The 228,176-nt window shown below is 40.3% G+C and carries 241 protein-coding genes, 5 tRNA genes, 1 rRNA gene and 1 CRISPR repeat array (2 of these 248 cut by a window edge); of the genes, 133 read left to right on the top strand and 114 right to left on the bottom strand.

All coding sequences use genetic code 11. The annotated features are described in order from the left end of the window. The 3 genes in view from TSIB_RS07065 to mtnA are tightly spaced (at most 56 nt apart) and all read right to left on the bottom strand, a layout consistent with a single transcriptional unit that may run on beyond the window. Window position 1, bottom strand: partial view of a DEAD/DEAH box helicase gene (locus tag TSIB_RS07065; RefSeq protein WP_015849723.1) — a 1-nt sliver only. It extends 2,750 nt beyond the left edge of the window; just 1 of its 2,751 coding nucleotides falls inside the window; the start codon is cut by the window's left edge — 1 of its three bases falls inside, at window position 1; the stop codon falls past the left edge of the window. A gap of 29 nt (window positions 2-30) precedes the next feature. Continuing rightward, window positions 31-1,173 (bottom strand): iron-containing alcohol dehydrogenase, encoded by a 1,143-nt coding sequence (locus TSIB_RS07070; protein ID WP_048160429.1) that lies wholly within the window; start codon window positions 1,171-1,173, stop codon window positions 31-33. A 56-nt stretch (window positions 1,174-1,229) separates the two neighbouring features. Continuing rightward, the gene (gene mtnA, locus TSIB_RS07075) at window positions 1,230-2,294 is read right to left on the bottom strand and encodes an S-methyl-5-thioribose-1-phosphate isomerase (RefSeq protein ID WP_015849725.1); all 1,065 of its coding nucleotides are present in this window, start codon (window positions 2,292-2,294) and stop codon (window positions 1,230-1,232) included. Window positions 2,295-2,378: 84 nt separating this feature from the next. Here mtnA and TSIB_RS07080 point away from each other — a divergent pair, with 84 nt between their 5' ends. Then, the gene (locus tag TSIB_RS07080; protein WP_015849726.1) at window positions 2,379-2,894 is read left to right on the top strand and encodes an NTPase; all 516 of its coding nucleotides are present in this window, start codon (window positions 2,379-2,381) and stop codon (window positions 2,892-2,894) included. An 8-nt stretch (window positions 2,895-2,902) separates the two neighbouring features. On the opposite strand, the gene TSIB_RS07085 is transcribed toward TSIB_RS07080, so the two are convergent. From TSIB_RS07085 to TSIB_RS07095, 3 genes are all read right to left on the bottom strand, one after another. Then, window positions 2,903-3,634 carry an ABC transporter ATP-binding protein gene (locus tag TSIB_RS07085; protein ID WP_015849727.1) on the bottom strand — a complete coding sequence of 244 codons (732 nt, stop codon included), beginning with the start codon at window positions 3,632-3,634 and terminating at the stop codon, window positions 2,903-2,905. After that, entirely contained in the window at window positions 3,618-4,616 is a 999-nt protein-coding gene (locus tag TSIB_RS07090; protein WP_015849728.1) for a FecCD family ABC transporter permease, read from the bottom strand. Before TSIB_RS07090 ends, TSIB_RS07085 begins: the two co-directional genes overlap by 17 nt. Before the next feature lie 93 nt (window positions 4,617-4,709). After that, window positions 4,710-4,787, bottom strand: a tRNA-Glu gene (locus TSIB_RS07095). Between the two features lie 85 nt (window positions 4,788-4,872). On the opposite strand from TSIB_RS07095, the gene trm5b reads away from it, so the two are divergent. After that, on the top strand, window positions 4,873-5,865 hold the full coding sequence (gene trm5b / locus TSIB_RS07100) for a tRNA (guanine(37)-N1)-methyltransferase Trm5b (RefSeq protein ID WP_048160431.1): 993 nt from the start codon (window positions 4,873-4,875) through the stop codon (window positions 5,863-5,865). Here the strand turns inward: trm5b and TSIB_RS07105 are convergent. Together TSIB_RS07105 and TSIB_RS07110 are read right to left on the bottom strand one after the other, a co-directional pair. Next, the gene (locus TSIB_RS07105) at window positions 5,852-6,544 is read right to left on the bottom strand and encodes a nucleotidyltransferase domain-containing protein (RefSeq protein WP_015849730.1); all 693 of its coding nucleotides are present in this window, start codon (window positions 6,542-6,544) and stop codon (window positions 5,852-5,854) included. The genes trm5b and TSIB_RS07105 overlap by 14 nt on opposite strands. 1 nt (window position 6,545) lies before the next feature. Continuing rightward, window positions 6,546-7,010, bottom strand: a complete 465-nt coding sequence (locus TSIB_RS07110) for a DUF192 domain-containing protein (protein ID WP_015849731.1) — start codon at window positions 7,008-7,010, stop codon at window positions 6,546-6,548. Window positions 7,011-7,210: 200 nt separating this feature from the next. Here TSIB_RS07110 and TSIB_RS07115 point away from each other — a divergent pair, with 200 nt between their 5' ends. Both TSIB_RS07115 and gltA read left to right on the top strand, forming a co-directional pair. Further along, window positions 7,211-8,059 (top strand): sulfide/dihydroorotate dehydrogenase-like FAD/NAD-binding protein, encoded by an 849-nt coding sequence (locus TSIB_RS07115; protein ID WP_015849732.1) that lies wholly within the window; start codon window positions 7,211-7,213, stop codon window positions 8,057-8,059. Continuing rightward, a complete protein-coding gene (gene gltA / locus TSIB_RS07120; RefSeq protein ID WP_015849733.1) occupies window positions 8,060-9,502 on the top strand; it encodes an NADPH-dependent glutamate synthase in 1,443 nt (480 codons plus the stop codon). Between the two features lie 34 nt (window positions 9,503-9,536). Here gltA and TSIB_RS07125 read toward each other — a convergent pair whose 3' ends face one another. The 8 genes from TSIB_RS07125 to TSIB_RS07160 form a co-directional block, all read right to left on the bottom strand. Beyond that, window positions 9,537-10,097 carry a 2-oxoacid:ferredoxin oxidoreductase subunit gamma gene (locus TSIB_RS07125; protein ID WP_015849734.1) on the bottom strand — a complete coding sequence of 187 codons (561 nt, stop codon included), beginning with the start codon at window positions 10,095-10,097 and terminating at the stop codon, window positions 9,537-9,539. Continuing rightward, entirely contained in the window at window positions 10,094-10,939 is an 846-nt protein-coding gene (locus tag TSIB_RS07130; protein ID WP_015849735.1) for a 2-oxoacid:ferredoxin oxidoreductase subunit beta, read from the bottom strand. The genes TSIB_RS07125 and TSIB_RS07130 overlap by 4 nt, the downstream gene beginning before the upstream one ends. A 5-nt stretch (window positions 10,940-10,944) precedes the next feature. Then, a complete protein-coding gene (locus tag TSIB_RS07135) occupies window positions 10,945-12,084 on the bottom strand; it encodes a 2-oxoacid:acceptor oxidoreductase subunit alpha (protein ID WP_015849736.1) in 1,140 nt (379 codons plus the stop codon). A 13-nt stretch (window positions 12,085-12,097) separates the two neighbouring features. Then, a complete protein-coding gene (locus TSIB_RS07140) occupies window positions 12,098-12,610 on the bottom strand; it encodes a 2-oxoacid:ferredoxin oxidoreductase subunit gamma (RefSeq protein ID WP_015849737.1) in 513 nt (170 codons plus the stop codon). Next, the gene (locus tag TSIB_RS07145) at window positions 12,600-13,463 is read right to left on the bottom strand and encodes a 2-oxoacid:ferredoxin oxidoreductase subunit beta (protein WP_015849738.1); all 864 of its coding nucleotides are present in this window, start codon (window positions 13,461-13,463) and stop codon (window positions 12,600-12,602) included. The genes TSIB_RS07140 and TSIB_RS07145 overlap by 11 nt, the downstream gene beginning before the upstream one ends. 55 nt (window positions 13,464-13,518) lie before the next feature. Then, window positions 13,519-14,736 carry a 2-oxoacid:acceptor oxidoreductase subunit alpha gene (locus TSIB_RS07150; protein ID WP_015849739.1) on the bottom strand — a complete coding sequence of 406 codons (1,218 nt, stop codon included), beginning with the start codon at window positions 14,734-14,736 and terminating at the stop codon, window positions 13,519-13,521. A gap of 6 nt (window positions 14,737-14,742) precedes the next feature. Beyond that, a complete protein-coding gene (locus TSIB_RS07155) occupies window positions 14,743-15,000 on the bottom strand; it encodes a 2-oxoglutarate ferredoxin oxidoreductase subunit delta (protein WP_048160433.1) in 258 nt (85 codons plus the stop codon). A gap of 212 nt (window positions 15,001-15,212) precedes the next feature. Beyond that, entirely contained in the window at window positions 15,213-16,184 is a 972-nt protein-coding gene (locus TSIB_RS07160; protein WP_048160434.1) for an archaeosine biosynthesis radical SAM protein RaSEA, read from the bottom strand. A gap of 104 nt (window positions 16,185-16,288) precedes the next feature. On the opposite strand from TSIB_RS07160, the gene TSIB_RS07165 reads away from it, so the two are divergent. Together TSIB_RS07165 and surE are read left to right on the top strand one after the other, a co-directional pair. Next, on the top strand, window positions 16,289-16,873 hold the full coding sequence (locus TSIB_RS07165) for a DUF996 domain-containing protein (RefSeq protein WP_015849742.1): 585 nt from the start codon (window positions 16,289-16,291) through the stop codon (window positions 16,871-16,873). 6 nt (window positions 16,874-16,879) lie between these two features. Then, window positions 16,880-17,665: a 5'/3'-nucleotidase SurE gene (surE, locus tag TSIB_RS07170; RefSeq protein WP_015849743.1), complete on the top strand. Its 786-nt coding sequence runs from the start codon at window positions 16,880-16,882 to the stop codon at window positions 17,663-17,665. 60 nt (window positions 17,666-17,725) lie between these two features. Here surE and TSIB_RS07175 read toward each other — a convergent pair. Together TSIB_RS07175 and rrf are read right to left on the bottom strand one after the other, a co-directional pair. Beyond that, window positions 17,726-17,803: transfer RNA gene (locus TSIB_RS07175), tRNA-Asp, on the bottom strand. A gap of 8 nt (window positions 17,804-17,811) precedes the next feature. After that, window positions 17,812-17,933, bottom strand: a 5S ribosomal RNA gene (rrf, locus tag TSIB_RS07180). 157 nt (window positions 17,934-18,090) lie between these two features. Between rrf and TSIB_RS07185 the strand changes: the two genes are divergently transcribed. From TSIB_RS07185 to TSIB_RS07195, 3 genes are read left to right on the top strand one after another with little or no spacing between them, the layout of a single operon-like run. Beyond that, a complete protein-coding gene (locus tag TSIB_RS07185) occupies window positions 18,091-18,939 on the top strand; it encodes a CBS domain-containing protein (RefSeq protein ID WP_048160435.1) in 849 nt (282 codons plus the stop codon). Beyond that, window positions 18,936-19,949 (top strand): homoserine dehydrogenase, encoded by a 1,014-nt coding sequence (locus tag TSIB_RS07190; RefSeq protein WP_015849745.1) that lies wholly within the window; start codon window positions 18,936-18,938, stop codon window positions 19,947-19,949. The genes TSIB_RS07185 and TSIB_RS07190 overlap by 4 nt, the downstream gene beginning before the upstream one ends. 33 nt (window positions 19,950-19,982) lie before the next feature. Beyond that, window positions 19,983-20,510 (top strand): ASCH domain-containing protein, encoded by a 528-nt coding sequence (locus tag TSIB_RS07195; RefSeq protein WP_015849746.1) that lies wholly within the window; start codon window positions 19,983-19,985, stop codon window positions 20,508-20,510. Here TSIB_RS07195 and TSIB_RS07200 read toward each other — a convergent pair. Together TSIB_RS07200 and TSIB_RS07205 are read right to left on the bottom strand one after the other, a co-directional pair. Next, the gene (locus tag TSIB_RS07200) at window positions 20,503-21,108 is read right to left on the bottom strand and encodes a ZPR1 zinc finger domain-containing protein (RefSeq protein ID WP_015849747.1); all 606 of its coding nucleotides are present in this window, start codon (window positions 21,106-21,108) and stop codon (window positions 20,503-20,505) included. The two genes, TSIB_RS07195 and TSIB_RS07200, sit on opposite strands and share 8 nt — an antisense overlap. A 54-nt stretch (window positions 21,109-21,162) precedes the next feature. Then, window positions 21,163-21,552: a cell division protein SepF gene (locus tag TSIB_RS07205; protein WP_015849748.1), complete on the bottom strand. Its 390-nt coding sequence runs from the start codon at window positions 21,550-21,552 to the stop codon at window positions 21,163-21,165. 447 nt (window positions 21,553-21,999) lie between these two features. On the opposite strand from TSIB_RS07205, the gene hpkA reads away from it, so the two are divergent. The 11 genes from hpkA to TSIB_RS07260 all read left to right on the top strand — a co-directional run bounded on the left by hpkA (window position 22,000) and on the right by TSIB_RS07260 (window position 34,543). Then, window positions 22,000-22,203 (top strand): archaeal histone HpkA, encoded by a 204-nt coding sequence (gene hpkA, locus TSIB_RS07210; RefSeq protein WP_015849749.1) that lies wholly within the window; start codon window positions 22,000-22,002, stop codon window positions 22,201-22,203. 66 nt (window positions 22,204-22,269) lie between these two features. Continuing rightward, entirely contained in the window at window positions 22,270-23,544 is a 1,275-nt protein-coding gene (locus TSIB_RS07215) for a TIGR04013 family B12-binding domain/radical SAM domain-containing protein (RefSeq protein ID WP_015849750.1), read from the top strand. A 35-nt stretch (window positions 23,545-23,579) separates the two neighbouring features. Further along, the gene (locus TSIB_RS07220; RefSeq protein WP_015849751.1) at window positions 23,580-24,275 is read left to right on the top strand and encodes a metallophosphoesterase family protein; all 696 of its coding nucleotides are present in this window, start codon (window positions 23,580-23,582) and stop codon (window positions 24,273-24,275) included. A gap of 476 nt (window positions 24,276-24,751) precedes the next feature. Continuing rightward, window positions 24,752-26,315: direct repeats of the CRISPR family, unit length 30 nt; unit sequence GTTCCAATAAGACTTTAAAAGAATTGAAAG. A 147-nt stretch (window positions 26,316-26,462) separates the two neighbouring features. Further along, window positions 26,463-27,218, top strand: a complete 756-nt coding sequence (gene cas6 / locus TSIB_RS07225; protein ID WP_048160436.1) for a CRISPR-associated endoribonuclease Cas6 — start codon at window positions 26,463-26,465, stop codon at window positions 27,216-27,218. Beyond that, window positions 27,197-28,561: a hypothetical protein gene (locus TSIB_RS07230; RefSeq protein WP_015849755.1), complete on the top strand. Its 1,365-nt coding sequence runs from the start codon at window positions 27,197-27,199 to the stop codon at window positions 28,559-28,561. Before cas6 ends, TSIB_RS07230 begins: the two co-directional genes overlap by 22 nt. Further along, entirely contained in the window at window positions 28,558-29,442 is an 885-nt protein-coding gene (gene cas7i / locus TSIB_RS07235) for a type I-B CRISPR-associated protein Cas7/Cst2/DevR (protein WP_015849756.1), read from the top strand. The genes TSIB_RS07230 and cas7i overlap by 4 nt, the downstream gene beginning before the upstream one ends. Next, the gene (cas5, locus tag TSIB_RS07240; RefSeq protein ID WP_015849757.1) at window positions 29,427-30,083 is read left to right on the top strand and encodes a CRISPR-associated protein Cas5; all 657 of its coding nucleotides are present in this window, start codon (window positions 29,427-29,429) and stop codon (window positions 30,081-30,083) included. The genes cas7i and cas5 overlap by 16 nt, the downstream gene beginning before the upstream one ends. Further along, window positions 30,083-32,284, top strand: coding sequence for a CRISPR-associated helicase Cas3' (cas3, locus tag TSIB_RS10105; protein ID WP_015849758.1), 2,202 nt, complete (start codon window positions 30,083-30,085; stop codon window positions 32,282-32,284). Before cas5 ends, cas3 begins: the two co-directional genes overlap by 1 nt. 77 nt (window positions 32,285-32,361) lie before the next feature. Beyond that, complete coding sequence (gene cas4 / locus TSIB_RS07250) at window positions 32,362-32,871, top strand: CRISPR-associated protein Cas4 (protein ID WP_228359799.1); 510 nt, start codon at window positions 32,362-32,364, stop codon at window positions 32,869-32,871. A gap of 4 nt (window positions 32,872-32,875) precedes the next feature. Next, window positions 32,876-33,844, top strand: coding sequence for a type I-B CRISPR-associated endonuclease Cas1b (gene cas1b / locus TSIB_RS07255; protein ID WP_015849760.1), 969 nt, complete (start codon window positions 32,876-32,878; stop codon window positions 33,842-33,844). 3 nt (window positions 33,845-33,847) lie between these two features. Then, window positions 33,848-34,543, top strand: coding sequence for a PD-(D/E)XK nuclease family protein (locus TSIB_RS07260; protein ID WP_015849761.1), 696 nt, complete (start codon window positions 33,848-33,850; stop codon window positions 34,541-34,543). Here TSIB_RS07260 and cas2 read toward each other — a convergent pair. After that, a complete protein-coding gene (cas2, locus tag TSIB_RS07265; RefSeq protein ID WP_015849762.1) occupies window positions 34,536-34,793 on the bottom strand; it encodes a CRISPR-associated endonuclease Cas2 in 258 nt (85 codons plus the stop codon). The two genes, TSIB_RS07260 and cas2, sit on opposite strands and share 8 nt — an antisense overlap. 163 nt (window positions 34,794-34,956) lie before the next feature. Between cas2 and hypF the strand changes: the two genes are divergently transcribed. Continuing rightward, window positions 34,957-37,269 carry a carbamoyltransferase HypF gene (hypF, locus tag TSIB_RS07270; protein WP_048160437.1) on the top strand — a complete coding sequence of 771 codons (2,313 nt, stop codon included), beginning with the start codon at window positions 34,957-34,959 and terminating at the stop codon, window positions 37,267-37,269. 6 nt (window positions 37,270-37,275) lie between these two features. Here hypF and TSIB_RS07275 read toward each other — a convergent pair whose 3' ends face one another. Further along, a complete protein-coding gene (locus TSIB_RS07275; protein ID WP_015849764.1) occupies window positions 37,276-37,746 on the bottom strand; it encodes a hypothetical protein in 471 nt (156 codons plus the stop codon). 177 nt (window positions 37,747-37,923) lie between these two features. Between TSIB_RS07275 and TSIB_RS07280 the strand changes: the two genes are divergently transcribed. From TSIB_RS07280 to TSIB_RS07295, 4 genes are all read left to right on the top strand, one after another. After that, the gene (locus tag TSIB_RS07280) at window positions 37,924-38,340 is read left to right on the top strand and encodes a hypothetical protein (RefSeq protein ID WP_015849765.1); all 417 of its coding nucleotides are present in this window, start codon (window positions 37,924-37,926) and stop codon (window positions 38,338-38,340) included. Between the two features lie 37 nt (window positions 38,341-38,377). Continuing rightward, window positions 38,378-38,866 (top strand): signal peptidase I, encoded by a 489-nt coding sequence (locus tag TSIB_RS07285; RefSeq protein ID WP_015849766.1) that lies wholly within the window; start codon window positions 38,378-38,380, stop codon window positions 38,864-38,866. Between the two features lie 90 nt (window positions 38,867-38,956). After that, window positions 38,957-39,967 (top strand): hydrogenase expression/formation protein HypE, encoded by a 1,011-nt coding sequence (gene hypE / locus TSIB_RS07290; protein ID WP_015849767.1) that lies wholly within the window; start codon window positions 38,957-38,959, stop codon window positions 39,965-39,967. Between the two features lie 316 nt (window positions 39,968-40,283). Next, window positions 40,284-40,370, top strand: a tRNA-Ser gene (locus tag TSIB_RS07295). 21 nt (window positions 40,371-40,391) lie between these two features. Here the strand turns inward: TSIB_RS07295 and TSIB_RS07300 are convergent. Then, the gene (locus TSIB_RS07300; protein ID WP_228359800.1) at window positions 40,392-41,066 is read right to left on the bottom strand and encodes a DUF257 family protein; all 675 of its coding nucleotides are present in this window, start codon (window positions 41,064-41,066) and stop codon (window positions 40,392-40,394) included. A gap of 377 nt (window positions 41,067-41,443) precedes the next feature. Further along, window positions 41,444-42,334, bottom strand: coding sequence for a type II methionyl aminopeptidase (gene map / locus TSIB_RS07305; RefSeq protein ID WP_048160440.1), 891 nt, complete (start codon window positions 42,332-42,334; stop codon window positions 41,444-41,446). 104 nt (window positions 42,335-42,438) lie between these two features. Here map and TSIB_RS07310 point away from each other — a divergent pair, with 104 nt between their 5' ends. Both TSIB_RS07310 and TSIB_RS07315 read left to right on the top strand, forming a co-directional pair. Then, a complete protein-coding gene (locus TSIB_RS07310; RefSeq protein WP_015849772.1) occupies window positions 42,439-43,923 on the top strand; it encodes a TrkH family potassium uptake protein in 1,485 nt (494 codons plus the stop codon). 2 nt (window positions 43,924-43,925) lie between these two features. Further along, the gene (locus tag TSIB_RS07315; RefSeq protein WP_015849773.1) at window positions 43,926-44,765 is read left to right on the top strand and encodes an energy-coupling factor ABC transporter ATP-binding protein; all 840 of its coding nucleotides are present in this window, start codon (window positions 43,926-43,928) and stop codon (window positions 44,763-44,765) included. On the opposite strand, the gene cyaB is transcribed toward TSIB_RS07315, so the two are convergent. The 6 genes from cyaB to hjc all read right to left on the bottom strand — a co-directional run bounded on the left by cyaB (window position 44,743) and on the right by hjc (window position 49,395). Further along, entirely contained in the window at window positions 44,743-45,294 is a 552-nt protein-coding gene (gene cyaB, locus TSIB_RS07320; protein ID WP_015849774.1) for a class IV adenylate cyclase, read from the bottom strand. The genes TSIB_RS07315 and cyaB overlap by 23 nt on opposite strands. Further along, window positions 45,281-45,850, bottom strand: coding sequence for an archaemetzincin family Zn-dependent metalloprotease (locus TSIB_RS07325; protein WP_015849775.1), 570 nt, complete (start codon window positions 45,848-45,850; stop codon window positions 45,281-45,283). The genes cyaB and TSIB_RS07325 overlap by 14 nt, the downstream gene beginning before the upstream one ends. After that, window positions 45,847-46,269, bottom strand: coding sequence for a type VII toxin-antitoxin system HepT family RNase toxin (hepT, locus tag TSIB_RS07330; protein WP_015849776.1), 423 nt, complete (start codon window positions 46,267-46,269; stop codon window positions 45,847-45,849). The genes TSIB_RS07325 and hepT overlap by 4 nt, the downstream gene beginning before the upstream one ends. Before the next feature lie 49 nt (window positions 46,270-46,318). Continuing rightward, the gene (locus TSIB_RS07335; RefSeq protein ID WP_048160445.1) at window positions 46,319-47,356 is read right to left on the bottom strand and encodes a lysyl aminopeptidase; all 1,038 of its coding nucleotides are present in this window, start codon (window positions 47,354-47,356) and stop codon (window positions 46,319-46,321) included. 79 nt (window positions 47,357-47,435) lie between these two features. After that, entirely contained in the window at window positions 47,436-48,998 is a 1,563-nt protein-coding gene (locus TSIB_RS07340) for a COG1470 family protein (protein WP_015849778.1), read from the bottom strand. Further along, a complete protein-coding gene (hjc, locus tag TSIB_RS07345; RefSeq protein WP_048160447.1) occupies window positions 48,991-49,395 on the bottom strand; it encodes a Holliday junction resolvase Hjc in 405 nt (134 codons plus the stop codon). The genes TSIB_RS07340 and hjc overlap by 8 nt, the downstream gene beginning before the upstream one ends. A 74-nt stretch (window positions 49,396-49,469) precedes the next feature. On the opposite strand from hjc, the gene TSIB_RS07350 reads away from it, so the two are divergent. The 4 genes from TSIB_RS07350 (at window position 49,470) to TSIB_RS07365 (ending at window position 54,211) form a co-directional block, all read left to right on the top strand. After that, the gene (locus TSIB_RS07350) at window positions 49,470-49,994 is read left to right on the top strand and encodes a gamma carbonic anhydrase family protein (RefSeq protein WP_015849780.1); all 525 of its coding nucleotides are present in this window, start codon (window positions 49,470-49,472) and stop codon (window positions 49,992-49,994) included. Window positions 49,995-50,006: 12 nt separating this feature from the next. Further along, window positions 50,007-50,807 (top strand): polyprenyl diphosphate synthase, encoded by an 801-nt coding sequence (uppS, locus tag TSIB_RS07355; RefSeq protein WP_048160891.1) that lies wholly within the window; start codon window positions 50,007-50,009, stop codon window positions 50,805-50,807. A 73-nt stretch (window positions 50,808-50,880) separates the two neighbouring features. Continuing rightward, window positions 50,881-53,079, top strand: coding sequence for an elongation factor EF-2 (locus TSIB_RS07360; RefSeq protein ID WP_015849782.1), 2,199 nt, complete (start codon window positions 50,881-50,883; stop codon window positions 53,077-53,079). Window positions 53,080-53,305: 226 nt separating this feature from the next. Further along, on the top strand, window positions 53,306-54,211 hold the full coding sequence (locus tag TSIB_RS07365; RefSeq protein ID WP_048160449.1) for an asparagine synthetase A: 906 nt from the start codon (window positions 53,306-53,308) through the stop codon (window positions 54,209-54,211). On the opposite strand, the gene TSIB_RS07370 is transcribed toward TSIB_RS07365, so the two are convergent. The 4 genes from TSIB_RS07370 to nuoE form a co-directional block, all read right to left on the bottom strand. After that, window positions 54,204-54,740 (bottom strand): nitroreductase family protein, encoded by a 537-nt coding sequence (locus tag TSIB_RS07370; RefSeq protein WP_048160893.1) that lies wholly within the window; start codon window positions 54,738-54,740, stop codon window positions 54,204-54,206. The genes TSIB_RS07365 and TSIB_RS07370 overlap by 8 nt on opposite strands. Before the next feature lie 85 nt (window positions 54,741-54,825). Beyond that, entirely contained in the window at window positions 54,826-57,693 is a 2,868-nt protein-coding gene (locus TSIB_RS07375) for an NAD(P)-binding protein (RefSeq protein WP_048160451.1), read from the bottom strand. A gap of 1 nt (window position 57,694) precedes the next feature. Then, complete coding sequence (locus tag TSIB_RS07380) at window positions 57,695-59,503, bottom strand: NADH-quinone oxidoreductase subunit NuoF (protein ID WP_015849786.1); 1,809 nt, start codon at window positions 59,501-59,503, stop codon at window positions 57,695-57,697. After that, on the bottom strand, window positions 59,496-59,960 hold the full coding sequence (gene nuoE, locus TSIB_RS07385; protein ID WP_015849787.1) for an NADH-quinone oxidoreductase subunit NuoE: 465 nt from the start codon (window positions 59,958-59,960) through the stop codon (window positions 59,496-59,498). The genes TSIB_RS07380 and nuoE overlap by 8 nt, the downstream gene beginning before the upstream one ends. Before the next feature lie 161 nt (window positions 59,961-60,121). Here nuoE and shyB point away from each other — a divergent pair, with 161 nt between their 5' ends. The 8 genes from shyB to TSIB_RS07425 all read left to right on the top strand — a co-directional run bounded on the left by shyB (window position 60,122) and on the right by TSIB_RS07425 (window position 66,570). Continuing rightward, window positions 60,122-61,126, top strand: a complete 1,005-nt coding sequence (shyB, locus tag TSIB_RS07390) for an NAD(P)-dependent hydrogenase/sulfhydrogenase 2 subunit beta (protein WP_048160452.1) — start codon at window positions 60,122-60,124, stop codon at window positions 61,124-61,126. Then, window positions 61,123-61,989, top strand: a complete 867-nt coding sequence (shyC, locus tag TSIB_RS07395) for an NAD(P)-dependent hydrogenase/sulfhydrogenase 2 subunit gamma (RefSeq protein ID WP_015849789.1) — start codon at window positions 61,123-61,125, stop codon at window positions 61,987-61,989. The genes shyB and shyC overlap by 4 nt, the downstream gene beginning before the upstream one ends. After that, entirely contained in the window at window positions 61,986-62,726 is a 741-nt protein-coding gene (shyD, locus tag TSIB_RS07400; RefSeq protein ID WP_015849790.1) for an NAD(P)-dependent hydrogenase/sulfhydrogenase 2 subunit delta, read from the top strand. The genes shyC and shyD overlap by 4 nt, the downstream gene beginning before the upstream one ends. After that, window positions 62,723-63,970: an NAD(P)-dependent hydrogenase/sulfhydrogenase 2 subunit alpha gene (gene shyA, locus TSIB_RS07405; RefSeq protein WP_048160894.1), complete on the top strand. Its 1,248-nt coding sequence runs from the start codon at window positions 62,723-62,725 to the stop codon at window positions 63,968-63,970. The genes shyD and shyA overlap by 4 nt, the downstream gene beginning before the upstream one ends. A 67-nt stretch (window positions 63,971-64,037) precedes the next feature. Next, on the top strand, window positions 64,038-64,709 hold the full coding sequence (locus tag TSIB_RS07410) for a DUF257 family protein (protein WP_015849792.1): 672 nt from the start codon (window positions 64,038-64,040) through the stop codon (window positions 64,707-64,709). Further along, window positions 64,700-65,371, top strand: a complete 672-nt coding sequence (locus tag TSIB_RS07415; RefSeq protein WP_015849793.1) for a DUF257 family protein — start codon at window positions 64,700-64,702, stop codon at window positions 65,369-65,371. The genes TSIB_RS07410 and TSIB_RS07415 overlap by 10 nt, the downstream gene beginning before the upstream one ends. A gap of 2 nt (window positions 65,372-65,373) precedes the next feature. Beyond that, a complete protein-coding gene (gene pbp11, locus TSIB_RS07420; RefSeq protein WP_015849794.1) occupies window positions 65,374-65,682 on the top strand; it encodes a tRNA-binding protein Pbp11 in 309 nt (102 codons plus the stop codon). A 42-nt stretch (window positions 65,683-65,724) separates the two neighbouring features. Beyond that, window positions 65,725-66,570, top strand: a complete 846-nt coding sequence (locus TSIB_RS07425; protein ID WP_015849795.1) for a TatD family hydrolase — start codon at window positions 65,725-65,727, stop codon at window positions 66,568-66,570. 1 nt (window position 66,571) lies between these two features. On the opposite strand, the gene rtcA is transcribed toward TSIB_RS07425, so the two are convergent. The 3 genes from rtcA to TSIB_RS07440 are packed head-to-tail and all read right to left on the bottom strand — an operon-like array spanning window position 66,572 to window position 69,338. Further along, window positions 66,572-67,624, bottom strand: coding sequence for an RNA 3'-terminal phosphate cyclase (gene rtcA, locus TSIB_RS07430; RefSeq protein ID WP_015849796.1), 1,053 nt, complete (start codon window positions 67,622-67,624; stop codon window positions 66,572-66,574). Beyond that, the gene (locus TSIB_RS07435) at window positions 67,611-68,789 is read right to left on the bottom strand and encodes a hypothetical protein (RefSeq protein WP_015849797.1); all 1,179 of its coding nucleotides are present in this window, start codon (window positions 68,787-68,789) and stop codon (window positions 67,611-67,613) included. Before TSIB_RS07435 ends, rtcA begins: the two co-directional genes overlap by 14 nt. 36 nt (window positions 68,790-68,825) lie before the next feature. Beyond that, a complete protein-coding gene (locus tag TSIB_RS07440; protein WP_015849798.1) occupies window positions 68,826-69,338 on the bottom strand; it encodes a metallophosphoesterase in 513 nt (170 codons plus the stop codon). A gap of 112 nt (window positions 69,339-69,450) precedes the next feature. On the opposite strand from TSIB_RS07440, the gene TSIB_RS07445 reads away from it, so the two are divergent. The 7 genes from TSIB_RS07445 to TSIB_RS07475 all read left to right on the top strand — a co-directional run bounded on the left by TSIB_RS07445 (window position 69,451) and on the right by TSIB_RS07475 (window position 77,345). Then, a complete protein-coding gene (locus tag TSIB_RS07445) occupies window positions 69,451-69,945 on the top strand; it encodes a Gins 23 protein (protein ID WP_048160455.1) in 495 nt (164 codons plus the stop codon). Continuing rightward, complete coding sequence (locus TSIB_RS07450; RefSeq protein WP_015849800.1) at window positions 69,945-73,175, top strand: ATP-binding protein; 3,231 nt, start codon at window positions 69,945-69,947, stop codon at window positions 73,173-73,175. Before TSIB_RS07445 ends, TSIB_RS07450 begins: the two co-directional genes overlap by 1 nt. Window positions 73,176-73,220: 45 nt before the next feature. Next, entirely contained in the window at window positions 73,221-73,643 is a 423-nt protein-coding gene (locus tag TSIB_RS07455; protein ID WP_048160457.1) for a translation initiation factor IF-2 subunit beta, read from the top strand. A 123-nt stretch (window positions 73,644-73,766) separates the two neighbouring features. After that, entirely contained in the window at window positions 73,767-75,335 is a 1,569-nt protein-coding gene (locus TSIB_RS07460; protein WP_048160459.1) for a carboxyl transferase domain-containing protein, read from the top strand. A gap of 10 nt (window positions 75,336-75,345) precedes the next feature. After that, window positions 75,346-75,729 (top strand): OadG family protein, encoded by a 384-nt coding sequence (locus TSIB_RS07465; RefSeq protein ID WP_048160461.1) that lies wholly within the window; start codon window positions 75,346-75,348, stop codon window positions 75,727-75,729. Window positions 75,730-75,731: 2 nt separating this feature from the next. Then, window positions 75,732-76,205 (top strand): acetyl-CoA carboxylase biotin carboxyl carrier protein subunit, encoded by a 474-nt coding sequence (locus TSIB_RS07470; RefSeq protein WP_015849804.1) that lies wholly within the window; start codon window positions 75,732-75,734, stop codon window positions 76,203-76,205. A 6-nt stretch (window positions 76,206-76,211) separates the two neighbouring features. Beyond that, window positions 76,212-77,345, top strand: coding sequence for a sodium ion-translocating decarboxylase subunit beta (locus TSIB_RS07475; RefSeq protein ID WP_015849805.1), 1,134 nt, complete (start codon window positions 76,212-76,214; stop codon window positions 77,343-77,345). Between the two features lie 70 nt (window positions 77,346-77,415). On the opposite strand, the gene thsB is transcribed toward TSIB_RS07475, so the two are convergent. Next, the gene (gene thsB, locus TSIB_RS07480) at window positions 77,416-79,065 is read right to left on the bottom strand and encodes a thermosome subunit beta (RefSeq protein ID WP_048160896.1); all 1,650 of its coding nucleotides are present in this window, start codon (window positions 79,063-79,065) and stop codon (window positions 77,416-77,418) included. 187 nt (window positions 79,066-79,252) lie between these two features. Between thsB and TSIB_RS07485 the strand changes: the two genes are divergently transcribed. Further along, window positions 79,253-79,864 carry a YigZ family protein gene (locus tag TSIB_RS07485; RefSeq protein ID WP_015849807.1) on the top strand — a complete coding sequence of 204 codons (612 nt, stop codon included), beginning with the start codon at window positions 79,253-79,255 and terminating at the stop codon, window positions 79,862-79,864. A 30-nt stretch (window positions 79,865-79,894) separates the two neighbouring features. Here the strand turns inward: TSIB_RS07485 and TSIB_RS07490 are convergent, their stop codons facing one another. From TSIB_RS07490 to TSIB_RS07500, 3 genes are read right to left on the bottom strand one after another with little or no spacing between them, the layout of a single operon-like run. Continuing rightward, complete coding sequence (locus TSIB_RS07490; protein ID WP_015849808.1) at window positions 79,895-80,287, bottom strand: hypothetical protein; 393 nt, start codon at window positions 80,285-80,287, stop codon at window positions 79,895-79,897. Beyond that, on the bottom strand, window positions 80,280-80,987 hold the full coding sequence (locus TSIB_RS07495) for a hypothetical protein (protein WP_015849809.1): 708 nt from the start codon (window positions 80,985-80,987) through the stop codon (window positions 80,280-80,282). Before TSIB_RS07495 ends, TSIB_RS07490 begins: the two co-directional genes overlap by 8 nt. Beyond that, window positions 80,968-81,651: a hypothetical protein gene (locus TSIB_RS07500; protein WP_148206184.1), complete on the bottom strand. Its 684-nt coding sequence runs from the start codon at window positions 81,649-81,651 to the stop codon at window positions 80,968-80,970. Before TSIB_RS07500 ends, TSIB_RS07495 begins: the two co-directional genes overlap by 20 nt. A gap of 123 nt (window positions 81,652-81,774) precedes the next feature. On the opposite strand from TSIB_RS07500, the gene TSIB_RS07505 reads away from it, so the two are divergent. Beyond that, window positions 81,775-82,089, top strand: coding sequence for a hypothetical protein (locus tag TSIB_RS07505; protein ID WP_015849811.1), 315 nt, complete (start codon window positions 81,775-81,777; stop codon window positions 82,087-82,089). A 5-nt stretch (window positions 82,090-82,094) separates the two neighbouring features. Further along, a complete protein-coding gene (locus TSIB_RS07510; protein ID WP_048160463.1) occupies window positions 82,095-82,760 on the top strand; it encodes a Kae1-associated kinase Bud32 in 666 nt (221 codons plus the stop codon). Here the strand turns inward: TSIB_RS07510 and TSIB_RS07515 are convergent. Both TSIB_RS07515 and moaC read right to left on the bottom strand, forming a co-directional pair. Next, entirely contained in the window at window positions 82,757-84,454 is a 1,698-nt protein-coding gene (locus TSIB_RS07515) for a MutS-related protein (protein ID WP_015849813.1), read from the bottom strand. The two genes, TSIB_RS07510 and TSIB_RS07515, sit on opposite strands and share 4 nt — an antisense overlap. Window positions 84,455-84,508: 54 nt before the next feature. After that, window positions 84,509-84,970 carry a cyclic pyranopterin monophosphate synthase MoaC gene (gene moaC, locus TSIB_RS07520; RefSeq protein ID WP_048160466.1) on the bottom strand — a complete coding sequence of 154 codons (462 nt, stop codon included), beginning with the start codon at window positions 84,968-84,970 and terminating at the stop codon, window positions 84,509-84,511. A gap of 90 nt (window positions 84,971-85,060) precedes the next feature. On the opposite strand from moaC, the gene TSIB_RS07525 reads away from it, so the two are divergent. The 5 genes from TSIB_RS07525 to TSIB_RS07545 all read left to right on the top strand — a co-directional run bounded on the left by TSIB_RS07525 (window position 85,061) and on the right by TSIB_RS07545 (window position 90,573). Next, window positions 85,061-85,390: a YbjQ family protein gene (locus TSIB_RS07525; protein WP_048160468.1), complete on the top strand. Its 330-nt coding sequence runs from the start codon at window positions 85,061-85,063 to the stop codon at window positions 85,388-85,390. 165 nt (window positions 85,391-85,555) lie between these two features. Beyond that, complete coding sequence (locus TSIB_RS07530; protein WP_015849816.1) at window positions 85,556-86,527, top strand: ABC transporter permease; 972 nt, start codon at window positions 85,556-85,558, stop codon at window positions 86,525-86,527. Between the two features lie 5 nt (window positions 86,528-86,532). Beyond that, complete coding sequence (locus TSIB_RS07535) at window positions 86,533-87,459, top strand: ABC transporter ATP-binding protein (protein WP_015849817.1); 927 nt, start codon at window positions 86,533-86,535, stop codon at window positions 87,457-87,459. Continuing rightward, window positions 87,456-89,609, top strand: coding sequence for an NEW3 domain-containing protein (locus TSIB_RS07540; protein ID WP_015849818.1), 2,154 nt, complete (start codon window positions 87,456-87,458; stop codon window positions 89,607-89,609). The genes TSIB_RS07535 and TSIB_RS07540 overlap by 4 nt, the downstream gene beginning before the upstream one ends. Window positions 89,610-89,613: 4 nt before the next feature. After that, on the top strand, window positions 89,614-90,573 hold the full coding sequence (locus tag TSIB_RS07545; protein WP_048160470.1) for an ABC transporter permease: 960 nt from the start codon (window positions 89,614-89,616) through the stop codon (window positions 90,571-90,573). 39 nt (window positions 90,574-90,612) lie between these two features. Here the strand turns inward: TSIB_RS07545 and TSIB_RS07550 are convergent, their stop codons facing one another. The 4 genes from TSIB_RS07550 to TSIB_RS07565 are packed head-to-tail and all read right to left on the bottom strand — an operon-like array spanning window position 90,613 to window position 95,228. Next, window positions 90,613-93,429, bottom strand: coding sequence for an RtcB family protein (locus TSIB_RS07550; RefSeq protein ID WP_015849820.1), 2,817 nt, complete (start codon window positions 93,427-93,429; stop codon window positions 90,613-90,615). Between the two features lie 48 nt (window positions 93,430-93,477). After that, a complete protein-coding gene (locus TSIB_RS07555) occupies window positions 93,478-93,882 on the bottom strand; it encodes a methyltransferase RsmF C-terminal domain-like protein (RefSeq protein ID WP_015849821.1) in 405 nt (134 codons plus the stop codon). After that, window positions 93,879-94,793, bottom strand: coding sequence for a tRNA (cytosine(49)-C(5))-methyltransferase (locus tag TSIB_RS07560; protein ID WP_015849822.1), 915 nt, complete (start codon window positions 94,791-94,793; stop codon window positions 93,879-93,881). Before TSIB_RS07560 ends, TSIB_RS07555 begins: the two co-directional genes overlap by 4 nt. Window positions 94,794-94,802: 9 nt before the next feature. Continuing rightward, window positions 94,803-95,228, bottom strand: a complete 426-nt coding sequence (locus TSIB_RS07565; protein WP_048160473.1) for an archease — start codon at window positions 95,226-95,228, stop codon at window positions 94,803-94,805. Window positions 95,229-95,287: 59 nt separating this feature from the next. Here TSIB_RS07565 and panB point away from each other — a divergent pair, with 59 nt between their 5' ends. Then, window positions 95,288-96,154, top strand: coding sequence for a 3-methyl-2-oxobutanoate hydroxymethyltransferase (panB, locus tag TSIB_RS07570; protein ID WP_015849824.1), 867 nt, complete (start codon window positions 95,288-95,290; stop codon window positions 96,152-96,154). A gap of 5 nt (window positions 96,155-96,159) precedes the next feature. Next, window positions 96,160-97,224, top strand: coding sequence for a pyridoxal phosphate-dependent aminotransferase (locus tag TSIB_RS07575; RefSeq protein WP_015849825.1), 1,065 nt, complete (start codon window positions 96,160-96,162; stop codon window positions 97,222-97,224). Here the strand turns inward: TSIB_RS07575 and TSIB_RS07580 are convergent. From TSIB_RS07580 to TSIB_RS10460, 10 genes are all read right to left on the bottom strand, one after another. Further along, window positions 97,207-98,055 (bottom strand): DMT family transporter, encoded by an 849-nt coding sequence (locus tag TSIB_RS07580; protein WP_015849826.1) that lies wholly within the window; start codon window positions 98,053-98,055, stop codon window positions 97,207-97,209. The genes TSIB_RS07575 and TSIB_RS07580 overlap by 18 nt on opposite strands. Continuing rightward, window positions 98,039-98,377 (bottom strand): PqqD family protein, encoded by a 339-nt coding sequence (locus tag TSIB_RS07585; RefSeq protein WP_015849827.1) that lies wholly within the window; start codon window positions 98,375-98,377, stop codon window positions 98,039-98,041. Before TSIB_RS07585 ends, TSIB_RS07580 begins: the two co-directional genes overlap by 17 nt. 46 nt (window positions 98,378-98,423) lie before the next feature. Next, window positions 98,424-98,511, bottom strand: a tRNA-Ser gene (locus tag TSIB_RS07590). A 17-nt stretch (window positions 98,512-98,528) separates the two neighbouring features. Further along, the gene (rpsJ, locus tag TSIB_RS07595) at window positions 98,529-98,837 is read right to left on the bottom strand and encodes a 30S ribosomal protein S10 (RefSeq protein WP_048160476.1); all 309 of its coding nucleotides are present in this window, start codon (window positions 98,835-98,837) and stop codon (window positions 98,529-98,531) included. 67 nt (window positions 98,838-98,904) lie between these two features. Next, a complete protein-coding gene (gene tuf / locus TSIB_RS07600) occupies window positions 98,905-100,191 on the bottom strand; it encodes a translation elongation factor EF-1 subunit alpha (protein WP_015849829.1) in 1,287 nt (428 codons plus the stop codon). A gap of 271 nt (window positions 100,192-100,462) precedes the next feature. Continuing rightward, complete coding sequence (locus TSIB_RS07605) at window positions 100,463-101,041, bottom strand: hypothetical protein (protein WP_004068572.1); 579 nt, start codon at window positions 101,039-101,041, stop codon at window positions 100,463-100,465. Next, window positions 100,969-102,144 (bottom strand): MFS transporter, encoded by a 1,176-nt coding sequence (locus TSIB_RS07610; protein WP_015849831.1) that lies wholly within the window; start codon window positions 102,142-102,144, stop codon window positions 100,969-100,971. Before TSIB_RS07610 ends, TSIB_RS07605 begins: the two co-directional genes overlap by 73 nt. Window positions 102,145-102,148: 4 nt before the next feature. Then, the gene (locus TSIB_RS07615; RefSeq protein WP_004067201.1) at window positions 102,149-103,216 is read right to left on the bottom strand and encodes a radical SAM/SPASM domain-containing protein; all 1,068 of its coding nucleotides are present in this window, start codon (window positions 103,214-103,216) and stop codon (window positions 102,149-102,151) included. After that, window positions 103,213-103,521 carry a PqqD family peptide modification chaperone gene (locus TSIB_RS07620; RefSeq protein WP_004067200.1) on the bottom strand — a complete coding sequence of 103 codons (309 nt, stop codon included), beginning with the start codon at window positions 103,519-103,521 and terminating at the stop codon, window positions 103,213-103,215. Before TSIB_RS07620 ends, TSIB_RS07615 begins: the two co-directional genes overlap by 4 nt. 484 nt (window positions 103,522-104,005) lie before the next feature. Next, window positions 104,006-104,848, bottom strand: coding sequence for a hypothetical protein (locus TSIB_RS10460; protein ID WP_048160482.1), 843 nt, complete (start codon window positions 104,846-104,848; stop codon window positions 104,006-104,008). A gap of 75 nt (window positions 104,849-104,923) precedes the next feature. Here TSIB_RS10460 and TSIB_RS07630 point away from each other — a divergent pair, with 75 nt between their 5' ends. Next, the gene (locus TSIB_RS07630; RefSeq protein ID WP_015849835.1) at window positions 104,924-105,517 is read left to right on the top strand and encodes a Flp pilus assembly complex ATPase component TadA; all 594 of its coding nucleotides are present in this window, start codon (window positions 104,924-104,926) and stop codon (window positions 105,515-105,517) included. On the opposite strand, the gene TSIB_RS07635 is transcribed toward TSIB_RS07630, so the two are convergent. Further along, entirely contained in the window at window positions 105,514-106,659 is a 1,146-nt protein-coding gene (locus tag TSIB_RS07635) for a pyridoxal-phosphate-dependent aminotransferase family protein (RefSeq protein WP_015849836.1), read from the bottom strand. The two genes, TSIB_RS07630 and TSIB_RS07635, sit on opposite strands and share 4 nt — an antisense overlap. A 337-nt stretch (window positions 106,660-106,996) precedes the next feature. On the opposite strand from TSIB_RS07635, the gene TSIB_RS07640 reads away from it, so the two are divergent. The 10 genes from TSIB_RS07640 (at window position 106,997) to TSIB_RS10465 (ending at window position 116,251) form a co-directional block, all read left to right on the top strand. Next, on the top strand, window positions 106,997-107,725 hold the full coding sequence (locus TSIB_RS07640; protein WP_015849837.1) for a gamma-glutamyl-gamma-aminobutyrate hydrolase family protein: 729 nt from the start codon (window positions 106,997-106,999) through the stop codon (window positions 107,723-107,725). Further along, window positions 107,722-109,095: an acyclic terpene utilization AtuA family protein gene (locus TSIB_RS07645; RefSeq protein WP_015849838.1), complete on the top strand. Its 1,374-nt coding sequence runs from the start codon at window positions 107,722-107,724 to the stop codon at window positions 109,093-109,095. The genes TSIB_RS07640 and TSIB_RS07645 overlap by 4 nt, the downstream gene beginning before the upstream one ends. A gap of 1 nt (window position 109,096) precedes the next feature. Next, window positions 109,097-109,459, top strand: coding sequence for a DUF4387 domain-containing protein (locus tag TSIB_RS07650; RefSeq protein ID WP_015849839.1), 363 nt, complete (start codon window positions 109,097-109,099; stop codon window positions 109,457-109,459). A gap of 73 nt (window positions 109,460-109,532) precedes the next feature. Further along, complete coding sequence (locus TSIB_RS07655; RefSeq protein WP_048160487.1) at window positions 109,533-110,924, top strand: YfcC family protein; 1,392 nt, start codon at window positions 109,533-109,535, stop codon at window positions 110,922-110,924. Window positions 110,925-110,954: 30 nt separating this feature from the next. Then, window positions 110,955-112,019 carry an alanine/ornithine racemase family PLP-dependent enzyme gene (locus TSIB_RS07660; RefSeq protein ID WP_015849841.1) on the top strand — a complete coding sequence of 355 codons (1,065 nt, stop codon included), beginning with the start codon at window positions 110,955-110,957 and terminating at the stop codon, window positions 112,017-112,019. A gap of 25 nt (window positions 112,020-112,044) precedes the next feature. Next, a complete protein-coding gene (locus tag TSIB_RS07665; protein ID WP_228359801.1) occupies window positions 112,045-113,049 on the top strand; it encodes an NrpR regulatory domain-containing protein in 1,005 nt (334 codons plus the stop codon). Window positions 113,050-113,187: 138 nt separating this feature from the next. Then, on the top strand, window positions 113,188-113,730 hold the full coding sequence (locus tag TSIB_RS07670) for a 50S ribosomal protein L16 (RefSeq protein ID WP_015849843.1): 543 nt from the start codon (window positions 113,188-113,190) through the stop codon (window positions 113,728-113,730). A 238-nt stretch (window positions 113,731-113,968) separates the two neighbouring features. Continuing rightward, complete coding sequence (locus TSIB_RS07675) at window positions 113,969-114,952, top strand: helical backbone metal receptor (protein ID WP_048160489.1); 984 nt, start codon at window positions 113,969-113,971, stop codon at window positions 114,950-114,952. Window positions 114,953-115,270: 318 nt separating this feature from the next. Further along, window positions 115,271-116,083 (top strand): uracil-DNA glycosylase family protein, encoded by an 813-nt coding sequence (locus TSIB_RS07685; protein WP_015849846.1) that lies wholly within the window; start codon window positions 115,271-115,273, stop codon window positions 116,081-116,083. 9 nt (window positions 116,084-116,092) lie between these two features. Continuing rightward, window positions 116,093-116,251, top strand: a complete 159-nt coding sequence (locus tag TSIB_RS10465; protein WP_187146405.1) for a hypothetical protein — start codon at window positions 116,093-116,095, stop codon at window positions 116,249-116,251. A 36-nt stretch (window positions 116,252-116,287) separates the two neighbouring features. Here the strand turns inward: TSIB_RS10465 and TSIB_RS07690 are convergent, their stop codons facing one another. Continuing rightward, the gene (locus TSIB_RS07690) at window positions 116,288-117,520 is read right to left on the bottom strand and encodes a 2,3-bisphosphoglycerate-independent phosphoglycerate mutase (protein ID WP_015849847.1); all 1,233 of its coding nucleotides are present in this window, start codon (window positions 117,518-117,520) and stop codon (window positions 116,288-116,290) included. 93 nt (window positions 117,521-117,613) lie between these two features. Here TSIB_RS07690 and TSIB_RS07695 point away from each other — a divergent pair, with 93 nt between their 5' ends. Next, window positions 117,614-118,105, top strand: coding sequence for an HIT family protein (locus tag TSIB_RS07695; RefSeq protein WP_015849849.1), 492 nt, complete (start codon window positions 117,614-117,616; stop codon window positions 118,103-118,105). Window positions 118,106-118,151: 46 nt separating this feature from the next. On the opposite strand, the gene TSIB_RS07700 is transcribed toward TSIB_RS07695, so the two are convergent. Together TSIB_RS07700 and thyX are read right to left on the bottom strand one after the other, a co-directional pair. Beyond that, the gene (locus tag TSIB_RS07700) at window positions 118,152-119,834 is read right to left on the bottom strand and encodes a Na+/H+ antiporter NhaC family protein (RefSeq protein ID WP_015849850.1); all 1,683 of its coding nucleotides are present in this window, start codon (window positions 119,832-119,834) and stop codon (window positions 118,152-118,154) included. 236 nt (window positions 119,835-120,070) lie between these two features. Next, on the bottom strand, window positions 120,071-120,805 hold the full coding sequence (gene thyX / locus TSIB_RS07705; RefSeq protein WP_048160492.1) for an FAD-dependent thymidylate synthase: 735 nt from the start codon (window positions 120,803-120,805) through the stop codon (window positions 120,071-120,073). Window positions 120,806-120,995: 190 nt separating this feature from the next. Here thyX and argF point away from each other — a divergent pair, with 190 nt between their 5' ends. Then, window positions 120,996-121,943: an ornithine carbamoyltransferase gene (gene argF / locus TSIB_RS07710; protein ID WP_015849852.1), complete on the top strand. Its 948-nt coding sequence runs from the start codon at window positions 120,996-120,998 to the stop codon at window positions 121,941-121,943. Between the two features lie 26 nt (window positions 121,944-121,969). Here the strand turns inward: argF and TSIB_RS07715 are convergent, their stop codons facing one another. The 7 genes from TSIB_RS07715 to TSIB_RS07745 form a co-directional block, all read right to left on the bottom strand. After that, on the bottom strand, window positions 121,970-122,659 hold the full coding sequence (locus tag TSIB_RS07715) for an HAD family hydrolase (protein ID WP_081432786.1): 690 nt from the start codon (window positions 122,657-122,659) through the stop codon (window positions 121,970-121,972). Window positions 122,660-122,734: 75 nt separating this feature from the next. Next, window positions 122,735-122,810, bottom strand: a tRNA-Gln gene (locus TSIB_RS07720). 192 nt (window positions 122,811-123,002) lie between these two features. After that, on the bottom strand, window positions 123,003-123,686 hold the full coding sequence (locus TSIB_RS07725; RefSeq protein WP_015849854.1) for a hypothetical protein: 684 nt from the start codon (window positions 123,684-123,686) through the stop codon (window positions 123,003-123,005). A gap of 68 nt (window positions 123,687-123,754) precedes the next feature. Further along, window positions 123,755-128,083: a DNA-directed DNA polymerase II large subunit gene (locus tag TSIB_RS07730; protein WP_015849855.1), complete on the bottom strand. Its 4,329-nt coding sequence runs from the start codon at window positions 128,081-128,083 to the stop codon at window positions 123,755-123,757. An 11-nt stretch (window positions 128,084-128,094) separates the two neighbouring features. Beyond that, window positions 128,095-130,077 (bottom strand): DNA-directed DNA polymerase II small subunit, encoded by a 1,983-nt coding sequence (locus tag TSIB_RS07735; protein WP_015849856.1) that lies wholly within the window; start codon window positions 130,075-130,077, stop codon window positions 128,095-128,097. Next, window positions 130,070-131,329: an ORC1-type DNA replication protein gene (locus tag TSIB_RS07740; RefSeq protein WP_394295184.1), complete on the bottom strand. Its 1,260-nt coding sequence runs from the start codon at window positions 131,327-131,329 to the stop codon at window positions 130,070-130,072. Before TSIB_RS07740 ends, TSIB_RS07735 begins: the two co-directional genes overlap by 8 nt. Window positions 131,330-131,624: 295 nt before the next feature. Next, entirely contained in the window at window positions 131,625-132,950 is a 1,326-nt protein-coding gene (locus TSIB_RS07745) for a RuvB-like helicase (protein WP_015849858.1), read from the bottom strand. Window positions 132,951-133,194: 244 nt separating this feature from the next. Here TSIB_RS07745 and TSIB_RS07750 point away from each other — a divergent pair, with 244 nt between their 5' ends. Genes TSIB_RS07750 through TSIB_RS07760 form a run of 3 tightly spaced genes read left to right on the top strand, consistent with a single transcriptional unit; the run spans window position 133,195 to window position 134,968 of the window. After that, complete coding sequence (locus TSIB_RS07750) at window positions 133,195-133,509, top strand: Gar1/Naf1 family protein (RefSeq protein WP_015849859.1); 315 nt, start codon at window positions 133,195-133,197, stop codon at window positions 133,507-133,509. 6 nt (window positions 133,510-133,515) lie between these two features. Further along, on the top strand, window positions 133,516-134,436 hold the full coding sequence (locus TSIB_RS07755; RefSeq protein WP_081432787.1) for a transcription initiation factor IIB: 921 nt from the start codon (window positions 133,516-133,518) through the stop codon (window positions 134,434-134,436). Window positions 134,437-134,452: 16 nt separating this feature from the next. Beyond that, a complete protein-coding gene (locus tag TSIB_RS07760) occupies window positions 134,453-134,968 on the top strand; it encodes a metallophosphoesterase (RefSeq protein ID WP_048160494.1) in 516 nt (171 codons plus the stop codon). 27 nt (window positions 134,969-134,995) lie between these two features. Here the strand turns inward: TSIB_RS07760 and hpkB are convergent, their stop codons facing one another. After that, window positions 134,996-135,199 (bottom strand): archaeal histone HpkB, encoded by a 204-nt coding sequence (gene hpkB, locus TSIB_RS07765; RefSeq protein WP_048160496.1) that lies wholly within the window; start codon window positions 135,197-135,199, stop codon window positions 134,996-134,998. 388 nt (window positions 135,200-135,587) lie between these two features. On the opposite strand from hpkB, the gene rbcL reads away from it, so the two are divergent. Beyond that, entirely contained in the window at window positions 135,588-136,922 is a 1,335-nt protein-coding gene (gene rbcL, locus TSIB_RS07770; RefSeq protein WP_048160498.1) for a type III ribulose-bisphosphate carboxylase, read from the top strand. A 91-nt stretch (window positions 136,923-137,013) separates the two neighbouring features. Next, window positions 137,014-137,592: a thymidine kinase gene (locus TSIB_RS07775; protein ID WP_048160500.1), complete on the top strand. Its 579-nt coding sequence runs from the start codon at window positions 137,014-137,016 to the stop codon at window positions 137,590-137,592. Here TSIB_RS07775 and TSIB_RS07780 read toward each other — a convergent pair. From TSIB_RS07780 to TSIB_RS07800, 5 genes are read right to left on the bottom strand one after another with little or no spacing between them, the layout of a single operon-like run. Then, the gene (locus tag TSIB_RS07780) at window positions 137,589-138,035 is read right to left on the bottom strand and encodes an alanyl-tRNA editing protein (protein WP_015849865.1); all 447 of its coding nucleotides are present in this window, start codon (window positions 138,033-138,035) and stop codon (window positions 137,589-137,591) included. The genes TSIB_RS07775 and TSIB_RS07780 overlap by 4 nt on opposite strands. Window positions 138,036-138,048: 13 nt before the next feature. Next, the gene (gene asd / locus TSIB_RS07785) at window positions 138,049-139,056 is read right to left on the bottom strand and encodes an aspartate-semialdehyde dehydrogenase (protein WP_015849866.1); all 1,008 of its coding nucleotides are present in this window, start codon (window positions 139,054-139,056) and stop codon (window positions 138,049-138,051) included. Further along, window positions 139,056-140,228: a threonine synthase gene (gene thrC / locus TSIB_RS07790; protein ID WP_015849867.1), complete on the bottom strand. Its 1,173-nt coding sequence runs from the start codon at window positions 140,226-140,228 to the stop codon at window positions 139,056-139,058. The genes asd and thrC (TSIB_RS07790) overlap by 1 nt, the downstream gene beginning before the upstream one ends. Then, window positions 140,225-141,100 carry a homoserine kinase gene (locus TSIB_RS07795; RefSeq protein ID WP_015849868.1) on the bottom strand — a complete coding sequence of 292 codons (876 nt, stop codon included), beginning with the start codon at window positions 141,098-141,100 and terminating at the stop codon, window positions 140,225-140,227. The genes thrC (TSIB_RS07790) and TSIB_RS07795 overlap by 4 nt, the downstream gene beginning before the upstream one ends. After that, window positions 141,097-142,152 (bottom strand): aspartate kinase, encoded by a 1,056-nt coding sequence (locus TSIB_RS07800; protein ID WP_015849869.1) that lies wholly within the window; start codon window positions 142,150-142,152, stop codon window positions 141,097-141,099. Before TSIB_RS07800 ends, TSIB_RS07795 begins: the two co-directional genes overlap by 4 nt. A gap of 326 nt (window positions 142,153-142,478) precedes the next feature. Here TSIB_RS07800 and TSIB_RS07805 point away from each other — a divergent pair, with 326 nt between their 5' ends. Next, window positions 142,479-142,715: a hypothetical protein gene (locus tag TSIB_RS07805; RefSeq protein WP_015849870.1), complete on the top strand. Its 237-nt coding sequence runs from the start codon at window positions 142,479-142,481 to the stop codon at window positions 142,713-142,715. Next, on the top strand, window positions 142,712-143,041 hold the full coding sequence (locus TSIB_RS07810; protein WP_015849871.1) for a transketolase: 330 nt from the start codon (window positions 142,712-142,714) through the stop codon (window positions 143,039-143,041). The genes TSIB_RS07805 and TSIB_RS07810 overlap by 4 nt, the downstream gene beginning before the upstream one ends. Before the next feature lie 116 nt (window positions 143,042-143,157). Here the strand turns inward: TSIB_RS07810 and TSIB_RS07815 are convergent, their stop codons facing one another. Both TSIB_RS07815 and TSIB_RS07820 read right to left on the bottom strand, forming a co-directional pair. After that, window positions 143,158-144,498: a glycerate kinase type-2 family protein gene (locus tag TSIB_RS07815; protein WP_015849872.1), complete on the bottom strand. Its 1,341-nt coding sequence runs from the start codon at window positions 144,496-144,498 to the stop codon at window positions 143,158-143,160. Window positions 144,499-144,544: 46 nt separating this feature from the next. Next, complete coding sequence (locus TSIB_RS07820; RefSeq protein WP_015849873.1) at window positions 144,545-144,964, bottom strand: DUF371 domain-containing protein; 420 nt, start codon at window positions 144,962-144,964, stop codon at window positions 144,545-144,547. A gap of 105 nt (window positions 144,965-145,069) precedes the next feature. On the opposite strand from TSIB_RS07820, the gene TSIB_RS07825 reads away from it, so the two are divergent. After that, window positions 145,070-145,273, top strand: a complete 204-nt coding sequence (locus TSIB_RS07825; protein WP_015849874.1) for a 30S ribosomal protein S17e — start codon at window positions 145,070-145,072, stop codon at window positions 145,271-145,273. Here the strand turns inward: TSIB_RS07825 and TSIB_RS07830 are convergent. Further along, complete coding sequence (locus TSIB_RS07830; RefSeq protein WP_048160505.1) at window positions 145,270-145,875, bottom strand: ArsR/SmtB family transcription factor; 606 nt, start codon at window positions 145,873-145,875, stop codon at window positions 145,270-145,272. The genes TSIB_RS07825 and TSIB_RS07830 overlap by 4 nt on opposite strands. 144 nt (window positions 145,876-146,019) lie before the next feature. On the opposite strand from TSIB_RS07830, the gene TSIB_RS07835 reads away from it, so the two are divergent. From TSIB_RS07835 to TSIB_RS07870, 8 genes are all read left to right on the top strand, one after another. Then, complete coding sequence (locus tag TSIB_RS07835; RefSeq protein WP_048160506.1) at window positions 146,020-146,649, top strand: MBL fold metallo-hydrolase; 630 nt, start codon at window positions 146,020-146,022, stop codon at window positions 146,647-146,649. Between the two features lie 153 nt (window positions 146,650-146,802). Beyond that, a complete protein-coding gene (hsdR, locus tag TSIB_RS07840; RefSeq protein ID WP_015849877.1) occupies window positions 146,803-149,328 on the top strand; it encodes an EcoAI/FtnUII family type I restriction enzme subunit R in 2,526 nt (841 codons plus the stop codon). A gap of 3 nt (window positions 149,329-149,331) precedes the next feature. After that, window positions 149,332-150,828, top strand: coding sequence for a class I SAM-dependent DNA methyltransferase (locus TSIB_RS07845; protein WP_015849878.1), 1,497 nt, complete (start codon window positions 149,332-149,334; stop codon window positions 150,826-150,828). Further along, a complete protein-coding gene (locus tag TSIB_RS07850; RefSeq protein WP_015849879.1) occupies window positions 150,825-152,129 on the top strand; it encodes a restriction endonuclease subunit S in 1,305 nt (434 codons plus the stop codon). The genes TSIB_RS07845 and TSIB_RS07850 overlap by 4 nt, the downstream gene beginning before the upstream one ends. Beyond that, complete coding sequence (locus TSIB_RS07855) at window positions 152,129-153,244, top strand: hypothetical protein (protein ID WP_015849880.1); 1,116 nt, start codon at window positions 152,129-152,131, stop codon at window positions 153,242-153,244. The genes TSIB_RS07850 and TSIB_RS07855 overlap by 1 nt, the downstream gene beginning before the upstream one ends. Then, window positions 153,237-154,592: a hypothetical protein gene (locus TSIB_RS07860; protein WP_048160508.1), complete on the top strand. Its 1,356-nt coding sequence runs from the start codon at window positions 153,237-153,239 to the stop codon at window positions 154,590-154,592. The genes TSIB_RS07855 and TSIB_RS07860 overlap by 8 nt, the downstream gene beginning before the upstream one ends. A 352-nt stretch (window positions 154,593-154,944) precedes the next feature. Then, window positions 154,945-155,379 (top strand): EVE domain-containing protein, encoded by a 435-nt coding sequence (locus TSIB_RS07865; RefSeq protein WP_015849882.1) that lies wholly within the window; start codon window positions 154,945-154,947, stop codon window positions 155,377-155,379. Between the two features lie 221 nt (window positions 155,380-155,600). Further along, window positions 155,601-156,689 carry an AAA family ATPase gene (locus TSIB_RS07870; RefSeq protein ID WP_015849883.1) on the top strand — a complete coding sequence of 363 codons (1,089 nt, stop codon included), beginning with the start codon at window positions 155,601-155,603 and terminating at the stop codon, window positions 156,687-156,689. Between the two features lie 50 nt (window positions 156,690-156,739). Here TSIB_RS07870 and TSIB_RS07875 read toward each other — a convergent pair whose 3' ends face one another. From TSIB_RS07875 to TSIB_RS07890, 4 genes are all read right to left on the bottom strand, one after another. Next, window positions 156,740-157,927, bottom strand: coding sequence for a CGP-CTERM-anchored Cys-rich protein (locus TSIB_RS07875; RefSeq protein ID WP_015849884.1), 1,188 nt, complete (start codon window positions 157,925-157,927; stop codon window positions 156,740-156,742). A gap of 70 nt (window positions 157,928-157,997) precedes the next feature. Continuing rightward, a complete protein-coding gene (locus TSIB_RS07880) occupies window positions 157,998-158,258 on the bottom strand; it encodes a MoaD/ThiS family protein (protein WP_048160510.1) in 261 nt (86 codons plus the stop codon). Between the two features lie 28 nt (window positions 158,259-158,286). Further along, window positions 158,287-160,125 carry an aldehyde ferredoxin oxidoreductase family protein gene (locus TSIB_RS07885; RefSeq protein WP_015849886.1) on the bottom strand — a complete coding sequence of 613 codons (1,839 nt, stop codon included), beginning with the start codon at window positions 160,123-160,125 and terminating at the stop codon, window positions 158,287-158,289. A gap of 123 nt (window positions 160,126-160,248) precedes the next feature. Then, entirely contained in the window at window positions 160,249-160,761 is a 513-nt protein-coding gene (locus TSIB_RS07890) for a class I SAM-dependent methyltransferase (RefSeq protein WP_015849887.1), read from the bottom strand. Between the two features lie 228 nt (window positions 160,762-160,989). Between TSIB_RS07890 and TSIB_RS07895 the strand changes: the two genes are divergently transcribed. The 12 genes from TSIB_RS07895 (at window position 160,990) to TSIB_RS07950 (ending at window position 173,471) form a co-directional block, all read left to right on the top strand. Next, window positions 160,990-162,291 carry an acetamidase/formamidase family protein gene (locus TSIB_RS07895; protein ID WP_015849888.1) on the top strand — a complete coding sequence of 434 codons (1,302 nt, stop codon included), beginning with the start codon at window positions 160,990-160,992 and terminating at the stop codon, window positions 162,289-162,291. Between the two features lie 272 nt (window positions 162,292-162,563). After that, complete coding sequence (locus tag TSIB_RS07900; protein ID WP_015849889.1) at window positions 162,564-163,091, top strand: DUF1097 family protein; 528 nt, start codon at window positions 162,564-162,566, stop codon at window positions 163,089-163,091. Window positions 163,092-163,291: 200 nt separating this feature from the next. Next, window positions 163,292-164,338 carry a PEP/pyruvate-binding domain-containing protein gene (locus TSIB_RS07905; RefSeq protein ID WP_015849890.1) on the top strand — a complete coding sequence of 349 codons (1,047 nt, stop codon included), beginning with the start codon at window positions 163,292-163,294 and terminating at the stop codon, window positions 164,336-164,338. Window positions 164,339-164,353: 15 nt separating this feature from the next. Next, window positions 164,354-164,644 (top strand): MoaD/ThiS family protein, encoded by a 291-nt coding sequence (locus TSIB_RS07910; RefSeq protein ID WP_015849891.1) that lies wholly within the window; start codon window positions 164,354-164,356, stop codon window positions 164,642-164,644. A gap of 211 nt (window positions 164,645-164,855) precedes the next feature. Next, window positions 164,856-165,674, top strand: coding sequence for a cyclase family protein (locus TSIB_RS07915; protein WP_015849892.1), 819 nt, complete (start codon window positions 164,856-164,858; stop codon window positions 165,672-165,674). Window positions 165,675-165,856: 182 nt separating this feature from the next. Beyond that, window positions 165,857-167,776, top strand: a complete 1,920-nt coding sequence (locus TSIB_RS07920; protein WP_015849893.1) for an aldehyde ferredoxin oxidoreductase family protein — start codon at window positions 165,857-165,859, stop codon at window positions 167,774-167,776. Then, entirely contained in the window at window positions 167,773-168,255 is a 483-nt protein-coding gene (locus TSIB_RS07925; protein WP_015849894.1) for a 4Fe-4S dicluster domain-containing protein, read from the top strand. Before TSIB_RS07920 ends, TSIB_RS07925 begins: the two co-directional genes overlap by 4 nt. Before the next feature lie 43 nt (window positions 168,256-168,298). Beyond that, window positions 168,299-170,104, top strand: a complete 1,806-nt coding sequence (locus TSIB_RS07930; RefSeq protein ID WP_048160514.1) for an aldehyde ferredoxin oxidoreductase family protein — start codon at window positions 168,299-168,301, stop codon at window positions 170,102-170,104. Window positions 170,105-170,137: 33 nt separating this feature from the next. Further along, complete coding sequence (locus TSIB_RS07935) at window positions 170,138-170,899, top strand: DUF169 domain-containing protein (protein WP_048160516.1); 762 nt, start codon at window positions 170,138-170,140, stop codon at window positions 170,897-170,899. A gap of 23 nt (window positions 170,900-170,922) precedes the next feature. Further along, a complete protein-coding gene (locus TSIB_RS07940) occupies window positions 170,923-172,164 on the top strand; it encodes a LeuA family protein (protein ID WP_052293232.1) in 1,242 nt (413 codons plus the stop codon). Further along, the gene (locus tag TSIB_RS07945) at window positions 172,165-173,055 is read left to right on the top strand and encodes a hypothetical protein (protein ID WP_015849898.1); all 891 of its coding nucleotides are present in this window, start codon (window positions 172,165-172,167) and stop codon (window positions 173,053-173,055) included. It begins immediately after the preceding gene. 14 nt (window positions 173,056-173,069) lie between these two features. Further along, window positions 173,070-173,471, top strand: a complete 402-nt coding sequence (locus TSIB_RS07950) for a cupin domain-containing protein (RefSeq protein ID WP_015849899.1) — start codon at window positions 173,070-173,072, stop codon at window positions 173,469-173,471. 18 nt (window positions 173,472-173,489) lie between these two features. On the opposite strand, the gene TSIB_RS07955 is transcribed toward TSIB_RS07950, so the two are convergent. Then, window positions 173,490-174,377, bottom strand: coding sequence for a malate dehydrogenase (locus tag TSIB_RS07955; protein WP_048160518.1), 888 nt, complete (start codon window positions 174,375-174,377; stop codon window positions 173,490-173,492). A gap of 111 nt (window positions 174,378-174,488) precedes the next feature. Between TSIB_RS07955 and TSIB_RS07960 the strand changes: the two genes are divergently transcribed. The 3 genes from TSIB_RS07960 to TSIB_RS07970 all read left to right on the top strand — a co-directional run bounded on the left by TSIB_RS07960 (window position 174,489) and on the right by TSIB_RS07970 (window position 178,337). Then, window positions 174,489-175,925 (top strand): Tm-1-like ATP-binding domain-containing protein, encoded by a 1,437-nt coding sequence (locus tag TSIB_RS07960; protein WP_052293233.1) that lies wholly within the window; start codon window positions 174,489-174,491, stop codon window positions 175,923-175,925. Window positions 175,926-176,038: 113 nt separating this feature from the next. After that, window positions 176,039-177,862: a PEP-utilizing enzyme gene (locus tag TSIB_RS07965; RefSeq protein ID WP_015849902.1), complete on the top strand. Its 1,824-nt coding sequence runs from the start codon at window positions 176,039-176,041 to the stop codon at window positions 177,860-177,862. A 52-nt stretch (window positions 177,863-177,914) separates the two neighbouring features. Then, the gene (locus TSIB_RS07970) at window positions 177,915-178,337 is read left to right on the top strand and encodes a PPC domain-containing DNA-binding protein (protein WP_015849903.1); all 423 of its coding nucleotides are present in this window, start codon (window positions 177,915-177,917) and stop codon (window positions 178,335-178,337) included. Between the two features lie 120 nt (window positions 178,338-178,457). On the opposite strand, the gene TSIB_RS07975 is transcribed toward TSIB_RS07970, so the two are convergent. The 3 genes from TSIB_RS07975 to TSIB_RS07985 are packed head-to-tail and all read right to left on the bottom strand — an operon-like array spanning window position 178,458 to window position 180,771. Continuing rightward, complete coding sequence (locus tag TSIB_RS07975) at window positions 178,458-178,766, bottom strand: DUF6506 family protein (protein ID WP_015849904.1); 309 nt, start codon at window positions 178,764-178,766, stop codon at window positions 178,458-178,460. Between the two features lie 35 nt (window positions 178,767-178,801). Continuing rightward, complete coding sequence (locus TSIB_RS07980) at window positions 178,802-179,785, bottom strand: alpha-ketoacid dehydrogenase subunit beta (protein WP_015849905.1); 984 nt, start codon at window positions 179,783-179,785, stop codon at window positions 178,802-178,804. After that, complete coding sequence (locus TSIB_RS07985; protein WP_015849906.1) at window positions 179,773-180,771, bottom strand: thiamine pyrophosphate-dependent dehydrogenase E1 component subunit alpha; 999 nt, start codon at window positions 180,769-180,771, stop codon at window positions 179,773-179,775. Before TSIB_RS07985 ends, TSIB_RS07980 begins: the two co-directional genes overlap by 13 nt. 172 nt (window positions 180,772-180,943) lie before the next feature. Between TSIB_RS07985 and TSIB_RS07990 the strand changes: the two genes are divergently transcribed. Genes TSIB_RS07990 through TSIB_RS08005 form a run of 4 tightly spaced genes read left to right on the top strand, consistent with a single transcriptional unit; the run spans window position 180,944 to window position 183,371 of the window. Beyond that, on the top strand, window positions 180,944-181,204 hold the full coding sequence (locus tag TSIB_RS07990; protein ID WP_015849907.1) for a biotin/lipoyl-containing protein: 261 nt from the start codon (window positions 180,944-180,946) through the stop codon (window positions 181,202-181,204). 1 nt (window position 181,205) lies between these two features. After that, on the top strand, window positions 181,206-182,024 hold the full coding sequence (locus TSIB_RS07995) for a dihydrolipoamide acetyltransferase family protein (protein ID WP_015849908.1): 819 nt from the start codon (window positions 181,206-181,208) through the stop codon (window positions 182,022-182,024). Further along, entirely contained in the window at window positions 182,017-182,385 is a 369-nt protein-coding gene (locus TSIB_RS08000) for a Lin0512 family protein (RefSeq protein WP_081432791.1), read from the top strand. Before TSIB_RS07995 ends, TSIB_RS08000 begins: the two co-directional genes overlap by 8 nt. Further along, a complete protein-coding gene (locus TSIB_RS08005; RefSeq protein WP_015849910.1) occupies window positions 182,382-183,371 on the top strand; it encodes an NAD(+)/NADH kinase in 990 nt (329 codons plus the stop codon). The genes TSIB_RS08000 and TSIB_RS08005 overlap by 4 nt, the downstream gene beginning before the upstream one ends. On the opposite strand, the gene TSIB_RS08010 is transcribed toward TSIB_RS08005, so the two are convergent. The 6 genes from TSIB_RS08010 to TSIB_RS08035 form a co-directional block, all read right to left on the bottom strand. After that, on the bottom strand, window positions 183,368-184,153 hold the full coding sequence (locus TSIB_RS08010; protein ID WP_015849911.1) for a lipoate--protein ligase family protein: 786 nt from the start codon (window positions 184,151-184,153) through the stop codon (window positions 183,368-183,370). The two genes, TSIB_RS08005 and TSIB_RS08010, sit on opposite strands and share 4 nt — an antisense overlap. 40 nt (window positions 184,154-184,193) lie before the next feature. Further along, window positions 184,194-184,430, bottom strand: a complete 237-nt coding sequence (locus TSIB_RS08015) for a lipoyl domain-containing protein (RefSeq protein WP_015849912.1) — start codon at window positions 184,428-184,430, stop codon at window positions 184,194-184,196. Between the two features lie 20 nt (window positions 184,431-184,450). Beyond that, entirely contained in the window at window positions 184,451-185,449 is a 999-nt protein-coding gene (locus TSIB_RS08020; RefSeq protein ID WP_048160522.1) for an alpha-ketoacid dehydrogenase subunit beta, read from the bottom strand. A gap of 1 nt (window position 185,450) precedes the next feature. Continuing rightward, window positions 185,451-186,458 carry a thiamine pyrophosphate-dependent dehydrogenase E1 component subunit alpha gene (locus TSIB_RS08025; protein WP_015849914.1) on the bottom strand — a complete coding sequence of 336 codons (1,008 nt, stop codon included), beginning with the start codon at window positions 186,456-186,458 and terminating at the stop codon, window positions 185,451-185,453. Between the two features lie 106 nt (window positions 186,459-186,564). Next, window positions 186,565-187,353 carry a hypothetical protein gene (locus TSIB_RS08030; protein WP_015849915.1) on the bottom strand — a complete coding sequence of 263 codons (789 nt, stop codon included), beginning with the start codon at window positions 187,351-187,353 and terminating at the stop codon, window positions 186,565-186,567. Continuing rightward, the gene (locus TSIB_RS08035) at window positions 187,354-188,151 is read right to left on the bottom strand and encodes an SPL family radical SAM protein (protein ID WP_015849916.1); all 798 of its coding nucleotides are present in this window, start codon (window positions 188,149-188,151) and stop codon (window positions 187,354-187,356) included. It abuts the gene before it with no gap. An 82-nt stretch (window positions 188,152-188,233) separates the two neighbouring features. Between TSIB_RS08035 and TSIB_RS08040 the strand changes: the two genes are divergently transcribed. Next, a complete protein-coding gene (locus tag TSIB_RS08040; protein WP_015849917.1) occupies window positions 188,234-188,974 on the top strand; it encodes a heparan-alpha-glucosaminide N-acetyltransferase in 741 nt (246 codons plus the stop codon). Between the two features lie 8 nt (window positions 188,975-188,982). Continuing rightward, window positions 188,983-189,372, top strand: coding sequence for an NfeD family protein (locus tag TSIB_RS08045; protein WP_015849918.1), 390 nt, complete (start codon window positions 188,983-188,985; stop codon window positions 189,370-189,372). Between the two features lie 188 nt (window positions 189,373-189,560). Here TSIB_RS08045 and thrC (TSIB_RS08050) read toward each other — a convergent pair whose 3' ends face one another. Both thrC (TSIB_RS08050) and TSIB_RS08055 read right to left on the bottom strand, forming a co-directional pair. Then, window positions 189,561-190,730, bottom strand: coding sequence for a threonine synthase (gene thrC, locus TSIB_RS08050; protein ID WP_048160524.1), 1,170 nt, complete (start codon window positions 190,728-190,730; stop codon window positions 189,561-189,563). Between the two features lie 157 nt (window positions 190,731-190,887). Then, on the bottom strand, window positions 190,888-191,979 hold the full coding sequence (locus tag TSIB_RS08055) for a TRM11 family SAM-dependent methyltransferase (protein ID WP_015849920.1): 1,092 nt from the start codon (window positions 191,977-191,979) through the stop codon (window positions 190,888-190,890). Window positions 191,980-192,117: 138 nt separating this feature from the next. Here TSIB_RS08055 and TSIB_RS08060 point away from each other — a divergent pair, with 138 nt between their 5' ends. The 5 genes from TSIB_RS08060 (at window position 192,118) to TSIB_RS08080 (ending at window position 195,004) form a co-directional block, all read left to right on the top strand. Continuing rightward, window positions 192,118-192,519 (top strand): secondary thiamine-phosphate synthase enzyme YjbQ, encoded by a 402-nt coding sequence (locus tag TSIB_RS08060; RefSeq protein WP_015849921.1) that lies wholly within the window; start codon window positions 192,118-192,120, stop codon window positions 192,517-192,519. A gap of 116 nt (window positions 192,520-192,635) precedes the next feature. Then, window positions 192,636-193,253, top strand: coding sequence for a DUF257 family protein (locus tag TSIB_RS08065; protein WP_148206185.1), 618 nt, complete (start codon window positions 192,636-192,638; stop codon window positions 193,251-193,253). Window positions 193,254-193,677: 424 nt separating this feature from the next. Further along, window positions 193,678-194,124, top strand: coding sequence for an ArsR family transcriptional regulator (locus TSIB_RS08070; protein ID WP_015849924.1), 447 nt, complete (start codon window positions 193,678-193,680; stop codon window positions 194,122-194,124). A gap of 17 nt (window positions 194,125-194,141) precedes the next feature. Beyond that, complete coding sequence (locus tag TSIB_RS08075) at window positions 194,142-194,729, top strand: hypothetical protein (protein ID WP_048160529.1); 588 nt, start codon at window positions 194,142-194,144, stop codon at window positions 194,727-194,729. Next, window positions 194,729-195,004, top strand: a complete 276-nt coding sequence (locus tag TSIB_RS08080) for a hypothetical protein (RefSeq protein WP_048160530.1) — start codon at window positions 194,729-194,731, stop codon at window positions 195,002-195,004. Before TSIB_RS08075 ends, TSIB_RS08080 begins: the two co-directional genes overlap by 1 nt. Here the strand turns inward: TSIB_RS08080 and TSIB_RS08085 are convergent. Further along, entirely contained in the window at window positions 194,949-195,515 is a 567-nt protein-coding gene (locus tag TSIB_RS08085; RefSeq protein ID WP_015849926.1) for an Era-like GTP-binding protein, read from the bottom strand. The two genes, TSIB_RS08080 and TSIB_RS08085, sit on opposite strands and share 56 nt — an antisense overlap. Window positions 195,516-195,567: 52 nt before the next feature. Here TSIB_RS08085 and TSIB_RS08090 point away from each other — a divergent pair, with 52 nt between their 5' ends. Genes TSIB_RS08090 through TSIB_RS08100 form a run of 3 tightly spaced genes read left to right on the top strand, consistent with a single transcriptional unit; the run spans window position 195,568 to window position 197,328 of the window. Further along, on the top strand, window positions 195,568-195,882 hold the full coding sequence (locus TSIB_RS08090) for a hypothetical protein (RefSeq protein ID WP_048160532.1): 315 nt from the start codon (window positions 195,568-195,570) through the stop codon (window positions 195,880-195,882). Window positions 195,883-195,884: 2 nt separating this feature from the next. Continuing rightward, complete coding sequence (locus tag TSIB_RS08095; protein ID WP_015849928.1) at window positions 195,885-196,424, top strand: HD domain-containing protein; 540 nt, start codon at window positions 195,885-195,887, stop codon at window positions 196,422-196,424. A gap of 31 nt (window positions 196,425-196,455) precedes the next feature. Further along, window positions 196,456-197,328, top strand: coding sequence for an MBL fold metallo-hydrolase (locus TSIB_RS08100; protein ID WP_048160534.1), 873 nt, complete (start codon window positions 196,456-196,458; stop codon window positions 197,326-197,328). Here TSIB_RS08100 and cas4 (TSIB_RS08105) read toward each other — a convergent pair. Then, on the bottom strand, window positions 197,318-197,938 hold the full coding sequence (gene cas4 / locus TSIB_RS08105; RefSeq protein WP_015849930.1) for a CRISPR-associated protein Cas4: 621 nt from the start codon (window positions 197,936-197,938) through the stop codon (window positions 197,318-197,320). The two genes, TSIB_RS08100 and cas4 (TSIB_RS08105), sit on opposite strands and share 11 nt — an antisense overlap. A 143-nt stretch (window positions 197,939-198,081) precedes the next feature. Continuing rightward, window positions 198,082-198,426, bottom strand: coding sequence for a hypothetical protein (locus TSIB_RS08110; RefSeq protein WP_015849931.1), 345 nt, complete (start codon window positions 198,424-198,426; stop codon window positions 198,082-198,084). A gap of 174 nt (window positions 198,427-198,600) precedes the next feature. On the opposite strand from TSIB_RS08110, the gene TSIB_RS08115 reads away from it, so the two are divergent. Continuing rightward, entirely contained in the window at window positions 198,601-199,443 is an 843-nt protein-coding gene (locus tag TSIB_RS08115) for a class I SAM-dependent methyltransferase (protein ID WP_015849932.1), read from the top strand. Here TSIB_RS08115 and TSIB_RS10470 read toward each other — a convergent pair. Next, the gene (locus TSIB_RS10470) at window positions 199,433-199,594 is read right to left on the bottom strand and encodes a hypothetical protein (protein WP_015849933.1); all 162 of its coding nucleotides are present in this window, start codon (window positions 199,592-199,594) and stop codon (window positions 199,433-199,435) included. The two genes, TSIB_RS08115 and TSIB_RS10470, sit on opposite strands and share 11 nt — an antisense overlap. 67 nt (window positions 199,595-199,661) lie before the next feature. On the opposite strand from TSIB_RS10470, the gene TSIB_RS08120 reads away from it, so the two are divergent. Genes TSIB_RS08120 through TSIB_RS08130 form a run of 3 tightly spaced genes read left to right on the top strand, consistent with a single transcriptional unit; the run spans window position 199,662 to window position 202,448 of the window. Then, on the top strand, window positions 199,662-200,594 hold the full coding sequence (locus TSIB_RS08120; protein ID WP_015849934.1) for a radical SAM protein: 933 nt from the start codon (window positions 199,662-199,664) through the stop codon (window positions 200,592-200,594). A gap of 9 nt (window positions 200,595-200,603) precedes the next feature. Continuing rightward, window positions 200,604-201,425, top strand: a complete 822-nt coding sequence (locus TSIB_RS08125) for a 7-cyano-7-deazaguanine synthase (protein ID WP_048160537.1) — start codon at window positions 200,604-200,606, stop codon at window positions 201,423-201,425. A 36-nt stretch (window positions 201,426-201,461) separates the two neighbouring features. After that, a complete protein-coding gene (locus tag TSIB_RS08130) occupies window positions 201,462-202,448 on the top strand; it encodes an AI-2E family transporter (RefSeq protein ID WP_015849936.1) in 987 nt (328 codons plus the stop codon). Here the strand turns inward: TSIB_RS08130 and TSIB_RS08135 are convergent. The 3 genes from TSIB_RS08135 to TSIB_RS08145 are packed head-to-tail and all read right to left on the bottom strand — an operon-like array spanning window position 202,435 to window position 204,069. After that, entirely contained in the window at window positions 202,435-202,980 is a 546-nt protein-coding gene (locus TSIB_RS08135; protein WP_015849937.1) for a nicotinamidase, read from the bottom strand. The genes TSIB_RS08130 and TSIB_RS08135 overlap by 14 nt on opposite strands. Window positions 202,981-202,983: 3 nt before the next feature. After that, on the bottom strand, window positions 202,984-203,391 hold the full coding sequence (locus TSIB_RS08140; protein WP_015849938.1) for a DUF2240 family protein: 408 nt from the start codon (window positions 203,389-203,391) through the stop codon (window positions 202,984-202,986). 42 nt (window positions 203,392-203,433) lie between these two features. After that, the gene (locus TSIB_RS08145) at window positions 203,434-204,069 is read right to left on the bottom strand and encodes a hypothetical protein (protein ID WP_015849939.1); all 636 of its coding nucleotides are present in this window, start codon (window positions 204,067-204,069) and stop codon (window positions 203,434-203,436) included. Window positions 204,070-204,170: 101 nt separating this feature from the next. On the opposite strand from TSIB_RS08145, the gene TSIB_RS08150 reads away from it, so the two are divergent. The 4 genes from TSIB_RS08150 to TSIB_RS08165 all read left to right on the top strand — a co-directional run bounded on the left by TSIB_RS08150 (window position 204,171) and on the right by TSIB_RS08165 (window position 207,230). Beyond that, window positions 204,171-204,557: a PaaI family thioesterase gene (locus TSIB_RS08150; RefSeq protein ID WP_015849940.1), complete on the top strand. Its 387-nt coding sequence runs from the start codon at window positions 204,171-204,173 to the stop codon at window positions 204,555-204,557. 66 nt (window positions 204,558-204,623) lie between these two features. Then, entirely contained in the window at window positions 204,624-204,929 is a 306-nt protein-coding gene (locus TSIB_RS08155; protein ID WP_015849941.1) for a PadR family transcriptional regulator, read from the top strand. Then, window positions 204,926-206,107, top strand: coding sequence for an MFS transporter (locus TSIB_RS08160; RefSeq protein ID WP_015849942.1), 1,182 nt, complete (start codon window positions 204,926-204,928; stop codon window positions 206,105-206,107). Before TSIB_RS08155 ends, TSIB_RS08160 begins: the two co-directional genes overlap by 4 nt. A gap of 127 nt (window positions 206,108-206,234) precedes the next feature. Continuing rightward, on the top strand, window positions 206,235-207,230 hold the full coding sequence (locus TSIB_RS08165) for an asparaginase (RefSeq protein ID WP_015849943.1): 996 nt from the start codon (window positions 206,235-206,237) through the stop codon (window positions 207,228-207,230). A 2-nt stretch (window positions 207,231-207,232) separates the two neighbouring features. Here TSIB_RS08165 and TSIB_RS08170 read toward each other — a convergent pair whose 3' ends face one another. The 3 genes from TSIB_RS08170 to TSIB_RS08180 form a co-directional block, all read right to left on the bottom strand. Beyond that, a complete protein-coding gene (locus TSIB_RS08170) occupies window positions 207,233-207,451 on the bottom strand; it encodes a hypothetical protein (protein ID WP_048160539.1) in 219 nt (72 codons plus the stop codon). Window positions 207,452-207,498: 47 nt separating this feature from the next. Then, window positions 207,499-209,721 (bottom strand): DHH family phosphoesterase, encoded by a 2,223-nt coding sequence (locus TSIB_RS08175; RefSeq protein WP_015849945.1) that lies wholly within the window; start codon window positions 209,719-209,721, stop codon window positions 207,499-207,501. A gap of 68 nt (window positions 209,722-209,789) precedes the next feature. Further along, window positions 209,790-210,107: a hypothetical protein gene (locus TSIB_RS08180; protein WP_052293234.1), complete on the bottom strand. Its 318-nt coding sequence runs from the start codon at window positions 210,105-210,107 to the stop codon at window positions 209,790-209,792. Window positions 210,108-210,244: 137 nt separating this feature from the next. On the opposite strand from TSIB_RS08180, the gene TSIB_RS08185 reads away from it, so the two are divergent. Then, window positions 210,245-210,727 carry a DUF2391 family protein gene (locus tag TSIB_RS08185; protein WP_015849946.1) on the top strand — a complete coding sequence of 161 codons (483 nt, stop codon included), beginning with the start codon at window positions 210,245-210,247 and terminating at the stop codon, window positions 210,725-210,727. After that, a complete protein-coding gene (locus TSIB_RS08190; protein WP_015849947.1) occupies window positions 210,728-211,753 on the top strand; it encodes a DUF3226 domain-containing protein in 1,026 nt (341 codons plus the stop codon). It abuts the gene before it with no gap. On the opposite strand, the gene TSIB_RS08195 is transcribed toward TSIB_RS08190, so the two are convergent. Further along, window positions 211,739-212,881 carry a glycosyltransferase gene (locus TSIB_RS08195; protein ID WP_048160540.1) on the bottom strand — a complete coding sequence of 381 codons (1,143 nt, stop codon included), beginning with the start codon at window positions 212,879-212,881 and terminating at the stop codon, window positions 211,739-211,741. The genes TSIB_RS08190 and TSIB_RS08195 overlap by 15 nt on opposite strands. 89 nt (window positions 212,882-212,970) lie before the next feature. On the opposite strand from TSIB_RS08195, the gene TSIB_RS08200 reads away from it, so the two are divergent. The 3 genes from TSIB_RS08200 (at window position 212,971) to TSIB_RS08210 (ending at window position 216,087) form a co-directional block, all read left to right on the top strand. After that, entirely contained in the window at window positions 212,971-213,996 is a 1,026-nt protein-coding gene (locus TSIB_RS08200) for a Gfo/Idh/MocA family protein (RefSeq protein ID WP_015849949.1), read from the top strand. After that, window positions 213,993-214,994, top strand: a complete 1,002-nt coding sequence (locus tag TSIB_RS08205; protein ID WP_015849950.1) for a Gfo/Idh/MocA family protein — start codon at window positions 213,993-213,995, stop codon at window positions 214,992-214,994. Before TSIB_RS08200 ends, TSIB_RS08205 begins: the two co-directional genes overlap by 4 nt. A 76-nt stretch (window positions 214,995-215,070) precedes the next feature. Continuing rightward, window positions 215,071-216,087 (top strand): TrmB family transcriptional regulator, encoded by a 1,017-nt coding sequence (locus TSIB_RS08210; protein ID WP_015849951.1) that lies wholly within the window; start codon window positions 215,071-215,073, stop codon window positions 216,085-216,087. Here the strand turns inward: TSIB_RS08210 and tpiA are convergent. The 5 genes from tpiA to TSIB_RS08235 all read right to left on the bottom strand — a co-directional run bounded on the left by tpiA (window position 216,084) and on the right by TSIB_RS08235 (window position 221,076). Further along, window positions 216,084-216,758: a triose-phosphate isomerase gene (tpiA, locus tag TSIB_RS08215; protein ID WP_015849952.1), complete on the bottom strand. Its 675-nt coding sequence runs from the start codon at window positions 216,756-216,758 to the stop codon at window positions 216,084-216,086. The genes TSIB_RS08210 and tpiA overlap by 4 nt on opposite strands. Window positions 216,759-216,800: 42 nt before the next feature. Continuing rightward, complete coding sequence (gene gor, locus TSIB_RS08220; protein WP_015849953.1) at window positions 216,801-218,765, bottom strand: glyceraldehyde-3-phosphate:ferredoxin oxidoreductase; 1,965 nt, start codon at window positions 218,763-218,765, stop codon at window positions 216,801-216,803. A gap of 124 nt (window positions 218,766-218,889) precedes the next feature. Beyond that, window positions 218,890-220,014 (bottom strand): fructose-1,6-bisphosphate aldolase/phosphatase, encoded by a 1,125-nt coding sequence (gene fbp, locus TSIB_RS08225; protein WP_015849954.1) that lies wholly within the window; start codon window positions 220,012-220,014, stop codon window positions 218,890-218,892. Between the two features lie 101 nt (window positions 220,015-220,115). Then, on the bottom strand, window positions 220,116-220,355 hold the full coding sequence (locus tag TSIB_RS08230) for a hypothetical protein (protein WP_015849955.1): 240 nt from the start codon (window positions 220,353-220,355) through the stop codon (window positions 220,116-220,118). A gap of 121 nt (window positions 220,356-220,476) precedes the next feature. After that, a complete protein-coding gene (locus tag TSIB_RS08235; protein ID WP_015849956.1) occupies window positions 220,477-221,076 on the bottom strand; it encodes a hypothetical protein in 600 nt (199 codons plus the stop codon). Between the two features lie 448 nt (window positions 221,077-221,524). On the opposite strand from TSIB_RS08235, the gene TSIB_RS08240 reads away from it, so the two are divergent. Beyond that, complete coding sequence (locus TSIB_RS08240; protein ID WP_015849958.1) at window positions 221,525-221,926, top strand: NifB/NifX family molybdenum-iron cluster-binding protein; 402 nt, start codon at window positions 221,525-221,527, stop codon at window positions 221,924-221,926. A gap of 194 nt (window positions 221,927-222,120) precedes the next feature. Here the strand turns inward: TSIB_RS08240 and TSIB_RS08245 are convergent, their stop codons facing one another. Both TSIB_RS08245 and TSIB_RS08250 read right to left on the bottom strand, forming a co-directional pair. Beyond that, window positions 222,121-223,071, bottom strand: a complete 951-nt coding sequence (locus TSIB_RS08245; RefSeq protein WP_015849959.1) for a SufB/SufD family protein — start codon at window positions 223,069-223,071, stop codon at window positions 222,121-222,123. Then, window positions 223,037-223,780, bottom strand: a complete 744-nt coding sequence (locus TSIB_RS08250; protein ID WP_015849960.1) for an ATP-binding cassette domain-containing protein — start codon at window positions 223,778-223,780, stop codon at window positions 223,037-223,039. Before TSIB_RS08250 ends, TSIB_RS08245 begins: the two co-directional genes overlap by 35 nt. 122 nt (window positions 223,781-223,902) lie before the next feature. Between TSIB_RS08250 and TSIB_RS08255 the strand changes: the two genes are divergently transcribed. Together TSIB_RS08255 and TSIB_RS08260 are read left to right on the top strand one after the other, a co-directional pair. Beyond that, window positions 223,903-224,280, top strand: a complete 378-nt coding sequence (locus tag TSIB_RS08255; RefSeq protein ID WP_228359802.1) for a heterodisulfide reductase subunit A-like protein — start codon at window positions 223,903-223,905, stop codon at window positions 224,278-224,280. Window positions 224,281-224,282: 2 nt separating this feature from the next. Continuing rightward, entirely contained in the window at window positions 224,283-224,489 is a 207-nt protein-coding gene (locus TSIB_RS08260; protein WP_048160542.1) for a 4Fe-4S dicluster domain-containing protein, read from the top strand. On the opposite strand, the gene TSIB_RS08265 is transcribed toward TSIB_RS08260, so the two are convergent. Together TSIB_RS08265 and TSIB_RS08270 are read right to left on the bottom strand one after the other, a co-directional pair. Beyond that, entirely contained in the window at window positions 224,464-224,802 is a 339-nt protein-coding gene (locus TSIB_RS08265) for a NifB/NifX family molybdenum-iron cluster-binding protein (protein WP_228359803.1), read from the bottom strand. The two genes, TSIB_RS08260 and TSIB_RS08265, sit on opposite strands and share 26 nt — an antisense overlap. Continuing rightward, a complete protein-coding gene (locus TSIB_RS08270) occupies window positions 224,789-225,679 on the bottom strand; it encodes a cation diffusion facilitator family transporter (RefSeq protein ID WP_015849964.1) in 891 nt (296 codons plus the stop codon). Before TSIB_RS08270 ends, TSIB_RS08265 begins: the two co-directional genes overlap by 14 nt. 111 nt (window positions 225,680-225,790) lie before the next feature. Here TSIB_RS08270 and TSIB_RS08275 point away from each other — a divergent pair, with 111 nt between their 5' ends. Beyond that, window positions 225,791-226,225 carry an OsmC family protein gene (locus TSIB_RS08275; RefSeq protein ID WP_048160543.1) on the top strand — a complete coding sequence of 145 codons (435 nt, stop codon included), beginning with the start codon at window positions 225,791-225,793 and terminating at the stop codon, window positions 226,223-226,225. Here TSIB_RS08275 and TSIB_RS08280 read toward each other — a convergent pair. After that, window positions 226,215-226,664 carry an arsenate reductase ArsC gene (locus TSIB_RS08280; RefSeq protein ID WP_015849966.1) on the bottom strand — a complete coding sequence of 150 codons (450 nt, stop codon included), beginning with the start codon at window positions 226,662-226,664 and terminating at the stop codon, window positions 226,215-226,217. The two genes, TSIB_RS08275 and TSIB_RS08280, sit on opposite strands and share 11 nt — an antisense overlap. Window positions 226,665-226,822: 158 nt before the next feature. Between TSIB_RS08280 and arsB the strand changes: the two genes are divergently transcribed. Together arsB and TSIB_RS08290 are read left to right on the top strand one after the other, a co-directional pair. Next, window positions 226,823-227,917 (top strand): ACR3 family arsenite efflux transporter, encoded by a 1,095-nt coding sequence (gene arsB, locus TSIB_RS08285; protein ID WP_015849967.1) that lies wholly within the window; start codon window positions 226,823-226,825, stop codon window positions 227,915-227,917. Between the two features lie 73 nt (window positions 227,918-227,990). Continuing rightward, window positions 227,991-228,176, top strand: the 5' portion of a protein-coding gene (locus TSIB_RS08290; protein WP_048160544.1) for a SagB/ThcOx family dehydrogenase. It continues 405 nt past the right edge of the window; the window shows 186 of its 591 coding nt (coding positions 1-186); the start codon lies at window positions 227,991-227,993; its stop codon lies off the right edge, out of view.

Here is a 228,176-nt window from a genome sequence, read left to right on the forward strand (position 1 = left end):
TGATAGAAAAAATGAAAGAGGGTTTAAAAATCACTCGCCATAATAAGCTTTCCTATACAGTTCTTTTATGTCTTCAATGCTAGGCTCTACCGGGTTAAAATTAATTAAAGGATCATTATAAGCCTTTTCTGCCATTTCATCGAGCTTTGAAAGGAATGTTTCTTCACCAACAAGCTCATTAAGCTTTGGAACTCCAAGCATTTCATTGAACTCTTTAATGACTTCAAGAAGCTCTTCAGATGTATTAAACCCTATTTCTCTGGCTATCTTGGTATATTTCTTTCTTGTACCTTCATCCTTCATGTTAAAATGTATTACATAGGGCAGAAATATTGCATTAAGCAAGCCATGTGGCCCTATCCAAGCGGCTTTATGACTTAAACTGTGGCATATTCCAAGGCGAGCATTTAGAAACGCTATTCCTGCCATAGTTGCAGCATAATGAATCTTTTCCCTTGCTTTCCCATCACCCTTAACTGACAAAGGAAGCCATTTAAAGACTGTTTTTATAGCCCCCAATGCCATAGCATCACTAAAAGGAGTTGCCACTTTCGTCGTATAGGCCTCTATACCATGCACCAAAACATCTAAGCCACTATTTCTGGCAATCTTTTCTGACATCGTTCTTGGTAACCTTGGATCAAGAATTGCATACTCTGGAGCAATTTCGTAGGAAACAAGGTTATATTTTGCTCCATCTTTTTTGAGCACGCTAGCTGCAGAAACTTCACTTCCAGCCCCACTTGTGGAGGGTATAGTTATCAAAGGGGTCTTAAGTTTAGGGATAATTCTAACTGGTTTTGTGAATCTATCAAGAAAAGCTACTTCCTCAAACCTCAAATCAGGCACTTCATAAAACACCTTTATAGCCTTTGTTATATCTATTACACTGCCACCGCCAAGGGCAATAAGTAAGTCAGGAGAGAACTCCCTAATCCTTGGAAGGATCTCTTCTACATCTTCATAAGCTGGTTCAGCTGGTAAACCCTCTATAGCATCCACTTCCGCACCGGCCTCTTCTGCATAGTCCATAACCTCATTCAAAAACCCGTGAATACGCATAGATTTACTTGAAAGTACCATGACTCTTTCATAATTCCTAGCCACGCTTTCTACGTATCTTAAGCTTCCCTCTCCCATAATTATCCTCGTCTTTAAACTGAAAAACCTCATGAGCATCACCAGAAAAAATAAGGAATGAGGATATTTAACTCTTCTTGGGCAACTCATTATTCAAAAATCTTCTTTAAATTCCTTTCAAACGGTGGGTACACTACTCCTCTGTCAGTAATTATTGCCGTTAGATACTTATGGGGTGTTACATCAAAGGCAGGGTTATAAACATCAACATCTGGGGCTATTTTGCATCCTCCACAGGTTAGTACTTCCTCTTTTGGCCTTTCCTCAATTGGAATCTCCTTTCCGCTCTTAAGGTTCATATCAACTGTGGAAATTGGTGCAATTGTGAAAAACGGGATTTTATGTTCCTTTGCAAGCACAGCCAGAGAATAGGTCCCTATTTTGTTGGCAAAATCACCATTGGCGACTATTCTATCCGCACCAACGATTATCGCATCCACCTTTCCTTGTTGCATGACAAACCCCGCCATATTATCGCTTATTAGCTTTAGTGGAATTCCATCATAGTGATATTCCCAAGCAGATAAGCGGGCACCTTGAAGAACAGGCCTTGTTTCATCAACCCATAGAAGTTTGAGCTTTCCCTCTCTATGCATCACTCTTAAAGCCGCTCCAACTGTGCCAAGATGCACCGTGGCTAAGCTACCTGCATTGCAATGTGTTAAAACGTTCCCTTCAGGGAGAATCTCGGCTCCATAATGGCCCATTCTAAGGTTCGCCTCAACATCTTCATCTGCTATCTTGTGGGCCTCTTCAATAATCAGCTTCTTTATTGTGTCAAGATTATTCTCCTTATGCTCCTCTAAAAGACGTTTAACCCTATTAAGGGCCCAGAAGAGGTTAACTGCAGTTGGTCTGGTATTTTTAAGGATTTCAAACGCTTTGTAAAACTCATCGAAAAACTTTTCCTTTGTCTTTGCATTACTCTTTTCTGCAAGTAAAGCCAATCCATAGGCTGCTGTTGCACCTATAGCTGGAGCACCACGAACTTGAAGGGTTTTTATTGCTCTGGCAACATCTTCAACTTTTTCCAATGCTATTACTTTGAATTCTCTAGGAAGCAAAAGCTGATCAATAAGATACACTTTCCCTTCTCTAAATTCAACGCTTCTTGGGAGTTTTGTAAGTTCCTCTGGTTTGTATTTTATCCCCATTCTTGCCCACCTCAAGATTTCGTGATGGTAATTATCTTCAGAAGAATTTATTAAATCTTCCTCTAAAAAAGTGTAGGGAGCATCATGAAAATTTTTATCACAGGTCTACCTGGAGTTGGCAAGACAACCATTATATTAAAGGTCACAAAAGAGCTTAAAAATCACGATTTAAAAGTTGGCGGCTTTGTAACCCAAGAAATTAGAGAAAAGGGGAAAAGAGTAGGTTTTAAAATTAAAGCTCTCGATACGGGAGAAGAAGGCATTCTCGCATGGGCTGGAAATGGATACCCAAGGGTTGGAAAATACGTGGTTAATCTCAAAGACATAAACAACATAGCTGTCTCAGCAATAAGAAGGGCCGTTGAAAATGCTGATGTAATAATCATAGACGAAATTGGGGCCATGGAGTACAAAAGCAGGGAATTTGCAAAGAGCATTGATGAAGTAATCAAAAGCGAAAAAGTACTTTTAGCTACGGTTCATAGAAGATACGTAGATAAATTCAAAACCCTAGGAAGAGTTTACGTCCTCACCCCTGAAAATAGAGAACAAATAAGGCAAGAAATCATTGAAAATTTAAGAACGCACTGGAAGATTTGAAACACCCATTATTCGATCGCCGTTATAATTTTAAGACTATCCACTTCTGTTATTTTTGCTTTTATCTCATAAACTTCCTCCAAGATCTCTGGGGTTAATTCAGAAGGTCTGCCAATCCAGCGAACCTCGCCCTTATCAAGAATCAAAAGATTATCTGCATAGTTCAGAGCCAAATTCAAATCATGCATGACAGTTACAACAATTTTCTCCTTTTTAAGAGTTTTTAGAAGATTCATTATCCGAAGTGCATGGTTAATGTCCAGATGGGAAGTAGGTTCATCAAGCAACATTACATTACTTCCCTGGGCCAGTGCTCTTGCAACCAAAACCAGCTGATACTCCCCACCACTTAACTTTGTTACGAGCTCATGTTTCCTTTCCCACATCCCCACTGTTTTCAAGGCATCTTCAACACTCCCTCCTGTAGCATAGCTCCCAAGTTCAACAAACTCTTCAACCGTAAATGCGAACTCTGGGTAGGAGCTTTGAGGGACATAAGAAATATACTTAGCCCTCTCTTTAGGTTTCAGATTAAGTAGGTTAATACCATTTAATTTCGCATAACCTTTAGGTTTTAACATTCCAACCAGACACTTGAGAAGTGTGGATTTCCCCGCCCCATTAGGACCAACAATTGCTAAGAGATCCCCTTCCTTAGCCGAGAATGAAACATTTTTCAGCACTTCCTTCTGGTCATATGAAAAAGACACCCTGACTTCAAGTCTAACCAAGGAGCTCACCCCTTTTCTTCTTCATCAAGAGATAAATAAAAAATGGAGCCCCAAAAAGGGCAGTTATTATGCCCACAGGAATTTCACTTGGCCTGAGGAGAACTCTCGCAAGAATATCTGCAAAGACCATTAAACTGCCCCCAAAGAGAGCGGAAGCTGGGAGTAATCTCTTATGATTGGGGCCAAACAATATTCTCATAGCATGTGGGCTTATCAATCCTACAAAACCAATTATTCCACTTGTAGCAACAGCAAAGGAAGTAAGGAGTGAGATAACCCCAATAATAAGCTTTCGGTATAGATTAATGTCCAGCCCCATTGAGACACTCTCCTCCCCCAATAAAAGCAGATTAAGCTCCTTCCAAGTAAAAAATAGGAAAAAGACCCCTAAAATTGAAGAAAATAACACTAATTTTACATCATCCCATTCACTTCCATTAAAGGTTCCCATAAGCCAAAAAATAGCATTATGAATGGCTTCTTTTCTTACATAAAGAAGATAAGATGTTAGAGCACTTGTAAAGAAACCAAGTGCAATTCCAGCTAAAAGCAAAGTATCCACCGGGATATGGCCATTGACTTTCGCAATTTTATAAACAGTGAAAACAGCTAAAACTGCACCAAATAAGGCGAAGATACTCATGTATTGAGGAAAGTATAAGGCCGCTAAAGATGCTCCTACTGCAGCACCACCACTTATTCCAATTATATAAGGATCTGCAAGAGGGTTTTTAAATAAGGCCTGAGAGGCTGTTCCTGCAGAGGCCAAACTTACCCCTACAAGATAAGCCAGTATAATTCTTGGTAGCCTTATCTGAAGAATGATATAAGCATTCCCCTTGAGCATATTGGGCCTTGAAAATGCAATTTTAATATTTTCTAAACTAAATGAGGCCAGTATATCGCTTAGAGATATTTTAACAGGCCCTACAGCTATACCTAAAAGGATTAAAAGGATGGACGAGGTCAGGAGAGGTATAAGTTTTTTCATGTTCCCACTGGATTATTTATCCAAATTGTTCCTTAAAAGCTTAACTTATTTTCCAAGAATAACATGAACATGATAGAACAAGGAAAATGATTTTGGTGCCCCGGCCGGGATTTGAACCCGGGGCGCGGGCTCGAAAGGCCCGCATGTTTGACCGGGCTACACCACCGGGGCGTCCAATATGCTAACGTCCAGATGCATTTAAAAAGTTTTCGCTCAAAAGTCTTTTAAGCAGAGGTAATAGGTAATAGTGGGGAAAATGTTAGGAATAAAAGTTCCAAAAAAAGAAGCTGAAAAAATAAGAAAACAGCTTTTAGAACTTAATTTGCTCGATGTCAACTTTAAGATCAAACATCAGAATGACTTCGTAATCTTCCCAATAAAAGAGAGAATAAAAGGATTTGAAATAATTGAGACTACCTTTGAAAAAGCCACAAAACGACCCCACAGCTATAGAGAAGTTGTGAATATTCCTTCTGAGCTCCAACCACTCCTCCCTTCATCATTTGATATAATAGGAGACATTGCCATAATAGAGCTTCCAGAAGAGCTTATATCTCATGGAAAGAACATTGGAAAAGCAATACTAAAAGTCCATAAACATATAAAAGCTGTTTTTGCAAAAGGAAGCAAGGTTTCAGGGGAATATAGGGTGAGAGAACTCCTTCATCTTGCCGGTGAGAACAGAACCGAGGCCATACATAGAGAGAACGGGATAAGACTAAAGCTTGATGTCGCAAAGGTTTACTTTTCACCAAGGCTTGCAACCGAGAGAATGAGAGTTTTCGAGAGAGCTAAAGAGGGAGAAGTTGTATTTGACATGTTTGCTGGAGTTGGTCCGTATTCAATTCTCCTCGCAAAGAAAGTAAAGATGGTTTTTGCATGCGATGTAAACCCCATAGCTATAAGATATTTAGAAGAAAATAAAAAGCTAAACAAAGTTGAGAACCTTATCCCGATCCTCGGAGACGTGAGAAAAGTAGCTGGTCAAGTAAAGGCCGACCGCGTAATAATGAACCTCCCCAAGTTTGCCCACGAATTCTTAAAGGAAGCGATGATAAGCGTTAGAAAAGGTGGGGTTATCCATTACTATGGATTTTCCCACGAAGAAAACCTTTTTGAGGAGCACTTGGAAAAGATAGAAAAAGTCGCAGAAGAACTTGGAAAAAATGTCAAAGTTCTCGAAAAGAGAAAAGTAAGGCCCTATGCTCCGTACCAATTTAACATTGCTATTGATTTTAGTGTGTTTTAGGATTCTCCAACATTCTCAAGATTTCGTCGCATCTTATGGTAATAAACTTTCTCAGGGAATCCTCGTCAAACAGCATGCTCCTCTTGTTAAGATAGGAGGTATAGATAGAAAGTGCATCTTCATTCCCAAGAGTGCGAAGTGTCTCGAGAATATCTTCTTTTTTTAGACTTTTTGCACCATTAATAAGGGCAAGCAGTCTAGCGACTTCTCCTGCAATTATATGGAGCATTTTTAGATTTCCTCTGTTGGTATCACTTAGCATAAGAAGTCTCTTGACCCTCCATTCAATGAGGTCTTCAAACTTATATTTTGGGAGAATTTTTGCTATATCCTCTCCATAGATAACCACATGGTTCTTTATGAAATCCTCCTGATAAACCGTTAAGAACTTGAAGGGAACTCCTTTATTGAAAAGGCCATCCAAATTTTTAAGAAATTCCCATGCTACATCAACTTCAACTGCGTCTATATCTTTAGTACACTTCTCTAAAATCTCCTTTAGGGAAGGCAAAATTTTATCCTCCGTTTTCACAACAGCAAAAAAGTCCAGATCGCTCACACCTTTAATAAAATCTCCTCTCACAGCTGAGCCATATAGAACCAGGGAATAAAGTTCATCCTTAAGCTTTTCATTCTTTTCAATTTTGTTTTTTATGCACTTGATGATGTCATTGAGCATATTATTCCCCTTTAAGCTTCGGCTTGGGTTCTGCAAGACTTATAGTTCCATTTGAGTTTTTTATACCTATTTTGTTCAATGCTTCAACTGGTGAGGGGATTGCGCTTCTTTCTTCCTCCACTTCCCAGTCTATTTCGTCACCGATTTCAGCATTTAAATAGTCTATAACACCCACAGGAGTCTCAATGATATATTTGGCCCCTCCTTTTGGAACATAAAACCTCCAAGGCCGAGCCCTTTTCAGATCAACTACTTCCCTAGAAGAGTCCAAAAAGATAACATCTATACTCTGAAGCATAAAGAACATGTGAATGGATGCATTTAGCCTTGTTTCTGAAGGTAAAATGAACACAAGAGCATAATTTACATTGGGAGTTAACATTAACCCCCTGAATCTCTTAAAGAAAGTATCTGCAATTTTAACTCTTCCGGTCCACACTTTTCCCTTTGTTTTGTTTATCAACATATCAAAGAAGAATATAGATTCTCCTCTAAATAAGCATTGCGTCGGGAACATGCCGAGAAGACTTCTTCAAACTGACCTGATTTCCAGAAAATAATTGAAAATATTTTCAGTTATTAACCTCCAGTTTAAAAAAGAGTTATAAACCCAAAGTTAGTAACCAAAAGTGTACAAACTTAAACATGTGTACACGGTGGTGCGTTATGGGTTACAGGATAACGAAAAAAGAAAACTTAAGTGCCATTGATTTTTTTATGGAAGTGGAGGCCCCACATATAGCCCATTCATGGAAAGTGGGCCAATTTGTGGTTTTAATTGCAGATGAGAAAGGCGAAAGAGTACCAATGTCTGTCTACCACGCAGAGGATGGAAAAATAGGCATGTTCATTAGAAGGCACGGAGTGACAACATTCAAGCTCTGGTATGAGTTTGATGTTGGAGATGAAATATTCAGTATAACAGGGCCGCTTGGGAAACCAATAGAGGTAAAACACTACGGAAATGTAGTTTTCGTCTCAGATGCAGTCTGTGCACAGGCAGAGAGCTATGCCACTCTAAAAGCTATGAAAGAAGCTGGCAATTACACAATAGCGATACAAACCTTTGAAAATGCTGCCAATACCTATCCAGAAAAGTATCTCGCAAAATCTGTTGCAGATGAACACTACCTTACCACAGAAGATGGAAGCATTGGAATAAAGGGCCACTACCTCGATGTGCTTAAAGAACTCATAGAAAAAGACAAGGTTGACATTGTTTTTGGTGGTGGAAAACTTGGAAGTCTGGTTAAACTTGCAGAGCTAACAAAACCCTATGGAATTCCCACCATAGTTACAGTAAGACAGATAATGGTCGACGGTACCGGCATGTGTGGTTCCTGTAGGGTTCTCTACGATGGAGAAGTCAAATTCGCCTGTAGAGACGGCCCAATGTTTGATGCACACAAGATAGACTGGGAAGATGCAATAAAGAGAAACGCCCGCTTTGCAAAGCAGGAAAAGCTTGCAAAAGAGATGTATATGGCAAAACTTAAGGAGAAGGGGGTAATCTGAATGGCGAAGAGGGAGCTTATTAAAGAGCGTGTTCCCACCCCAGAAGTTCCTGTAGAAGAGAGAACAAAAAGTTTTGTGGAAGTGAATCTTGGTTATGATTTTGCTTCAGCTATAAAAGAAGCAGAACGCTGTATCCAATGCCCACCTGAATACGCGCCATGTATCAAAGGATGCCCTGTTCATATAAATATCCCGGGATTCATAAAAGCCCTCCGCGAGAATTCCAATAATTCCAATGAAGCTGTGAAGAATGCTTTAAGAGTAATATGGAACGATAACACTTTACCTGCTATTACTGGTAGAGTTTGCCCTCAAGAAGATCAGTGTGAAGCACCCTGTGTTATGGGGAAAGTTGGAGATCCAATTAACATTGGGAAACTCGAAAGATTTGTCGCAGATTATGCAAGAAAACACAACATAGACGAAGAGTTATTGCAAGAATTTGCAAATAACGGTGAAAACATGAAGGGTAAGGTAGCTGTGGTTGGAAGTGGGCCTGCAGGACTTACCGCTGCCGGAGAACTTGCCAAAATGGGTTACAAAGTCACTATTTTCGAAGCCCTTCACAAGCCAGGAGGAGTCTTAATCTATGGTATTCCAGAATTCAGGCTTCCAAAAGAAATACTTGACAAAGAAATAGCAAAGCTCATAGAATTAGGAGTTGAGATAAAACCCAACTATGTGATTGGTAAGACTCTAACCCTCGAAGAACTTCTTGAAGAGTACGATGCAGTGTTTATTGGGACTGGTGCTGGAACACCGAAACTCCTCAACATACCAGGAATTCTTCTAGATGGAATTTATACGGCAAACGAGTTCCTCACAAGGATAAACCTCATGAAAGCATACGAGTTCCCCAAATATGATACTCCCTTAACCATAGGGAAAAGAACCGTTGTTATTGGCGCTGGTAACACTGCAATGGATGCAGCCCGTTCGGCCCTTAGAATGGGAAGTGAGGTTATTATAGCCTACCGTCGCGGAAGGGAAGATATGACGGCAAGAATAGAAGAAATACACCATGCAGAGGAAGAAGGTGTAAAGTTTGAGTTTTTCCTCAATCCTATCGAATTCATCGGCGATGAGAATGGTAAAGTAAAGGCAGTTAAGTTTGAGAAAATGAAAGCCCTTGAAGAGAAAGACGCTAAAGGAAAGCGTAAAATAGTGGGTACTGGTGAGTATATCTTACTCGAAGCTGACACAGTAGTTATAGCAATAGGACTAGAGCCAAACAAGGTAATAAGCGAAGAAGCAACTGGCTTAAAAACCAATCCCAACGGAACTCTTGTTGTTGATGAAAGGCTCATGACAAGCATTTCTGGTGTATTTGCGGGGGGAGATGCAATTAGAGGAGAAGCAACTGTCATCCTAGCAATGGGGGATGGAAAAAAAGCTGCAAAGTCCATACACGAATACATCCAAAAGAAATATTCCTCAGCTTGATTTTTTATTTTTCTTTTTGAAAAATGAAATAAAACTAAAGCTCTCCTTTGAGAGCTTTTTCTCCAAGTTCAAAACCCTTTTTAAGGGCCTTTAAATTAAGATGTTCCGTTCCCTTGGGAATTGAATCAAGAACGGCCTTCTCTATGGCCTCCTCACTTACTATTCCAGTCAGTCTAACTAAAAATCCAAGAGTGAGGATATTCATCGTTAGACTAAGTCCTGTACTCTCCTCAGCTAGCTTGGTGAAAGGGAGTACATAAACCTTAAAGTTCTTCTCAAGTTCTTCATTCCTATTGGGGATTAGATCCTTCTCTACTATAACTATGCCCCCCTCTTTAACTAGTGAGAGATATTTCTCATAGGCCTGCTGGGAGAGTAAAATAGCATAATCTGGGTTTAATGCCTTAGGGTAATCTATCAAATCGTCACTTATAATAACTTCAGCCTTACTTGCTCCTCCCCTTGATTCTGGGCCATATGACTGAGTTTGAACTGAATATAGACCCTCATAAACTGCAGCTGCTCTTCCCAGAATGACACTCGAAAGGATAACTCCTTGACCACCGAAGCCCCCTATAAGGACTTCCTTTCTCATTCTTCCCACCCCATAGCCGTTTTAGCCCTTTTCTTGTATGCTTCATATTCTTTAACCAAACTTGGTCTATCTCTGTCAATGAACTCCCCGATAATCACTTTGCCCTCGAGTTCTTCCGGAGACATTTCCTTTGCTTTATTTATGGGAACTGAGAGTTTTTGATACCACTTTATCAATTCAGGAGCGGTTTTGAGCTTATTTCTTCTTCCGAAACTTATTGGGCATGGAGAGAGAAATTCAACCAAAGTAAAACCCTCCTTCTGGAGGGCTTTCTTTATACTGTTTATTCCTTGGAGATAATTGAAAACGCTCCATCTAGCTACATAGTTAGCACCGGCAACAACAGCAAGTTCTGCAATATCAAATGGATTTTCAAAACTTCCATATGGAGCTGTAGTTCCTCTGAGGCCCTTTGGAGTAGTTGGTGCTACTTGCCCACCCGTCATTCCATAAGTAAAGTTGTTAATTAAAATCACTGTAATGTCAAGATTCCTTCTTATAGCATGAATCAAATGATTTCCACCAATTGCGGCTGCATCACCATCTCCCATGAAAGCTATGACTTTAAGATCTGGATTTGCCATTTTTATTCCTGTCGCAAATGCCAAGGCCCTTCCATGAGTAGTGTGTAAGCCATCAAAGTTAACATAACCTGGAACTCTTGATGAACATCCAATACCGCTTACCCACACCACTTCATCTTGATTTAATCCAAGATCATCAATAGCCCTGAGAGTGTATTGCAAAACAGCACCTATACCACAACCAGGACAGAATATTGTGGGGAGCATGTCTTTTCGGAGATATTTATCCCTAATTTCATAGCTTGACTTTAGATACATTATTCTCACCTCAAATCATCCTTAATTCTCTCTATTATCTCTTTTGGAGTATGTACTTCGCCACCTATCTTGGAAATTAACTCCACCGGAGCTTTCCCGTTAGCACCCTCTTTTACCATATGATACAACTGGCCTAAGTTCATCTCGACTACATAGATCTTCTCAACCCCCTCTGCTATTCTTTCTATGAGCTCAAAATCAAAGGGCCACACGACATTGAACTTAAGGAGTCCTGCTTTGATCCCTTTCTTACGTAACTCCTTAACAGCTCTCATTGCAGATCTTGCCACTATTCCAAAACTAATAATGGCAATCTCAGCATCTTCAAGCTCATAAGCCTCATAATCAACGATATCTTTTTTATTCTTCTCTATTTTCTCGACTATCCGCTTTATCAGCTTCTCATGAATCTCACTTTGCACTGTTTGAGGCCTCCCCTTTTCATCGTGTGTCAGGCCTGTAACATACGTATGATGGCCCTTTCCGAAGACAGGCATCGGAGGAATTAAATCTCCATGTACATCTCCAAACGGATACTTTGCTTCCTCTTCATTTGCAGGAAGCTTCCTATAAATAAGTTCAAGCTCATCTGGATGTGGAGCATAAACCCTTTCTCTCATGTGTCCTACTTCAGCATCGGTCAAGAGTATAACAGGAGTTCTGTACTTTTCAGCGAGATTAAATGCCTTTATTGTCATATCAAATGCCTCTTGAACTGTGGCAGGAGTCAACACTATCAAGCTGTGATCGCCATGCGTTCCCCATATCGCTTGCATTAGATCACCTTGAGCGGCCAGAGTTGGTTGGCCTGTAGAAGGGCCACTTCTCTGGACATTAACTAGAACCAAAGGAGTTTCAGTCATTATTGCATAACCAAGATTTTCCATCATTAAACTAAACCCCGGTCCAGAAGTGGCTGTCATTGATTTAGCACCTGTCCAAGAAGCTCCTATAACAGCTGCAATACTCCCAATCTCATCCTCCATCTGGATGTTCACTCCATCTACAAGGGGCATGTAAACAGACATGGCCTCAAAAATCTCACTTGCAGGGGTTATTGGATATCCCGCATAAAATCTACATCCTGCTAAAATTGCGGCCCTTGCTATGGCTTCATCCCCTTGAATAAAATCTACCGCTCCCACTGGAAATGGTATTTCATTTCATTCCCTCCTCATACCCTGTTCTAAATGCCTTTAGGTTAATCTCCTCAGTTCCCTTTGGAACTCTTCTTCTTATTGCCTTTTCAACACTTTCTTTCTTCACAACATTTGTTTTTGCAACTAGATATCCAAGTGCAACCATGTTAACAGTTAAAGCCAAGCCTACTTTTTCCTCAGCAATTCTAGTGAATGGAGCACCTGTAAACTCTTTATCAGGTTGCACCAATCCTGTGTCAACTATTAAAAGGCCACCTTCTTTAAGTGACTCCTTTGTGGATTCATACCCAAGTTGGGCAAGGGCAAGTAGAACATCAGCCTTCGTCACAATTAAATCATAAATGGGATCCTTTGAAATTATCAAATCAGCAATGGAATGACCTCCTCTACTTTGAGATCCATAATCTTGTGTCTGGACAACATTGAGGCCTTCTATAGCTGCTGCATCCCCCAATATAACTCCTGCCAAAATTACCCCTTGACCACCAAATCCAGCCAGTCTAATCTGCATCATTATCACCCAACCCATAATGTTTGCTCACTTCCTCAATAAGAGAATTAAGTTCTTCTGTAAATTCTGGTTTTTCTCTATTCACTAATTCTCCAACCACAATTTTTCCTTGGAGCTCATCTGGAGACATGTTCCTTGCTTTACTTATGGGAATACTATTCTTCTGGAACCATCTAAGCATTTCTGTTGGTGTCTTCATCCTGTTTCTTCTTCCAAACTGCACGGGACATTGAGAAATAGCTTCAACCAATGCAAAACCCTTCACACTCAGGGCCCTTTTTATGCTTTCAATTAACGGATAAACATGGAAAGTTGTCCACCTTGCTACATAAGATGCTCCAGCAGAGGCCACAGTCTCCGATATATTCAAAGGATGCTCAACATTCCTATATGGTGAGGTGGTTGTAATGGCACCAAATGGTGTTGTTGGGGCCACTTGACCGCCAGTCATACCATAAATGAAATTATTGACAAGAATTACGGTAATATCAATGTTCCTTCTGGCCGCGTGGATTAAATGATTCCCACCAATTCCCGCCAGATCCCCATCTCCACTTATCACCACTACCTTCTTATCAGGTAAACCCACCTTAACTCCTGTTGCATAAGCTATTGCTCTTCCATGAGTCGTGTGCAAAGTGTCTGCCAAAAAGTAAGGAGAAGCTATCCATGCCGAACAACCAATTCCACTCACAACCACTAAATCCCGTGGATCAATTCCAAGTTGATCAATAACATTTGCAAAGGCATTTAATACAGTTCCTCCTCCACATCCAGGACAAAGAGCAGTAGGAAGAGCCTCCTTTCGGAGATACTTTGCCATCTTATATTTGGTATAAATTTCTTTTGCCATCCGCATCACCTTTAAATATTCTCAACACCAACCATCAATCAGCGATGATGAATATCTAATCCGCCGAACGGTGACGAGAACGCTCGGCTGAGCTTTCTATCTCTTTTAAAATTTCTTCTACTGTTAATGGCACACCACCAATCTTGTTCACACCAATAACTGGAACTTCATCTCTCACAAAGCGCTGTACTTCAAGTATCACTTGCCCAAGGTTCATCTCTGGTACAATGATCAGTTGAACATTTTTAGAAAGCTCTTTAATTCTCTCTCCGGGGAATGGGTGAACAGTTTTTGGGACAAAAAGGCCTACTTTTATCCCCTTCTTTCTAGCCTTCATCACCGCTCCAAGAGAAGGTCTTGCACTAACTCCCCAGCTTACAAGCAGAATTTCAGCGTCTTCAACATAGTATTCCTCCCACTTTTGAATCTCGGCCTTATGTATTTCTATTTTCTTATGAAGCCTTCTTACTAAGCGGTCGTGAACTTCAGGAGTGTAAACATCCCTGAGACCATTCTCTTTATGAGTTGACCCTGTAACGTGAGTAAAGTAACCATGGCCAAAAAGTGGCATCGGAGGAATTAAATCTCCATGTACATCTCCAAAAGGATACTTTGCTTCTTCATCACTAGTAGGAAGTTTTCTGTAGACTATCTCCACTTCTTCTGGGTCGGGTATATTTATTTGTTCCCTTGTATGTCCTATAATCCCATCAGCAAGAACAAGGACTGGAATTCTAAACTTCTCACTCAGGTTGAAGGCCCTTATTGTTTCCCAGAAACTGTCTTCCACACTTGTTGGGGAGATAGCTATTATTGGGTGGTCACCATGCGTCCCCCATCTTGCCTGGAAAAAGTCCCCTTGGGCTCCTTTAGTAGCTTGGCCTGTAGAAGGGCCACTTCTCTGGACATCTACTAAAACCAAGGGGGTCTCAGTGAAGATAGCATAGCCGAGGTTTTCCTGCATTAAACTAAACCCCGGTCCAGAAGTGGCTGTCATGCTCTTAAACCCTGTCCAGGAAGCCCCTACAACAGCTGCAATACTCCCAATCTCATCCTCCATCTGAATATAATAACCCTTAAGTTTCGGGAGTTCTCTTGCCATTGTTTCAGCAATTTCACTTGCAGGCGTTATTGGGTATCCCGCATAAAATCTACATCCTGCAAAAAGGGCGCCATAAGCTATGGCCTCATCCCCCTGCATGAAGTAGTTCCCCTTAGGATACATCTTTTTTAAGAGTCTTATCTGTTCAGGCTCATCTCCACGGATTATCATGAGATATCACCACTTAACAGCTATTGCAAAGTCTGGACATAGGAGTTCACAGAGCTTGCACTTCACGCACTTATCTGCATTTACCGGAATCGGATAATGTACACCCTTTTCACTAAGTTCTTTGCTCCACTCAAATACTTTTCTTGGACAGAGTTCTAAGCAGATGCCACATCCCTTACACAGAAAGGTGTCTACACTAATTTCAACCGCTTCTGTTTTCCCAATAGAGAGATATCCATCCTTTTTAACTTCGACATTTGTCATAAGCATCACCCACGATCCACTAAACTTGTTTACGTATGTAAAACATTTAAAGTTTTCGAAAATTTTCTCACCTATACTCATGCATAGAGAATGGGTTGGCTTTTAGTGCCTGAAAAGTCAACACATATCGCCTTAATGTACACAATTCATCATCAGATGCTCTATTTAATATTGAAATTTAAATGAGTAGGGTTTATGTTCATAAAGGAAGATTACCACATTTGAAGTTGCCAATCCAGAAGCCCTTCCATAATTATATACTCCCATTCTTTAATACATTCATGCTCGATTTTTTCCAACTGCTTCAGGTCTTGAGTGTTTGAAAATTCTCTAATGGCCCTTGCAACCCTTTTATCACATTCCCCACAATTATGAGGCCCTCTTTTCGAGCCAGCTCCAACTGGATCGCTTAGAATTCTTTTTTCCGGAAAATTCCTTTTGGCCCATTTAATAACCTCAAAAACACTCCAAAGCCATGGAGGCCGATACTCCTTTCTTTCCCACAACCTCTCATACACCGTACCTCTTTGAATGTTAGTAACGTTTATGGAGAAGGTGTCAGTATAAGGCGCAGCTTTCTTTATGCTCTCTTTTATATCCTCAATTCCATCACGTTCATTTAGGAAAGCGGGTTTTAGAAGCAAATAAGTCTTCACATATGCCCCAGCCTCTTTAATAACTTTACTGGCCGTAATAAATTCTTCAAAAGTATTCCCCTTATTTATTCCCACATCAGCTATGTCATCATTTGCTGTTTCAAGACCTATAGCCACCTCAAAATGTTTGCCTTCTACTAAATCAACTAACTCCTTAACAGTCTCAAATCTAACAAGCTCAGAACGGGTCTCCACAACAATTTCCTTAACATCCTCAATTTCTGCCAATAAAGAAAAAATCTCCTTCCTTGTTGTAGGTTTAACTTCTCCATCATCAAAAAAGCTCCCCGAAGTAAATATTCTAACTGAAATTGGCCCTTTTTTTCCTTCAATTTTTTTGAGGGCCTTTTTAAAATATTCAATAAGATCTCTCTGAGTCCACGGTGTTTTTGGAGCCTCTGCTGGATATGAGCACATATAACATGCTTCTCCCATTCTATAACGATAACATCCTATTGTTGGTAATATCACATAAAGGGCAGTTCCTTTTTTTCCGGCAACGTTGTCCTCACTGGTCCAGAATGTCATTGTATTCTCACCCATCACACCTTGGAAAATTCCTTTTTAAGTTTGATGGAGAGCCGAAAAAGAGATATACTTTACTACAAAGTTTAAAATTAAGGTGATGATTTATGAGTTTAACAAATGCAAAAACTTATGGTGGAATAGGAGCAATTCTATCTTTGCTTAGTGGGTTCGTCCCAAGAGCTTGGAGTTTAGTCATGTTGCTGGGGCTTGTGCTTCTACTCTTTGCAGTAAAAGAAATTGCTGATGAAATCGAAAGAGAAGACATATTCAGGGATTACTTGGTGGGAGTTATTCTTCGATTTGGAGCACTTATTGTCATAATTCTTGCTTTTTTCCTCGCGATGGGATTTGCTGTGTTGAAAGGAGCCCCTTTTAAAGGGATGGAAGAAGGTTTTGAAGGAATGAGAATGTTAATTGCACCTATACTGGTAGGAGCCCTCTTAGCATGGATCTTGTTTGTCATTGGCACTTACTATACAAGAAAGAGCTACGAAAAGATATCCTCCGAGGTGCAAGTTGATACTTTTAAAACAGTTGGCTTTCTGTACTTCGTAGGAGGAATTCTGGTGATAGCACTTGGAATAGGTCTTTTGGTACTTCTAATAGGTAAAATTCTGGAGATAGTGGCTTACTTCTCCCTTCCAGAAAGCATTAAAAAAGAAGAAGTGAGTGAAAAAACAGGGGGGTAAGTAAAGGTGGCAAAGATCTTGGTAACAAATGATGATGGAATTCACTCAAGGGGTATAAAAGCAGCTGTTGAAGCTCTTCAAGATCTTGGAGAGGTTTATGTAGTAGCACCAATGTTTCAGAGAAGCGCTAGTGGAAGAGCTATGACCTTACACAGGCCTTTAAGAGTAAAAAGAATTAACCTTAAGGGAACAAAAGTGGCATATGCATTAGATGGGATGCCCGTTGATTGTGTAATTTTTGCCATGGCTCGTTTTGGTAAATTTGATCTCGCAGTTAGTGGGATAAATTTGGGAGAAAATATGAGTACTGAGATTACAATTTCCGGAACAGCCAGTGCTGCCATAGAAGCCGCCACTCACGATATTCCCAGTATAGCCATGAGTTTAGAAGTCAATCGAGAAAAACATAAATTTGGTGAAGGAGAAGAAATAGACTTTTCTGTAGCAAAATCCTTTTTAAAAAGAATTTCAAATGCTATTCTGAGTAACGGAATGCCAAAGAGTGTTGATATGCTCAACATTAATGTACCCTATGATGCACATGAAAACACACCCATAGAACTCACAAAACTCGCTAAAAGAATGTATATGGCCTCAGTTGAAGAAAGAGTCGACCCTAAGGGGAATCCTTATTATTGGATAGTTGGTACCCAATGCCCCAAAGATACCCTAGAACCAGGCACTGATATGTATGCTTTGAAAGTTGAAAGAAAAGTTAGCGTAACTCCAATAAACCTTAACATGACAGCGAAAGTCAATTTTAATGACGTTAGAAGACATTTGCAGTTGTGAAGTACTCCTTCCCTGAAAGGTAAGAGTTTCAAAGAAAAATATAATATCATCGAGAAATTTTGGCGCCCGGGTCGGGATTTGAACCCGAGTCGCGGGAGTGACAGTCCCGCATGATGGGCCTGGCTACACCACCCGGGCATTTGAGTGGCCGGCGGCGTCCCCGGTTTCCCGCCCCCTCTCGGAGGGCAGTACCGCCGGGATCGCTGGCGGGCTTAACTTCCGGGGTCGAAACGAGTCCGGGTGTGACCCCGCCGCTATGACCGCCGTACCACTAACAACTCCCTGCATTGAGTTTATAAATTTTGCGGTAACTTGATAGGTCAAAGAAAATAATAAGAGGGATCAACTCTCAAAAATAGCATGCATTGCAAAAAGTGAAAAACTTAAATAGTGAAAACCCTTCCTAAATAAAAGCGGTGGTGAAAATGAAAGTAAAAAATCTCATGACTCCTGATCCAGTGGTGATTGAACTACCGGCCACGCGGAATTATGCCCTAGACCTTTTTAAAAGGTACAAAGTTAGGTCTTTTCCGGTTGTTAAGAGAGGAACAAAGGAAATTGTCGGGATAGTAAGCATAAAGAGTGTTCTTTTACATCCTGATGAAGATCAATTAGCAATGCTCATCAAGCGAGATGTTCCCCTTGTTACCCCAAATGATGCCCTAAAGAAAGCCGTCAAGCTAATCTTGAAAAACAAATATAGGCGGGTTGTCGTAGTAGATAAAGAAAATCATGTTGTAGGAATCTTAACTGTCGGTGACATAATAAGGAGATACCTATCCAAAAATGAAAAAATGAAGTCCATAGAAATCAAGCCCTATTACCAGAAACATGTGAGTGTTGTGTGGAAAGGAACTCCCTTAAAAGCTGCTTTAAAAGCCCTTCTACTCTCTAACGCCATGGTCTTGCCAGTGATCGATGACGACGGCAGTTTAATCGGGATTATAGATGAGACGGACTTACTTAAAGACAGTGAAATAGTTAGAGTCATGAAGAGCTCGGAATTGGCTGTATCCAGCGAAGAAGAATGGATCTTAGAAAGTCATCCCGTGCTCTTATTTGAAAAATCAGAATTACAAATCCCTAAAAAACCAGTGCAGGAGTTAATGACTACTGAGTTAAAATTGGCAACACCACATATGAGCGTGTATGAGGTAGCCAACATAATGACCCAAGAGCACATAGAACAGCTGCCAGTAATAAAAGGAGAAGGAGAAATAATAGGCCTCATTAGAGACATAGATCTAGTTAAAGCCATAGTGGGTGCAAGATGAATTCACTTTCCCTTTCTATTATTGGCTTTGGAAATGTTGGAAGGGGAGTAGCAGAAGTACTCTATACTAAAATGCCTCATTTTAAGAAGAAGTATGGAATTAATATAAAAGTCGTTAGCATAACCGACACCAGCGCTACAATATGGGACCAAGAAGCCATAAATCTAAGAGAAGCTATTGAAACTAAAAATCACTTTGGTTCATTGAAATTCTGGGGAAATGAATACGAAGTGTATAAATTAGATCCAATGGAAGTTGTTAAAGAAATTGATGCTGATGTAATTATCGACGTAACGAACGATAAAAATGCATCGAAGTGGCATTTAGAAGCATTAAAAAGAGGAAAAGGGGTTGTAACATCTAACAAACCCCCGGTTGTCTTTGATTATAAGGAACTTGTAGATTTAGCAAATTCAAAAAACCTCCCCTATCTCTTTGAAGCGACAGTAATGGCCGGGACACCTATAATAAATCTTTTGAAGGAGGAAATTCTTGCAGATTCAGTTAAAAGAATTTCCGGTGTTTTCAATGGAACTACCACATTTATATTAACCTCCATAGAAACTGGAATGACGTTTAAAGAAGCCCTCAAGCAGGCCCAAACAGCAGGGATAGCTGAAAGGGACCCCTCTAATGACCTAAAAGGTATAGATGCAGCTTACAAAGCCACTATTCTCCATCACCTGGCTTTTTATCCCATAGACTTCAAAGAAGTCCACATAGAGGGAATAGAAAACCTTAGCGAAGAAGAAATCAGAGAGGCAAAGAAAGAGGGAACTCCTTTTCGACTCGTGGCTACTGTAGAGGAAGGTAAAGTAGAAATAAAACCCAAAAAAGTCTATGAAAATGGCCCACTTGCCGTAAGTGGAACTTCAAATGTCGCAGTTATTGAAACAGACCTTTTAGGAGAGTTAATGCTTAAAGGTTCCGGAGCGGGTATAAAAGAAACTGCTTCGGGAGTCGTGGGAGATATAATAAGAGCCGCTGTCTCAATATACAAATATTTATAATACAAACTTTAATCCTCAGTTTTAGGTGGAAGTATGGAGCATGTCATAGCTCTCCACCAGGTCTATGGAGAACTCATCTTTAGGGGCCTAAAATTCCATGAAATAAGGAAGGCCCCAATAGTTAGAGAAGGTGATGTTGTCTTTCTTTACATTGCAAGAGGAAACCCCGTTGTTCTAAAGAGAACCCTTAAAAAACTCGGCCTGAGTGAAGAGCAGGCCTTAACTCAGAGGGGGAGTATAGCCGGAGGATTTGAAGTAGGTGAAGTGATCAGAGCGGACTTCGAGAATCTTTGGGAAATCACAAAGGATACAAGCGGCCTCACATTCGTCTATGGTGAAGAGGTTGGTAAAACATGGTTAAGGAGTTATATCAAAGACCAAGGGTATGCATTCACAATAGAAAAACCATTTTTGTTCCAAGAACCCCTTACAAGGGAAAAAATGAAAGAGGTTTATGGAACACGTGTGGATGGGGTAATTCATCTTTCAAGCAGGACCCGAAAACCATGGGTAAGAGCCCTTCTAGAGGATCTTATGAGTAGGGATATGCGTTTCATTTAACTTCTTCCGAGGGGTCATAGACTACATAAGGGCCTTTACTAAGCTTTGCCACCTCTTCTTTGGTGAGAACTCTGCTCTTAACTTTCTCACCTATAAGTGCACTGTTTCCAAAAGGATCCATAATTCTCACTGTTAAAGGTTTTTTACCCTCCTTTACCCCCTCAATATAGTTCAATATCTCTTCAATCTTTTTTATACTTTCCTCATCATTTTCCTCTTTCTTGAAGTTTTTAGCCATCAAAAGGGTCTCTCTGGCCCTTTCAAGAACTCCCTCTACGTTGGTGACAAAACCCTGGCTTGCTGGACCTGGTTCTATTTTTATCCCGATTTCCTCCAGCTCAATAGTACCGCTCTTACTCCTGACAACTCTTGTAAATAGATCTTTTTCTTCTTCCACTTTAACAGTATACATTTTCGGTTCTTTTTCTTCCAAAAGCATAACATCCGCATTTCTATATCCACACTTCTCACAGATTATCGTGGACTCCATAACCTTTCCAAAATAGGGAATCTCATGAAGATAATTCAAAGCTTTCAAGGTATTTTTCCCACCACAGATTGGGCAATCACCCAGTCTAACTTCATGTATATCACTCATTTTACTTCACCACAACCAAAAAGAAGGGGGAGTTTATAAAGATTAGAGAAAATATCAGCCTTTATAGATCTTAATATCTGGGGGGGTTATCAAGATCTTAATCTCATGTTTCGCTATTTTTGCGGTTTCGCCGCCAAGGGCCTGAGTAATGCCCTTTATCTGTTCAACAACTTTAGCAAGCACTTCTGGCTTTGATTCTAGCGGAGTTAAATCGGCAATAATAATATTACCGGCTTGGACTTCCTCAGAAATCTTTTCCAGATCGCTGTAACTAGTAACAACAATCTTTTTTATATATCTAACTTCAGGTTCAGTTATAGTCTTTGCTAAAAGATCCTCTTCCATAGGAATAACCTCGACTTCCCGTTTAAAATCCTTCTTCCTACCAGCCCCAAGTTCTTTCTTTGGTTCTTCTTTTTTAGTGAGCTTGTCAAACAACCCCATGGTTTTCACCTCAAAATATTCCTAACTAAGTTATTTTTTTGTACTAAGTCTTTATATTTCTTGTGGATGTCACTTTCATTAATATCCTTTTCATCTGCCCTTAAAGGAAGAGAGGTTTAAAATATGAGATGTGACCAATTCCAAGTTGAATAATAAGGTTTGAATTTTTACCTAAGATGAACGCATCACTAATCAAGAATCATCAATATTAAAACGGTGGCTCGAGAAATAGAGTGCCTACCCAGATGAGCACTTAAATTTCGTCAATTGTTTACATAGAAAAATCATTATTAAATATGGCCAACATGACTTCTTCACTTAACGGTTCCTATGAATGTACAAGAAAATAGGGGATAAAAAGGTCAAAAAATAGTCCTTTTATCGAAACCTTTATATACCTTTAATTCCAAAAATAAGAATGAAGAATTTTCCCAGGAGGTGTTATGAATGGCTGAGTTGCCAATTGCCCCAATTGATAGGTTGATTAGAAAGGCCGGTGCCGAGAGAGTTAGTGAAGATGCCGCCAAAGTACTTGCAGAGTACCTCGAAGAGTACGCAGTCGAAGTCGCTAAGAAGTCCGTTGAATTCGCCAGACACGCTGGCAGAAAGACCGTCAAAGCCGAAGACATCAAACTCGCTGTCAAGGCCTGAAGGCCCTTCTTTCTTTTGTTCTTTTAATTTGGCAAATGTTTAAAAATTCTCTTCTGAGTTTCTATCATGCAGGAGATAGCTATTAGAATGACCCGTAGAAATCATAATGCGTTTGTTCACCTCTTGGGGGCCCTTGAATCTCAAGGTTTTGATATTGGGGAGCTTTTAATAACAAAGGATTTTTCTGAAATTCTAAAGGCAAGGTCTAAAGTAGTTCTCTATTCTTTTTTTACTGAGGAGATCTGGGATATTGAGAAGGAAGTAAAGATTCTGAAAGAAAAAACAAACGCTCTTCTAATTGCTGGCGGCTATCATACAACTGCAATGCCAAAACATACTTTGAATAAACTTGGATTTGATATAGCTACAATTGGAGAGGGAGAAGAAGTTATATTCCACCTTTTAAAAACACTCACAGAAAACAATTTCAGAATAACAAAAGAATTGCTGGGAATTAAGGGCCTTGCCTTTTATCTAAATGGACACTTTACTTTTACAGGCTTTGCTAGAGTTGATGACTTCACAAAGTTTCCACCATTTGCTGAAACCTCTCGGCTGATAGCCCCAATAGAAATAAGTCGTGGCTGCCCGTTTGGTTGCTACTACTGCCAAACGCCTTATGTAAAAGGCTTTAGAATGCGCCACAGACCTATAGATCAGATAGTAAAGTACTCAAAGAGAATGAAAGACATGCGCTATATAACCCCAAACGCCTTTGCCTATGGTTCCCCGGGAGGGATCTTAAACCTGAATAAACTTGAGGCCCTCTTAAAAGCCCTTCAACCTATTAGAAAAGAGGGAAGGAGATTATTTTACGGCACTTTCCCAAGTGAAGTAAGGCCCGAATTTATCAAACCTGAGACTCTTGAACTTCTCCTGAAGTATGCGGACAATAGGAGGCTGGCCATAGGGGCCCAAAGTGGGGATGATGAGATGTTTAAAGCCATGCACCGTATGCACACAACGGAAAACGTGAGACAAGCTGTTGAATACATGCTCGAATACGACATAGAACCTGTTGTAGATTTCATAGTTGGTCTGCCAAATGAAACCAAGGAAAGCCAGAGAAAGAGCATTGAATTCATGAAGTGGATAATAAAAAAGGGTGGAAAGGTGAGGGCCCATTACTTCATGCCCCTGCCGGGAACACCCTGGGCCAGGTGCAAACCCTCCCCACTAAGTGAGGAGATGAAAAAGTTCCTTGGGAGAATGGCCGCCAAAGGATACATTGAGGGCTCTTGGGGAGTACAAATAGAACTCTCCAAAAAACTCCAGAGACTTATAGAAGAGTTCTATGAAGAGAGTCCAAGCTACGTGGGTGACCTTAGAAAAATCTGCTGAGAAAAGGATTTAACCTTTGGAATCAATTATCTCACATGTTGATTGGTCTTATAAGTGATATACACTCAAACCTTGAAGCTTTAAAAGCAGTGTGGAAAAATGTCAAGAGGGCAGATGTTATCTTCTGTATAGGCGATTTGGTTGGTTATGGAGCAAATCCAAATGAAGTTGTGGAGTTTTTTAGAAAACAAATGGAGAAGAGGCAAATTCTCTGTGTGAGAGGAAACCACGATAATGCAATTGCTTTTGGGATAACCTGGGGATTCAATCCTTACGCGAGGGAAGCAATAAAATGGCATGAGAAAGTCATGACAGCTGAAAATTTAGAGTTCATCCGAAAGCTTCCCGTAAAAGAGTTGTTTGAAGTGGACAATGAGACCTTTCTTATAATCCACGGCTCTCCAAGGGCCCCATTGGATGAATATATTTTTCCCTGGCTTCCTGACAGTGAATTTGTGGAAATTTTGAAGTACTTCAGGGAGAAAAACCTAGTTCTTGGGCATACTCACATGCAGATGCTTAAAGAGATCGGTGGGAGGAGGATAATAAATCCCGGGGGAGTAGGACAACCAAGGGATGGGGACTGGAGAGCAGCTTATGCTTTCATAGATACCGATAATGATGAAGTTATGTTTGAGAGAGTGGAGTATGACATTAATGAAGCCGCAAAAAAGATAATTGAGGCGGGCCTTCCAAAGTTTCTGGCGTATAGACTTTATGAGGGATATTGAAAATTTTTCGTTACTCGTTTGGGAACTTTATTTTTCAGTTTTCTCCTTTGAAATTACTTTTCTTTAGATTTTAAAATCCCTAATCGATTTTTGGTCTTTTAATAACATTTTGTTATTATCAGATAAACGGTTATAAATTTTTATATTTTTATAACGAAATTTTTTCGAAATTTTGAACAATGGCCTCTGCAACCTTCTTTTGTATCTCTCCCTTATGGAGATTTAACTTTTTTGGATTTTTAAAGTTTTTAACTGTTTAAATTTAATTTGGTGCTCTTACTTTTCATAGCGGGCCCTATATCATTTTTTGTTCACTGTTGTGAGAAAGCTGAAACATAGTTATTTTGGATTAAACTCTTATGTGAGCACTTTATTTGAAGACTTTAGAGGGCTTATTTATTACCCCCTGCAATAAAGCTTATAAATTCTAAACTCTTTACTAGTTTTATAGGGAATTTAGGGGAAAATTCGCCCCTGTTCCAATAAGACTTTAAAAGAATTGAAAGTTACGTAGTTTTTGAGCCGTAGCAACTCTGTCCTTTGTTCCAATAAGACTTTAAAAGAATTGAAAGGTTTGTTTGCTTTCATCTTCGTAAAAACTTATGTAGTTCCAATAAGACTTTAAAAGAATTGAAAGATTATAACGAAAAAGTATACAGACGTCTTTGTCGAGCGTTCCAATAAGACTTTAAAAGAATTGAAAGTTTCGCAAACTTCTTCTTATACAGTACCTGCCACCGCGTTCCAATAAGACTTTAAAAGAATTGAAAGACAAATGAAACAACTTTCACTTGAAAAGATATTACTGTTCCAATAAGACTTTAAAAGAATTGAAAGTGGTAGTAATACAAGTACTTTTTATACGTTAATGCTGTTCCAATAAGACTTTAAAAGAATTGAAAGTTAATGAACCTGATAAGTATTCGTCTAATACGTGTGTAAATAGGTTCCAATAAGACTTTAAAAGAATTGAAAGATGTACATCCAACTCCCCTGACACATCCTCATACCTGTTCCAATAAGACTTTAAAAGAATTGAAAGATGCTTTCTCTTTGTGTCGGTGGTAGTGAAGTAATCGTTCCAATAAGACTTTAAAAGAATTGAAAGTTATAAAGGGAAATGCGTTAAACATTAATGCCCCTCGTTCCAATAAGACTTTAAAAGAATTGAAAGCATGTTACTATCACTCAACGTAAACCAGAGTAATACGTTCCAATAAGACTTTAAAAGAATTGAAAGCCGTGTATGCTAAAATCTCTTTCATAACTTTTTTGAAGTTCCAATAAGACTTTAAAAGAATTGAAAGAGAGGTCATTATAGAATCCCCAAGGAGGGAGTGGAGAGTTCCAATAAGACTTTAAAAGAATTGAAAGGAAAGTCGTAGAGTGGAGGAATGGAAATGGCGCGGATGGTTCCAATAAGACTTTAAAAGAATTGAAAGCTGTTCTTGAGGTATGCTTCAAACTCTTCAAGTGTTAGTTCCAATAAGACTTTAAAAGAATTGAAAGTCAAATCAGAGCACTAGGGTGACAAGAAAAAATAGTGTTCCAATAAGACTTTAAAAGAATTGAAAGCAAAAACCTCTTTTTGGTTTTCTCCTCCTTATCATCAGTTCCAATAAGACTTTAAAAGAATTGAAAGTCTTAATTGCTCTTTGTTCTGCTTCTACCATCTTTTCGTTCCAATAAGACTTTAAAAGAATTGAAAGTGGGGTCTCCCAATACCACCATGCCAGCGGTGTGTAGTTCCAATAAGACTTTAAAAGAATTGAAAGACAAGTCCTACAACTGGTATGTTGTTCCAAATTGTCGTTCCAATAAGACTTTAAAAGAATTGAAAGCTATTATACTACGCAATAGACTTCCTAGGCAGGGAGTTCCAATAAGACTTTAAAAGAATTGAAAGCAGGGTGAGGAATGATATCGATTTAGAGGCAGGCTTGGTTCCAATAAGACTTTAAAAGAATTGAAAGCATGGATGGTGGAAAATGAAGTGCCCGCGGCGGCGGAGTTCCAATAAGACTTTAAAAGAATTGAAAGTGACCACGGCGGTGCTTAAGCTTTCAAGGGTTATGCGGTTCCAATAAGACTTTAAAAGTATACTTTTTCGAATCTTTTACGTAAATCTTAAATATGTCAAATGGGTAATTTATAGTGAACTACCCACCTTCCCATGGGGGTATAAGCTTGCGGTTCCTAATACGTCTTGTCTCTGAAAATTCCGAGTTTAAGGTTCCTTACAATCATCAGCATTACCTTCAAGGCCTTATATATCATCGAATTCGAGGTGTAAATCCTGATTTGAGTCTCGCTCTTCATCGACCAAAAGTCCCAAAACTTTTCACATATTCCCTTTTCATGAGTGAAGAGAGGCAGTCTGCCAATGGCTCACCATATTTTATTGGGAAGGGGAAGGGCTTCTTCTACTTTTCAACGCCCATTACCGAGATAGCGGAAGCATTTATTGGAGGCCTTCTTCAAGAGCCAGACGTGGAGTTATGGGGGGAGAAGTTCTACGTGGAGGAGGTTAAAGCACTTGCAGAGCCTTCCTCCTATAGTGGGAGAACTTACTCGACTTTATCTCCAATAGCGGTGACTACATTAAAGCCCGAGCTTGGGAGGCTCAAGCAGTACGACCTGAGTCCGATGGAGGATAAGTTCTACGAGAATTTAAGGGAAAACTTGAAGGAGAAGTATGTCTTGCTTTATGGAAAAAAGTCTCCTGACGATTTTGAGGTTAAAGTGTTCAAGGCCAGGCCTAAGCGGTTTGAGGTCAAGCCGGGGATTTTTCAGAGGGCGTGGCATCTTGTTTTCAAGGCTTACGGGGATGAGGATCTAATGAGGGTCGGCTATCAAGCCGGTTTTGGAGAAAAGAACAGCTTGGGATTTGGGATGGTGAAGGTTGATGGGAGGCGGAGAAAGTGGAGGAGGAAATTACGTTAGAAAAGATCAAAAAATTAATTGATAAACGAGTTCAATGGGTTGGTAATATTTCACAAACTGGAAAATTCAGGAAAGTTCCCTTGAATTTTGACGGGTTGCTAAATGCTGTTCTTGCAGGAGCTATACCAAACTTAGCTCCCCATTTTAAAGAGATAAATACTTCAGAGAAAGCTATAGAAGTAATCTTGAATTATTTAATGACAACAAAAGATATAAGTTCCTCTCATTTTCCAACACTGCTTCAAAAGAGTGAAGCTCCTAATTATCAGTTCTATGAGTACAAATTAAGTTCTGAGGAAAAAACGAGAAAAGAAATCCTAAATTGGCTTCTGACTTTTTATTACATTGATCTAATAAAGCTCGAGGGAAAAAAACTAAAACAACGTGTTATTGTTGGTATCAGGACAGATAATCCAAAAATTGAAAAAATAATTAGAGATTATCTATTACGAGGTGGAGTTTTTGATTTTGAAATTAAGACAGGCAGAATTGAAGAGGAATATTTTGATAAAAGGATCACATATTATTTACCTTCTCTCCCCTCGGCAGCATATTTCACTCTCTTGCTTTTGATTAGTACTATCTTAAATACACTACAATTCGAAAATCAGGGTGAACTTTTTGAAAATTTATCGTTTGAGGTATTGATTTTAAGCAATAGCGGAGGAAAGAAATGGTCTGTAGTGTACCACCCAATTGGGAATCTTTCGCGATTGTACAATTTGTTTTTCAGAGAATTGAACTTTCCAAAGTCAAAGTTCATAGTGTTCTTAGAGTCTCTTATGCCTCCATCTCTTCAGAATAAGAACATTGTGGAGTCCTATTATTCATTGCTCTCTGATTTAGCATTCTCAATACTTGTTGAAGGCTATTTAAACGTAAACAAGCTTTCAAAAGTAATAGGGGAGAAAATATCTCTAGAACTAAGAGCAAAAAGAGAGAATAAAACACACAAGCTTGGAAAAATTTATTATGCGAATTATGTCCAAACAAAATTTTTTGGAGGTGAAAGTATGGATGAAGATTTCGAAAAATTGAAAAAACAGATGAAAGCAATAGCTTTGAAAATTGGAGAACTAGCAAAAAAAGGAGAAACTCAAAAAAGCCTTCTAAAGAGAATAATAATGGATACAAAAAATGAAGAAATTCCAGTATATTTTGTTGAAACCCTTGTTTCATACCTACCAAGGCTAGAAAGGGAAGGAATAAAGATTATGTTGCCTGAGAAGCTTGTTACCTTACCAATAAGGCAATTTTTGATTTTAAAGAATGAATTTGTCGTTACATTATGGAATTCATATACTGGAGATAGTAACAAAACTAATGGAGGTGAAAAAGTATGAGAAAAATCGTTATTGGGCTATTAACTCGTGTCTCTGGGAATGTAAATGCAAATGAAGTTGATGGAGACAGAATAAGGATAAAGAAGTTAGTATCCACAAGTGGGGAAGTCTATCCGTTTGTCTCTGCAAGAGCTGTCAAAAGAGGAATAAGAGAAAAGCTTACAGAACGAGGATTTGAAGTTGATCCATTTAGAATTGGGGAGGGTAACAAACTTGCTGATAGTGGTGATCCAATAAAATACGTAGATAATGACTTATTTGGGTATCTTTATATCAAAGGAAATGAACAAAAACCCAGACAAGCTCCAGTTTCATTGTCTCCAATAATTGCAGTAGAACATACGCCGATACAAATTGACTTTGGAGGCAGATTTCCAAGAGAGATGGGAAGTACAAATCCAACACCATTTGAGACAGAGGTTGCTGACTTTATTGGCCTTATGAAAATTGTAATTACAGAAAGAGTAGGAATATTTAGTGAAAATGAAAAGACTGACCAGGTTAAAAAATGGGATGAATACGCTAAAGAAGGCAAGATAACAAAGCAAGGTACTACGTATATCCTTCCTGAAAAAGAAAGGATAAGACGAGTTAGTGCATTATTGGAAATTTTGCTAAATGAAGGTTGGGCATATCCTAGGAGAACAAACTACTTCGCTATGGCAGAGCATATTTCGACAATAATCTATGCTGGAGAAAGATTATATCCTGTTTGGAAAGCATTTGAAGAATATCATTTCAAAAAAGAACTTGTGCCTTATCAAATTACTGAAGGAAAAGAATTCTTGGAAACATATGACTTGAAAAAAGGCTTAGTTCCTAAAAAGGATATTGAAAAACTGGCAACTTGGCTGGTGAGTGGAGTATGGAAAAAGGAGTGACAATTGATGTTTTATTTGACTTGGCACACTTTAAGGTTCATACAACTATGAAAGGCAGAACATCTTACTTAATACCATTACCAACAACAGTCCTTGGATTCTTCTTTTCTATTCTTGGAAAAGGTAGAGAGGCATACCTTCGAGAGAGAAACCAATTTAAAGCAGGTGCTAAGTTGCTTAGCATAAAGGGAATTGCAAGAGAAAATGCACAGTTGTTAAAGTTAAAGAGAGGACAAGAAGTCAGGACTACTGAAGAACTTATGCTTTTAGTAAAGCCAAAATATCGCTTTGCAATTTGGGGTAAACAGGAACTCATTAATAATCTCTATGAGCGAGTCCGAACTTTTGATTTTGAGTTTGTACCATATGGTGGAATAAGTGAGTTCATTATCTCAGAAATTGAAACCCCTCAGCTATATGATGAATATGAGGAAAAAGATACTATAAAAGATTCCTACGTGCCTCAACCATTATTAAACTCATTGAGAATATTAGATAATGGAATCGTTTATAATCTCCCCTATGTGTATTCTGGTAAACCTAAATTCGTTATTATGGGATGGAATGTTGAATTGAATCTAAAACAAAAGATTCCAACTATAGGGGGGGTTCCGTTATATCCCCCATTTATGGTGATTTAATGATAAATGAAAAAATGCTACCAAATTTGGGATTGGATACTCTCTCAAAAACATCACATAAAAACGAGCAACAAGAAAAATCATTAAAGCAACATATTGAGGAAGTTATTAGAGTTTCCAAGAGTCTAGCAAAAAAGCACGGACTACAAGAATATGAAAAAGTATTAAAAACATTAGCATGGTGGCACGATTTAGGGAAGCTAAATCCAAAATGGGATATAACTAAAAAGAAAAAACCTCCTCATTCTGCACTTTCAGCTTACCTCTTTTTAAGACATTCTAACATTAAAGACCCTAGAATATTTTATTTCATCTTAAGGCATCATTCCCATTTAACTCCAATTCTTTCGCATCCAAATTATCTAGCTAAAAATGTCCTTGGAAGAATACAGTTCCCTATTGACTACAATAGTGTATTTCGTTTAATTTATCAAGAAACGAAACAGTTTAATGAATTTATTGAAAAGAACAAAAGAGAAAATGTGATTTATGTGGATCTCTTTGGAATTTTTAAGACCGCAGACATTGTTTCAGCAATGTTTGAAAGTGAAAACGAAATTATTAAAGAGAAACCTTCTTTTAGAGAAACAGATATTAAACAAGGATTACAAAGATATGTAAAAGATAAAGGGTTACAATTTAATGAGAAAAAGTGGGAACTATTCCTGAATATGGCAAACTCTGGTGAAAATATCTTATTCTCAGCCCCTACTGGATGGGGGAAAACGTTTGCCTCTTTAACAATAGCCTCTACCAAAACTCCAACTCATATAATCTATGTTCTTCCAACGATAACATCAATAAGGAAAATGAAAGAAACAATTAAAAAAATCCTGAAAATGAAGGTTGAGGATAATTATTATTTTGCCGATGTTGAAAAAGTAGCAAAACAGAAAGACTATGAAAGAAGTGTTGATTGGGAACTTTTTATTTCAAGATCATTTATGAGTCCTGTTACTTTAACAACGCTTGACCAGATAGTTTTAACTTTCCTTCACGTAGGAAAGTATTTCCTCAAAAGATTCCACTTTAGAAATTCAATATTTATCTTTGATGAGTTTCATCTTTATCCAATAAGTGGACTATACATCCTCCTGAAGTTCATACAGAAATATAATCAGGAGTTCGACTATAATATCAAAACAGTATTTATGTCAGCTACTGTGCATCCAGCGTTAGAAAACCTAGTCAGCTCTTATATATCTCCAATTTCATTTGATTTTACTGAAGAATATAAAAGAAAAAGGAGATATATGTACTCCATTAACGAAGAAGATATTGTTAGTCCTGCTATCCTTGAGGAAATAGCAAAAAAAGCACAGGATGGAAATGTACTAGTTATATGTAACACAGTAGAAAAAGCTATCAAACTATATCTTTTACTAAAACGTCACTATAAAATCAAGAAGACACTTCTTCTACACTCAAGATTTACATACAAAGACAGAAAGGAAAAAGAAACCCAATTAGAATGGCTCTCAAGAATACCCAAAGGTTTTGTTTTTGTCTCTACACAGGTTGCCGAAGTGAGTCTTGATATGTCTTTTGATTATCTATTCACAGAACTTGCGCCACTATCTTCATTAATTCAAAGGTTCGGAAGAGTGAATAGGTATTCAACCTTTACAAATAATGAAAATGTAAAAATCCTAAAACCATCCGAATTAGTGGATAAAAGACGTTATCCCTACGATTTAGACGAGTTAAGCTTAGCAAAAACCATTTTAGAAGAGTTTGATGGAAATATTAAAACAGAATTTGAACTAATAGAGCAGTTTAAAGAGAGTTCATTAAAACTAGATAAAACCAAGTTAAAAGAGATTGACAAATACCTTCAAAAATGGGATAATGATACAAGATACTTTTTCTCAATAGATTTAAACGATAAAGAGCTAGATAAAATCCTTAATTTCAGGGAAACAAACACAATCTTAGTCATTCCAGAATGTTTTATTGACAAGATTGCCGATATATTGGCTAGCAGTAGTAAGTACAAACTTCAAAAAATAAAAGAATATCTCACTCCAATCCCAATATGGTGGCTGTTTTTCGATGATAGTTTTCTAAGCATGTACCATAACTTACCAGTACTGTCTAGTTCAAGATTTCTCTATTCAAATGAAGTTGGTTACTTCGACTCTGGAAAGCTATCTGAATTTATTAATGAGATTAATGTTTGTGAGAAAGAGGAGATAGTGTAATTATACCAAAAATCTAGTAACAAAAATTACAGTTTCATTTGTTACAAATCAATTTGTAATGATAAATGGTGATCAAAATGGAAACCTACCCAGAAAACGTCCTCCTCATCCGTGGTACCGAAATAAACTACCTCTTCATCTGCCCGACCAAGCTTTGGTACTTCTCTAAGGGCATAACTATGGAGCAAGAAAGCGAATACGTGGATCTGGGAAAATTTCTTCACGAAAGGAGCTACTTTGGAGAGGAAAAAGAAGTCCAAATCGGGAGCATAAAGATAGACTTCATCAAAAGAGGAAACACCATAGAAGTTCACGAAGTTAAAAAGGGCAAATCAATGGAAAAGGCCCACGAAATGCAGGCCCTTTACTACCTCTACTATCTCAAAGTACTTGGCATTAGAGCAAAAGCTATTCTCAATTATCCAAAGCTCAGAGAAACAAAAGAAATAATACTCGATGGCCATGAAGAGGAGGTAGAAGAGGCTATAAACGAAGCTGAGCGGATAAAATCTCTTTCTGCACCTCCCTCTCCCGTAAAATCAAGAAAATGCAAAAAATGCGCCTATTATGACTTGTGTTGGGTGTGATAATATGAGGAGGCGCCCTCTAACTTTGCTCTCTGATGGAACTCTTTCACGAAGGGAAAACACTCTCTACTTTGAAAACGCCCAAGGCAAAAGGCCTCTTGCGGTTGAAGGAATTTACGACATCTACATCTATGGCCACGTAAACATAACCTCCCAATCACTGCACTTTTTAGCCCAGAAAGGCATAGCTGTGCACTTCTTCAACCACTATGGATACTATGATGGCTCATTTTATCCAAGGGAGAGTCTTAATTCTGGAGATCTACTTATTAAGCAGGCCAAACACTATCTTGACAGAGAAAAGAGACTCAAGTTGGCAAAGCTTTTCGTAGTCGGTGGGGTCAAGAACATGGAGAAAAATCTGAAGAAATGGGGCATGAAAGTATCTTTCAATGAATTCCTAAATGAACTTGAAGCTGTAGAGAAAATTTCAGAAGTAATGAACGTTGAAGCAAGGGTAAGGCAAGAGTACTATGCCTCGTGGGACGAAACCCTTCCCGAAGACTTCAAAATTGTGAAAAGAACAAGAAGACCACCTCAAAATGAGATTAATGCATTAATAAGCTTTCTCAATTCTCGGATTTATGCGACAATAGTTAGCGAGCTCTACAACACCCAACTAAGTCCGACCATTAGCTATTTACATGAACCCGGTGAGAGGAGGTTTTCCCTTGCTTTGGACTTAAGTGAGATTTTCAAGCCAATAATTGCCGATAGAATAACCAACAGACTTGTGAAGCAGGGAATAATTAAGAAGGAGCATTTCAGGAATGATCTGAATGGAGTTTTGCTTAACGATAAGGGCAAAAAGATTGTTCTTAAAGCATTCAATGAGGAGATGCAAAAAAGCGTGAGACATCCAAGACTAAAGAAAAATGTCACCAAGCAAAGACTAATAAGACTTGAAGCATATAAATTAATTAAGCATCTTGTTGGAACTCAAGAATATAACCCCTTAGTGGCGTGGTTTTAGGGGGTGAAGGACATAGAAGAGTTTGGAAGGCGACTGGAAAACCTCCTTAAATATGGAAATATCAGGGGGCCTAAAAGAACTATCAGTGTGACTTCTGTTTCTTTTTGCCCTTTGAAAGCAGCCCTAACCACTCGATATGACGTTAGATTTTTTGGAGAAAAAAACAAGGAAAGGATCTTAGGCCAGGTACTCCACATGGGCCTTTTAGGGCTTATCAAGGATTCATGGTCATATCTGCAGGGTGATATTGAGGCTACTCCTGAGATAGAAAAAGAAGTCTCATATGAGCTGGGGGATGGATGGCTTCTAACTGGTAGGATAGATCTTGTAATAGGGGAGCACGTGTTCGAGTTTAAGTTCCTTAGTGATTGGTCTTATGAAAAAATTCCCGAGAATCTGGATGAGGTCGATGAGGAGAGTGTGTTGAACGCTTATACAGAGCAGTTAAATGCGTATCTAAACATACTTCCTGATGCGGAATTCGGACATCTCTGGATATTTCGACATAATGAGTTAATACCATGGAAAAAGCTTGAGATCAAAAAGGACTCAAAAGCGTTTAAAGGGTTCCTGAAAAGAGCCAAAGGTATTGTTAAACTCATTGAATCCATAGAAAATGGAGAACTTCCCAAAGATCCAGAACCACGGTTTGAATGGGAATGCAAAAACTGTATTTTCAAATCAATATGCTCTAAATAATATCCTCAACTGGATTTTTCTCTATCCCTAAATTCTTTCTTTTTGGCCTTGCTCTTAATCTGTAAATAATCACAGAGTCTTCATTCTCATCAATAAGTTCCTTAATTCCTTTTTTAATTCTCTCGTACTCGGCCAGTGTAACTTCTCCTTCAAAGACACTATTTTGAACCCAGATTAAATGCTGCCTTAAGAATTTTTTCACTTTATTCACCCGAGAAACGTTCACGTCGTAAACTACAATGATATACATATATGGATGCACCGTTTAAATATCCTTTTTGACATTTTTAGTCTTTTTGCTGGTTAAATCTTTAGTCTAGCAACCTTGGGTTAAAAACCCTTCATTAGTTTTTAACTTTTGGTTTTGAAAAGGTATAAATGCCCTTTTTTCGATTTTGGAATAGGTGGGAGTAGTGAAAACTTATCACATTCACGTTGAGGGAATTGTTCAGGGGGTTGGTTTCCGGCCCTTCATCTATAGAATTGCTCACGAACACAGCTTGAGGGGATATGTTAAAAATCTCGGTGATGCGGGAGTTGAGATTGTTGTTGAAGGTAAGGAAGAGGATATAAGGGCCTTTTTAAAAGCTCTTAAGGATAAGGCACCTCCTCTAGCGAGAGTGGAAAAGATAAAAACAAAAGAACTTCCACTTCAAGGCTTTGATAGGTTTTACATTGAGAAGAGTTCTAACGGTGGAGAAGGGGGCGATTCAGTTATACCTCCGGATGTTAGCATATGTGATGACTGTCTCAGAGAGCTTTTTGATCCGAGGGATAAGCGCTATATGTATCCATTCATAGTATGTACCAACTGCGGGCCTAGATTTACTATAATCGAAGATCTCCCCTATGATAGAATTAACACAACCATGAGAGAATTTGATATGTGTGATTACTGTGAGAGCGAGTATAAGGATCCGCTGAATAGAAGATATCATGCTGAGCCAGTTTGTTGTCCTGTGTGTGGGCCAAGCTATCGCCTTTACACTAATGAAGGAGAGGAGATAACAGGTGACCCTCTAAAAAGGGCTGCAGAATTAATAGACAAAGGGCATATAGTGGCCATAAAGGGCATTGGTGGGATACACATAGCTTGCGATGCCACCAATGAGGAGACATTAAGAGAGCTCAGGAAAAGAATCCTAAGGCCCGAACAGCCCTTTGCAATAATGGCCAAAGATCTGGAAACAATAGAGAACTTTGCTATAGTTAGTGAGATTGAAAGAGAAGAACTCACAAGCTATAGAAAACCCATAGTGGCACTGAGAAAGAAGGAGCCATTCCCACTACCGGAGACCCTGGCTCCGGGGCTTCCAACAATAGGGGTCATGCTGCCCTATGCTGGAACCCACTATATACTTTTCCACTACTCAAAGAGTCCGGTTTATGTCATGACCTCAGCAAATTATCCCGGAATGCCGATGGTTATAGATAATGAAACGGCGCTTAAAGAATTGAAAACACTGGCCGATTATTTCCTTCTTCACAATAGAAAAATACTCAACAGAACCGATGATAGCGTGATAAGATTTGTTGATGGAAAGAGAGCTGTAATAAGAAGAAGCAGAGGTTTTGTGCCATTACCTATTGAGATTCCATTTGAGTATAACGGACTGACAGTTGGTGCAGAACTCATGAATGCCTTTGGCATTGCAAAAAATTCTAAGGTGTATCCAAGTCAATATATAGGGAACACGTCGAAGGTTGAAGTGCTGGAGTTTATGAGAGGGGCTATCTCGCACTTCAAGAAGATTCTAAGGGTTCAAAACTTGGACTTGATCGTTGCCGATATGCATCCCCTCTACAATACCACAAAGCTCGCCATGGAAATAGCGGAAGAGGAAGGGGTGGAGTTCCTTCAAGTCCAACACCATTATGCTCACGTTGCCTCTGTAATGGCCGAAAATAAACTTGATGAAGTTATAGGCATAGCTCTGGATGGCGTTGGTTATGGAAGCGATGGGCACACTTGGGGTGGGGAAGTTATCTACCTCAGTTATGAAGATGTTGAAAGGCTGGCACACATCAGTTACTATTCTCTTCCTGGGGGCGATTTAGCTAGTTATTACCCACTTAGGGCTCTGGTTGGTATTTTAAACAAGATATACAGTGTGGAAGAGGTAGAAGAGCTTGTAAGAAGATGCTGTCCAAGGGCCATTGACAATTTAAGGTATGGCAAAGTTGAGTTTAATGTTATCCTAAATCAGCTTGCTAGGGACATAAACGTTAGCTACGCTTCCTCTACGGGAAGAGTTCTTGATGCATTTGCCGTTCTTCTTAACGTTGCCTATAAGCGGACTTACGAGGGAGAACCTGCGATGAAGCTTGAAGGCGTCGCGTTTAGAGGAAAGAACGACCTAGGATTTAGGGTTCCAGTTGAAGGAGAAGAACTCAAGGTTGAAGAACTCTTTAGACAGGTTTTAGAAAGCAGAACAAATCCTGCAGATATTGCGTATTCCGTTCACTTGGCTTTGGGAAGGGCCTTTGGAGAAATAGCGGTTGAGAAAGCTAAGGAGTTCGATATTAAAAACGTGGCCCTCAGCGGCGGAGTAGCTTACAACGAGCTAATCGTCAAGACTATTAGAAAGATAGTGGAGAGTAACAATCTCAGGTTTTACACTACCCACGAGGTGCCAAGAGGAGACAACGGCATAAATGTTGGTCAGGCATTCCTTGGAGGCCTCTACTTGGAGGGATATTTAACCAGAGAAGACCTCATGCTTTAACTCTTTTTATTCAAACTTGAAGTACACTGTAGTGTTCTCAAGAGAGTAGGGGATTTCATGAATCTCCAAGAACTTTGTATTGTCCTCATATTCTTGATATGGGTTCTCAATGGCACAGTACCAGACAAAAATTTTAATGGTTGTATCATTAGTTGGAGGAATGCTAACCAGAACTGTAGTAGAGTTTTCTACCCAATAATATAGAGGATTAGTGCCATTTTCATCCGAAGTTACATACACTTTCCCCTTTCTATTCCAGAGCGGCACCTTTTGTGGGTCTATTAAGATCTTTGTGGGGTGTTCTTTGTTTGCTTCGAAAAGTAACAAATTGACTGGAAGTTTGCATATATAAACTCTCCCTTCTCCAAGTTGCTGAGGAGCTAGGTGGATATAGGTATAGGAAAAAGCAAGGGGACATAGCAATAAAAGTATGAAAATCATAAAGGCTAATATGCTCCTTTTCATGATTTTTCCCACTACATCCAACGTTTTTCCGCCGTTATAAACCTTTTGACAAGTTTTGGTTTAAATAGCTAAATGAGGCCTTGGAATGTTTATTAATATAAATCGTTGGTTTTTTACTATTTGTCGTTGGATAAATTTTTAAAGGAATTTATTCAGCATAATTCCGCTAAACAACAGGGAGGTGATAGAATGAAAGAGATGAAGTTGTTAGGTAGAGATAAGAGAGTGTTGGCAATGTTATCGGCGTTTGCATTCTTGTTAGTAAACGCCGCCTTGGCAGTCCCAGTGATAAACCTAAACGTGCAGAACATTGGTGAAGGTTCTGCCCCGGTGACTTCTCCTGTGGACAATGGAAATATTAAATTCCTGCTTAACAGTACTAATCCCGATTATATAACCGGAGTAGAGGTTTCATTTGACAAGGATGTTTCAGCAGGCTCAACAATTTATGTAAAGCTTTATGACAGCTCAAGTAATTTACTTGCAGTTGGGAGTTATACTCCAAGTGTTGATCTTCCAATGAATACAGCTCTGCCAATAAACTTTCCAACACAAGTCCAAATAAGCCAAGTGGAAAATGTCGCCGTTGTTGTCCAAGGCCCATGACTTCTTTAACCTCTTTTAATTTTTTGAGGTGTGGAAAATGAGGAAGTTTCTGGAAACCCTGTTAAGTTATACCCTTCTTTTTGGACTCGTGCTCTTCATCCTTCTCCACATGCTTGGATTCAAAAGTTTGGTGGTTTTAACGGATTCCATGGAACCGGAAATAACGCCCTTTTCCTTAGTAATAGTATCTCCAGAGAGTGATATTAAGATTGGCGATGTCATTCTTTATGAGGTAGAGCTTTCGAAAAAGAAATACAAAGTGCTCCATAGAGTAATAGACATAAAAGAGAGAAAAGGCCAAATTGTTTACATCACAAAAGGGGACAACAGAAGATATGCCGACGCTTGGTACGTGAGCAGGGAAAATATAATAGGAAAACTGGTCTTTTCTGTTCCATATGCTGGTTATGTTTCATACTACGGCACTCACTTGCTGAGTTTAATTTATCCTCTGGTTTCTACATATCTGTTTTATAGGTTGCTCCTTCTAGTATGGGTTAAAAATGGGGGATTAAAATGCCTTTAAAATACTCCCTTCAGAAAGTATTTAAACTATCTGTTGGTTATAAAGACCAAGCAAAGCATAAACAGAATCAAGCTTAGAGGGTGATAATTTATGAAAATTAAGCTGGAACATGGAGCTGGTGGCGAATTAATGGAAGAGCTTATTAAAGAGGTCATTTTGAAGAATGTAACCCTGAACTCGGCTGGTGGAATCGGGCTAGAGGCTTTGGATGACGGAGCGACGATTCCTTTTGGAAATAAACATTTGGTATTCACCATAGATGGTCATACAGTTAAGCCCCTATTTTTTCCTGGAGGAGACGTGGGAAGACTAGCGGTAAGTGGCACGGTGAATGACTTGGCCGTCATGGGAGCGGAGCCTTTGGCTTTAGCGAACTCAATGATAATTCAGGAAGGGTTCGATGGCGAGGACTTTGAGAGGATCTTGAAATCAATGGATGAAACAGCTCGAGAGGTGCCCGTTCCGATAGTGACTGGAGATACAAAAGTGGTAGAAGATAAAATCGGAATATTCGTAATCACCGCGGGAATTGGAATTGCTGAAAGACCAATAAGTGATTCAGGGGCAAAAATAGGGGATGTCGTTTTAATAAGTGGCACTGTGGGAGATCACGGGATAGCCCTAATGAGTCATAGAGAAGGTATAGGCTTTGAAACAGAGTTGAAAAGTGATGTGACACCGATATGGGAAGTTGTAAAAAGTGTCGCAAAAGTCATAGGTTGGGAGCATATCCATGCAATGAAAGATCCCACGAGAGGTGGTCTAAGCAATGCCTTAAATGAGATAGCAAGAAAGAGCAATGTTGGAATTCTTGTAAGGGAGAGTGATATCCCAGTGAGGCCCGAAGTAAGAGCTGCAAGTGATATGCTCGGCATAAACCCCTATGAAGTGGCAAACGAAGGGAAAGTTGTAATGATAGTTGAGAGAGAGTTTGCTGAAGATGCCTTGGAGGCTATGAGAAAAACCAAACTCGGAAGGGAAGCAGCTATAATAGGGGAAGTAACTGATCAATATATTGGAAAGGTTCTTCTTGAGACGGGTATAGGTGGAAAAAGATTCTTGGAGCCACCTGTTGGAGATCCAGTGCCCAGAGTTTGCTGATCTTAAGGGCTTTTCATTTTTATTATTTAATGCGCTTTTGTATACATTGGAATCTATTTTGGTTCACGAAAATTTATAAATCCACGGCTTTTCTCGTGGCCGGAGGTGATATGTATGGTGGATCTTAGAGAGCTCATTAGAAAAAAGTTAATTGAGGGAAAAATCGGGTTAGAGGACTTTCCACTCCTACTTATTTATGGATTAGCTTCATCCGACGAGAAGAAGTGATCTTCCGCTTTATATTCTTTTTTCTATTTGGAGTTTCTATTCTTGTGAGCAATGTTTATAAGGCCCTCTTTGATAGTATACTTCGAGCGCCGGGGTAGCCTAGCCAGGGAAGGCGGTGGACTCGAGATCCACTGGGCTTTGTCCCGCCGGGGTTCAAATCCCCGCCCCGGCGCCAATGCCGAGAAAAGAGTGAAAATCATGAGAAGATGATCTCTTTTCCATCAATCTCATTATTTACTGACCTTAATATGCTAAAAACAGTTCGAGATTCCTTTTTACTTATTTTTATTACTGTAGTAGCCATCTCCCTCAGCAAGAATTCGATGCAAGGATTGCTTTTTTCAATTACCTCTTCGTTAATGATATAAAAAGCAATCCTTTTTTCATTTCCAATATATTCCAATACAGCATTTAATTCCATTAGAATCTCTTGATTTGAGTTGGTAAACATTAATAATCTCTCAAAGCCCAACACAGGATTAATAACTTTTCCTTGTTTAAAAAGCGAGCCCGTAACTTCAGCATACTTCTTTTCATAAACTTCTGGTTCATTTACGGGAAGTCTTGTTACTATGTCCCCAACTTTTAACTTCCCTCCCAATTTAATGACTTTCACATTGTTTAAAATACTCGTGTTAAACCCTGCAAGCTTCATGTGCGTAGCATAAAGATAAAAGGTATCCAAGAAGTCATCCACAACTACTGGATAATTTCTCTCCATACTCCATTTTATGATATAATAAAGCCCTTGAACTGATGAAGTAAGTGAATCATGCTCTAAGAGTACTGTTTCTCCCCACTTCAAACTATCAAGCAATCTATAAAACTCTTCAATCTCTGACATTATGCCACGTCCTGATGAAGCATGCATACATTCAAATATTAAAAATTCGCTTTAAATTTTTCGGTACTGTCAGGGTAAGTGCGGGCTAAACTTAAAGTTCCAGAGGAAAGAAGGCCAAAAAGGCCTAAATTACCGCTAAAGTAAGCATTACCTTCAAATTATCCTTCTCTGAAAGTTTATTACCTCGCACTTTGCGTATTCTTTCTTGAGTTCCGGCTTTTTCTCTCCAATCCAAAATTTTCTTAAACCTTCAAACATCTCATCATCACCAATCAATAATAGAGTGGTCAACATACAAGCCAATAACGGTCAAAAATGAACAAGAGATCTGAATAGTTTCAATGGTGATGCAAAAGTTATCCGAACAGTAACATCTTTCTCTATAAGTAATTTAAAAAAGGTAGTTAAGTAGTTACTAAAACTCCATCTTCCTCCACTATTACCGTATGCTCAGCTTGAGAAACAATTCCTCCTTTTATCTCCTTTAAAATTGGATATCCATAAAAAGCACCGACTTTTTCAAGCTGGATTAACGCTAGCTTAAGCTGCACTTCTGGCATAAGGTTTTGCACCCAGCGATAGGCAAAGGGAAGTGTTGAAAAGTTTTTCTTCACATAGCTTAAAAGAGTCCTAGCTTGGGGGAGTCTCACAGGCCTATCCCTAATATACATATATATTAAAGTAGGTGGCGTCTCTATAACCTGCCCCGCTCCGGTAGTTGCGAAGGGTTCTATGGCCACAATATCCCCTTCTTTAAGCTCGTAATTATCATGGGGCCTGTAGATGTTTGGAATTGAGATCCCAGTGTGCAGTTTGTACCTTTCTATAACATGACCGCTGAGATTCACTATTGGATTAAACCCATGGCCTCTTATTGTCTCTTCAATAACCTTTCCAATTTCATTTATTTTTACTCCTGCTTTTATAACGGCTATTGCATTTTCCAAAGCTTCTTTTGAGGCCTCAATAAGGTCATCCTCCTCCATTCCAACCCTTACTGTAAATGCTGTGTCAGCTATATAACCATCTACATGAACTCCCAAATCAACCTTCAAATAGTCTCCTTCCTTTAAGACGACTTTATCTCCATCATACGGAGTATAATGGGCTGCAATCTCGTTGATAGAAAGATTGCATGGAAAAGCAGGTTTACCCCCAAGCTCAACTGTTCTTTTTTCTACAAATTCTGCGATTTCATAAAGAGAGGTTCCAGGTTTTATTAAGTGTAAAACTTCTTTTTTAATCTCTTTGGTGATCTTTCCAGCCTTAAGTAATTTTTCAAGTTTTTCTTCCACTGCCACCACCTAACTTAATTTTAAGTGCATTTTTAAAAAGACTTCCCCCATTTGTCTCGAAAATTTTTTAATGCCCTTTTCTCTTTAAACTATGTGGTGACCCAATGTTAGAAGTCAGAAAATACATCAATATTGCAGATGATATTTTTGTAATAAGAAATTTAATCGGTGCGCTTCTTCAGGGCATTGGGGTTGCTTACCTGATCCCAATCCTGATTACATGGGTTTATATTGAGGAGATAAAATATGTTTACTACTTCGTTTTTCCGGGAATTGCATGTATCATAGGTGGAGCATGGCTTGCAAGACATTCAGAACGCGTGGAGGACGTTAACTTAAGACAAGCAATGATTTCAGCTGCATTTGTCTGGCTCTTTGCGTCATTTGTGAGTGTGATTCCCTTTATGAAAATCGCTGGTATGAGTTTTGTAGATTCTTATTTTGAAAGCATGTCCGCTTGGACCGGAACAGGCCTAACAATGATGCGTAATTTAGAGAGTTATCCACATGTAATACTTTTCTGGAGAGCCTGGATGCAGTGGCTTGGAGGAATTGGTATTGTTTTAGTTGCGTTAACTATTTTGATCCGTCCAGGAGTTGCTGCTGCACGACTTTACAAAGCAGAGGCAAGAACCGAGAGGATTCTCCCAAACTTAGTCAACACCTCTAAAATAATATTTCAGATTTATACCGTCATTACACTTCTCGGAATTTACCTTTATTACACGAATGGTATGGGACTCTTTGATGCTACAATCCACTCAATGGTAGGGGTTGGGACTGGTGGTATGAGCTCCCACGACTTAAGTGTTGGATTCTTTAACAGTTTGAGTATAGAGGCCATAACAATATTTCTAATGATAATGGGTGCCACTAACTTCACGGTTCATTATAAAATGTTCAAGGAAAAGTCCCCGGTGTCGTTTTTTAGAGACATCCAAGTCAAATATATGTTCTTCTTTTTAACCCCGGCTGTGGCACTAATAGGATATGCACTAACTACTCAAGCTGGTCTTACAATAGCACACTCCTTTAGAGAGGCAATCTTTCACGCAGCCTCTGCAGTTACCTGTACTGGGTTTTCCATTACTGATCTGAGTAAATATCCCGAACTTGCAAAGCTTCTTATAGGGTTCCTCATGGTTGTTGGTGGCGGTGCAGGAAGTACTGCTGGTGGTATCAAGCTCATCCGTATAACACTAACTTTTCAGAGTTTAAAATGGACCATAGAACAGGCAATACTTCCGAAGGGGGCAGTGATAAAAAGAAAAATTGGAGAGTATGTCTTCACAGAAGAAGACCTTCAAGAAGTTTTAGGCTTCACAATGACTTACATTGCCCTCCTACTCACGGGTACTGTCTGGACAATGGTTAGAGTTGGTGCAAGCTTGGCAGATGCTTTCTTTGAAGTGGCATCAGCCCAAGGAAATGTCGGATTGAGCGTGGGAATAACCTCCACAGCTTTGCCCATTGATGTCAAGATACTCCTGATTCTCCACATGTGGATAGGAAGGCTTGAGATATTCTCGACCCTAGTATTCATATTTGGTATGGTCTTTATATTGCCTAGAGTTGTAGAGAGGAAGTGAAGATGATAAGAGTAGAAGAACTAAGCTTCAAATACACAGGTGCCAAAGAATACTCCCTGAAAAATATAAACTTAAAAGTCAAGAAGGGGGAATTTTTAGGCATTCTAGGGGCCAGTGGGAGTGGAAAATCCACTCTATGTTTAACTTTTAATGGTATAATCCCGCATTCAATAAAAGGGGAATTTAATGGAAATGTCTTTGTTCAGGGGTATAACACCAAAGAGGCCAGTGTGGCGGAACTTTCAAAGCTTGTAGGGCTTGTTCTCCAGAATCCAGATTCACAACTCTTCAATATGACAGTGGAAGAGGAAGTAGCCTTTTCCCTTGAAAATTTAGGGCTTGATGTGGAGGAAATAAGAAGAAGGGTTTACTGGTCTTTGAAAATTACCGGGCTTGAAGGACTTGAGAATGAGTTTCCACCCAATTTAAGTGGGGGGCAAAAGCAAAGGCTCGTAATAGCAAGTGTTTTAGCCATGAAACCCCAAATACTTGTTTTAGATGAGCCGACATCCCAGCTTGATCCCTTAGGCCGGGAACAAGTTTTGAGCCTCATAACACTTCTTAACAAAGAACAAAGTATCACCATAATTCTCGTGGAGCACAATACAGAATACCTCTTCGACTTTGCCGATCGCCTAATAGTCTTGGATAAAGGAGAACTTGTTATGGAAGGCAAACCAAGAGAAGTATTTGAGGAAGCAGGCTTTTTAAGGAATCTTGGTATTAAAATCCCTACAAGTGTGAAGATAGGCGCAGAATTAAAGAAAAAAGGCCTTTTGGAGAGAGCAGCTCTCAATGATAGGGAGCTTGTTGATGCTATTAGGACTTTTCTGAAAGGTTAGTTTTTTCCATTAAAAGCTCTAAATATGACTTTCTCTCAAATTGTTTGACCCCAAGCGACTCCAAGATCTTCAATAGTCTCTTAACTTCATTCTCAATGTTTCTTTCATCTGTCTCCAGTTTTTCTATCTCAACAAACTTTCCTAAGCCTTCAATTTCGTCGAGTGTTATTGTAACACCTTTTTCCACATAATATTTCTCCCGGCTCTTCTTTACAGTTAAAACTTCCCTAAACCCCAATGCATGGAGGAGTTCAATGTATGCATCTACATTATCTATGGTAACTTCTATTTCTTTTCTCGTTTTTGAGATATTATCAATCTTTGGCCCTTTATATGTAAGCAGGGCTTCAAAATGCCCATTAAATCTTTTAATTCTAATTCTAAGTGCTTCATCAGTCTTGGAAAAATCTCTACACGGATGACTAAAATACATATCTTCATGAATTTCCTTCCTCATGAACTCAAAAGCTTCTCTTATATTTCTAAACACCCTATCATCTGCATAGCCCTTAAGCTCAATTTCTATCATCCTTCCACCCCAAACTCCTTTTTAATTTCTCCAAACAAGTTTCACAATAAGTATTGCCCTTATAATCAGTATCTATTATCGAATTTGAAAAATGCATCACACACCTAGGGTTGGGACAATGTTCAAGGCCAAAGACATGTCCAAGCTCATGCATGGCCTCTTTTATTGCTCTATTCTTTAAAAGACCTTTATTTTCTTCACCATAGAACTCAGGTCTCAAGCGGGCCAGTGATATTATCGCCGATCTAAGATACGGGTTTGCAAGACCAAAGATAAAGTTCATCCCTTCCTCATAAAGATCAGCATCTGTTATTCCCAGTGCAACTGAAATTCCCTCTATTCCCCTGATTTCAGCGATTTTTATTAGGAAAAATCTACCAAGAAATTGACCTCTAACTGAGTTGTATACAAACAATAGATCTTCAACACTGGTTTCTGATATTATCTCAACTTCAAATCCAAAATTGGAGTAAAATCTCCCTATATAGCCCTCTATTGCATTCAGCACATCTCCATCCACTTCTTTCGCGACAATTGGAATTATACCAATCTTCACCCTCTACCCTCCAGAAAAGATTTGAGGAACACTATTCCATCCTCTACAAACCGGAGATATTCTTCCATGTTCTGAAATGCCATTTCATCACTAATAAGGTCATAATCATAGATTAAAACATCCCTTAGCTGAACCAAAAACTCAAGCTTTTCCTTCAGGCGGTCATCAATTATTTTATTCTTGTGAAGGGTTTCCACAATGTCTTTATATCCTATAGACGGCCCAAGCTCTAGGGCAACAATTATTTCGTTAAAACTATCTAGAATATTCTGAATCGCAAATTCTAACCTCTTATATATTCCATCCTTTGCTAGACCCATTCTTAAGAATTCATCTGGAGTTTCTGGGAATGCATCTTTTATACGTTCAACACTATCTTCCGCCAGTTCAAGTTTGTATTCAATTTCCCCTTTTTTCACCAAAGTACACCAAGAATAATTAAGGAAGAAGAAAAGATAAGGTTTTAGGTTACGGGACAAGGTCCATGGGTTTGAGTTCTTCAAGGAAGTGTTTTGCCAGTTTTATTGTGTTATCAACATCTCTGGCATCAGTTAGCTCGACTTGGGAGTGCATATACTTTATAGGGATTGAAAGGACTGCCGTTGCAACTCCTTCTCTGTTTATCTGCATTATATTTGCGTCTGTTCCTGTGGGCCTAGGACTTGGTTCTATCTGAAGTGGAATCTCATGCTTCTTGGCAACTTCTTCAGCAAAAGCTCTAACTTTTGGGTTGATATTAGGCCCAACATCCATTACGGGGCCTTTTCCAAGTTCTGGAACTATTTTGCCTTTATCTCCGGGTTGTTTTGCAAAGGTTACATCCATGGCTATTCCAATTTCTGGATCAATTGCATAGCTTGCAACTCTTGCTCCCCTCAAACCTACTTCCTCCTGAACACTCGCCACAAAGTAGATGTCGGCTTGATGCTCCTCTAAAGCTCTTGCTACTTCAATCATGGCATACAAACAGATTCTATCATCTAGATATGGCGTAGTAAAGCGGTTTTCATTAAGCCTCGTGAAAGCAGGAGCAAATTCCATTATAGTACCGATTTTTATCCCCATTTTCTCTACTTCTTCTTTTGAATCTGCACCCACATCAATAACTATGGTATCCCAGTCGGCTGCTTTGGTTCTCTCCTCAGGCTTTGTTAAATGCGGTGGGATATGTCCTACAACGCCATAAACATCTCCTTTTTCTCCAAAGATTCTAACCCTCTGAGCCACAAGAGTTCTAGGATCAACTCCTCCAACACTTACTACATGTAAATAACCCTTTTCATCAATATGATTAACCATCAAACCTATCTTATCCATATGAGCAGCAATCATAATCCTTGGACCATCTCCCTTCTTGTGGGCAATAACATTTCCAAGCTTATCTACGTTAATTTCATCAACATGATATGTTAGAGCCTCAATTACCACGTCTCTAATCCCCATAAACTCATATCCAGAAACACCGGGCGCTTCAATAACTCTCTGCATTAATTCCCAGTTGACCATTTCAACCACCCCATTTTCATTTAGATGCTTATCTTAATGTGGTGTTGTACCTTAAAAATTTTTCCAAGAAAAAATAAAGTTAGAGAAGAACCTGCAAAAAGGCCTCTTCTCCAGGTTCCAGTTTTTCTATTTTCCATATCACCTTGCCATTTTCAATTGTAACCTCACCTTTCGTTGCTCTTGCATCAACAGCATCTATTGCCTTTTCATAAGTGAACCCTTGTATTTCCCTGAGTCTCGGAGCCTTTATTTTAACAAAATAATACTTATCCATTTGTTCTTCAAATTTTAGCGGTCTGAACAGGGCTATGTATGAGGTGCTCCCAAAGAGAACTGCAGAGAGAATCAAAATTAAAGGTAGGTTTCCATAATCCTTTGGGTGCAATGGTGGAGCAGGTTTTGTAGTTTGGTTTGCAGAGGTTGAAGTGGAGCTTGTTGTACTGGGAAAGGGTGTTTCTGTCTCTGGAAGTTGTGGCTTTTCAACCTCCACCACAGCTTCTGCTCCAATATATGCATCATTTTCTGCTTTTATCCTAATACTGCCAAAACCAGTCTCATTTAGGTTTATTAGAGCTGTTCCATTTTCATCGGTTGTTCCGTAAGATTTTCCTAAGGGGCCTATCGCCTCTACACTTGCCTTTGGAACCCCAACACCCGAAGAATCCCTCACATAAATCAAAAGTGTTTCATTTCTTTGCTCGTAGTCCAAAAACAATCTCTTAACTTCCACAAAAGTTTCAACTATTTTTCCATCCAAGTTGAGTGTTATCCTATAGGTTCCCGGTTTATTTGCTTCAATAAATGCTGTCCCATAAGAATTTGTCTGCAGTTGGGTTCCTTCTATATTCACCGGAATTCCTCCCACTCCATTTCCATGCTCGTCAGTGACCCTGACAGAAATTACACCATTTTGAAACTTGGCCTCATAACTGAGAACTCTTTGATAAACAAGAAAACTTTTTGTAACAGTCTTTGAAAGTCCTCTAAACGTACTTCTCATTATCACTGTGTAATTACCTACACTGGGTCTTGGGATAAAGATCGGGTATTCCCACTTATTCCTTGGTGGATCTGGATATAAGAAAATGTTTCTCATGTTTCTCTGGGCGATTAGATTATTATTCCTGTATATCTCATATGAGACATCCCCAAAGATAACTCCATTGGATGAAGAAGAAACCAGCAAAGTTATTATCACGTCCTGACCAAAGAGGTATTTGTTTCCTACATCGATGTCTGCAGAATAACTTATCTGGGTAAGTACTCTTAGGGAAATGGGAATTTCTATGAAGGTTACCCCCACCTTAGCAATTATTTTTAAATCGTAAACACCTGCTCTTACATCTTGAACATAAATAGACAAAGTTTTATCCATAGTTTCTGCGGGCTCAAGCTTTTTTATATACTCTTGACCATAAAGGAGACCCTTAACGATGGGTCCAGAGACATGAATGGTTATATTCTCGATGCTCTCGTTTCCGATATTAACCAGTGTGACAGGAACAGATACAGTCTCTCCAGGCTTGGCTTCAAAATATTGTTGTGGTACTTGGAGGAGGAGAGGAACTTGAGCACTCGTTGGCGAATAGGTAAAACTCAGAAAGAAAATCAGCATGATAGTGATGAAAATTTTTCTAATCACTTCCTATCACCTCAACTAAAGACTTCTGCCTACCTATAACCTCTTCAAAAGTTTTAGCTTTATGTTTTGCTATTTGCAAGCTTATTTTATAATTTTTTCCACTTTTTTTCAAATCAAAAACATCAAAAAAGTACCATCCATTGTTTATGAACTTGACTGCAATAACACCTTTTCCCCCAAAGGCTTTTGAAAAGCTTTTAATTTTCAACATGTCTTCTTCACTTAAATATAATTTGTCGCTTCTTGTGGTTTTTACTTCTATACAAAGGTATGTTTTGCCATTTCCAGCTATAATATCAACTTTTTTACTTCCAGCTGACCTCACAACAGCGAATCCTTCTTTTTCAAGCATTTTTATAAGTTCCCTTTCGGCAGTGGCCCCTTTTCGGTACCTCATTAGCATCCCACCACATTTCTGTTAGGGTGTGAAAGTTTATAAGTTGTTTTACTCAGCCATTACTGGTGGTAATCATGGTGATATATGAGCTAAATGGAAAAAGGCCTAAAATTCACGAGACAGCGTTTGTGGATGAGAATGCGTATATAATCGGAGATGTAGTTTTGGAAGAAAAGAGTAGCATATGGCCATCCGCAGTGCTCAGAGGAGACATAGAGCAGATATACATTGGAAAAGGCTCCAACATACAGGATAATGTAAGTGTTCATACCTCCCATGGAATGCCTACAATACTTGGAGAGTACGTCACAGTAGGTCACAATGCAGTTATCCACGGTGCAAAAATCGGGAATCATGTTATTATCGGTATGGGAGCAATAGTTCTAGATGGTGCAAAGATTGGAAACCATGTGATTGTAGGAGCTGGCGCATTGATTCCTCCTGGCAAGGAGATTCCAGACTATAGCCTAGTTGTTGGAGTCCCTGGAAAAGTTGTAAGGCAGCTCAGTGAAGAAGAGATTGAGATGACCAGGAAAAATGCTGAAATTTATATGGAACTTGCTGAAATGCATGTTCAAAAGAGAAAGAGAGTTGAGTGACGAAACATGAGCCTGATTTATAGAGTCGTGTCCTCTGTTCCCCATATTTTATTTAAGCCTGTGTATGACCTATACGAGTCATACCTATTTGAAAAAGTCAAGTCCCGGCCTGAGAGAATTCCAAAGCATATAGCAATAATAATGGACGGAAACAGAAGATGGGCCAGAATTCTCAATAAACCTCCATGGTATGGCCATCTTTTTGGCTCTAAAAAATTGGAAGAGATTCTTGAATGGTGCCGAGACTTAGGGATAAGAACACTGACTGTATATGCTTTTTCTACTGAGAATTTCAACAGGAGCAAAGAAGAGGTCAAGATGCTTATGGATCTCTTTGAGAAGAAGTTCAAAGAATTAATTCACGACAGAAGAGTTCACAAATATGGAATACGAGTTAACGTCCTTGGAAGGAAAGAATTGCTACCAGAAAATGTTCGAAAAGCTGCGGAAGAAGCCGAACAAGCCACGAAAAAATATAACAACTATAATTTAAACATAGCCATCGCCTATGGAGGACGGAGCGAGATAGTTGATGCTGTGAAACGGATTGTCGATGATATCCAAGTTGGAAAACTCAACAAAAATGAGATAGACGAGAAACTATTGAAAAGATATCTCTATGTCCCAAACATGACAGATCCAGATATAGTGATAAGAACCGGTGGGGAGGTAAGGATAAGCAATTTTTTGATCTACCAGATAGCTTATAGTGAGCTTTTCTTTGTTGATGTATATTTCCCAGAGTTTAGGAAGATTGACTTCTTGAGGATAATTAGAGAGTACCAAAAGAGGGATAGAAGATTTGGAAAATAAACATGGAAAGATTTATAACTGAATTTTTGAAGTGAGAGATGAACTAACGATCAACATTTTTAGGTGGTGCGATATGGGAAAGAGGGAAGAGATGATTAAGGAAATTAAAGAATTGATGCTTCAACCCGAAAGAATTAGAAACATGGGTATTGCCGCTCACATTGACCATGGTAAGACTACATTAAGCGACAACCTTTTGGCTGGAGCAGGAATGATTAGTGAAGAGCTTGCAGGAAAGCAGCTTGTGCTTGACTTTGATGAGCAAGAACAGGCCAGAGGTATCACAATCAACGCAGCTAACGTTTCAATGATTCACGAGTATGGAGATCAAAAATACCTTGTCAATCTTATCGACACTCCAGGCCACGTTGACTTTGGCGGTGACGTTACAAGAGCAATGAGAGCTATAGACGGGGCAATTATCGTAGTTGACGCCGTTGAAGGTGTCATGCCACAGACAGAGACTGTCCTTAGACAGGCTCTTAGAGAATACGTTAAACCAGTCCTCTTCATAAACAAGGTTGACAGACTCATCAAAGAGCTTAAACTCAATCCACAACAAATGCAAGAGAGATTTGTTAGGGTCATTACTGATGTTAACCGCTTAATCAGAAAGTACGCCCCTGCTGAGTTCAAAAACAAATGGTTAGTAAACGTTAATGATGGTAGCGTCGCTTTTGGTTCCGCTTACTACAACTGGGCTCTTAGTGTCCCATACATGAAGAAAACTGGAGTCTCATTTAAGGACATTATCGACCTAACAAACGCTGGTGACTTAAAAACCTTGAGAAAGAAGGCCCCACTTCACGTCGTGGTTTTAGATATGGTGGTTAGGCATCTCCCCAATCCTGTAGAAGCTCAAAAATACAGAATTCCACACCTCTGGAGAGGGGAGATTGAAAGTGAGATTGGCCAATCAATGGCCAGCTGCAATCCAAAAGGAAAGATGGTAATGGTTGTCACAAAGATCATCATCGACAAACACGCCGGTGAAGTTGCAACTGGTAGAGTTTGGAGCGGTACCGTAAAGACTGGGCAAGAAGTTCACATTATAACCGCAAAAAGGAAGGCCAGAATACAACAAGTTGGTATTTACATGGGCCCAGAGAGAATTAACATGGAAGCTGTCCCAGCTGGTAACATTGTTGCTGTCACTGGTTTGAGAGATGCCATGGCTGGTGAAACCGTTGCAGAAGAGCCAATCGAACCATTTGAAGCACTTCACTACACAAGTGAACCTGTTGTTACTGTGGCTATTGAAGCTAAGAACGTTAAGGACCTACCAAGACTTATCGAGGCCCTTAGACAGCTTGCTAAGGAAGATCCAACCCTCCACGTTAAGATCGACGAAGAGACAGGCCAGCACTTGCTCAGCGGTATGGGTGAGCTCCACCTTGAGGTGAAGTTAGTCCACCTCAAAGAACAATGGGGCGTTGATGTTGACGTCTCAGAACCAATCGTTGTCTATAGAGAAAGCATCACAAAACAAAGCCCAATAGTAGAAGGAAAGTCACCAAACAAGCACAACAGATTTTACATTGTTGTCGAACCAATGCCAGATGAAATTTATCAAGCAATTAGAGAGGGTGAAATCCCTGAGGGAAGACCAAAAGATACGAAGGTCGTTGCAAAGAAGCTTGCCGAGCTAGGAATGGATTATGAAATCGCCAGAGGTATTGTTGACATTTACAACGGAAACATGTTCCTTGACAACACAAAGGGTCTCCAGTATCTCAACGAGGTCATGGATCTCCTTGTAGACGGTTTCCACCAGGCAATGGATGAGGGACCACTTGCCAGAGAACCAGTAATGAAAGTCATAGTCAGACTTGTAGATGCTAAAATCCACGAGGATAACGTCCACAGAGGTCCAGCCCAAATTTACCCAGCAATTAGAACTGCTATTCACTGTGCAATGATGAAATCCAACCCAGTCCTTTACGAACCATACCAGAAAGTAGTCATAAACGTTCCATATGAATACATGGGTTCAGTCAGCAGAGAAATGAACCAAAGAAGAGGACAGCTCATTGACATGAGACAGGAGGGCGAAGTAATGATCATTATCTCAGAGGCTCCAGTAGCCGAAATGTTTGGATTCGCTGGAGCAATTAGGGGTGCAACCAGCGGTAGGGCCCTATGGAGCACAGAGCATGCTGGCTTCAAGAGAGTCCCAACTGAACTTGCAATAAACATAATAAGGCAGATAAGGCAAAGAAAAGGCCTTAATCCAAATCCACCAACAGAGAAGGACATCTGCCCACAGCAGTAAAATCTTTTTTCTGTTCTTCTATTCTCAGTATTTTTTCTAACCTTTCTAATAACATGACCTTCTTCCGTCCTAAAATGTAATACTTGTATAAAGTCAGTTTCATTTATAAACTGCTTGACTATTATCCAAATTAAGTCCTATTTATAGGCATGAACTTACCAATTCTTCAGAATTTTTTGCATAAAATACATATAGGATTAAGGAAGTTGTCATAATGGTGATGATCATGAACGCTGTTCAACTAATAAGTAGGGATATTGAAAAGACAATAAGAGTGCAGACAAAATTGATAGACTACCTGACCGATTTCTTTGTTAAAAAGGGTTTTAAATGGCTTTTACCTGTTATGCTGAGCTCTATAACCGATCCTTTATGGCCCGACCCGGCCTCAAGCAAAATGAGAGCTCCGGAAATAGACGCTTATGGGACTAGATTGAAACTTATGCACAGTATGATTCTTCATAAGCAGTTTGCTATAGCCATGGGGCTTGAGAAAATATTTGTTCTTTCTCCCAACATAAGACTTGAAGAAAGAGATAGGGACGATGGAAGACACGCGTATGAGTTTACTCAAATTGATTTCGAGATAGCTTATGCAACCATGGACGATGTTATGAGCCTTATAGAAGAACTAATAGTAGGGCTCTTTAAGGAAGCAAGAACTTGGGAAGAACTTGGTGAGAGAGACTTACCCAAAGTTAAGGTACCATTTAAGCGCTTTACTATGGCCGAGATTGAAGAAGAATTTGGCGACGATGAAGAAGCTAGCAGAGCCATGGAAGAACCATTCTGGATAACAGACATTTCTAGGGAATTTTACGATAGGGAAGATCCGAAAAGACCCGGGCACTTTAGAAACTACGATCTAATTCTGCCAGAAGGCTATGGAGAAGTTTCAAGTGGTGGAGAAAGAGAGTGGGAGTATGAAGCAATATTGAGAAAACTAAAAGAGAGTGGATTAAGCTTGAGAGCATTTAGGCCCTATCTTGAGGTTGCAAAGGCTGGAAAGCTCAAACCTTCTGCTGGAGCTGGCATAGGCATTGAAAGACTCGTTAGATACATAGTTGGTGCAAAGCACATAGCTGAGGTTCAGCCATTTCCAAGAGTTCCCGGGATTCCTGCAGTCATTTAAAAGCGTTTCCAAATTCATTTAGATGTACTCTTTCCCACATTATCTCTTTTTCATCGTGTTCAAGCTTTTGTTCTACGGGGTAACCTATTCCAATTACACATAAAATTCTAACATGCTCTGGGATTCCTAAAAGTTCTCTTACATAGTCCTCGGCACTCTTTTCTTCACTGTGTTGCCTGTCCAATACGTGCCCCCAGCATGCTCCTAGGCCTAAGGCCGTGGCTGCCAGTTGTATATGTTCTGCTGCAATACTTGCATCAAAAACCCACGCCGAGCTTATCTTTTCATCCCCGCAAACAACTATTGCCAAAGGCGCTGTTTCAAGGAATCTTAACGCTCCTCTCGTATTTGCCAGCTTTTTAATGATCTCTCTACCTTCAACGACCACAAAGTGCCACGGTCTCCTGTTCATTGAGCTCGGGGAATAAAAAGCCACCTCAAGAATTTTCTCCACGTATTCTCTTGGCACCTTTCTATCTTGGTACTTTCTAATGCTCCGCCTCTTTTTAACAACTTCAAAGAAATCCATAAGAATCACCATGGAAAATTTTGAAAACGGCCTTATCAAAATTTCGTGAACAAAAGGTTGGAGAAGGAAAAACAAAAGGCCAAACTTAAAAGTTAAATAGACTCTTAACATCATAATGTGCTTTTCTCGCCTTTTTTACTTTCAAATCCATTCCAAAGGCGTTTGTGACAGTTCCTTCTTTTTCTGCCCAGAGCCCGCTTGGCAGTATTAGGTATTCTCCTTTTAGTTTACTTATCGCAGGTGAGTTTCCTATGACAACGTAAGCTTTCGCCTCTGGTATACCCGTAACTCCTGCCTTTATTAATCCCGTAGCATTCACTCCATCGTGTAGGATTAAAGTTGGCACGTCCATAGGCTCAGCTGGGCCTTCAATTATTGCCACTTCGTAGCCCTCTTCTACTATTTCTTTGCCCTTCAGCAGCAGCTTTAGGAGAGGATATTTCTCTATGTTAACTTTTAGGAGGACGCGCTTTGCATTTCTAATGTCTTCAAGAGTTGCGGTTGAACCCTCACCATCAATGGTTGAGCCTATTGGAATTCCCTTTCTTTCCGCTAGCTCTTTTAGGAACATTATCTCTTCATTTGTAAGAGAGGGCGTGAGTATTAGAGCACATTCTTTTTCTTCTAGGAACTTTTCAGCGTCTTCCCAGCTTACTGCATTTCCTTTCAGAATTGGCTGGGCGATGTCTTGGGCCCATGGCCTTTCAAAGCGACAGTAATCGCAAATGTATCCATTCCACGAGTCTTTTCTGCTTGAGGCCCTAACCAAGATGTCGTTGTAAACCTCTATGTTCATCTCGCATGCAAATGAACATCCGTTGCACACTGTCTTCACCGGCTGGGTCTTCCAAGGACCGGGTTTAACGAATGGAAGCTTTTCAGTTATTGCCCCAACAGGACAAATGTCAGTAAGTTCTCCAATGAACACTCCTTTTTGATCTTCCAATCTCTCTCCTAACTGGGGTCCAATATACGTCTTAAAGCCTCTGAACAGATAATCTACGATGCCTTCTCTGGCAATCTCATGGGTGAAATTGACACACTGGCCACAAAGAACACACTTGTTGTTATCTAGCACAACGTTGGGATGAGTCTCGTCGATTTCAAATTTGTTCTGCTCTCCTACAAATGCATCCTGTTTTGCATCATAAAGCGTTGCATATTCTCTGAGCTTACATCTAAAGACCTCCATGCACCCGCAACTCATGCACCTCTGAGCTTCTGTAAGAACTGTTTCCTCATCCATTGTTGGTTCAACTTCCTTGAAATTGCTCTTTCTAATTTCCGGGTCAAGGAGCTTTACCTTTACCCTTGGCTTTCTCTCCACATGTTCATAGTCCTTCTCAGTTACTTTCTTCCAGTGGTTGTAGGGCCTTAAGTCAAAGAGCACTCTGTAGAGGTCTTCGTCATATATAACTTCCTCAATGTGCTTTGATGGATCTAAAAGCACCTCTCTTGCTTTTTCAAGCTTGCCCTTCAAATAGAGATCTATCATAATTGCGGCTCTTCTTCCAGTTGCAATACTTTCTATAACCGTGGATGGGCCTAATACTAAATCTCCACCAGCAAAAACTCCTTCCTTATTCGTTTGGAGTGTCACTTCGTCTACGAGAACTCTCCCACGTTTTGCTTCGATGCCAATGGTTCTCAAGAACTCCTCATCACAGTATTGACCTATAGCAAGGATAACATTATCTACTTTTACTCTGAACTCTGAGCCCTCTATTGGCATCGGGCGTCTTCTACCACTTGCGTCTGGTTCGCCTAGCTTCATTTTTATGAGTTCAACTTCTTCCACTTTCTCCTTACCGATGATTTTTACGGGATTAGTGAGGAACATGAACTTAACCCCTTCCTCTTCCGCCTCTTCCACTTCTCTCGAATTTGCAGGCATTTCACTCTTTGATCTTCTATAAACCACCGTGACATCTGCTCCAAGTCTCAGTGCAGTCCTTGCAACATCCATAGCTGTATTTCCACCACCCACTACAATGACCCTCTTTCCAAGTTCAACCTTCTCCCCCATATTGACCTTTCTGAGAAATTCTGTGCCGTGAATAACACCATCAAGGTCTTCACCTTCTATCCCCATCTTCCTACTCTTCCATGCACCCACTCCAAGAAATACTGCGTCATATTGCTCTCTAAGCTCTTCCAAGGCAATATCTTTTCCCAGAGCAGTGTTGGTTTTCACCTCTATGCCCGTATTTATTACCGTCGCTATGTCTTTATCAAGCACGTCTTTCGGGAGTCTGTAAGGGGGTATACCATAACGCATCATTCCTCCGAGATGAGGCATTGCATCAAAAATTGTCACATCATGCCCCATGGTTCTCAGGTAATAGGCACATGCTAGTCCTGCAGGACCACCTCCGACAACCGCAATCCTTTTGCCGGTTGATGGGGGGATCTCTGGCATCCATGGGCCGTTTTCGAGATCATAATCAGCAGCAAATCTTTTCAATTGTCTTATAGCTAGAGGCTCCTCTACAAGGTTTCTCCTACATTCTTCCTCACAGAATGCCGGACATACTCTTCCAAGAACTGCCGGGAGGATATATTTTTCTTTCATTAATTTTACAGCTTCGTGGTATCTGCCCATAGCTATTAACGCGAGGTACCCCTGTACATCACTGTGGGCTGGACAGCCATTTTGACATGGCCCGATACAATCCCCATAGTGATCAGAAAGAATTAATTCCAAAGCAGTTTTTCTCATTTCTATTATTTCATCACTCAATGTCTCAATTGAAAGCCCTTCCATAGGTTTGAGGGTACATGAGGTTGTAATCCCTCTTGGAGTCTGTACCAAGCATAGACGACAGGAACCATATGGGTCAAAGGCCTCAGTGTAACAAAAGCCAGGCACGTGAGTTATTTCCCTGAGAAACTCGATAAGGGATTTATCTTTGGGAGCTTCAAATTCCTTTCCGTTGACAGTAATCTTGACCATCTCACTCACCCTCCTTCTTGGCATCGGTTATTTCTATTGCATTAAAGCGACACACCTCATAGCAGGTTCCGCACTTTATGCATGCCTCTTGATTTATTAAGTGTGGCTTCCCTCTTTCTCCACTGATGGCCTTCACTGGGCACATTATTGCACATGCAGTACAACCTGTGCACTTTTCGGTAATTATAACGTATTTTATGAGAGGTTTACAGACTTTAGCTGGACATCTTCCTTCTATGTGTGCTAAATACTCATCTTTAAAGTATTTTAAAGTTGTAAGAACTGGATTTGGTGCCGTTTGCCCTAGTCCACAGAGAGAGCCAGTTTTAACTAATGGTGCAAGCTTTTCAAGTTTCTCAATATCTTCCAAAGCCCCCTCGCCTTTTGTAATTTTATCAAGGAGTTCCCACATCCTCTTAGTTCCTAAACGACAGAAAGTACACTTTCCACAAGACTCCTTCACAGTGAAGTCTAAGAAGAATTTTGCAACATCAACCATGCACGTGTCTTCGTCCATAACCACCATTCCGCCACTTCCCATTATTGCACCTGTTGCAGTGACACTCTCGTAATCAACGGGAGTATTAAACAGATAATCAGGAATACATCCTCCTGACGGGCCTCCAAGCTGAACTGCCTTTATTTTCTTACCCGTTTTAGTTCCCCCTCCAATCTCATAAAGTATCTCCCTCAACGTGATACCCATCGGAACCTCTACGTTTCCACCGTGTTTGATCTTTCCAGAGAGAGCAAAAACTTTCGTGCCTTTGCTCTTTTCTGTCCCAAGAGCAGCATATGCCTCCCAGCCATGTTTTATTATCCATGGCACATTTGCCCAAGTTTCAACGTTGTTTATATTGGTTGGTCTTCCCCAAAGCCCCTTCTGAGCAGGATAAGGTGGTCTTGGTCTTGGCATTCCCCTCTTTCCTTCAATAGATGCTATCAGTGCAGTCTCCTCTCCACAAACAAAAGCACCCGCACCCTCTTTTATTACAATTTCGAAGGAAAAACCGCTTCCTAATATGTTCTCTCCCAAAAACCCTTTTTCTCTTGCCTGCTTTAATGCTATTCTGAGTCTCTTTATGGCAAGTGGATACTCCGCTCTCACATAGATAAACCCTTTTGTAGCTCCAATAGCATAAGCGCCAATAATCATCCCTTCTATAACCCTATGCGGATCTCCTTCCAACACGTTTCTGTCCATGAAAGCACCCGGGTCCCCTTCATCGGCATTGCAAACTATGTATTTTTCATCTCCTGGAGCATCTCTGGTGAACTTCCATTTAAGGCCCGTTGGAAATCCGGCCCCTCCTCTTCCCCTGAGTCCGGATTTTGTTATGAAATCTATTATCTCCTCAGGTTTCATTTTGAAAGCCTTTTTGAGAGCCTCATAACCTCCAGCTGCTATGTATTCTTCTATGTTCTCCGGATCTATGTATCCTGAATTCTCTAACACTATTTTTTTCTGCTTTACAAAATATCCATCAAAATCCCAGGTTTTTCTTTGTCCGTTTTCCCACCAGTCCTTTTTGACAACCCAATCTTCTATGGGTTTTCCGTTTATAACGTGCTCTTCTATTATTCGCGGCACTCTATCGGGTGTAACGTGACCATAGGTAATGATCTCGTTATCGGTAATAATGTCAAGAAGAGGTTCTCTGTAACACATCCCTACGCAGCCCACTATTTTGAGCTTGATGTCGAGGTTTCTCTTCTCCAGTTCTTCTTTCACAGCTTCATACGTTTCTCTAGCTCCAGCTGCAATTCCACAGGAGTTCATTCCCACAGCGATAGCCTTAATTTCAGACATTTAGCTTCCCCTCTTTGAGATTTCTAATGATTTTTCTAACCTTATCAGGCGTTAATTTTCCGTAAACCTTCTCGTTTATCATTATGACCGGAGCTAAGCTACAGCATCCCAAGCAGGCGACTCTCTCTAATGTTATTAGACCATCAACGGTTGTTTGACCTTCTTCAATCCCTACTTCTTCTCGTATAGCTTGGGAAATATTCACTGCACCATTGACGTGGCAGGCTGTGCCGTGACATATCTTTATCACGTACTTACCAAGCGGTTCAAAGCGGAATTGAGCGTAGAAAGTTGCTACTCCATAAACCCTGCTTAGTGGCACCTTTAAATATCTGGAAATCTCCTCAAGGGCCTCCTTTGGGAGATACCCAAATGTTTCTTGGGTTTTTTGCAACAATGGAATTAGAGAACTGGGATTCGGTTCGTAATGGTAGATATACTCCAATTGAATATTCATGTCCATCACCTTACATTTCTCATGATATCTTTCACATTGACGTTTATAAATGCACATTAAAGTATATGTTTGTAACGTTTGGTTAGTCACCATCTGTTTAAAAAATCCTTAAATCGAGTCTTTACAAACATAAAATTGAATAACGGATTTGGGTGGTTATCTTGCGATATGTAAAGCTATCTCAGGAAAATTTTGAGGAGTTCTTCAACTCCCTAAAAAGATGGGGCAAGTTATATGCTCCGGTGAAAAAAGGAAACATCTACTCCTTTCAGCACGTCGAGAACTCTTCGGAGATAGCCTTTGATTACACCAGAACGATGCTCCCTCTAAAGAAGTTCTTTGTGAAGCCGAGAGATGAGATGCTAAAACTTAAAGGCGGTAAATGGGAAGAAAGTAATGGAGCTGAGCCTATAATTCTCTTTGGAGTGCATTCTTGTGATATACATGGATTAGAGATACTTGACAAAGTTTATCTTGCGGAGCCGGTTGATCCATACTACAAAAGGAGAAGGGAGAACTCAATAATAATTGGCATAAGCTGTATGCCAGATGAATATTGCTTCTGCAAAAGCCTAGGAACGGATTTTGCTATGCATGGCTTTGACCTGTTTTTACATGAACTCCCGGATGGCTGGCTTGTCAGAGTCGGGAGTGTAAAGGGACATGAAATAGCTTGGGAAAATGAGGAGCTTTTTGAGAACGTAACCGAAGAAGACTTCCATCACTTTAGAGAATTTGAAGAGAAGAGAGCTAACTCCGTTAAGCGATCTTTAAATAAAGAGGGCCTAGCCGATATTCTCGATTTAGCATTTGACAGTCCAGTATGGAAGAAATACGAGAGAATTTGCCTCGGATGTGGCAACTGCAATATGGTTTGCCCAACATGCAGGTGTTACGAAGTGTGTGACCTCTGGGTAAATGCCTATGAAGCAGTAAGGGTCAGACGTTATGATTCCTGTTTTATGGAGACACATGGACTAGTGGCTGGAGGACATAACTTTAGAGCCACGCGCTTAGATAGATTCAGGCACCGCTACTACTGCAAGAACTATTTTGACCCTGAGTCCGGATTCAACTGTGTTGGATGTGGACGGTGTGATGAATTCTGCCCAGCAAAGATAGAACACGTTAAAGTTCTTGATGAAGTAAGGGAGGGATTACAATGACCTTCCAAACACATGATGCAAGGATTTTAGAGGTAAAAGAACTAACTCCAAGAGAAAAACTCTTCACTCTTCGCTTCGTTGATCCTGAAATCAACAGAAACTTCAAATACAAACCTGGACAGTTTGTCATTGTCGATATTCGTGGCTTTGGAGAATTCCCAATTAGCCTATGCTCCACTCCCACCAGAGAAGGCTATTTCCAGCTCTGTGTTAGAAGGGTCGGCAGAATGACAAAATATATGCAAGAGCTCAAAGAAGGCGATATAGTTGGCATTAGAGGCCCTTATGGCAACGGCTTTCCAATGGAGAAGATGGAAGGCTCAACTTTGATTCTGGTTGCAGGCGGATTGGGAATGGCTCCTCTGAGATCTGTCCTCTGGTATGCCTTAGATACGGGGAAATATGAGAATATATACCTCTTCTACGGCACAAAGGCCTACGAGGATATCCTCTTCAGAGAAGAGGTGATCCACCTCCTTAAGCACGGTGAAGACATGAAATGTCACGTGAAACTTGCCTATGAGGTGGAAAGTCCTTCATGTATATATCTAGAGAAGGGCTACTCACCAAGAGTTTGTAAGGGAGTTGTCACGGATCTCTTTAGAGGAGAAAACTTTGATGTAGAAAATACATATGCTTTGATATGTGGTCCTCCAGTGATGTATAAGTTTGTCATCAAGGAGCTCTTAGACAGAAAGTTATCTCCAGGGAGAATTTACATGACTCTTGAAAGGAGAATGCGTTGTGGAGTCGGCAAATGCGGGCACTGCATCGTTGGAACGAGCACCTCAATTAAGTACGTGTGCAAAGATGGTCCTGTCTTCACTTATTGGGATGCACTTTCAACTAGGGGGCTGATATGATGCTTAAGCTTGGTGTTTTTGAGCTGACCGATTGTGGGGGCTGTGCACTTAATATCCTCTTCCTCTATGAAAAACTCTTTGACTTGCTTGAGTTCTATGAAATAAAAGAGTTCCACATGGCATCGAGCTTTAAAGAACACGACACCTTAGATATTGCGATAGTAACAGGAAGTGTCTCAACTCAGAGGGATCTTGACTTGCTCCACTATGCGAGGAACCATTCTAACTACCTCATTGCATTGGGAACATGTGCTACTCATGGGGATGTTCAAGCAAGTGTCGAGGGGAAAATTAGAGATAAGCTTGAAAAAGTCTACGGCACGAAAGCAAACCCCATGAAAGCTTTGGATTCAACTCCAATAGTTCAACATGTTGCCGTTGACTATGCTATGCCGGGTTGCCCTTATGATAAGGATGAGATTTATCAGGTTCTCATGAATCTGGCCAAAGGGATTGAACCACCAACAAAGGACTATCCATTATGTGTAGAGTGCAAACTCAATGAATACGAGTGTGTTCTTGTCAAGAGGGGCATTCCCTGTTTAGGTCCGATAACACTCGGGGGATGCAATGCCATATGCGTAAAATCCCAGCTTGGGTGTATTGGATGCAGAGGGCCCATACCAAAGGAAGCCAACCCTGCGAGTGAGTTCGAAATTCTCAAGGAGCTTGGCTACGATGAAGAGTACCTCCGGAGGAAGTTCAAAACTTTTGCACGGGGTGAGCTAAGATGGTGAACATTGAGATCGAGGCCTTTACAAGGGTTGAAGGAAATGGTGGAGCAGAAATCCTCATTGAAAACGGAGAAGTGAAGGATGTTAAGGTGAAAATATTCGAAGGTCCCAGATTCTTTGAGCTTCTAACACTTGGCAGGCACTACTGGGATGTGCCTGACTTAGAGGCGAGAATATGTGCTATATGCTACCTATCCCATAGTGTCGCCTCGGTTCTTGGAATAGAGCGGGCCTTAGGCGTTAATGTTCCAGAAGAGATAACACTACTAAGAGAGCTTGGTCTTCTTGGAGAGCTAATCGAGAGTCATGCACTACACCTTTATCTCCTCGTTGCCCCAGACCTCTTCGGCTATGCAGATGCTATAAGAATGGCCAGCAAGCATGGAGAAGTCGTCAAAGAAGGAATCACTATCAAAGCATTTGGTAATTATATCCGTGAACTTCTCGGTGGTAGGGAGATCCACGGCATAAATATCAAACCTGGTGGATTTGGACGATACCCAACAATTGAAGAACTGGAACAGATAGAAAGCCAGTGTGAAGCACTTCTGAGACCTGCAAGAAGAGTCGTGAATATATTTGCAGAACAAGAACCATTGGGAGCTACGGTACAGCACTACATTGCCACCAACGAATATTTATACGGAGATAAACTGATTGCAGAGGACGGGGAGAAGTTTGATTATCTTGAGCATATCGAAGAGAAAACACTCCCCTACAGCTTTGCAAAACAAAGCCGATACAAGGGGAATATATTTATGGTCGGGGCCCTTCCCAGAGTAATGCTAAAGCATGACATGCTCACTCCAATGGCAAAGCACTTTTATGAAGAACACAAAGAGAAACTTGCAAGCGGTTATGTAAGCTTTAACAATCTGGCCCAAGCTATAGAACTTTTATATGCTCTCGAAAAAGCAAAAGAAGTTGCAAAAACACTATTAGACAAGGGCATTGAAGGAGAAAATGTCCCAATTGAACCCCAAGAGGGGGAGGGGATAGGATATGTAGAAGCTCCGAGAGGAGTGCTAGTGCACCACTACAGAATAGACGAAAAGGGGAATATAGCGTATTCCAATATAATAACGCCTACAGCCTTCAATCACGGCATTATGGAGCTCAGCCTTTACGAAGAGGCTAGGAAAAGATATGGAAGCTCAGATGAAACGACATTTCTACAGAAGCTGGAGGAGACCGTGAGGGCATTTGACCCGTGCATCTCCTGTTCTGTGCACATTGTTAGGCTTTGATTCTTTTATTTTTTAATCCAAAAAAGTTATATGTGTTGAGTTTACTACTGGATTATGGGGTGAGAGTGTGGAATCTCTTGAGGATGTCTTTAAACTCGTTGATAAAATAAAGTTTGGAGAAACTGTTCTTGTTGAGTATTATCACTCATTTATCCCCGAGATTACAACTCTTGGACTTTTATATTATGGAAGAACAAGGGGATTGCCCGTTATAATCGATGATAACTTCGATTTTCTCTACATTATCCAGAAGCACCTTGAATTTGTCGGAATTGATGAAGACTTTGGAGACGCTCTTGTCGTTAAAACTGGTGGAAAAAGGGACGTTGGAAACGTTGTTGCGAAATTGAAGTTTTCTGGTGAACCAATTATATACATGAGAAACTACGAAGAATCTTCAAAAGCAACTTTTTCAAAGGTTGAAAAGTCCATAAACATTGTACTCGGTCTTGAAAGACTATTTTCATTTGTTTCATCAATATCGGAATTCTACACCTTTGTTATTGCAATTCAATCTTTTCTTGGAAATGAAAAAAGGAAATCCTTCTATTTGGTCAATAAGGAGATTGCATCTTCAATTCCCTTTAATCCCCTTCCAGAGCTTGAAAGAATTGCAAGCACTGTAATTGAAGGTGTTCCAACCCCTACAAGCGGTGTTTTTACTTTCAAAAAAACCACAAGTTTGAATTTGCTTGGAAAGAAAATTGAAATCCCTATTGGGGTGATAAGATGGAAATGAGAAAGGAAATGCTTTTTGATGTGATGGATAAAACTCCCTTTGGCGATTTGGTCCTCATTGAGGACGAGACCTCTTACGGCTCGGTTTTGGTAGCATACGCTCTTTTGAGATACGCCCGTGAAAGGGGAATGAAAATAATGATTGACGACATTTTAGACTCTCTTTTTCTGGTAAAAAAGCATCTTGAATTCTTTGGTATTCGGGAGGATTTTTCCAATGCTATTGTTATCAAAACTGGAGGAAAGATGGATGTTGGGAATGTGATTAGAAAAATCCCCTTGGAACCAGAGTTGGTGATATATTTAAGCAGGTATGAGAGCTTGATAAACGAAATCTTTTCTATAGGCGAGTATATTAACATAATTCTCAACCCTGAGAGGCTTTTTGCTTTTGTGGAGAAACCAACCGAGTTATATATGGTAATAAACTTCATTCAAGGATTCTTAGGGAACAAGAGCAGAAAGGCATTCTACATAATAGACAAAAACATTGCTTCAACTCTCAAGTTTAATCCAATCCCCGAGTTAGAAGGAATAGCAACAACGGTGGCATATATCAGAGGAGAAAATGGGAAAGGAAAGGTCACTTTCGGGAAAACCCCCTTTATAGAGCTCTTAGACAGGGAGTTTGAAATCTCCCTTGAAAAGGTGCTCCAGTGGTGAACATGGGACTCTTTGATGTTTTCAAAAAGAGAGAAAAGGAAGTTCAGATATTTTCAAGAAAATCTGTGGGAAAGTTTAAAGTAGAAAAGACTTTTAAGATCTTCGGCAAAGAAGTTCTGGTTGGAGAGGTCATCGAGGGAGTTATCTACCCGGGTTATAAAATAAAGGGAGAACGGGCCGCACTTATAAGAGAAATACAGAGAGACAGACAGGAGGTTGATTTTGCCCTCGAATATGATAAAGTTGCTCTTGTTTTAGATGGCAAGCTTAACCCAAAAGTCGGGGAGATTCTTGAAGTCTACCAATCCTAAGGGCTTTTAAACTATCTGGCTTACACTTTTTTGGTGGTAGCGATGATAATATTCGATAACCATTTTCACGTTGATCCATTTAAGGGGCTCTTCTTGGAGGCGGTAAAACAGTTCCACAGGGCTGGGGGGACACATTTAAACATTGTTTATAAAAGTGCCCACGATTACGGCTTTAATGGAGCCAGAGCAGAGGACTTCATGAAGGCCATGAATTTTCACATCGAGTTGGTCGAAAAGATAAACAGAGAAACCTCAGTTAAAGCTTTTGCCGTGATTGGGGTACATCCGGCGGAATTTGCATATCTAGCTGAAAAGAAAGGTGTCGAATATGCAAAAAATGAGGTTATGAAAGCCTTGGATTATGCGCAAAAACTATGTTTTGAGAAAAAGGCCATAGCGATTGGGGAAATAGGGAGACCACATTATGAAGTCAGCAAAGAAATATGGAATGAGAGCATAGAACTCATGAAATATGGGATGGAATTGGCCAAAGAAGCTGATTGTGCTGTCCAACTCCATACAGAAAGCTTTAATGAGGAAAAGTTTAGAGAACTTGGCGAGATAGTCAAAAAGGTGGGAATAAAGCCTTATAAAGTTGTAAAGCACTATTCTCCTCCACTAATAAAAGTAGCAGAGGAAGTTGGCGTGTTTCCCTCAATTCTAGCAAGTAAAAAGGCCTTAATAGAGGCACTTATGCAGGGTGACAGGTTTCTAATGGAAACCGATTACATAGACGATAAACAAAGGCCCGGAGCAGTTCTTGGACCCAAAACTGTGCCAAAAAGGACTTTAGCATTTATTCAGCAGGGACTAATGAGTGAAGAAACTGCTCACAAAATCCACGTGGAGAATCCAAAAAATGTTTATGGGGTGGAGATTGAAGAGTAACTCAAAGCTCTACCTTTTTCACCACCCTTACTTTCCCGGGCTTTCCGATTTCTCCCTCCATCTCAAATACCCTTCCAAAGAACTGCTCAACAACCCAGACGTTGGTTATCAGATGCTTTGTGACTTCACTTACCCATATATCTCCTCCAGCAAAGGTTAAAAATGGAATCAGCTGATCTCCTAAGAACTTATCCACCGCATGCCTTGGGCCTAGCTGTTCTATGAGTGCCTTTGCAGCCTCTCTACCAACAATTTCTGCGGGTTTTCCTCTTTCCCCTAGAGCATCTCCGCCAAGGCGAAGAACATCAGTATTTGCCCAGATAACAATCCCACTCCCGGGGCCGAAGTGAGGGTCTTTTCCCTGTTCATAATATTCTTCATGAATTTTTATTGGGATGGATGGATAGACCCTCTCTAAAGCTTCTTTTGCAGCTTTTGCTTGTCTTATGGCCACATGAGAGGGTAATCTTACAGCATGACTTATTCCCTCAAAGCTGTAGATTTTGTCAAAAGTTCTTGCTACTAAAGGTCTTTTTGTTCCCCATGGATATACTTTCCCGATGACAAAACCCCCACCTCTTGGATAGTGCCCCCGTCTCCTTATTTCAATCTCTACTTTTATTCCAAGCTTTTCAAGAGCATAAAGTGTTATATGTTTCAAATAGTCCACCGGAGGAGACCATGCAACATCAGTCCCCCCTGTTATTTCAAAAGTGACTTCCTCTTCAGCGAAAACCATAGCTGGAAGAAGAGCCTGAAGAACGAGACTTATACTGCCAGCAGTCTTTATGAGTACCTTAACATGTCTTACTCTGGTGCTCTTTGGATAAAATTCGAGCTCGGTTGAACCTTCCTTGGCTCCCTTTACTTTCGCATCGGATAGTTCTTTTAGAGCTAGGATTCCATGTAGATGTTGAGGTCTTAGTCCAGGGTTGGAGCGTTTGGCCCGGATATTGATAATCTTTATCGGCTCTCCTGTAATTACCGAAAGGGCAACGGCTGTTCTGAGGATTTGCCCTCCGCCCTCTCCATAGCTCCCATCAATGACCCTCATCCTCTTCACCAGTGAAAAGTATTAATGCAGTCTTTAAAAGCTCTGATGGTGGCTTTTGTGGCTCCTTAGCTTGAAGTTGCTGGAAGAGTTTCACCAGCAATGAGACAGTTTTAAAAGTCTTATGATAAGGTGATAAGTTAGAAACTAACTTATCTGGGACTTCGATTCCGAGTTCCTTTCTTAGAATATCTACTAATTCCTCATTCGTAAGAGGGGAAAGTGCTATCTTAACCGGAAGAATTATCTTTTCATATTTTTCAGCATTTTGGGTTTCCACGATTATAGTGAACTCTGTTGGAATCCTGATCTTACGTTCATCAATTCTCATTATACGTTTTTCTTTGATCTTTAAAAGCCGTTTTACAAGTTCTATCGGAGGTTCTTCAAGAATTAAAAACCCCTTGTAAGCTTTCAAGAAAATTGGAGACTCATACATATTTTCTCTGATCTCTTTAGCTTCAAAATCCTCAAGGCCATCAATAGAGGAATCCCATGTTAATACCGGAGGTTTTACCAAAACTTCTTCTTTGCCTTCTATGATTACTTCGTGAAGGTCTTTATCAAGAACCCTCAATGAGATATCTCCAATTTTCATGTACCTTGGAAGCCTCACAGCTCCTTTAATAACCTCTTGCAGAACTTTGGGGAGAGGAATTTGTGCATGATTAATTACTAATGTGTTCTGCATGAGTTCAAGAACCTTTAACTTCTCATTGTATCTCGGGGGCAGGTCTAAATTGGTAAAATCAAGCAAAATTGGTTCTTCTTTTAACTTCACATGTTTTTCCTTCTCTTTTATTGAGCGAATTTCAGCCAAAAGGTCTTTGCTAACAGATGTAATCTGGTAGATCTCGGCTTTTCCCTGAAGATATAGTATCCCATTGGAAAGCAACTTAAGACCCAGCCGAGCAAGAAAAGAGGAAAGCTCACTTTCAGTTCTTGTGCTTATTATCTCCTTCCCCTCCACGCTCTCATAGCCTTTGTCAACAATGACAAAATCAGATGGATGGATCTCTTTTGCATAAAGAAAGTCCTCTAGCAGGGTTTTTGCCAATTCTTCACTCTCTGCATACACTTTGATGAATTCAACTACATCATTCTTCCTAACTCCAATAAAAACAACGCCATTGTACCTCTCTTTGGGGGTTAATAAATCAGTCTCCATGATATTTCCTAGGGCCTTGTTTCTTATATTCTTTTTTTAGATACTCATGAAACCTAAAGGCTCACCAGTATCAAGATTCACTATTTTTACTTCTCTTTTTCTTGTATCAAGAAGTGCTACACTCTTTACACCGCTTACATACCCGCAGACTTCACCTGGATTAAGAACTATGCTCCGTCCCCTTTCCCTAATTTCATACTTATGTGTATGGCCTCTGATAACAACATCATAAAGCTGACTCTTAGCAAATGCCTCTACTATTTTCTCATTTGTACCGTGAAGAACAACTATTCTGAGGCCATCAACTTCTAATTCCAATATCTCGTCCTCTACTCCTACCGTGTTTTTTAGTCCCTCTTTCTCCCCGTCGTTGTTACCAAAAACACCTCTCAATGGTGCTTTGAGCTTTGAAAATTCCTTTTTTACAAACGGAGCAACGTAATCGCCTGCATGAATCACCAAATCTACATTTTCACTGTTAAAAAACTCAATTGCCTTTGAAATTGCTGGTAGATTGTCGTGAGTGTCGCTCATTATTCCTATCAGCATACTATCACCTCTGATATACCCAAGAAGAAGGGGTTTATATTTTTATTCATTGGGCTAAAGCTTAAGAAGTTCACAACTCCAATATTCTATTGCACAGTATGGGTGAGATAACATGTTGATGGGAAGGACTTTCATTCCAGTGAAGGTATTAAGGTCATTCAAAACATGGAAACCCGGAGATATGATATTATTAGAAGATTGGAAGGCTAAAGAGCTCTGGGAAAGTGGAATAGTGGAAATTATCGATGAAAGTGAAAAAATAATTAGTGAACTTGATCAAGTGATTGCTGAAGAACGGGCCAATGAACCAATAATGCCTCTCCCCACAGGCCTTTATTCAAGAGCTGAGTTTTATATATATTACCTGGAGAACTACGTGAGGAAAAAGACGGAGATAGAGATAGACGTACTCAACGCTAAGATGACAAAACTCTCAAATCTTAAGAAGAAATATGAACACCTAAAGAAGCTCAGGTTCAAAAAGATACTCAACGCGATAATGTTTCGTCCGGGGAGTCTAGAGATTTTAAACAGACTCGCACCTGAGGAAAAGAAGATTTATCTTCAGATTTCTCAAATAAGGAATGAATGGTTAGGTGAGAGCTAATGGATAAACAAGACATGATTGAACGGTTCGTAAAGTTTTTGAAAGATTACACAGACGACGAAGGGAATAGGGTGTATTTGAATAAAATAAGGGATATTCTTACTGTCACCCCTAAAAGATCTATAACTATTAGCTGGGAGCACCTGAACGCCTTTGATCCAGAGCTAGCTGAAGAACTCACCACAACCCCGGAGGAAGTTATTTCAGCTGCCGAAGATGCCATTCAAATAGTTCTTCAAGAGGAATTTTTTAGAAAAGAACTATTTAAAATCCATGCCCGCTTTTTTGAGTTGCCAAAAACATACCTTGTAAAAGAACTAGGAAGTGAGCATATAAACAAGCTCATCCAGGTGGAAGGGATAATAACAAGAATCACCGAGGTAAAGCCATTTGTTTCAAGAGCAGTTTATCTGTGTAAAGACTGTGGTCATGAAATGGTTCGACTCCAAAAACCTTTTGCCAGCCTTATAAAGCCCAATAAATGCGAAAATTGTGGTAGCAGGAATGTGGAGCTGGATGTAGATAAAAGTACTTTTCTTAATTTCCAAAGTTTTAGACTTCAGGATAGGCCCGAAAGCCTTAGAGGAGGCCAAATGCCACGTTTTGTTGATGTTATTCTTTTAGACGATCTTGTTGACATTGCACTCCCTGGAGATAGAGTTATTATCACTGGAGTTCTGAGAGTCGTTCTTGAACAGAAAGATAAGCGGCCAATATTTAGGAAGATAATTGAGGCCAACTATATAGAACAGTTAAGCAAAGAAATAGAAGAGCTTGAAATAACTCCTGAAGATGAACAAAAAATCAAGGAACTAGCAAAGAGAAAAGATGTTGTGGATGTTATAGTGGAGTCTATTGCACCCGCAATATATGGAATGAAAAAAGAAAAACTTGGCATTGCTCTCGCTTTATTTGGGGGAAGGACTCAACAACTCCCTGATGGCACTAGGTTGAGAGGAGAAAGTCATATTTTGCTCGTAGGAGATCCTGGAGTAGCTAAATGTGTAGAATATAACACCAATGTATTATTAGCCGATGGAAGTATTGAAAAAATCGGTAAAATAGTGGAAGAAGCCATCAAAAGAGCAGAAGAAAATGGCACTCTTGGGAAAGTAGATGATGGATTCTATGCACCAATCAATCTGTCAATTTTCGCTTTAGATACTAGAACTTTAAAGGTTACAAAAGCTAGAGCAAACATTGCATGGAAACGAAAAACACCGGGAAAGATGTTTATAGTTAAAACCAAAACAGGAAAAGAAATAAAAGTTACGCCAACTCACCCCTTCTTTACGTTTGAAAACGGAGAATTCAAAACAAGAAGTGCTAAGGACTTAACCGCTGAAGATCTAATTGCAGTACCAAGAGGGTTTCATCACTTTGGAGAAGAGCAATCTTTGAATAGTGATGCTTTGCCATCTCTAGGGAATGTTCTGCGAGAGATAAGAGAAGTCTTGGGCCTTTCTCAATTTGAGGTCGGTATAAATCCCTCAACTTATCTCCATTATGAGAGAAACGAGGAAAGACCCACCAGAGAGCACCTTATGAAAATAGTTGAAACATTTGAAAGAGTAGCGATTAGCGAAAAGATTGATGAAGCCGTTATAAGAAAAATAGAGCTCTTAAAACTTCTTGCAAACTCAGACATCTTCTGGGATGGGATTGAGGATATCAAAGTTTATACACCAAAGGATGAATGGGTTTACGACCTTCAAGTTCCAGAGCACCACAACTTCATAGCTAACGATATTTTTGTCCACAACAGCCAGCTGCTCCGCTATGTATCGAATTTAGCACCAAGAGCCATTTACACAAGTGGTAAGAGCAGCTCGGCCGCAGGTTTGTGTGTTGCACCTGAAAGCATAATTGAAACAAATCTGGGCAGTTTTAGGATCGGAAACCTTGTAGAAAAGGTAATTCCTCATAAAGTCGAAGAATATGAGAGTGTAGATGCTGAAAAACTTGGGCTTGCAGTAAAAACTCAGAATGGATATCAAAAAGTCTTGAAACTTTGGAAATTAAAAGCCCCAGAAAAGCTCGTGCGTATAACCACTTCCAACGGTGCTAGCATTATTGTTACTCCAGAAACAAAACTTTTAACCCCCTCAGGATGGGTCCCTGCTGAAAAACTCAAGGGAGAAGTTCTCACAGTTGCTGGCCCACAATCTGTCTCAGTTGAGCTCATTCAAAGTCCCTACGAATACGTCTATGATCTTACAGTAGAAAACTCACACAGCTTTATTGCGAATGGTTTTATAGTCCATAATACTGCCGCTGCTGTCCGCGATGAATTAACTGGTTCTTGGGTTTTAGAGGCGGGAGTTCTTGTCTTAGCCGATATGGGTGTCGCTCTTATTGACGAGATCGACAAAATGAGCGATAGGGATAGGAGCTCTATACATGAGGCACTTGAGCAGCAGACGGTTAGTATCTCCAAAGCGGGAATTACGGCAACTTTAAACGCAAGAACTACCGTTATAGCTGCTGCTAATCCAAAATATGGAAGGTTTAATAGAATGAAATCCCTTCCGGAGCAGCTCGACCTCCCTCCAACGCTATTAAGCAGATTCGACCTCATTTTTGTCCTTCTTGATGAACCGGACGAAAAGTTTGATTCCGAAGTAGCCGAGCATATTTTAAAAGTCAGAAAGGGAGGAACTGAGGAAATCATTCCAAAGGTCCCATATGACCTCCTTAAAAAGTACATAGCATATGCTAGGAAGAACATTCATCCCACTCTGACTAGAGAGGCCATGGAAGAGATAAAGAGGTACTACATAAGAATGAGAAAAACTATAGGGAAAGGGGCTGAAAATGAGGGTATTAAGCCCATACCAATCACTCCTAGGCAGTTGGAGGCCCTTATAAGGCTTAGCGAAGCCCACGCGCGCATGAGGCTAAGTGAGGTAATTACGAGAGAAGATGCAAAGGTAGCCATAGAACTGGTGGAATATACACTAAGGAAAACCGCAATAGATGAAGAAGGGAATATCGACGTTAGCATTTTAGAGATCGGAAAATCTTCAAGAAAAATAAACAAAATGGATAGAGTGCTGAATATAATTAAAGAGTTACAAGATCTTGAAGATTATGGAGCTCCCAGAGATGAAGTGATAAAAGAAGCAAGCAAACAAGGAGTAAGCAAAAGTGAAACTGAAAAGATAATAGAAGAACTAAAGGCCAACTCGATGATATATGAGCCGAGGAGTGGATACTATAAGATCTTGTGAAAAGGTTAATAAAGCACCTTCAGAAAGTATACCGAGGTGAGGAAAATGGAACATGATTATTACGATTATGAAAAACTTTTAGAGAAAGCTTATGATGAACTCCCCGAAAATGTGAAACATCATGATTCAAGATTTGAGGTCCCAACCGCAGTTGTCACGATAGAGGGTAATAAAACACTAATAGAAAACTTCAGAGACATTGCAGAGGCAATGAATAGAGATCCAAATCATCTACTTAAGTTCATCCTGAGAGAAGTTGCTACAGCAGGTGCTTTAGAGGGAAGAAGAGTGGTTTTGCAGGGCCGTTTTACTCCATATATGATAGCTAACAAACTGAAGAAGTACCTCAAAGAATACGTTATCTGTCCTGTATGTGGTTCACCAGATACGAAAATCATTAAAAAAGATCGCTTCCATTTCTTAAAGTGTGAAGCATGTGGTGCAGAGACTCCAATAACCCATCTCTGAACTCTTTTTCATGCTTTTATTTGTGTACATGTATTCTTCCGGCCATTTTATGGTTATGAAAATCCTTTTAAAGGGGTTTACAAACTACAAAGTAGTTAACTAATAGTTATGGGGGCAACTCTTATGAGTATGGAGGAAAAAGTGAAGGAGCTTTATGAGAAGAAGGAAGAGATTCTCAAAATGGGTGGAGAAGCTGGAGTTCAAAAGCAGCACGAAAAAGGGAAACTCACAGCAAGAGAAAGAATTGAAAAACTTTTAGATCCCGGAAGTTTCGTTGAACTTGGAGCCTTCGTGAAGCATAGAAACACCGAATTCGGCCTTGATAAGATGGAACTACCCGCTGATGGCGTTATAACAGGTTACGGAACGATCGATGGAAGATTAGTATTCGTTTTTGCCCAAGATTTTACAGTAATGGGTGGTTCCCTTGGAGAAATGCACGCAGCAAAAATAAAGCGAGTTATGGAGCTTGCATTAGAAGCCGGAGCTCCAGTAATAGGGCTCAACGATTCCGGTGGAGCAAGAATCCAAGAGGGAGTTGACGCACTCAAAGGGTACGGTGAGATTTTTAAAATGAACACTGTTTTAAGCGGAGTAGTTCCACAAATTACAGCTATAATGGGCCCATGCGCAGGCGGAGCAGTTTACAGTCCAGCAATTGGGGACTTCATTCTAATGGTCGACAATCCAGCCACCTTTATGTTCATTACCGGCCCACAAGTCGTCAAAGCCGTTACCGGAGTTGAAGTCTCTTCAACTCAACTAGGTGGAGGAATGGTTCACGCCCAAAAAAGCGGGCAGGCCCATTTAATAGGGAAAAGTGACGAAGAAGTTTTAATGCTCATAAGAAGGCTCATTGGGTACCTCCCACCAAACAACATGGAAAAACCACCAAAATTCCCAACAACAGACCCCCCATTCAGAAAGAGCGACAAGCTCTATGAAATAGTTCCAGACGATCCAAACAAGGGTTACGATGTTAGGCAGGTTATCTACGAGATAGTTGATAGAGACGCTAACGGAAACCCTGACTTCCTCGAAATACTCCCATACTTTGCTCCAAACGCCATTGTTGGCTTTGGAAGAATGAATGGTCAAACAGTTGGTATCATAGCAAACAATCCAATACACTTAGCTGGAGTTCTTGACATAGACAGCTCCGACAAAATAGCGAGATTTGTTAGAACCTGTGACGCCTTTAACATTCCAATTGTCACGCTCGTTGACGTTCCAGGTTACCTTCCAGGAGTGCAGCAAGAGTATGGAGGAATTATAAGGCACGGTGCGAAAGTGCTTTACGCTTACTCAGAAGCAACTGTCCCAATGGTTACAGTTATTTTAAGAAAAGCTTATGGTGGAGCTTACTTAGCAATGGGTTCAAAGCACCTTGGAGCGGACTTCGTCTTCGCCTGGCCGACTGCAGAGATAGCCGTTATGGGACCTGAGGGAGCGGCAAACATCATCTTTAGGAAGGAGATTGCCAAAGCCGAAAACCCAGAAGAAGTTAGACAAGAAAAGATAAGAGAGTACAGAGAAAAGTTTGCCAACCCATACGTTGCCGCAAGCAGGGGTTACATTGATGACGTGATTGACCCGGCAGAAACGAGGGGCAAGATAATCATGGCATTAGAAGCATTAGAAAGTAAGAGGGTTAAGCTTCCACCAAAGAAGCATGGTAACATTCCACTGTGAGGTGCAAAAAATGGTTACTTGGGAGTTCTTCCTTGAAGGCCTTTACATTACCATTTTAGGCGTTACAGTGGTTTTTCTAGTGTTGAGTATATTGGCACTAGCAATGTACGGAATCGGTTATCTTGAAAGGGCATTGATCGAGAGGGCAAAGCCTGTTGAAGCTGCTCCTAAACCAAAAGAAGAGAAGGAAAAGTATGTTGAAGAGAAACCTTCAATTGAACCTAAAAAGCTTGCAGTGATTACTGCTGCAATTTTGGCTTATGTATCAGAGAAGAACGCTCAACTTAGACCCTTACCATTTAGGAAGAAGCCTTCCGATGCCTGGCGTTTATACGGTGTTCAATCCCAACTTGAAGAAGTTGAGAATTTCAACTATGAAATGGGGGCTTGGTGAGAATGAAGGGAAAAGTTAAGGTCATTGTTGATGGAGTTCCTTACGAGGTTGAAGTTGAAGAACTAGGTGTAGGAAAGTTCAAAGTCAGTTTTGATGAAGAAAGTTATGAAGTTGAAGCAAAGGACCTTGGAATTCCAATGGGAGCCCTTCAAGCTCCTGCTCAAAGTGTAAGCGTACCCTCCACACCTGTAGCAGTGCCTTCGGCTCCAACTCCTTCAGCGCCGGTTGAAGTTCCCACAGCACCGGCACCAACTGCCGCTGGTGAGAATGTGGTCACTGCTCCGATGCCTGGAAAGATTTTGCGTGTTTTAGTTCGAGAGGGTGATCAAGTTAAGGTTGGCCAGGGGTTGCTTGTTTTGGAAGCCATGAAAATGGAGAATGAAATCCCCTCACCAAAAGATGGTGTTGTGAAGAAAATACTAGTGAAGGAAGGCGACACTGTAGACACTGGACAAGCACTAATAGAACTTGGGTGATGAGGAATGGGAATCGAGCAGGCAATAATTGACTTCTTTACTAACATTGGCATTTTCCACTTAACCATCGGGAATATAATAATGATTCTCGTCGGGTTTACTTTGATGTATTTAGCCATAAGGTATGAGATGGAGCCTTTATTGTTGCTCCCAATTGGAGTAAGTGCAGTGCTGGTGAATCTCCCGTTGACTGGTATTTTAAGCGCTGATCCACACCACCCAGGATTATTTTACTTAATAAAGCACTACCTCATTGATACTGAAGTCGTGCCATTGTTAATCTTCTTCGGTCTCGGGGCAATGACGGACTTTGGCCCAATGATTGCCGATCCAAAAACTGCCTTACTTGGAGCAGCTGCACAGATTGGTGTTTTCATTGCAATGCTTACTGCCGTTGCTTTGGGCTTTAACCTTCAAGAAGCAGCTTCAATTGGTATCATTGGTGGTGCTGATGGGCCAACTACGATTTATTTAACAACAAAACTTGCTCCTCACTTACTCGGTGCAACTGCCGTGGCCGCTTACTCTTACATGAGTCTCGTGCCAATAATTCAGCCTCCAGTCATCAGGGCCTTAACGACTCCAAAAGAGAGGAAAATCAGAATGGAGCAATTAAGACCTGTTTCAAAGAGGGAGAAGGTCATCTTCCCAATAGCTTCAATGATTATTATTGGCCTTCTTGTACCTTCAGCGGCTCCATTAGTTGGAATGCTCATGATTGGAAATCTCTTTAGAGAGAGTGGTGTCGTTGAAAGACTCAGTAAAGCTGCTAGGGAGGAGCTTATGAACATTGTTACAATCTTCCTTGGACTCGGTGTTGGGTCAACAATGCAGGCTGAGAGCTTTTTGACAGTGAAGACCCTCATGATTTTGGGCTTGGGTGTTGTGGCTTTTGCTTCAGCCACAGCTGGTGGAGTGTTATTGGGTAAGCTCATGATGAAGCTCAGTGGTGGGAAGATTAATCCAATGATTGGAGCAGCTGGAGTTTCAGCTGTACCAATGAGTGCTAGAGTTGTACAAAAGCTTGCCGCAAAAGAGGACCCCGGGAATTTCATACTAATGCACGCAATGGGTCCAAACGTTGCGGGAGTGATTGGAACAGCAGTAGCCGCTGGAGTTTTACTTTCAGTACTTGGTTAATTTTCTTTTTAATTTAAAACTTCATTATTTTCCCGTTTCTAAAGTTAAAAGAAAAGTTAAGAAAATGAAATCACATCATTCCTGGCATTCCACCCATTCCAGACATTCCAGCGCCTTCTTCACCCCTACCTTCGGATTTTGATAACTTTGCAGCTATAACATCGTCAATCCTGAGTATCATTATTGCAACTTCGCTTGCACTCTTGATTGCCTGTCTCTTAACTCTTGCTGGTTCAATCACTCCTCTCTCAAGCATGTCTGCTGGTTCTCCTGCAAACACGTCAACTCCTATGGCCTTTCCTTTGTTCTTGTGCTCGCTAATAGCCTTCACGAGAACATCAATTGTATCAAGACCAGCGTTTTCCGCAAGGGTCTTTGGAATAACCTTCAAAGCTTCGGCAAAGGCCTCAACTGCAAGTTGTTCTTTGCCACCAACTTTCTTTGCAAACTCATCAAGTCTGATGCTTAGATCAAGCTCTGTAGCCCCTCCACCTGGTAAGATTGCACCGTCTTCCATTACATCCTTGGAAACCTTTATTGCATCTTCAAGAGCCCTTTCAACCTCATCAACCACGTGCTCTGTTCCTCCTCTAATGAGGATTGTAACTGCCTTTGGATTCTTGCAACCCTCAACAAAGATCATGTTTTCTCCAGCGACCTTTCTCTCCTCAACAACCTCAGCATAACCAAGGTCTTCACTTGTCAAGTCTTTAACGTTTGTCACAACTTTTGCACCGGTTGCCTTGGCGAGCTTCTCCATGTCACTCTTTTTAACTCTCCTAACTGCTAAAATACCGTGCTTTGCTAAGTAGTGCTGGGCTAAATCATCAATACCCTTCTGGCAGAAGAGAACATTTGCACCTGTAGCAGCCACTTGCTCTACCATCTCTTGGAGCATCTTCTCTTCCTGCTCGAGGAATGCATAGAGTTGGTCGGGACTTGTAATGTTTATCTTTGCATCTGTTTCAGTCTTTTTAACCTCAAGAGCATCGTTTATGAGGGCTATTTTTGCGTTTATTACTTTCTTTGGCATTCTTGGGTGGACTCTCTCTTTATCGATGACAACACCCTTAATGAGCTGGGTGTCTCTTACGCTTCCACCCTCTTTCTTCTCAAGCTTAATGTTGTCAATATCAACAACATATGTACCGTTAACCTTCTCAGCGACTTGCTTAACAGCCTCAACAGCGAGCTTCGCTAAGAGCTCTTTATGACTCTCTGCATTCTTACCGGTTATTGAAGTTGAGGCTATCTTTGTAAGGGTCTCCTCATTATCAGGCTCAACTGAAATGGCTATGCTATCGACTATTTCTTGGGCTTTCTCAGCCGCTAGAGTATAACCCTTAATAACTATGCTTGGATGGATATTTTGATCCAAAAGCTCTTCAGCCTTTGCCAAAAGTTCACCAGCTATTACAACAGCTGTTGTGGTTCCATCCCCGGCTTCTTTGTCCTGAGTCTTTGCAACTTCAATGATCATTTTAGCCGCTGGATGCTGGACATCGATTTGCTCTAAAATTGTTGCACCGTCGTTTGTGATTACTATGTCTCCAAGGCTGTCAACGAGCATTTTGTCCATACCCTTTGGACCAAGAGTAGTCCTTACAGTCTCTGCAATAACTCTTGCAGCCAAAATGTTGAGTCTTTGGGCATCTCTGCCTACATATCTTTGAGTGCCCTCTGGAAGAATAACAACAGGTTGTCCACCTTGTCCTACCATCATCTCCAATACCTCCTTTGATTAATCATGAACCTTTCGTTAGTGCTCTATAAAAAGGTTTCTATTTAAAAGGCTAGGTTTCACACATTTTATAGAATAAATGTCAATAAAATTCAGAATAAATTGAATAAATTGCAAAAAACCAGTTGCAAAAGATTCTTAAGGTTGATCTTATTTAAAATTTCCTATGGAAGGCTACAAAACAATCAGAGGCTTTGGAAAGGTTGAGAAACTATATGTGGACTCACTTTTCATAGGCTATGCAATGTCAGTAAATTCAGAAAAAGAGGCCAAAGAGTTCATTAGAAATGTTAAAGGAGCTCATTCAGATGCGACACACAACGTTTCTGCCTATAGAGTGAGGGAAGGAAACACTCTTCTTGTTTATTATGATGACGATGGTGAGCCGAGAGGAAGTGCAGGAAGGCCAGTTTTTAAAGTTCTTGAATATAAAGGTTTGGAAAATGTTGTGGTTGTTGTGACGAGGTATTTTGGCGGAACTAAGCTTGGGTATGGAGGATTGGTAAAAGCATACAGTGAAACAGCAAGTGAAGCCCTTGAAAAGGCAGGAATAATGGAAATCATTAAAAAAGAGCCTGTGGAAATTGTTTTCCCGTACAACCTATACAGCGTAATCGAAAAAGCCATTGAAAAATTTGAAGCAGAGATACTTGAGAGGAATTTTAGCGTCGAAGTCAGGTTTGTTGTGGGCATCATACCAGAACAAAAAGATGAGTTCATAAAATATGTTAATGAAATCACCAAAGGGAGAGCAAAAATAAGGGAATTTCTGGACTAGGAGAAGAGAATTGGCAAGAAAAGAGGTTAATCATCTTTCTAAAACTTTTATCAGCTCTTTCTTATCCGGCCTTTTAATAATTCCAAGCTCCAAAGCGTGCTGGAGGATGAATTCCGGGACTTCGTCATTAAAAAATCCCCTTATCCCTTTTTGGGGTATGTAAAATGCGTAAACTCTCGTTGCTCTATCTCCAAATCTTCCCCTTGCAACCATAAATCCCTTTTCAGCGTTTACTCTAACAATCTCCCACGAAAAGGTCTCGGCTAGCGCAAAAAATGCCTCAAATAGCTTAGCTTTAGCATCTTTCAAAGCTTTGTTTACAGCTTGTCTTGAAATTCCAAGGCTTTCTGCTATTTCTATTTCTCTCATTTCCTTGGCCCTCATTGTCCAAATCTTCTCCATACTTTCTGGGAGTCTAATCATCACTCAGAGCCTCCATGACTGCTTTTATGGCTTTTTCTACTTTATTTCTGGGGGCATTGGAGGTTAGGAGATACTTTCCTTTTCTTGTTTTTAGAACAATATAGTCTTGGATGTCCATATCGTATACCGTCCAAAGAGCTATCATACCTAAGACCACCACTATCGGAATTAAATCAACTGCACGAACCTTAAACCCCAGAAGAAATGCACTAACAACGAATATGAAACCTGCTGTGAGAAGTTTATGGCGTGTTTTTCCGGGAGGTATTGCTAAAGAAATCAGCACAGAGCTTGAGATGACAATCATTCCGAGGGCTCCAAAGTAATATCCGGGCAGAAGGTTACCTGGGAACGTAAAATAACGGCACAAGACATAGATAAGCATGCCCATGTAAGCTGCTCCAATTCCCGGAAAATATCTTAAAAGAACACCCTTTTCCAGTCTGTTTAAAACTAAAACCTCTTCAATATCTTCGGCTTTGAGCTTTATGGGTAACAGTCCAAAGCCGTATCTCAGAATTAGGGTATCGTTTTTGATTTCAGCTGATATACCCCCTGAAGCAAAAATAAGAACCCATCCAATGATCAACATCCACCAAGATAAGAGTTCTGTACCCCCTATCATAAAGACAAAGGCCAGAATGACAATTAACAATGGGACTCCTCCAAAGTTTGAAGGTCTAATCCCCTTCAGTTTCATTTTCAACACCCCTAAACAGCTTTATAGCTTTTTTACCATCCGGATATCCTATTACAATAACACCTCTTCTCTCTGTATTGACAATTATATAATCAAATCTCGTGTAAACAATGAGGAACACAAGAAATGTAATCCCAAGAAAAATTCCAACAACGAGACTTATACCAACTAATACACAAAATATGGGGAGTAACAGCACAATGCCTAGAAAGATCTTCCCAAAGTTTTCCCAAATTGTATAAAGTGGAATGAAGAAGTATAGAAAATAAGCAACATACATAACGAAAATCCAAAGAAAAAAGAGGGGAAATTCCTTCCATGGTGCTTTTATGAGAGCTATAACAAATAGCAATATCACAAAGGCTGCGTTCTTCCAAGCGTATCTAAATAATTTAACTCCCTTAAGTTCATTCGCAAGCATTACTTCTCTGATTTCTTCAAAAGGTATTTTAACACTCCAGAAAGGATACTTTAAGACAAGCATATTTTCTTTAATTTCTACGCTCTTTCCCGTAGATAGTACAAAAAGAGTAATTGCGCTAAAAATGAGCTCTGGAGTATAATCTCGAAGAATTAACCCTGTGATCATTAAAGAAAAGCCTAATGTGGCAAGAACTATCGAAGGCCCGGAAGGTGTTACAGGCCATGCTCCCTCAAGCTTCATAAATTTCACCATCGTATTTTTTGTCAACCTATGTAAGTTGACAAAGTATTTAAAATTTTCGTTGCGATACTCAAGGAAACTTTAATACCTTGCAAGAACAAAAATGCAAGTGGTGCTGTGAAGATGGAAGGCCCTAGAGTCTATCCCATTAAAGAAGTTGAAAAACTCAAGAAAGTTTTAGAGACAATTTCAAACTATGAATTGGTAGATATTGAAATAGAAAACAGGGCATCCTTTCTAGATGATATGCTTGAGAGCAAAGATGAAAAGCTTAAATACGCCATGAAAAAATTTGAAGAAAATGGAGTGGATGATGCCAAGCTGGTGCTTAAAGGGAATAATGCCGTGTTGGTGTTAAAAATTGAAGATGTTATCTCCATCAGATTTGTGTTTGAAGATGTCCAGAGTATTGCACAGGCACTTGGAATAAGTGGGTGAAGGTTATGAAGCTGATAAAGCAGGGAGCAGAGGCAAAGATATATCTTGCGAGCTTTGAAGAACTTTACTTCCCCTTTAATGAGGAAAAGGTCATCATAAAGCATCGCATCCCAAAGCGCTACCGCATAAAAGAAATAGACGAAAAGTTGAGAAAAGAGAGAACCGTGAGGGAAGCGAGAATTCTTCATAGAGCAAAGGAATTTGGTGTTAACGCTCCTTATGTGTACGAGGTTGACCTAAAAGATATGAAAATAGTCATGGAGTATATCGAGGGCGAGAGACTTAAGGAATACCTCGAGGCAGTCTCCATGGAGGAACGGTTGAAACTCTGCAGGGAAATTGGCAAGCAGATGGGCAAGCTCCATGAGGCCGGAATAGTGCATGGTGACTTGACAACATCAAATATGATTCTCAGAGGAGGTAAAATCTACTTCATTGACTTTGGTCTTGCTGAATTCGACTCATCTCTTGAGGCCCAAGGTGTTGATCTCCATCTCCTCAGAAGGGCTATGGAGAGTACGCATTACAAGTGGTTTGAAAAAGGGTTTGAAGAGGTTTTAAAGGGCTATGAAGAGATCAGAGGGCCAGAGAAAAGGAAAGAAGTTGAAGCAAAACTAGACGAAATAGAGAGCCGTGGCAGATATAGGGAGAGGAGTTGGGTTAAGGGTTAGTCCTTAAAAGCCCTCCAAACTCTCTCAAAAATTTCCTTCTCCTTCCCACGCTTTTTCTTTGTTAGTCTTTCCACAATAAGCTCAGGAGTGCTTTTTCCTAATACTCCAAATTTGGGCTGCCTATCCACTATTAAGTTAAGATTCTCATTCAATCCCTGAGCCTCAATTCCATCGACCCTCGCGAAGGGAAGTTCCCTCTTTAAGTCTTCTCCTAAGTGCGAGACAATCACAACATAAAACTCCCTTTCATGTGCTATCTTCAAAAGCTCACCAATGATCTTCACAGCAGCCCCAGGCTCAGTTATCGCCTCAAATTCATCTATAAGGATGAGCTTTTTACCTTCTTTTGCAAGGGAACGGGCAAATGAACGCAAAGCAGTTTCAAATGTTCCTGCTCCATAGGAAGAACGCTTCCTCCTAAAGAAGAACAGCTCGTCTAGAGGTTCTACCCATGCCTTTTCCGCAGGAACTGGGAAACCCATATGGGTCAAGATCACTATTTGACTTATGAGCTCCAGTAGCGAAGTTTTCCCACCACTATTCGCTCCCGTTAATATTACCACTCTTTCACCATTCAGGCCGTTTAAATGAACAACCTCTCCCACAGCATAGCTCACTGGTTGGGGATTCCTAATAAACAAATGCCGGCCATTGATAAACCCAATGCCTCCCTCAATCAGCTCCGGAAAAGCGAAACCTTGAGTAAATTCACTAACGGCCCTCAAAAATTCCAGCTCATAAGCCCTTTTTAGCTCCTCTCTAAGTTGAGGTATTAAAGGCCTTATTTTTCTCAAAACCTCACGACTCTTTAAATAAATCTCCATCTTTATTTCTCTCTCAAGCTCACTTCTCATGGCCTCAATTCGCTCAGTAGGGACCTCAACTGGATAGAGACTCTCCCTTGAGAATATTTCCACATCAATTTCAAGCAAATTGCTCAATCGCTCCTCGCTTTTAACCATTTCTTCAAGAATCTCGTTTTCAACTTGGGAAAAATGAGAGAAAATTGACTCATAATCTCCCTCTTTTAACTTCTTTAGAAAATCCAGTAGGTCTTTCCCAGTGAGTGTTAGGCTGAATTCTTTTAATAGCTCCTCAATACGCTCGTTAAGGCGTTTTTCTTCTTCTCTCACTATTTCATCAAGTTCACTCAATAATTTTCTCTTTTTCATCACCTTCTCTATTTCCCTTAAATGCACAAGTATTTCATTTGAAACACTATCCTCTCCTAAGAGGGCCTTTATATTTGATAATGCTTTTAAAACATCCTTGTTTTCCCATAATGGCAATATATAAAGCTCAGGGGCAATTTCAGCAATTGAAAGACCCACATCAACTCCATATCCAATGGTGCTCAGTATAATAGTATAACCATCTAAAGGTTCAGAAGAGACATCACAAACTTCTAAGGCTCGTGCTTTTTCTAATTCACTATCATCAACGACAAGGAGCCTATCATGTAAATAATCCCTTCTGAACCTAATGGGTTTTATTTTAGCAAGAAATTCTTTAAGCTCTGGCCTGATTTTTGGAAGGTTTTTCTTCAAATATTCCTGTCTTCTTATAATCTCCTCTTTGTTATTCGTGGGAAAAAACTTCTCAAGATAAACTAAGCTTTCTTTGAGCTGTATTAGATTTTTTATTTCATCTCTTATGCCTTTATAAATGGCTTTGGCTTCGGGGTTTAACTTCATCTTACTACAACTCTATTTACTACATATATAAAACTATTTTCCAAATCCTTCGGTCTATTCTTTTATTTTCTCAACGACTCTAATATCCTCAATCCTTGTAAATGGATACTGACCCTTTTCATCTTTTTCCACAGCCTTAACCATATCCCAGATTGTTAATAGGGCTACACTCACACCTGTTAAAGCTTCCATTTCCACACCTGTTTTGTAGTAAGCTCTAACTTCACACGTTGCTTCTATGTAATCCTTCCCAAATTCAAATGCTATATCAACGCCAGTTAATGGGATAGGGTGACATAATGGAATTATCTCCCACGTTCTTTTTACGGCCAAAATACCTGCAATCTGAGCACTAGCTATCACATTCCCTTTCTTAGTTTTTCCTTCCTGAATAAGCCGTATGGTTTCTGGTTTTAATTTTATCCTACCTTTTGCAATAGCTTTTCTGAATACTACCTCTTTTTGTCCTACTTCCACCATTTTGACACCTTTTTCATTAACATGAGTTAGTTCCATTTTCCTCACCATATTTTTCTTTATTCAAGAAAGGTATTTAAGCTTTGAAGAGAAAAGCTATCTTGAAGTTTGAAGTATGAGGTGAGCAAGATGGAGGAATTTATTATTTCTACAACTGAAAATGTGCCCGGATATAAAGTGGTCAAAGTTCTCGGTCTCGCAAGAGGGGCAACTGTAAGGGCAAAACACCTTGGAAAGGACATTTTGGCAGGTTTAAGAAATATCGCTGGTGGCGAGGTAAAGGAATACACCGAAATGCTTGCTGAAGCGAGAGAAGTGGCCCTTGAAAGGATGATCCAAGATGCCAAAAAAAGAGGGGCAAATGGGATTATCGGAGTAAGATTCATGACTTCTGCTGTTGCTTCTGGAGCGGCAGAAATATTCGCTTATGGAACTGCAGTTATACTGGAGAAAGAATGAAGATCTCCACACTATTTTTACATTTCTATTCTACCTTTTGAGTTTGAGCTTCCGATTCTTTAGATCTGTTTTACCCTATGATTATCCGTGTGCTGAGGTATTTTATTACAAACTTATATAGTAATATTTAAATACCTTCTAAAAGTCATTTTCTCGGGTGGTGCTATGGGGGCCATGAAAATAGCACTAAAGGATTTTGAGGTAAGTGTTAGGACAAAAAAGTTCCAAAGTACGGTAGGGCTGTTTATAATAATCGCTATGGCTTTAATTTATTATTCCAAGATCCTAGGGATATCTGAAGAATCCTACAAAAGTCCTTTTCAGATGGTCTTCCTCTCGAGCTTTTCTAATGCATTTACTTACTCAATATCCCTCCTAGGACTACTCTTTGGGGCCACATCAATCAGCAATGAAATTGAAAACGGCACTATGAAGATTTTAGGAACAAAACCCATTTACAGGAGCCAGATAATCCTGGGAAAGCTTTTAGGAAGTTCCCTAATTATCTTTGCCGGGTTGGTCATATTTTATACTCTCACAGTAGCATTTGCATTAATTATAGGATTCCCGTTTTACCAAGAAGACTTTGTGAGGTTTTTAATCACATTTCCATTCAGCTTCCTCTATGGATTGATTTTTTCAAGTTTTGGCCTATTAATCTCAGTTTTCATAAGGAAATCCAAAAATGTGTTGATAATGGCCATCTTCATTTTTATCTTTTTCAACGTGCTCCTTAGTACTATTGCTGGAGTAGTTGCCTTGGCCATTGCAGGATTACCTCCCGTTCCAGAACTTCCTGAAAATGCTCTAAACCTAACAGAGGAGGAGCTTGAGGATTTAATACTCAAAGATCCCTCTTACCAAGCATGGCTTACTGAATTAGTGAATACTACAGAGAAAATCCTTTACATCGCACCAAACTACCACTACCAAGAAATCATGAGGCTACTCTTTGGGGGAAAACCTCAAATTAGTGAAGTGGTTTCAGCTATAACCTATAATGAAATGGTCGTTGAGGACAGAAGTCTCGGAGAAAGCTTGGGATTAATTCTCCAGAATGTAATTATGTTAATGATTATGTTTCTACTCCCCCTTCCAGTGAGTTATATCAAATTCATAAGGGCTGACTTGAGGTGATCAAGATGTATGCGATTGAAATTGAGAATTTAACTAAGAAGTATGGTGAGTTTATAGCCGTAGATAATCTAACATTGAACATTGAGAAGGGGATCATCTTTGGATTTTTAGGCCCAAATGGTGCCGGAAAAACAACGACAATACTCAGTATGTTGGGATTAATAATTCCTGATAACGGAAAAATCCAGATTATGGGGCATGATGTTTTAAAAAGCCCAATAAAAGCCAAGAACCTCCTTGGGTACCTCCCGGAGAATGCGACATTGTATGAGGAACTTACAGCTTGGCGCAATTTGGAGTTTTTCGCAAGCTTTTACAGAATTCCTAATCGAGAAAAAGAAAAACGTATAGAAGAGCTACTTAAACTCGTTGGACTCTGGGAGGTTCGTTACAAAAGGGTAAAAAACTTCTCCAAGGGTATGAAACAAAGGCTCTTACTTGCCAAAGCCTTAGTAAATGACCCTGATGTTCTAATCCTTGACGAACCCACAAGTGGTCTTGACCCAGAGGGGGCCCATTTAGTTAAAAGCATAGTAAAAGAAGAGGCAAAGACAGGAAAGACGGTGTTTTTTTCATCCCATATTCTCAGTGAGGTCGAAGAACTCAGTGATAAAGTTGGTATCATCGTTCGAGGAAGGTTAAGAGCAATAGGGCCTCTCAACCATATAAAAAAGCAATTTATGGAGCTTGAGGGATATGAAATAAAAATCGAAACCAAACAGAGAATGCCAGAACTTAATGTTGATGGAATAATCAGAGTAGAACGAATTGACGAAAGGAAATCAATAATATTCACAAAAGAAGACATCAGAGCACAGATATCTGACTACCTAACAAACAAGGGGATCACCATAGTGAGTCTTAAAATCGAGGAACCTAGCTTAGAAGACGTTTTCTTGAAGACAGTGTATAAGAGGGAGGGAAGAGGATGAAAAGATGGGGATTTCTTTTGAGTCTCCTTCTCCTTTTCTCCACTATCCCAGCAAAAGCTTCTCTCCCATGGATAACAGTTTTTGAAGGAAGAGTGCAAATAGGAGAAATCCTAATTGTAGGAAATTACCAGATAGAGATAACTCAAGAGAAATACTCGCTAAAACCATACGCACTCATTCGTAAAGAAGGTAAAATCAGAAAACTAGTAGAACTTAATGGAACCGTTGAAGTTGATTCAATACGGATAATAAGAGGAAGCTTTGACGATAGTGGCCTTTTCATAGTTATCCAGTACCAACCAACTTTTATTAACGAGCTAAAGCCACAAGAAGGTGATCTATTTAACATTGAGGGTTATGTAATTAAAGTTCTGGAAGTTGATAAAGCACTTTCCCTGAGTGTGAATGGGGTAGAAGTTTATGTAAAGGAAAACTCCTCAAGAACATACGATAAACTTTTGTTCGTTTATAATGCAGGGGTTTTAAGGATCTACTCTGCTAATATCTCCGTGCACTATGATAAGAGTAAGGATTACGAACTTTACTATCCCTTCAAGAGCTTGAGAACAAAAAGCGGGGCTGAACTAACCATTCCAATTACCATAACAAATAATGGCAATGATGATATAATCCTCCCTTTGGACATTATTTCAGCACCAGCTGAGTGGAGAATTGAGTTTCTTGGAGAAAGTAACAATTATGAGGTCAGTGAGATCACCCTACCTCCTGAAGATTCCGTAACTATATTTCTTCATATAAACACTCCCGAAGGTGCAAAAGGCCCTAATAACATCACTTTCTCTGTAGGAGATAAAATAGGAGAAATAACAGTTGATGTTGTTGACAAAGAGGAAATAGAAATAATAACACCGCTGTTAGGAATTGAAGTTGAGGCAGGAAGTCTGATAAGTCTTCCCGTGTACTTCATAGGGCCTGAAACAAAAAAGGCCGTTTTCCTCGAAATAACAGAGAAACCTCTTAACTGGGACGTCTATTTCACTTTGAATGGCTTAAGAATAACTTCCTTCCTTTTAAATAGCAATAAAGAAGTGAATCTTATTGTGAAAATACCTCAAAATATCGAACTCGGAACATACCCAATAAAATTCACCGCCAATGGGATAGAAAAGGCCATTACTGTGTCTATCTACAAAACACATAGAGGAGAACTCGCAAAACTCCATTTAAGTGTAATAGATGAAAATGGAACCCCCATCCCAAAGACTAAAGTTCAAATTGGAAACGAGACCTATATTACAAATATTGATGGCTCATTGGAAAAGGAGATGCCAAAGGGAAATTATAACATTACAGTAAGTAAAGAGGGATATGAAAACCACCAACTCACTCTAAATCTAGAAGATGGAGAAGAGAGGGATGTGACAATTACACTAAAAAAACTCCTACATTATGCCAAAGTAGAATTGGAAAGCGATCACCTAACAACTGGATTCGATTTTCAACCCAGTTACAAAATCCAGCTCGAAAATTTAGGAAAAGAGGATGATGAATATTTTCTAAGCCTCGAGGGGTTGCCTTCTGAGTGGGCTATACGATTCTTAAAAGACATACAAAGCAATCTAGAGGTCAAAAGCCTAAAAGTTAGTAGTGAAAGCAGCCAAATCGTACACTTAAAGATTATTCCACCATTAAATGCCAAACCAGGAGTTTATAATGCCACCCTAAGGGTCAAAGCCTCTTCAGGCGAAGAAATAGCAAAAAATATACAGGTAGAAGTAATCGGAAGATACGAAGCTTCTCTCGAAACTTCAAACTATCTCCTTTCTCTAAAACCGGGAGAGAAACGAGAAGTTAAACTAACACTAAGGAATTCTGGGAATGCCATAACTAATGTCAACATTGAGGTGAATACTCCAAATGGATGGGAAGTAGAAGTTGAACCCCAGAAACTCGCTAAATTAGAGAGCAACAGCGCCAAAACTGTGATTTTGCGCATAAAAGTTTCTGAAACAACACCTGCAGGAGAATACAAAGTAAGCATAAAAGCAAAAGCTGATCAAACAGAGAGCGAAACCCGACTTACAGTTAGAGTCAGACAAAACTCAAACTATGCTTATCTAGGCTTAACATTGCTTTTTACAACACTTATCGGCCTTGTGCTAATTATACGCCGTGTTGGAAGGAGGTAAAGCCATGAAGGCCGAAATCAACATTGCTTTAAGGGAATTTCACTCTTCAATCAGAAGTAAAAGATTTGTAATCACGCTTGCATCTTATCTTTTTATGATATTTTTCTTCACCTATTCGATAAGGGATGAACTTATTCAGAGGGCTGGACAAACAGAAGTAGCATACACCTCCTTACCCTTAACCGGAGTTGATGGAAATATAGTAATAACACCGCTTTCACTATCAACAACCTCAAATTTATCCACGATTCTTATTTTCGGCAGCATACTTGGGATTACATTAGGGGCCGATTCCATAAACCGAGAAATAGAAGATGGAACCATTAAAGTATTACTGAGTCACCCACTGTATAGAGATCACTTAATAACCGGTAAATTTCTTGGAAATGCTCTATCATTGGGTTTAATGATCTCCGTTGGATTTGTGTTTTCTATAGATTATCTCTTATTGCTTGGAATTCCAATAGATGGGTCCTCCCTTATACGAAGCTTAATAGCTGCTTTTGTAACCTTAGTTTATACTACCATATTTCTAAGTATGGGGATTGCTTTTTCAAGTCTCCTGAAAAGGTCTGAGATATCTACTCTCGTAGCAATAGTATTTGTGATATTTTTGATCCTAGTATACCCCCTAGTTTCTCCCACTTTGGCCAGTAAACTTGTTGGAGAAAAACCCTACTGTCCCTCAGAATACAATGAGAACAAAATAGATAGCTGTATAGCAATGAAGGAGTGGGAAAAAAAGAGATTGTTGTGGAAAAAAAGACTTCTAACGCTCACTCCAACCTACCATTATGGATCTCTTATAACATATGTGTTTTCCGGGGATGAGTTAACTCAAGATTATATTCCTCTCGAGGAATCACTTTCATTGGGAGTTACAAGTCTTCTAATATTTTTAAATGAACTAATACTTCCATTAGCGCTAGCATACATACGATTCGCAACTATGGATCTCAACTAGGTCCGGAATCAAAACTTTTAAAAAGGGAAATGGAAATCTTCATCCCTTAGCAACTCCGATGGGCCTCATTCTTGCCACTAGATTTGCTATTCCTGCATCATGCACAACTTGAACAACATTATCAACGTTCTTATATGCACCTGGAGCTTCCTCAGCTACAACCCTCATGCTTGCTGCCTTAATGTATATTCCCCTTTGCATTAGCTCATTCCTAAGTCTGTCTCCTCTAAATTGCCTCGTTGCTGCATGTCTGCTTAAAACTCTTCCAGCACCATGGCATGTGCTACCAAAGGTCTCTCTCATTGAACCTTCAGCTCCGGCCAATACGTAACTTGCCGTACCCATTGAACCTGGAATGAGAACAGGTTGTCCTACATTGCGGTAAGCTCTGGGAACTGCTTCATGACCTGCTGGAAATGCCCTCGTGGCACCTTTCCTGTGGACTACAACCTTGACTTTCCTTCCATCAACCTCATGCTCCTCAACTTTCGCTATGTTGTGGGCAACGTCATAAACAACGTTCATCTCTAAGTCCTCAGCTTTTTGCTTGAAGACCTCTTCAAAGCTTTCCCTCACCCAATGGGTAATCATCTGCCTGTTGGCCCAAGCGAAGTTTGCTGCACCTTTCATAGCACTAAAGTATCTTTGACCTTCCTCTGTTTGGAATGGAACACTCACGAGCTCTCTATCGGGCCATGGCACGTTGTACTTTCTGTTAGCTTTTTCCATTATTCTGAGATAATCGCTTGCCACCTGGTGCCCAAGACCTCTCGAACCTGTATGCACCATAACCACGATCTGCCCTTCAAAAAGGCCGTATACCTTGGCAATTTGTTCATTAAAGATTTCATCGACCACCTGTACCTCTAGGAAGTGGTTTCCTGATCCTAGAGACCCCAATTGTGGAGCTCCTCTTTGCTTCGCTGTTTGGCTTACTGCATCTGAGTTGGCTCCTTCCATTCTTCCGTTTTCTTCCAAGTGCTCTAAATCTTCTTTCCAGCCATAGCCGTTGTCAACAGCCCACTTGGCACCGTCTGATAGGACGTCCTCAAGCTGTGTCCAGTGAAGTCTAACTCTTCCCTTGCTTCCCAGTCCGCTCGGCACGTTCTTGAAGAGCGTGTCAACGAGCTCCTTTATCCTCGGCCTTACCTCTTTCTCGGTGAGGTTCGTCCTAATGAGCCTGACGCCGCAGTTATGGACGATGATTCCGTTCGCTATGAAGTTGTGGGCGCTGTGGTAGACGCCGATGTCGTATAGTAGTTTTGAATCACTTTTCACTTTGCGGACTTCAACTACAGGATCTAAGACAAAACCCCCCTCAAGACCATACACCTTGGCAAATCTTTCGAAATCTGGCAACAGTTTAGCTAGTCTCTGATTCCTCTTTACAATGCTCTTTTCTTTGATTTTGCTGGCCACTAAGAGTTTCCTACGTAGATATTCGGCAAATATCAGAGCGTAAGGTTTCTTGGAAGTATACTCGTAGCCGATATGGGAAAGGAACTGGTAAAGCTCTAGAGTGTTTGAATAGATGGTAAGCCTGTACATAACCCTGCCGTCGTACTCTTGCACTTTCCAGATGTGGGATGTGACTCCAAACTCCGATAGCATGTTCTTGATTGATTCAAGGTAGTCTCTGAGGTTCTCTTCGAGTTCCTTCGACTTAACTACAGTCAGGGATATGGAGTTTGGTGTGTATTTGTGTTTCTCTGTAAGGAAAGTTGGCTTGGTTCCATCAGCTCCAAAAAGCCCAGCTAAGAAGTTTCTCTTAATCCATAATGGGGCGTTCTTAATCCAGTCTGGAACATCGAATTCAACATCACTCTTCTTGCCTACTGGAGCCCCTAACTTTATTAACAGCAAGGCAAATGCTTTAGATGTCACTTTTATTGAGTACTCAGTCCCCTCTGTCTTGAATTCGCCCCATGCCGTTTTGACTTTCTGCTTTCTTTTCCGAGAGTATACTCTTGAGGCTCTGATGTTGAAATAGAATTCTAAGTCATTTCTTAGCGCCTCAAGTCCCTCTCTGTCACCGTAGAACACTGTTACAAGTCTCTTTCTTCCGTTCTTCTCCTTGTATACGTCGAAGGAGCCATCACCTATAAAGTACCCGAGAATTCTAGCAAGAATTCCTATCCGAAGGTCTCTGAACGAGAGAGACAATAAACCTCTGTTCTCAAGGTACCTGATAATCTGTCTATCCTCTCCCTCGAAATCCTCATAGGATAGTAATATCTCGTTTGGAGGTTCCTCATACTCCGGCCCTTCGAATGGGTAAATTGCCACTAAATCTCCCGGTTTAAGTTCTTCAGTGAGTTTATATCCGTCCTCCGTTAATATGGGATGATCCCCTGATGCTTTGAGAATTCTTCCACTTGATAAATGTATCTCGTATATCTCCTCTTCGCTGTCCCTCTCTGCAACAAGCATTATCCTTGAGCTATCGTTGTGACCCTCCTCAACGTTGTATACCTTAAGAGGGATCCGTTTGAATTTTTTGGGGAGTTCTCTTACTTTAATCCTGAATCCAAGGTCACTTATGACCTCAGTATCCTCATGGAGGCAATTCACATCATAACCGACCCCTCCGGGGCTTATGACCCCTTCTTTCACGTCAAAAGCCGCTACACCACCAATTGGGAAGCCGTAGCCCTGGTGGCCGTCTGGCATGACGATGGAGTACTTGTAGATGCCCGGGAGCATGGCGACGTTGGCTGCCTGCTCCAAGGTTCTATCCTCTCTCATTTTTTGGATTAATGCATCATCTGCATAAACTCTCCCCGGAACTCTCATTCTCTTATCGAACTTCGGGATCTCCCACCTAATCTTGTCTATTCTTTTTAACGGGATTTCCATCCTCTCACCCCATAACTTAGATATCTCTCAAAACTTTAAAAGATTGCGTTATTTGAGGTTTATTCTTCTTTCTTTGGGCACATAATTTTTGATAATACCGTCTTTTGCTCTTCCGCAACCAAGGTAGTAAAGCCCCCATTTTAATATTACCCACCCTCTCATTTCAGTTGAGGTTTTCAAGTCTTTTCCGCTTAGCCAAAGTTTTGCATCTTCTTCACCAACTTCAATAACGTTCTTCGTAGCTTTTGGGCCAACCAAAAAACTCCCTTCTATCGTCAATCTTATTCCATCGCTTTCAATTTTTCCAAAATAAAGACCTTTCTCCGTGTATACCCTTGGATTAAATGGACATTCTTTATATGCAAAAATCCTCCGGTTTGCCCTAACCTCGAAGACTAACTCAGGTGCATAACCATATTGCCCTATGAGCATTTCCTTAACTTTTTTGCTCATGGCTTTCTTATCTTCGCTACAAAGAACGCTTCCGTGTTGTTGTCCTGTGGATGAATGCGAAGACATTTTCTCACCTCCTCTGAATATTTCATCCCATCGAACTCCAAAACCGGAGGAGTAGAGTGTAGGGGGAGGTCTATTTTCTCAATTTTCGCGTCAGTTTTAAGAAGGAGATAATCCACAACTCCTTCGTTTTCAAGGGGATCTATTGTACATGTAGAATACACGAGCACTCCTCTAGGCTTTAAAGCTTTATAAGCTGCCATTATCAGCTTCTTCTGGATATTAGAATAAGTTATTACTTTTTTCATGCTCCAACTGAAGAGGAACTTAAAGCTTTTCCTTACCATTCCTACACTCGAACATGGAGCGTCAAGGAGTATTTTGTCAAAAGTATTTTCAAATCTACCAAAATAGGTCCCATCTTTAACTGTAACTCTGGTATTCAAAACCCCAAAACGATTTAAATTTGCTATTAAGACATTAACACGCCATTTTTTCATATCATTTGCTATTATACATCCTTTATTCTCCATGTATTGAGCTATTTGAGTGGTTTTTGCACCTGGAGCTGCTGCCATATCAAGAACAAGCTCTCCCGGTTGTGGGTCAAGCACCACCGGTGGTATCATTGAAGAAGCCTCTTGAGGAAAAACAAGACCCAATGAGTACTCAATCATATCTCCAAATTCTCGAGTATTTATAAAAAAGCCCTCTTTTACCCATGGAATGGGCTCTAACTCATACCTTTCCTCCAATCTCTCCTTTATATAATCTAAAGGGGCTTTTAAGGTGTTTATGCGTATGCTTTGCTTCATTGGTGCCACCATAAGATTCCAAAATTCCTCACTGTTGTCAAGTTCAGAATACCTCTCGTAGAATGCTTTGTTCATTTCAAGCACTTTTTCCATGAAACCACCTCATATGTCCGGAACAAGTTGAGTCATCCAAGTACCATCTTCAAATTGTTTTATGTTCATTTCATGATATGTTATTGCCTTTACCTCTTCTTTGGGTTCGTGTTTCTCACTTAAAGGCTCACCATAAGCTTTTGCTTTAAGTTTATAACCCTCTTTTGTTTTTTCTATCTTAACCTCAAAATCTCCAAATACTAAGCCTTCTGTATCATGAAGGATTAGGAGTTCCTCAAGAAAACTGTAAAGCAGAGCGTATAAATCCTCCCCCTCTACCTCAATTTCTCGCATCTCTTTTCGATCAACCTTTCTTACATCTACCATAACATCGAAAAGTGCAGTTGCAACCGCCTCAAAGGCCTCTTCCAGTGTATCCCCATAACCCCTTATTCCAATGTCTGCGGTATGCTCGTAGTGCTCCCATCTCTTCATTTCTCCCACCCGATAGATTAATATTTCCCTAAGTTTATTAGGATTAGGGGCGAATTATCATGAGGGAAATAACCACAAAGAGAATTATGGAAATGAAAGGAAAAGAAAAAATAACAATGGTCACGGCTTATGATTATCCATCGGGCCTTATAGCAGATAAAGCAGGAATCGATATTATCTTCGTGGGGGATTCTCTTGGAATGGTTGTTTATGGCGATGAAAACACTTTAAACGTAACTATGGACCAGATGGTATATCACACCAGGGCCGTAGCCAAGGCTGTTAAACGAGGTTTAGTGCTTGCCGATATGCCATTTATGAGTTATGAAACAAGTGTGGAAGAGGGCATAAAAAATGCTGCCCGATTGGTTCAGGCTGGAGCAGATGCTGTGAAGATTGAGGGTGGCTATGACCATAAAAAGCTTGTCAAGAAGCTTGTTAGGAGTGGCATACCTGTTATGGGTCATACAGGACTTACTCCTCAGAGATATCTACGTTTAGGTGGTTATCATATAACCGGAGAAACTGAAGAAGAAATTGAAGAGATCATTAGAGATGCAAAGGCTCTAGAAAAGGCCGGAGCTTTTGCTGTTGTTTTGGAGTTTGTACTTTCAGATGTAGCAAAACTCGTCACAGAAGAGGTTAAAATCCCTACTATAGGAATAGGATCTGGCCCATACTGTGATGGCCAGGTACTAGTCTGGCATGATCTGCTTGGCTTTTATGAGCATACCCCTCCATTTGTAAAAAAATATGCAGATTTGAGAAATATAATCCAGCTGGCACTTGAGAATTACAAAGAAGAGGTAAAAGATGGAAAATTCCCCAGCGGGCAGTATTACTGGGAATTCCTAGATAAAGATGATTTTGAAAAGAAGAAAAAGAGAGCTATGGAAAGACTAAGCCAAGAAGAATCCGAGGATTGATCACTTTGAATTGGAGAGAGAAAATTAGAACTGAACTCTTCAATATTACAATCCCCGGAGGCTACGCAGATAAGGTTCCCCATAGAGAAGACCTTTTAGACTGCTCCCTTGGAACAAATCCTTTTGGAACCTCCCCAAGGGTAAAACAAAAACTGAAAAATCTAGAAATAGAAATTTCCAAATACCCTGATGTCCATTATACTGAGCTTAGAAATGCCTTATCAGACTACTGGGGGATAGACAAGAATAGTATTTTCTTTGGATATGGCTCGATGGGCTGCTTCGAGAAAGTAAATAAGTTTGCCATAAAAAATGGTGCCAAAGTTCTTGGAATATCCCCCCAATATACAAGATACATAAGCGATGTAATCGTTATGGGTGGAATCTATGAATCCGTGCTTCTTAAGGCAGAAAATAACTTTAAAATTGATATTGGAGAGATTATAAACTCAATGACTTCTGAACATACACTGTTTTACCTTGACAACCCCCATAATCCAACGGGACAACTGGTAACACTCAAAGAAATTGAAGAAATCGTGGAAGAGGCCAAACAAAAAGGTGTTCTAGTGTTGATAGACGAAGCTTATGGGGATTTTGTTGATAAGAAACAATCAGCCATAAATCTAAACGCAGATAACTTGATTGTGTTACGTTCATTCTCCAAAGGGTTTGGGTTGGCCTCTATGAGAGTGGGATATGCAGTTATAAGGAACAGAGAACTTAGGGAGCTCTATAAAAAAGTGGATCTTCCATTTCCAATAACAGCAACAGGTGAGGCCTTAGCAGTTGCAGCCCTTAGAGACCAAGAATTCCTAGAAAAAAGCAGAAAACAGATAGCAACTATAAAGGAAAGGATAATTCATAACCTCAAAAAGATGTTCCAAATACCTGAAACTCATCCAAAAACCCCAATAATGCTTGTTGGCGGAGAGGGGGACACTTATGATTATTTTTTGAAACGGGGAGTACTAACAGTAGCTGGATCAGCATTCAAACCTTTGGATAACTCTTATGTTAGATTAAGGGTCCCAAAAAATGAAGAAGAACTTCTAAGAAGACTCTTTTAGTTCACTTTTTATCCTACTTACCACCAATGTGCCCACAGTTATTAAAATAAATCCAATCATATGATAAGACGTGAAGGTCTCTCCCAACACTATAGCAACCCCAATTGCTACTGCTGGGGCGGGTGTAATTATAGCAGTGGCTTTTGAAAGGTTTATGCGCTTTATTGACAGATACCACACAACTTGGCCTAGAGAAAGAATAAGGGCTTCAGCTATTGCAAATTTTGAAAATTCAAGTCCCCGAGGAAGTGCCAAGAGCAATAATAATATTCCTCCGAAGGTATTTCTAAAAGCTGCTATGAGGAATGGATTATATGGGAGTCTCTTTGCTATCACGTGGCCACTTTGCCAAAATAATGGAACCAGAAGAAGGAGTAAATCGCCTTTTCTAGGAACAATAGCTTTTCCTTGGGTTATCACCAACGTGAGGCCTAAAAGGATTAAAATAGACCAGAGAATTTGATTCTTTGTTATTTTTTCTCGCAGTATGATATAAGACAACACAAAAGAAAAGAGTACCTCAGCTCTCGTTATTAATGAAGCATTTATCGCTGTGCTAAGTTGCGCTCCATAGGAATATGCTATGTATGCCAATGCAGTCCCGAATACTCCTACTAGAGCAGCTTTTGGAATATATTGTGGACTTTCTCTGGCTTCTTTCCAGCTTGAAGTCGAGAATACAATTGGCCACAAGATAAGAGAAGCAATAATTGCGGAAAATGCAGCAAAACTCATAGGATTTGTGGGATTTGCTTTTATGACTACTGGTTCTATTCCGTATAGAAACATTCCTAAAAAAGCTAAAAATGTGCCTTCAGTCTCTCTGTTCATCCCATCCACCCAAGAGAATCAAGTTTCTCTTGTATAACTCGAGAATAAATGTTACAAGACGCTCATATAACGGTTCTGCCTCTTCACCAAATCTCTCCTTCACTTTCTTTCCAATTTGCTCTATTGTTCTTGTACCATCACAAAGGTCCCATACAAAAGTTCCCAGCTCATCCAGTTCAAGTCGCCTATACTCACCATGGAGTTTTCTCGCAAGGAAGTCCAATTTGGATTTCATTGGGATTAGAAGGTAATGTTTACCATTAATTTCTCTCAGCTCAATTTCATCATTTCTTTTTGGGATAAGTGTGAGATATTCATCCATTGTGCCCCCACCAAGGGAAATGAGAAGAAGAGACTTATAAGAGTGTTGGCGCCGGGGCAGGGATTTGAACCCTGGCGGGCTTAACGCCCACGGACTCTCCAGGCCCGCGCCTTCCCAGGCTAGGCTACCCCGGCGCTAAAAATAATGAGAATCATGAGACAAGCTCAATCTCAATAGTCACATCTTCAGGAACACGAATCCTCATAATTTGTCTCATAGCCCTCTCATCAGCCTCAATGTCAATAAGCCTTTTATGAACTCTTAGTTCAAATTTATCAAAAGTTGCACTTCCCTCTCCATCTGGGCTTTTTCTTGTAGTAATCCTTATTCTCTTTGTGGGCAATGGTATGGGGCCACTCATTCTAACCCCAGTTCTCTCTGCAATTTGCTTGATTTGATCTGTAACATCATTAAGAGCACTTATGTCCGTGCTCGCCAGTTTAATTCTTGCCTTTTGCATTTTTGTCACCTCTATAAGATCTAATGACAAAATCAATAATTTTAAAGGAAAAGACTAGAGAAGGGCTTCACTCGCCCTTCTGGATGGATATGACCATACCAGCTGCGACTGTTTGACCCATGTCTCTGATAGCGAATCTACCGAGCTGTGGTAGTTCTTTAACTGGCTCGATGACCATTGGCTTGGTTGGTCTGAGGACAACGATAGCTGAGTCACCGGTCTTGATGAATTGTGGGTTCTCCTCAACGACGTTACCTGTTCTTGGGTCGAGTTTGGCTAAGAGTTGCTCGAACCTAACTGCAACCTGGGTTGTGTGAGCGTGGAGGACTGGTGTGTAACCGATTGTAATAGCTGTTGGGTGGTTAAGCACGATAATTTGGGCCTTGAATGTGTCCCTTGGTCTGACAACTGTTGGTGGGTTGGTTGTGTGACCAGCAACGTCACCTCTCTTTATGTCGTTCTTACCGACACCTCTGACGTTGAAACCAATGTTGTCACCTGGAAGGGCCTCGGGCATTGACTCGTGGTGCATTTCAATGCTCTTAACTTCACCTTGTATTGGCTTGTGGAAGATTGTTGATGCAGGCTCAAAGATAATTACATCGCCGACCTTAAGTACTCCTGTTTCAACTCTACCAACTGGGACTGTACCAACACCCTTAATTGAGTAAACGTCTTGGATTGGGATTCTAAGTGGCTTGTCAGTTGGCTTCTCTGGCTCTGGTATCTGGTCAAGGGCCTCTATGAGTGTTGGGCCGTTGTACCAGGGCATCTTGTCGCTCTTCTTAACTACGTTGTCGCCTTCCCAAGCACTGATTGGGATGACTGGGAAGTTCTTGTAACCGAGCATTTGTAAGAGCTTTGTAACCTGGGTTGCGACTTCCTTGAATCTCTTCTCGTCGTACTTGACTGCGTCCATCTTGTTTACACCGACTATAATGTGGTTAATACCAAGGGTTCTTGCAAGGAAAGCGTGCTCCTTGGTCTGTGGCATGACACCATCTGTAGCTGCAACTATAAGAACGGCAGCGTCAGCTTGGCTTGCACCAGTAATCATGTTTTTAACGAAGTCTCTGTGTCCTGGAGCGTCGATGATGGTGATGTACCTATGAGGAGTCTCAAACTTTGTATGGGCAACGTCAATGGTAATACCTCTTTCTCTCTCTTCCTTGAGTCTGTCCATAACCCAAGCGAACTTGAATGACTTACCTTTTTCACCCATTTCCTCGAACTTCTTAATGATTTGCTCAGGAATGTTGGCTGTATCAAAGAGCAATCTACCGATTGTTGTACTCTTTCCGTGGTCTACGTGTCCGATAAACACTATATTAACGTGTGGCTTCTCCTTTGCCATCTTAACACACCTCCAAAGTTATACCTAACTCTATTCACCTAAGTGGGTTTTTAAAGCTTTCTCTAAACCTCGGCTCTCTCAAGCGGGAAACCCGCATCTGTTTGAGAGAGCCTCATGAGTTCATGTTTGGATAAAACCTAGGGTTTAAAAAATTAACTAAAATTATACGGCTCGCTGTTAGAATAAGCTAACGAATAATATCAGAAACTTTATCCTAACAGTATTTGATGGGAACTAGGGTTCATTTACATAAGCTCTCAATACCCAAAAGTTACTTTAATATTTCCACCAAAAACGCAATCTTATCATTGAAAAACGTATGAATGTTATGAGTCAAAAGTAACTTTAATAAGCTTATGGAGCATGTTTTAAGATTGGATGGATCTAATATTATGACTTCGTTCTCTAAGCATATCTCCTTTTTTTCTAAAAATACTCCACATACAGCATGTGAAGCCTCAAAAACACTTTCTCCTTTGTGAAGAAGCAAAAATACATATACTTCCCGTTCTGAGAATCCCAGTCCCCTCAATATAGAAGCCTCAAGAATAGAAATTTGAAGACAATTCCCGCATCTTTGGCCTATGGTATTTAGAGGATGCAACTCATTATTATCTTTAATTGTTATAGTTGGGATGTAGCATATTTCTTTCAGTAGGTCTCTATGTAGCTTTTGAAGTCCTTTTTTATCATTCAACTTAATATTAGCAACCAGACGATTTGCAATATCGGGTATAATATACTTTGAAATCGCCAATGGAGGAACTTTGTAAAGTATTATTCTTTGACCATTATTGCAAAGAATAACCCTACAAACGTCATCATGGAAGCCGCTAATATAGTCAACCATGGATCCACCCTCCACAGCGCTCCCCATATTACGGGAGCAAAAATCCCAATTAAGCCGGGCAGAGTATTTAATGTGCCATAGGCAGTTGCTAAATACTCTTTTTGATGTTTGGAAGTATAAACGCTATATGCAATGTTTGAGAGAGCCTCTCCAAAGAGCCCACTTAAAGCCAAGAATATGAGAGAATACGTGGGTGCATATTTGCTTAGGAGAGCAAACAGAGTCATCGTTATGCTATCCCCGAGGATATCTACAATAAAGGTCTTTTTGGGGCTGAGATAGTCCACCATAAAGCCCGCTACGAAGTACGCTACCAATACGAAAAATCTCGAAGCAGAGAAAACATTTACAATTACATCTGAATCGAGTTTCATCCAAGAGTCCAAGTAGGGATAAAGGAAAGTGTTGAAACACGAGCTGATAAATGCAGACAGACAGAAAAGGAGTGCTAACGGTGCGAGAGGGGTGTTTAACAGTTTTCTGAAGTCAGAATTTTTGATGCTACTTATAATGTTCTTCTTTATCTCTGATGTAACTCCATTTAATGGACGCTTTTTAGGAAGAGTTTCCACGAGCATCAATCGAAAGAGAGATAAAATAAATAACATCACTAACACGACGTACAAAACATATACAAAACCCAGCTTTTTAATTATCCAGTTCGTTAACATTGGACCAATAATCCATGCAACTGTGCTGGAGACATGAACCAATGAGAATACCCTACCCCGAATTTTTTCTTCTGTAGATTCAGCTATAAGTGCTGTAGTACCCGGACTAAAAAAGATTCCTATTGAGTGGAAGAGTATTAATGAAAGCATGATGGCGAGGGGATTTTTCATTAAAAGCAGTCCAAGAGTTGGTATCATGCTAAAAACAGACAACACTGCCATGGGTTTTCTCCCGAGACTATCGGCTATTAGTCCTCCAGAAAAGGAAAAGATTAAAGATAGGGCACCTGCTATAGACATTGAGAGTGCTAATTCAGAACTTCCCGCTTGATTGTTAACTAGTATAGGTAGGTATATGAAGAAATATGCTCTCACCATATTGATAGGAAAACCTGTTATTAGAATTATTAAGGGATTGTATTTGGGTTTCATTTCATCACCGTAACACTGAAGGATCTATAAATTCATGAGGAAACACTCCTTCCTCGAACAACTTTTGACATACTGGAAAGGACGCAGTAAATGATTTGTACTCTTCATATGCAAATGCCGGACAAATATTTGCACAGTAGCTCCTTAGAATACATCCGCTGCAAATTCCTTGAAATTCATCAGGTTTTACTCTACGAAGCTCTCCTAAAAAACCTCTGCCACTATACCATATGTCTCTTAGGCTCTCTTCTTTTATATTTCCTATCACAGTCTCTGGGTATTCAATTCCTATGCCACATAACGACACTCCTCCATCGGGTAAAATCCCAAGCATTTTTGTATAGTTGCATGCCATCCTTGAAATGTTTAGGTATCTCCTTCCGTATTTTGCGAGCAGATAATGAGGTACCATAGACCATATTTTGCCAGGATATTTATCATATAGCTGGATTAAATACTCTATGAGTGTTTGGTATTGGGAGACAGACAGGGAAATATTATTATGCCTAGCTCGGCCTATTGGGAGTATTGGATTAAATTTCACTGCCTTTGCTCCTAAACTCATAATTAAATCCGTTATCTCAAAAATGGAGTGTAAGTTGCGATTGAATACAGAAACTACAACAACTGGGGGTATACCTAGATCTCTAAGTTTTGGTATTACATCTAAAACCCTTCTGTATACTCTCTTCCCATGCCTGAACGCATTAAATTCAACTTCTGAGGGAAAATCTAAACTTAAACTTATGTCGATCTCATATTTTGCGAGCTCTTTTAATAGGGGTGGAGTAATTAGGGTTCCATTGGTTTCCAGCACTGTTTTAACCTTGCTGTTGTTTGCGACTTTTATAAGGGTTATTGCTAGATCACTTCGCAAAAGAGGTTCTCCTCCAGATATAAAAAGTGTATCAAGACCTAAGTCCAAGGCCTCATTAAAAGCATTAAGAAAATATTTGTCTTCCAGTTCGACCATAGGATATGTTCTACTAGCATTTATCCAACAGTGCTCACATTGTAGGTTGCATGAACGTGTTAAATATACATGCAATATCTCTAGGGGTGGAGCATTCATTCACATGCCTCCTTATCGTTTTGGAGAAGGCCTAACTTTGACAAATGTTTAATAAACTCTAAAATGTCTTTGGTTATTATTTCAATGTCAATTTCTTCGTCTATGTCTTTCTTTACGTAATTTGCAATCTCTTTTATAGTTAAAGAGCCATTACTGTACTTTAGGACTAACTCCCCCATTTTATTAACCGTAAATATCCTTCCTGTAGAGTAATCATAGCATAATGCATAATCTGAATAAGAAATTATATGGAGTGGTTTTATTTTGGGCTTATAAAAAGGAGAAAATAGAAGAGACTCTTCCACAGTTCATACCTCCGCTACTGCTTTACTTCACGTAACGCTAGGTCCGTTACAACAACCCCCTCCGGAACATGCCCTAACAATTTTGGTAAGTTCTTCTATTTTCGGCTTTTCATACTTCATCTAACCACCTCCGTTAGTTTTATAATTATTCTATATTATTATATTTATTTTTTTTGTTAACTTTTAGTTGTTAACTTTTAGAATACTGTTAAGATAAGCTGATGGGCAATACTAGAAGTCTTGCTTAATATTCTAAACAGTGAATTCTTAGGCATCAAAGGTAAATTTCCGAACGAATAGTGTCTATTGGGATTACTACACAAAATTCACGAAGCCTAGAATTCAAAGTTATTTTCTAACCTCAAACCAGCCCTCTCCTCTTAGCGTTTTTTCTTTCCAGCAGGGAAGTGTTATCTTTGAGTATTCCAAATTTGGATCGTATACAACTACAACTTTATATACTTAAAATTTTTTAGACTCCAAATTAGAGCAGTGAATAGACTTTGTACGCCCTAATCTGTCCTGTATAGAAATCTTTCACGTATACCGTTTTGTTTACCACTACTACCTCTCTTGGGGTGTAATTTAACCTCTTGCATGCAAGCTTTATTAAATTCTTAGTATAAACGCACAGTCCTCTTTTTTCATTCCCCTGGGGATTCACGAAGGAATACACTACTGCAACATACTTTTCTCCAGCTCCTACTCTAACAAGCATTCTTAAATTTTCCCCTTTCCAAGGTTTTGCAGTCCTGATACCTTTTTCGAGTTTGTGCTCCTTTAGTAGATAAACATACCCCTCAGTAGTGGCAACATAGCTTAAATCTCCTTTATCCTCAACGTCTGTTATTGATCCGGTTTTTGGGCAGAAATATCTGAAATTTCCATCTTCTACTTCAATCCAATAGACACACCCATCCCCAAGTATAATTTTCCCTTCATGATAAGACTCAAACCAGAGCCCCCTCCCAAGGTATCTTTCCCACTTTTTGTTCAATGCACTATCAAGAAAGACTATGTCAGTGCTGGGGGCATGAGGGTCTCCGGGATATCCAGCTATTAGGAGAACTCCCTCATGAAAGCAGAAGTATTCACCAAAGAACCCCTTAAGCGTGTATGTCTTCCCATTCACAGTAAAATTTACATAATTTTCCAGCCAGTTTCTCACTTCTTTAACCTCAATTTTTGCTGGACATTTCTCTAAATTTTCCTCTCCAAATTTGGGCATATTTTCGACTCTGGTTTCAATAATAATAGCCCTTGAGAAAAATACTGCATAGATTAGAAGAACAAGAACTGCTCCAAGGAGATACTTTTTAGGTCTCATCTCAGACCCCCACAAAGGCGTTCCAACCATATAGTTAATAACATCAAAACCCAAATATCTTTTGGTGACAAAGAAATGGGCGTCTATATCTTTACCCCCGAAGATCTTTTGAGGTATGAAACCATAACCAAGGACCAGCTTGAAGTGATTAAAGATGCCATACTAAAGAAGGGAGATATTCTTGTTGTTGGGACAAGCAGAGCTGGTAAAACAAAGCTTATCGAGGCAATGATTCACCTGATTCCAGACGAATGGGAAATAGTGGTTGTTACTGCCTATGGCGAGTTTAAACCATTCAAGAAGAACATCCATGTGATAGACACTGAGTTCAATGAGAAGAGCACCAAGCAGAGAACTGAGGAAGTTATAGAGGAAATCAAGAAGCTCAACCCGGACTACGTCGTTATAGACACCCTCCATACGGTCGACATTCCCTATCTATTGGACAAAATAATCGATGATTATCCACTTATAATTTCCTCCCTTGTTCTATCGAGGGACTTACTTGAGGAAATAAAACACTGGCTTAGAATAGACGACAAGACCCTTGCGAGGTTTGAGCTGGTTATTGAGTTGTATAGAGACATAAAGAGCGGCCTTAGAAGAGTGAACGCAATATACAGAGTTGTTCAAAAAGATGGAAAAATAGAGCTGGAAAAGATCGCTTAAACCTTTGCCTTCAATTCTTCTATTACTTCTTTTAAGTTCTGGAGCATCTCCTCAATGTCCTCAAAGGTCATATAGCCCATGTTTCCAATTCTGAAGGTCTTCTCCTTTATGCCCTCACCGTAGCCCTTGGCAAGCTCGAATCCTCTCTCACGCATTGCATTGTATACCTGATCACCCTTTATGCCCTCTGGAGTAAGCACAGCTGTTATTGTTGGGCTTTCGTAGCCGGGTTCTGCCAGAATATCGAGACCAATTTCCCTAACTCCGTTTCTTATCATCTCGCTTCTCTTTCTGTACATTTCGAGCCACTTCTCTTTTCCGCCCATCTTCTCGATTATTCTAAGCACGACGTTTAGACCAAACTCCTGGGGCATTGCTGGGGTCGAGGGTGGGCCCTGCTTTTCCTTCTGCACTTTTATATATCTTGGAATGTCAAAATACCATCCTCTCTCTTCCATTTTGTGGGCTATTTCAATAAATTCCTCGCTGAAGGCTCCAACGGCTAATCCCGGAGGCACACCAAAGGCTTTTTGGGAGCTTCCAAAAACAACATCGATTCCCCACTTGGTGAACTTTATGTCAGCTCCACCCATTGCGCTAACAGCGTCAACGAAAACAAGCTTATCGTGCTCTTTTGCTACTTTAGCCAACTCTGGCAGTGGGTTAAGAACACCGGTGGAGGTTTCATTATAAGTTATTGTGACGGCTTCAACATCAGGGTTTTTCTTTAAAGCCTCGTCGAGGTCTTCTGGCTTGACAGCCTTTCCGGGCTCGTATTCTAGGGTTACAGCTTTTCTTCCGTTGGTCTCTACAACCTGCTTGTACCTCTTTCCAAATGCTCCAATTATTGTTACAAGAACTTTTCCACCTTTGCTGATTCCGTTTCTAATGCTTGCCTCCATAACCCCTGTTCCAGAGCTTGGGAACAAGAGAACCTCTCCTTTTTCAACTTCAAGAAACTTTTTGAGCCTTTCAACTGTATCAACGTGCATTTGTTTGTATTCCTTCGCCCTGTGACTGAACATTTGAACCTTCATTATCTCGAGAACTTCTGGAAAACAGGCAACAGGCCCAGCTGTAAAAAGCTTATACTTGGGTTTGACTATCTCGTACACTTCTTTATAAGCATCCTCAAACTGCATAGTATCACCCAGTTAGATGATATCTTGTGGATATTAAAAACTTTAGCTTGGTTATTGTGAGCTGCCCACACTAAAGGGGGAGGTTTGAAAAGAAGAATATCACTCTCATTAATATATATCATAACTGGAAATTTATTTCCAGAATACTCAATCAAATAATGGAAAATTTTGACTTTTTAATACATTTTTAACATTTTTGGGAGATTAAAATTCTGCAAACACATTTTAAAAGTATATTCATCCAATTTTTAATATCAAAATTGACCAAAAGTTTTTTATATTTCAAAAGCATTCAAAAAAATGGAAATAAACTTCCACAACTTTAGGAGGTCCTACCATGAAACCCATGATTGGGATAACAGGAGCTTGGAGTGTGGAAACTTGGGGACATTCAGAAGAACATGGAGGATATTTTTATGTGGGAAGCTACTACTCCACTGCAGTGTCAAAAAGTGGGGGTTTACCATTTATAATACCCCTTCCACATAAAAATGCAATTTTAAAAGAATTCACTGTAGAAATTGTTTCTAAACTAGATGCTATCTTATTTAGTGGGGGAGGAGATGCCAAAAAGTTCAAAAAAGAAGAATTACCAACTTTATACGAACAACAGCCGCTTAGATATTCATTTGAAAAAGAACTCCTTCTAGAGGCATGGAAAAGAGATTTACCAATATTGGGTATTTGTAGAGGCTATCAAATGCTTGTAGAAGTTTTCGATGGAAGATTGATGGATGAAACAATTGATGGTCACAAACAAAATCTTCCAGGATACGAACCTTGGCATTCTCTACGAATAAAAGAAAACAGCAAATTTGAAAATCTTGTTGGGACACGAGAGATGAAAGTTAATAGTTTTCACATCCAGGCAGTTGAAAAAGTACCCAAAGGATTTGAAGCTGTGGGATGGAGTGATGACGGAATCATAGAAGCAATAGAAGCTATTGATAAAGAATTCGTCTTTGGTGTTCAGTTTCACCCAGAAGAAAGATATGACGTTGATCCACATGCTAAGGCAATATTTGATCATTTTGTTGAAAAGGCCATAGAATACAAGAAAAGGTGATTAAATTGAAAGAAGTCAAAATCTTATCCCCTACTGGCCACTTGGGATTCACCCCTATCGAAGAAGAAAGTTTTTGGAAAGGTGTTAATAAAAAGCCAGATTTTATATGTGCAGATTCCGGTAGTTGTGACATTGGCCCTTATCCACTAGGAGCCGATGTTGCTGCAAGTCCAGAAGAGTGGCAAAAGCATGATTTGGAACTTATGCTCTTAGCTTCACGAGAACTTGATGTACCCATGATTATTGGTTCTGCATCAGATACTGGAACAAATAGAGGAGTTAATCAGTTTGCAAGGATTATAAAGAACTTGACAAAAAAACATGGACTTAAGCCATTCAAAATGGCCACCATCTACGCTGATGTTCAAAAAGAGACCCTGCTAAAACGCCTTGAAAAAGGAGACGTTATAGAGGGCCTTCACGGAAGGCCTCCATTGAATAAGGAAATTTTAAACAGGACAAATCATATCGTGGCAGTTATGGGAGTAGAGCCATATATAAAAGCACTTGAAGAGGGAGCAGATGTCATAATTGCGGGCAGATCCTCAGACGTTGCAGTTTTTGCTGCCCCTGCACTTTGGAGTGGAATTCCAGAAGATATAGCATTCTACGCAGGAAAAGTTTTGGAATGTGCCTCCTTCGTCGCAGAACCCTTTGCAGGTAAAGAATCCGTGTTGGGGATATTGAGGGAAGACGAAGTAATAATCGAGCCTATGAGCAACTATCAACGGGCCACTCCAGAATCAGTAGCAAGCCATGCAATGTATGAAAGAATTGACCCGTTTATTGAATGGCTTCCCGGCGGATATATTGACATGAGAGGTTGTGTATATGAAGCGATAGATGAGAAAAGAACCAGGGTCAGAGGTTCAAAGTTCTATCGGACTCCAGAATACAAAATAAAACTTGAAGGATCTGGGAAGGTCGGCGAACGTTGTTTCATGATAGTTGGAATAAGAGATCCCTACCTAATAGCAAATCTGGATAAAGTAATAGAATGGTCTCGGAAAAAAGTGAAGGAGAAGTTTGGTGAAAGCGGATATGGCCTTTACTACCACGTTTACGGAATAAATGGGGTTATGGGCGAACTAGAACCTATACAAAACCCAAGGCCCCACGAAGTTGGAATTATTGTGGAGGGCGTAGCTCCAAATTTAGAGATGGCTAAGGAACTTACATATCTAGCAGGAAGGAACTTTCTATATGCCAGATTGATTGGGGTAAAGGGAACAGCTGGCGCAGCTGCTTTCATTTCTGATGAGGTTCTTGTGGCTCATCCTGCATATGAATGGACAATAAACCATTTAGTAAAAGTAAATGACCCACTTGAACTTTTTGATATTCGGTTTGAGACTGTAGGAGGGGTTTAACATGAAAAACGTTCCGCTTGTAGAACTAGCAAAAACAATAAGAAGCAAAAATGCTGGTGTTGACCATATAACCTTTGACATTATCTTCAAAGATAGAGCCGTTTATGAGTACATTAAACAGAACCACCTTATAACCAAAGAACTGATAGCCCAGATTTACCATATGCCTCCAGAGAGAATAGTTCTTTTTGTTTATTTTGACCCTGCTAAAGCAATTAAATTTACAATACGCCGTTTTAAACCAAGTGGAAGTCCCGGTGAGACCGACGTTATGGGGGCCCAACAATACCCACCATTGTTCGAGATCTCTCTCATATTACCTGAGAGCTTGCTAAAAGAGAAAGGGGGTGGTAACCAAGGTTGAGAAACTTCTTCTACAAGATGCTAAAATCATGTTGCGGGGTAGAATCTGATATTTAAAAAAGGAGGATGTGAAAATGGCGGTTCCAGACTGGTTGAAAAATCCACATGGGTATTTTATTATATTCGTCCTAATATTAATTGCCACTCTGGCCACATGGACACTTCCAGCAGGGGAGTATGATCGATTCAAGGACCCCAATAGTGGAAAAACAATTGTAGATCCGGAGTCATTTCACTATGTAGACCCCAATCCGGTAGATCCATTTGAAATGCTTCAAGCCATTCCAACAGGATTTAAACAAGCTGCTGGTATTATAGCCTTTGTTTTCATAATAGCTGGAGCTATTCAAATAATTCGTTCTACTGGTGCACTAGATGCAGGAATTATTGCAATGGTAAATAAACTGAAAGGACGGGATACACCTTTACTCTTAGCAATAATGTTCGTATTCGCTCTATTAGGTTCAGTGTTTGGATTTGCCGAGGAAACTATACCTCTAATTCCATTGGGAGTTGCCATGGCACTAGCACTTGGTTACGATAGAGTTGTAGGTTTCCATATCGTTAGAACAGCGGCATGGGTAGGATTCGCAGGAGCGATGCTAAATCCATTTACAATTGGTGTTGCACAAAGCATAGCAGAACTTCCTCTCTACTCTGGATTGTGGTACAGGATAATCTGTTTCCTGGTGTTCTTTGCAATAGGTGCAGTGTTTATTCTAAAATATGCCAGAGATGTAAGAAAAGATCCTAAGAAGAGCATACTCTATGGTTATGAAGGAGAAGATAGAGCAGAATTTAGTTTAAACTATGAGCAACAAGAGTTAACCCCTACAAGAAAATTAATACTTTTGGTTCTGTTTGGAGGCATATTGCTCCAGATATATGGAGTTATAGAATACGGATGGTATACCACTGAGATCTCTGCTCTGTTTTTAGGACTTGGAATAATAGCAGGATTAATCGCAAAGATGAACCCAAGTAAGCTCTTTGGAGAATTCGTAAGCGGAGCAAAGGGGGTTACATATGGAGCACTAATCATTGGATTTGCCAGAGCAATTGTGGTTATACTAAGTGAAGGAAGAGTATTAGACACAATAATCCATGGGCTTGCTACGCCCTTAGGAAGTTTGGGACCAGCCACTGCTGGTGTAGCAATGTTCCTAATCCACTCCATCATAAACTTCTTCATCGGTTCTGGAAGCGGACAAGCGGCAGCAACAATGCCCATTATGACTCCCCTAGCTGATCTCATTGGAGTTACTAGACAAACAGCAGTCTTAGCGTTCCAGTTCGGTGATGGTATCACCAATATGTTCTATCCAGCAATGATATACTACCTAGTATTCGCGGACATACCATACGACAGGTGGGTAAGACATATCTGGAAGCTAGTAGTGTACCTAACAATTGCAGGTGCTATCTTGGTTGCGATTGCTGGCTTTATAAACTACGGGCCGTATTAGGCCCGTCAAATCTCTTTTTGGAGGGATTATATGTTCCCTGCACTTGAGATAAACTTGTCTGCTATTGAAGATAATGTTAGAAGAGTTGTAGAGTTTTGTACATCTTATGGCATTAACGTTGTAGGGATCACTAAAGGCGCATGTGGTGAACCAAAAGTAGCGAAAGCAATATTAAGGGGAGGAGTCCAAATACTGGGTGATTCAAGAATCCAGAACATCATAAAAATGAAAGAGAGCAACGTTAAAGCAGAATTCATGCTGATTCGATCCCCTATGATTAGCGAAGTGGAAAGTGTTGTAAAGTATGCAGAATACAGCCTCAACAGTGAATTGAAAGTCTTGGAACAGTTATCCAAAGCTTCTTTAGAGTATGGAAGACGACACAAAGCGATAATAATGGTTGATGTTGGTGATAGAAGAGAGGGAATAATGCCCAACGAGTTTGTTCCGTTTCTTAAGGAAGCCAAAAAGCTGAAAGGTGTTGAAATAGTTGGAGTTGGGACAAACCTTGGTTGCTTTGGTGGAGTTCTGCCAACTCCAAGGAATCATGAAATGCTTAAAAAACTGACCGAGAAGGTAAAATATATCTTGGGTATTGAGAATCCCATAATTTCTTCAGGGGGCACGGTAGTTTTGAATCTTTTAGAGAGAGAGCAGTCATCATATGGAATTAACCAACTCAGGATTGGCGAAGGGATACTCTTGGGGACTGATTCCACAGGTAATAGGACTATCCCCTGGCTTAGGCAGGACACATTTACCCTGAAAGCTGAAATAGTTGAAGTTAAGTGGAAACCTTCTTTGCCAGAAGGGCCAGTGGGTAAAGATGCCTTTGGCAATACTCCTATCTTCGAAGATCTAGGGATTAGAAAGAGAGCAATACTGGCCTTAGGGAAGCAAGATACCGAGATAAGTGGATTATTCCCGCTTTATAGTGGTGTTAAGGTTCTGGGGGGTAGCAGCGACCATACAATAATTGATATAACGGAGTCTAAAGTACCTCTTGATGTGGGAGATATAGTAAAATTCAAATTAAGCTATTCAGCAATGCTTAGAGGAATGACATCACCATATGTACACAAGGCATATATTTAAAGTAAGAGTTACCAAAATATCATGGGTGAGTAAGTTGAGTGACAACGAGTTTCCAATGACAGTCTTAGAGATTCTCAGAATTCTTTATTTTTCTGAAGGACCAAAAACTTCGATAGAACTGGCAAAATTTTTAAAAAATAGAGGTATAGATGTAGATCCAAGAACAGTACGATATCATCTCTTCCACCTAGAAGAGAGAGGATTTATTAAAAGATTGGGTAGAAAAGGTGCAAAACTCACAGAACGTGGAGTAAATGAAATTCGAAGATTGTTAATTTATGAGAGAATAGGAATACCCTCCATTGAAATTGAGAAGTTAATCACAGATAGCGATTATGATATAAACAAAAATAAAGGGAAGATTATGGTAAATGCTATAATGGTGCCAAAAGACAAATATGATGCGGTAGTTCCCCTATTATTGGATATCTCAAAAACAAATGTTATAACCTCTCCTCTGCTGGCAATTCTCGATGAGAAAGATAGTATTTGGCATTTTGAAGTTAAAGAAGGGTATGTAGGAATATTAGGAATCTCTTCCAGAACATACGACATAATCTTTCAAAAGAGTGGAATTTGCCTCCAATCCACAGCCACGGGATTGTATCATTTAGAAAACAATATCCCTAAAGGGTTTGTAGAGATAATATCTCATTTGGGAACCACAATAAGTCCAGGAGAACTTTTAATTAGGGGAGGATATACTTCAGTCCACAAAGTAGCAAGCACTGGAAGTGGATACGTAACGGCAGCAATAAAGACCTTCTCTTCATTTCGCTATGATGATACCCTAAGGATCTTGGAAAAACTGAAAAAGAATAACATAAGCGGAGTAGCTGAGCACAGTTCCATAATACCCGAAAACAAAAGGGTGAATGTTATGGACAAAAATAAAGGATATCTCGTGGTTTATGGTGGTGCAAATTATTTTGCCCCTATTGTGGAAACTGGAATTTCAAAGAAGCTTGAGATTGCCAGAGACCTTTATGAGATTCAAAAAATGAAAGAGCCAGAAAAAGTTTTGAAGTAACATTCTCTAATCCCAACACACTCCCACAAAATCTTTATATACTCACCACCAAAAAGCTTTCAAGTCAAGAATCCAAAACTTTTATAAGCTGAGAAAAGTGCTTACCTTTAGATTACGCTCATTTGGGAGGTGAGATGCATGGCTTTGAGACCAGCTAAAATTGATAGATACGTTGACAAGCCCGCTTACACTAGAAGGGAATACATTAGAGGTGCTCCTGGGCCGAGGATTACCATATTCGATATGGGAAACCCCGCAGGAGATTTTGAGTTTGAGGTTAGCCTTCACACAGCTGAACCAGTCCAAATTAGACAGAACGCCCTTGAAGCTGCAAGAACACAGCTCAACAGATACCTTAGCAAGAACGTTGGTAGAAGTAACTTCCACTATAAGATTAGAGTTTACCCATTCCAGGTGCTTAGAGAAAACCCAATGGCTACCGGAAGGAAGGCCGACCGTTATGGAAATGGTATGAGAAGGCCATTTGGAAAGCCAATTGGACTTGCAGCAAGACTTAAGAAAGACCAAAAAATCCTCACAGTCAGAGTTAACAAACAGCACCTCAAATTTGCCCTTGCTGCAATGAAAAGAGCAAGCATGAAGTTCCCATGCAAATGCTACTACAGAATCTATGACAAAGAAGGAAATGATATTACAACTAAAGTACTATCAACACTCTGAAGCCTTTAGTATTTCTTTTTCATAACTTAGCTTTGTTCTACAAGTTTTTGTAGGTCTTCTTATTACAATTAAGGTGTTCCACCGTATTCTAAAGAAGATAAGACACTTGATGACTCTCGCTTTGTTTTTTGAAGGCCTCTACATTCATAGTAGGAAGGAGTTTTGTTGGACAAAATATCCAATAAATTTATATACCCCCATCACAATTATTGTTGGACAAAATATCCAGGTGAAAATCATGAAGAGGTTAGGAGCCATAGCATTCTTGCTTGTAGTTGTGATCATTGCTGGATGTGTAGGTCAATCTCCAACTACCACACAACTCGAAGGGAATTCCACTTTAAAAGAAGAGCAAACAAACACTTACGTTGAAAAATACCCACTCACAGTGAAAGACTTTGCAGGCAGAGAAGTAAGTATAGAAGGTGAACCAATGCATGTTGTTTCCCTCGCCCCAAGCATTACTGAAACGCTTTATTTCATCGGAGCACTTGATAAAGTTGTCGGAATAACAAAATGGGACAACTATCCAAATAATGTACAGGAAGGAAGGACAGTCGTAGGAGATATGGAACCCAACATTGAAATAATTGCCTCTCTAAAACCAGATCTTATAATTGGACTCAAATATCATCTAAAGTATATAGATCAGCTGGAGAAGATAGCCCCTGTTCTTATAGTAGAGCCTCAGAGTGTAGAAGAGATCTATGAAGCACTTGAACTCTTGGGAAATGTTACTAACAGGCCAGAACAAGCCCAGGAAGTGATTATTGGCATGAAAAATAAAATAGAAGACATACAGAAAAAAGTAGAGGGTAAAAGAAAACCCAAAGTGTTTTACATTGTATGGGGGGACCCTCTGATGACAGCAGGCAATGGAACTTTCATTGGTGAGCTTATAACTCTTGGTGGAGGAGAGAATATATTTGCTGACACTCAAGGATGGCCCCAGGTTAGTGTTGAGGAAGTCATTGCAAGAAATCCCGAGATAATAATACTCCCTCCAAGTGCAGGTATAACAGCAAATGAACTATGTAACAGCCCTCTAGCCAATACAGAGGCAGTCAAAAATGGAAGAGTTTACACCCTAAGCAGTGACGACATTGTCGCAAGACAGAGTCCAAGAATAGTAGAGGGCTTAGAAGAGATCGCCATGCTTTTGTACCCAGAAGAGTTCAATTTAGATGTCCAACCTTTAGTTTGTGAGTCTATTGCAGGTTAACACTTTCTCAACATTTTTCTTTATACAAAGGGTTTTAAAAGTAAGTTGAAGAGTACTATCTTGGTGGAAGGATGGAGAGAAAAAGATTATACCGATTTTTGCTCCCTCTAGTGTTGCTTCTGGCTCTATTGTATACACTTGGCCTTGTGGGAGTAGTCCCTTTCATGGTTAGCTACTACATCACGATTTTTTTAATATTCCTTTTCATTTTCCTTCGATGGGAGGCGAGATTTAGATAACCTTTTTGAATTTTATACTAGAACCTTTCATGTCTATGCTACCATCAGAGTTATAAGTGCACTTAACGTTTTATTCCATATGTTGTTACGGTTTGACACTCTTAAGAAATTGGGAGATGTTTACATAAATCCCAAGAATTTTAAGACAATCCCGCTTGTTTTGAGGAATTGGAAGGATTTTTTATCATTGGATGAAAGGGTTTATGGACTTTACTCCAAGACTATATACAATCCCTCACAAAGATTCTTGGTTATAACCCCCAAGGATGAGAAAAAGGGTATTCGCCTTGTGGGGCTTTATAACAAGTTTATAAAAAACCCTACAAAATTTTGCCGTGAAGAGTACTACCAATATCAGGTTGAGGTGAAAAGGTTTGAAGGCTTACCATTTGCTAATGGATGGGTCGGTTCACGAATAGTTCTGGTTGGAGAGGCACCAGGAAGAAAAGGATGCGGTTTAACTGGGATATGCTTTTATAGGGATGCTTCGGGGATGCTTCTTCGAAAGATGCTTTTTTCTCTTGGGGTGAATCCAGATTTTGTCTACATAACGAACGTTGTGAAATGTAATCCTCCTGAAAATAAGTTTAAAGGTTTTAGTAAGAAAGAACTATCTCTCTTAGAGAAAGAACTTAAAATAGTACAGCCAAAGGGGATTTTTGCTATTGGGAGGACCGCATATAAGGCTCTAAAAAAGCTGGGTGTTGATTCCACGTATCTAAGGCATCCAGCGTGGTATTTGCGTAGGGGGATTAGGGATCCAAGTGATCAGATGCTTATGGAGTATGAAATTATCAGGAAATTCCTAGATAATTCGGAGAATATGCCTCCGACACAATTCTTGCCTGAAAGAACCACTCTCCAGAAGAAAAATAGAATGGATAAAATGTAAAAGAGAATCGTGGGCACTATAGAGGCTGCTGGAGTTGTGAAGATCATAACTCATTGTGGAAATCTTTTAACAAATAAACTGCTTATTGTTGATCTGGCAAGAGATTCGTTTGAAACAATAGAACTTAACGAACCTTTACTTTTTTCTTTTGAAAACCTCGCCCTTTAGGGTGGGGAGGAGGTCAGATAAGAAATGAAAAAAGAATTAAGCTCCAAACTTCTCTGTCCTTCCCATTAAATCCATTATCATTGGCACGATGTATTTTCCTCTAACTCTTCCAATTCCTCCGCGCATGCACTCTCTTTCACTAAAGGTTTCTCTGTCGTCTGTCCTAACTCCCCCACCAACAATTAACAGAGGAACTGGATCGCCACTGTGGTTCTTAACCTCACATGGCGTTGAGTGGTCTCCAGTGATAGCTATTACCGTTTTCTCAAGGTCGATGTTTTCCATTATGTACCCTATCATCTCATCGGCTTTCTCAATCATCTCTACCTTTTTCATTGGGTTGTTGTCGTGGCCGGCCGCATCGGTTGGCTTGAAGTGGAGGAACACGAAGTCATACTCTTCAAGAAGTTCGACAGCTTTTTTGGCTTTGGCCATTGGGTCTGTATTGTACTCGCCGGTTGCTCCTTCTGGTGTGTAAACATCAAAACCTATTGCTCTCGCAACTCCCTTAACTAAAGCAGTCGCAACAACCGCAGCAGCTTTAACTTTCCATTCCTCGGTAAACTTCATTGGGATGTTTGGATAAGTTCCTGCTCCTCTAATAAGGAGGTAGTTCGCTACAGGCTTTCCTTCCTTTCTGCGCTTTTCGTTAATTGGATGCCTCTCAAGAACCTCATGTGCTTTTTTGACAAACTCTTCAAGGATTTCTGCGACCTTTTTGCTCTCTTCATCGGCATACTCGAATTTGTGTGGTGGCTTTCCAGCCTCGTGGGGGTCGTTCTCTCCAACTTTATACCCATTGGCCATCCCTTTAAGGACAAGAACAGCTCTATGGCCTGTTGCACCTACAAAAATGAACTCCACCGGTAGCTTTACATTCTCTTGGATCGCTTTTGCAAGTTCATGGGCCTCTTCAGTGCTTATTCTTCCTGCTCTTCTATCAGTTATTATTCCATTTTCAATTGTGGCGAAATTAACTCTAAAGGCCAGATCATCCTCATCAAGATCTAAACCTACACCCAAGGCCTCAAAAAATCCCCTTCCTCTATAGGTTTGATATGGATCATACCCAAATATGGCCAAATGAGCGGTATCACTTCCAGCAGGTTTTCCGGGAGCTATAGGATCTTGCTGTCCCAAAATCCCCATCTTCGCAAGTTCATCCATGTTTGGAGTGTTTGCATACTCAAGAGGTGTTTTTCCACCAAGTTCCTTTATGAGCCTGTCTCCAAGTCCGTCGAGAATAATAAGAATCCCCTTCCTTTTCATGATCTATCACCTAGGGTGAATACTAAAAGAGAATTAAAAACTTTATGAGAAACCTTTTTAATCTTCAAGTTTTTCCCCAATTGAGGTGAAGACATGAATCACATATGGGCACCATGGCGCATCAAATACATAAGATCCCCAAAACACAACGGCTGTATATTTTGTGATTTCCCAAAAGAAAACCATGATGAAGAGAGGTTAATACTTTACAGGGGCAAGCACGCATTTATTATCATGAACAATTACCCCTATAATCCAGGCCATGTTATGATTGCTCCTTACAGGCATGTAGGGGAATGGGAAAAACTCACCGATGAGGAGCTTCTTGATATTATGAAACTTTCCCAGCTCACGATAAAGGTCCTAAAAAGAGCTATGAAACCACAAGGTTTTAATATGGGAGTCAATATTGGCTGTGTAGCCGGGGCCGGCGTAAAGGATCACGTTCATCTTCATATTGTACCAAGATGGAACGGAGATACAAACTTTATGCCTGTAATAGCCGATACAAAGGTTATTCCGGAATCACTTGAGGAAGCATACAAGGAGCTAAAAAAAGCACTGCAGGAGATCTTAAAGGAATAAACCTTCTCCTAAATCTTTTTTATAAAAAAATAGAAATAAAAATAGCTCATTCTTCACCAAGAACAGCCCCTGCTGGTATCGTTCCACCTTTTCCTTTGTATTCCTCTTCTACGATGTATACCGGCACTCTACCATGGGGGATACCAACTTTTTTCCCATACCATTCACTCAAGAGGTAGTGAGCGCCTATTAAGAGCAACACTGCTATTGCCAGCAGTAGCCATCCGTTTGTCACGCCAAGGGCAAACAGCACAAGCATTAAAGCACCAATCGCTGCTGCAGTAACTGCGTAGGGAATTTGGGTGCTTACGTGGTCAATATGGTCACAGCCCGAAAACATTGAACTCATAATCGTGGTATCGCTTATTGGAGAGCAGTGATCTCCGAAAACGCCACCTGCAAAGACTGATGCTATGCTCGCGTAAACCACTGACCCAAAGCTTCCGCTCAGCTGGTAAGCTAGAGGTACCGCAATCGGCATCATTATGGCGAATGTTCCCCAAGAAGTTCCTGTCGTGAATGATATGAACGCTGCTACAATGAACACAACCAATGGGACTAACCCGGGTGATAGAACGTTTGATGCGACACTTACAACGTAATCTGCGGTTCCAACAGCATCACATGCACTCTTGATGCTCCATGCGAGAATGAGGATCATCATTGCGAAGTGCATCTGCTTCATACCAGCAACCACTGTCTCCTCAACTTCTTTGAGGCTCATGATCTTCATTCCAATAACGAGTGCCATTGCAACGACGACCATTCCAAATGAACCCCATACAAGAGCCCATGTTGAGTCTGCGTTTGAGAGAACCGCCTGGAATCCCCCCTCTGCATAGGTTGCGCTTCCTCCACCGGTGACCCACAGTCCAAGGAATGTCAACGCTACCAAGGTCAGCACGGGGAGTACAAATACCCAAACGCTTTCTTTCCCTTCAATCGGCATTCCAACGTCAACTTCAGTTGTCATCATTGGCTGCGCGCCATCCCGCAACACTTTACCTTCTTTTCTCGCCCTGTACTCCGCTTTAAGCATTGGACCATAGTGCTTGTGGGTAATGGCTACGAGGTAAACCAAAATTATCGCCAAGATCGGATAAAACCTGTACGGCCAGCTTGCAAACCATGCTGAATAAGCACTTATGCTTTCTCCTACGCTTGCTATTGCATCTTTTAGAAGTCCAAGCTCGTATCCTATCCAAGTGGAGACGACCGCCAGAACTGCCACCGGTGCGGCAGTGGAATCATCGGCATAGGCCAAAAACTCTCTTGAAACCCTTGCTCTGTCAGTTATTGGTCTCATAGTGTTTCCAACGATAATGGTGTTTGTATAATCATCAAAGAAGATCAGGGTTCCAAAAATTGCTGCCATAAGGGAAGCAGCTTTACTGGTTCTAATTTTCCTTGTGACGGCCTTTGCTATGGCATTCATTCCGCCTGCTTTATAAATCAATGCTACACCAGCACCAATCAGGGCATCAAAGAGCAGTATCCTTGTATTCCAGAGATCCGTAACAATTTGTCCGTTTTCTTCCCAAGCAGAAGCTATGTTGAAGACAATCCACTTCAGAGTTTGTGTAGTTGCACCTACTGGATCCCCCCCTGCCACTAAGAGTCCACCGACCCAAACTCCAAAAAACAACGCAAAAAGAACTCTTTTTGTCAATATTGCCAGCCCGATAGCTACAAGAGGCGGCAAAAGGGACAATATGCCAAAGTCACCCATATTTCAAACCTCCTTTATTATACTATGTAAAGGATGTATCAAGAAAATTTCACTAATGTTACATATAAAAGTCTTTTCAGAGCTTTTTTTGGCTATTTTTGGGTAGAAAAATGCTTCAAAGCTGAGAATAGATCAACATGGATTTTAATAAGGCATTAATGCGACTCTAAGAGGGCAGTTATACAAATATTTTTCTTATTTTAAGGACCATTTTTAAAAATTTTATGAAAGAGGATTCACACTTCCATTAACTTTTTCCACTTCTCCTTTGTCATCTTTAAACATCCCGGTGGCATTAACTCTCTTTCCGGGCAGTAACCTAAAGCTATGCATCTCGGCCCAAGCTTTGCCCATTCTATAATGGGTCTTAATTCATCAATTTTTGCTATCTCCTCAAGCATCTTCCAAGCGATGTGGTTAATTTCCCATTGTGCCCTTGCACATGCTCTAAATCCAAGAAAGTGCTTGAGCTCTCTTAGGTTCATTGTTACAACTATTTTGGTTCTCACGGCCTGTGGTAGAATGAAGCGTGCATCTTCTTGGTGTATACCTTTAGCATAGCTCTCTTCGTAGAGCTTAATAGTCTCTTCCATAAGTTTTTTCCACTTCTCATAGAGTTCTGGATCTTTCTTCACACTCTCTGGAATCACAAAGGTTTCTTCGACCTCTTCAGGGTTTATTTTGATGTAGCGCATTGATTGCTGGGTGTAGCTTGCTAACCTATGGCGAACAAGTTGATGGCTACAAGTTCTAGAACATCCTTCAATAGCGAAGGTAAAAATAGCGTGCTCTAAGATGCTCTCATGTCCATAACTAAGAACTCTGGGCAGATGGTTTTCTACATCATCTTTTGTTATTCTTTCGAATGCTTCACTTTCCCACTTGTCCCAATAGCTTATCAAAGCTGCCCAAGTTATAGTTTCTAAGGGCCTTGGGGTGTAATTTATGAGCTTGACTTTTATGTCCCTCATTATACCCACCGAAAATAAGAGGAACACTTCCCTTATTAGCATTGTTGAAAACTTCAGCAAGATATTGACTTGTGGGCATTTACGTTTATCCATTGGTCCTCAGAAAATTTTTGAAAATTTTCGCTGTGAAGTATTTTTTAACGACGAAATAGTTATTAAAGAAAATACCAAGGTTTAGACGGTGATGCACATGGTAGTTAGTCTGGCCGGAAGAGATATACTCTGCCTTCAAGACTTCACAAGGGAAGAAATCGAGACAATTCTAAAAACGGCTGAAATGATGAAAATCTGGAACAAAATTGGAAAGCCGCACCGCGTTCTTGAAGGTAAAACACTTGCCATGATTTTTCAAAAGCCCTCCACAAGGACAAGAATAAGCTTTGAGGTTGGTATTTACCAGCTTGGTGGATATGGGTTATATCTAAATGCACAAGACCTCCAATTGAGGAGAGGAGAAACAATAGCTGATACAGCAAGGGTTCTCAGCAGGTATGTGGATGGTATAATGGCCAGAGTTTTTGACCACCAAGACGTCGTTGATCTGGCAAAATATGGAAGCGTTCCAGTTATAAATGGCCTTAGTGACTTTTCACACCCATGTCAAGCTTTGGCTGATTACATGACCATAAAAGAGAAGAAAGGCAGGATTGAAGGTATTAAAGTTGTCTATGTCGGTGATGGAAACAATGTTGCCCACTCCCTAATGATCGCTGGAACAAAGCTCGGAGCAAACGTTGTTGTTGCTACCCCTGAGGGCTATGAACCTGATGCTAGAGTAATAAAATGGGCCGAAGAGAATGCTGCAGAGAGTGGTGGAAGCTTTGAACTTCTTCATGACCCAGTGCAGGCTGTAAAAGATGCTGACGTTATTTACACCGACGTTTGGGCCTCAATGGGCCAAGAGGCCGAGGCCGAAGAGAGAAGAAAAGTCTTCATGCCATTCCAAGTGAACAAAGACCTCGTAAAACATGCGAAGAAGGATTACATCTTCATGCACTGTCTCCCAGCCCATAGGGGCGAAGAGGTCACCGATGATGTTGTAGATTCACCAAACAGTGTTGTCTTTGATGAGGCTGAGAACAGATTACACGCCCAAAAAGCCGCAATGGCCCTAATCATGGGTGGAATCAAACTCTGATCTCCTTTTTTCTTTAAAATTTTAAATTAAAAGCATTGGAGGACTTCCAGCAAGTCTTTTGTGTTTTTGACAACAAAGCCCTTTTCGTGTATCTGTTCAACTTTTTCTGTCTCTGGATCTATCCAGCATGCATGCATTCCGGTATTCAGTGCCCCCTCAAAGTCCTCTGCTTTTGTGTCACCAATGTGGATTGCTTCCTCTGGGGGAACGTTAAAATATCTCAACGGAGCTAGAAAGGCCTCTTTCATTGGTTTGTAGGCTTTGATCTCATCTGAATAAAACTGCTTGGTTATGTAATCCGCTAATCCAAATTTTTCCAAGATAAGTCTTGTATATGTTGAGGGCCAGAACATCACGTTGCCGGTTGTTGTTATTATGTATTTTCCGTGCAGCTTTTTTAGAGTTTCTTTAACCTCCGGAAGTACTATCCTCTCGTCAACACTCAAAGTGGCTTTTGCCACTGCTCTTTTCACTATCTCAACGTCAACCTCCAAGGCTCTTGCGAGAAGCTCCTGACTTTCTTCCAAGGCTTTTTCTGGGTCTCCACTGCGAGATTTTCTTATCTTCTTTATTTCTTCCCTTGTTTTGATAGTTTTTTCCGCAATTTCTTCCTCAGGAACCTTCAAAAGTTCTGAGAGAGCCTTTACTAAATTTTCGATCATGACATTTATGTCTAGAAGGGTGTTCCAGACATCAAAAGAGATCAGCCTTATCATTGTCATCACCTTAGAGAAATTGGAGATGGTTATTAATAAAAGTAATGTGAAGAAGTTGCTCTGGAGCCGGGGATTTGGTAGCCCCGCGGGGATTCGAACCCCGGTCACGGGATCCAAAGTCCCGTATGCTTGGCCGCTACACCACGGGGCTGCGCCCGATGTTAAGTCAAGTAAGGGATTTATAAATTTTATCCCATTTGGGATTAGGTCACCCATCTCGCTCCGAAGAACAAGGCCTTCAAAAGAAAAATATTGAATAAACGAAAAATTGAAAGAGTTTCTATCCATAACAGCTTCAAGATCAATTATAAAAGCATCTGACAGAGATGGTTAGAACAAAAAGCTAAAATATAATCTCCTCTTCCCATGCCCCAACGGAAACCTTTGATAATACCCTATCAAAGTCACTCTCACCTGTATATACAAATCCACAGGTATGACACTTTAAGTAACCGTCTTCAACACTCAACTCAGAAAAACAAACTGGACAGCGGTATTCGTTCCTCTCAAGGTCCCCAAATATCTCATCCCGCATAACCAGTATTTTTAGATCGTTCTCCCAATCTTCATGAACCATTCCCCAGTAGGGGGTGGAGATTGGGTAATAGTCTTCAAGTATCAGTGGGTTCACCCCTATGCTTCTAATTCCCGGAGGCAATTTCTGGGCCGGCTCAATAGAAACAACGAAATGATCATAAAATTCAAGGTATTGTGATCTTATACCCACTCCAGAGCCAATCCTCTTCTTAAACGGATAAACCTGAATAAAAAGTAAGTCATTTGCTGGTTCAAAATACGCTGAAATTCCTACATCGTTTTTCTTAAAGAAGTAGGTATAGTTATCACCAATCTCCTCCCCAACACGAGAGAATCCAAGTTTCTTCATTGCCCTTTCAATGAAAGAAGGCTTTGGAATAGACTTACGAATAATCAGATGTTCACCTACCCAACCCGCCAGGGCCATAGAGTACCCCACATAAAACTGTTTCTGGATTCTAAGGTATGCAACACTTGGCACTAATTTCATCACTATCAAAAAAGATAAGGTGATTTAACTATTTATCTTTTTTGTTTATGTGAAGAAACATTTGAGGGTTATGAGAAAAAGTCCTCCAAGTTAATAACTTTTTTAGACTGTTTCTTCTTTTTAGGCTTTTGAATTTCTTCTTTTTCACCTTTTTTCCTCTTAATCTGCCGCTCTTTTACTGATGACTGTTTTTTCTCGGTCTTTTTCCATTTACCATTTTCTTTAAGCTCATCAAGATACCCATTGCCCTTCACTGTCCTTCCAGTCCTTTCCGCTATCATCCTATCACATATATCCCTATGGTTTAGGGCAAGGAGGGTTCTCTGGGTTTCCGGGAAAACGTTCTGAAAGAGGCTTTTGATATCTTTCTCGGTAACACATATCCTTTGCCTTGTATAGTCAATTACATTGTATTTAGCTACAAGCATTTTTGCTGTAGGCAGATACTTTTCAATAGCCCCTTTTGAAACTGTTAACACGATTTTCCCGCCACACTTTGTGCATTTACCCCTTAAGGGCGGCCTTCTATATTTGGTGTTACATTTCACACATCTAAACTCCTGTCTTGTAAAACTTCTCAGGTTTCCTCTTAGATCGGGGACTATGTGTGAATTTATTATGGTCTCTGCAACGTGATGTTCATTCACGGCCCTTATTCTCTCAGCTAAGGCCAGTTGGTGGCTAACCTTATCCACCATATCTCCCAACTGCTTGTAAAGGCTCATTTTCGGGCCGAGTGCTATGTCATCGGTATCATGAGTGAACTTCAACCCCTCATACATCTCCGGCTTTCCTAAACGATCCTCAACTCTCTCAATGACTCCAACGACTTCCTTTGGTGACTTAAGCTCGTAGGTTGCCCTATAAAACTCTAAGGGATAGTATCTAACTACGTCCATATTATGGACTTCACTGTCAACTTCCCTGGGATCTAAACGGGTGGTAACCACCAAAGGAGCGTCCATTTTGCCTCCACGCTTTTCTGGGAGATAGTAGCGCGAGAAGTTGAGCAGGGCATCTAAGAGGAGCATTACAGAATCCTCATCGCCATCACATTGATGTGTCACAATATTTTCATTTATTAGGACATTGTGGTAGTTTTTAGCATTTAATGAGAACACAAAGTCACCAGTCGGTTTGACGAATTCTATCTTTTTAATAGTAATCTTGAGTGGTTTTGAATCTGATTCATCAATTACAACCATTATATCACTTTCTTTTACTTCAAAAGCTCTTTTCTTGAAGAATTTTCCATTTTCATAAACGAGTACTGGATGATCTATAGTCGTCTCGAAACTCCTTCCAAGTTCAAGCTCGAACCGGATTAAGTGATCTGTAATAGGGGCCTTTATAACATCCTCGATATCTGTTAGGACAACTTTACCTGTCTCAGGATCAAAGGAATATACTTTAATGTCAGCCTTTGGTTTTTTCCTCACATAAACCATATTCTCATAGTGTTCATCTTCAAATAACTCATATAATTCCTTAAGCGTTATCCTCTGTGGAAATCCATCAATCTGCACCAATATCCTGGTTTCTCCCGGGAAGCAATTCCTCCTCTTTGCTGCGTGATAGTATGGGTGGGCATACCCCACAAGGGCATCAACAAAGCCAATAATTCTTCCAATAATTCCAGCTGAGGTGTGAGGGGCCAAACCTATAACCAAATGACCAATAAGATCTTCCATTTTCTCAACGTTGTAGAACCTCGGCAGTCCATAAACTTTATCAAGGAGATCATCTACAAACTTTGCTACTTTAACAAGATACCTGCCGGCTTCCTTTGAGAGTATTATATCCTGAACTTTGAGCTCAAGAATTTGGTCTCCACTTACAAGCGGCTTTCCTTCGAAGTCGTGAGTGTATCCCAGTTCCTTAAGTTTCTCTATACTGACTCCTATCTCTTTGGGTTTGAAGTGAGTTATTGGAGCATCTGTTGCATCAAACCTTATAGTGCCATCTTTGAAGACATAAACATCGTTCCTCGCCCTTAATATTCCCTTTTCGAGGGGTTCTGCTATCTTGTGGGCAGAACTCATACCCATTACGCCTTTGAGTTTATCAAGAGTGTAGATCCCAACATTTTGCATGGCACTGTTCAAGAGTTCAGAAGGGCTTATCCTTCTCCTCTTGTATGGTTTCATTTCGATGTCACATTTCGGACATCTGGTGTCTAATATAGATTCAAAACCACACTTGGGACAGTGGTAGAGGAGTTTTGCTTCCTCTCCGCATTCAGGGCATGTTGGGAATATATCCACGTGACCACAGCTGGTACACTTGAAATGTGCAATTTCAACATCAGATGTTTTCCCCTCTTGAGCAGCTTTGTAGATGTCTCTTGAATTGCCTCCGGCCAAACCAATGGGGAAAAGAACATGAACAGGAGGCTTCATTTTTCTTTCTTTTGCCTTTTCGGGCCTTCCCATTCTACTCCCAATCCAACTTATTCCCCTATCCCTTAACTTAATATCACTTATCTCATTTATGAGGTCAATAGGGGTGTGGAATTCTTTAAACTCAATCTTCTTCTCCAGGTTAGCTAGGGGGGTTAAAACGGCAGCAGCCCAGGGATAATCTACAATCACGGTATCTCCTTCTATAATATGTTCAACTCCAAGGAGTTCCAAATAACGTTTTGCACCCCCTAATGTCTCCAGACTTATTTCAAGTCTCTTTGCATATCTAAAGCCCCTGTACTCACCCCACTCAATTGTGGCATTCACAAGAGCATTCTGAAGTTTTATGAGCTCTTCTACTGTGAGAGTATTCCAATACAAAGTATAGTACGGATGAAGAGGTATTTTTAGTATATTTGATAGGTGAAGGGCCTCTTCAATAGTAGGCTTAGTTACAAGAGGATCATAAAGGAGCTTTGCTAGGGTTTCCGGCTCAATATCCAAATAATCAGCGGCTTCCTCCACAGAATCCCTCTCATTTTCCTGAAATGGCCTCAATTCAAGTTCATAAACATCATTGACAGTCTCTACAAGCTCCTGAATCCACCATTCTTCCACATAGTTGGCCGGCAGAAGCGTTTGATTGTTCTCAACGAAATCTCCAAACGCTATTAAAGCATCCCCCAAGTATAATATCTCCTCTACTCGGTCTTTAAGCTCAAGGGCCTTGTGATAATCATCAACCCTCACAACACTCCCATCTTTCAACTTAACTATAGGGCCCTCAATTGTACTTGCAGGTGTAACGATACATCCTTTTCCAGGCCTTTCCGTTTTCATTTGAGTTCCCACTGCCAAGAACTCGTCCACCATTATCATAACCGCAGGATTTATTGACCATGTTGCAAACCCGCTAACCCTGCTCCTTCCATAGCGAAGTCTAAATCCCCCATTGGTGGAGGGTTCCGCAAATAACGGTCTTCCCCCAATAATCTCTTTTGTATACTTTGCATTCGGGGATATGGTCGCCTTAAGCTTTTCATAGAGTTCATGATAAAAGCCTTTTTTGATTTTTGTTGTTTCTCCTACAGCTGTTTCAGTTTTACTCTCCTCCAATGCTTTTTCTTCCTTTTCATCACTCTTACCTTTCTCTTTGGCCTCAACAAATTCTTTTAACCATTCCCAACCATCTATCCCCATTTTGTCAATGTACTTAACTAGCTTGTTCGCTTTCTGTAGAACACCCTCGGCAATTACTAAAATTGCTCCGCCTCTCAGATAATTTGTTTCTACTCCCGGAACATTTCTATGACTAACCTCAACATTGTCCGTAGTTTCTCCCGTAATCTCTATTGGTATATTTCTAACAGCTAAACGAACCTCATCTGGAGAAGGATAATATTGGAGTCTGGTAACCGCCCTGTGATAAAGATCAATCTCCTCTACATACCTTTCTACATGCTCCTCTGTGAGTTTGAACCTATCCAAACCAAGTTTTTTCCTTACATAATCTCCAACAAGAACACTAAGGGCCTGAGCAGTGCCACCACTACTTCTGATAGGGCCTGCATAATAAACAGCTAGATAATTCGTGCCATCCTCATTTTTCTTTATTTTAACGTCAGCTATTCCTTCCAAGGGGGCAGAAACAATACCCTCTGTAAGAATGGCTAAAGCTGTTCTAACACATTGATCAGCGAGCTGTTCTTTGTTTTCAAACTTCTTAAACTTTCCTTCTATTATCTCATCAACGACTTTGAGGGCAGCAAGTTCTTTACCGTATTCTTTTACAAGAGATCTAATTCTTTCAGCAACACCTTTGGGGCCCACAAGACTCTCAACTCTTCCAGCCATATCTGTTGCTTGAGGAACTTCAATTTCTTGTGTGGGATCTTTCCCCTGAGAACGAGCCTTTTCAGCTATTTCGTACGCTTTATCAATCTCTCTCTGCAAGAATTCAAAATATTTTTTCATTTCTTCACTGTAAATTTCCATGTTATTTCACCTCAAACGTCACACCATTTTGTAAAATCAACTATCATCCTCAGTTTAGCAGTCTCTACATCTATAATTGGAACTTTTGCTGGTGTAGGAACTATGTTAACCATTTTCTGGAATTCAGTCTGGGCTTGCCATGTACCAGAATTTATTAAAAAAACACCCCTATAGATCTGATAATCAAGAACATGAACGTGGCCCATCTGTACTAAATCGGGAACGCTTTCGATTACAAGCAGATCTTCAGAATCTGGGGCTATAGGGACTTTTCCTCCAAAAGTAGGTGCAACATGCCTAAGCTTTAAAAGTTCCACCATGGGCTTTACCGGCTGATGGTGACTCATGTTAGGAACATAGCTAACTACATCTTCTATCCCCCTACCATGGACGATTAAAAATTCTCTACCATGAAGGTCAATTACAGCAGGGTTGCTTATTATAACGGCGTTCTTTAACTCATAGAGGGGTTTGGCATAATCCCTATAAAATTCCGGTTGGGGCAAAGCCATTCTTGCAGCATCGTGGTTTCCAGGACCAATAAACATGGTTATATGGTCGGGAACATTTGAGAGAAGATTTGCAAGGGCCTCATACTGATCAAAAATGTCCGGAATACTGAGTTCATTATATTGGCCCGGATATATACCAATTCCATCAACAACATCTCCAGCAATTATGAGATATTTTATTCTGCTAACAATTTCCTCCTCAGCTTTACTGTTTACATGACCATTGAGCCATTCTATGAACTTCATAAATGCCTTCTCACAGAACTTATCGCTCCCTACGTGAATATCACTTATCAAAGCGGCGTACACCTTCTCCTCAAGTGGTGGCTTTTCTTTTTTGTAGAGGGGAACATCTGGAAGATATATTCTGTCTGCAAAAAAGATCCCTCTCTTTGAATATCTCCCCCTAAACGCAACGACACTGTCAGGCATTATTTCAAATGCCTTTTTGTAATCTTCCCTGTCCCTTCCGATAAACACCTTCATTATCCCGCTGTTATCTTCCACCTCAAACATATAACCATTCCTAGTCTCCCTTTTGGAGTTTACAAGGCCAATTATCGTTATATCGCCTTCCGGGTTAATATAACTAAGCTTCCCAATGTCAATAACCCCAGAGACCTCGGGATTTTCCCGGAGGATCTTTCTCATCTTTTTCAACCTGCTTTTGAAATAATTCTCGTAGACTTTTACTATAATCTCCCCTTCTTTGGTAGTACTACTTCTTGCCTTTGGGGGGGTAACCTTAACATTCCTAACATCGAATTTGATATTATACTTCGACTCTATAGACTTTGCAATAAACTCAAAGCCCTCTTTTGGAGTAACTTTAAAATCAGCATAAACAGAATAAGTCTTTTTCTCCTCCGGGATCTCTTCCTCCTCAGCAACTATAGGAACCCCATACTCCTCAAAAATAATTTTCCTTTCCACTTCCCCATCCTCACCATTTTCTTCTTCACTGCTTTCACTCTCAAAGTTCTCTATAATTTCCTCTTGAGGAGCTTCAATAGGTTCTTCAACTTCTGGTGGGACTCCTTCAGGTATTTCCAAACTTTCTTCCTCTCCAATCTCCTCAAGAACCTGTGCTTTTTCCACAACTTCGGTTTCTTCAGAAATGGTTGAAGTTTTAGATGATTCTTCAACGCTTTCTTCCACTATCTCAGTGGCTGTTTCAACTGCACCAACAGTGCCTGAGGTTTCTAGGGCCCTTTGTTCAGCTTCCTCTGTAATTCCCTCTGCTTTCTCACTCTTCTCTACAAACAAAAACTTTTCTAAATGATTGGGTTGAGATATAATACCTTTGGATTTTAAAAATTCCTCAGCTGTAATCTGATCAATTACAAACGTTCCTCTTGCTTTTGCAAATTTAATTAGCTCCGGAAGAGCAAAATCCTTATTATAGTGCTCCGATAAAAGAAAATATGCTGGGGGAGTTATTAGGTAATTGTTTGATATTAACCCCCTCACCAGTTCATCCATAAAACAACCTCCTCTGGTTGAGCATGCTCACTGAAATTAATGGCCTCAATGTTTCTTCAAAGCGGTATATGTTTTTAACTTTATAGGGTGTTATATTAAGCCTTATTTCTTTTGTCCTTCCATAGCGACCCTTACTCACAACTTTGGCATTTACTATACCTAACATGTCAAGTTCATTTATCAAATCACTTATTCTTCTCTGAGTTAGGGGTTCCAAATCTAAATATTCACAAAGCTCCCTGTAAATGGAATAGACATCCCCGGTATTCGCTGGCAACTCTCCATTCTCATCAAGTAAGACTATTGCATACAAAAGGATTTTCGAATGCAGGGGCAGGGTTTTTATAACTTCCTCCATAGTATCCTGTTCTATTTTCTCCTGGGCCTTCCATACATGTTTTTCTGTAACTTTGGGAGACATTTCTCTCTCTGCTATCTCTCCACTGACTCTGAGGAGATCAAGAGCCCTTCTTGCATCTCCATGCTCTCTGGCAGCCAAAGCTGAACAAAGTGGAACAACAGCATCATCTAAAACTCCATCATAAAAGGCCTCTTGGGCCCTTTGCATCAAGATATCTCTCAGCTGGTTGGCATCATACGGTGGGAACACTACCTCCTCCTCACTTAAACTTGATAACACCCTTGGATCTAGATATTCCTTAAATCGTAGATCGTTAGATATTCCTATAATGCTTACCTTCGCGTTTTTAAGTTCTGTATTTATTCTTGTAAGACTGTAAAGGACATCATCGCCACTTTTTTTAACAAGCTTATCTATTTCGTCCAGAACTATTATCAAAAAGCGTTCTTTCATATCCACAGCTTTCTTTAGCTGCGCATAAACCTCATCAGTGGGCCACCCAACAAGTGGGACTTCTACCCCGCTTTCTTCTCTGAAATAATTGACTATATTGGCCAGCACTCTATACTGAGTGTCTATTATCTCACAGTTGAGATAAATGACATCCACAGGTATATCATATTTTTGAGAGATTTTTATCAAATCCTCTGTTACATACCTCACAGTAACCGTCTTTCCAGTTCCCGTCTTGCCATATACAAAGATGTTGGAGGGGGTTTCTCCCCTTAAAACTGGAACTAGAATATGCACAAGGGTCTCTACTTGTTCTCGTCTGTGCGGGAGCTCTTTAGGAGTATAACTATGTCTCAATACGTCTTTGTTCTTGAATATTCTCTCATTATTCATGTACTTTTCAAAAAGTGAATTAAGATCAGTTTGTCCCTCTTGCAGCATTTTCGTCCCTCCATTGGAAATCTGTTGGTATTTATCAATTTGACCTAGTTTTATTGTTTACATAATTATTATAGTACATTTAGTGCATTTTTATAACTCCTGTCGCACATTTTATCTTTATGATTTTAACATCTTTTAAAAAGATTTCCATCGGAAGCAGTTGATCCAGTGGAAATGCATTCTGTAAATTATGAGAAAGAGTATATATGCTTTGTTGAGCAGATTTATGATTAAAATCGAAGGGGTCTTTAAAAGAGTTTAGACTTCAAAAAGAGTTAAAAATAAAGAAGGATCACTGAAGCATCCCTTCGAGTTTTCTGACATATTCAGTGCTTCTTTTTATGTCTGAGAAATAACCCTCTGCTTTTTCTATATGTTCTCTCTTGACTTCCCCACCAGTAGCTAAGACACTGGCCGGAGCCAAGAGCTGAACCGCATATCTTAAACTTGTTTTTTCTCCCAATTCAGCAATATAATCTATTGCATCCTCTGAAATCTCTATTCCCTCCTCTATGGCCCTTATTTTCACAATTTCCTTAATCTCTTCTCTCTTATATGGTTCCGTGTTTATTATTAGTAATCTATCTAGCATATCTATTGGGATTCCATGCGGAGCCTCTAAATCTGTTCCCCTTATTTTTGTAACTCCTCTGTTAGTTGCCAATATTAGAATGGGAGACAATTCATTCTCCATTGCTCTAGCCAGGAATGAAAAAGCCTCAATGTCAAGCATATGACATTCATCTATAAAGAGAACTCCGGGGACAAGTACAGCCTTACCTTCTTCTACCCATTGCTTTACAGTTTCATCAACTTTTTCCCTTATTTCATCTGTTATCTCCAGTCCTCCACCAAAGAATACACTAAATATCCCTCCTGCACGGCTATTTACTAGGTCTAAATCAGATAGACTAACAGTGTAAGTGAATTCTTTTATCTTGAGAACTGGGCCACTGGGCACTTCTACAACCTTCTTAAAGAATAAACCTTCTTCCCCCTTCGTTGTCCCTAATTTTGAGACCCTTCCAGTTTCGGCATCAAGCTGGACTACATCCCCCTCTTCAATTCCCATCTCCAAAAGCTGGTACGCTATCTCTCTACCTGCCCTAATAGTCTTTTCATCATCTTTTGTCTTGAGCGTTATTGTTACAGATTCGGGAACTTCTACATAGGGGTTGAAGGGATGCTTGGTCTTATTAATTTGAATCCTCTCTACTTTCCCCTCATAAACTCGCCTTTCCTCACTTATTCTAACACCGATTGCTCTCCTCAAAGCTTGTTTTAGAAATTCTGTTTTCTTAATCTCTGCAGAGTAGATCTCACTTCCCGAAATTTGAACAAATGGAACATCCTCCCCAAGTTCCTTTGCAATTCCCATTGCAATTGCAGTTTTTCCACTACCCGTCGGGCCCACCAATAAAATTCCCTTACCCGCTAACTTCCCTTTTTTTATCAGTTTGACTGCAATTCCTGCAGCTTCTCTAGCCTTCGTTTGCCCGACCATGCCATCTGCTACAAACTTTGCTTTCCCATTTTCATCTAAACCAAGCCCACGTATGTGAGAATGGCTTCCTATCCTTTCAAATCTGCGGGCTGCAACTTCCTCGATCAACGGCATTGTATCACCTCCCTATAAGACTTTTAGAAACTATTGGTATTTAAAATACATATCTTTTAAAAAGTTATCCCCTTAATATGCAGGACCTCCAATATGCTCCTTCATCATGCTATAGAAATCTACAAGAAAAGTACCTAATACTTAAAAAGTTTTCCCGAAGATTTTACTATCTATAATAGTTAGTAGAAAAGTTTAAAAAGAAATAAACAAATACATTTAAAAGATTTTCGATTGGGGTGGGGCTATGAAACGTTTGGGCAAAGTTTCTACTTATGCAAAGCAGGGATTCCTAATTCTTCGTTCAACATCCATACCAGCATTGAATGATCGGGTGGTAGATAAGAATCTTCAGGTTATTGGGATAGTCAAAGATGTTTTCGGTCCGGTTGAATCTCCATATGTGGCCATAAAGCCACGTATCAAGAATCCGGAAAAATATATTGGAGAGGTTCTTTATATTGATAAAAGGAGAAATAAAAAACCCTCTTCTGCTTCTAAAAAGTCCAAAAAAATAAAGGAAGGTGCTAAACGTCGCCCTGCCCCCCAAAAGAGGGGGTGAGAATTTTTGACTCAATTAGGTGGTATTAAAAGATGCCCGGTTTGTGGTTCGGAAAATTTAATTTATGACCCTAGCAGGGCAGAGATTGTTTGTTCCCAATGTGGTTATGTGCTAGACGAGGAGATAATGGATCTTGGGCCTGAATGGAGGGCCTTTGAACCGGGGCAAAGGGAAAAGCGTTCTAGAGTAGGGGCACCTGAAACTATAATGCTCCATGACAAAGGACTCTCAACAGATATAGACTGGAGAAACAGAGACATCCATGGGAATGATATATCAGGAAGTACTAGAACCAAAATGTATCGATTGAGAATGTGGCAGAGAAGAATGAGAATAAGCGATGCCATAGACAGGAACCTAGCTTTTGCTTTAAGTGAATTAGATAGAATGGGCTCCCAAATAGGACTTCCCAGAAATATAAGGGAAATTGCTGCCCTTCTTTATAGGAAAGCGGTCATTAACAGATTAGTAAGGGGTAGATCGATAGAAGGTATGGTTTCGGCATGCCTGTATGCTGCATGCAGAATAGCCAATGCTCCAAGAACTCTTGACGAAATAGAAGATTTTTCAAAAGTAGATAAAAAAGAAATTGGCAGAAGTTATCGATATCTCGTTAGAGAACTAAACCTCAAACTTAGACCTACAAATCCAGTGGATTATGTTGTAAGATTTGGTGACCAGCTTGGTGTGACAGAAAAGACCAAGAGACGAGCAATGAGGATAGTAAATCAAGCAATCAAAATGGGCCTTACCAGTGGAAAAGGGCCTACTGGCATAGCTGCAGCTGCAATATACATTGCCAGCCTTCTTGAAGGAGAGAAAATGACACAAAGAGAAGTTGCTGAAGTCGCAAGGGTAACCGAGGTTACTGTGAGAAACAGATACAAAGAGCTTGTGGATAAACTTAATATACGAATACCCACGTGAAATATTGGGGAAAAACGTGAAGCTCGGAATATTGGGTGATACCCACTATCCAGATAAAACTTCCCATTTGCCTGATTTAATTTTTAATGTTTTTAAAAGTGAGAAAGTGGATCTAATCCTACATACAGGGGATCTTACTGCTCCCGAGGTCTTAGAGCGCCTTACAGAGATTTCTCCAACTATAGCCGTGAAAGGTAACCTTGATCAAACCACTCTACCGGAAGAAAAGATTTTAGAGATTAACAACCTCAAAATAGGCCTTATACATGGCCACCAGTTTCTGAGTTTAGATGAACAAATATTAAAGTATAAAGCCCTAGAAATGGGAGTGGACATCCTTATCTTTGGACATACCCATCGGTTCTTTTATAATAAATATGAATATATGGGAAAAGAAGTGATACTTTTCAACCCCGGTTCTCCAACTGTTCCAAGGATGAGCGACCCCACTTTTGTCGTAGGAGAGATTACAGAAAGAAAATTCAAGTTCAGAATATTCAAACCATGGGAAACACAATGGAAACATCCATAATAGAAAAGACAAAAGAAAGAAAAATTATCAAGCCTTGATAGCGAGCTTGATGTCCTCTGCCTTGACGGTCTTTCTGCCGGCGTGCTTTGCAAGGTCAACTGCTTTCTTAGCTATTTCCATAGCCTTCTCCTCAAGGTGCTCAGCAAGAACCTTGGCAGCTTCCTCACTAACTCTTGGTGCACCAGCCTTTCTAACTAACCTATCAATTGGGGCAATTGGCAACTCAGCCATACCCAACACCTCCTAAAGTTGTCTAAATTGGTATTTGCATTTTATTTTATGAAAGAAGTTATATATAAACCTTTCGGAAAAGAGGCTATTTTAGACAAATAATCTGCTAGCTAACATACATTTGAGGATGACTAAAATATCTCGCCAGTTGTTGAAGAGAGTGAGAAATTTTATAATGTATAGTCCCCACACTCTGGAAATAGAGGAATCCTCATAGTTGGTGATTTGGTTTATATTAAGCAAATAAAGATTTTATTTTTGTTAAGACCAACAGCAAACCAATTTGCCCTTTAAGACCAAATAAAAGAATCCTGACTTTCCACATATTTGCCCCGTAATAGTTATATTCTCTCCCGTTGATTTTATTTCAAATGATGAGGTGGTAAAAATGCCAGAAAAGTTTGATAAGATATATGACTACTATGTTGACAAGAACTATGAGCCAAATTTTAAAAGAGATATAGTAGCAGTTTTCAGAATAACCCCCACAGATGGTTACACCATAGAGCAAGCTGCCGGCGCTGTGGCAGCTGAAAGCTCTACTGGGACATGGACTACTCTCTATCCATGGTATGAAGAAGAAAGGTGGAGCGATCTTTCAGCTAAAGCCTATTACTTCCATGATATGGGAGATGGGAGCTGGATAGTAAGAGTAGCCTATCCTGCACACGCTTTTGAAGAGTGGAATCTCCCCGGCCTGCTTGCATCAATAGCCGGTAACGTTTTTGGAATGAAGAGAGTAAAAGGACTAAGGCTTGAAGATCTTTACCTACCTGAAATAGTACTCAGAGATTTTAGCGGGCCCAACAAAGGGATTAAAGGTGTAAGAGAAACACTCGAAATCAAAGATAGGCCCATTTATGGTGTGGTTCCTAAGCCAAAGGTTGGATATTCTCCAGAAGAATTGGAAAAGCTTTCTTATGAACTTCTTTCAGCAGGGGCCGATTACATAAAAGACGATGAGAATTTAACAGGGCCATGGTACAACCGCTTTGAAGAAAGGGCCGACGTAATGGCAAGAGTTATAGATAGAGTGGAAGCAGAAACTGGAGAAAAGAAAACATGGTTCGCTAACATAACAGCTGATATCAGAGAAATGGAAAACAGACTTGAAATTCTAGCTGAATACGGCCTACCTCACGCCATGGTCGATGTTGTAATAGTTGGATGGGCCAGCCTAGAGTACATACGAGATTTAGCAGAAGACTATGACATTGCCTTACACGCCCATCGGGCTATGCATGCCACCTTCACAAGAAACCACTACCATGGAATATCGATGTTCGTTCTTGCAAAGCTTTACAGGATTATAGGCCTTGACCAGCTCCACGTTGGAACTGCCGGAGCTGGAAAGCTCGAAGGTGAAAAGTGGGACGTAATCCAAAACGCAAGAATCCTAAGAGAAGAGCACTACAAGCCAGATAAGAATGATGTTTTCCATCTAGATCAGAAGTTCTATCACATTAAACCTGCTTTCCCAACAAGCTCTGGTGGACTTCACCCAGGGAACCTGCCCCAAGTCATAAATGCTCTTGGAAGTGATATTGTACTTCAACTAGGCGGGGGAACTTTGGGACACCCAGATGGACCAGCTGCTGGAGCTAAAGCCGTTAGACAGGCATTGGATGCAATCATGCAGGGGATTTCATTAGATGAGTACGCCAAAACTCACAAAGAGCTGGCAAGGGCTCTCGAAAAATGGGGTCATGTGACTCCAGTTTGACAAACTTTTCCTTTTCTTTTTGTCTTTTATTCTATAGCTTCCTCCCAAAGCCATTTATTCTCTTTTAGTCATCTTAAAAATGGTGAAGTTCATGCATCCAGAGGGATTCTTAGAAGTTATCACGGGTCCAATGTTCGCCGGAAAAACAAGCGAACTCATTAAGAGGATTGAAAGACAAATATTCGCAAAGAGAAAAGCAGCTCTTTTCAAACCCTCAATAGATAACCGCTACAGTGAAGATAAACTCGTGGCCCACAATGGATTAAGCTATGAGGCCTTTGTTATCCCAACCACAGAAGAAGGAGTAAAAATGATATACCAAAAGACAAAGAAAGAGGGGTTCGAAGTTATAGGAATTGATGAAGTCCAATTCTTCCCGATGTCAATAGTTGAAATTCTCGATAAGCTGGCTGACGAGGGCATTTACGTGATCGCATCTGGTCTGAACTTAGACTTCAAGGGAGACGCCTTTGAGGTTACAAAAGAACTCCTAGCAATGGCCGACAATATAGTGTACTTAACAGCCATATGCAGCGTTTGTGGAAGAGAGGCCACAAGAACTCAAAGACTTATAAATGGAAAACCTGCACCGAGAGATTCACCAAGGATACTCGTGGGCGGCATGGAGGCCTATGAGGCCCGCTGCAGGAAGCATCACATAGTACCTTAGACTACATCGAAGCTTATTTCAAGGAGTTCTTTGACTTTCCTAAACCTCACCTTCCTGATTTTTATTTGCCCTATTTCTCCGGTAGTTTTTGTGTGCTCTTTGTTACATGCATTAATATTCCAGTCCTCAATAACAACAACTTTAAGAGTTCTTATCTCTTCAGGAATTGGAAAAAGGTCGTACATGTCTTCTCCAAACCTGCTCTCTGCCTCTTCTCTTGGAAGCTCATGCACTTTGATTGGAGCATTTTCCTCGATCTTCCTATTAGCAAACTCTTCAATCATTGCAATCTCCTCTTTCGTGGGCTTTCGGTTGAACTTAATGGTTAACCTACCATGATTCCCGTTAACATAAACAGCAGCAGTCCATTTTGCTTCTTCACCTAAAACTTTAACAACTGCTCCTTTTAACACATGCAAGGCAGTGTGGGTTTTAACCTCCATTTACACTCCTCCTTCATAGGATTCCACATACATGCGCCAGTTCAGCGTTTAAGATTGAGCCACCAGCAGCCCCTCTAATTAGGTTATGGCCCAATGTGATATATTTAAATTTCCCTTCTTCAATTTTCTCCATCCTCCCAAAGGTAACTGTCATTCCTCCGCCAAAGTCCCTATGAAATTTGGGTTGAGGGATTTCCTTATAAAGGAGCGGCTTTGCATATGACGGAAGCTTAAGGGATCCCAAAGGATCAAAAGATTCAAATGATTTCTTAAGCTCCTCAACAGTTGGATCCTCCTCAAGTTCAACAAACACTGCCTCAGTATGCCCGTGTGAAACTGGAACCCTTGTTGTTATTACCGAGATTTCAAAGCTTGCTGGGGTTATTTTGTTATTCTCGAGTTTTCCAAGTATTTTCCTTGACTCGTTCTCGACCTTCCACTCCTCTTTTTCAATGTATGGAATCACATTATCAAAAATCTGCATGGCCGAAAGTCCACTAAATCCCGCTCCAGAAATGGCCTGCATAGTCACTACGTTAACTCTCTGTATTCCAAACTTTGAAAGGGCCTTGAGTGAAATCACCAAAATCGCCGTAGAACAGTTTGGATTCGTGACTATGAAACCTTCCCAACCGCGTTTTTCCCTCTGCGCTTCAACTAAACTTAAATGTTCTCCGTTTACCTCGGGAACCAAAATGGGAACGTCTCCCTCATATCGGTGTGAGGAGGCATTGGAAAATACTGGAATTTTCTCTGCAAGCTTTTCTTCAACATTTCCAGCAATTGAAGACGGAAGGGCCGAAAAGACTAGATCCACATTTCCATCAAACTCTTCTAGGCTTTCTATCCTCATCTCTCCTATCTCCTCAGATACCTCCCACGTAGCTAGTTCTCTAAACTTCCTCCCTTTCGATCTCTGAGAAGCTATGAGGTATTTCACATCGAACCAAGGATGGTTCTCCAAGAGTCTTACAAAGCTCTGGCCCACCAATCCTGTCGCTCCTAAAATTGCTACCTCCATTAAAGAACCTCCTTGAATGCCTCTAAGCTTGGCTCTATTGGCTCTGGAAGCTCAAAACCCTCAAGGATTATGTTCGGATCCTTCAAGCCGTGTCCTGTCGTTATCAGAACCACACTCTCATCTTCTTCGATTTCATTCCTTAGCTTCATTAACCCGGCAAGAGAGGAAGCAGATGCTGGCTCAACAAATATTCCTTCCTTTGATGCAAGCATTTTCTGAGCTTTCAATATTTCTTCGTCAGTCACACTTTCTAAAACCCCTCCAGACTCTTCAACGACCCGCCAAGCTTTTGGCCAGTTGGCTGGATTCCCAATCCGTATAGCGGTTGCAATTGTCTCAGGCTTTTCAAGAGGTTTGAAGTCTCTTCTCTCCTTCCAAGCTCTAGCCAGGGGCGATGCTCCCTCAGCCTGAATTCCAATCATTTTAGGGAGTTTATCTATAAAACCGGCTTCGTAAAGCTCTCTAAATCCTTTCCAAATTGCCGAGATGTTTCCTGCATTTCCCACGGGCAGAATAACCTTATCGGGAACAAACCCCAGTTGATCAAAGATCTCAAAAGCTATGGTTTTTTGTCCTTCAAGACGGAAGGGATTTATGGAATTGAGCATGTAAACACCCAACTCACTGCTGGCTTCCACCACGACATTTAACGCATCATCAAAGTTCCCCCTAACTGGAACAACCTTCGCACCATAAACTATTGCCTGTGCAAGCTTTCCTAATGCAATTTTCCCACTTGGGACTAAAACATAAGCTTTTATATTTGATTTGGCAGCATAGGCCGCTAAAGATGCTGAGGTATTCCCTGTAGAGGCACAGATCACCTTATCCATACCAAGCTCCAGGGCCTTGCTAACCCCCACAGTCATCCCCCTATCCTTAAAAGAGCCCGTTGGATTGGCGCCTTCGTTTTTCACGTAGAGTTCTTTCATTCCAAGCTCAGTTTGCAAGTTTTCTAAGCGGTAAATGGGTGTTCCACCTTCATTAAGTGAAACCCTTTTTTCAACCGGAATGAAGCTCTCGTATTTCCACAATGTCATGTTTTTACCATCGAAGACGTTTTCAACTTTATCTAAATCAACAAGGACTTCAAGCAACCCACCACATTCACACCTGTACCTAACTTCCTTTGGATTATATTCCTTTCCACACTCTATACATTTCAAAATCATTCTGCTCCTCCTCCTACTTTGCTAATAAAGTATTCAGCATTAATTCTCTCCTCTTCAAAAGCTCCTACAATTGCCCTTCCAATCTCATCAAGGTTTTCACCTAAAGCAAATACTGCTGGTCCCGAGCCAGAAATAGACACTCCATAGGCCCCGTTCTCTAATGCAGCTTTCCTAATCTTGTCGAACCAAGGTATTAGGGGTTTCCTATAAGGCATTGCCAAATAATCATCCAGCAACTTTCCGACTTCTTCTATATCACCATTTTCTAAAGCTAAAACCAGAGAACTTGCTAGAGCCAGATTTCTTACTGCATCACTTAATGGGACATGTTTTGGCAGAACTTCTCTGGCCCTTTTAGTGCTTACTTCCACTTCTGGCAGTATTACAACCAACTTGAGCTTTGCATCTATCTTGAATACTTCAAGAGGAAATAGGGATTTCAAGACCACGAACCCTCCAAAAAGGGCTGGAACTATGTTATCACCGTGAGGACTTCCAGATGCAACCTTTTCCCCTTCTAAAGCTGCTCTTAAGATGATCTCTTTATCATCTATATCCAAAAGCCTCGCAACTGCTAAAGCTCCTCCCAAAGCAGAGGCTCCGGAACTACCAAGCCCACTTTTTGGTCTTATTCCTTTCTTAATCTTCATTTTAAAGCCACTCTCAACTCCTGCTTGTCTTAAGAGGGATAAAGCTGAAACAGAGGCCACATTTTTATCCGGCTCCTCTGGAACCTTGTAACCCTCAACTTTTACTTCAATCTCATCGCTTAGCTTAACCCTGATGAAATCCCTCGGCTTTTCTAAGCAAAGACCAAAGACATCAAATCCTGGCCCAAAGTTTGCTATCGTTGCTGGAACTGAGACTCTCATTGGAAAATCACCTCGTGTATGGCATTTAAAGTATTTTCAAGCTCTTCCCTTTTTACAAGAAAGCAAATCCAATTTCTGCCCCTCTTGTAGATCTGAGCATTGATGTTCACTTCGCTTACTCCAACAACCCCTATGCTTGCAAGGTTCTCATTGATGATTTTGTAGGTCAATATTGGCATTCCGGCATTTATTTTTGAAATAAGCGTCCCTAAGTGCTGATTATTTGTTTTCCCCAGAATTATAGGTATTTTTCCCTTTACCGGTTCAACAGCCCTTTCATGCAAGGCCTTCATCCCAAGCATTGAAGCAGTCGAAACTTCTTCATAAGATGCAAAGGGGATTAGCTTAGCATCTCTGACTATCTTAGGATCAGCTGTGTAGATTCCCTTAACATCGCTCATGATCAAAACTGCCCTAGCATTCAAGAGACGTCCTAAAACTGAGGCAGTGTAGTCACTCCCTCCCCTTCCCAGTGTAGTTCTGAAGCCATTAAAATTCCCGAGAAACCCCGTAATAACAGGAACTCTACCCCTCTTTAGTATTTCCTCCACTATCCAAATCTTATCTTTTGTTTTCTTTAAGTCAACTTTAGCGTTACCGAAACTCCCGTTTGTTTCTATTAGATAAAAAGCATCAACTGGAGTGCTTTTGATTCCCTCATCTTCCAAGGCCTTTGAAAAAAGTTTTACTGACAATCTCTCTCCGAATGACAAGACGTGGTCTATGTATGCTTTCCTGCTTGGGAATGCTTTTTCATTTCTCAGGATGAATTTAAGTTCTCTGATCTCATTTTCAATGCTCAATTCGATTCCAAGCCTTTCAATTGTTCTCAAGTATATTTCTTCGAACTCTTTGAGAAACTCTGGGCTTTTACTTTCTGCTAGCTTCAATAGTAAGTCTGTAACGCCTTTTAATGCGGACAGAACAATTACAACTTCATTCCCTTCATAGAGCTTTTGAACAAGTCTTAAAGCTTCACTAAAAGAGTCCCTAACTGAACTTCCTCCAAATTTAATAACCACCCTCGACTTAGCGGAGAGTTTGTAAACCACCGATAGTGCATCACCTTATCTGTAGGGTTTTGATATCCATATAAATCTTTTCGAAAATTTTTTGTTTTTCTGTCAAAATTTGCAAACTTCGCTTGAAGATAATTGTCAAGATGACATATTTTGATGCAAAATCTCTAAAATATTTCAACTAAATGCGGTTTAAAATACCATAATGATAAGCTAGCCAGCTTTTCCTAACCAAAAATTTAAATAGTAATAAAGAGTTTTCAAAGGTTGGTGATGGTGATGTCCCGCCAATATCTGTAACCCCAATTCCAATTGGAAAAGATGAATTAGCTGTTTTTAGAAAACTATTTTTAAGGGCCTTGAATGAAAATCAAATATTGATCCTAAAGAGCATAAATGGGAAACATAGATCCTTGAACGCTTTTTTGGAGGAAATAAGCAAAGATACTAGAAAGCCAATTTCAACATTAAAGCTCAATGCCAAGATCTTGAAGAAGCTTGGTTTAATTGATTATGGTGAAAAAAACCATCCAAAACCCATTGAACTGACAAAACATGGCCGACTTGTTCTAAAAATTCTTGGGGTGGTAGAATGAGTGAAAGCTTAGTTCAATTAGTCTTAAGTAACAAGCTCAAAGAAATGCTTTCAGAAGTGAACAACTTCCACCTCAACTCCTCTATAACGTGCCTTGAGATCTTAAAAGCGGTAATAGCAAAGAAAGGAGAAAATGACGTGATAATCCTGAGTAAAGGTCACTCAGCTCCGGCATTTTATGTAATCCTTTCGGAACTTGGACTTTTAAGTGAAGAAGAACTGAAAAGTTTTACCAAAATGGCAAAACTTTCAAAGCTTATCCAACTATCAATAACTACTTATCCTGAAGGGCAAGGCTTTCAAAAGAAAGATGTAAGGGTCAATTAAAGCTAGGGTTAGAGGAACTAGGGCCCTGATTTCAATACTTCGTCTTTTAATTGTATTTTAAGTTGCATTGTAAAAAGAGTATTTAAAATAAGGAAGCTAACACCTCCCATGAAAAATTAGAGAATAACAGCAATAATTATGGAGTTAACGTTTGTCCTCGTTGGCCCTGTTAATAACAAAGCATTAACTTCTTTCAATGCTTCGTATGCATTGTGAGCTTTAAGAAACTCTTCCACATCAATATCTCTCTTCTTCAAAGTTTCCAGTGTATAAGAGTCCACTAAACCTCCTGCTGCATCCGTTGGGCCATCCGTGCCATCCGTGTCCATTGCCAAAACCGCAACTCCCTTAAGGCCCGCTATTTTTCTTGCTATGCTTAAAGCGAACTCCTGATTCGGCCCCCCAAGACCGGGTTCACCCTCTATCGTTACCGTTGTCTCCCCACCGGCTATTAAAACACAAGGTCTCTTAAAGGGCCTTTCTCTGTGATATATTTCCTCAATAATAGAACCAAAGGCTATGGCAACCTCTCTCGCTTCCCCTTCTAATGTGGTCGTTAAAATGTAAGCATTTAATCCCAATTCCTCCGCTTTTCTCTTTGCCGCTTCGCAGGCAAGAGAATTGCTCGCGATAAGGAAGTTGTGCACATTGGGTAAATCCTCTTTTAGCGTTTCTTCCCTCTCTCCTTCAATGCCAAGTTCTATGTGCCTCTTAACACTCTGGGGTAGCTTTTCCCAAACGTTGTAGAGCTTTAGGAGCCTATAAGCATCTTGAAAAGTTGTTGGGTCCTTTACAGTTGGCCCGGAGGCTATTGCTTCGAGAGGATCGCCCACCACATCGGAGAGAACTAAGCTTATTAAAGTCCCTTTAACGAGTTTTGCCAATTTTCCACCTTTGACTTTTGAGATATGCTTTCTAACGGTGTTAATTTCATAGATCTTAGCACCACTTTTGAGGAGGAGCTCATTTGTTTTCATCTTGTCCTCCAGGCTTATTCCATCCTCGGGGAGCATGAAGAGCGCCGAACCACCACCCGAGATCAGCACTAGGAGAATATCATTTTCCCCGACTTTCTTGGCAAGTTCAACCCCCAAATGGGCCCCTTTCATTGAGCTTTCATCCGGAATTGGGTGGCCGGCTTCAATCACCTTAATCTTTTTAAGTGGCAATGAGTACCCGTACTTTGTAACCGCAATTCCCTCAGCTATTTTATCATCTAGGATCTCCTCAACTGCCTGGGCCATAGAACAAGCGGCCTTCCCAAAGGCCAAGACGTAGATTTTTCCCTTTATAGGGAACTCCCTTTCTTTAATGATAAGCCTATTATCTTCCACTTTTAGGGCCCTTTTGATGGCCTCATATGGGTCAGCGCTTTTTATGGTCTCTTCCATGAGATTGAGGGCAATTTCTTTAGATTTAATATCACCCTGGGACAAAAGCTCCTCTCGATTTATCATAAGACTCACCAGAACTAATTGTCCTTACATGTTATAAAAGTTAAAGCTAATCATCCACGATTATCTCAACAACAACCCTTTGCTCTGGATTCCTCAGCTTTTTCACAAGCTCTCTTTTAATATCCCTTGCGGCCTTATTGGCCCTTATTGCCAGAGTTCTACCATCAACATATTCACTCTTCCTTATCACCATAGAGATCTCGTTCTCAAAAGTCAATCTCTCATCGCCAACGGCCTCCAATTCATCAACAATGCCATCCGCTGTTATTCTGATTTTGACCTTTCTTCCACTCTTCAAAGCCTCTTTTATCTCATCGCTTAATTCCTTCAGGCCTTTGTTTGCTTTTACACATATAATACAGTCCCCTCGAGGAGTCAGGTAATCCTCTTTAGTTATCTCCAGTGTAGACCGATGTGTTGCCTTCACGTTTTCATGTCCATAACAGGTAACCCTTTCCCTGAGCATGTATAATCCTTAAAGGGAAGCTTTATAAATTTGGTTGGGAAAAGTTTAAAACAGCCTCACTTGATTTGGGAGTGGAACAACTCAAGATTATCGGAGGGATGAGGAATGGGAAATATCAAACAAGGTTTCATTAAGAGAACCGCGAGAGAACTATTTGATAGATATCCAAATGAATTCACAAGAGACTTCGAGCACAACAAGAAGAAAGTTGAGGAACTCACAAACATTACCAGCAAAACTATGCGAAACAGAATAGCGGGATATGTTACAAGGCTCGTAAGGCTTAAAGAAGAAGGAAAAATCCTTTAAATGCAGAACTCCTTCTTTATCCTTTTTAGCTCTTCAATAAGCTCTCTTGGTAGTATTTCTTCGAATTCTTCTAAAAGCTCATCAAAGTGATCTTCACTTTCCTTGGCAACTCTCATCATGAGATTTCGCATATAAGTTTCAGCCAACATTCTAACTTCCTCAAGCTCACTCTTCATCTTCATGTACTCTTCTATTCTTTCCTCGATTTCATTTAAGAAATCTGCAAGTTCCTTAACCTTGATCTCCACGGGCCCTCTGGACTTTATGAGCTGCTTTACTTCCTCATACTCTTTAGTGGTCCTTGGGGCCTTTGGCTCATACATTTCCGTTCCAAATGAATAGGGAGTCAAAAGAACCTCCAGCCTAATGCCGCGCTTGATTTGATAATACTTTCTCGGCCTTCCTCTCGGGATTTTCTCCACCCTTCCCTCTATCAACCCCGCTCCTTCTAGAATTCGCAAATGTTCAAGAACCGCTTTCTGGCCCACATTAAGTTCTTTAGAAAGCTCACTAATAAAATAAGGCCTTTTCGTAAGTAACAATAATATCCTCCTCCTTGTTTCATTTCCAAGGACATCCAGTAATCTTCCATGCTCTTCCATTCTCTCCCACCCCACCAGTAACCATGATATTTTATTTTCCTAATCTAACCTAATGTAAATAAAATTCATACTTAAATCTTATGGTGCATTATGAGCAAAAACCACTTTAAGAATAAAGTCCAATGCAAAAATGGTGATTTCATTATGAAAGTTATAGGAGACATTCACCTTGTGGACAATACCTTTGCAAACGTGTACCTAATAGTTAGGAAGGATAAGATTATAGCCATAGATGCGGGCCTGCCAGAGGAATATGAAAAGGTTCTGGAGTATATAGACTCTCTTAGAAGGTTTCCAGAGGAAGTTGAGACTATAATCGTTACCCACGCTCACTATGATCATGTGGGTTCTCTGAAAGACCTTAAAGACGCTACCGGGGCTAATGTAGCGGCCCATGAAGAGGAAATTCCTTATTTGACCGGAGAAAAGACCTTCAGGAGAACGATTAACCCAGTGGAAGTGGAAATAAGTCTAAAAGATGGTGACGAGATTCATGGGTTGAAAGTTATTCATTCTCCAGGACATACGCCGGGGAGCATTTGTTTGCTGGACTTGGAGACCAAAGCACTCTTTGTTGGCGATCTGGTTATGGAAGAGAACGGGAAGTTGAAGGAGATTCCTCACCAGTATTCTTTAGATCCAATGAAGAACAGAGAAGCGATAAGAAGGCTTTTGGATGTTGATTTTGTGCACTTGTTGCCGAGTCACGGCCAGCCGATCTTGAACGAGGGGAAGGAGAAGTTGAGGGAGTTAGTGGGGAGACTTGAAGGATAATATGCACCACATTTATATTTTAACTCTATATTAACGTAAATAATTTAATTTTTATATACGTAAAAACAAGATCTAAACAATGCACAAAAATAATCAAGAAGTTTGAGATAAAATTATATAGGTTGTTTAACCATTAAATGTACGGGTTGTTACATGACTTACGCGAATTATAGTGAAGCGGATACCCGTGCTAAACTTATTGACCCCAAGCTTCATGATGCCGGGTGGAATGAAAACAGAATAAAGAGAGAGTATGTTATTTCGTTAGGTAGAATATTGAACAATGATGGGAGTAGGACTTCTCCAAAAAGGGCTGATTACGTTCTCTTTTACCCAGACATTCAAGGACACATTATAGCGGTTGTAGAAGCAAAAAAAGCCAGTGAAGATCCTTATAAAGGCCTAGAACAGGCAAAAAGATATGCAAAGACTCTTGACGCCCCTTTCGCATACTCTACCAATGGATTGAAAATAGTAGAATATGACTTCCTCACAAAACAGAGTAATGAATTTAGTGAATTTCCTGAACCAGAAAACCTATGGGAAAGATATGTCAAGCGAAGAGGGTTAGATGAAGCAATAAAACGAAGTGAGAAAAACCCACTAGAGGTTCCATATTATATTAGGGACAAAAAACCACGTTATTATCAAGACGTTGCAGTAAGAAGAGCACTTGAAGAAATTCTATTGGGAAGAAAACGCCTTTTACTAACAATGGCGACTGGAAGTGGAAAAACGTATGTAGCATTCCAAATAGCCTGGAAGCTTCGCAAAAGTAACTTTTTGAAAAAGATACTTTTTATTGTGGATAGGGTCTATCTCAGAAATCAAGCTTACAATGCTTTTGAGGCCTTTGGAAATAGCCGCTGGGAACTTAAGGGAGACAACTTTAATTTTGCCAAAGATGTATATTTTGCCACATATCAGACTCTTTACTCCGAGAAAAATGGCAAACGAGTTTATCAGTACTTTGATCCAGATTATTTCGATCTTGTAATAATAGATGAATGTCATCGTTCAGGATGGAATAGATGGCATGATATTCTAGGTTATTTTAATAATGCTATACACCTAGGGCTCACTGCAACTCCAAAGAGAAGTGATAACGTCGATGTGTATAAATACTTCGGAGATCCGGTTTATGAATACAAACTTGCTCAAGGAATAGAAGATGGCTATCTCGCTCCTCCCGAAGAGATAATCCGAGTCTATACAAACATTGATAAAGAAGGCAAAATAACATTCAAAGAGTTGAGAAGTGCTGGAGTAAAGCTGGAAATACCTGAAGAGGCAGAGTTAAAGGAATACTACACTGCAGAAGAGTTTGAGAAGAGCATAATTTTACCAGATAGAACGAAGGCAATCGTCAACTGGATAGCTCAGTTCTTGGAAAGTACAAATCCTTTTGCTAAAACAGTTGTATTCTGCCCAACACAAAGACATGCCAGAGAGGTAGCAGCACTCCTTAACAATCATTTCAACAATAAATTCAACGTTGATAACTACGCTTATCCTATAATATCTGATGACCCCGAGGCCCATCAAGTCTTAAAAAACAGTTTTGCCAGTAATGATGAAATATTCCCTGTCGTCGCAACAACTGTAGACGTTTTGAGCACAGGGATAGATGTGCCCCCAATAAAAAACATAATATTTCTGAAACATATTGGCTCAAAAGTTGAATTCCATCAGATCATAGGAAGGGCCTCAAGACTTGCTGAGAATATGAGAAAGTTCACCTTTAGAGTGATAGACTTCACAGGCGCAACAAGACTTTTCGACAAGTGGGATATCCCAGATTATCAAGCAAAACCAAACCAACCAACTGACTGGTATCTAAATCTCCTTATAGTTGATGATGAAACCCTAGATCCAATAAAAGGAGCCGATGTTGTCGTTCATGTCAAGCCAGGAAGTCCTGTTCATATCATAGGGGGCGACGATGGCATAATTTTCCTTAGTAATGTTCCTAGAGAGGCAGTTTTTGTTGATATCCGTGCAAGAGGCTACAAACCAAAGAAAACATATGTCTCTACATTCCCAAGGCCTGATAAACAGGCAACAATCACATTACTGAAGTTGAGACCCGAAAACAAGCCCCCCATAACTGTTAGCGGCCTTAAAGTTTACATTGAAGAAGAAAACCGAGTAAAGATTGAAGTTAAAGGTAATAAAATCTTAGATGCAGAGTATGTGAAATACTCCCAAGAACAAGTCAGAAAGAGAGTTGCAAGCCTCGAAGACCTTAAAAAGATATGGCTAAATCGCCAAGTAAGGCTTAGGTTTAAGGAAGAACTGAAAAAAGCAGGAATTGATCTAAAAATGATATCTCTTATCAAGAAGGTCTCTGAAGCTGATGAATTTGACCTTCTAGCAAATCTTCTATTCCAAGCCCCTATTGTCTCCAGGGATGAAAGAGCAAAACTCTTTATGGAAGTGAAAAAGGAGTTTCTTGATAGATTTGGTGAGAGGGGTAGGGAAATTATCCTCGATCTCATAGATCACTACCGCCTCTACGGGTTAAGTGAAATAGAAGACCCGAAGGTCTTTAATCTACCAAACTTCCAAATTTATGGAGGACTTAAAGGCATCGCCAGAATCTTTGGGGGTGCAAGAGGATTAAAAAAGATCTTAGAAGAAATTGAAAAAGGACTTTATGCAGATTTAATGGGGGGATAAAATATGGAGAGACAAACGCTTGCCAGTAAAATTGAGCATATTTATGAAATTATGCGTGCTGAAGGCCTCACCATACTCGATTATGTTGAACAGCTTTCTTGGATGCTTTTTCTTAAGATTTTGAGCGATAGGGAAGAAGAAAGAAAATTAGAAGCAGAAGTAAAGGGCGAAAAATACGTCCCTATAATTAAGGAGGAATACCTTTTCCACAATTGGCCAAAACGTTTTGGTGTTGATAGCCTCAAGAAGGTTAAGGATGTTAAGACGTTCTATGATTTTATCACCAATGAACTCTGGCCATACTTAAGTTCCCTTGGAGGCACTGACGAACTCAACAAGATAGGTGAAATCTTCTCCAATGTTACGGTTAAGGTACATGATCCCCACAACCTCCTTGAGATATTCCAAAACATTGAGGATATTCACAAAGATGATGAAGACACCCACATAATGTCCCAGCTCTATGAAGAGACTCTTATGTTAATGGGCCGCGAAGGCGGAGCTGCAGGGGAGTACTACACTCCCAGGCCCATCGTAAGGTTCATGGTGAAGGTCGTAGACCCAAGAATAGGACAAACTGTCTTTGATCCATTTTGTGGCTCGGGTGGTTTCCTTGTTGAAGCGTATAACCATATGTATGAGCAAGCAAAAACAGCAGAGGATCTCAGGAAACTTGATAAGGCCTTTTATGGCCAAGAACTAAAGACCCAAGCGTACTTAATAGCCAACATGAACACTCTCCTCCACAATGTTAATGCAAAACTTGTTAAAACCGACACCTTTAGTGAAGATCTACACAATCCTGGAGAGCTTTATGATGTGATCCTAACTAACCCTCCTTTCGGTGGAAAAATAAAGGAATCAAATCTTCAAAATCTCATAGTCAAAACTCGATCAACAGAGCTTGCAGCCTTACAACACGTTATGAAAAAAGCAAAGCCTGGAGGGAAAGTTGGAATAGTTCTCCCAGATGGCGTCCTCTCTAACGTCACTAAAGCTTACGTAAAGGTAAGGAAGGAGCTCCTCGAAAAGAACAATGTTTTTGCCATCGTAAGTCTCCCACAGGGCGTCTTCGCCAACATATCACCCAAAGGTGGGAGTGGGCCCAAAACGAGCCTGCTGTTCTTCGAACGAGGAAAGCCCACAAGAGAGGTATGGTACTACGAGCTCATCCCGCCCAACGGGAAGAACTACACGAGGGCCAATCCGATAAAGGACGAGGATTTAAGTGATGCACTCAAAAAGTTTGAGGCCTGGAAGAAGTACCTCGAAACCGATGACGAGGAGTGGAAAAAGAAGGCCCTCTCCGAGAACTCGTGGGTAGTAAGTGTTGAGGAGATAAAGGAGATGGACTACGATCTGAGCGCAAGAAATCCAAACAGAAAGCTGATGATAGAGTATCCCGCACCCGAGAAGATTATAGCGGGCCTTGAGGAAAAGGAGAGGAAGATAAGCGAGCTCCTGGGCGAGATAAAGTCAATCCTCGGTGAGAAGCCATGAAGGAGAAGCCCCTTACCGCGTTCCTCAGCTCTGAAAAGGCTGCCGAGAAGAAGCCGGAGAAGCCAGCGAAGAAGGGGAAAGTTAAAGGGCCGTGGGAGCTGCCGGAAGGGTGGAGGTGGGTAAGGCTGGGAGATATTGCCGAATTAAAAGCTGGAGGCACACCTAGTCGTAGAGTTAAAGAATATTGGGAAAATGGAACTATTCCTTGGGTGAAAATTTCGGATATTCCGGATTCAGGGCTTGTTGAAAAAACTGAGGAGAAAATAACCGAGCTTGGACTGAAAAATTCAAGTGCAAAACTTCTTTCTCCAGGCACAATTCTGTTTTCAATTTTCGCTACTATAAGCAAGGTTGGCATACTAAAGATACCTGCGGCTACTAACCAGGCGATAGTTGGAATTATTCCAAAAATTTCCATTGATCGAGGCTATCTCTTTTACTCGCTTAAATACTTCGGACAAGAATTGGTATACCAAGGAAGAGGCGGGGTCCAGGATAATATAAACATGCGTATACTCTCCAAACTAAAAATCCCCCTTCCGCCCATCGAAGAACAAAAACGCATTGTTGCCAAGCTTGACGAGGTGCACAGGCGCCTTGAGGAGGCAAAGCGCCTTGCGAGGGAAGCTAGGGAGGAAGCGGAAAGGCTGATGGCCTCAGCGCTCCACGAGGTCTTCTCAAAGGCGGAGGAGAAGGGATGGGAGTGGACAACTATTGGCAAAGTCTCAAGGGAAATGAAACCCGGATTTGCAAGGAACAAAAAGCACATTAGTAGGGACGGGGTTCCTCATCTGCGTCCCAATAATGTAGATGTCGGTCGTTTGAATCTAAAAAAGATCGTGAAAGTCACACTTGATGACAAAATTAACATCGAGGAGTACTATTTGAAGAAAGGAGATGTGCTTTTCAATAACACCAACAGTTTTGAGCTTGTTGGGAGAGCTGCGATAGTTCCTGAAGATTTGAAGTATGGTTATAGCAACCATATAACAAGAATTCGAGTCAAAAAAGAAGTTATACTACCAGAATGGCTTACATTGGCGATTAATTACTTGTGGATGCAAGGATATTTTCGGGAAGTTTGTACTAGGTGGGTCGGCCAGGCGGGGGTTAATATGAATACCCTAGCGAAAACACGTATTCCCCTCCCGTCCCTCGAAGAACAAAAACGCATCGTCTCATACCTCGACTCAATACAAGAGCGCGCCCAAAAGCTCGTCAAGCTCTACGAGGAGAGAGAAAAGGAGCTTGAGAAGCTCTTCCCCGCGATACTCGACAAAGCTTTTAGAGGGGAGCTGTGATGAACCCTCATGCCGAACCTAAATATGAGGATCCTCTCTTGAGCATTATTGATATTTGGGCTAATAAGGTTATTGAGTCAGAAGATCAATATTCGGAAATAACAAAATTATTTGCCATTTTATACAAACAGACTAAGGATACAGAGTCTTATTTTACCACTCGAGTACCTTATCCCGCCAATGAAAGATACGATATGAAAGATATTCTTTACTCTCTTGTAGTCAAGGATTATTCTCAATTACAAATACATATACCACAGATTCGAAACAATTATTACAAATTACTAGAAAGAAGTCACTTTAGACGTCTCGATAAGCTTATCGAGTTGCTCAAAGAGGGATTATTCTTTGAGGTGATTATTCGTAAGCGAAATATTGCCCCGTCATTACTTAATGAAGACTTAGTAAATAGAATTATTGAAGCATTAGATACTTGGAACCGAAAAGATTACTCTACCATTATAAAACTCTTCAAATCGACATTTTCATCTCAGATAGCCGAAAACCATGAAAATCTCAATCTCGATGAGTTTGATGAGATTGAATTAGCTCTGTTATCACATTTGTTTTTTGAAAAATATGTAACTTCTGGGGATCACGTAGCTTTGTATAACCATTACAAGAGCATTGAAGCGTTAATAAATATGTTAAAAGAGTCCTCAAATATAATAAATGCTCCCAGCGAAAAAACCTTAAGGATGTTATTTAAAATTGCTACAATTCTTAATCTAACTGGTTATTCTAACTCTCTATCTCTTCCTAACGAAGAAAGACTAAAATATCTTAACTCAATGCTTGTGTTACCCCCCTTAAGATCCATTTTCGAAGAGAAAGTAAAAGATGCCATAAAAATAGGATTTGAAATTAAAAAAATACCCGGTGTAGGGTGGGATCTTGAAAGCCCTGTAAAGATGAAAATGCCCCTATATCTTGGAATTGTTATTCTAATGATACTGTCCTCAATCCCCATTTTTGTAAATGAAAATATTCTAAGTATCAAGCTATCGTGGAAGTTTTATGTATTTTATTACACGATATGGGTAATTTTAATGCATAAAACGTTTAGACTATCTGAAGATATTATCAAAGAACTCTGGGGGGATAAACATGAATAATAAATTTAATACTAGTTTATATATCGCCCATGTGGAGGCAGAGAAATTTCCAAATCTCCACAATCTAAGAGTCTCAATATTCGACACTATAAAACAAAAAGAAGACCAACTAACCCCAAAAGGTTTTGTGCTTTATGAAAACGAGATGAATGTTAGTTTTTATGAATCATATGTTGGACGAATAATGGTCTCGTACAAAGTGAATTTCATCCCAAAGGATAGGATCATACTTTTGTCATTTTATCCAAGATCAAGCACCGATAGCCATGACAAAGACCCAAAATACTGGGGAAAATTAAACAATCTGAACATAGGTAAAAGAGTGTTAGAGTTCACCGATGTCCTTGGAGATGTATTTGAAGTTGCTATTGAAGATTATGGTGTCTTAAAATTCAAAAGAATATTTTATACAAATCACATTGATATCTCTAACTGGAATGTGCTTCTATTTGATAGGATTAGATATCCTCTTGACCAAATACTGAAAAATTGGAGAACAGTGTATGAACACATACTCGATGATGCTAAAAAAACCAAATATATTTTTGTGCTTTTCTCAAGTATCCCATTTAGTAAAGAGGTAGATCCTAAAACCAAAGAATCTGGTATAAAAGCGATTGAGAGTTTAAAACAAGAACTACAGAGACTTGGAGAAGTTCATGGCCCTTATAACCTACTTAATTTCAAATACATCCTCGAGGGATATCCCAAAGAGACCAAACTGATAGCAATATTCATTGAAAATGACGAAGTAATATCAAGTGTTTATAAGAACTTTAAAAAATATTTGGATATCAAAAACATTCCGAGTCAGTTCATATCTATAAATACGGTTAATCAGAAGTTTACATACCCTAAAGTCAAACTAAACTTTCTTTTAGAGACGCTAAGTAAAATCAGGGATAAGAAACCAATTTCTTTAGAACCCACGCTCAGTGTTTCCTTAATTGACGGTATTCTCTGCCTATCAGATGTGAAAGATGCAAGTAAAATACCCCGACAGCGGTTATTTGGAGCACTTTTTATGTATACCTTGTCTAACAAGTATGAAGAAATCCATATTTATGAAGACATAAACTACAGAATTAGTAAAGGAGGACATATTGTATTCGAACTAGATAGTTTATCTCGTCTTGCTGAATATGTATCACTCCTTGGTGGACTTGAAAATTTGAAGATTGATATTTTTCTGACACGACCCTGGAAAGAAGGAGATATTCAAAAATTCATAGAAAAATTATCTGAAAAAGGTTACGACGTAAACCGGGTATATTATATCTCCACACTACGGGCAAGGTCAACGGATGAAGCAATATTAAACAATCCACTAAAGCAGAACAACGTATAATATAAGATACCTAACAGTTTCAGATCAGAAATAAATGAGTTTTGGCATTTTTACCACATACTAAGTGAACATGTTGCAGTAGTTAGGACAAGTACTCAACTTCGGATATACCCCACTTTATTCAACATTTATTTAGAATTAGTATGGCCAGAAACTGCATCTCTTTCAAAAGATGACATAGAAAAAATTATATGGTTCACCAAAAAAAGACTATATCGTTTTCAGGAGTTCTTTGTTACGAAAGTGCCAGAACCAATTTGGATTTTTAAAAATCTTAGAAAAATATATTTGGGTGAGATTACAGAGACAGTAAGGATTCCTCTTCGTTTAATGATCTAAGAGGTGACTTTTCATGGCATATTGGCTCTGCATTACGAATCGTGACAATTGGAAGGTTATTAAAGAGAAGAACGTCTGGGGTGTGCCGAAGAGGCATAAGAATACAATTGCCAAAGTTAAGCCCGGCGATAAGCTCCTCATCTATGTGAAACAAGAGCGCAAGGACAAGCAAATTCTTGAGCCGAAGATTGTTGGAATTTTTGAGGTTGTTAGTGAGCCTTATGAAGACTCAAAGAGGATTTTCAAAAGCCCACCACACAGCAATGAGACTTACCCCTTGAGGGTCAAAATCAAACCCGTGAAACTTGGTGAAGTTGACTTCAAGCCATTAATTCCAAAGCTGAGGTTCATCACTAACAAAAAGAAGTGGAGCGGCCACTTAATGGGCAAAGCCATGAGAGAAATCCCAGAAGAGGACTATAAGCTAATCAAGAAACTACTTCGATAATCTCTTACGAACCTCAAATGTGAGGGATGGCAAGTAATTAGTAAATTCCCATTTTTTGTTTATGTCATGCTCGGAGCAGCCTTTGATTTAACCACTGTAACCTATCCGCCCTAAAAGAGGCTTTCGAAAGAAAAATGTAACTATCGATAAGTTTCTCAGGAGGGTTTTTCCACAAAATTTATATATTTAAGGACATACCCCATTATGGGGTGTGTCCACAAATGTTGTTTGATGTACACCCAAAGACATCAATTACTGAGCTTTTTGGGAGAAGGGCAGAGTACCTTAGCTTCATAGAAGCTGTGGAGAAACGTAGAAATTTCTTCATAATTACCGGTCCTCGTAGAATAGGGAAAACGAGCTTTCTCTATGCCAGCCTCAATGAGCTTGAAAAAGAATATGGAATCCCATATGCAGTGGTGGATGCAAGGGCCGCAACTTCCATCAACTCCAAGTATCCTCAGAGAATTATATCTGAGCGGCTCTACAAGGCCCTCGTGAGCAGAGGTTTTGTAGGAGGAGTAGTTTCAAAGATAAAGGGTATAAAAATCGGAGGGATCGAGATAGAGACTGATGAGCACAACATTGACATAGTGGATATACTCTCAGCAATAAACGAGGGGAACGAGCTGGCCATAATAGCCTTTGATGAGGCTCAATACCTCAGGTTTTCAAATGAAGATTTAACAAAGCTTTTTGCATGGGTGCTTGACTCCTTACCCAACGTGATTCTTGTTTTCACAGGATCTCAGGTGGGAGTTTTGGAGAACTTTCTGCGCCTTGAAGATGGAAAGGCCCCTCTCTTTGGTAGATACGAAGTAAGGATAAATCTTCCTAGATTCAACCCTTCCGAGAGTTTAGAGTTCTTGAGAAGAGGATTTGAAGAGTACAGTATAAGAGTGAACGAGAGAGAGCTGTTACCTGTAGTGAACACTCTAGATGGAGTTCCCGGGTGGTTGGTGCACTATGGAGCCCGCAGGATCGATGGACTCACCCACGATGAGGCCATTGAGAGAGTCCTTAATGAGGCCATGAAATATGTAGAAACAGAGTTTGAAGAGCTAGACAAGCTATCTCCCAGATACAAGATCATTATGAGAATTGTCGCACGCCTGAGTGAGGGAAGAGGACACGCAAGATGGGATAGAATAAAGAACCTTGCAGAGGAAGAACTGGAAGAAAACATTGACGAGAAATCTATGAGGAAGTACCTCTCAAAGCTTGTGGATTATGGATTCCTAGAGACCATCGGATACGGAAAGTACCGGATACCAGATCCCGTTATGTACCGGGTCTTCAGGAGGATGTGACAAATCATAAAGAGGTACCCCATTATGGGGCCCCTCTAGTAAACCAAGGATCATTTCCTAAAAACCCTCGCCACCAGCACCAAACCCAGGATAAGCCCGGGGCCGCAGATAGTCCCTGTTTGCTGTGAGGTAGTATCTGATGGTGTGGTGGTTTGAGAAAGTTCAACTTGACCTGAGGGAAGCTTAAGCTCAAAGGGCTGGCCAACGCACCTAAGCAAAAGTGGATTATCGCTCTCATCATAAGCAATCCATGAGTATTTTCCTCCCTTTTCATACCAGCCTATGTGGGAGTTGTAACCTGATTTCCCTTTCTCCGCAACCTCAACGATTGCTTCAATGTCTTCATCGCTTATGTTTATTATTCCCTTCTCCTTCAACCATTCGAGCTCTACCCTCAGGGCCTCCTTAAAATTGAAGGAATATGGATCAACAACACCCACGGGAGCGTTTGTGGTCTCGGTTTTAAACTCTATTTCCTCAAAAGCACATGCTATGCCGAGCTCTTCAAAAAGAGCCTTCAAATCGGCTATATCCCCTTCACTTGGCTTCTCTTTTCCATAATCTGCTATGTAAACTTCGGCAAGCGGGGGCTTAATGACCTTTGAGGGGTCAACCCCGTAATCCTTCAAGCACTTCTCGAAATCCGAATTGGGCTTCCACGTGCAGAGCCCGTTATAACAGCCACATTGAGTTAACCTCAAGCAATTATACCACTCCCTGTACACACATGGGGTTACGATTTCCTTTGCAACTTCCTTTGGAGCACAAACTTCTCCAGAACAGCCTCCCGTTGCACAATCTGAATCGCTCTCGCACTCATCACCTTTCCTAGAGCTTATCTGCACAAATAAACTCCTCTTCCTGAAGGTATAGTCTTCAACATCCCACCCCAGGGCCTTAATCTGCTCCAAACTTTGGTTAGAAATTAACAAAGGTGTTTCAAAAGATGTGTAGGCATACTTAGATTCAAAGCTTTTCGCAGGTATTTGTATTCTAACCAACAGAGAAGAATCAACTTCCTTCAAAATAACGGCCACTCTATCATCGTAGTGAGAACGATATATTATGCTTCCATTTTCAATTATTACATTTTTAGCGTCCTTCAAGGAGGTTAGATCATGTTGGATGCCCGGTTTGTTTAGACGAACCTCCAAAGCCAGGGAATCCATCGGGTTATAACATGCACTAACCAGAGGTGCAATCAATAAAAGCAATGCCAAAACAATCACTCGCTTCATGTTATCATCCCTCTACTAATTTTTGCTTCAAAGTATATACCTCTATCGAAAGGTTCAAGGTGAGTTGAAGCTATCCTCCCGCCGCAACAGGCATTATTACAATCTTATCCATGTCCTTGAGTTTGGCTTTAACTCCACCAAGAAACTCCGCTGAACGGCCGTTTATTAAAATAACAATGTTCCGCTTATCCCACTCTATTTTGATCTTTCTTTCAAGCTCTAACTTTTTTAAAAGATCACCTAACGTAGAGTTTTCTTCCAGAAAAACCCAGAATTCTAGCCTTTCTATACCCTCTGCTACCTGAGCTATCAGCTTAACGAACACCTTCATTCTCTCACCCAAAAAATTTAAAAGAGGATTAAAGCTTTTCTGCAACTTCATCCAGTTCTAACTCTCTGAGCTTCTCCCTTGTGGGAACGCCGTTTTCATCCCAGCCCCTGACTTTGTAGTAGTCCTTAAGGAGAATCTCCTCCTCAAAGATCTGGCCTTTTGAAGGTTCCCTCAATACAGGCTCTTTAACAATCCTCTCCGGCATTTTGTCGTACTTACCATCAATACCTTCCCTAATATTGATGGCCCTTTCAAGGTTGAATATTCTTTCCCCAGCAAGCCAGAGGTGTTTCGGATCCTTAAACTCTTCAATACCTGTTGCTGCATAGAGCATCTTTGCATACATGTCAATGGTTACCATCTCCATGTTGAAGGGGAATATACAGAATATGGCAGTCTCTGCAATCGCCGTCTCATCTTGGACGTACTTCGTTATCTCACCCTTACCTTCGGTGGCAAATGGATCAGCCTTTCTTGGGATCCCCATTATCTCAAACTTGTTCCATCCGATACAGTGGCTTGCACCTATTGGGGATGTGGCAAAGTTCAAACCATGGGCCTTAGCAGACCTTGGATCGTATGCAGGGAATTCAAGGCCTTTAACATGGATAGCATACTTCTCGGCGCCTCTACCAATTTTCTCAGCAGCCTTTCTTGTTCCTTCTGCAAGTAAATCGCCTATACCTATTCTTAGGGCTATTCTCTTAACCAGTTCAGGAATAATATCTGGATCTCCCCATCTAAGTTCAAGGCCGTCAGTTTCGCTCTTTCCGATAATTCCCTTTTCGTAGAGTTCAATTGCAAATCCTATTGCAACACCTGTAGAAATTGTGTCGAGGCCATAAAAGTCGCAAAGCATGTTGGCATAGACTATTGTCTCTACATTTATGTTGCCCAGGTTTCCTCCAAACGACCAGTGGGTCTCATATTCTGGAAAGTCCCATACTGTTCCTGCATAGGGCCCTTTGGTGAGTTTAAACACCTTTCCACATCTTATCATGCAGCCCCAGCAACCGCTGTGCTTTACCACGTACTGAGAGAGAATTTCCGGTTGGAATATTTCCGCACCATAGAGCTCCTTCTGCTTGAAATTATACGTGGGGAAATGTCCAAGGGTATAGAATGGATATACAGCAAAGTTTGTTCCAAGATTGTGGAACCCTTCAAACGCAGGGTTACTCTTATATGACTCCACCTGTTCCTTAAAAGCATCATCAAAGGCTTTTTCGTCGTAAACCTCTGGTCTTTTGCTTCCTTTTACTACGATAGCCTTGAGATTCTTTGATCCCATTACAGCACCGCCACCGCCTCTAGCGGCGGTTCTAAAGTCACCATCTGTCACAATTGCTGAGAATTTTACTAGGTTTTCTCCAGCAGGCCCTATCATGACCATGTGGGCATTTTTGTCCGTCTCTTCCTTAAGAAACTCTCTTGTGGCTAAAGTGTTCATTCCCCATATTCTCTCTGCATCTCTAAATTCCACGTTCTCATCATTTATGTAAACATAGGTGGGTTTCTCAGCCTTTCCCTCAACTATTATTGCTTCATAGCCTGCGAACTTAAGTTCTGCACCAAAGAAACCGCCCCCTACACTTCTAAAGTATGTTCCTGTAAGTGGAGATTTAAACTGGGCCATCCACCTTGATGCAGATTGAACTTTTGTACCGGTTAACGGACCTACAGTGAGAACCAGTTTGTTTTCAGGGCTTAGAGGGCAAATTCCCGGCTTTAGTTCATCCCACAAAATCTTGGCTCCAATTCCTCTTCCGCCTATAAATTTTTTGAGAACTTCCTCTTTTAATGGTTCTACCGTGGCTTTTTTGTTCGTCAAATCTATTCTCAATATTTTTCCCATATATCCATACATAGAGATCACTCATGGTAGAATTTAATTTCATTAGATATAAACTTTACCCAAGTAAAATATTTAGACGAAAATGAGGAAATAAATACCCAAAATTTCTTGCAAATTTACAAGAATTTTGAGAAATTATTTTTTCCTAATTCTTGCAGTCGCATAGTCATCGGGGGGATGAATTATTTCCACAATATATTCCTCTCTGGGGATTTCATCTACCATTCGTTTAACCCCCGGAAATTCATAATTATGAACAAAAACCACCGTATGTTTTCCCATTAGTTTTCTACAGTTCTCCCAGTCGCTTTTTGCAGTTTCATAAGATTTTCCACCATCAATGAATATTAAATCCATTATTGGGAGCTCATCCACATGCTGGGGGAGAGTGACCCTAGAATCTCCTCTAAACAGCTTAAATTTACATCCTGTTTCTTCAAGCTTTTTGTAGATCCTCTGGTATAACCATTCATCCTCAAAATAATCAAACCCATAGTACTCTATCTCTTCTGGAGAGAAGTTTTCTTTTGCCGCTTCAATCATGCTTCGAGCATTTTCTCCATCGTATACACCGATCTCCATCAACCTTTTGCATTTGTTTCTTTTTATGTGATCATTCAAAAATGCATGATAACCAAATCCAAGCATTTATTCCACCCAATTATATCAAATATTCATAATATAAAATATTAGTGACATTGTGTTTGATAGATAATTTCCTAAAAGATAAGGATATAACGTTTTGATGATTAAGTCATCTTAATTATACCAAATAGATAAGAACATTGAAATTTAGACAATTTCAAACTAACACTTTGTCAAATATACATAATGTTTTTATACACCATTCACCAAACTAACGTTTGGTGATTTGCAATGGTTTTCGAAGAAGAGATTTTTAATGATCTGCAAACAAACGGAATTATTGGGCCGCACTCCAAAATGCTTGGGCCTGTGGCAGATGGGGGAAGAATAATCTTCGTTACAGCGCCCGGATGCTGGGGTCCAATGATAACACCAACCCTCAGAGGAGGTCACGAGGTCAATGTTCCTGTTGCTGTAGAGGGGGCAAAAGTCAGTGATGGACTGGTAATGAAGATAAAGAGCATAAAAGTTCTCTCCAAAGCGGCCTCTTCAGGAGTAGATACCGTCAGAGAGGGGGCCTTTGTTGGCGATCCCTTTGTGGCCAAAAAGTGTCCCACATGTAACGAACCATGGCCCGAATTTGAAGTAGTTGGGATTGGAGAAGATGCTGTACGCTGCAAGCACTGCGGGTCCCCAGCTTCACCATTTAAGATGGTCAATGGTTATACAATGGTCTTTGACCATAATTTAGGGGTTGGAGTTACAGTAAATAAAGAAACCGCTGAGATGATAGCCAAAGATGCCTGGGAATGGCATTCTCTACCCAAGAACTCAAAACAAGTGCCAATTCTAATATTTGCGAAAGCTGATATAGTTGGAGTTCCCTCAAGAATAATACCATTCTTAGGCCAGTTTGGAACTGTACCTGCAGTAAATATTCCTGACTCCCACAACGCTGGAGATTTTGGTTCCTTCTTGATAGATGCCCCACATCCATATGCAATAACAAAAGAAGAATACGATACAAAGCTTACCGATGGGCATTTGGACATTGACGCAGTTAAAGAAGGTGCAATTATAATAGCTCCAGTAAAAGTCGATGGCGGTGGTGTTTACGCTGGAGACGCCCATGCAATGCAAGGAGATGGGGAAGTTGCAGGACACACGACAGATGTAAGTGCTGAAAGTGAAATAGAAGTCTCAGTTATTAAGAACCTCAATCTAGACGGCCCACTATTGCTACCACTAGAAGAGGATCTACCGCCCTTGGCCAAACCTTGGAGAAAGGACGAATGGGAAAGAGTACAAACCTTAGCTAAAAAGTTTGGAATCGAACCGGAGCCAGTTGCCCCAATACAGATAATAGGATCTGGGCCCACAATAAATGAAGCTGCCATGAGAGGTTTCGAAAGGGCCGCAAAGCTCTTTGGAATGAGTATTGAAGAAGTTAAAAATAGGGTCACCATAAGTGGAGCCGTGGAGATTGGTAGACTTCCAGGAATAGTGCAGGTTTCAATGCAAGTACCCTTGGATATCCTCGAGAAGATAGGAATAGACGAATTAGTTGTGAAACATTACAAATTGTCCTTCTAATTCAAATTCTTTTCTTTAAAATTTTAAATATTGTTACAAAATAGCGTAATACTAAAACTTCTAAAAAAAATCATCCGAAAATTGTAAACCAATGTTACATCTAATTCCCTGAATTAAGAGATTTCGAAGAAACAAATAGCACTTTTTGTTTTAAAAACATAAAATTTTATTGAAATAAATACAAATAATAATGAGTAAAAATAAAGAAAAATTACAAGGATATACACAAAATATATAAAGGAGTAACATATAATAATTAAAGGTGATTTGTTATGGCAGTTGTAAAGCAAAGAATTCCTCTTTGGATAGCGACCCCTATTACTGTAGCGGTAGCAACTCCCTTTGCAACAAGACTGGGGACTTGGGGTCTCCCCGTGTGGATTAGCTTTATTGTTTGGGCTGAGTATTTTGTGCTCGGAGCAAATATGGAAGCATTGAAAATGATTGGCTACGGTTTCCTCTATGGTTGTCTTATGACCGCCTTTTGGCTAGCGTCCTCAGTTGCATTAACTTCTGCAATGGCCTTTGATATAGCATTTATCATCACGAACTTCATTTGGATTGGTCTCATAGTCTATAGTTTCAAGAATCCCAGTCTAGGTAAGGCAGTTTTACCAATATTCAACGGGGTTTCTATGACACTTGCTGTGTATTTCACTGGAGCTTTGCCACCAGTAGAAGTAGGCGCGTACAGTGCCACTTTTGTTGCAGCCTTCTGGACATTAATAGCAGGATACTTCGGTGCGTTCTTGGGATGGTTTAACGTCACAATAACATTTCCGTACACGGCTGAAGAATGAAGCCTTTGATCTTTTTTTCTATTTTCTAAGTATAACATAAATTGTTACCATTCTCAAAGATAGATCGTAAATATCATAAATGCTTTTTTCATATTTTTACAATATTGGATTTTTTCTATAACAATTTGTGTGTAAAAAGCTTTAAAAAGTTTGATATATTACATATAATTAATGTATTTAAATACAAGAAGGTGATACTCATGTCAAGTTTCGAAAAGTCCAAGAAAAATATTTTGTGGTTTGAAGAAATAAACAAAGATGATTTAAATATAGTAGGTGGGAAAGGTGCAAACCTCGGAGAACTAGTATCTATAGGAGTTAGAGTTCCTGAAGGGTTTGTAGTAACCTCCACCGCTTTCAAAGAGTTTATGCGTGAAAGTGGTATTTGGGACGAACTCCAAACTCTCTTAGATAAAACAAAAAATATAACCAAGGTTTCAGAAATACAAGAAACCGCTAAAAGAATACAAAACATGATAATATCTGCCCACCTAAACAAAGACCTAGAAAGAGAGATTATAGAAGCATATGAAAAACTCTGTGAAATAAAAAATGAGAAGAACACAAAAGTAGCAATAAGAAGTTCAGCCACTGCTGAAGATTTGCCAAGTGCCAGTTTTGCAGGTATGCAAGATACTTACCTATATGTATCCACCCCAGAAAGTGTAATTGAACACGTGAAGAAATGCTGGGCAAGCCTTTATACTCCAAGGGCCATTGTATACAGAAATCAGATGGATATTCCTCATAGAAATGTATACATGGCAGTGGTTGTCCAAGCCATGGTCCGTTCTAAGGCTGCGGGTGTTATGTTTACTGTGAATCCTATCACTGGCAATGAAAATGAGATAGTAATTGAAGGAACTTGGGGATTAGGAGAGGCTGTTGTGAGCGGCAGGGTTATCCCAGATCACTTTGTTGTAGATAAGAACACTAAAAAGGTTCTAAAGAAACAACTAGCTGAAAAAGATATAAGAATGGATTGGGACCCCTCTACAGGAACAGTAAAGGAACTTCCCGTATTCCCGCAATTTAGGAAGCGGCCTTCATTAAGTACAGCAGAAATAGAAGTACTTGTGGACTATGCCCTAAAAATTGAAAAACATTATGGTATATTTATGGATATTGAATGGGCCATAGATAAATATGAGGGATTTCCAGAAAAAATTAAAATTGTCCAAGCTAGAGCAGAAACTGTCTGGAATGTTAAAAAAGGAAAGCTCGAAACATCGGAAAGTGCGGTCTAAAGTGAGGTGTAGGTAGTGAAGTTAACTTTAACGTATGGTGGACCATTTTATGAAAAAACAAAGAAACATAAAGAAATAATAGAACTAGACAAGAATTCCATAACCGTCCAAGAGTTAGTTAAGTTCCTATTTGAACAATATCCTGAACTAGCACAGTTCTTTGAAAACAATCCAGAAAAGATCTTTGAATTCTCAACTATCATTGTAAGAGGACGTGTGTTAATACCTCAGGATCTACCACGAGTCCATTTAAGTGATGGAGAAGAAGTATTCTTCCTACCGGTAGTTCACGGAGGGATTATTTAATTTCACCACTATTGAAAATGTTAGACTCAATTTCCAGTATAACATGTTATGATCCTTAACCTATCTCCTATTCACCCCCAATATAGATATGTATCAAAATGTTTTGTATTTTTCAAATTTATCTCCAATATGATACCATTGGTACTACAAAATTCAACCAAAAAGGTTAAATACTTCCATGAAATATATCAACTGAGTAACTACTTTGGAGGTGGCATGTTTGTTTTGGGATAGAGAAAAATATCAATTGATTGATTTAACATTACCAATACAACCTTTTATGCCCGATATTGTTGGGCATGTGAAAATGGCCAAGTGGAACCACGAACAAGGTGCTAGACTCAATTCAGTGCCTACAGGAATAGACCCCATAGACTTCCCGCCTGGACCGCCATTCTATGAGTACCACTCACAGGCTTGGGAAGAACTCACTTTAACTACCCACATTGGGACACATCTAGATGCTCCCTGGCACTTCTTCCCAACAACCGAAAATGGGAAAATGAAGGCCAAAACCATTGATGAGGTCCCCCTAGAATGGTGTATTGGAAATGGTGTAGTTTTAGACGTGCGACATGTTGGGCCTGGAGGATTAATAACTGAGGACGACGTTAAAGAGGCATTGAAGAAAATCAACTACAAAATACAACCATGGGATATAGTCCTAATCCAGACCGGATGGGACAAGAAATGGGGAACGAAAGAATATTTTGAAAATCATCCAGGAATGAGCAGAGAAGCAACTCTCTACTTGATTGAACAAGGAGTAAAAGTGATGGGAATTGATGCATTCGGATTCGATAGAGCATTTAAAGTGATGGGTGAAGAATACAAGAGAACAGGCGATAAAAATGTCCTATGGCCGGCCCACAATGTAGGAAGAGAAAAGGAGTATCTCCACTTGGAGAGGCTAGCAAACTTAGACAAAATACCAAAACCAACAGGTTTCACTGTAGTTGTCTTCCCAATAAAGATCGAAGGCGCAAGTGCTGGCTGGGTTAGGGCTGTTGCAATTGTCGAAAAGGAATGAAAAGAGTACCAGTTTTTTCTTTTTAATTTCATTTGTGTTATATTATGGGGGGATTATATTGTATAGAAAATCCGGTTTTTCTTTACACAATGTTATATTTCCTTTCCTAATGTATATACCAAAAAGCTTAAGAATTTCAATTTATATACCACATATTGAAATTTTTAATGGAGGAATGATATATGAGTAAACAAATTAAAGGTGGGTATGCAGGAAAGACCCTCTGGGTTGATTTGTCTAAAAACAAGATTCTGATAAAAGACCTCGACCCTGAACTTGCTGTGAACTATATCGGTGGACGTGGATTTGTTGCAAAGCTTCTTTTTGACCTAGTAGACCCTGAAAAAGATCCCCTGGATCCTCAAAATCCTCTGGTATTTGCTACTGGTCCTCTATCGGGAATAGCCCCTGCTTCAGGTAGATTTACTGTAGGGGCCAGATCTCCAGCTACTGGGATTCATGGAGATTCTAACTCTGGTGGAGACTTTGCTATGGAATTAAAGCATGCAGGTTATGACTTCATAGTGGTTACTGGAAGAGCAGAAGAACCAGTTTACATCTCTATTCAGGATGAAAACGTTGAAATTAAAAGTGCTAAGGATCTCTGGGGTTTAACAACCCACGAAACTTTTGATCGCCTTAGGGAGAAAGAAGGAGATAGAAACATAAAAGCTGTAACAATTGGGCCCGCTGGAGAAAATTTAGTTGCAACTGCAGCTGTAATAGAGACTGAGAGCCGTGCCGCCGCTAGAGCCGGAATGGGTGCGGTTATGGGCTCCAAAAACTTGAAAGCAATTTCCGTGAGAGGAACAAAAGACATTAAAATTGCAAATTATGAAGCTTGGAAAGAAGCATTTGAAGAACTTCTGCAAGTGTTTTTGGACGATCCCATGACATCTCAAGTGGGGAGATTATTAGGTTCCAACTTCCTTCATAGAGTCCATTCTTCTCATGGCACACTAATCGTAGAAAACGGTCATCGTGGATATGCAACCGAAGAGGAACTTGAAAAGGTAAGTGCAGAGAGTATACTAAAATATCACGTCAAGGGGAGATCCTGTTATCTCTGTCCGATAGCCTGTACAAGATCAGTGTACATGGAAAGCGAAAAATATGGAGTAATAAAAGGCAGAGGCCCAGAATATTATTCAATGCAGTCTCTTACCTATAGGGCCGGTGGATGGGATACAGAAGCTGGTATATACCTGAACAAACTTTGTGACGCATATGGAATTGATGCAACAACATTACCATCTAACATTGCCTTTGCAATAGACCTGTATGAAAACGGAATAATAACAAAAGAACAGGTTGGAGGGTTAGAGCTCACTTGGGGGAACTTTGATGCTATGGAAGAGATCATCAAAAGTGTAGCCTACAGAAAGGGCAAGATCGGTGAACTATTTGCAAAAAGTACAAAGGAACTAATAAAAGAGTTTGGACCTGAGAGCGAGTGGTATGCATTAGAGGTGAAAGGACTAACAATGCCTTCAAACGATCCAAGAGCTGGAAATGTGTATAATATGAGATACGCTATCGCTACCAGAGGCGCTGATCACTTGAGAGTTTCCGTATTAAGCAGTGGAAGGTCTTTAAAATGGGATGAATTGCCAGAGTACGAAGCGATGGAAGTATTTGTTCGCTTTGAGACATATGTAACGTTGGTAAACCTTTTCAATGTTTGTAATTGGGCCTATTCTTCCTACACATCTACACCTGAAATAGCAGAAATAAAAGAAAAAGGGATGTTTAAGGTATACAACGCTGCTACTGGCCTTAACTTAACTCCAGAAGATTTTGCCAAAGCTGCACATAGAACCATTATAACTGAAAGAGCTGAGAACGTTAGGTACGGTCTTCGCAGAGAACACGACTACCTCCCAAGAAGAGTTTTCGAAGAACCCTTGCCCGTAAATGAGAAAGGGGATACTAAGATCTTCCCACGTGAAAAATTTGAAAAACTGCTTGATGCATATTATGCACTCAGAGGCCTTGATCCAAAAACAACAGTGCCCAAACCTTCAGTTCTGAGAGAGCTAGGACTCTCCAAAATTGAGGAAGATCTCAAACTAAGGGGTCTTATTAAGGAGGGAGAACAATGAAAGGAATGTTAGTTTTTTATCCGGAAAAATGCTCTGGATGTAATATATGCTCTACAGTATGCTCAGCATATCACTTAGGTGTTGTAAATCCTGACAGAAGTAGGATTAGAGTTCTAAGAAAAGAACAAGAAAACTTAGATGTTGTAAATGTGTGCGTTCAGTGTGAGGAGAAATTCTGCATTCAAGCTTGTCCCTTTGATGCACTATCCGTAAATCCAGAAACAGGAGCTACTGTTGTAGATCATGAGAAATGTACTCGTTGTAGACTCTGTATAAAAGCTTGCCCATACAACGGCATTATCCTAGACCCAATGCTTAACCAGATCAAAATATGTGATTTATGTGATGGGGATCCCCAGTGCGCTAAGTACTGCCCTACAGAAGCTATTCAATTCGTGCACTCACTAGCCAGCAAAGTGGCCCACGAACAGAACAGAACAATAATCACACTTACGAAGGAAATTATTGAAGACCCTTGATATTTTAACTTTTGTTTTTTAATTCATTAATGAGGTGAAGAAAATGGAATGGTTTGGATATACTGGGAAAATACTAAATGTTGATTTGAGTGAGAACAAACTCGAGATTTTAGAGGCTAACCCTGAAGTCTACGATAAATACATGGGTGGAGCTGGATACGCTGTCCATGTAATACACAAGGAACTTAAAAAAATTAAAAGTCCTGAAGATGAATCCAACATAATGGTTTTTGCTGTTGGACCTTTAACTATCGACGGAATTCCAAATGGAGGAAGGGTTACCGTTGGTTCCATCTCCCCAGAGACTGGAGTATGGGGTGAAACTCATATTGGAACCAGATTTGCAATAGAGATGAAAAAAGCAGGATTTGATGCGATAATAGTGAAAGGGAAGGCCGAGAAGCCTGTATATCTCTACCTCAACGATGGAGAAGCAGAGATCAGAGACGCAAGCAAATACTGGGGAAAAGATATACATGAAACTATAAACTCTCTCAGAAGCGATCTGAATGATCCGACCGTGAAGGCCCTAGCAATAGGACCCGCTGGAGAAAAGAAGGTCAAGATTTCTATCATAGCAAATGAAGAAGGATTCGGCGGAAGATGTGGTCTTGGTGCAGTGATGGGATCCAAGAATCTTAAAGCTATAGTAGCAAAAGGAACACAGAAAATACCTGTAGCTCATCCAGAGGAACTAAAAGAATTCCTCAAAGATCTTGTAAAGAAACTAACAAAAGGTGGAACCGGACTAAGAAACTATGGAAGTGCTGGAGGGGTAAAAGCATATCATGCGCTTGGAAACTTACCCATTAGAAACTTCCTTTGGGGCAAATGGGACGATGAAAAAGTCGCCAAAATCAGTGGAGACACCATGACAGAAAAATATCTCAAGAGTCCCTTTGCATGTACTCTGTGTCCAATTGCATGTAAAAGACTTGTAGAAGTCAAAAATGGAAAGTACTTTAAAGAATTCACCGGGCTAGGGCCGGAATATGAGACAGTGGGGCTTTTAGGATCAAACCTGTTATTAGATGACTTAGAGGCAATCATTAAGGCAAACAACATATGTGATAGACTAGGATTGGACACCATTTCAGCAGGAAATGTCATTGGATTCCTATTTGATGCAGCTGAAAAGGGAATAGTCGATAAGAACATTGAAGGCCTAAACCTAGAGTGGGGAGACGCAGAAACAGTTCATAAATTGCTCGAAAAAATTGCATACAGAGAAGGTATTGGAGATATCCTAGCGGAAGGCGTTAGGAAGGCCGCTCAAAAGCTAGGCGCACCGGAACTCGCAGTAGAAATAAAAGGCCTAGAAATGCCCGCCCACGATGGTAGGGCCTACTGGTCTCATGGGTTAAGCTATGCAACTATGAACCGTGGAGCAGATCATTTAGGATGGCCCCACATGCCATTCAAGGGAGTTTCTGTACCCGAGCTTGGTATAACTGCCTTTGAAAACAGGTATATAGACGGTGACGAATTGATCGAGACTGTTATAAAAATGCAAAACCTGATGATAATCTACGACTCGTTGATTCTCTGTAAGTATGCGTTTTCCGCTGGTTTGACTGTAACAGACATAATAAAACTCCTCTACTTTGTCACAGGAAAAGAATACACTCCCGAGAAACTGATGGAAATCGGAAACAGAATATGGAAGACACAGAGAAAGATAAACAATGAATTGGGATTAACCTCCAAAGATGACAAACTACCCCCAAGGATGGCATTACCCCATGCCAACAGAGATGACACCAAAGTACCGCCTGTAGAAAAGTGGCTACCAAGATACTATGAATTAAGAGGAATAAATCCAGATGGAACAGTAGATAAAATCGATTAGTCTTTCAATTTTTATTTATTGGAGATGAAACAAATGGAGATACAAGAAATCTCAGACGAAATTGAATATCGAATTAAGCCTAAAGGAGCCCCTATAGCTTTCAAAATGGTCGAGGAGGATAAGATTCCCGAGTACAAAAATATTAAAAAAATGAGACGAAAACTTACTTTATGTCAAGTACTGAAACTTGTGGCAATACATGAAAAAACTTACAGAGTTGATAGTAAAAGCCTAGCTGGATGTGTTTTTGGACCCTATATTCTTGGATTTGAAGAACTTCCTGAAAAACTAAAAGCAAAATGGCTTTCAGGCAAGGAATATACCGAAGAAGGGTATGAAAAAATGATACAAGATATCGTTCATCTTCCCCAGGGAAAATACCAAGAAGCTATTTTTGGACCATTGAAAGATTTCCACGAACTCAAAATAGATCCTGACGGAATCATACTCATTGTCAACCCCACTCAGGCATATTTACTTCTGGGTGGCTACTATGACTCGGAGTTCAAAAAACCCTATTCTAATTTTAACGGTCACGCCGCATGTGAAATCGTGGCAACATTGACTCTAGGAAATCATCCATGGCTAAACATCCCATGTGGGGGAGCAAGAGCCATGGCCCATGTCCAAGACGATGAGATATGGCTGGGAATGGACGTTGAGGAGTTAGAAAAAGCCTTGACAAGACTGAAAAAAATTGGAGCAAAGTATCCTCCTCAAGTATACCCACTACTCACAGCTGGCCCTCATCCACGTCATCCATGGACAAAGCTACTTGGAAAAGATGAAGATTAAATTGTATTATGGAGGTGGTAAGGTTGGATTTGCCAAACAAAGAAAAATGGGATACTGAAAGATATTGGTTAACTCCCTACAATTGGATTGATGAAGTGCGCTCCAAGATAAGCCCTCCAGAAAGAGTGGTACTCCATGATGCCACAATAAGAGAAGGACAACAGATGCCTGGAGTGGCATTCAAGAGAGATGAGATAGTAATGATTGCAAAGGCCCTAGATGAACTCGGCATAGACAGAATAGAATTAATCCCATTCCTATCTAAGGATGATGAAGAAGCCGCAAAAGAATTAGTTGATATGGGCCTTAATGCAAAACTTCTCTCTTTCGTAAGCTGGAAAAAGGAAGACACGGACTTGGCCCTAAAACTAGATTTAGAGGGCGTTGTTCTAGATTTCGTTGGAAATCCATGGCAAGGAAAAGTATTCTGGAATTTGAAGCCAGAAGAAATAATCGAACGTGGAGTTAATGCTGCATTATATGCAAAAGACCATGGCCTTTATGTAGTTGCAATGCCTTGGGATGACTTCAAAGCCCCCTTAGATTTTGTAGAGCAGAATGTGAAGGCGTTAACAGAGGCCCATGTGGACAGGATTACTATATGTGATACCTATGGAGACGCCCTTCCATGGGCAATGGAATACGTTATGAAGCGCCTTAAGAAAGCAGCTGACAAAACACCATTAGAGTTGCACATACACAATGACTTTGGTCTAGCGACTGCTGGGGCCCTAGTTGCCGTAGCCTCTGGAGTAGAAGGTCTCCATGTGACCGTGAACGGTCTTGGAGAGAGAGTTGGCCTGTTGTCTCTTGAAGAGATAGCAGTTGCATTGGAGTTTCTACTAGGAGTAAAGACCAACATAAACTTAGAAAAACTATACGAGATCTCAAAAATCGTTGAAGAAATATCAAAAGTAAAAGTTGCAGTGAACAAGCCCATTGTTGGTGCAAACCAGTTCAAATACACAGCAGGGTGGATTACCTGGATGCACAGGAAGGCAAGAGAAGCCGGCAAACTTACAGGTATGCTACCATTTATGCCAGAGGCCGTAGGGAGACAATTGGATTATGTGGTCTCAAAGGGAAGTGGAGCCTCATTTGTGGCAGAGAAACTAGCTGAGCTTGGAATTACTGTAGAAGACCCAGAAAAAATGAAGATAATAGCTCGCAAAGTCAAGGAGACTGCCAATACTCTAAAAAGCACTGTACCTGATTCCTTGTTAATAAAAATAGCAAGAGAAGTTTTAGAAAAGGAGGGAAAATAGATGGAAGTTAAAATTCGTGAATTTGAAACTGCAGGAGTTAGATTAAGAGTAGATATAATATCAAAGAGCCAAGAGGATTTAATTGGGGATCTAAGCTTTATTCAGTATAGATTAGGGGGGTTAAAGGAAGCCCAAGATACAAAAGAACCGCAACCAGATATAGTCTGGTATGCAGATACGGAAAAAATAGATGTCAGCTACAACCCCAATGGAAAAGTTTTGATGTTATACGGACAACTGCCCCCAGGAGACATACAGAAGCTAATGCTCGCAATGCTTGTTAGGAAACTTCAAGAAAATGGCATATACAACTTCCACTCCACAGCTGTAAATTACAAGGGAAAGAATATACTCTTCATGGCAGGAGAAGAAAACCATGGAAAGACTATGAGTTTGATTGAAGCCATTAGAAGGGGAGGAGCAATTATCGGGACAGAAAGCGTCTTGGTTAATGAGAACCTAGAGGTAGTAGAAGGGAGCAAAGATGTTTTCATAACAAAGAGAGTGAAAGGAACAGAAAGATCAGACTTACCTCCCGCCACTCATGGAGTTTGGAAATTCTTTGATGAACTTCCAGAGTGGAAGTGGGTAGAAGAATTCGGAAAGCTGGACTTAATAATAATTCCAGATATTGACGGCAATTTTGACACATTTGTCACAAAACTAGATACATACGAGAAAATGTATCAAACTTTCATATGCCTGACAGAGACCTATTTCATGGCCCATTACATGCTTTCCAGTAAGAGACCATTCCCACTCATAGACTACGAAGAACTAAGAGAAAAAAGATTGAAATTCGTTAAGAAGGTTGCGGATGAGCTTGATATATACCTCATCCGTGCAAAGAACCCCCAGATTATTATGGATGAGATTGAAAAAATTATTTGAAGGAGGTATGTGATATGGCAGCTATAAAAATTTGGGAAGTCCCTGGAGTAACCGTTCCAAAACCAAATGAAAGAGTGCTAAAAGTGCTCTTTTCCCCAAATGTAGGAAACAAGGAGCTTACACTACTGGTATCTCTAATATACCCACACAGTACTACCGGACTTCACACCCACGATGTGGACGAATACATGTATATTGCCTCAGGCCACGGTGTAGCAATCTCCGAAGATGGAGAAGAAGTAGAAGTTCACCCCGATATGCTAGTATACGCCCCAGCAGGAGTTAAGCATGAAATGAAAAACACCAGCGATGAGACACTTAAACTAATTTGTGTATACGTTCCAGCCCTTAGAGCATCAGGATATTTTGAAGAAGCAGAAAAGAAAGCTAAGGAATTCCTTAGCGACAAAATCTGATCCCTTATTTTTTCTTTCTTAGTATCCGAGTTCTTTTAATCTTTCTTTTAATAATTTAACCGAATTTCTTAAGTTTTCCATATCTTGTGGATCAAGGGGATACTCGACAATCTTCTCCACACCATTTTTACCAATGATAGCAGGAACACCTACTGAAACATCACTAAAGCCAAACTCTCCTTTTAATATTACACTAGCAGGCATTTCCTCCTTAGTATTGTTTAGAACAGCGTTTATCATTCTATAAGCTGCTATTGCAGGCCCATAAAATGTGGCTCCTTTTCTTTTTATTACTTCAGCAGCGACAAACCTAACCTCAGATAGAACCTTCTCCAACTCTGGAACATTTTCAGCGTCTATGAGGGTCCTTGAAATAAACATGCTATCTCCATGCTCTCCAAGAATCCAAGCTTTATTTATATTTTTAACCCCTAATTCATGAAGGGTTCTCTTAAGACGCATCGAATCCAACATATTACCCATTCCAAAAACTTCATTCCTCGATTTTCCACTTTCTTTCCACATTACATAGGTCATTAGATCAACAGGATTTGTTATTACCAGTATCTTGCTTTCAGGGGAACTTTCCATTATTTTCCTCGCTACATCCTTGATAATACCTGCATTTTTCATTGCCAAATCCAATCTACTCATGCCAGGCTTTCTCGCAGAGCCAGCTGTCACAACTACTATATCACTTCCTTCAAGAATGGAATAGTCACTCCCCCCCACGATTTCTGGATATTTCCCAAGGCCCGCTGCTGCATGAGCCAAGTCCATAGCTTCGCCGATTGCTAAATTCTCCATGATATCTACAAGCGCGATCTCCTCCACATCTAATTGCTGGAGACACGTGAATGCTATTGTTGACCCAACTCTCCCCGCACCTACAAAGCCAATCTTCATTTTAGCCACCTCACTTTGTTCTTTGACAAAATTAAAATACAAAGAAAAGTATTTAAAGGTTTCTTAATAACATATTTTTGATATTATTTTATTACAGAGGTGACAAATGTTATGGAAATGAATAGGACAACGGTATGTATTATGGGTACATTTGATACAAAAGGCATTGAGGCCAAATATCTGAAAGAGAAAATAGAACTTTATGGTGGAACACCTTTTCTAATTGATATTTCTCTTAGGAAATACAACCCCACTATAATAACCCCTGATGTCCCCAACCATATCGTAGCTCAGGAAGGAGGTAGTACAATTGAAGAAGTCTCTAAGAAAAATCGAAAAGAGGCCCAAGAGATCATGATTAAAGGTGCAGTGAAAATACTGAGTAACCTCTTAACTGAAAAGAAGCTAGGAGGTATTATCGCATTTGGAGGATCTGTAGGAAGTGGGATGGCTACTAGAATATTAAAAACGCTGCCCCTATTTGTTCCCAAATACTTGATAAGTACTTTACCCCAAGAAGTCTCCCCTATAATAGTCGGGAGTGACATTAAGGTATGGTGGTCTATTTCAGATATGGCGGGTGGAAATAAGATAAATAGCATAGAAGCCACTGTCCTTAATCAAATTGCAGCAGCCATTATGGGAGAGTTAAAGGCTAAGCCTGTAGATATCCCCAAAAAACCTATTATCGTAGCAACACAATTTGGAACTACTACTCCCCATTTGCTGATGAGCAAGGAAATCATAGAAAACAAAGGTTTTGAAGTAATTTCTTTTCATGCAGTAGGTCTCTCAGGCGGCTATACTATGGAAGAATTCATTAGAAGTGAAGAAAGAGTAGTCGGAGTTTATGATCTAACTACCCACGAAATAGTGGACGAAATTGCTGGTGGGATTTTAATAGCAAGTCATGAGGGAAGATTAAGGCTTAGAGCAGCCATTGAAAGAAAACTCCCCTACATAATACTCCCTGGTGGACTTGATCAAGTTGTTTTTGGACCGCCAGAGACTATTCCCAAAAAATATAGAAAACGCTTTTTTTATGAACACAGTAAAGGAATGGTAACTCTAATGCGATCAAATGAAGAGGAAATGTACCGCTCTGGAAAGCTAATTGCAGAACGGATTAACGATGCCGAGAGTCCTGTAATAATCATAATACCAATACACGGATTCAGTGCTTATGACAAAAATCCTCTTCTCCCAAACTCTTCCGGAGTGTATTGTCAAGTGATTAAAAATGGCAAACTAGAGATGACTGATATACCATGGTGGGATCCTTCTGCAGATATGATGTTATGGAAAGGAATACAGGACCATGTAGATTTAACAAACCCAAATGTCACTATCATACCAGTAGATGCCCATATTAATGATCCAGAGCTTGTACATTTTGTTATACAGATACTGATCAAAGCCATAAAAGGTACATGGAAAAAAGGAACCTTGACTTACAATAAGTTATATGTAGGGGCCCCATATCTTAAGTTTCGAACATTGATATCATACTATAACGACTATTTTAAGGTGACGAATAATAAAAAATGATACATAAAGTTCAATTTTAGATTTGACTTGTGTATAAAATACATATACCATAAACTATTTAAGTGTAAAGTGTGTTATTAATAATTGCAGAATAGCACTTGGAGGTGCATGTAATGGGATTGTTTTCTAAGAAGGAGGAAAAAAAGGAGGAATATGCCCTCGGTTCCAAAGTTATTGAAAGGTTCCTAGGGGACGACTATTTCCCAGTAAAATGGGGCGAAGATTGGGACAAAGAACTAAATGTAGAATGGGTAACTGTTTTGAAGGAACATGAAAAGGATTTACACTGGTGGAGGAGTGATCTACACAACCCGCATCCAGCCTTGCCCATAATGGAGCTCTTTACTTGGTGGGATGCAAAACTCATAAAGAGTTGTGAATATATGTACAGGAGATTTTGGTCTCCTACTGGAAGAGCGTGGACCGGAAAAATAGTTAATGGGTATGCCTATACTACTGTAATTCCACGTACTGACCCTGACGAGCTAAGAATTTCTGGAAAATACTTTATGAAAATATTACCAGTATATAGCGACATCTTCTTAGATCAATGGAAGAAGAGATATCTTCCCGAAATCAAAAAGAACCTAGAATTCATATTTAACTATCCTTATGAAGAGGCCTCATTAGGAGAGATGATGTGGCTCTTAGAAGAAATGGTGGATATCTATGACAGACATTGGAAGCTTCACTGGATTCTAAACTTCGCTCAATTTGCATCGTTCCTGTTCTTCAAAGAAACAGTTCGCCAAATTCTTGGAGATGAAAAGTATAACACTCCTGAGGTTCAGGACTTAATTGCTAGGGTATTGGTCTCTACAGATGACGTTAACTGGGATTCTTTGAAGGTATTATATGATATTAAAGAAATGATTAAAGCCAACGCAACTGTAAGAGAACTATTTGAATCCGCAAAAACTGATGAAGAAGTTTGGGAAGAACTACAAAAGCTAGAAGAAGGTAAAGAGATATACGAGAAGATAGTTCAATTCTTAAAAGAGTACGGAAGAAAATCACTGTATGTGTATGAGTATGACCTCCCAACCTGGGAAGAGTACCCAGCAACTGTTATTGCCCAACTAAGAACCTACCTTTCAATGGACTACGACTTCTACGCAGACAAAGAATGGATTGCCACAGACCAACAAGAGGCCATTGAAAAATTAATGGAAATGATACCAGAAGATAAGAAAGAAGTAGTAAAAGAGCAAATGGAGAGAGCTATAAAAATGGCACCGTTAACACCCAACCACCACTTCTATATCGACCAACAAACAAATGCTGCTGCTAAATACGTACTTAGAGAACTAGGAAGGAAGTTCGTAAAAGAAGGATTGCTAGAAGAGCCCTATGATATACTCTATCTAAAGTATGATGAGATAAGAACCCTATTCGCAGATCCTGCAGAAATTGATGCCAAAGCCCTAGTAGAACAAAGAAAAGCCGAAAGAGAAAAAGCCAACAAGCTTGTCCCTGCTCCCTATGTGGGAACAATTACAGAATGGTCAATCAAAGACGAGCCATACAAGCAGGGCCTCTGGGGATGGAGCTTTGAGAAATTACAAGAAGAGAAAGAGGCATATGAAGCTGCAAAGACCGGTAAAGTCAAACTCATAAAAGGCCTTGCGGCTGGAGCACCAAAAGTCGTAGAGGGAGTTGTTAAGGTAGTAGAAGGACCGCATGAATTTGACAAAGTCGAAGAAGGAGATATTCTCGTCTGTGACATAACAAGCCCAGCATGGATTTCAGTATATCCAAAGGTAAAAGGAGTCATCACAAACAGTGGAGGACTTTCATCACACCCAGCAATAGTTTCAAGAGAATTCGGTATCCCATGTATAGTAGGCACCAGAATTGCCACCAAGATGCTCAAAGACGGCATGAAAGTGCGCTTGGATGGAGTAAAAGGTATAGCGACTATTCTGGAAGATGAATGATTTTTTAAATTTTAATTTTTATTTACTTTTACAGTTTTAGGAGGTTTCTAAAATGTATGTCAAAAGAGACAAAGAGCATATAGTAGTAAAACTAGAAAAAAATGAAGATCTTGTAGAAAAACTGACCCAATTGGCACAAGAAGAAAACATAAAAGCGGGCATGATAGTTTCAGGCATTGGAATGTTAAGAGATCCTGAGATAGGTTATTACACTGGCACAGGTTATGAACAAAAGAAACTTGAAGGGGTCTATGAACTCGTCTCAATAACCGGGTACCTCCAAGAGACTACCCCAAGAGTCCATATCCACATAAGCATTGCTGATAAAAACAATAAAGTATATGGAGGACACTTACTTAGTGGAAAATGCGACCCTTATGCAATAATAGCAGTCATTTCCTATGAAAAATTAAGCTTCAAAAGAGTTTATGTAGAAAAAGCAAAGCGAATGGAAACTGAGGTATATGAGATCTAGTTGAGACCTCATGTTGCAGTTATCAAAATTTTCCCTAAACCTACTGGTTCCTTCTTCTTAATTCTGTTTTTCTTTCAATGGAAAACTTAACAGTAATTTCCTCCAACTTTTTGTTCTTGCTCACTTAAATATCTCATCTCCGCTTTTTCCCTCAAGCCCTGGATGGATGTCAAACCTAACTACACCAACCGGAACTTTTCCTTCCACTGCTTCCACAATTTTTGCAACACCTTTATGACCAAAGCCACCACATAGTTCAATTGCTCCTATACCATCGTTTACAAGTTCCTTTGCGATTTTGCATGCCTCTTCATAGTCTTTAACTCCAACCACGTGAAGCTCCACAATTGGCGTTGAAATGATTGTCTTATGCTTTTCAGGCTCCGCTTCGGGAGCCACGAAAATAAAAGCGGCTTTAAGTTTCCCCATTATCTCAACCCCTTATATAAATATTAAAAAGAAGATCAAAGGACTTCTCTGATAGCCGTTTCAATTTTCTCAGTACTCGGCACCCACTCCTTCTCCAAGGCAGGACTGAACGGGACAGGAGTTGATGGGGCCGTTACAAGTTTAACTGGAGCTTTTAGACTATCAAATGCCTTGCTAACAGCCAGAGCCGCTATGTCGGTTGCAAAGCTGCACCTTGGGTATGCTTCATCAACAATAACAAGCCGTCCAGTTTTCTTTATGGAGTTTAGAATTGTCTCTTCATCTAGGGGAACAAGACTTCTTGGATCAATGACCTCAACGCTTATTCCTTCCTCTTCAAGTTTTTCCGCAACTTCTAGAGCTCTATAAACCATTAATGCTGTTGCTACAACTGTTACATCTTTTCCTTCTTTTTTGATGTCAGCCTCTCCGAGGGGAATTGAATAAGGCTCTTCTGGAACCGGACCTTTAACGCCGTAGAGCATCTTATGTTCAATAAAGACAACAGGATCGTCATCTTCAATTGAGGAGATTAAAAGCCCCTTTGCATCGTAAGGCGTGGAGGGATAGACCACCTTCAATCCCGGAACGTGAACAAAGAGAGCGTGGAGAGATTGTGAGTGCTGAGCAGCAGCAGAAGCCCCTGCTCCAGAAACGGTTCTAATAACTATCGGGATCTTGGCTTTCCCTCCAAACATGTACCTTATCTTTGCCGCTTGGTTATAAATCTGGTCATAAGCAACTCCAAGGAAGTCTATGAACATCAGTTCTACAACTGGCCTCAACAATCCCGAAGCAGCAGCTCCTACTCCGGTCCCTATAAATCCGCTCTCAGCAATAGGTGTGTCTTTTACCCTCTCCTCGCCGTATTTTTCTAAAAGACCCTTTGTAACACCAAATATTCCGCCATACTGTCCTACATCCTCACCCATGACAACAACTTTGGGGTCTTTGGACATCTCGTAATCCAATGCTTCATTAAGGGCCTGTGCAAAGGTTATCTCTCTCACCACTGCCATACTAACACCCCCTTGGTTGGGGTTGAGAATACATCTTCAAGAAGTTCCTCCGGCTTGGGCCATGGACTTTCCTCGGCAAACTTAATTGCCTCTTCGATTTCTTTCTTTACTTTTTCCCTGACAGCATCAAGTTCTTCTTTAGTTAAGAGGCCTTTCTCAAGGACTGTTTTCTCAAAAATGGTTATTGGGTCTTTGTTATTCTTCCACCATTCTATCTCCTCTTTTGACCTATATATCTGCGGGTCACCCTCAAAATGTCCTCTGTACCTATAAGTTTTTGCTTCTATTATTGTTGGCCCTTCTCCGTTTCTAGCTCTCTCTATTGCTTCTTTAGCCACTTCGTAAACCGCAAAGACATCCTGACCGTCTACACTAACTCCTGGAATTCCATATGCAACAGCCCTCTCAGCAACGCTTTTTATGGCCTGCTGCTTTGAATACGGAAGAGAGATCTGGTAGAGGTTGTTCTCACATACAAAAACTACTGGAAGTTTCCATATTGCGGCAAGGTTTATTGCCTCGTGGAAGTTCTGCTGATTAGATGCACCATCTCCAAAGAATGCCACGGCAACGTTGTCCAAACCATTTAACTTTATCCCCAATGCTGCCCCAACTGCGTGGGGAATGCCTCCACCAACTATACCATTTGCTCCTAACTCACCCACATCCAAATCCGCTATGTGCATTGAGCCGCCTTTTCCCTTACATATTCCAGTGGCCTTTCCAAAGAGTTCAGCCATTGATGCCTTAATGTTACCTCCTTTGGCAATAAAGTGACCATGTCCCCTGTGTGTACTCGTTATGAAGTCTTCCTTTCTTAGGTGGGCCATTACTCCCGTTGCAACAGCTTCCTCTCCAATGTATAGGTGAACAAAGCCCGGTATTTTACCCTGAGCAAAGAGTTCTGCAACCCTTTCTTCATGTTCTCTAATCTTCACCATCGTTTCGTAAATCCACAACAGCTTTTCTTTTGGTATTTCCAACATATTCATCCCTCAGCTTCAGTTTATATTCGAAAGAACTTATTTGAAAAGTGACGGAGTAATGATTTCACTAACAAAAAAGCCTAAATTAGACATTGTGTTTTTTGTGTCTAAAGTATATATAATTTTCTATTTATGTTCCCAAAACTTTATTAAGGTCGAGTAAAAAGATAATATGGTGATATTTATGTCAAGAATAAATGTTATTATGCCAAAATTGGGTATGACCATGAAAAAAGGCACTATTGTAGAGTGGAAGAAAAAGAGGGGAGAGAGAGTGGAGAAAGAGGAAGTTGTTGCTATAGTTGAATCTGAGAAATTAACTGGAGAGGTCAAAGCCCCAACCTCAGGAATTCTAGTGGAGATACTTCATGATGTAGGAGACGAAGTTCCCGTGGGAGAAGTGATAGGAGTAATAGAAAGCGAGGAGAGCTGAAATGGTAAGTGAAGAAATCAGAATGATAGCCGAGCAGTATGATATTAACCTTTCAAAGATAAAAGGCTCAGGAGTTAATGGGGAAGTTACACTTGAAGACCTTGAAAAATACATACGAGAGCATTTCTTCCCAAAAGTAAGAGAAGAGAGGAAAGTTTTTGGAATTAGAAAAGTTATAGCAGATAGGCTTTCAAAGAGCTACAGGGAAGCTGTCCATGTAACCCTCAATATGGAAACAGAGATTGACAACCTCATTCAAATGAGAAAAAAGCTCACTGAAAAACTTGGAGAAAAGCCCTCATACACAGTTCTGATGTTGAAGTGCATTGCAAAGGCTATTAGAGAGTTCATAGAGATCAATGCAACAATGGAAAAGGAAAAGATAGTAATCTACGATAATGTAAATATAAACGTGGCCGTAGACAGCCCAATAGGCTTGATAACCCCCGTAATTAGGAATGTTGATAAAAAGAACCTTAAGGAGCTTTTAAAAGACTATGCAGATATAGTTGAGAGGGCAAAGAAGGGTTCACTTAAAGAAAAGGATTTTGTAGGAGGCACTTTCACGATTACAAATCTCGGAATGTTCGGTGTGGATTCCTTCACCCCAATAATAAATCCTCCCCAAATCGCGATTTTAGGTTTGAATAGAATAACACAAAAGCCGGTCATAAAGAATGGGGAGACAAAAGTTGCCAGTGTAATGGTGCTCTCCCTAACCTTTGACCACAGGGCAATAGATGGGGCTCCGGCTGCAAGGTTCTTGGAGAGGGTTAAATACTACCTAGAACATCCAGAGAAGGTGTTTGAAGTTGAGTGAATGGGGAAGATATGTTATCGAGATAGGAATGGGTGTAGACCAGCATGGACAAGACCCTACTAAAGCAGCAATAAAAGCCGTAAAAGATGCAATAACAAGGATCTGTGCAGTTGGACTTCTTGAGCTTTTTGAGCTTGAATTTGAGAAAGACATGAAGGTAGAAGTCATCATAGGAGTACCTTATCCCCAAAAGGTTGACGTAGAGAAAGTTAAGGAAGCTATTCCTTTGCCGTGTAAGAAGGTTATTAAAGTTGTTGAAGGAGGATTAAAAGGTCCTGGAATAGCTCTTAAAGAGTTTGGAGATAAAACAAACGAAATATTAATAGCCATAGCATTCATTACCATCTATGTGAGGAGATGAGGATAATGGGAAAAATCACCGTGGGAATAATAGCAAACCCTGAATCAGGGAGGGATATAAGGCGTTTAATCGCTCATGCAAGTGTCTTTGATAACATGGAGAAGGTCAACATAGTTAAGAGACTCCTACTCATAATGCAGGAATTAGGAGTAGAAAAAGTTCTAGCAATGCCCGAAACATTTGGAATAGTGCCCGCTGCACTTCATGCAATCGGAGAGCATGTAGTTATGGAGGTTGAGATGCTCCCAATCAAAGTCTTTGGAGATTGGAGAGATACACTAAAGGCAACTGAACTAATGAAAGACAAAGTAAACGTAATAATCGTCATTGGAGGGGACGGTACTAATAGAGTTGTAGCAAAGGCCTCTGGAGATATTCCCATAATGCCTATCTCTACAGGCACTAACAATGTCTTTCCCTACATGATAGAGGCCACTATAGCCGGAGCTACTGTCTCGGCAATAGCCACCGGTATGGTTAAGCCTGAGGAAGGAACCTATAAAACAAAAAGAATTGAACTTTATGAGGATGGTAGACTTAAGGACATTGCCCTTATAGACGCAGCTGCAACACTCCACTCTTTCAAAGGATCCAAAGCCGTGTGGAAGCCAGAATATTTGAGAGAGATAGTAGCAAGTGTTTCCTCACCTTATAATATCGGTCTGAGCTCAATCCCTGGAATCTTGAAAGAGATAACCGAACAGGATGATTTAGGAATATATGTAGAGCTTGGAGGAGAAAGAGGGATAAAAGCTCCCATAGCTCCCGGAGTATTCCGGGCAATAAAAGTCAAAGAAACAAAAATCCTAGAGCTGAACGAGGAAGTGGAGCTAAAAACCTCACCTTCTCTTCTGGCCCTTGATGGAGAAAGAGAAACCGAAATGAAAGGGAGAATTACAGCAAAGATAACAAGAAATGGCCCAAGAGTTATAGACTATAAAAAGACTTTAAAACTAGCGGCTGAGAGAGGTTTCTTCGATGGTTAGCTAAGTATTTCCTTTATTTTTTTGTTTATTTCGGTCTCATTTTTTATTGAACCCTCAAAGTTCCACTCGTCTTTAGAGTACTTCTCCTTGTACAAAATTTCCGTTATTTTACTCTCTTCTTCCGCAGGTTCTTCAAAAGTCAGAGGGGCTGAGAAAACCCTCGAATATCCCCATATCAATGCTTCAACAATGTGATCCATGGAAACATTTTTTATAAAGCTAGTAAGATTTGCCACTCTGTATTTAACCGGATCAAATCTATGGGCCTTTGGAATCTTCAAAAGGGAATAAAGCATTTGCAAGTCGGAATCTACCAAAATGGAACCATGTAAAAAAAGAACCTCCCACCTCAACCCTGCTGCAGTGCCAGAAACTTTTCTTTCATTAACAACAATATCATTAGTGTTTTTTAAATATGGCCTCAGGCCAAGTTTCTTTAGAGCAAGTAAGGTCCCTTTTAGAAGATGAGCATAAAGATAGTCTAGTGGATACCTTACGTCCCTTTTAATGATAAGAGAATAATTTACACATCCCTCATCATGATAAACTGTCCCTCCTCCAGTAAATCGTCTTATTATGGGAAATCGAAACTTATTAGCATTTTCTAGGTTAATATCTTCTTCGACTTTCACAAATCGCCCCAAAATCAAGGAGTTTTTATTTTTCCATATCCTCAGTGTGTCACTAATAGCATCAACACCCCTAACTCTTGCAAGAGCTTCTTCAAAAGCTATGTTCAAATAAGGGTCAGGATACTCAGTAAACAAAACCCTCAAACTCATGATAAAAATTAAGAAAAAGAATAATTAAAAGTTTCGAAAACTAGGCTGTTTCTACAACAGCTATTACATCTCCCTGAGACACTTCACCATTTTCAGGCACTAATATCTTGAGCTTGCCACTTGCTTGAGCTTTTATAATCACTGTAACTTTTTCTATCATAACCTCGGCTATTTCTTCGCCTTCTTTTACGACATCTCCATCCTTCTTATACCACTGGTTTACTACACCTTTTTTATCCTCTTGACTAATTGTTGGAACCTTGACTTCAATTTCCATTCTCTCTCCTCCATGTTAAGTCAAATCACTCTCTTTACAGCGTTGATGATTTTCTCTTTATCAGGAAGGACATATTTCTCTAAAACCCTGCTGTAAGGAACGGGAACATCTGGATAGGCAACTCTAACTGGCGGTGCCTCTAATGAAATTCCATTCTCAACAACTGTAGCAATGATCTCTCCACTCATACCATAGCTCCTGTAGTCCTCATCCGCTATTACCAAGCGACCGGTCTTCTTTACAGAGTCTAAGAGAGTTTTCTTGTCCAAAGGTACCAGACTTCTCAAATCAATAACCTCTGCACTTATACCTTCCTTTTCGAGCTCTTCTGCAGCCCATATTCCCTCATGTACAGTCTTAGCAACACCAACAATCGTCACATCACTTCCCTCTCTAACTACTTTTGCCTCTCCAATTGGCACAGTATAAGGCTCTTCTGGAACTTCAACGGTAGCCTCTGGTGGAGAAGGCATCCATCCAAGTCCCATAAGGCCCTTGTGGAAGAAGTACATCACCGGGTTGTCATCTCTAATTGCCGAAATCATGAGTCCTTTTGCATCATATGAGTTCGAGGGAATCACTATTTTCAGGCCTGGGACATGTGCAAAGAGCCCATATAAGCATTGAGAGTGTTGAGCAGCGTCACTGTATCCTCCACCTATTGCAGTTGTTATAACTATTGGCATCTTTAACTGTCCACCCGACATGTAGTAGGCCTTTGCTATGTGGTTGTAAATCTGATCCATAGCGACTCCAAAGAAATCAACAAACATAAGTTCCACTATTGGCCTCATTCCCTTTGATGCTGCCCCTAAAGCAGCTCCTATAAATGCTGATTCGCTTATTGGAGTGTCTCTAACTCTCTCGGGTCCAAACTTCTCTAAAAGTCCACTTGTTGCACCAAAAATTCCTCCATATGCTCCGATGTCTTCACCCATAACAAATACATTTTCATCTCTCTCCATTTCCTGAGCTATTGCCTCTGAGATTGCCTTATACATAGGAAGTTTTCTTGCCATTTCATTCACCCCCTGCAAAAACGCCCTTTAATGCTTCTTCAGGCTCAGGATACGGGCTGTTTACTGCAAAGTCAATGGCCTCTTGCACTTCCTTGACGTTCTCTTCTTTGATCTTATTAAGTTCCTCTTCTGTAGCAATACCTTTTTCTAGAAGAAGCTTTTCAAAGTTCAAAAGTGGGTCTTTTTGTTTAGCCAGCTCAAAATCCTCCTTAGGCCTATAGTGCTGAGGATCACCTTCAAAGTGTCCTCTAAGCCTGTAAACTTTTATTTCAATTAAGCTTGGCCCTTCTCCCCTTCTTGCTCTCTCAACGGCTTCTTTGGCCACTTCATAAACTGCTATGACATCAGTTCCATCCACACTCACCCCTGGAATTCCATAAGCGGCGGCTCTCTCGCTGTTCTTTGAAACTGCCGTAGATTTATCTTTCGGAACGGATATAGCCCAGCTATTATCTTCTATTACAAAAATCACGGGTAGTTTCCAGATTGCAGCTAAATTAAGGGCCTCATGAAAAGTCCCCTGGTTAGCAGCGCCATCTCCACCAACAGCAACAGCAACATAGTCTTCTCCCTTTAGTTTTGCAGCTATCCCTACGCCAACGGCTTGTGGAAAGCTTGCACCAACAATTCCACTACAACTGAAGTTTTGGTATGCATCAAATAAGTGCATATGGCCACCTTTTCCTCCTGATAATCCCGTAGCTTTTCCAAAAATTTCAGCAGTCATTTTCTTTAGATCAACACCCTTTGCTATTGCAAAGTGATGGGCCCTATGGGTTCCTACTACAGCATCTTCAGGTTTCAAATGCAGGCAAACACCAACTGCTGCTGATTCCTGACCAGAGGATAGGTGAAGTTCTCCTGGGATTGGGCCTGCAGATATATCGAATCTAGGAGTCTTTCCTTCGTAATACCACTTTGCTAGTGTTTCTTCATAGGTTCTAATCTTATGCATGACTTTGTATATCTCAAGCAGGGTTTCCTTCGGGATTTCTTCTACTTTTTCCATGTCAGACACCTCTATATACACCAAATCAAATAAAAAACAAAATCATAAGATATATTGATTAAAATATTATATAGTTTATGGATATCCTTACAGATATCAATCAAAGTTAAACAATCCGCAACTCCACAGTATCCCCAATCTCAAAGTCCTCACTAATCAGCTTGACCTTCTCTTCATTGCAGAAGACTCCAACCCCTTTAACCTTAATTCCATTGACAAAAACCTCAAAATCTGCCTTGAAGATGCCAACTCCATTGGGTAGAACTTCACTAGCTTCCACGATTTTCCCAAAGAGTCTGGCTTTTCCTTCGTTGAATATCGCACCATAGCGATAGTGGGGCAATCCTCCTTCAATGTTGCCAAAGGGTGTCATTCCCTTACCACTTTTTCGAAGTGATTTTAACCAAATGTAGCGCTCTTCCTTCTCGATAACTTCAAATGTCTCTCCTTTAGCAATGGGAACAAGACCTCTAACTTCTGGGAAAAGTGTAATCCCACCTCTAGCTCTATATCTGTCATTACAGGGCCTTACTTCAAAGTGTGCATGCTTATCGCTCCAAGGAGAGAAAAATCCAGAATAGATTAAACTTCCGATTTCATCACCAAGAAAGACTTTTTCACCGATTTTAATTTTCGGCTCTACATGAAGGACCTTCAAACAAAAATCCTCAACTTCAAAAATTAAAAGGTAGTCTTCGATGACTGGAATGTATCGAGGAGTCTTTATCTTCCTTACCTCAACCAATTTTCCCTCCTCAAATGGAAATAGAGCTTTTTCGTCAAAGTAGACATCTACAGCGGTAGCGAGCTTGTGGGGAATATACGGAGTGTCAAAAAAAGAATACCTCACATCCGGAATTTCGAGACAAAGGCCGTTTACTGTGGCTATCTTCATTCATTTCACCTCTATAACTTCCCAGCCCTCTCTGTGAACTTCTATCCCTTCAGCTTTAATATCTAAGTGTTTTATAAGTGCTATCAACTCCTTAACAAATTCCCAGAATTTATCCTCATTTATCATGATCTCATAACTTTCTGGGAAGTTTTCTTTTAAAATTTCCACGAACTTTCTTCCAGCACCCTTTAGATTGAGAACCTCAAAGGAGTGATAATCTACAATCCCCTTTGTTTCTTTAATTATGGCCTCAATATCAGTAATTCCAGGAATTATAGGGCTTATAAACCCATAGTTTTTAATTCCTTCATCTTTCAGGGTTTTTAATGCTTCTATCCTTAACTTTTGGGAGGGTGTAAATGGTTCTATGATCTGTTTTTCCTTCCCTTCAAAACTGTTTATTGTTAGGCCTACCTCAATATCATCAAAGAGTTTGAAAAGATCAATATCTCTCACCACGAGCGGAGATTTAGTCAAAATACTCAATTTATTTCTCTTATCCATCATCTGGAGGGTTTTTCTCGTTAGTTTGAGCTCTCTCTCAATTGGTTGATAGGGATCAGAGAGGCTCGACATGAAGACCTCTCCATGAACTCTCTTTCTTGCCAGCTCAGGAGCGTTAGTCTTTACTTCCACCCATGTGCCCCAGTCACCGTAGGGCTTCCATTTGCATATAAACTTAGCATAGCAGTATTTGCACGCAAATTGACAGCCAACATATTGGTTTAGGGCGTAATCTACCCCAGGGATTCCGCTTTTTGTGTAGATGGTCTTTGCTGTAGTTTTGATAATTCTCATTTAAACACCTCAGCAGCTTTTAAAGGATCGGAAATCATGTAAACACCAAACTTAAATATTAGCTTGAAGTTTATATTCCTTGATGTTCGACAGTGAGATATACTCAAAGCGATTTTGGGAAATTGACTTTGCTAGAGGGATAGCATTAATTATGATGTTAATTTCAAATTTTGTTACTGATTTGCAATTTTTCCTGGACTATTCTGAGCATAAACTTTTCTGGAGGATTTTTGCCTATGCAACCGCCTCCCTCTTTGTTTCAATCTCCGGACTCTCACTTTGGATAAGCCATGCAAGGGGTAAAAAGAATATAAGAAAATATCTTCAAAGATTCACAAAACTTTTCGGCCTTGGTTTGCTGATAACCCTAAGCACATATATTCTTCTGAAAAGAGGGACGATTTACTTTGGGGTTCTACATTTCTTAGGAGTTGCAAGTTTGCTCGTCATCCCCTTCTACCAATTAGGATGGAAAAACATTTTTATAGCACCTCTATTCCTTTTGGGCCATGAGATAGTAAGAGAAATTCACGCTGAGAGCTTGTTTCTCTTACCATTAGGTATAACTCCTCACCAGTTCTTCACTTTAGACTATTTTCCCATATTCCCATGGTTCGGGGTTTTCTTGCTAGGTACAGCTGTTGGCGGGATATTGTATCCACACGGCCAGAGAAAATTCAACCTCAACAATCTAGACAACCCAGTCATAGATGTTATATGCTTCATTGGAAGAAATACCCTAAAGATTTATTTAATCCACCAACCAGTATTCGTGGGACTGCTCATGCTTATATATGGCGGATTACCTAATTTAGGAGTGTGAAAAGTAAAATGAAGACTTATATTAAAAACATCCTCAAAATTCTCAGCATACTTGCCGATGAAATAGTCGTGGGAATATTTTTGTTCTTTATTTTGCCAAGGGCTGGAATAGAGGTTCCCTTAAAGCCAGCTCTTGCTGTAATAGGATTTCTTATTTTTAAGGACGTTATTGCTGTTAAATTCCTCTGGGAGGTCTTTGATAAAAGAGTAGAAGTTGGGCCTGAGGCATTGATTGGAAATGATGCAATAGTCGTTGAAGAGCTAAATCCAAAAGGAGTTGTAAAAGTTGGAAACGAGCTCTGGATTGCAGAATGTCTGAGTGGAACTGCCAAAAAAGGGGAAAAAGTCGAAATAATCGAGATTAGGGGCACTAAGCTGCTCGTGAAATGCCAAGAGTAGTTAAAACCATTGCAATTTCCTCTGGGTTATTTGGTGTGACTACCAATATAATTTCGAACCTTCTTCCCCTCAACATAAGTAGTCTGACGTCTAGTTGAAACTCATATGAACCTTAGAAGGACCATCAAAAGTGTGAACTTACTGAATCTCTTTTCTTCGTACATTATAACCATCGAAAAGAAAAAAAGTTAAAATTTAATAAAACTCTCCCATGTTTTAGTATCCTTAAGACCATGTCCCGTGGCTATCACAACGATTCTTTCGTCTTTATCGATTATTCCTTCTTCCCGCATCTGCCTTGCTAAGGCAAGGGCAGTTGAAGATGATGGTTCAACAAAAAGACCTTCCTTTCCGAGCAATAAACCAGCATTCATAGCTTCTTCATTTGTTACAACACCCAAGTGTCCTTTACTCTCCTCTATAGCTCTTAAAACATTTTCCCCATCTACAGGTGCTTTAACGGCTATTGCTGATGCCACTGTAGGCTTCTTTTCCTTTCTTGGCTTAATAGGCATTCCTTCTTTCCAGGCCTTTACTATGGCATCATAACCCTCTACTTGAACTCCTGCAATCTTTGGCAACCTTTCAATAAGACCCACTTTGTAGAACTCCTTTGCAGCCTTCCAGATAGCCCTCAAATGAGTTCCCGCCCCAATAGGAACAACAATCCAATCAGGGGAATCAAAACGGAGCTGATCAAAGATCTCAAATCCTGTGCTCTTTTGGCCTTCAACCCTATAGTGATAGTTGCCCGTTAAGTAATAATCTTCCTCCTTTGCCATCCTTTCACTCTCTGCCAGAGCCTCATCATAGGTAGTTCCATGGATCTTTATCTTTGCCCCATAAACCACAGCCTGAACTAGTTTACCTATTGGAGTTCCTTCTGGAACTACTATTGTCACTTCAAGTCCTGCTTTAGAACCATAAGCGGAGATACTAGCGGCCATGTTTCCAGTTGAAGCCACGACAACTTTTCTTGCATGAAATTCCAGAGCCTTTGTTATTTCCACACTTGAGCCCCTATCCTTGAATGCTCCCGTTGGATTCTCCCCTTCATTTTTGATGTAAAGCTTCCCAAAGCCAAGTTTTTTCTCCAGATTTTTCATTCTATAAAGCCTTGTACCCCCTTCATTTAAGCTCACAATCTTTCTTAGATTTGAAATTGGATAAAACATCCAATATTTCCATAATCTCGGAGCCTCCCTAAACCATGCATCGTTATCTTCTACAAGCTCCCTTATTCCTTCGTAATCATATTGAACATCAAGTGGAGCTCCACATTCTCTACATTTATAAACCCCGCTTGCCAAGGAATATTCTATACCACATTTTGTGCATTTTAACGTAGTTTCAAACATTTTAACCACCCCATATTTTACCGGATGAACTTTACATACTTAGATGTAAGCATTCTACCTTAAGAGAAACTTTTCTGAGAGATTATAAAGATTGAGAGCTAACAAACGTACGAACATGCATTTTTATGTGCTTTCAGCTACAAAAATAGAAATTTGTTTACCTGTACCCCAGCACATGAATATCCCTAACTATTCGATGTCTTTCTTCAAAGTCTGTATATCTCGCCATAACCTCAAAACCCAACTTTTCGAGCCATTTTCTTTCTTTTCTATAAATCCTACCATCATTGAGCCTGTAAGCTGGAAAGACAAACACAACCCTTCCATGTCTCTTTAGAACATCGCCAAAACTATCAAAGACACTAAAGTAAAACCTGTCAAGTTCATTTGCAAGTTTTATTGCTTCTCCCGTAGTGGGGTGATACTTTAAGGGCTTACCCATATAAGGCTCGGTAACTATTGCATCAAATTTGACTCTAAAGCAGCGTTTGAGTTTTCTTACATCACAAATTTCGAGATGCGCACTCCCTTTAGTTCGAAATTCTTTTTTCAACCATTTCAAGTTCTCTTTGGCCCCATGAATTGCTCTGGGATTGGAATCACTCCCATAAGCATTAAGCCCTTGAAGCACAAATTCCTGGACTATAGTACCTATTCCACAGAAGGGATCAAGAAAGTTGCCTTGCCTGATTTCGGTTAGATTTATCATTATTCTAGCCAAACGTGGAGGTATTGAAAGAATTGCCCTCTGCACGGGCCTTTCCACATCAAGCTTCTTAAGCTCAAATGGATCTGTAAGAGTTATGGTTTCACCCACATAAACACTCTTACCAAAGAAAACGACAAAATCCTTTACTTCAGGAAAGCCCTTTAGGATAAGTTCAGAGGGCATTGCATATACTTTAGCGGGTTTGAAAAACTTTGCTGGGCCATGGGATTTAAAAGTTTTCTTTATCTCACTCCCTAGTTTCCTCCAGAGTTTCCAGTCATCTCTTCCATAAATGCTCACGGTAAAAAGCTTTGCATAATCTAGTTCTTTTATCGCTTCTTCTCCCTCACCAAGGATTCTCACCAACTTTAAAGAACCACCAAGCCTGTGAAAAAGCCTTTCTATGCTTTTATCACCCTCAAAAACTATCCAATACGTGGAACCTTCAACAACTTTAACCTTTAACCCGAATCTTCTCACGAAAGCCCAGAATTCCGCCTCACTCAGCCTTGGGTTCTTTCCATAGATGATCGCATACATGGTTTGAAGTTCAGGAGGGGATTTAAAAAGGTTTGGAGAAAAGCCTTAAATATTCTCTAGCACTTTTTAGATTTGAAAGAGATAATATGTAAGAACATAGCTCTTGGACTTTCAATTAGTATTTTGGAGGCGTAATCCATGCTCTTTGAGGTTGAAATCTCGACGAGAAGGGAGTTTGAAGTGATTGACATCGCCCACCTAATAGAGCAAAAGATAAGGGAGAGTAAGATAAAGGAAGGATTAGCTGTAATTTTTACGCAACATACAACCACAGCCCTTTTCATTAACGAAAACGAAAATGGACTTCTTGAAGACGTTAAGGGATTCCTTCAAACTCTTGTCCCCAAAGGAAAAGGCTACAAGCACGACAGAATTGACAGAAATGCACATTCCCATTTGAGGAGCATCCTCCTAAATCCAAGCCTTGCAATCCCAATAAAAGATGGAACGCTTCTACTTGGAACTTGGCAGAGCGTTATCTTTGTAGAACTCGATGGGCCGAGAAGAAGGAGAGTTTTCATAAAGCTTTGCGAATGTTGACGTTTTTTAAAATCCTCATTTAAGCAAAACGACTTGTACAGAAAAAAACCTTAAATAATTTTTAATGTATATAGTTCCTTAAATAATTTTTAATGTATATAGTTACTGGTGATATAATGTTAGAATTTTTTGATAAGTTGAAACCAGGAGAGATTGTGTTAGTAGAGTATTCATCCAGGGATGATCCAACACTATTCGTTGCTGAAATAGCAAGGTGGGCTGATGCCAAGAAATACCAATTACTAGTAACTGATTTATTTAATACCGTAGAGTTATACCTAAAACGAGCAAATTTCAGAGGCTCTCATTGTGAGCTGAAAAAAGCAAAATTTATCGAGATTGGATTTCGTAAAATACCTGAAGTAAATATGATTGGATTCTTAAGAGGAGACAGGGAATTACCTGCGTTAGTCAGTGAATACCGCCAGATTTTTGATAAGATGTTAAGTGAAAAGTTTACTGTTGTACTTCTCTTTGGAATAGAGAGATGGTTCATTAAAAGAAATGAAAAAATACCATTTGTCAATGTGCTTACAAGCTTTTTGGGAGACACGCCCAGAATCGCATTTTACATTGTGAACAGGGATATTTTAAATATAGCTAGCCCAGGAGCCTTCGCATTACTAGAAGACTTGGCCACCACTATTATAGAATTCAAAAAAGGCGTAAGAAGAAAGATTGTAATCACTAAAGCCCTTAACAGGGAATTAGAAGACTATGAAATGGAATTGTAAAACCAACCCATTTCCTCATCTCTTCTGATCAATTTTAACCACCATTTCCTTGTAGTTTGAGCGTTCTATTAATTATTGGTGATGTATGATGTTTGAGTTTGAGAGTTTGAGAAGGTTTTGGAAGAATGAGAGAAAGCCTGAAGCTCAGAGAGAGTACGCGAGATACGACGCAACAAACCTCCAGAGAAAAATTATGTGAAATACTGACACTAAAAGCCAGAAACGGCATTTTGCTCTTTTTCAATTTTTTCTTATTTCAAAAATCCCTCTACAAGGAAATATTTAAATACCTAAGAAGCATTACCAATATTAATTGGAAACTAATTTGTACAAATAAGGTGTAAAGCTTTCTAAGATGTGAACTGATCAATTCTAATCGGAAAGCCTATATGAATTGACCAGGCATATATAAGATGGGATAAAGATGCCAGAAGAGCAAGATGTCGAAAAACTTTCAGAGGAAGTTAAAATTTTAAGAAAGACCCTTAATGAGCTTATGACCAGTTTTGAGTTAGTCTCAAGGTTAGCAGAGAATTATCTGAAGCTAATGAACATATATGCCCAATACGGCGGTCTGGGAATAGACGTTGTTGTCCCCCAGATAAGACATGATCCTATAGCAAGAGAGATTGTGCGGATTCTCTTTGATCTAAAAAGTGCTAATATAAGTCAAATAACTCAAGAATTGAAAAAAAGAAGGGGTAAGGCTTCACGAAATACTGTTAGAGAAAAGATTCAGTACTTAAGCTCCCTTAATGTTGTTGAAGAAGTCGATGGGGAAAAGGGAAAAGGATATGCACTAAAAAAAGAAGTGCTCAATAAGTGGTTTGATTTGATCGGAATCCCAATTAAGTTTGACCAAACAAAATAATTATCGAGGTGATTGAAATGGAATTTGATGAAAAATTTGGTGAAGAGATGAAGAAAAAAATTGAAAAAGCTATAGAAAGCGAAGCTGGAGCAAAAAAATTTATCGAAGAAACAATTAAAGAGCTCACAAAAGAACTCAGAGAAGCAAAGAGTGAAGAGGAGATAGAGCTCATCGAGAAAAAGATAGAAATGCTCGAAGACATGCTTTATGCTACCTCAAAGAAAAAAGAAAGCAAAGAGGACGTAGAAGAACTTGGAGAAGTCCTCAGTACAGTCTCAGAGCACTTACCAAAGATAATGGACTCAATTTTCGGCCCCATAAAAGAACTCCTAAACGATGTATACGATCCAGAAAAAGCCGAAAAGTTCGGAAAAAATGTAGCAAGCTTTTATAAAGAGCTCGTTGGAGCTGGAATGGACCCAGATAAAGCTTTTGAACTTACAAAGGAGTACATGGAAAGCATGAACATCATAAAGACCCTTGTGGGAGCTTTTATGAAAGATAAAATGGGCAAACTTGAAGGGTTTAAAGAGCTCCAAAACCTTGGAAAGAAAAAGAAAAGAGAGATAGAGATTGAGGAGGAAGAATTTGAGGAGGAGCTCTGATGGTTCTTTCCCTCTTTCTATCTTTTCTGCGATTAATGTGGATTCTGCCCAAAATGTTATGGCAATTTGCAGGAATGAAAAGAGCTATCAAGAGAGGAAAAAGAAAGTTCAAAAAAGCACTAGTCAAAAATGGCTTTCCCAAAGAACTTGCAGAAGAACTTGCAAATGATTATGCTATTCTGGATGAAATGCTGAGTTTTGAAGGAATTCTAAAATTGGTTAAGACTTCTTGGCGTACTGAGCGTAATATACCAGCTTTTCTAAAAGTTCGTTAAATCCTTCATAGGTAACCAGTGACAGCATTATCGGTTCCTGTTCAAGCCTCTTCTTGATGATCTCCCTAAGTTCTTCAACTTTTTCTTTCGGTATGAGATCTATCTTGTTGACAACTACTATTATCGGTTTTTCGTATCTGAATTTAAGGATATGATGAAGTTTTTCCATTCCTCTGTGAAGGCCATACTGGGCATCTATCATATTGATAATCACATCTGCTGAAGCAATTTCATTCAAAAGCTCTTTGAACTTCTCCTCACTCAAAACCTTTCCTCTAAGTTCATATTGGGGATCATAGAGGCCTGCAGTGTCAATTAAAACTAACTCATCTGCTCCTCCAAAGGGATTCTTCATTGTTTTAGGTATCTTCACAGTTCCAAAGGCCCTTTTTATAATTCCTTTTGTGGTACCTGGAATGGGTTGGGTTTCGGATACTTTCTTTCCCAAGAGAGCATTCATTAAGGTAGACTTCCCAACATTCTCAGCACCTATAATCGCAACCTTTATCATATCTCACCACCAAATTATCTTCACAATTATTATATTAAAGGGTGATGGGGAGATGCCTAAACGGGTCAAGTTCGGTCACAACTATTATTATAACCTTAGCATTGATGAATTAAAAAGAGGAGAATTTCGAGGGAGGAATGTTATGATAGAAGGTATTGTAGAAGACAAAGTTACTGTAGAGTTCCTCCCCATGGAACTACCAAGTTACAGAACGACTTTTCATATAAATGGACTTAAGATCGAATTTTCTGGAATCCCCCATATCGGCCAAGGTGACATTGTCAAAGTATATGGAAGATTCATTGGGGATGGGATCATCGCAAAGGCCATTGAGACAAATAGATCCTTATACGTAACGGAGGAATAAGAATGTTAAAAATCTTTCTAGAGGGAGGAAAACTTAAAAAACTCCCTCGAATGGGTTGGTTGCTTAGAGGGATTCCTAAACCAGAAAGTGTCGCCGACCATGCTTTTTGTGTGACATTGATAACCTTATTCTTAGCAGATGAGCTTAGAAAGAAAGGAATAAACATTAATGTGGAAAGAGCCCTTAAGATAGCAATTCTTCACGATCTCGCAGAAGCAAGGATAACCGATCTCCCCCTCGATGCCCAAATATACATTGATAAGAAAAAAGCAGAGAAGAAGTCAATGATAGATATCTTGGGAGCTGAGAAGGTAGAATATTTTGAGCTTTTTCAAGATTACGAAGAAGAAAGAAGTATTGAAGGGAAGTTGGTGAAGTTTGCAGACAAACTGGAGATGGTTCTCCAAGCTTGGGAATACGAAAAGGCCGGATTTAAAGGATTAGAAGAATTTTGGAACGCCGTAGACTACCTTAAACAAAGCGAGTTTTATGAATATTTTAAAACGCTGATTGAAGAAATCGAAGAACTGAAAACTTATTAACAAAAAAGCCTATTTCTTTTTGGTGGTTAATGTGGCTCTCGAAAAGTTAGGTAAGAACTTATATTTATATCCTGGAAGTCCATCTACCATGATAAAAACCGGAGAAAAAACCGTAATAATTGATCCTGGAAACGGAAGTAAGAGACCTAAAGAACTTAGAAGGGAGCTTAGAAAGATTGGGGTAGAAATTAACTATATTATTGCCACTCACGCCCACGCAGATCATGTGGCCATTGTTCCCAAACTAGATAAACCCCTCTTCATCCATCGATACGAATTCTCAATAGCCGAAACCCCACTTAATAGAGAACTACTAACTTTTGGATCAAAGGCTCCTAAGGGGTTTTTAGTATACCAGTTCCCTAGTGAAGTTAGAGTCCATGCTATTTTTGACTGGAGTGATGAGCTTTTTGGACTTAGGGCCCTTGAATTACCTGGTCACTCTCCGGGAATGACTGGTTTTCTAGATGAAGAAAATGCTGTGCTCTATGCTGGAGACAGCTTCTTTGGTGAAAGAGTTATAGAGGGTGTGGGCCTTCCATATTTAATAGAGCCAAACCTCTTCAAAGAATCTATAAAAAGATTGGTGAATTATGCAGAAGAAGGTGTCCTTCTCATACCTTCCCATGGCAAGAGCGTGAAGGGAGAGGAAGCCCTTAATTTGCTGGAATTCAATCTCAAACGTGTTGAAGCTGGAGAATCAAAGATACTTGAACTTCTAAAAACACCAAGAAGTGTTAGCGAACTCAGTTACTTCTTAGCAAAAAGTTTTGATGCCAAAATAACTCCTCAGGCACTAGCTCTAAACCAAGTTCCTATAAGGGCAATAATAGCCGACTTGTACAATAAGGATCTCATAGAACCTGTGATAGAGGAAGACCTCAAATGGAAAGCTAAACCTTAGACCCATTTCCAGAACATATGTAATAATAGGGACAAAACCTACAGGTGTAGTCATTCCATCCTTTCGGAGGTATTCCCCTTTCATAGTGTTTCTTTATTACATAGAATTGCTTAACAGTCTCTCTAAAAAGCTTCTCATCATATGGAATCTCAAAGGCCTTGAAGTTTTTCCCTTTTACTACGGGAAATTTAGAGAAGTCTATGCCATCCAAAACTTTCTTTGGCCTCTCCTGAAGTTTGACATAATACAAATAACCATATTCACTTTCCGCCCAACGCAGGTAAATGTTTAACTGGGCCAGATGATAATCATATGGAATCCTAGGAAGAGACGTCTTCCCTTTAATTTCAATTGGATAGTTTTTATAGGCATCTATCCTACCGTGTATTTCAAAGCCAAGACGGGAAGATTTGAGAATAATATGTTTCTCAAGCTCAAAGCCAAATCTGCGTTTGAGAATATCACCAAGAACATTATGGGTGTTAATTCCCTGTTCAAGTCTAACTCTAACAAAATCGGGCCATTTCTCTTTATAACCCTTAAGACGGAAGTATATCCTTCTAGGGCATGTCATCGCTTCACTTGCATAAAACTCCAGCATTTCATCCATTCAAGCTCCCCCTAAATTTTAAAGGGCCTTGTTTAACGCGTCAGCTAATACCGACGTCATCATCAACTCAGACTGGGCAAGGCCCATCATCCGCTAATCAAAATAGCACTTTAAGGTTTAAAATGTTTTAGGAAAAAGAAAAATCAACTTCTTGTCTTCAAAAGAGAGTCTTTCTTTATCGAGTAGCTCAACCCATAAGCAGGCCATAAGCCTGGCGGCATTGAATAGTGGTGAAGGTTTCTAAGAATCTTTTCTGCATCTTCCTTACTGCTTGCAACAACTTTAAGTCTACCCCTACTTAGTTCAACTGTACCGTTGGGGAGCTTAAGAATAACCCTATCTCCAATTACATCCGGTTTAGCCCTCATTAAAAGAGCCCTTAAATCCCTATAGGCATCATCCGTTATTTTTTGTTCAACGACGCTTTCTCTCTTCTTTGATTTCAAAATTTTGCTCAACCAAAAACTACTCGACGATTCGTCATCCATTGTTAAACTCTACCTCCAGTGAGGTTCTCAGATAATTATGAGAAATACTTGTTTTTAAGCTTTTTCTATCGATTTTCGCCGAAATGACAGAGTTATGTCTGAATTCAGAAGGTTAAGCAATGCCACTAATTAAGACAAAGAAAACAATATAAACCTTTCAGCAAATTTCCTTCGATGATAAGGAGAACTCAGTTAATAAAACCACGCATAAGAGAGATACTAAGCAATATTCTTCCCCCCGAGTTAGTTGACCTTCTCCCCAAACACTGGGTCCAATTAGGGGATGTTCTAATACTTCCTCTCAGGGAAGAACTTTTGCCGTATAAGGAGGAAATTGCAAAGGTTTATGCAGAGATTTTAGGCGTGAAAACTGTCTTAAGAAAGGGAAAAATCGGGGGTGAATTCAGAGAGACCAACTACGAGATAATTTATGGGAATGATCCAATAACGATCCACAAAGAGAACGGCATCCTCTACAAATTTGATGCCTCCAAAGTGATGTTCTCTCCAGCAAACGTCAAGGAAAGGGTCAGAATGGCGAGGGTTGCAAAACCAAATGAGCTTGTAGTTGATATGTTTGCCGGAATAGGACATTTAAGCATACCCATAGCAAAACATTGTGGAGCAAGGGTTATAGCTATCGAAAAGAGCCCCTACACATTTAAATTTCTTGTAGAAAACATTGAACTTAACAAGGTGCAGGAGAGGATGACAGCATATAACATTGACAACCGCGAGTTTAAGGGAGAGAACATGGCAAATAGAATTCTAATGGGCTATGTAGTGAAGACTCATGAATTCATTCCCAAAGCCCTTGAGATAGCCAAGGATGAAGCAATAATTCACTACCACAACACAGTCCCCGAGAAACTGATGCCAGAAGAACCTTTCAAGACTTTTCAAGAAACTGCGAGAGAATATAACTACGAGGCAGAGCTGTTGGAGAGCAGAATAATCAAACGTTACGCTCCGGGAGTATGGCACATTGTTCTAGATGTAAGAGTCTTCAAAAAGTAGAGCTTTCATAGGTCGCCCAAACAGTATAACATCCTTTTTCATCTTCTTCAATTTGTATGGTTTTTAATGAGCTACCATATTCACTGATAAGTTTCTCAACTACTCCTGGTATCTCCTCAAGAAAAGCTTTTCTTTTCACTGTTATCTTCATCTGATCACCAAGAGTTCAACAACGTCAAGTTTTTTAATGATTTCTCAAAGCATTTCTAGGTGAGAAAATGAAATACAACTGGGAAGAATTTGCGAGAAAAATGGGTGTGGAGCCAAAAATCCTAGAAAATAAAGAGGCTAGATTGTTAAAGAAGTTTATTGATGATCTAATGCCTCCGACTCACTGCCAAGGATGCCAAGGCCTAGATTTAAGCATAGAGAATCCCGTACACCATCCTTCTTATGAGCTCACACCATCATGTAACCACGACTGTATATTCTGCTACTCAAAAGTTGCTTTAAAACTCAAAAAGGCCCCACAGCCGGGCTACTACGGATGGGAAAACCCTTATGCGATTACCGTCTCTCAATACGGCGAGCCCCTCATAAGTCCAAAAATAGTGGAGGCCAATAAAATGCTCCGCGAGAGATTTCCGGATGCGAGGCTAGACTTACAAACAAACGGCTCCCTTTTAACGAAAGAGTTATGGCAGAAGCTTGATTTTGATCTCGTGATGATAAGTCTCGACGCAGCGAGCAGAGAGAAGCACAAGATGATAACCAACGCCAACACTTTTGATAATGTTGTAAATGCCCTCAAAATAGTTGGGATAGACAAATCGGTGCGCTCTGTAGTGAGAACTATCTTCATGCCCGGCATAAATGACGATGACATACCAAAGATAGCAGAGTTAGCCGCTTCTCTTGAGGTGGATGAGATGATGCTTCAACCATTAACAATTCATAAGCTTAATGAAGAACGACTGAAGAAAGCAGGTTTGGATTTTGAGAGGGCTGAGAGCATAAGAGAATACCTAAAAGCGGCGATGGAAGCTAAAAAGTACATAGACGTTAGGATAAGCGGCTGCCAGCTAGCAATATATAGAAACTTAGACGCATTAACACTTTTCAGTGCAAAGCGCATAGGGAGAGACGTGGCACCAATAGTGAAGAGAAAGAAAATTGAGCTCGAAGAGAATTCACCACAAGATCAAAAATAGTGAGTGAAGATGCTTAAATGTTCTCTCTGCATAAACGATGAAAAGACTGCAAAAATCAAAATCGTTGATGGGCGTCCATTGTGCAAAGAGTGTATGAATTACCTAGCCCATAAACCCAACAAAGAAAAAATAAAAGCCGAGCTTGAAGAGTTAATGAGCAAAGTGGATAAAGCCATAGCAGCTTTTTCAGGAGGAAAGGACAGTACAGTGGCGCTTTATCTCGCGAAGGAGAAGTATAAAGTAGATGTAGAGGCTGTAATGATCGACCACGGCTTCATGGCTAAAGAGGCTATAGAGAACGCAAAGAGAATAACCGAACATCTGGATGTTCCCTTAACGGTTCTTCGCTACGACTACTCCAATATCTTCAGGGGAGCTCTCCTTAAGGTAAAATCTCCCTGTAAAAAGTGCTCTTCTAGAACCATGGGGGGACTCAAAGAGTATGCATTGAAAAAAGGAGTAAAATTCATAATAACGGGCCACGAGTTACCTTTTGGCCATCGCCCATACAAGATTATTAGAGGTGGGATAATCCAGATAAGACTTTTAAGCCTTATGAGTGAGAAGGAACGCTTTAAAATTCTTGAAAAGCTTCCCTTTAAATTCCCAGATCTCCCTGGCTACACTACAAACTGCCTCATCATAGGGCCTGCACTTAGACAGTATTATGAAAAGCACGGCTACAGCTTTGAGATTAGAAGAATAGCAGCTCTGGTGAGATACAGACTGATCAACACAGAAAAGGCCCTAAAAAAGGTTAGCAAACCAGAAATCTCAGAAGAAATTGAAAGGGAAGTTTATAAAAGACTTGGAATTGAAAAAAAAGATTAATATATCACCAAAGTTATCACAAATAATGGGGAACTCATGAAAGCGGAAGAAATCGTATGGGGAACTGTCACCCTTATAATCGCTTATCTTGCATGGAAAACAATAGCCCCTCTCTTGTCAGCGATATTCTTCGCCGCTATTCTAGCCTATGCAGTTTTACCGCTTCATAAACGCCTGACAACGAGAATAGACAACAAAAAATCCGCATTGATTCTCACCCTCTTATTAATCGGACTCTCAAGTATTTTCACGGTAGAACTTGTACTGATCATAAAGAACCTAATAGCTTCATTTTACGAAGATATAATGAATTTCATCTATTGGAGCTTAACAATTGAGCTGCCCTTTGGAATTCATGATGTCCTTCAAAAGTTGTACTCCCAGTCAACTCCAAAATTAGCTGAATACGTGCAGAGTTATGCATTTTCAATCCCAAAATATCTTCTTCAGTTGGTCATCTTTCTTGCAATGTTCTATACATTCCTTGTAAACTCTGATAGAATAAAGAAGCAGATATATCTCCTAATACCTAGAGGGCATGAGGATTTAGGTGAAAAGCTCTTAAAGAGGGCCGATGTGACATTGCAGGCATTAATTAGAGCATGGCTTCTCCTCAACATTGCTAAAGGGGCCTTAATGACGCTCGGATTCTGGGGATTTGGCATCACAGACATCCCCACTGCCCTATTAGCTGGCCTTTTAACGATGCTCTTCAGCTTTATTCCACTCTTTGAGGGCTGGATGATATGGGTCGTTGCAGCAATATTTCTCCTAAAACAGGGAGATGTGCTAAAAGCCATTGCAATCTCTATTTACGGGGCAGTGTTAGTATCCCCACTACCGGATTTTACAATTAGGCCTAAGCTTGTTGCAAAAGAAGCCAAGCTGGATGAGATAATGGTTCTCATTGGTATGATAGGTGGAGTATGGGCATTTGGAGTTAAAGGCCTTATAATCGGCCCAATAATACTTAATCTTGTATCCGCTTTATTAAAAGAGTGGAAAAGAATTAAAGCTCAGTAGAGCTGACAATCTCTACTCCTTTCTCCTTTAGTTCTCTTAGGACCTTTTCTTCATCTTCTGGTCTTATTCCTTTAACTGCATTTTTGACGAGGTAAACCTCAAAATCATGCTTGAGGGCATCTAGGGCTGTGGCCCTAACACAGTACTCTGTTGCAACCCCGCAGATATAAACTTTCTTAACTCCTTTTTCTTTTAGTATCTCTGCTAAGTTTGTTCCTTCAAATCCAGAGTATGCTTCCTTATCTGGTTCATCAGCTTTTGAGATTATTATTACATCATCAGGCAGTTTTACAACAATTTCCGCTCCATTAGTGTTTTGAACACAGTGTTTTGGCCATGGACCTCCTCTTTCTCTGAAGCTTATATGGTTATGAGGATGCCAGTCCCTAGTAGCAACTATCAATGCATCCTTTCTTTTGAACTGTTTAATTAGCTCCTCAATCGTTGGGATTATTTTGTCTCCTTCAGGTACCGGAAGAGCTCCCCCCGGCATGAAATCTCTCTGCATATCAACTATTACCAAAGCCTCCATCATTTACACCTCCAGCTTGTCCTTAAACTTTGACATATCAATTCCTTTATCAAGACCGTACAAATACGCAATAACTTTCTTATCCAGCTCTCCATATCTTTCAGAGAACTTATTTAGCTCTTCCAAGACCTCAAAGTGACTCCATCCAAGTTGTTTAGCGATATAATTTATCATCTCACCAAAAAGATCCTCTTGCTGTTCCTCTTTCTTGAGCATTTCCTCCCTAATAATAAGTCTATCTCCTTTTTGTTCAATTATACCCCTTTTTATTGCCTCCTCTATCAAGTTTTTGGCTTCCATATAATTCATAAGACCTAATCTAAGAACAATAGTCCCGATTAATTCTGGTTTAGAAAATTCATTTGACCCTTTGTAAAGAATAGCATGCCTTAAGGCCTCCACGAATTCCACCAAGAATAAATAGGAACTCAAAAAATAAAAAGTTTTGCCAGATTAACCTCCTACTCCTCCTCCACCCCAGAAGAACATCTCAAATGGAAAGTCAAAGAGGTCTGAGAGCCTTCCTCCAGGGGATTGGGGATATACAAGATAGGCTGTTCTAAGGGCTTTTACCGATTTTTCATCTACCTCATATATGTACAGCTTCACAACTGGTAAAAACGGATATCCTTGAGCTATTACCACCTGATCAACCCTTCTAACTATGGGACCCTCTCTTTTTGAATCTAGAAGCTTATAACCCTTCAAGAATCCTATTGAAGGTGTTCCAAGTTTTTTAATACCTTCAACGTCAAACCTGTAGAATTCATCACTCTTCATATCCTCCAAAACACCATCAATATTTAAATGACTCCCACTCATTGTAAAAGAGTAAAGGGATAGGTAATAATCCGTTGCCTTGAATACGGAAATTGACCAAACTAAAAGGCCTATCAAAAGCCATGGAAGAAATTTTTTAAAAAACGGCCAAATACCGCCTTTTATTTCAGCAATCTTGAATTCTTTTTTTAATAGATAGTTCCTATTAAGATATGCTCCGTAAAGTATTATCGCAAGCCCGCCAACATAATAAAAAGCCATTATGAGAAGATAAGCACCATATTCCGGTCCATGCTCAAGATACACCATTATTTTCCACCCCAGTAATAGGAGTATTCAAAATTTAAAAAGTTTTTCAACAGTGTAAAGGTTTATAATTCAAGGAAACCAAATGTCCATTGGTGATTAGTATGAAGCAGAGAACCCACTTGTTAACTTCCAAGGAGCTTGTAGGGGAACCTATAAAAATTGAAGATGGCTATGCAGAAGTGAAACTTAAAACCAGGGAAGAGATGAAGGTTGATGAATATGGCTTAGTTCACGGTGGCTTTACTTTTGGTTTAGCCGATTATGCGGCAATGCTCGCAGTTAATGAACCCACCGTAGTGCTGGGAAAAGCAGAAGTTAAATTCACAAAACCTGTAAAAGTCAGAGACGAACTCTTAGCTAAAGCAGAAATTGTTGAAGATCAAGGAAGAAAAAAAGTTGTCTTCGTTGAGATTTTCAATCAAAAAGACGAAAAAGTCCTTGAGGGCAATTTCTACTGTTATGTATTAGAGAAGCATGTTTTAGAGTGATTTTTTCTTTATTTAATCCAAAAAGCTTTTATACTTTAGTTTCGAAATCTGATATCGGGATTTGATATGATGCGCCGGATCATCCTTGGATTTATGGGGCTACACATACTTCATCATGCGAGTAAAGAAGCGATTACAGGAACTTTCATGATGAAAGAGCTAGAAAATCATGGTTACAAAGTGAGCCCCGGAACAATATACCCTCTTCTTCAGAATATGGAAAAATTAGGCCTCTTAAAAAGCACATGGAAGATTAAGGACGGAAGAAGAATACGAACCTATCAAATAACCCAAGAAGGCATCAAAGTGCTTGAAGAGAGTAAGAAAAAGGTCAAAGAGCTTTGTATGGAAATCTTAGGTGATACAAAATGAGTAAAGAAGAGAAAAGGATCTTAGGGATAAGTTGGAACGTTTTCCTTCTCGGCCTTGTCAGCTTTCTCAATGATATGAGCAGTGAAATGATAGCACCGATAGTGCCCACCTACCTAACGGACGTCCTTGGAATTGGAAAAGTCATAAGCGGGTCAATAATGGGCCTTATAGAAAGTTTGAGTTCTCTTTTCAAGGTTTTATTTGGCTATGTAAGCGACGTCTTTAGAAAAAGAAAAGTATTTGTGACCCTTGGATATCTGCTCTCAACAATTTCAAAGGGAGCCTTAGCATTCACGCACTCATGGTGGGATTTTCTTACCTTAAGAGTTTTAGACAGAATTGGAAAAGGAGTAAGAACGGCCCCTCGAGATGCTCTAATAGCAGAATCGAGTGAAAAAGGAAAAAGTGGCAAATCATTTGGATTTCATAGAATGATGGACACTCTCGGAGCTGTGGCCGGGCCATTAGTCGCAATAGGTCTGCTTGCCCTCCTAAAGAACTATCCCATAAAAGTAGCATATAGGTACATATTTCTGCTTTCAGCTATTCCCGGTACTTTAGGTATTTTGGTGGTTGTATTCCTAGTTAGGGATAAAGGTGAAGAAGTCAAAAAGAAGATAAAAGGAATCTCTGCACTAAAAAGTAGAAATCTAAGGTTATTCCTGGTTATAGTTGCTCTAGCTGCTCTTGGAAGATATAGTTATGCATTCACACTCTGGAAGGCCAAAGAGCTTGGTTATTCTGTTGTTCAGGGCCTTGGCTTTTATGCAATTTTTAATGCAATTTATGCTTTCTCAGCATATCCTATAGGATACTACTCAGATAAGGTCAGTAAAAAAGGCATCATAACTATTGGTTTTGGTATAGCAGCTTTAGCCTCCCTCCTATTCGCATACTCAAAAACTTTACCAATGCTCTTAATGGCATTTGTTTTCTATGGAATCTACATAGCTATTGAGGACACAATCCCTAGGGCCTATATGGCAGACCTCGCAAAAGAATTCGAAAAGGGCACAATCATTGGTGCATATCATACAGTTTTTGGCATATTTGTGTTCCCCGCATCAATAATAGTAGGCTACCTCTGGCAGGAATACTCCCTTAAGATTGGATTCCTCTATGCAGCGGTTATCAATCTCATTACGATGTTTTTGATGGCACTTCTGGTGAAAGATTAATTTCGTCATTTTTTCATTATTTTCGTGGGTTTTATAAAACAGACTACAAAAACTTAGTCGGGTCTAATGAAAATATTGTCAGAAAGACTAAAAAGGAAATACGTCAACAAAGAGAGGAGGTCAAACAATGAAAAAACTCTTAATCATCGGTACCGGTGGAACGATTGCAAGCGCTAAAACAGAACAAGGATACAAAAGTGTCCTCAAAATAGATGAAATACTTAAACTAGCCAAAATAAAACTAGAAAATGGATATAAAATCGATAGCACCAATATTATGAACATAGACAGCACTCTGATACACCCTGAAGACTGGGAAATTATAGCTAAAGAGGTTTTCAAGGCTCTTGATGATTATGATGGCATTATAATAACCCATGGAACAGACACTTTGGCCTACACCGCTTCAATGTTAAGTTTCATGATAAAAAACCCCAACAAACCAATTGTACTCACTGGCTCTATGTTGCCAATAACAGAAAATGGAAGTGATGCCCCCAGAAACATCAGAACTGCAATAAAATTTGCAATGGAAGATGTCGCAGGTGTTTTTGTAGCTTTCATGGATAAAATAATGCTGGGTTGTAGGACATCTAAGGTTAGAACCCTCGGCCTAAATGCATTTATGAGCATAAATTACCCTGATGTGGCTTATGTAAAAGGAGAAAAGATCTTATACAATATCCCCAAAGAAAAATTCCAACCAAATGGTAGCCCTGAGCTAGATACAAAGTATGAACCAAGGGTTGTTGTTTTAAGAGTTACCCCTGGCTTAGGGGGAGAGATCATAGATGCAGTCCTAGATGCTGGATATAAAGGCATAGTGCTAGAAGGCTATGGTGCGGGTGGTCTCCCATATAGAAAGAGTAATCTTCTAAGCAAAATTAAGGAAATTACACCAAAAATCCCGGTAATTATGACAACTCAAGCACTCTATGATGGGGTTGACATGAGAAAATATGAAGTAGGACGAAAGGCATTAGAAACAGGAATTATCCCCGCAAAAGACATGACAAAGGAAGCAACGATCACAAAGTTAATGTGGGCCCTTGGACACACAAAAGACGTTGAAAAGATAAGAGAAATAATGCATACGAACTACGTAAATGAAATAAAAAGCTAAAATCAAGCTTTTTCAAGTTTTTCCACAAGTTCTTCTGTTATCGTTAGTGGTTTATTTACTTCGAATATGTCACTAAGTTCCCATATAACTTCCCCTTTGTTTATGGCCTTAACGTAGTGCTCTGCAAGTTCTTTGGCCTTCTCAAAAGAATCAGCCTCAACTATTCTCCTTACATACCATTTCATTTCCCCATATCTGAGTTTGAATTCCGCCATGTACATGGTTACCACCCATAAAAAGTTAACTTTAGAATATAAAAGGTTTAAGCTCAAGATCTCTTCAGTTTAACTATTTGTTTCGCAAATTCCTCAAGAACTTCCTTTCTTTTGCCCTCAAAGAACTTTATTGAACCTGCAAAGCTGTGCCCACCACCTTCTACTCCAGCATCAGGGAGCTTTTCCTGAAGTACTTTTATTATGAGATTTAAATCAAAATTATAAACCTGCATCCCATCACTTGCTCTAACTACTGCAAAGTCTGGCCCATATGCAAGGGTTAAAATCGGGTTATCCTCACCATGCTGCTCTTTGAAATAGTCATGGATTAGCCCACTGAGTTTTCCCGGAGCAGGATACTCAAACTTTGGTGCATAGAGTTCAATATCTATTGTGTTGAACCGTATCCCGTTCGGAAGAACAACACTCTTAACGTGAGGCAATGATGCTTTTAGGACCTTTTCTTGCTTATCTTTTACCTCCGGATAGACAGAATCTATGATCTTTCTGTGTCTCTGAAGGTTTCCAGTAAGGAGAAGGATTTCGTCTATAATGCCATGACCATCCATAAATTTCCAGTAATAGGCCTCATGGTCAATAACCTCTGCTATCTTTTTGAGATCCTCTTCTTTCAGACCTTTTACTTCTTTCGCAATTTTCAAATATTGCTCAAACTCTGGAGCATTGCTCCTATCTCCAGTTCCAGCTATTGCTGGAAGATGACGGATTTTCTCCTCAACTGGTGGGTGAATAAACCGAGCTAATTCAGTGGCAAGCATTCCCGCTGTTAGTTCATAATAACCCCTCTTCACTAAGTGAGGGTTCACATGAACATCAACATATTCATCAACAGCTGCCCTGTCCTCGCTTATGAATTCCCTAGGGTCGTGATGATCAACTACAACTATTGGAACCCCATAAGCTCTTATACGCTTGTAGGCCGGGATATCTTCAACTGTACCTCCATTGTCCACTATAACAAGCAGTGGAAGTGGATCTCCAAACCTTTCATGATCTTCTAACATAAAAATAATGTCCTTAAGAACATCTTCAAGTTCATAGAATGGAGCTCTACTTGGTCTTCTCTTGAAGAACTTCCACTTTGCCTGCGGATCAGGTGATAGCTCTTCAAGAAGGGGCACTATGGCATATTCTAGGGCTAAACCAGCAGTATAACCATCGGTGTCTGCATGATGCCTTACAATTATTGGCCTACCCTCAAAAATGGCTTTTCTAATTATAAATGCAGCCTGCATGATCTTGGGTTTGAGCTTCTCCAGAACCTCACTTTGGACAAGGAACCCCACATCCTCTGGTTGGGCCCTTTTGTTAAGCTCTTCATCTATCTTTTTCTTCACTTCTGCAGCGTCTGGGCCCCAGAGGCGCGACATGTCACTTGTCTCTATTTGGATCTCACCGGCATGGAAGGAAACTTTGCCGATAATCTCAACTATATCCCCAACCTCAATATTTGGATACGCTCTAACTCCCGGGGCCTCAAACGCTGCGGCCCATGTTACACCAGTGCCATCTGTAACCGTAAAGACAGTTGGGCCCCCGGTAACTTGGATTTGCGTGATCTTGCCTCGAATTCTAATTGTTCTCCCTGCCATTTCCTTGGTCAATACACCAATCTCTGTAACTGGAAGCTCTTTTTTCACAAATACTTCCTTATAATGCCTCAAAGCAGACTCTATTAGGTCTACTTCCTTCTTTTCTGGTCTCACATCTAAGACCTGGACAAGAATTTCTTCTCCAGGCTTATATTCCCTCCGACCCAGGAGATCCTTTTTCTTTATTAAACCCGTTACATGAGGATTAAGACTAACAAAAACTCCAAAGCGTTCTACTCTATCAATAGCACCCTTGTAAACCTTCCCAACTTCTACATCCTCATAGTCACAGGTTTTATCGAGAATATAAACAACCTTATACTTCTTCTCACACTCCGAACACACCCAAGAAGTTTCCATACCTGGCTCCCAAGACTCCTTAATCCTTCCACAGATATCGCAGGCTAAGACCCTGCCGCTTCCACCACATGTTGGGCATGTATCATAGACTGGAACAACACCCCTCCCATGACACTCAGGACACGGGATCTCATCTACTTCCTCTTCTACTCCAAAGTAATCAAGATTACGATAACCCTTAAGCTTATCCCCTAGCTTAAAATCTGCTGGCACGTACCCCCATCCATTGCAAACCTCACACTCTTTCTCGCCGCTTTTTATTTTCCCGGTACCATAACACTCAGGACACTCTTTAACTACCATCTCGCACACCTCTTACAAAATTAGCATTTCTAATGAGACCACCTTCTCTAGGCTTATAACTCTTTCTTTCATTCCTCTTTGGCAAAAAGTACCCAGAAGCTAAACATAGAGAGAGCATAGAGCGCCCCGGTTATGAGGAAAGGCCAAGTTAAAGAAATATCAAATATCCTGCCACCCATAAACTGTCCAAGAGCATAGGTAGTCGTCCAAGCAAAGCTCCTTAAGGCTATAGCGGTCGATCTTTCTTCCGTGATAAAAAAGCGCATCATAAAGGCATCCCATATTGGGTTTACTATATTCATTAAGATTGTTCTAATGGTGTACACTACCGCTGCAAAAAGAGTGCAAGCATTAGGAAAGATGCCCTCTCCACTTAAACTCGCCATTATTTTATTTTGCTGAAAAGATAAAAAGCTTTATATCACTCCCAATAATCCACATAATGCGATGATGAATGAATCCAATGCTGACTGGATGATTGGCCCCAATTGGCTGAGCGTGAAAATGAACCGAGAGTGAAAAAATGGAAAGTGAACTCAAAAAGCTAAATGAAAATGTGGCAAAGCTCTCCAAACAGATGGGTGAGATACAGGAGGAGCTGGATAGGAAAAATAAGCCCGATAAACTTGGATGGGATGACGTGGTCCAGGAAATTATTGGTTCAATAACGTTTTCTCTACCATTCCTCTTTACCGAAGAGATATGGGACATAGCAAAAACGTTAAACATGTGGCGAACACTTGTCATCTTTTTAATGACCCTTTTCATGGCTTACCTATTTATTTCAAAGGCCAAACTCTCAAACATAGAAAAGGAAGAGTGGCACCGCATACCTAAAAGACTACTTACCGTCACGGTCGTTTCCTATATGACCTCAACCCTTTTGATCTATCTTTATGGCATAAATAACATCGCAAACTTCTCATTAGGGCAGTACATCAGTGCCACCATCATTGTAAGTACTTTTGCTGTTATTGGAGCAATAGCAGTTGATCTGGTGAAGTGAATGATAATAATTACCGGAGATAAATACGACGAAATATTAAAAGAGAAAAATTCTGAAAAAATCTTGTTTCCGGAATACGGAAAAAACAAAGAAAAGCTGAAAAAATTTGTTAACAAGCTGAATGGCAATGAAATGATAGTAACTGCAAGCTTAGAGCTTATTGATCTCATATTAGAGGAATTTCAAGGGGAGGAACATTTCTTAATTTATTCAAACACAGGCAAAGAACTAACGTTTAAAGAGACCTACGAGTTAAGAAAATATCTCGATTTTGATCTGAGAGGAACAGAAACAAAAGAAACAGAAAAAGTTAGTGTACTCTTCTGTGAAGGAAAAACCGATTCAAAATTCTTCAAAGCAAGCTACAAAAAAGTTTTTGGATTCAAAGAAACTAAAGATCTTCCTCCCAATCTCAAGTTAATTGAAACCCTGTTTGAAAGAGACAACTATGAGCTGATAAAAAACGAAGATGGATATATAGCAATAATCCCAAGTGAAGGGAACGCTGGAGTAATAAGGAATCTTGAAAACTTTCTCAGAGCTATGGAGGTTTTTAATTTCTATGTTCAGAAAATAGGAGTTGCAATAGACATAGATGAAAGCGAAGAGGCCGTGATGCAGTCAATAAAGGGCAAACTTTCATCCTTTAGATATAAAGTTTCCAAAAAAGGTTTTAAAGTTGGAAGTACCGAAATCATTCCCCTTTTAATCGGGACAAAAATAGATCTTGGGCCCTGTGTAGAGTGGCAAAAACCGACTGTTGAAGATTTTATGTTAGCGATTCTTGAAGGAGATAGAACCTTCAAGAAACTTGACAGAACCATCAACATACTATGTTTAGATTTGAAGAGAAAGTTAAAACCGAAAGAGGTCATTTACCTAGCAATGGCAGCAAAAAAGTTCTGGGGGAACCTTGAGGGATTCTATGAAATGAGTATAATGAGAACTCCAAAATGGAAGGTAGAAAAGATACTAAAAGAAAGCAGGCTATATGAAAAAATGGAAAGCCTATTACCATCTCTCTAGGAGATAATCCTTCTCTTCTAAGAATATCTCTGCTCTTTTTAACACCAGCTTTTCTGCTTCTGCTGTCGTCATGTCCTTAGTTTTCTTAACAAAATCCGCAGTTTTGGCAAAGTAAAGTGGTATTAATGGCTCAGCATTCTTAAGGATCCCATTTTTATAAGCAATAGCTCCATCAAAGAGAATGTGACTCCACAGAACATCATCAAGGTCAAAACTCTTCAATGCTGTTTTGACTTTTTCAAGGGTTTCTTTCGAAAGGGCCTTTTCTAGGAGTTTTTTATTTTGTGCAAACAATTCTTCAGACTTTTTCTCAAGCAATTCAAGAGTCACTCTAACATGTTCTGGCTCCCTAATTTCCATTTCACCAAAAACTGGGACTTCTTTCAATGTTTTGGTATTTTTCCATTTTTCTTCATACTTCTGCATTAACATAAAAAGCGTTCCAACGACTTGGTTAAACATGGCCCCTAAAGAGGCGGCCGGATCCTTAGGGTCATGTATCTTTACTCCCAAGGCTGTTTGAATCACTTTGAAACCTTCCGCTATTGCTGTTGTTGTTAAAAAGATATCCACTCCAAATCTAGCCACATCAGTTTTCCAGACCTCTTCATTACATAGATACGTATCAATCAAATCCGCACTTATCCCAAAGTCTCCTCCTATTGGTTGTCTAACGTTATATCCATAGAGGGAAGCGGTCATCGGATAAGCAATGTTGTTTGTTATTGTTCCATCATATTTATGCCTCAAATAGAGAGGAGCAACAAAATGATAGCCCTCTTCAATAGGTTTGGCAAATTTATATACCCACTCTGGAGTAATACTCCTTAAATCACTATCCACAAACACCACAGCATCTGCTCCTTCATCTCTTGCTATCTCGAGGACTTCTTTCATCGCACTTCCTTTTCCGGGGATTGGCCACTTGTAAACCGTGCTTCTTACCTCCACGCCATCTGGAACTGGAGTCTTCATAACAATATCTCGAGTCCCATCATTACTGCCGCCATCAGAATTAATAATTAAACCTCCGTTAAAATACTTTTTTAAACCTTCTGCGGCCTGTTTAACCACATATTCTATGGTCTCAGCGTTGTTATAGCTTGGAATTCCCACAATGACTTTCATAGTTATCACCAAAATACAACCATCTATAGTGGTTTAAAATTAAAAATGTTTAAATATCTTTTGGTAGGTATCTAAATGGGGGGACCCATATGGGAAAACTAAAAGTTGGAATAATAGGATGCGGGAACATTTTTAACTTGGCCCATAAAAATGCTCTGAAGAACATAAAAGAAGTAAAAGTAGTCTCCTGCATGGATATAAAAGCGAAAAGAGCTAAAGAAGCCGCAAAAGAATTCAACGCAAAACCCTACACAAACTTAGACAAATTTTTGGATTTGGATTTGGACGTTATTGAAATTCTAACACCCACGTACACTCACGCTGAATTGGCTATAAAGGCCTTAAAAAGCGGTAAACATGTGATTGTAGAAAAACCTATAGCTCTTACGAGTGAAGAGGCTCAGAAGATGATCAAAACTGCAGAAAAAGAAGGATTATGGCTTTTGGTTGGTCATACAAGAAGATTTGACAAACGATGGATCCAAATAAAGGAAGTTATCAAAAAGAGAAACATAGTGCCAATGCAAATAAGAAAAGCTGAGGTTCAGAGATTGCCATTTTCAGAAAGTGCATGGTATTGGAAGCCCAATAAAGGAGGCGGGGTAGCAATAGATTTAGGCGTTCATGTTACAGATTTTCTCCGTTGGTATTTTAAAAGTGAACCCATCAAGATTCTTGGAATTGGAAAAGCCATAAGGAAAGAAGCTAAAATAAACAATACGCATGATCACTTCCTGATGATGATACAATTCGAAGAGAATAAAACTGGACTGGCAGAAGTAAGCTGGGCGTACTCCTATCCCGCCCGCTATGGGGTCTTTTACCATCACTTAGATATTTTAGGAAAGAATGGAAGGATCAGGTACACTCCCTTGGATACTCCGGTAGTAGGAGTTGTAAAGCACCATTTCGAAATGCCAAGGTTTTCTCCATTACTCTCAGCGTTTCCCGAAGCATTTGAAGCAGAACTAAGGCATTTCTTCAGAGTGATCATGAATAAAGAAGAACCAAGAATGACGGCAAAAGACGCATTAATAGCACTCCAAATGGCAGAGGTGGCAATAGAGTCCACAAAGAGAGGAGAACCTCTCGAGTTTAAGGGGGTGAAAGAATGATAAACGTTGGAATAATCAGCTATGCTCATCCTCATGCGTTAAGATACGGAAAAACTTTTGCATCAAACCCCAAAGCAAAGCTATATGCAATCTCAGGGGACGGAGCAAACACTGATGTTGCAATAGCCGAAGCCCAAAAAATGAAAGCAAAATTCTACTCAAACTACGAGTCCCTCCTGAAAGATGAAAAAGTGGATGCAGTTTACATAGCTATTGAAACTTATAGGCATAAAGAAATCGCCATAAGAGCCGCTGAGGAAGGAAAACACATCCTCCTTGAAAAACCCATAGCACTAACACTTGAAGATGCTGATGAAATTATTAGAGCAGTAAAAAAGGCCGGTGTAAAGCTTATGGTACCATTTAACCTAAGGTTCACAGTACCCCTTAAAAAAGCAAAAGCAATGATAGATTCCGGTGAGATAGGAAATCTTGAGTACATATATGCAATTTCAGAGTATGTAAAGCCACCAATATTCCTTGAAGGCTTGGATATGAGTTGGTTTTTAGATAAAAACAAATCTGGCGGCGGTGGATTCATGGATACTGCACCTCATGGCATAGACTCCCTTCTTTGGCTTATAAACGACGAACCGAAGAGTATCTATGCGAACATAGGCCCGAAAATATTTGGATTTCCCGTAGATGATATAGGCACTGCAGTGCTAGAGTTCAAAAACGGCGTTGTAGCCGTTCTTAACGCTGGGTGGGCGAACCCCAAAGGATATTCCTATGGCTTAGAGATAAAATATTATCTCTTAGGAAAAGAAGGCTTTCTTGACATCAGAACAGCTTACCCTGACTTTACGGTTTACCAAGACAAAGCTGAAAAAATATACTGGGAAAGAGCAGATGTTAGTGGAATTGTAAACTCTTTCCTGAACTCCATAATAGAAGACAAAGACCCTCCGATAACTGGAGAAATGGCCAAGAAAAACTTAAAAATAATCCTAGCTGCTTATGAATCTTCAAAAACTGGAAAGATTATTAAGCTTTAGGTACTCATAATCGACTTGAATAACATTCACGTATTTGATAAGAACAGTGAAAAAGCCATGATGTGAGGGAAATAAAATGGAGGAAAGCGAGCTTAAGGCACTCTTGAAAGAACTGGGTCTGAATAAGTATGAGGTTAATGCATATTTTACTTTGATTAAGCAAGGCCCATTAACAGCAGGCGAGCTCGCCTCCCTCTCCAAAGTTCCTCAACCCAGAATATACGACGTTGTTCGCAGTTTAATGAGCAAAGGATTTGTTGCAGTTACAAGCGAGAGACCAAAGAAAATAGTTCCGCTTGATCCAAAAGAAGTCCTTGAAGCAATAGAGAAAAACTACATAAAGAAAATGGAATTGGCTAAAAGAGAACTAAAAGCCATGTACACTCCACATGAAAGCAATAGGGAAGTGATAGTTGTAAAAAGCAAAACAACACTGGAAAACTACATAAAGGAGGCAATAAAGAACGTCAAATACCATCTTTCTCTTGCTATCCCTTCAAACTTTTTAGAGAAAGTAGTATCCCTCCTAAAAGAAAAAAACAAAGAAATTACGGTTGATCTTTTTGTGTATGGAAATGAGGATGTACCAAAAGTCGCCGATAAAATCAGAGTGCGGGAAGTTGAGGACCCAATAATACTCATACAAGACAAGGCCTTAGGTATCTACGCTCCCCCAGAAGCTTTCAAAACAAGAGGACAAACAATCAGGGGGTACGCACTAATAATAAGGGACAAAAACCTCCTCTTCATGCTTGACAGATACTTCTACCATGCACTATGGCCAACCGGGAAACTAATCTACGAGAAAAAAGGAAAATTAAAGCTCCCAAAGAGCTACATACACATTAGATCGCTTGTTGAGGATATAAGGAATTATAACTTGATAGGTAATGAAATAGAAGTGTATGGGAAATTCGTAAAGACAGGCGGACCCGTCCACTTAACTGGAAAAATAGTAGCTTTCTTCGAAAGCGAAGGAAAAGTAGTATCAAACATAACAGTTGAAACAGAAAAAGGAGAAAAATACGTAATAGGAGGGTGGAACGCCTCCCTTGAGGACATTGAAGCCGAATTAATTATTCTTGAAGGCTAAATTATCAAAGACACCAAATCTCTTATTGCTTTTTCTGGGTCTTTAGCCTTTGTAACACCACTAGCCAATAAGACTCCAACTGTCCCAAGTTCTAATGCTTTTTTAACGTCTTCTCCTGTTGAAATTCCTGCCCCAGTTAGAACCCCTACTTTCGGGTTGATTTTTTTCACAAGATTCACTGTATTAGTAATCACCTCAGGCTTTGCCTTGCTAACCGGAATTCCCGTTCCTATAAGCTCTGGAGGTTCAACAGCAACATAATCAGGGCTTAACGCAGCAACAGCTGCTGAAACCTTTGGATTGTTTGAACAGATCATTGTCATTAAGCCAACTTCTTCAGCTCTTCTGATTGCAGCCTCCAAATCAGCTAGAATCATTCTGTTTTCTGAGTGGTTTAACAGAGTTCCAACAGCTCCAGCCTCTTTAACTGCTTCTGGCAAGACGTGTCCAGTATGACTGCCGGGCTTTATTGGGTCAATGTGCTGGGCAAAGACCGGAATCTCAACCTCTTGAGCAATCCTATAAAGGTCAGCCAGCTGGGGGGCAACCACAATAGTCACACCAGTCTCTTTGTAGACTTCTTCCGCTGCTTTAGCTATCTTTAAAGCCCTTTTTCCAGTCGCTTCTATGTAAGTTTTAAAATTTATGGCAATAACTGGTTCCTCTAACATTTTTAACCACCTCTAGATTCTTTAAATCCAAATAATGAAAAATTATAACGTCCATTCAACACCCAAGATTCTACTGTATTCTGCTAAAACCCTTCTAAGGTACTCCTTTGCAATCACAACTTTATCTTTCTTAAACTGCTCTGCCCATCTTTCGTTGCCAAACTCCTCTGCACCCTTTGCAACCAGATCTATAATTCTCATTGAATCCCAGAACACTGGCTCATAGCCGGCTTTCTTGAGATAATTAACGAGCTTTCTCATTGTTTTTCTGGCCTGCCCTTCCATGTCTACGTTCTCTCCGTAGGCTTCCATAAAGAGTGCTTTCAACACGGGCTTTGCCCATCCACGGTGGAACCTACACCAGCCAACGTTGTCATACCAGTATTCATAGAGGGCACTGGCAATTATCCTATTGGCCAACTCTTCCGGCTCAAGAAACACTCCAAACTGATAGAATGTCCAGTAACGGCCTTGAATTGGCAGAGGTATGTAGTTTCCTATAGCCCAGTACATTGTGGGTACCATCTCTCCGCTTATTCCTATGGGTGTATAAACTCCATAATCTTTGAAGCTCTCTCCATAGCTTAGCCTATCCTTGAACTTCTCATCAAGTATTTCAGCGGCTCTCCTTATGCCCTCTCCAATTATCTTGGCGATTTCGTTTTCAGCAAAGGCAACCCTATGGGCTAATTCAGCAACGAGTTTGGCGTTCTTTTCACTGGTTTCAACAGGTTTCATAATTAAGCTATCCTTATCAAACTCGGGTTTATCGCTTAGGCCAACTTCGTCTGGCTTGAGCAATCCTCTATAAACAAGTTCCAAAACCCATGCCACAGTGCCTCCAAAGCTAATTGCATCAAATCCCATGGCATCAACCGCGTGAACACTTACATCACTCGCTCTAAGAGTTATCACCCCGCTGAGCGGACCGTTTGCTTCCCTTGGCTCGTACTCTATGTGGTGACCGTTAGCGTATTTCTTACACACCACTGGACAGGGCTCTCCACAGTTAGTCCAATTTTTGGTCTCTATCGCCTCCTTATTGAAGGGCTCCCAGTAGTATTTCATTATGTTCTCGTGGATCTTAACACGCTCTTCCTTTGGAATGTATGGCATCTGCCAGTTTAGTATTGGCACAAAGTCACCTTCAGCCGGATAGTTTCCTCCAAAAGTTCCTCCAGTCTTGAGCTTAGGATTGTACTTGTATTTCACTGTGTTTTCGGATATTACTTCATTCATTGGCTTTTTGTGGACTCCCTCTACTATGGATTTTGCAATCTTTACATTGCTTATATCTTCCTTCGGGAACTTCTTTCTGACTTTTCCCCCAAATATTATGGCAATCACATTATGGGCTCTCAATAAAACGCTTCCAGTTCCACCTCTGGCGGCCCAATCCTCACTTCCAACAATCCTTTTGCCGTTTCTTAGGGTTTGGGAAAATATCGCACCCATATTAGTATTCAGAGAAGCCGGTCCAACACAAGCAATCCTGTACTCCATTCCCTCAAACTTATCATTAAAGTTATCAATGAGGTATTGAGTGAGTGCATAAACGCCCTCCTCCCCCTTATAGCCTCTCCAAATTTCAATCACTTTTTCAAAGTCAATTTCATGAAGTTCAACGTTTAACTTTTCTCCATCGTTGGTGAGAATAAGCACTGTTGGTTTCTCCCGCTTTCCTTCGAGAACCACAAAATCAATACCTACCCTTTGAAATTGATAGGCGGCCCCTCCCATTGTTGAAGGGAAAACCCCACCATATTGAGGCGATCTGTACACAAAAGTCATTCTATGAGCTCCAGGGAGGATAGAACCAGCAAATGGGCCTTTCCCAAAAACCATCACATTTTTTGGGTCATAATGATCCTCAGCTTCATAGGTTTTGTAAACCTCGTCATGAAGGTATAAGGCATAGTCAATGATTCCATAAATTCCCTCTCGCTCAAAATCCTCCAGATTTATACTCTTTTCATTCAAGTTAACTTTAAGTACTGAAAACCTCATAGCGCTCCCTCCGATACCACTCCGAGTGTTATGTAAAAGGGCAAATTATTTAAGATTTTTGGATACAGAAATAGGATTCTATATGAGCTCAAAATAATAAGAAAAATCCAGAAAAAAGAAGCCATTAAACGGGTTCAAATCTCTCTTCAAGCTTCTTTAATACACTTGGTAAAGTAGTGTACTCCATATCCTCCAGTGGAAGACGGTGTGGTTCAAACGGACCGTGTCTTCTCATATAGTCTGCAATCTCTAGTGCCTTCTTTCTTGCCTCATCGAATGCCACATCCTCAAAGAGATCAACGGGTCCTACCAGCTTTCCATCTTTGTTGATCTGCCATCCTAGAGCCACTACCCTCGGAGGTCCATCAAATCTCGAAGGAGTTGCATATTTGAGGGGAACGGGCATTATTGGGCCGTTGTGACTTCCTCTCATCCAACCACTTACGATATGCGGAAATGCGAATGGCTCAAGAACTTCTCCAAGGGCTGGAAGTCCACTTTGGGCTCTTACTATGGCCACTGGATCATCTTTTCCTACGTATTCTCCCGCAATTTCGTAAAGCTTCTCAGTGCTTACAACGGCAACAGGCTCGTCTTCTGGAAGTTTGTGACCCTTCTTCGGATAAACACGCTTTATAACATATCTTGATTTTGCACCAATTAATGCTAAGATATCATACAGCTCCTCGGGTGAATTGAGTATAACTTTTTTATGTTCTTTGATATCCCAAACCTCAAACCTAAAGCCCATGTGCATGTTGGGATCAATAACAAGGCCTGCTGTGTTGAAAGGATCTCCAAACATCCTGAAGATTGGTAAATTGAATGCCCCAGGTTCAGTTTTGTCCATATGGAATGTGACTATCGGTTCGCTCTTTCTTAGAGTGATTTCCATTTCAGCTATTCCAGGACCCATTCCTCTGATGTTCCCACTAAAAGCATCCTTAAGTAAGTCCTGACCTGCTCCATAAAGGCCGAGTTCTTTTGCGATCTCAGTAGCCTCTTTAAATATATCCCATGCCAATCCGTGGATTTTCTCGCTGTCGACGCCGTGTTTGTGTGTCATAATAAGCTGAAGATCGTCCCCACAGTAGGTTGCGTGGAAGTCAATTATTATGCCCTCTTCTTTTGCTTTGTTTAGGAGTTCGTTAGCTTTTTCTATTAAAGCTGGATGAACCTTGCAGTGGCCCGGCCATCCTCCAATATCCGCCTTTATCACGCTTATAGTTATTTTTTCACCAATCGCCATATCATATCACCCATAATACGTTTACTTTCGGTTTTATAAAATTTTACCAGCATAAAATATATCACTCCTAATGATACCAAAGAAGGAAAGATTAAAAGAGCTCAGCAGATGTCAGTCCAACCAAACTCTTCTCTTGCTACTTTTATAAGCTCTTTGAGCTCTTCTTTCTTAATGTTAATGGTGCTAACTGCACCAACAAGAGCTATAATCCCATGAATTTCCTCTTGTACTTGAATCACATCATCATTTATCTTTGTCACCTTAAGCTCTCTTCTGGCCACTTCTTCCTCTGTAATCCTAAACTTATCTTCCCCAATTTTTATGTGCTTTATCTCGGTCATGAGAATCCCTCATTATATTATTATGATTTTGAATTTGATAAAGTTTTCTTAACCCTTATCAGGCAATTAATTTAATAAAGACTCCTTGAATCTAGATTAAAAATTCGAAAAATTTCTTGCTCTAATAGCCACCTTCTAATATCATAACGCTAAATTTGGCATCAAACTTTTCAGTAAGGAACTTCCCAGGGGATTTCGGCCATACCAGATAAAACTTATCCTTAGTTACAAGCCGCTTATTCTCTGAAACCTCATACACGTGAAGCTCAGTCACAGGGAGAAATAACAAAGGTCTAGCTATAACAACATAGTTCAACTTCTTGGGAGTCAACAGACTCGCACTTAGTTCAGTATCGTAAATTCTGTAAATTCTCATAAAACCTAACGATGGGACGCCAAACTCTTCAAAATCTTCCCTTACAAAACCATACTCTGTCACCAGCGGTGAAGAAAGAACACATGAAGATGAATAGCAGGTCATTTTCTCAACTGGTGAGTAGAGATACAGATACTGCTCGAGAACCTTAAAACCCGAAAACGACGTCAATATAAAGGCCAACAGTATCAGAACACCAAGCTGTTTTAGTTTATATTGCCTCTTTTTTATGTAAACATAGTACTTCCAGAACCACGTCAACAGCACGGCAGGTATTATTACATAGTATAGAACAAAAAACGTACCAAATGTAACCGGATCAGTAGCATGAGCATAGTATACCATTTCAATCCCCCCATATTGTTAAAGATTAACTATTAAGTTCTTAAAAACATTCCCATCATGACACGTTATCGCAACAGTAGTGCACTTTTTCTTACATTTCTCAACCTCTTGTCAGGGCAATTATGTTGGCTATTACCTTACATTTTTCTTTTGAAAGCCTCGCCCTTTAGGATGGACGCACGAGAATTCTGGAACAAGCTCTTGAGCAAGGAGAAGAAGAAAATGGAATCTGTTCCACTATTTATACGGGTTTACCATATTTAACCGATCTTAATTTCTCAGTACTTCCTTATTTTCTCACTTTCTCCTCTTTCATGGCATTCCCATTCTTTTTGAACTATCTTTTGGAAGACTTATGAAAAGCTTGTTCCACGTTTCAACCCTTTGAATATGTGCATATGCACAAACTTTATATGTACCAAACTTCATCTATTTCTTGGTGATGCGGATGAAGATTGCAATACCTGCAGAGGACAAGAGAGGTTTAGAAAGCAACGTAAGTGGACATTTTGGAAGGGCCAAGTACTTTGTTTTTGTGGATGTTGAAGATAACAAAATCAAAAATGCAGAGGTTGTTGAAGTACCCTTCGAGGAACACGGCCCAGGTGATTTGCCAAATTTCATCAAAGAACACGGGGGTGAGGTTGTTCTTGCATATGGAATGGGAAGAAGAGCAATAGACTACTTCAACCAGCTTGGCATCGAAGTTGTTACAGGGGCTTATGGGAAAATTGAGGATGTCGTTGATGCATTTATCCATCAGGTTCTCGAAGTCGATCCCCACTGGAAAGAGAAGATAGAAAGGGAGAAAGAAAAAGAGGAGCACTGCGGAGATCGTGAATGCCACTAGGGAGTGGGCGATATGCCCGCAAACCTCTCCGTCAGTGGTGAGGGGATTAAGCTGAACTCTCGCCCTTCAGGACGGGGAGGATGTCAGGTTCCAAAATACTATAGAGCTCCTGAAGTATCTGTGGAAAACTTATAGAGACGGAAAAGAGAGGCTTCGAAAAGGGATTCATGCCTGATTTTTTAATTCTTTGATCATTAATCCCTCAGAAGCCCCTTAATTATCAGCTCTGCCGCTTCTTCTTCGGTCAATCCCTTGGCCATGAGCTGCATCAGCTGGGCCTCATTTATTCTTCCTATCGAAGCCTCATGAGTGAGCTCGGCTTTGTCGTTCTTCACCCTTAGAAGAGGCACAGTCTGAACGTCGGCTTCGCCCTTGACTATCTCATGACACTCAATGTGACCTTTTGAATACTCTCCAAGGCCATAAGCTTCATTTACAACGTTTGCCTTTGCATTATCAAAAGCTATTACAGTGGTCTTTAAGTTTGCTCGTGAATGAGCTCCGGTTAAATATGCAACTTCCTTAATCTCAACAGAATCATCTTTAACAGCTTTTACCTTGGAAGAAAGCTCTGTTACAGCATAGTCATCAATATCAGCCTTCATTTCAAGTTTAAGCTCTTTAGCACGGTGTTTTATTAGGGAAAATTTCCCTGTATACCTTCCTTTCCTCCTTACTTCAACCTCGGTTATGCTGATCATCCTTACACCTTCTCCGTGCACGTGTTCGTCTTCATATATTACAGATGCCCCCTCGTCGATCCTAATCTTTGCATATGCATCATGGGTAAAATCTTTGGCATACGGGAAGATGCAGTGAGAGAGAAATTTAACTTTTGACCCTTTCCCCACAGTTATATCGAAAATAACCCTCTGATAACCCTCACTTTTCAAAAACCCCGTACAGAGATGAATAGGAAAAGAAAGTTCGATGTTATCCTTGATTTTTATCTCCGCTCTCACACCATTTTCTATTTCCTCACCAACTATCTCAACGCCCTCAACGTTGTTTAATCCTATTATCCTCTCTCCACTTATGATTATAGCCGCTACTCTATCACCAAATAGAGATGTATCCAAGCCCTCCTTTTCATAGATATCTACTAAGGCTTCATATTCCTTTACTCGATCCATCTTGATGGCCATATCTCATCACTTCCAAAAGCGGGCATTTTCCACAAGCCCTCTTGTAGTATTCAACTACCTCATCAGAGAACCCTTTTCTTACGATTTTTCCACTGCACACAAAGTAACTAAACTCTGTTTTCTTTGCAATGTCCTCATGGTGAGTGATTAGAATTATTGTTGTTCCAATCCTTTTCAAATAATCTAAGATTCTGTCTATTAACTCAGTTACAGTTATGTCTAGGCCAGAATCGGGTTCATCAAGAATTGCATATTTTGGTTTTAAGAGAAGAATAGATGCAAGCTCAACTCTTTTTCTTTCCCCGCCACTGAGACTCTTGTCAACAAACCTGGAATGATAGAGTTCATATGGCAGACCCACAATCTCAAGGACTTCTTTCAATTCCTCTTTATCCACATTTAGTTTTCCTCCAAGTGTGAGATACTCCTCGACGGTAATCCCATCATAGCGGGCCGGTTCTTGCCATAGTAAGCTAATACCTAATCTGGCTCTCTCGGTTATATTTAACTCCGTTATATCCTTATCTCCCATAAAGATTCTACCTTCACTTGGCTTTATAACCCCCATTAAAATATAAGCTATGGTGGACTTTCCAGCACCATTGGGGCCGAGAATAGAGTAGCTCATGCCCTCTTTGAAGCGCATATTGATTTTTTCTAATATTTTTCTGCCATTTGCGGAGTAGGTAATGTTTCTCAGTAACAACATGGACATCGAAAGATGATCATGTGAACGAAATTTAAAGTTTTTGGAACGTTTTTGTCCTCAAACCATAAGTTGAAAACCTTCACATTTGAAAATATTTTTAAGTGAATTAAAACTCATATATTATGGTGATGCCAATGAAAGGTCTAATCTTATGTGTCTGCCAAGGGACCTGCCCTTCTTTCCAAAAAATGAATGTTTTTGAAATCTTGAATCACTTTAGAAGGGAGAAAAAAGTCGACTTTGTAGCACTACATCCACAGCTCTGTGCCACTGATGGCGACAACTTCTGGAGAGCTTTATTGAAAAACGGAAACGACATAGAGAAGCTCTTCGTGGCCGGGTGCGACCCGGTGATGCAGAAGAAGATGTTCGGCTGGACGTTTAAAGAGCTTGGATTCGATGAACAAAAGTTCATTGGGATTGAAATCAGGAACATGACCACTGAAGAGGTCATCAAAGTCATAGACGAGGCCATGAGTGTGGATACCCAGGAGGGATGAAAATGGCAAAGAACTGGTACCCCATGATAGATTACGAAAAGTGCACCGGATGTTTAACATGCGTTAACTTCTGCCCCCATGAAGTCTATGAAGTTGATCCCAACCCCGGAAAGCCCAGAGTTGTCAACCCAGAGAACTGTGTGGAGTTCTGCAGAGGCTGCCAGAGGATATGTCCTGCTGGAGCTATAAACTACTTCGGAGACTCCTGAGAGCTTCTTCCACTCTTTTTCCTGCCTTTACTTTCACTATTCTAACCCCCCCCGCTTCTAGTATGGGCTTTCCCTTCGGACATTCCATCGGCGTTAGAAGAACATCGACGCCGAGGTTAACGAGGAAGAGCGCCACTTTCGGGCCGGCCCCGTGTGGTTCCCCTCGGTAAGGGTTTTCAATAACCTGAACTTCCTTTATGTTGCCACCATCAAGTTCAACGACTGTGAAGGTCTCAGCCCTCACGAGGCTCTCGTGAACCCTGTCATCCAGCCCACCCTTTGAAGTCGGAACTGCGACCTTAGGCATCTCCATCACCGCACAGCAGGTTCTTGCCATCACACCTGTCCACTTCGAGTTGGACAGTAACATGCGTTATCCCAAACTTTCTCAACCTTTCCTCGATCTCGTCAATAATCCTCTGCGCCTCGCCCAGCGGCATGTCATCAACCTCGACGTGACACTCGAAGTGGACTTCATCCTCACCTATCCGCCAGGCATGGAAGTGGTGCGCGTTCTTAACGCCCGGAATTGCCTCAATTTCGCGCTTTACTGCTTCAAGGTCGAGTTCTGGAGAGGCCTCCATGAGAACCTCAATACTCTCCCTGAGGATTTCGTAGGCCTCGCGGAGGATGTAGAGCGAGATAAAGACCGTCACGAGCGGGTCAATCCAAAGAATGTTCCATTTCATTATAGCGATTCCACCGGCGACAACAGCAACCGACGAGAGGGTATCCGTTAGAAGGTGCAGGTAAGCTGAGCGGACGTTAAGGCCATGAGCATGCTCGTGAAGAAGCAAGACTGAGAACAGGTTAGCAAAAAGACCAATCAACGCCACACCTAACATCAGCGGGCCATCTATCGGCTCGGGGTTCTTAAAACGCCGATACGCTTCGACAAGGAGGAGTAGTGAAACACCCACGAGCACAGCCGAGTTCATAAACGCCACGAGGATTTCGACCCGCCTGTAACCGAAGGTGTACTTCTCGTTGGCCTTCCGCTCGCCAATTCTTATGGCAAAGTAGCTCGCGAGCAGACTCATGCTGTCGCCGAAGTTGTGGAGAGAATCACTAAGGAGCGCTAAACTTCCCGAGAGAAGCCCCCCAACTACCTCGGCGATTGTTATGATGATGTTAAGAGCAAAGGAGAAAAGTATTCTCCCCTTTACCCCGTGAGCGTGATGGTCGCCCATTTCAATCCCTATGAGATCTTTCTGCCCAACGTATAAAAGGTTTTCGAACGCTAAGATTTCTGTGGAAAAGATTTATTTGAAGGGAAATCCATACACAAACCGGGGATGGGTATGAAGCGTCTTGAGTACAAAGCCGAACTTAAATGGGATGGCAACGTGGGGAGCGAGGTGAAGGTTAGGGGCTTCTCTTTTAAGATAGACACGAGCACAGACGGCCGAAACGCTGGGCCGAATCCGACAGAGTACCTGCTCGCTGCTATAGGCGGCTGTCTGACCGTGAACTGGGGCAGGCTCATAAAGAAGATGCGGCTAAAAGTTGATGAAATGCACGTAATCGTCTCGGGATGGAGGGATCAAGAAGAGCCCCGGCTGAAGGAGATTACCTACAAAGTCCGCATCGTGACGGAAGAGCCCGAGAAAAAGGTACTCCGCGTCAAGGAGCTTGCTGAGAAATACGGGACGGTGTTTAACACGGTGGGAGCTGAGAAGATAAAGGGTGAAGTGGAGATAGTTAGAAAGGGCCGGCTTGATGCCGTCAAAGACTGAAAAGACTTTTTCTCCCGATTATCTCCTCCTTGCTCTTGCCCGCTTTCAAGTCTTCAATAAGCTTAATCACCCTCCGCTTTATCTCGTCCCTCACCTCTCGGTACTTCTCTATCGGTTTCCCGTAGGGGTCTTCGAGCCCCCAGTCCCACGTCTTCTCCGGGGGAGCGTAGGGGCACCTGTCGAGGCAGCCCATCGTTATGACGATGTATGCCTTCTCAGCCATCTCCTCGGTGTAGAGCTTCGGGTACTGCCCCTCGAGAGAAATTCCAATCTCCTCCATCACCTTCCTTGCCAAAGGATCTATCTCCTCAGCCGGCTCCGTCCCGGCGCTCATGACCTTAAACCTCGGGTCGTCGTTGAAGTGGTTGAAAAAAGCCTCCGCCATCTGACTCCGGGCCGAGTTCTTCACGCAGACGAAGAGTATGAGCTTCTCGTCCATTTTACTCACCGATTAAGACTCAAAAATGGACTTTAAATATCTTTTCGCTATAGTCTATATAGATCAACACATATGAATTAAATTTCATTTTAAGTTCCACCTTTGGTTTTGAAAAGACTTTTATATGAAATTCGACTCATCTCAAAAAGGGTGGAAAAATGGAAAAGAAGGGACTAGGATTTTTTGAAAAGTACCTCTCAATCTGGGTTGCCCTCTGTATAATCGCGGGGATAGCGCTTGGAAAATTTATGCCTTCAGTGTCACAGGCTCTTTCAAAGTTCACGGTTGCTAACGTTAACATCCCGATAGCCGTCCTGATATGGGCCATGATATACCCGATGATGGTTAAAGTGGACTTTTCAGCCATAAAGAACGTCCATAAGGGGCAGATGCTCAAGGGACTTATCGTAACCTGGGTCACAAACTGGCTGATCAAACCTTTCAGCATGTTTCTGATAAGCTCTTTCTTCATAGGGATCCTGTTTTCTGCAAAGCTCGGCCTCATAGATGTTTCACTCGCCAAAGAGTACATAGCCGGTGCAATACTCCTCGGAGCAGCACCATGCACCGCAATGGTCTTCGTGTGGAGCTACCTCGCGGACGGCGACCCTCTCTACACGCTCGTCCAGGTTGCGACCAACGACATCATAATCCTCTTCGCCTTCGCCCCGATAGTCGGCTTCCTCATGGGATTAAACAAGATCCCTGTCCCCTATGAGACACTCCTCATCTCCGTGGTTCTCTTCGTGGTCATTCCCCTAACGGCCGGCTACATCTCAAGGAGACATATTCTCAGGACAAAGGGGCCCGAGTGGTTTGAAAAGAATTTCCTTCCAAAGTTGAGCACGGTTTCCATAGTGGGACTCCTCCTAACACTGATACTGATCTTCTCCTTCCAAGGCAACATAATCCTTGAGAACCCGCTTCACATAGTCCTCATCGCCATTCCACTCACGATACAGACATACTTCATCTTCGCCATCGCCTACGGCTGGGCGTGGCTCTGGAAGCTCCCGCACAAGGTGGCAGCTCCAGCCTCGTTCATAGGAGCGAGCAACTTCTTCGAGCTCGCTGTGGCAGTGGCTATAGCGCTCTTCGGCCTGGAGAGCGGGGCAGCGCTGGCGACAGTGGTCGGCGTCCTCGAAGAGGTCCCCATAATGCTCAGCCTTGTGTGGATTGCAAACAGGACGAGGCACCTCTTTACGGCGAAGTTCGAAGCCGGGAGCGCCGTGCCGACGCTTTCTGAGGAGTGATTGTCTCTCCACTTTTTCTTTTGAGGCAAAAACTTAATCAATGAAAATGCATTCATTAATTCTGGGATGTGCCATGAGGATTGAACTGCCTTCTCCAAGGCGTAAGGGTGAAATGAGTGTAGAAGAAGCAATAAACCTTAGGAAAAGCATCAGGCGGTACAAGGCCGAACCTCTAACACTCGAACAGGTTTCTCAGATACTTTGGGCTGCCTACGGGATAAACGCCCATGGAAAGAGGACTTCTCCGAGCGCAGGCGCG

Origin of the sequence: Thermococcus sibiricus MM 739 (genome assembly GCF_000022545.1) — an archaeon.
Lineage (GTDB): Archaea > Methanobacteriota_B > Thermococci > Thermococcales > Thermococcaceae > Thermococcus_A > Thermococcus_A sibiricus.

Coding starts and splice junctions, on each gene's coding strand:
- TSIB_RS07070 (WP_048160429.1), bottom strand. CDS start 1,173: ATGAGGTTTTTCAGTTTAAAGACGAGGATAATTATGGGAGAGGGAAGC.
- mtnA (WP_015849725.1), bottom strand. CDS start 2,294: ATGGGGATAAAATACAAACCAGAGGAACTTACAAAACTCCCAAGAAGC.
- TSIB_RS07080 (WP_015849726.1), top strand. CDS start 2,379: ATGAAAATTTTTATCACAGGTCTACCTGGAGTTGGCAAGACAACCATT.
- TSIB_RS07090 (WP_015849728.1), bottom strand. CDS start 4,616: ATGAAAAAACTTATACCTCTCCTGACCTCGTCCATCCTTTTAATCCTT.
- trm5b (WP_048160431.1), top strand. CDS start 4,873: ATGTTAGGAATAAAAGTTCCAAAAAAAGAAGCTGAAAAAATAAGAAAA.
- TSIB_RS07105 (WP_015849730.1), bottom strand. CDS start 6,544: ATGCTCAATGACATCATCAAGTGCATAAAAAACAAAATTGAAAAGAAT.
- TSIB_RS07110 (WP_015849731.1), bottom strand. CDS start 7,010: ATGTTGATAAACAAAACAAAGGGAAAAGTGTGGACCGGAAGAGTTAAA.
- TSIB_RS07115 (WP_015849732.1), top strand. CDS start 7,211: ATGGGTTACAGGATAACGAAAAAAGAAAACTTAAGTGCCATTGATTTT.
- gltA (WP_015849733.1), top strand. CDS start 8,060: ATGGCGAAGAGGGAGCTTATTAAAGAGCGTGTTCCCACCCCAGAAGTT.
- TSIB_RS07125 (WP_015849734.1), bottom strand. CDS start 10,097: ATGAGAAAGGAAGTCCTTATAGGGGGCTTCGGTGGTCAAGGAGTTATC.
- TSIB_RS07130 (WP_015849735.1), bottom strand. CDS start 10,939: ATGTATCTAAAGTCAAGCTATGAAATTAGGGATAAATATCTCCGAAAA.
- TSIB_RS07140 (WP_015849737.1), bottom strand. CDS start 12,610: ATGCAGATTAGACTGGCTGGATTTGGTGGTCAAGGGGTAATTTTGGCA.
- TSIB_RS07145 (WP_015849738.1), bottom strand. CDS start 13,463: ATGGCAAAAGAAATTTATACCAAATATAAGATGGCAAAGTATCTCCGA.
- TSIB_RS07150 (WP_015849739.1), bottom strand. CDS start 14,736: ATGATAATCCGTGGAGATGAGCCTGAACAGATAAGACTCTTAAAAAAG.
- TSIB_RS07155 (WP_048160433.1), bottom strand. CDS start 15,000: ATGACAAATGTCGAAGTTAAAAAGGATGGATATCTCTCTATTGGGAAA.
- TSIB_RS07160 (WP_048160434.1), bottom strand. CDS start 16,184: ATGACATTCTGGACCAGTGAGGACAACGTTGCCGGAAAAAAAGGAACT.
- TSIB_RS07165 (WP_015849742.1), top strand. CDS start 16,289: ATGAGTTTAACAAATGCAAAAACTTATGGTGGAATAGGAGCAATTCTA.
- TSIB_RS07185 (WP_048160435.1), top strand. CDS start 18,091: ATGAAAGTAAAAAATCTCATGACTCCTGATCCAGTGGTGATTGAACTA.
- TSIB_RS07190 (WP_015849745.1), top strand. CDS start 18,936: ATGAATTCACTTTCCCTTTCTATTATTGGCTTTGGAAATGTTGGAAGG.
- TSIB_RS07195 (WP_015849746.1), top strand. CDS start 19,983: ATGGAGCATGTCATAGCTCTCCACCAGGTCTATGGAGAACTCATCTTT.
- TSIB_RS07200 (WP_015849747.1), bottom strand. CDS start 21,108: ATGAGTGATATACATGAAGTTAGACTGGGTGATTGCCCAATCTGTGGT.
- TSIB_RS07205 (WP_015849748.1), bottom strand. CDS start 21,552: ATGGGGTTGTTTGACAAGCTCACTAAAAAAGAAGAACCAAAGAAAGAA.
- hpkA (WP_015849749.1), top strand. CDS start 22,000: ATGGCTGAGTTGCCAATTGCCCCAATTGATAGGTTGATTAGAAAGGCC.
- TSIB_RS07215 (WP_015849750.1), top strand. CDS start 22,270: ATGCAGGAGATAGCTATTAGAATGACCCGTAGAAATCATAATGCGTTT.
- TSIB_RS07220 (WP_015849751.1), top strand. CDS start 23,580: ATGTTGATTGGTCTTATAAGTGATATACACTCAAACCTTGAAGCTTTA.
- cas7i (WP_015849756.1), top strand. CDS start 28,558: ATGAGAAAAATCGTTATTGGGCTATTAACTCGTGTCTCTGGGAATGTA.
- cas5 (WP_015849757.1), top strand. CDS start 29,427: ATGGAAAAAGGAGTGACAATTGATGTTTTATTTGACTTGGCACACTTT.
- cas3 (WP_015849758.1), top strand. CDS start 30,083: ATGATAAATGAAAAAATGCTACCAAATTTGGGATTGGATACTCTCTCA.
- cas4 (WP_228359799.1), top strand. CDS start 32,362: ATGGAAACCTACCCAGAAAACGTCCTCCTCATCCGTGGTACCGAAATA.
- cas1b (WP_015849760.1), top strand. CDS start 32,876: ATGAGGAGGCGCCCTCTAACTTTGCTCTCTGATGGAACTCTTTCACGA.
- cas2 (WP_015849762.1), bottom strand. CDS start 34,793: ATGTATATCATTGTAGTTTACGACGTGAACGTTTCTCGGGTGAATAAA.
- TSIB_RS07280 (WP_015849765.1), top strand. CDS start 37,924: ATGAAAGAGATGAAGTTGTTAGGTAGAGATAAGAGAGTGTTGGCAATG.
- TSIB_RS07285 (WP_015849766.1), top strand. CDS start 38,378: ATGAGGAAGTTTCTGGAAACCCTGTTAAGTTATACCCTTCTTTTTGGA.
- hypE (WP_015849767.1), top strand. CDS start 38,957: ATGAAAATTAAGCTGGAACATGGAGCTGGTGGCGAATTAATGGAAGAG.
- TSIB_RS07300 (WP_228359800.1), bottom strand. CDS start 41,066: ATGCATGCTTCATCAGGACGTGGCATAATGTCAGAGATTGAAGAGTTT.
- TSIB_RS07310 (WP_015849772.1), top strand. CDS start 42,439: ATGTTAGAAGTCAGAAAATACATCAATATTGCAGATGATATTTTTGTA.
- TSIB_RS07315 (WP_015849773.1), top strand. CDS start 43,926: ATGATAAGAGTAGAAGAACTAAGCTTCAAATACACAGGTGCCAAAGAA.
- cyaB (WP_015849774.1), bottom strand. CDS start 45,294: ATGATAGAAATTGAGCTTAAGGGCTATGCAGATGATAGGGTGTTTAGA.
- TSIB_RS07335 (WP_048160445.1), bottom strand. CDS start 47,356: ATGGTCAACTGGGAATTAATGCAGAGAGTTATTGAAGCGCCCGGTGTT.
- hjc (WP_048160447.1), bottom strand. CDS start 49,395: ATGAGGTACCGAAAAGGGGCCACTGCCGAAAGGGAACTTATAAAAATG.
- TSIB_RS07350 (WP_015849780.1), top strand. CDS start 49,470: ATGGTGATATATGAGCTAAATGGAAAAAGGCCTAAAATTCACGAGACA.
- TSIB_RS07360 (WP_015849782.1), top strand. CDS start 50,881: ATGGGAAAGAGGGAAGAGATGATTAAGGAAATTAAAGAATTGATGCTT.
- TSIB_RS07365 (WP_048160449.1), top strand. CDS start 53,306: ATGAACGCTGTTCAACTAATAAGTAGGGATATTGAAAAGACAATAAGA.
- TSIB_RS07370 (WP_048160893.1), bottom strand. CDS start 54,740: ATGGATTTCTTTGAAGTTGTTAAAAAGAGGCGGAGCATTAGAAAGTAC.
- TSIB_RS07375 (WP_048160451.1), bottom strand. CDS start 57,693: ATGGTCAAGATTACTGTCAACGGAAAGGAATTTGAAGCTCCCAAAGAT.
- TSIB_RS07380 (WP_015849786.1), bottom strand. CDS start 59,503: ATGTCTGAAATTAAGGCTATCGCTGTGGGAATGAACTCCTGTGGAATT.
- nuoE (WP_015849787.1), bottom strand. CDS start 59,960: ATGAATATTCAATTGGAGTATATCTACCATTACGAACCGAATCCCAGT.
- shyC (WP_015849789.1), top strand. CDS start 61,123: ATGACCTTCCAAACACATGATGCAAGGATTTTAGAGGTAAAAGAACTA.
- shyD (WP_015849790.1), top strand. CDS start 61,986: ATGATGCTTAAGCTTGGTGTTTTTGAGCTGACCGATTGTGGGGGCTGT.
- TSIB_RS07415 (WP_015849793.1), top strand. CDS start 64,700: ATGGAAATGAGAAAGGAAATGCTTTTTGATGTGATGGATAAAACTCCC.
- pbp11 (WP_015849794.1), top strand. CDS start 65,374: ATGGGACTCTTTGATGTTTTCAAAAAGAGAGAAAAGGAAGTTCAGATA.
- TSIB_RS07425 (WP_015849795.1), top strand. CDS start 65,725: ATGATAATATTCGATAACCATTTTCACGTTGATCCATTTAAGGGGCTC.
- rtcA (WP_015849796.1), bottom strand. CDS start 67,624: ATGAGGGTCATTGATGGGAGCTATGGAGAGGGCGGAGGGCAAATCCTC.
- TSIB_RS07435 (WP_015849797.1), bottom strand. CDS start 68,789: ATGGAGACTGATTTATTAACCCCCAAAGAGAGGTACAATGGCGTTGTT.
- TSIB_RS07440 (WP_015849798.1), bottom strand. CDS start 69,338: ATGCTGATAGGAATAATGAGCGACACTCACGACAATCTACCAGCAATT.
- TSIB_RS07445 (WP_048160455.1), top strand. CDS start 69,451: ATGTTGATGGGAAGGACTTTCATTCCAGTGAAGGTATTAAGGTCATTC.
- TSIB_RS07450 (WP_015849800.1), top strand. CDS start 69,945: ATGGATAAACAAGACATGATTGAACGGTTCGTAAAGTTTTTGAAAGAT.
- TSIB_RS07455 (WP_048160457.1), top strand. CDS start 73,221: ATGGAACATGATTATTACGATTATGAAAAACTTTTAGAGAAAGCTTAT.
- TSIB_RS07460 (WP_048160459.1), top strand. CDS start 73,767: ATGAGTATGGAGGAAAAAGTGAAGGAGCTTTATGAGAAGAAGGAAGAG.
- TSIB_RS07465 (WP_048160461.1), top strand. CDS start 75,346: ATGGTTACTTGGGAGTTCTTCCTTGAAGGCCTTTACATTACCATTTTA.
- TSIB_RS07470 (WP_015849804.1), top strand. CDS start 75,732: ATGAAGGGAAAAGTTAAGGTCATTGTTGATGGAGTTCCTTACGAGGTT.
- TSIB_RS07475 (WP_015849805.1), top strand. CDS start 76,212: ATGGGAATCGAGCAGGCAATAATTGACTTCTTTACTAACATTGGCATT.
- thsB (WP_048160896.1), bottom strand. CDS start 79,065: ATGGTAGGACAAGGTGGACAACCTGTTGTTATTCTTCCAGAGGGCACT.
- TSIB_RS07485 (WP_015849807.1), top strand. CDS start 79,253: ATGGAAGGCTACAAAACAATCAGAGGCTTTGGAAAGGTTGAGAAACTA.
- TSIB_RS07490 (WP_015849808.1), bottom strand. CDS start 80,287: ATGATTAGACTCCCAGAAAGTATGGAGAAGATTTGGACAATGAGGGCC.
- TSIB_RS07495 (WP_015849809.1), bottom strand. CDS start 80,987: ATGAAACTGAAGGGGATTAGACCTTCAAACTTTGGAGGAGTCCCATTG.
- TSIB_RS07500 (WP_148206184.1), bottom strand. CDS start 81,651: ATGAAGCTTGAGGGAGCATGGCCTGTAACACCTTCCGGGCCTTCGATA.
- TSIB_RS07505 (WP_015849811.1), top strand. CDS start 81,775: ATGGAAGGCCCTAGAGTCTATCCCATTAAAGAAGTTGAAAAACTCAAG.
- TSIB_RS07510 (WP_048160463.1), top strand. CDS start 82,095: ATGAAGCTGATAAAGCAGGGAGCAGAGGCAAAGATATATCTTGCGAGC.
- TSIB_RS07515 (WP_015849813.1), bottom strand. CDS start 84,454: ATGAAGTTAAACCCCGAAGCCAAAGCCATTTATAAAGGCATAAGAGAT.
- moaC (WP_048160466.1), bottom strand. CDS start 84,970: ATGGAACTAACTCATGTTAATGAAAAAGGTGTCAAAATGGTGGAAGTA.
- TSIB_RS07525 (WP_048160468.1), top strand. CDS start 85,061: ATGGAGGAATTTATTATTTCTACAACTGAAAATGTGCCCGGATATAAA.
- TSIB_RS07530 (WP_015849816.1), top strand. CDS start 85,556: ATGGGGGCCATGAAAATAGCACTAAAGGATTTTGAGGTAAGTGTTAGG.
- TSIB_RS07535 (WP_015849817.1), top strand. CDS start 86,533: ATGTATGCGATTGAAATTGAGAATTTAACTAAGAAGTATGGTGAGTTT.
- TSIB_RS07540 (WP_015849818.1), top strand. CDS start 87,456: ATGAAAAGATGGGGATTTCTTTTGAGTCTCCTTCTCCTTTTCTCCACT.
- TSIB_RS07545 (WP_048160470.1), top strand. CDS start 89,614: ATGAAGGCCGAAATCAACATTGCTTTAAGGGAATTTCACTCTTCAATC.
- TSIB_RS07550 (WP_015849820.1), bottom strand. CDS start 93,429: ATGGAAATCCCGTTAAAAAGAATAGACAAGATTAGGTGGGAGATCCCG.
- TSIB_RS07555 (WP_015849821.1), bottom strand. CDS start 93,882: ATGAGCAAAAAAGTTAAGGAAATGCTCATAGGGCAATATGGTTATGCA.
- TSIB_RS07560 (WP_015849822.1), bottom strand. CDS start 94,793: ATGGAAAAAGTGCTTGAAATGAACAAAGCATTCTACGAGAGGTATTCT.
- TSIB_RS07565 (WP_048160473.1), bottom strand. CDS start 95,228: ATGAAGAGATGGGAGCACTACGAGCATACCGCAGACATTGGAATAAGG.
- panB (WP_015849824.1), top strand. CDS start 95,288: ATGAGGGAAATAACCACAAAGAGAATTATGGAAATGAAAGGAAAAGAA.
- TSIB_RS07580 (WP_015849826.1), bottom strand. CDS start 98,055: ATGAACAGAGAGACTGAAGGCACATTTTTAGCTTTTTTAGGAATGTTT.
- TSIB_RS07585 (WP_015849827.1), bottom strand. CDS start 98,377: ATGGATGAATATCTCACACTTATCCCAAAAAGAAATGATGAAATTGAG.
- rpsJ (WP_048160476.1), bottom strand. CDS start 98,837: ATGCAAAAGGCAAGAATTAAACTGGCGAGCACGGACATAAGTGCTCTT.
- tuf (WP_015849829.1), bottom strand. CDS start 100,191: ATGGCAAAGGAGAAGCCACACGTTAATATAGTGTTTATCGGACACGTA.
- TSIB_RS07605 (WP_004068572.1), bottom strand. CDS start 101,041: ATGGTTGACTATATTAGCGGCTTCCATGATGACGTTTGTAGGGTTATT.
- TSIB_RS07610 (WP_015849831.1), bottom strand. CDS start 102,144: ATGAAACCCAAATACAATCCCTTAATAATTCTAATAACAGGTTTTCCT.
- TSIB_RS07615 (WP_004067201.1), bottom strand. CDS start 103,216: ATGAATGCTCCACCCCTAGAGATATTGCATGTATATTTAACACGTTCA.
- TSIB_RS10460 (WP_048160482.1), bottom strand. CDS start 104,848: ATGAGACCTAAAAAGTATCTCCTTGGAGCAGTTCTTGTTCTTCTAATC.
- TSIB_RS07630 (WP_015849835.1), top strand. CDS start 104,924: ATGGGCGTCTATATCTTTACCCCCGAAGATCTTTTGAGGTATGAAACC.
- TSIB_RS07635 (WP_015849836.1), bottom strand. CDS start 106,659: ATGCAGTTTGAGGATGCTTATAAAGAAGTGTACGAGATAGTCAAACCC.
- TSIB_RS07640 (WP_015849837.1), top strand. CDS start 106,997: ATGAAACCCATGATTGGGATAACAGGAGCTTGGAGTGTGGAAACTTGG.
- TSIB_RS07650 (WP_015849839.1), top strand. CDS start 109,097: ATGAAAAACGTTCCGCTTGTAGAACTAGCAAAAACAATAAGAAGCAAA.
- TSIB_RS07655 (WP_048160487.1), top strand. CDS start 109,533: ATGGCGGTTCCAGACTGGTTGAAAAATCCACATGGGTATTTTATTATA.
- TSIB_RS07660 (WP_015849841.1), top strand. CDS start 110,955: ATGTTCCCTGCACTTGAGATAAACTTGTCTGCTATTGAAGATAATGTT.
- TSIB_RS07670 (WP_015849843.1), top strand. CDS start 113,188: ATGGCTTTGAGACCAGCTAAAATTGATAGATACGTTGACAAGCCCGCT.
- TSIB_RS07675 (WP_048160489.1), top strand. CDS start 113,969: ATGAAGAGGTTAGGAGCCATAGCATTCTTGCTTGTAGTTGTGATCATT.
- TSIB_RS07685 (WP_015849846.1), top strand. CDS start 115,271: ATGTTGTTACGGTTTGACACTCTTAAGAAATTGGGAGATGTTTACATA.
- TSIB_RS07690 (WP_015849847.1), bottom strand. CDS start 117,520: ATGAAAAGGAAGGGGATTCTTATTATTCTCGACGGACTTGGAGACAGG.
- TSIB_RS07695 (WP_015849849.1), top strand. CDS start 117,614: ATGAATCACATATGGGCACCATGGCGCATCAAATACATAAGATCCCCA.
- TSIB_RS07700 (WP_015849850.1), bottom strand. CDS start 119,834: ATGGGTGACTTTGGCATATTGTCCCTTTTGCCGCCTCTTGTAGCTATC.
- thyX (WP_048160492.1), bottom strand. CDS start 120,805: ATGAGGGACATAAAAGTCAAGCTCATAAATTACACCCCAAGGCCCTTA.
- argF (WP_015849852.1), top strand. CDS start 120,996: ATGGTAGTTAGTCTGGCCGGAAGAGATATACTCTGCCTTCAAGACTTC.
- TSIB_RS07715 (WP_081432786.1), bottom strand. CDS start 122,659: ATGATAAGGCTGATCTCTTTTGATGTCTGGAACACCCTTCTAGACATA.
- TSIB_RS07725 (WP_015849854.1), bottom strand. CDS start 123,686: ATGAAATTAGTGCCAAGTGTTGCATACCTTAGAATCCAGAAACAGTTT.
- TSIB_RS07730 (WP_015849855.1), bottom strand. CDS start 128,083: ATGGAAATTTACAGTGAAGAAATGAAAAAATATTTTGAATTCTTGCAG.
- TSIB_RS07735 (WP_015849856.1), bottom strand. CDS start 130,077: ATGGATGAACTGGTGAGGGGGTTAATATCAAACAATTACCTAATAACT.
- TSIB_RS07745 (WP_015849858.1), bottom strand. CDS start 132,950: ATGCCGTTGATCGAGGAAGTTGCAGCCCGCAGATTTGAAAGGATAGGA.
- TSIB_RS07750 (WP_015849859.1), top strand. CDS start 133,195: ATGAAACGTTTGGGCAAAGTTTCTACTTATGCAAAGCAGGGATTCCTA.
- hpkB (WP_048160496.1), bottom strand. CDS start 135,199: ATGGCTGAGTTGCCAATTGCCCCAATTGATAGGTTAGTTAGAAAGGCT.
- rbcL (WP_048160498.1), top strand. CDS start 135,588: ATGCCAGAAAAGTTTGATAAGATATATGACTACTATGTTGACAAGAAC.
- TSIB_RS07775 (WP_048160500.1), top strand. CDS start 137,014: ATGCATCCAGAGGGATTCTTAGAAGTTATCACGGGTCCAATGTTCGCC.
- TSIB_RS07780 (WP_015849865.1), bottom strand. CDS start 138,035: ATGGAGGTTAAAACCCACACTGCCTTGCATGTGTTAAAAGGAGCAGTT.
- asd (WP_015849866.1), bottom strand. CDS start 139,056: ATGGAGGTAGCAATTTTAGGAGCGACAGGATTGGTGGGCCAGAGCTTT.
- thrC (WP_015849867.1), bottom strand. CDS start 140,228: ATGATTTTGAAATGTATAGAGTGTGGAAAGGAATATAATCCAAAGGAA.
- TSIB_RS07795 (WP_015849868.1), bottom strand. CDS start 141,100: ATGAGAGTCTCAGTTCCAGCAACGATAGCAAACTTTGGGCCAGGATTT.
- TSIB_RS07810 (WP_015849871.1), top strand. CDS start 142,712: ATGAGTGAAAGCTTAGTTCAATTAGTCTTAAGTAACAAGCTCAAAGAA.
- TSIB_RS07815 (WP_015849872.1), bottom strand. CDS start 144,498: ATGATAAATCGAGAGGAGCTTTTGTCCCAGGGTGATATTAAATCTAAA.
- TSIB_RS07820 (WP_015849873.1), bottom strand. CDS start 144,964: ATGCTCAGGGAAAGGGTTACCTGTTATGGACATGAAAACGTGAAGGCA.
- TSIB_RS07825 (WP_015849874.1), top strand. CDS start 145,070: ATGGGAAATATCAAACAAGGTTTCATTAAGAGAACCGCGAGAGAACTA.
- TSIB_RS07830 (WP_048160505.1), bottom strand. CDS start 145,875: ATGGAAGAGCATGGAAGATTACTGGATGTCCTTGGAAATGAAACAAGG.
- TSIB_RS07835 (WP_048160506.1), top strand. CDS start 146,020: ATGAAAGTTATAGGAGACATTCACCTTGTGGACAATACCTTTGCAAAC.
- hsdR (WP_015849877.1), top strand. CDS start 146,803: ATGACTTACGCGAATTATAGTGAAGCGGATACCCGTGCTAAACTTATT.
- TSIB_RS07845 (WP_015849878.1), top strand. CDS start 149,332: ATGGAGAGACAAACGCTTGCCAGTAAAATTGAGCATATTTATGAAATT.
- TSIB_RS07850 (WP_015849879.1), top strand. CDS start 150,825: ATGAAGGAGAAGCCCCTTACCGCGTTCCTCAGCTCTGAAAAGGCTGCC.
- TSIB_RS07855 (WP_015849880.1), top strand. CDS start 152,129: ATGAACCCTCATGCCGAACCTAAATATGAGGATCCTCTCTTGAGCATT.
- TSIB_RS07860 (WP_048160508.1), top strand. CDS start 153,237: ATGAATAATAAATTTAATACTAGTTTATATATCGCCCATGTGGAGGCA.
- TSIB_RS07865 (WP_015849882.1), top strand. CDS start 154,945: ATGGCATATTGGCTCTGCATTACGAATCGTGACAATTGGAAGGTTATT.
- TSIB_RS07870 (WP_015849883.1), top strand. CDS start 155,601: ATGTTGTTTGATGTACACCCAAAGACATCAATTACTGAGCTTTTTGGG.
- TSIB_RS07875 (WP_015849884.1), bottom strand. CDS start 157,927: ATGAAGCGAGTGATTGTTTTGGCATTGCTTTTATTGATTGCACCTCTG.
- TSIB_RS07880 (WP_048160510.1), bottom strand. CDS start 158,258: ATGAAGGTGTTCGTTAAGCTGATAGCTCAGGTAGCAGAGGGTATAGAA.
- TSIB_RS07885 (WP_015849886.1), bottom strand. CDS start 160,125: ATGTATGGATATATGGGAAAAATATTGAGAATAGATTTGACGAACAAA.
- TSIB_RS07890 (WP_015849887.1), bottom strand. CDS start 160,761: ATGCTTGGATTTGGTTATCATGCATTTTTGAATGATCACATAAAAAGA.
- TSIB_RS07895 (WP_015849888.1), top strand. CDS start 160,990: ATGGTTTTCGAAGAAGAGATTTTTAATGATCTGCAAACAAACGGAATT.
- TSIB_RS07900 (WP_015849889.1), top strand. CDS start 162,564: ATGGCAGTTGTAAAGCAAAGAATTCCTCTTTGGATAGCGACCCCTATT.
- TSIB_RS07905 (WP_015849890.1), top strand. CDS start 163,292: ATGTCAAGTTTCGAAAAGTCCAAGAAAAATATTTTGTGGTTTGAAGAA.
- TSIB_RS07920 (WP_015849893.1), top strand. CDS start 165,857: ATGAGTAAACAAATTAAAGGTGGGTATGCAGGAAAGACCCTCTGGGTT.
- TSIB_RS07925 (WP_015849894.1), top strand. CDS start 167,773: ATGAAAGGAATGTTAGTTTTTTATCCGGAAAAATGCTCTGGATGTAAT.
- TSIB_RS07930 (WP_048160514.1), top strand. CDS start 168,299: ATGGAATGGTTTGGATATACTGGGAAAATACTAAATGTTGATTTGAGT.
- TSIB_RS07935 (WP_048160516.1), top strand. CDS start 170,138: ATGGAGATACAAGAAATCTCAGACGAAATTGAATATCGAATTAAGCCT.
- TSIB_RS07945 (WP_015849898.1), top strand. CDS start 172,165: ATGGAAGTTAAAATTCGTGAATTTGAAACTGCAGGAGTTAGATTAAGA.
- TSIB_RS07950 (WP_015849899.1), top strand. CDS start 173,070: ATGGCAGCTATAAAAATTTGGGAAGTCCCTGGAGTAACCGTTCCAAAA.
- TSIB_RS07955 (WP_048160518.1), bottom strand. CDS start 174,377: ATGAAGATTGGCTTTGTAGGTGCGGGGAGAGTTGGGTCAACAATAGCA.
- TSIB_RS07960 (WP_052293233.1), top strand. CDS start 174,489: ATGGAAATGAATAGGACAACGGTATGTATTATGGGTACATTTGATACA.
- TSIB_RS07965 (WP_015849902.1), top strand. CDS start 176,039: ATGGGATTGTTTTCTAAGAAGGAGGAAAAAAAGGAGGAATATGCCCTC.
- TSIB_RS07970 (WP_015849903.1), top strand. CDS start 177,915: ATGTATGTCAAAAGAGACAAAGAGCATATAGTAGTAAAACTAGAAAAA.
- TSIB_RS07975 (WP_015849904.1), bottom strand. CDS start 178,766: ATGGGGAAACTTAAAGCCGCTTTTATTTTCGTGGCTCCCGAAGCGGAG.
- TSIB_RS07980 (WP_015849905.1), bottom strand. CDS start 179,785: ATGGCAGTGGTGAGAGAGATAACCTTTGCACAGGCCCTTAATGAAGCA.
- TSIB_RS07985 (WP_015849906.1), bottom strand. CDS start 180,771: ATGTTGGAAATACCAAAAGAAAAGCTGTTGTGGATTTACGAAACGATG.
- TSIB_RS07990 (WP_015849907.1), top strand. CDS start 180,944: ATGGTGATATTTATGTCAAGAATAAATGTTATTATGCCAAAATTGGGT.
- TSIB_RS07995 (WP_015849908.1), top strand. CDS start 181,206: ATGGTAAGTGAAGAAATCAGAATGATAGCCGAGCAGTATGATATTAAC.
- TSIB_RS08005 (WP_015849910.1), top strand. CDS start 182,382: ATGAGGATAATGGGAAAAATCACCGTGGGAATAATAGCAAACCCTGAA.
- TSIB_RS08010 (WP_015849911.1), bottom strand. CDS start 184,153: ATGAGTTTGAGGGTTTTGTTTACTGAGTATCCTGACCCTTATTTGAAC.
- TSIB_RS08015 (WP_015849912.1), bottom strand. CDS start 184,430: ATGGAAATTGAAGTCAAGGTTCCAACAATTAGTCAAGAGGATAAAAAA.
- TSIB_RS08020 (WP_048160522.1), bottom strand. CDS start 185,449: ATGGCAAGAAAACTTCCTATGTATAAGGCAATCTCAGAGGCAATAGCT.
- TSIB_RS08025 (WP_015849914.1), bottom strand. CDS start 186,458: ATGGAAAAAGTAGAAGAAATCCCGAAGGAAACCCTGCTTGAGATATAC.
- TSIB_RS08030 (WP_015849915.1), bottom strand. CDS start 187,353: ATGAAGATAGCCACAGTAAACGGCCTTTGTCTCGAAATTCCGGATGTG.
- TSIB_RS08035 (WP_015849916.1), bottom strand. CDS start 188,151: ATGAGAATTATCAAAACTACAGCAAAGACCATCTACACAAAAAGCGGA.
- TSIB_RS08040 (WP_015849917.1), top strand. CDS start 188,234: ATGTTCGACAGTGAGATATACTCAAAGCGATTTTGGGAAATTGACTTT.
- TSIB_RS08045 (WP_015849918.1), top strand. CDS start 188,983: ATGAAGACTTATATTAAAAACATCCTCAAAATTCTCAGCATACTTGCC.
- thrC (WP_048160524.1), bottom strand. CDS start 190,730: ATGTTTGAAACTACGTTAAAATGCACAAAATGTGGTATAGAATATTCC.
- TSIB_RS08055 (WP_015849920.1), bottom strand. CDS start 191,979: ATGTATGCGATCATCTATGGAAAGAACCCAAGGCTGAGTGAGGCGGAA.
- TSIB_RS08060 (WP_015849921.1), top strand. CDS start 192,118: ATGCTCTTTGAGGTTGAAATCTCGACGAGAAGGGAGTTTGAAGTGATT.
- TSIB_RS08065 (WP_148206185.1), top strand. CDS start 192,636: ATGTTAGAATTTTTTGATAAGTTGAAACCAGGAGAGATTGTGTTAGTA.
- TSIB_RS08070 (WP_015849924.1), top strand. CDS start 193,678: ATGCCAGAAGAGCAAGATGTCGAAAAACTTTCAGAGGAAGTTAAAATT.
- TSIB_RS08075 (WP_048160529.1), top strand. CDS start 194,142: ATGGAATTTGATGAAAAATTTGGTGAAGAGATGAAGAAAAAAATTGAA.
- TSIB_RS08080 (WP_048160530.1), top strand. CDS start 194,729: ATGGTTCTTTCCCTCTTTCTATCTTTTCTGCGATTAATGTGGATTCTG.
- TSIB_RS08085 (WP_015849926.1), bottom strand. CDS start 195,515: ATGATAAAGGTTGCGATTATAGGTGCTGAGAATGTTGGGAAGTCTACC.
- TSIB_RS08090 (WP_048160532.1), top strand. CDS start 195,568: ATGCCTAAACGGGTCAAGTTCGGTCACAACTATTATTATAACCTTAGC.
- TSIB_RS08095 (WP_015849928.1), top strand. CDS start 195,885: ATGTTAAAAATCTTTCTAGAGGGAGGAAAACTTAAAAAACTCCCTCGA.
- cas4 (WP_015849930.1), bottom strand. CDS start 197,938: ATGGATGAAATGCTGGAGTTTTATGCAAGTGAAGCGATGACATGCCCT.
- TSIB_RS08110 (WP_015849931.1), bottom strand. CDS start 198,426: ATGGATGACGAATCGTCGAGTAGTTTTTGGTTGAGCAAAATTTTGAAA.
- TSIB_RS08115 (WP_015849932.1), top strand. CDS start 198,601: ATGATAAGGAGAACTCAGTTAATAAAACCACGCATAAGAGAGATACTA.
- TSIB_RS10470 (WP_015849933.1), bottom strand. CDS start 199,594: ATGAAGATAACAGTGAAAAGAAAAGCTTTTCTTGAGGAGATACCAGGA.
- TSIB_RS08120 (WP_015849934.1), top strand. CDS start 199,662: ATGAAATACAACTGGGAAGAATTTGCGAGAAAAATGGGTGTGGAGCCA.
- TSIB_RS08125 (WP_048160537.1), top strand. CDS start 200,604: ATGCTTAAATGTTCTCTCTGCATAAACGATGAAAAGACTGCAAAAATC.
- TSIB_RS08130 (WP_015849936.1), top strand. CDS start 201,462: ATGAAAGCGGAAGAAATCGTATGGGGAACTGTCACCCTTATAATCGCT.
- TSIB_RS08135 (WP_015849937.1), bottom strand. CDS start 202,980: ATGGAGGCTTTGGTAATAGTTGATATGCAGAGAGATTTCATGCCGGGG.
- TSIB_RS08145 (WP_015849939.1), bottom strand. CDS start 204,069: ATGGTGTATCTTGAGCATGGACCGGAATATGGTGCTTATCTTCTCATA.
- TSIB_RS08150 (WP_015849940.1), top strand. CDS start 204,171: ATGAAGCAGAGAACCCACTTGTTAACTTCCAAGGAGCTTGTAGGGGAA.
- TSIB_RS08155 (WP_015849941.1), top strand. CDS start 204,624: ATGATGCGCCGGATCATCCTTGGATTTATGGGGCTACACATACTTCAT.
- TSIB_RS08160 (WP_015849942.1), top strand. CDS start 204,926: ATGAGTAAAGAAGAGAAAAGGATCTTAGGGATAAGTTGGAACGTTTTC.
- TSIB_RS08165 (WP_015849943.1), top strand. CDS start 206,235: ATGAAAAAACTCTTAATCATCGGTACCGGTGGAACGATTGCAAGCGCT.
- TSIB_RS08170 (WP_048160539.1), bottom strand. CDS start 207,451: ATGTACATGGCGGAATTCAAACTCAGATATGGGGAAATGAAATGGTAT.
- TSIB_RS08175 (WP_015849945.1), bottom strand. CDS start 209,721: ATGGTAGTTAAAGAGTGTCCTGAGTGTTATGGTACCGGGAAAATAAAA.
- TSIB_RS08180 (WP_052293234.1), bottom strand. CDS start 210,107: ATGGCGAGTTTAAGTGGAGAGGGCATCTTTCCTAATGCTTGCACTCTT.
- TSIB_RS08185 (WP_015849946.1), top strand. CDS start 210,245: ATGGAAAGTGAACTCAAAAAGCTAAATGAAAATGTGGCAAAGCTCTCC.
- TSIB_RS08190 (WP_015849947.1), top strand. CDS start 210,728: ATGATAATAATTACCGGAGATAAATACGACGAAATATTAAAAGAGAAA.
- TSIB_RS08195 (WP_048160540.1), bottom strand. CDS start 212,881: ATGAAAGTCATTGTGGGAATTCCAAGCTATAACAACGCTGAGACCATA.
- TSIB_RS08200 (WP_015849949.1), top strand. CDS start 212,971: ATGGGAAAACTAAAAGTTGGAATAATAGGATGCGGGAACATTTTTAAC.
- TSIB_RS08205 (WP_015849950.1), top strand. CDS start 213,993: ATGATAAACGTTGGAATAATCAGCTATGCTCATCCTCATGCGTTAAGA.
- TSIB_RS08210 (WP_015849951.1), top strand. CDS start 215,071: ATGGAGGAAAGCGAGCTTAAGGCACTCTTGAAAGAACTGGGTCTGAAT.
- tpiA (WP_015849952.1), bottom strand. CDS start 216,758: ATGTTAGAGGAACCAGTTATTGCCATAAATTTTAAAACTTACATAGAA.
- gor (WP_015849953.1), bottom strand. CDS start 218,765: ATGAGGTTTTCAGTACTTAAAGTTAACTTGAATGAAAAGAGTATAAAT.
- fbp (WP_015849954.1), bottom strand. CDS start 220,014: ATGGCGATTGGTGAAAAAATAACTATAAGCGTGATAAAGGCGGATATT.
- TSIB_RS08230 (WP_015849955.1), bottom strand. CDS start 220,355: ATGACCGAGATAAAGCACATAAAAATTGGGGAAGATAAGTTTAGGATT.
- TSIB_RS08235 (WP_015849956.1), bottom strand. CDS start 221,076: ATGGTATACTATGCTCATGCTACTGATCCGGTTACATTTGGTACGTTT.
- TSIB_RS08240 (WP_015849958.1), top strand. CDS start 221,525: ATGAAGATTGCAATACCTGCAGAGGACAAGAGAGGTTTAGAAAGCAAC.
- TSIB_RS08245 (WP_015849959.1), bottom strand. CDS start 223,071: ATGGCCATCAAGATGGATCGAGTAAAGGAATATGAAGCCTTAGTAGAT.
- TSIB_RS08250 (WP_015849960.1), bottom strand. CDS start 223,780: ATGTTGTTACTGAGAAACATTACCTACTCCGCAAATGGCAGAAAAATA.
- TSIB_RS08255 (WP_228359802.1), top strand. CDS start 223,903: ATGGTGATGCCAATGAAAGGTCTAATCTTATGTGTCTGCCAAGGGACC.
- TSIB_RS08260 (WP_048160542.1), top strand. CDS start 224,283: ATGGCAAAGAACTGGTACCCCATGATAGATTACGAAAAGTGCACCGGA.
- TSIB_RS08265 (WP_228359803.1), bottom strand. CDS start 224,802: ATGGAGATGCCTAAGGTCGCAGTTCCGACTTCAAAGGGTGGGCTGGAT.
- TSIB_RS08270 (WP_015849964.1), bottom strand. CDS start 225,679: ATGGGCGACCATCACGCTCACGGGGTAAAGGGGAGAATACTTTTCTCC.
- TSIB_RS08275 (WP_048160543.1), top strand. CDS start 225,791: ATGAAGCGTCTTGAGTACAAAGCCGAACTTAAATGGGATGGCAACGTG.
- TSIB_RS08280 (WP_015849966.1), bottom strand. CDS start 226,664: ATGGACGAGAAGCTCATACTCTTCGTCTGCGTGAAGAACTCGGCCCGG.
- arsB (WP_015849967.1), top strand. CDS start 226,823: ATGGAAAAGAAGGGACTAGGATTTTTTGAAAAGTACCTCTCAATCTGG.